The following is a 222184-nucleotide window of genomic DNA, read 5'->3' as shown; positions in this document are numbered from 1 at the left end:
CGACCCGGGAGTTCTTGGGGAGCGCGAGTTGAACCATGCCGCTGCATCACACTTCTAGGAACGATTGGGTTCCATCTAAGGCGCAGCGGGGCGCCTGTCCACGCAGGACAGGCGCCCGCGCCCAACCTAGTTACCCACAGGCGGCGCCGGAGGCGTCGTATCGGCCCGTCCGCCGTACCATTCGATGTTCCGGGTCAGCCACATCCCGGCCGTCAGACCGACGAAGGCGGCGATCGAACCGGCCAGCAGGGCGAAGTCCTCGAGCCGCATCAGCAGGTAGATCAGGCCGTAGACGGTGCTGAACACGACCAGCGCCTGGATCCGGTAGCGGGTCGCCTTGAACGCCGCCCCGGCATAGAGGCCGATCAGCAGCACCGTCGCCACCGCCGCGATCGCGAAGCCCGCGTCGAAGCCGATGTATTCCGAGAGACTGAGCAGCAGCAGGTAGAAGACCATCTGCGCCAGACCGATCAGGACGTACTGCGCCGGGTGCAGCCGGCTGCCGGACAGGGCCTCGAAGACGAAGAACGTCAGGAACACCAGGCCGATGAACATCACCGCGTATTTCAGCGCGCGCATGACGTTCTGGTAGGGGTTGTTGGTCCGCACGAAGCTGACGCCGAGATCGCGCTGGCCCAGCTCGCCGAGCGACAGGACCGAGGTCGAGCCGCGGTCTGGCAGGCCGCGGGCGATGAACGGCACGGACCAGTCGGCGCTGAACCTGTCGGCGGTGGTGTCGCGTTTGGTCGGCAGGAAACCGCCGTCGAACCGGGGCGCGGGCCAGTCGCCGTTGATGACCACCCGGGTCGACTTGGCGAACGGCACGACGCTGAGCCGCTGGGCGCCGGAGAAGGTCAGGGTCGTGCGGATGGTTCCGCCCTCGATGGCGGCCAGCAACGGCGCGGCCGGGGTCGAGACCAGGCCGTAGTCGCCGAGGTCCTCATCCGGCCGGGCCCGGCCGTCGCTGTCGGGCGGGGTCATCGGCCGGCCCAGCCGCACGTCCGAGGCGGGGGTGAACTCCAGCCGTGTGTCACCCGCCGGGGTGGTCAGGGTCGCCACGACGTCGGTCTGGGCGCCGCGCAGGTCGGAGAAGCCCAGCACGATCTGCGCCCGGCTCCAGTCGATCACCGCCCCGGTCGGCAGGCCCTGCACCGGCTTGAGCTTGCTGAAGCCAGCCGTGAGGCTGGCGGTGGCCTTGTAGGTCGGCACATCGAAGATGCCCCGCCGCAACGTGCCGGTCCTGACCTTCACATCGGCCGCGCCGGTGTCGGGCGAGACCAGATACCAGCCGGTGATCACCTCGCCCTCCTTGGCCGTCGGGGTGACGGTCCAGGGCGCGACCAGCAGGGGTCCGGTGATCTGCTGGGCGCCGCCCTGCAGCTGCGAGACCTCGCGCACGACACCCTCGGAACGGTCGGAGCGGTCCTTGATCAGGGCCCAGACGAACAGGCCCGGAATGGTCATCAGCAGGGCCAGGGCGCAGACCAGCAGCGCCTTGCCGCCCCAGTCTGCCGACCTCGGCCGGGGCAATCGCGACGGCATGGCCGGGGAAATGAAGGCTTGGTCGTCAGGGCCAGAAGGCATCGGAGCGTCTCCGTCCAGAATGTGAGCGATTGTTCACACACATTGATGTTGGGCGCAAGAGACCTCGCGCTGAGGCCCCTTTGCGAAAACGGAGGCTCGCAGCCTGATGTGCAGGCGGGATGGAGAATTGGGACAGGCGACATGGAAAGGGCGACCGCCGACGGCGGTCGCCCCTGTCCGGATCAGCAAGGCTGCGAAGCCTAGTACACCCGCGCCTTGGGCGGGATGTAGTCGATGTCCTTGGACATCGTGTAGCTGTGCACCGGGCGGTAATCGATCTTCACCTTGCCGGTGGCGTCGTCGAACCAGGCGAGGGTGTGCTTCATCCATTCGCCGTCGTTGCGATCGGGGAAGTCCTCGCGGGCGTGGGCGCCGCGGCTTTCGGTGCGGTTCAGCGCGCCGGCGACGGTGACGGCCGCCTGGCAGACGAGGTTGTCGAACTCCAGCGTCTCCATGAGGTCGCTGTTCCAGACCAGGCCGCGATCGCTGACGCCGATGTCCTTGCGGGCGGCGACGACCGCGTTGACGCGGTCCACGCCGCTCTTGAGCGACTCGCCGGTGCGGAAGACGGCGGCGTCTTCCTGCATCGCGCGCTGCATCTCGAGCCGCAGGTCAGCGGTCGGTCGGCCGCCGGCGGCGTTGCGGAAGCGGTCGAAGCGGGCGAGGTGGGCGTCAGTCATGCCCGCCTTGAGCTCGGGCTGGGTCGCGCCCGGCTTGAGCTGCTCGGCGCAGCGCAGGCCGACGGCGCGGCCGAACACCACCAGGTCGATCAGGCTGTTGGAGCCGAGGCGGTTGGCCCCGTGCACCGAGACGCAGGCCGCCTCGCCCACGGCCATCAGGCCGGGCACGATGGTGTCGGCGTTGTCGCCGGTCTTGGTCACGACCTCGCCGTGGTAGTTCGTCTGCAGGCCGCCCATGTTGTAGTGGACCGTCGGCAGGACCGGGATCGGCGCCTTGGTCACGTCGACGCCGGCGAACACCTTGGCGGTTTCCGAAATGCCGGGCAGCCGCTCATGCAGCACCGCCGGATCCAGGTGGTTCAGATGCAGGTGGATGTGGTCCTTGTTGGGACCCACGCCGCGGCCTTCACGGATCTCGATGGTCATGGCGCGGCTGACCATGTCGCGCGGGGCCAGGTCCTTCACGGACGGCGCATAGCGCTCCATGAACCGCTCGCCCTCGGAATTGGTCAGATAGCCGCCCTCGCCCCGGGCGCCCTCGGTGATCAGGCAGCCGGCCGGGAAGATGCCGGTCGGGTGGAACTGGACGAACTCCATGTCCTGCAGCGGCAGGCCGGCGCGCAGGGCCATGCCGCCGCCGTCGCCCGTGCAGGTGTGGGCGCTGGTCGCCGACAGATAGGCGCGGCCGTAGCCGCCCGTGGCCAGCACGGTCTTCTGGGCCTGGAACCGGTGCAGGGTGCCGTCGTCCAGCTTCCAGGCGGTGACTCCGACGCAGACGCCGTCTTCCATGATCAGATCGAGGGCGAAGTACTCGATGAAGAACTCGACGTCCTTGCTCAGCGCCTGGCCGTACATGGTGTGCAGCATGGCGTGGCCGGTGCGGTCGGCCGCCGCGCAGGTGCGCTGGATCGGAGCCTCGCCGTAGTTCTTGGTCATGCCGCCGAAGGCGCGCTGGTAGATCTTGCCTTCCGGCGTCCGCGAGAAGGGCACGCCCCAGTGCTCGAGCTCATAGACGGCCGCCGGCGCGTTGCGCGTCAGGTATTCGATGGCGTCCTGGTCGCCCAGCCAGTCCGACCCCTTGACGGTGTCGTACATATGCCAGCGCCAGTCGTCCTCGCCCATATTGCCGAGACTGGCGGAGATGCCGCCCTGGGCCGCGACGGTGTGGCTGCGGGTCGGGAAGACCTTGGTGATGCAGGCGGTCTTCAGACCGGCCTGGGCGCAGCCGACGGCGGCGCGAAGGCCCGATCCCCCGGCCCCCACCACCACGACGTCGAAGCGGTGGTCGATGAATTCATAGGCCGGCATCAGAAGGCTCCGAGGAGGGCCACCTTGAGGATGGCGAAGACCCCCAGAGCGGCGCCGAGAACGCATACGAGATAGTTGGCGATGAGCGCCGCGGACTTGGCCACGAAGCCTTCGATGTAGTCTTCGATGATCACCTGCATCGCCAGGCGCAGATGCACGAAGCCGACCGCGATGAACAGGCTGAGCAGCACCGCGTTGATCGGGTGGGCGAGCCATTCGACGGCCATCACATAGCCGCCGGCCGCCAGCTTGAGGCCGCCGTAGGCCGCCCAGATCGACAGGGGAATGAGAGCCAGACCGGAGACCCGGTCGGCGATGAAGTGGCCCACGCCATGCTTGGCCGAGCCAAGGCCGCGGGCGCGGGAGAGAGGTGTGCGGAAACCGGCCTTGGCGCTCATGACAGGCCTCCCGTCTGGCCGGCGATCAGCCAGACCACGGCGGTGGCCACCAGGGCGAAGGCGATGCCCGCGATGGTGATCATGTCGGCCGTCTTCGGCTTGAAGCCGTGGCCGGTGTCCCACATCAGGTGGCGCAGGTTGCTGGCCGCCAGGAAGAACAGGGCGAAGGTCAGGCCCAGCAGGACCAGCTTGCCCGGCCAGGACGCCAGCAGCGCCGTATAGGCGGCGTAGGCCTGGTGGCCGGAGGCCAGGGCGACCGCCCAGCCGACGAGAATCAGCGCGCCTACGAAAAGGCCGATCAGGCAGGCGCGATGCAGAATGGAGCCCAGCATGGTCACATGCCAGCGCCACACCTGGAGGTGCGGCGAGGTGGGCCTTTCACGGACCCCTGACGAGGCTTCGGTCATTTGGTTCCCGACGGTTGCAAGCAGCAGGGCTATTTACGCCGGGAACAGGGGGTGTCAACGCGAGCAGGGCCTTTTCAGACCCCATCCGCCGCAGACGCCCCCTGGAGCCGGGTCAACGACCGGCCGGGCGATCAGCCCATCCGGTGGATGCCGCAGAGCTTGTTGCCGTCCGGGTCGCGCAGATAGGCGAGATACATCTTGCCCATGCCGCCTTCGCGGACGCCCGGGGGATCCTCGCAGGTGGTTCCGCCGTTGGCGATGCCGGCGGCGTGCCAGGCGTCGGCCTGTTCGGGCGAGCTGCAGGTGAAGCCGATGGTGCCGCCGTTGGCGTGGCTGACCGGCTCGCCGTTGATCGGCAGGGACACGCCGAAGACGCCGCCGTTGGCCATGTAGAACATGCGGTGACCATCCAGGAAGGACGGCGGAACGCCCAGCGTGCCCAGCACGGCGTCATAGAAGGTCTTGGCCTTCGCCAGGTCGCTCGTTCCGACCATGATGTGAGAGAACATGTGTGGTTTCCTTCCCTTTTGTTGTTGATCAGTCCGTGACGCGTTCGAGCCAGTCCGTCGAGCGCATTTCCTGCAGGCGGGAGACCGTGCGCTCGAACTCGAACGACCCGTCGCCCTCCGGATAGAGGGTTTCCGGTTCGTCCGCAGCGAGCGCGACCAGCTTGGTCTGGGCCTCGTAGAGGGCGTCGATCAGGGTGTTGAACCGTTTGGCCGCATCGCGCCGGGCGGGCGTCAGGCGCGGGACGTCCTCGAGAAACACAGTGTGGAACCGGTCGGCGATGGCCAGATAGTCCTGCGGTCCGAGCGCATGCTCACACAGGCTGGCGAAGCGCGTGCGCAGCAGCCCGCCGCTGGCCCGCGGCAGGTGCAGCTTGCGGCCCAGCACCTCCAGCGTGGCGCCCGATTCCGGCGCCCCGTCGAGCATGTCGCCCCACAGCCGGTCGAACTCGTCGGCGTTGGCGGCGCTGTCAGGGGCCAGCCAGGTCCGAGCGCCGCGCAGGCGGTCGAGGCGGAAGTCCACCGGCCCCCTGACCGCGACCACCTCCAGCTTCTCCTTGAGCATGCCGATGAAGGGCAGGAACAGCTGACGGTTCAGGCCGTCCTTGTAGAGGTCGTCGGGCGGGCGGTTGGAGGTGGTCACCACCGTGACGCCCCGGGCGAACAGCGCCTCGAACAGTCGGCCGAGAATCATGGCGTCGGCGATGTCGGTGACCTGGAACTCGTCGAAACAGAGCAACCGGGCTTCCCCGGCGATCAGATCGGCGGTCGGACCGATCGGATCATCACCCCTGCTCTGGCCGAACCGCGCCTTGCGGGCGGGACCATCGCCCTTGCGCCAGGCGTCGATGCTGGCGTGAACCTCGGCCATGAAGACGTGGAAGTGGGTACGGCGCTTCTTCGCCACCGGGGCGGAATCGAAGAACAGGTCCATCAGCATGGACTTGCCCCGGCCGACAGGACCCCACAGGTAGACGCCGCGCGCGCCCTTTGGCTTGCGGAACAGCGCGGAAAACCCCGGCTCGGACAGGGCGTTGAGGTCGCCCTCGAGGCGTGACAAGGCGACCAGCGCCTGCTCCTGCGCCGCATCGGGCCTGATGTCGCCCCGGGAAAGACGCTCGCGGTAGGCGGCGCGGACGGATAAAGGCATCGGCAAACCGGTTAGCGCGGCGAGACGCGCGCTTCAACGAACATCGAGACATCCATGCGCACCATCATCGAACCCTTCCGCATCAAGGCGGTCGAACCCATCCGCATGACCACGCGGGAAGAGCGGCTGAAGCTGATCGAAAAGGCCGACTACAACCTGTTCGCCCTGCATTCCGAGGACGTGCTGATCGATCTGCTGACCGACAGCGGCACCTCGGCCATGAGCGCCAAACAGCAGGCCGCCCTGCTGGCCGGCGACGAGAGCTATGCCGGCAGCCCGTCCTTCTTCCGCTTCGAGGCGGCCGTGAAGGATCTGATGCCGTTCAGGCACGTGATCCCGACCCACCAGGGCCGGGCGGCGGAAGCGATCCTGTTCTCGATCCTCGGCGGACCGGGCAAGGCGATCCCGTCGAACACCCATTTCGACACTACCCGCGGCAACATCGAATCGACCGGCGCGTCCGGCCATGACCTGGTCATCGCCGAGGGCCTGGACCCGCGCAGCGACCATCCGTTCAAGGGCAACATGGACCTGCCGCGGCTGGAGGCCTTCCTGAGCCAGCACGGCGACGCGGTTCCCTGCGTGATGCTGACGGTGACCAACAACGCCGGCGGCGGCCAGCCCGTCAGCCTGGAGAACATCCGCGCGGTGGCGAAGATCGCGAAGGCCCATGGCAAGCCGTTCATCATCGACGGCTGCCGCTTCGCCGAGAACGCCTACTTCATCAAGATGCGCGAGCCGGGCCAGGGCGACCGGACGGTCAAGCAGATCGTCGCGGACATGTTCGCCGACGCCGACGGCATGACCATGTCGGCCAAGAAGGACGCCTTCGCCAACATCGGCGGCTGGCTGGCGCTGAACGACGACGAACTGGCCCAGGCCGCCCGCAACCGGCTGATCCTGACCGAGGGTTTCCCGACCTACGGCGGGCTGGCCGGGCGGGATCTGGACGCCATCGCCCAGGGCCTGGTCGAGATCATCGACGAGGACTACCTGCGCTATCGCCTGCGCAGCATGGCCTACATCGGCGAGCGGCTCGAAGCGATGGGCGTGCCGACGGTGCGGCCGACCGGCGGCCATGCGGTGTTCATCGACGCCCGCGCCATGCTGTCCCACATCCCGCCGTCCGAGTATCCGGGCCAGTCGCTGGCGGTCGCCCTGTATGTCGAGGGCGGCATCCGCTCCTGCGAGATCGGCACGGTGATGTTCGGCCTGCGGCCCGACGGAACCGAGGTCGAGGCGCCGATGGACCTGGTGCGGATGGCCTTCCCGCGACGCGTCTATACCCAGAGCCACGCCGACTACATCGTCGAGGTGTTCGAGGAGATTCACGCCCGCAAAGACAGCCTGCGCGGCATGAAGATCACCTGGCAGCCGTCGGCCATGCGTCACTTCACGGCAAAGTTCGCGCCCTTGTAGGAACGTCCGCCTGTGACAGGCCGTTGGCATGGCGAACAGGAGTTTCGCCATGTCCCCGTCCGACGACGACCGCAGTTTCGACCCCTCCACGCCCGAGGCCAACCGGGCCCTGCAGCAGGGCCTTGGTGTGGGCGCGCGCGAAATGAAGGCGCAGGCCGACCCGACGCCGGCCGAGGGTGCCGCGCCGTTCCATGTGGGTCACGGCGAGGAAACGCTGGAGGAGACCGACGGTGACCCGATCGACGGTGTCGAACAGGGCGTAACCGTCACCAGTCCGGACGGCGACGACTCGCCGGGCACGGACGTGTCCGGCGGGGCGCTTTCGGGCGCGCCGGACTAGCCGGCGGTCAGTCCGCGCCCAGTTCGCGGAGCACGGCGCGATAGGTCCGGGGCTCCTCGCAGACGCAGCTGCGCATGACGCCGTCGGCCGTCCACCAGATCAGGGTCGGATAGCGGACGCCCTGGTCGCCGACCTTGACGCCGTTGGCCGCGAGCAACGGCCGCAGCTGGTCAATGACGTCGCGGCCGGCGTTGATCACCGCCGTGCGCGCGATGTCGCCATCGGCGGGCGGAATGCCCTCGGCCGTCCAGGTCTCGAGGGGCGCGCCGTCCCATCGCTCCATCAGGGCCCAGCTGCGGTTGATCCACAGCTCCGCCACGGTCGTCCGTTCGGCCGGGGTGGACTTGGCGACGCCGTTGAGGTCGCGTCGGGCGATCACGATCACGCGCGTGTCGACCCCGGCCTTGTGGACCTTGGGAAATACCTCGGCCTTGAGCCGCACGCAGTCCGGACAGGACCGGAAGGCGATCATGTAGAGTTTGGGTCCGGTCTGCCCGGGCGAGACCCAGCCGGCCTCATCAAGGATCTTCGCGATCTCGGCCTGGTGTTTCGTGACCGTCTTCGGCCGCCACCGCACCTCGAGCCACCACCAGGCGGCCAGCGCGCCCACGACGAAGACGGCGATCAGTACGAGCCAGAGGATCAGCTTGTTCACGGGCGCTTCCTTTGCGGCGTTCACCCTTCTATCCCTTGACGGACGCGGGCGGGCAAGGCGCTCTCGCCGCGAACCGGAGTTCGCCTTGTCACGTCACCCGCCCCCGCCGCCGTTGTCGGACGTCCCGCTGGAGCCGGGGCTCTATGTGGTGGCCACGCCGATCGGCAATCTGCGGGACATCACGCTGCGGGCGCTCGACGTGCTGTCGGGCTGTGACCTTTTGCTGGCGGAAGATACGCGGGTGACCGGCAAGCTGCTGGCCGCCTACGGGCTGTCCAAGACCATGCTGCGCTACGACGAGCACGCCGCCGAACGCGCCCGGCCGAAGATCATGGCGGCGCTCGAGGCCGGCCAGAGCGTGGCCCAGGTGTCCGACGCCGGCACCCCGCTGGTCTCCGATCCCGGGTTCCGGCTGGTGAAGGACGTGATCGCCGCCGGACACCGGGTGTTCCCGATCCCCGGCCCTTCCGCGGCGCTGGCGGCCCTGACCCTGGCGGGACTACCGACCGACCGGTTCCTGTTCGCCGGTTTTCCGCCGCCCAAGAGCGGAGCGCGGCGCACCTTTCTGGCCGAGGTCGCCAATGTGCCGGCGACGCTGATTTTCTACGAGAGCGGGCCCCGGCTGCGGGCCAGCCTGACGGACATGGCCGCCGTGTTCGGCGACCGCGAGGCGGCGGTGGCGCGGGAACTGACCAAGCTGTTCGAGACCACGGTGCGCGGGCCCCTGTCGGCGCTGGCCGAGGATCCCCGGCTGGACGGCCCCAAGGGCGAGATCGTCATCCTGGTCGGCCCCGGCCAGCAGCAGGCCTCCACCGCGGAGGACGCCGACTCGGCCCTGAGCGAGGCCCTGACCCGCCTGCCGCCCGGCGAGGCTGCGTCGGAGGTGGCCAAGGCGCTGGGCCTGAACCGCCGCGACCTCTACCGCCGCGCCATGGCGCTGAAGGACGGCCGGTGACCAGCGCCCGCAGCCGTCGTGGCGGGCTGGCGCGGCAAAGCGGCCGGCGCGGCGAGGTGCTGGCGGCGCTGTTGCTGATGCTCAAGGGCTATCGCGTCCTCGGCTTCCGGCTGGCCTCGCCGCAGGGCGAGATCGACCTGCTGGCGGTGAAGGGCGGCATTCTGGCCGTCGTCGAGGTCAAACGCCGGGCCACGCGGGAGATTGCGCTGGAGGCCGTCCTGCCTGAACAGCGGGCCCGCCTGAGGCGCGCGGCGGCGGCGGTCGCGGCAGGCAGGCCGGCCCTGAAAGGCGCGACCATCCGCCTCGACCTGATCGCCCTCGCCCCCGGTCGCCTGCCGCTCCATATTCCGGACGCCTGGAAGGGCCGTTGAGGCGTTGGTGAGTCCATGACACGGGAAGACGCAGAGGCCCTTTTGACCGAGGCCGGACTGGTGGCGGACGACGCCTTCCCCCTGTTCGAGGCCGCGCTCGCCTGCGCCGTCCATGACGATCCGGACCGCGACGCCGACGCCGCCCGCGCGGTGGCGGATGAGGGCGTCGCCCGACTGGCCGCCCGGCTCGAAACGGAATCACCCGAGGAGGCCATCGCCGAATCCATGGCCGGCGACCTGCGCCTCCAGGGCGACCTGATGACCTACGATCATCCGGACAACGCCGACGTCATCGCGGTGGCCGAGCGGCGCAAGGGGATCCCGGTCTCGATCGGCGTCTTCTATCTGCACGCGGCGCGACGCTGTGAGCTGGAGGTTCGGGGTGTCGATTTTCCCGGCCACTTCCTGCTGCGCATCGAGACCCGCGAGGGGCCCATGGCGCTGGACCCGTTCAGCGAGGGCCGGGTGGTGCTGCCTTCCGAGCTCTCCCGACGCGCCCTGCGCGCGGGCCTGACGCCCGACGTCGCCGGCAAGCTGGAAGTGCTGATGGCGCCGATGAGCGACCGGGCGGTGCTGATCCGGCTGCAGAACAACATCTTCGCCCGCGCCCAGGCGGCGAAGGACTGGCCACGCGCCGAGCGCTCGGCCCTGCGCCGGGCGCTGCTCAACCCGGCCGACCATCGCCCCTGGCTCGACGTCGCCGCCGCCCGGGAGGGCCAGGGCGCCCTCGCCGGGGCCCTGCAGGCGCTCGGACAGGCCCAGATTCTCGACGGCGGCGCGGCGCTGGCGGCCCGGGCGGCGCGGGAGCGTGTGCGGCTCAGGCTCAACTAACCGCAGACGCCCCCTCCCGTCCGATCGATACCGTCGCTATGTAGCGGTCGCCCGTCACCACCCGGCCCAGGAGCCCCCCATGTCACTGAAGGTCGCCGTACAGATGGATCCGGTCGAGCGGATCAACATCGAGACCGACAGCACCTTCATGATGATGATGGAGGCGCAGGCGCGCGGCCATTCGGTGTTCGTCTACACCCCCGACAAGCTGTCGATGGAGGGCGGGCGGGTCACCGCGCGCGGCCGTCCGGTCACGCTGAAGGCGGTCAAGGGCGACCATGTGAGCTTCGGCGAAGCGCGGACGATCGATCTGGCGGGCGAGACCGACGTGGTGCTGATGCGTCAGGACCCGCCGTTCGACATGGCCTACATCACGGCCACCCACTTCCTCGACAAGGTCCACCCGACGACCCTGGTGGTGAACAACCCGACCGAGGTGCGCAACGCGCCGGAAAAGCTGTTCGTCACCGATTTCCCGGGCGTCCAGCCGCCGACCCTGATCACCAGCGACGTCGAGGCGATCTACGATTTCCGCGAGCGGCACGGCGACATGGTGCTCAAGCCGCTGCACGGCGGCGGCGGTTCGGGCGTGGTGCGGCTGAAGGCCGACGACCCCAATCTCGACGCCCTGCTGGAGCTGCACGCCCTGATCGGCCGTGATCAGGTCATCGCCCAGAAGTTCATTCCCGCCGTCAGCAAGGGCGACAAGCGCATCCTGCTGGTCGACGGCGAGCCGGTCGGGGCGATCAACCGCATCCCCGCCGAGGGCCAGGTGCGTTCGAACCTCGCGCGGGGCGGCCGAGCCGCGGCCGTCGAGCTGACCGCGCGCGATCTGGAACTCTGCGCGATCATCGCCCCTGAACTGAAACGGCGCGGCCTGCTGTTCGTCGGCATCGACGTAATCGGCGACTATCTTACCGAGATCAACGTGACCTCCCCGACCGGCGCCCAGCAGTTGAAGCGCTTCGGCGGCGCCGATGCGGCGGCCGCCCTGTTCGACCGCATCGAGGCGATCCGACGCGGTGAGTGAGTTATGTCGGGTAGGCGACTGAATCGTTTCAGCTTCCGCCTTGGTTCCATTTTTGTTCTTGATCCGATCCACCCGCCATGGTTGAGTCTGTGGATAAGTCACAGCAACTGTAGCGCGGAGGGGGCATGGTCGCGCGGGTGGTCACCGTCGCGTTTCAGGGCGTCGAGGCCCGGCGCGTGGATGTCGAAGTCCAGTTGACCGGCGGCGAGGCCGTGATGGTCGTGGTCGGTCTCGGCGACAAGGCGGTCGCCGAAAGCCGCGAGCGGGTGCGGGGCGCCTTCACCGGTCTGGGCCTGGCGATGCCGGGCAAGCGGATCGTCGTGAACCTGGCGCCGGCGGACCTGCCCAAGGAAGGCAGCCACTACGACCTGCCGATCGCCCTCGCCGTGATGGCGGCCATGGGCGTGATCCCGCCGGACGCCCTGAACGGCTGGGCGGCCGTCGGTGAGCTGTCGCTGGACGGCTCGATCTCGCCCGTCGCCGGAACCCTGCCCGCAGCCGTCGCGGCCGGCGCGATGGACCTGGGTCTCATCTGCCCGGAGGCCTGCGGACCGGAAGCGGCCTGGGCCGGCGGGACTCGGGTGCTGGCGCCGCGCTCGCTGATCGGCCTGATCAATCACTTTCGCGGTACACAGATGTTGTCCGAGCCGAAGGCCGGGCCGATGCTCGACGGCGCCCAGGTTCCGGACCTGCGCGACGTGCGCGGTCAGGACCAGGCGAAGCGGGCGCTCGAGATCGCCGCCGCCGGCGGACACAACCTGTTGTTCTGTGGTCCGCCCGGGTCCGGCAAGTCGATGCTGGCGCAGCGCCTGCCCGGCATCCTGCCGCCGCTGTCGGCCGCCGAGTTGTTGGAAACCTCGATGGTCCATTCGGTCGCCGGCCTCATTGCGCGCGGCGCCCTGACCCGCACCCGCCCGTTCCGTAGTCCGCATCATTCCGCCAGCATGGCCGCTCTGACCGGCGGAGGACTGAAGGCCAAGCCGGGCGAGGTTTCGCTTGCGCACAACGGCGTGCTGTTTCTGGACGAACTGCCGGAGTTCAGCGCCCAGGCGCTGGATTCGCTGCGCGCGCCGCTGGAAACCGGCGAGGTGATGGTCGCCCGGGCCAACGCCCACATCCGCTATCCGGCGCGGGTGCAGCTGGTGGCGGCGCAGAACCCCTGCCGCTGCGGCCACGGCGGCCCGGGCAAGGGCTGGTGCGGCAAGGCCCCGCGCTGTCAGCGCGACTATCAGGGCCGGGTGTCCGGCCCGTTGATCGACCGCATCGATCTTCAGGTCGACGTGCCGCCGGTCGCCGCCGCCGACCTGGCCCTGCCGCCTCCCGCGGAGGGCTCGGCCGAGGTCACCGTGCGCGTGGCGCAGGCCCGCGCCCTGCAGGCCGAACGGTCGGTGGCGCTCGGCGAAGCCGCCCCGGTTCTGAACGCCCGGGCCGACGGCGACTTCCTGGGCAAGGCCGCCGACCTCAACGACCCCGCACGCAGCCTGCTGGCCCGCGCCGCCGACGCCGGCCATCTGACCGCCCGCGGCTGGACGCGAGCGATCCGCCTCGCCCGCACCATCGCCGACCTCGAAGGCGCCGGCAGCGTCGGGCGGATCCATGTCGCCGAGGCGCTTATCTATCGCCGGGTCGGGGCCGAGACCGGCGCCGGCGCGGCGCCCTGACGCCGGTCTCCGGGTTTCCCGGCAGCCCTTGATGAACTAACGCTTCAGGGCAGGGGGACCGAATACGCCATGGCGCCGCGTCAGGCCGTACTGGGCATGGATCAGGCCAGCTTTCACCACGGCGCCAAACCCGTGTTCGAGGGCGTGTCCTTCCTGCTCGACGACGCCCGCACCGCCCTGGTCGGTGAAAACGGCGCCGGCAAGTCGACCCTGATCGCCTGCCTGACGGGCGCGCTGGAGCTCGACAAGGGCCAGGTGCTGAAGTCCCGCGGCCTGCGCATCGGCGCCCTGCCGCAGGATACGCCCGAGACCTTCGCCGACCTGACCGTTCGCGAGGTGTTGCGGCGGTCGCTGGAAAAGATCGGCGCCGGCGATGACGACTGGCGAATCGATGTGCTGCTCGACGAGATCGGGGTCTCGTACGAGACCGCAGAGCAGCGGTTCGGCGACCTGTCCGGCGGCTGGCAGCGGCTTCTGTTGATCGCCGGCGCGGCGCGGCTCGAAGAACCGGACATCCTGATCCTCGACGAGCCGACCAACCACCTGGATCTGGCCAATATCAACATTCTGGAGACCTGGCTGACGGCGGCGTTCGACCTGCCGATGCTGATCGTCTCGCATGACCGCGAGTTCCTCAACCGTGTGACCGACCGCACCCTGTTCCTGCGGTCGGACGGCATGCACGCGTTCAAGTCCCGGTTCTCGGTCGCCCGGGAGGAACTGCTGCGCCGCGACGCGACCGCCGCCGCCCACCGCAAGCTGGAAGAGAAGGAGGTGAAGCGGCTCGAGGCGGCCGCCGCCCGCTACAAGGTCTGGGCGGTCAAGAACCCGGAGTTGAACAAGCGCAAAGCGGCCATCGAGACCCGCATCGCCCGTATCGAGGCCGACAGAACCACCGCCTACGTCGCCCGCGACCGGCGGCTGGAGCTGTCGGACGGCGAGATCGACGCGAAGGTCGCGCTGCGGGTCATGGGGCTGACCGTCAGGACGCCCGACAACGCCCGCACGCTGCTGACGATCGACCGGCTGAGCGTCGCGGCCGGGGACCGGATCGCGATCCTGGGCGGCAACGGCGCGGGCAAGTCCACTCTGCTGGGCGCCCTGGCCGCCGCGTTCGATCCGGACCTCGAACACTACGACGGCCAGGCGGCGATCCGCTTCAACCCGGCCACGCGGCTGGCGGTATTTGACCAGTCGATGCGCGCCCTGCCGCTGCAGTCGAGCCTGCTGGCCTATGTCGCGGCCGCCCCGGACGCGACGGAGAAGGAGGCCACGCGTCTGCTGGCCCAGGCCGGCTTCCCGTTCGTCCGGATCAGCGACCCGATCAGGCTGCTCAGCCACGGCGAGCGGTCGCGCCTGATGTTCCTGCGGATGAAGCTCGAGCGGCCCAATTTCTACCTGCTGGACGAGCCGACCAACCATCTCGACATCGAAGGTCAGGAGGCGCTGGAGGCGGAGCTGGAAGACGCCGAGATCTCCTGCCTGTTCGTTTCCCACGACCGCTACTTCACCCGCACGGCGGCCACGCGATTCCTGGAAATCCGCCGGGGGAAGCTGATCGAAGTCGAGAGCCCCGACGCCTTCTTCGACGCCCAGGGCTGAGGATGATCGGGAAATCCGTGCTCCGGCCCACCCGGACTCGCTAGAGGTCGCCAGTGAGCTCGAGGCCCTCAGAACCAGCCCTTCCCGGCGGCTCGACCCGCTGGTCAGCGTTGGCGCTGCTGCTGGCAGGCGTCGGTGGCGGGATCGCCGCGGTGCGCATTGACCTGTCATCACCCGACTGAGTGGCGGATCCGAACAGGAGCGCACGCTCGACATCGGAGCGGCCCTGCGCGACGGTGACGAGGCGCCGATTTTCGGGACGCTCCGCCGGGGGGTAGGACGATGGGTTTCTGGAAGCTGGTTTTCTGGGTCGCGGCGGCGTTCAATTTCGCCGTCGGCTTGCCGATGTTGCTTGCGCCGGAGGCGATGATGGGGGTGCTGGGCCAGCCTGTTCCTGACGACCTGCTGATGACCCGACTGGCCTCGTTGCTGATCGTCGTGCTCGGCATCGGCTATGGCATGGTCGCGCGCGATCCTGCGGCGAACCGCCCGATCCTCTGGCTCGGCGTGCTGGGCAAGGCGCCGATTCCCCTGCTGGTCTGGATCAGCGGCGGCGCGGCCGCGCTCTCCAGCAGCGCCTTCATCCTGTCACTCGGCGATCTGGCCTTTGCGGCGCTGTTCCTGCTGTTCCTGCTGACCCATCGCCGCCCGACGGTCGCTTGACCGACCGTTAAGCCGCCGCCGCTAGTCTGGCGGCATGTCTGACAACCGTGCGATCACGCCCGAGCAGCTGGCCACCCTGAGCCATGAGTTCCGCACGCCGCTGAACGGCGTGCTGGGCATGGCGCGGCTGCTGGACGGGACCCGGCTGACGGCCGAGCAGAAATCCTATGTCGCCGCCCTGCGCGAAAGCGGCGACCACCTGCTGGCGCTGGTCAACGACGTGCTCGATCTGGCGCGGCTCGGCGCGGGAAAGATCGAGCTGCACCCCTCGCCGACCGATATCGCCGCCCTGCTGCGGCAGGTGACCGAACTGATGAGTCCGCGCGCCCATGAAAAGGGCGTGGAGATCGCCTGGGCCTGCGCCGCCGATCTGCCGCTGCTCATGGCCGACGAAGGCCGGCTGCGGCAGGTGCTGCTGAATTTCGCGGGCAATGCGGTCAAGTTCACCGAGACCGGCGGCGTGCTGCTGACGGCCGAGAGCGCGGGCCAGGGCCAGCTGCGACTGACCGTGCGCGACACCGGCCCCGGCGTGCCGCCGGCCGCGCGCAAGCGGATCTTCGAGCCGTTCGTCCACGCCGATCCGTCGCACGGGGCGGTGCTGGGCGGCGCTGGCCTGGGCCTGGCGATCGTCACCCGCCTGAGCAACGCCATGGGCGGGTCCGTCGGCGTCGACGAGACGCCCGGCGGCGGGGCGACCTTCTGGATGGAGGCCGCCTTCCCGGTCGTGAGGCGCGCGGTCACGGACCGGCCCCTCGCCGGTCAGGTCGTGGGCATCGCCTCGCCCAATCCTGTCGTGCTGGAGGCCGCCAGCCGCCAGATCGCCGGCCTGGGCGGCCAGGTGATCACCGCCGCCACCGTGACGGACCTGACCCTGATTGCACCGGCGGACGCCGTGCTGCTGATCGACAATCTGCTGGCCCCCGGCCGTCGCGCGCTGAAGGCGCCGGAGGGACGTGCCTGCGTCATCCTGTTGCGGCCTGACGAGCGGGCGCGGATTCCGCGCAGCCGCGCCGCCGGCTTCTCCGGCTATCTGATCAAGCCGCTGCGCGCCGATTCCCTCGCCGCCCGCGTACTGGCGGCCAAGGGCGTCGCGCCGAAGGCCGACCATCCGCCCGAGGACGATCGCATCGCCGCCGCCACGGCGACGGGCGCGCGGGTGCTGCTGGTCGAGGACAATCCGATCAACGCCCTGCTGGCGCGGACCCTGCTCAAGCGCGAGGGGGCCGAGGTCGACCGGGCCGCCAGCGGACAGGAGGCGCTGGCCGCCGTATCCGCGGCGACCTACGATCTGATCCTGATGGACCTGCGGATGCCGGACCTCTCCGGCGTCGAGGCGTCCCGCGAACTGCGCGCCCGGGGCGTCGCGACGCCGATCGTCGCCCTGACCGCAGACGCCTTCGAGGACGACCGCCGGGCGGCGCTCGGCGCCGGCATGGACGACTTCCTCGTCAAACCCCTGACCGAAACCGCCCTGCGCGCCGTACTGGCCCGCTGGGTCGGCTGGACGGGCGGGACCGAAGCGGGCAGGCTCGCCTCCTGATTTGCGGAGCCGGGCGACCGGTCCTATCCGGGGGAACCGCGCCGATGTCCACCGAAGCCGCCGCCGCGCCGAAGCGCACCTTCCTGCAGACCCTGGCCTTGTTCGGCGAGCGCCGCAGCCTGGTGATGCTGGGCCTCGGCTTCAGCTCGGGTCTACCCTACATGCTGATCTTCGACACCCTGTCCGCCTGGTTGCGTGACGCGGGGCTGTCGTTGTCGGTCATCGCTTTGTTCAGCCTGGCGACGCTGTCCTTCTCGTTCAAGTTTCTCTGGGCCCCGCTGATCGACCGGACCAAGGTGCCGCTGCTGAATGAGTGGCTGGGGCACAGGCGCGCTTGGATCCTGCTCTGTCAGCTGGCCATCGTGCTGGGGCTCTGGCTGATTTCCGGCATCAACCCGGCGAAGAGTCTGGTGCTCATGGCCGTGGTCGCCGTAGTGGTCGGCTTCGTGTCGGCGACCCAGGACATCGTAATTGACGCCTGGCGGATCGAGGTCATCGATGCGGAGGGCCAAGGCGCGCTCGTGGTGGCGGTGCAGTGGGGCTATCGCCTGGCGATGATCCTGGCCGGCGCCGGTCCCCTCGTAATGGCCGAACAGTTCGGCTGGAACGTTGCCTATGCCGCCATGGCCGTGGCGATGGCGATCGGCATCGCCGCGACCCTTTGGGCGCCCCGCGAAAAGGCCCACACGATCCGTCCGATCAACACCGGCGACGTCCGCCAACCTCAGGCGCTGGTCGTCGCCGAATGGATTGTACGGCTCGGTATCGTGGCCGTCGGAGCGCTCCTGCTCGGATCCGGCTTGAGCGGCGACGCGACCCTTCTCTCAGGTATCGTCGGCGGCGAAGCGCTGGCTGAGGCTTGGAAGGCCAAGCCCAACGGACTCTGGCTGCAACTGGCCGGGGTCGCCGCCGGCCTCGTGGTCGTTGTGGTGGCCGCCTGGCCCATTCCCGGGCTGAAGACCAAGCCCGGCGTCTATATGTCGACCGCGCTAGGCGAGCCCCTGGTGCAGTTCTGGAAGCGTTATTCGGGCGTCGCGGGCCTGATCCTGGCGACCATCTGCCTGTATCGGGTTTCCGACTTCGTGCTGAACCTGATGAACCCCTTTTATCTCGACCTCGGCTTCAGCAAGCTCGAGATCGCTGAGGTCCGGAAGGTCCTCGGGGTCGTGGCGAGCATGGTCGGGGTGTTCCTTGGCGGGATCGTTGTCATCCGCTTCGGCCTGATGCGGGCTCTGATTATCGGGGCCTTCGCCCAGCCGATCAGCAACCTGTTTTTCGGCTGGCTTGCCGTGAGCGGCCACGATCTGCCGGTGCTGTTTGTGGCCATCTGCACCGATAACGTCGCGAGCGGCATCGCCGGCACGGCGCTGATTTCCTACATGTCCAGCCTGACGCAGACGGGCTTTACGGCCACCCAGTACGCGCTGTTCTCGTCGCTGTACGCCTTGCCCGGAAAGCTGATTGCCTCGCAGACCGGGCGGATCATCGAGGGCTCCGCCAAGGCGGCGGAGGCCGGCGGACCGCTCGGCGCCCTGAAGGGGTTGTTCAACAACTTGCCCCCCGAAAGCCTCGGCAGCGCCGGGGCGAAGATCGGCGTCAGCGCCCAGGCCATGGGCGCAGGGTATCTGACCTTCTTCATCTATTCTGCGCTGATTGGGGTGGTGGCGATCATTCTGACATTCGCGGTGGCAGTCCGTCAGCCAAAGGTGATGGGCGCCAAGGATGCAGCGGAACCCGCCTAACTCGTCGACAGACAGACCACCTGGGCGACGCGCAGGTCGCGGCGCAGGCCGTCGGCGACGCGGCCGTAATTTTCGACATTGATCGGCTCGCCGACCGCATAGCCGGCGGGACGGCGCTTCGAACTGCGCAGGGCGCTCTGCACCGTCTCGGGTGTGGTGGTGTAGATCCGGCCCCGGCGCGGGGCCTCGGCCACGGTGACGCCGATCACCCGGCCCGCGGAGTCGAGCACCGGCGCGCCGGAGAGGCCCGCCAGCGTGCCCTTGAGCGTTTCGGTGCGGCCGATCTCGGCCCAGGCCAGCACCGGCTCGGTGCGGGCGCCGCGCCCACGGACGACAAGGTTCTCACGGCCCAGCAGGCGGGACACCGCCTCGCCCGGCTGGCCCTGCGGATAGCCCGGATGGAAGCCCAGCGCACCGGGCCGCGGGCTGGACGCGGTTCCGGCCAGCGGCAGGGCGGGCGCGCCGCCCTCGGTGGTCAGGATCGCCGCCTCGCCGGAGGGATCGATGATCGCCTTCGCCGCCACGCCGCGCCCTTCGGCCACCACCAGGGCGATACGGGTGCAGCCGTCGACGACGTGACGGGCGGTCATCCAGACCCCCGTGTCGGCGACCGAGAAGGCCGTGCCGGCGCCCGGCTTCTGCTTGCCGGGGACATCGACGACCACCGCCGGGTCGAATGGCGAGGACGGGTCGAGCGGGATCGCGTCGTCGCCGGCCATCGGCGGCGGCGGCGGCGGCGCAGGGGCCTTCTCGCGCCGACCCATGGATCCGATCACCAGGGCCGCCACGATGGCGAGATAAACCAGCCAGTCTGGAAGGCGGGGCAGATGCACCGGGGCTCAGCCCGCCAGGGCCGCGGCGAGGATCAGGGCGCTCGACACCTTCGCGCCGACCAGCAGAATCGCGGCGGAGATCTCGCCCTCCTGGATGCGCTGCGGCAGGCCGTGAAGGATCAGGTCTATCACCCGGAACACCAGCAACTGGAACGCCACGGTGGCCGCCCCCCAGATGGCGATTTCCAGCGGCGAGACCGAGGCGCTCAGCGAAGAGGCCAGCGGCAGGGCCAGCCCGATCAGGACGCCGCCCAGCGACAGCGCCGCGGCGTTGTTGCCTTCGCGGATCAGGGCGATCTCGCGATGCGGCGTGAGCATGGCGTAGAGCACCGCTCCCATCAGCAGGATCACAAGCGTCAGGCCGGCGTGCCCGAGGGTCGTGACGAACCCGGTCGAGAAGGCCTGGATTTCCATGGATTGGAGTTGCGGCGGCATCGAAGTGTCCATGCAGGTGCGGCGTGCGAAAGGGTTAGCACGACCGGCGCCGTCCCGCGCAAGCTTCTAGCGTCGCGCGATCAGCGGCGCGGGCCGGGGACCTGCGAGGAAAGGCCGGATCAGGTCGCCGTGGCCGCCTCGGCCTTGCGGCGCACCGAGGCGCGGACCTTTTCACTTTCCGACTTCAGCTGACCGCAGGCGGCGAGGATGTCGCGGCCGCGCGGCGTGCGGATGGGGCTGGAATAGCCGGCGCGATTGAGGATCGCGGCGAAGGACTCGATAGTCCCCCAGTCCGAGCACTCGTAGTCGGTTCCCGGCCAGGGATTGAACGGGATCAGGTTTATCTTGGCCGGGATGCCCTTGAGCAGCTGCACCAGAGCCTTGGCTTCGGCCGGCGTGTCGTTGATCCCGTTGAGCATCACGTATTCGAACGTCACACGCCGGGCGTTGGAGATGCCGGGATAGTTGCGGATCCCCTCCATCAGGGCGGCGATGTCGTACTTCTTGTTGATCGGCACCAGCACGTCGCGCAGGTCGTCGTTGGTGGCGTGGAGGCTGATCGCCAGCATCGCCTGGGTCCGCTCGCCGAGCGCCTTCAGCTCCGGGACCACGCCGCTGGTCGAGACCGTGATCCGGCGGCGGGAGATGCCGATCCCCTCGTTGTCGCTGATGATGTCGATCGCGTCGGAGACGCTGTCGAGATTGTAGAGCGGCTCGCCCATCCCCATGAAGACGATGTTGCTGAGGCGGCGGTCCTCGCGATCAGACGGCCACTCGTCCAGATCGTCCTTGCAGACCTGCACCTGGGCGACGATCTCGGCCGCCGTCAGGTTCCGCACCAGGGCCTGGGTGCCCGTGTGGCAGAAGGTGCAGTTCAGGGTGCAGCCGACCTGGCTGGAGACGCACAGGGCTCCGGAGCGGCCGACGTCGGGAATGTAGACCGCCTCGATCTCGATGCCCGGCGCGGTGCGGATCAGCCATTTGCGCGTGCCGTCCTTCGACACCTGGCGTTCGACGATTTCCGGCCGTGCCAGGGTGAAGTGTTCGGCCATCGCCGCCCGGGTGTCCTTGGCCACGTCGGTCATCTGGTCGAAGCTGGTCGCGCCGCGGTGATGGATCCAGCGGAACACCTGGGTTGACCGCATCTTCGCCTTTTCAGGCGGCACGGCGCCGGCCTCGACCATGGCGACCGCCAGCTGCTTGCGGGTCAGACCCGAAAGATTGACCGGAGCGGGGGCGACGGCGGGCGTCGCGCGAGCAAGGTTGAGGGTCGCGCCCAAGACGGCAGGTTCCGATGCGATGAGGAGAGAGTCCCCATATCAGAATTTCGCGCTCTGGACCAATCGCGACGGGCATGACTATCCCTTGGCCGTGACCGGACCCGAGAGCGACCCCTTCGCCGAGCTGATGGAACGCATCGCCAGCCATGGCGACCGCGCGGCCTTCGCGGCGCTGTTCGATCACTACGGCCCCCGGGTGAAGGGCTATCTGGCGCGACTGGGCCTGGAGCCCGCCCGCGCCGAGGACCTGGCGCAGGAGGTGATGGTGACGGTCTGGCGCAAGGCGGCCAGCTTTGACCGCAGCAAGGCCAGCGTCTCGACCTGGATCTACCGGATCGCGCGCAACAGGCGGATCGACCTGTTCCGGCGGGAACGCACCGCCACTCTCGACGCCGATGATCCGCAGCTGAACCCGGAGGCCCTGCCGCAGCCCGACGCCGGGCTGGAAGCCGCCCAGCGGGAGGTGCAGGTCGCCGCCGCCCTGGCCGACCTGCCCGCCGAGCAGCGCGACATGGTGCGCGCCGCCTTCTATGAGGACCTGTCGCACAGCGAGATCGCCGAGCGTTTCGGCCTGGCGCTGGGGACCGTCAAATCGCGACTGCGGCTGGCGTTCGAAAAATTGCGCCTCCGGCTGGAGTCCGCCCGATGACGCCCGCGCCCGACTTGACGCCTCGCCGCCGCGGTCCATATCCCGCCTTTTCAAGGAGTTGCCTGACCGCATGACCGCCCTGACGACCCTTCCCGATCCCGCCAGCCATCCCGGCCTGCGCCTGATGGAAGCGACGGCGGCTGTCCTGCGCGGAGCGCAGACGCCGGCCCGGCCGATGGACATGCTCGGCGGGGCTTTCCTCGACAGCGAGACGCCTGTTCCGATGACCGGCGGCGCCGCCGCTGAAGCTCTGGCGCGCATCGCCAACCTCGAGGCCATCGACGGTCGCGCCCGGGAAGCGGCGCACCGCGCCGGACGCGGCCTGGGCGAGATGCTCGAGCTGCCCGATCCCCTGCGCGAGGCTGTGTTCGAGTCGATGGCCGCCGGCCGCAAGTGGCGCTTCCTCGGCTTCGGCATTCGCGGCCTCAAGCTCAAGATCGGCGGCGAGGGCGAAACCGAGCTGCTGCGCATCGAGCCCGGCCACGGCGTCGCGCCGCATGATCACGACGGCGAGGAATACACCATGGTGGTCACCGGCGCCTTCCATGACGGGCACGAGCGGTTTGGTCCCGGCGACGTCAACATCGCCCGGGCCGGCTTTGTCCACGCGCCGCTGGCCGAGAAGGACGAGGTCTGCTTCGCTCTCGGCGTCAGCCTCGGCGGCGGCGCGCGCTTCGAAGGCGCGTTCGGCATGTTCCAGAGGCTGACGGGGCTTTAGCCTCCCAACGTCCAGGCAACGTCATGGCCCGCCTTGTCCGGGCCATGACGATTGCGAGGTTCAGAACGCTTCCGAGACGATCTCGCCGTTGGGCATGAGCGCCGCTCGCTTCATGCCGGCCGAGACGAACGGCATGGCGACGTTGCCGTCGACGTCGACCGCGATCAGGCCGCCCTCGCCGCCGAGCGCGCGGATCTCGGCCAGCACGGCGTCCGCGGCCTCGGCCAGCGACTGACCGCCGAACCGCATCCGGTGCGCCAGTTGGGCCGCGGCGGCGACGCGCACGAAATACTCGCCCTGGCCGGTGCAGGACACGGCGACCCGCTGGTCGGCCCAACCACCGGATCCGATCAGGGGTGAGTCACCGACCCGGCCCGGTAGCTTGCCGAACACTCCGCCCGTCGAGGTGGCGGCGGCCAGCCGGCCTTCCCGGTCCCGGACGACGCAGCCGACCGTGCCGTGCGCCAGGGTCCCCGGCGGATGGTTGGACTCGTCCTGGCCCGCGTGGGTGAACCAGGCGGCGTCATCGGCGATGGCGGCCAGCTTCTGGGAGGCCGCGAACCGCGTCGCGCCCTCGCCGGCCAGCATCACATGCGGCGTCCAGTCCATGATCGCGCGCGCCACCCCGACGGGGCTCTCGAACCCCTGCAGCGCCGCCACCGATCCCGCCCGCCCGGTGAAGCCGTCCATCAGGCAGGCGTCGAGCTCGTACTGGCCGGCCGTGTTGGGCGAGGCGCCGCGTCCGGCGACATAGAGGCCCGACGCCTCGAGCGCGGCCGTGGTTTCCTCGGCCACATCCAGCGCCAGGGCGCCGGCCAGCAGACGGTCGCGCCCGGCCTCGACCAGGCCGCGCATGTGGGCGATCTCTCGGCTGTAGTCGCGCCCGCGCTTCGCGCCCGCGCCACCGTGAACGACCAGACTCAAACAATTGTTCGCCAACTCCGGCCTCCGGCCTATAAACGCCTCAAGCGCCCCGATACGCTTCGCGGGCATTCAATGAAAGAGCGGGAGAGACGCATGCGGGCGGTGCTGAGCAAGAGCGTGGGCGGACCGGAGACCCTGGTCATCGAGGATCTGCCCAGCCCCGTGGCCGGCCCCGGCCAGGTGGTGCTGTCGGTCAAGGCCTGCGGCGTGAACTATCCCGACGTCCTGATCATCGAGGACATGTACCAGTTCAAGCCGACGCGCCCCTTCGCGCCCGGCGGCGAAGTGGCCGGCGTGGTCAAGGAACTGGGCGAAGGCGTCACCCATCTGAAGGTCGGTCAGCGCGTGCTGGCCAACACCGGCTGGGGCGGCATGGCCGAGGAGCTGGCGCTGGACGCGGCCCGCGTCGTGCCGATCCCGGACTCGATGTCGTTCGAGGAAGGCGCGGCCTTCATGATGACCTACGGCACCTCCTATTACGGCCTGAAGGATCGCGGCTATCTCAAGCCCGGCCAGACCCTGCTGGTGCTCGGCGCCGCGGGCGGCGTGGGCCTGGCCGCCGTTGAGCTCGGCAAGGCGATGGGGGCGAAGGTGATCGCCGCCGCCTCGAGCCAGGAGAAGGTCGACCTCTGCATCGCCCGGGGCGCTGACAGCGGCGTGGTCTATCCGACCGGCCCGTTCGACAAGGACGGCAAGAAAGCCCTGGCCAACCTGTTCAAGGACGCCTGCGGCCCCAACGGCTGGGACGTGGCCTATGACGCCGTCGGCGGCGATTATGCCGAGGCGACCATTCGCGCGGCGGGCTGGGGCGGCAAGTTCCTCGTCATCGGATTCCCGGCGGGCATCCCGTCCGTGCCGCTGAACCTGACGCTGCTGAAGTCGTGCGACATCGTCGGCGTCTTCTGGGGCGCGGCTGTCGCCCGCGATCCGAAGGCCCACCAGCAGAACGTCAAGGAGCTGATGGACCTCTACGCCGCCGGCAAGATCAAGCCGCACGTCTCCGAGACCTTCCCGCTCGAGCGGGCGGGCGAGGCCATCGCCCACCTCGCCAGCCGCAAGGCCCTGGGCAAGGTGGTCGTGGTCACCGGCTGACATCAGACAAGAACAACAAGGCAGGGGAAGTAACGCATGGCGGGTCGTCTGGAGGGCAAGGTCGCCCTCATCACCGGCGGGGTTTCGGGCATCGGCCTGGGCACGGTTGAGCTGTTCGCGCAGGAGGGCGCCTGTGTGGTCGCCGCCGACCTGCAGGACGAAAAGGGCGCCATGCTCGAAAAGCGGTTCGACGGCCGCATCCGCTACGCCCACTGCGATGTCACCAGCGAGGCCGATATCGCTGCGGCGGTGAAGATGGCCGCCGACCAGTTCGGCGGGCTGGACATCCTGTTCAACAACGCCGGTCACGGCGGGGCGCCGGGCAATGTCTCGGAGGTCGACGTCGAGGCCTGGGACAAGACCTTCGCCCTGCTGGTGCGCGGCCCCGCGGTGGGCATGAAGCACGCCCTGCCGCTGATGCAGGCGCGCGGCGGCGGTTCGATCATCAACACCGCCTCGATCGCCGGCCTGCAGGCGGGCTTCGGGCCGCTGGCCTATTCGGCGGCCAAATGCGCGGTGATCCACATGTCGCGCTGCGCCGCGGCGGAACTGTCGCCGCAGAAGATCCGCGTCAACGCCATCTGCCCGGGCCTGATCGCGACCTCGATCTTCGGCGCCTCGATGGGTCTGCCCCGCGAGGTCGCCGACCAGATGGCCGCGCGCTTCGAAGAGGCCGGGCCCAAGGTTCAGCCGATCCCCAAGGCCGGCGTGCCGGAAGACATCGCCCGCGCCGCCCTCTATCTGGCCAGCGACGACTCGCTGTTCGTCACCGGCACCCACATCGTCGTCGATGGCGGCCTGACGATCGGCGGCCGCGGATCCTGGGACACCGAGGCGCACAATCCGATCCTGGCGGCCATGGGCATCACACCCGAGCAGGCCCAGCAGATGCAGGCGGCGATGGCCGCCCAGCGCGCGGGAAGCTGACCGCCCTGTGACCGTCCCGCTCGCCATAGACCCGGCCCTCGATCCCGCCCGGATCGCCCCGGTGTTCGCGCGGATGGGACGGCTTCACCTGCCGGGTGTGTTTGACCCGGCGGCGGCGGCGGAGGTCGGCGCGGCCTTCAGCGCCGATGTGCCCTGGGTCAAGAGCTGGCGGACAAACGGACCGAGCCTCGATGGCTCGCTTCAGGACTTCGAAGGTCTGACGCCGGAGCTTCGCGCCGACTTCGACGCCGACATGGCGCGGGCGGCGCAGGCGGGCTTCTGCTTCCGGTTCGACGCCTGGCGTCTGAGCGACGACATCGACGCCGGCAAGCGGCGCGGCGGCGCCCTGGCGCCGCTGGAAGCGGTGCACGACTTCCTCAACAGCGAGCGCTTTCTGGGGTTCGTGAGGGCCGTGACCGGCGAGCCGCGCTGCGACTACTGCGACGTGATGGTCTCGCGCTACCGGGCCGGCGACTTCCTGTCGGTCCATGACGACGACATTGTCGGCAAGAAGCGCCTGTTCGCCTATGTCCTGAACTTCACGCCGGTCTGGCGGGCCGACTGGGGCGGGGTGCTCAACTTCCTCGATGAAGACGGCCACGTCGCCGAGGGCTACACGCCGGCGTTCAACGCCCTGAACCTGTTCCGCGTACCGCAGGCGCATGCGGTGTCCTGGGTGACCCCCTTCGCGGCGGGCCCGCGGCTGTCGGTCACAGGCTGGGTCAGGACGCGCCAGTGACCGACGATCTGCCGCCCGTCGCCCCGCTGCCGGTCCGCCCGACGCTGGCGCCCAATGTGCGCGGCGCGCTGTGGATGCTGGCCTCGGCGCTGTCGTTCACGGTCATGACGACCCTGATCAAGTTTCTCGGCGACGACTATCCGGCGGCGCTGCAGACCTTTTACCGGCAGGCGGCGGGGCTGATCGTGCTGACGCCGCTGATCCTGCGCGACTGGCGCGGCGCGTTTCACACGACCCGGCCGGGCATCCTGTTCTTCCGCTCGGCGGTCGGCACCCTGGCGATGATCTTCAGCTTCTACGCCTTCCAGAAGCTGCCGCTGGCCGAGGCCAACGCCCTGTCGTTCACCCGCACCCTGTGGATGGTGCCGCTGGCGGTGTTCATCCTGCGGGAAAAAACCGGGCCGCTGCGCATCGGCGCGGCGCTGGTCGGTTTCCTCGGCGTGCTGGTGATGCTGCAGCCGGGCGCGCCGGGACACGGGTTCGGCCTTGGCCAGATGGCGGCGCTCGCCTCGGCGGCGATGTTCGCCATGACCATCACCGGCATGAAGGTAATGACCCGCGATCACTCGCCCTTCACCCTGCTGGTCTGGTCGGCGGTGCTGGGGCTGGTCTTCTCGATTCCGCCGGCGGCGTTCGTCTGGCGCTGGCCCGAACCGGTCGATCTGATGCTGCTGGCGGCGATGGGGGTGGTCGGGACCATCACCCAGGGCTGCTACATCAAGGGCATGCAGATCGGCGACGCCGGGGCCATGGCGCCGATCGACTACAGCCGTCTGGTGTTTACCGCCGTCGTGGGCTTCTTTGTCTTCAGCGAGATACCGACCTGGCCGACGATTGTCGGCGCGGCCATCGTCGTGGCCTCGACCCTGTTCATCACTTTCCGCGAACAGCACCAGGCAAAGCAGGCGCGAGCGGTCGCGGCCGCGGCCGCGGCCGCAGAATGATCGTCAGTAGGGCGACCTCAGGAAGGCCCAGGCGATCAGGGCCTGGGCGGCGTAGTAGAGGAACCAGACCGCCCAGCCGGTCACGCGCGCCGACCCGAACAGCTTCGTTTGACGGAACAGGTCGCCGGCGAGGATCGCGTCGGAGGCCATGAAGGCGACCGCCCCCAGCATCGCCGGCCAGTAGTAGGACGGCAGCAGGAAACTCGAGCCGACCATCACCGCGATGGCGATGACATAGAGGATCACCGCCGGCCGCATGGGCCCCAGCGCCCGCCAGAGCCAGGCCAGCATCGCCACGGCCGCCACGCCGACGGCGACGGAGCCGGCGATCTGCAGATGCGTCATCTCCAGCGCCGGGTCGCGGCCTTCCTGAAACAGGAAGATCAGCAGGATGTGGCCCACCAGGAACGCGGCGAGGCCCAGCGGGAGCCAGCGCTGCGGGTTTCCGGCCAGAAAGGCGTCGCCGACCGCGCACAGCAGCAGTCCGGCCGCCAGAAGCCAGGGGGCGTCCGACAGGAAGGCCATCACCGCCAGGGCGCCGACCGCGGCGACCTTCACCAGCGTCCGCTCGAGCGACGACGGGAGGCCGGCCATGATCAGCCCGTAGCCGAGCGCCGCCAGGACCGAGACGCCGGTCAGGACTGTGTTGGTCTGTTCCATGGCCCCCGCCGGCAGGATGTCGTCAGTCGTCAGACGCGAACCGGTCGAGCCAGGCCTTGGCCGAGGCGCGATGGCGCGGCTTGATGTTCTTGCCCACAACCGCCATCAGCGCCGCGAACACGGCCGCATCGTCCGTGAAGCCGATCCCCGCGAGAATGTCGGGAATCGCGTCGGTCGGCAGGATGAAATAGGCCAGAGCGGCCAGCATCAGCCCCTTGGCCGCCGTCGGCGTCGCCGGATCGCGGGCGCACCACCAGACGGACAGCGCTTCAGGCGCGAAGGGAACACGCGCCGCGACACGGCGGATCTTGGGCCAGAACCCTTGTGCGACGCGGCGTTCATTGACCCTGACGACCTCGGGAACGAGGGCCCGGTCGGGATCGATGACCGGGTTTACGTCGGGTGACGGCTTGGAATCGGCGCTCATCGGGCTAAACCCCTTTTCGAACTGTATTCAACACAAGGACCGGGGAGCCGTCCATGAAGCTTGATTCCTCCATTTCCGCCGTCGTCACCGGCGGTGCGTCCGGCCTCGGCGAGGCCACTGTCCGCGCGCTGGTCGCCCAGGGCGTCAAGGTCGCCATCTTCGACCTCGACCGCCAGGCCGATCGCGGCGCCGCGCTCGAGAAAGAGTTGGGCGTGACCTTCTGCGCCGTCAACGTGACCAGCGACGCCGAAGTCGACGCCGGCTTTGAAAAGGCCCGCGCGGCCAACGGCCAGGAGCGCATCCTGGTCAACTGCGCCGGCACCGGCAACGCGGCCAAGACCGCCAGCCGCGACAAGAACACCGGTGATATCAAGCACTTCCCGCTGGCCCACTTCGACATGATCATCCAGATCAACCTGGTCGGCACGTTCCGCTGCATCGCCAAGTCGGCGGCCGGCATGCTGACCCTGGAGCCCCTGCCGGACGGCGATCGCGGCGCGATCGTCAACACCGCGTCGGTGGCGGCCGAGGACGGCCAGATCGGCCAGGCGGCCTATTCGGCCTCCAAGGGCGGCGTCGTCGGCATGACCCTGCCGATCGCCCGCGACCTGTCGAGCGAAGGCATCCGCGTGAACACCATCCTGCCGGGCATCTTCAACACCCCGCTGCTGAACGCCGCGCCGGAAGCGGTGAAGGCGGCCCTGGGCGCCCAGGTGCCGTTCCCCAAGCGTCTCGGCCAGGCCGAAGAGTACGCCTCGCTGGCTCTGGAAATGATCCGCAACGGCTACTTCAATGGCGAAGACGTCCGTCTGGACGGCTCGATCCGCATGGCGCCGCGCTAAACCCGCACGCCTGAAGCAAGACGAGGGGGCGGCGTCCGCGAGGACGTCGCCCTTTTCCTTGAGCGTCATTCAGCCGGCGGCCGCACGATGCCCGGACCCAGATTGGCCATCACGTCCCGCGCGTCGAAGGCCCGGGGGTCGTTCTGCGGCTTGGCGCCCTGTCCGATCAGGATCTCGGCGGAGGCCTCGAACCGTTCGATGGTGCGGACGTCCATCCGGTCAGCCCAGAACGGGTCGCCGTACCAGGGGTCCCAGGCGCGCCAGCCCACGGCGGGGCCGTAGTAGCGCCAGGACGGGCGCCAGTGGCCATAGGCTCCATAGGGACCATAGGCCGGTGGCTCGACATAGGTTCGCGACCGGCGGTCGGTCTTGCGTTCGACCAGCGAAAACCAGGTTCCGCCCTGCGCCACGGTCAGTTCGGCGGCGCGGTAAAGCAGATAGCGCTCGACCGTTTCCCGCGAGGTCAGGCTGTTGCCGGCGAAGTTGACCTGGAATCGGTCCGCCTCGATGCGCGTCTCCGAGAACCCGCCCGAGACGGCCTGGCCGCGGACAGCGGGTTGGTAGGGGGTGGGCGTGGCGCAGGCCGTCAGGCCCGCCGTTGCGACCAGGGCCACCGCCAGGGCGGCTGCTTTCAGGGTCATCGTCGTTTGCTCCAGGGGCGGAAAGTCCCTCTGCGAACAACACATGGCGCCCCTTTCGGGTTGCGCCAAGATGCGCGTCAGCCGCGCGTGAGGATCAGTGCGGCGACGGCGATCAGCAAGGCCCCGACCGTCAGGGCGTAGCCCCGCCGGAACGCCGGCTCGTTCATCCGCCCGGCCAGAGCCGCGCCGCCGAGGCCGTAGGCGGTCATGGCGACGACATCCATCCCCATCGTCGCCGCGGCGTAGAACGGCAGTTGCGGGGGGATAGGCAGGCCCGGGTCAAGAAACGGCGGCAGGACCGCGGTGAAGAACAGCAGCGCCTTGGGATTGGAGATCTGCACCGCGAAGCCGTCCAGAAAGGCCGATCGGGCGACCTGCACGACGGGCCGGTCTGACGGGCCGCCCTCATCGCGGAGGCCCGACCAGATCGACCGAAGCCCCAGCCACGCGACATAGAGGCCGCCGCCGATCGCCAGCAGACGAAAAGCCCGGGGGAAGGCCGCCATCAGCGCGCTGAGCCCCAGCGCCGCGCCCGTGAACCAGACCAGCGTCGCGAATGTCATGCCGGCGACGCCGATCAGGACCTGCGCCCGCCCGCGCTGGATGCCGGTGGCGATCGCGAACAGATTGGCCGGGCCGGGCGTTACGGCCATCAGGACCATGGTCGCGAGGAAGGCGCCGTAGAGGCCGGGATTCACAGGCAAGGTCATGGGCAGGCCTTATCCGCCCGATCGACCGACGAACAACCCCCGCCTCAAGAAATCCTTATCGGGTCCATAGGGATTGGCGGGTGACGCCGCTCGCATTCCTTGTCATGGCTGTCACGAGCAATCCCTCTGGAGCGGCATGGACCCCGATTTCTGGATTTTCTTCGCGGTCGGCATGGCGGCGCAGCTGGTCGATGGCGCGCTGGGCATGGCCTATGGCGTGGTGTCCTCGACCGTCCTGCTGGCGCTCGGCGTGCCGCCGGCGAACGTGTCGGCCAGCGTTCATGCCGCCAAGGTCTTCACCGGGGCGGCCTCGGCGGCTTCGCACGTCGCCTATCGCAACATCAGCTGGCGGCTGCTGCTCCATCTGTCGGCGGGGGGCGTCGTCGGCGGGGTGCTGGGCGCCTACGTCCTGACCTCGATCGACGGCAAGGTGATCAAGCCCTGGGTGGTGGCGTGGCTCGGGATCATGGGCCTGGTGATCCTGTGGCGGGCCTGGAAGGGCACGCGACCGCGGGTCATGAGCTGGAAGCGCCCCCTGCCGCTGGGCCTGTTCGGCGGCTTCTTTGACGCCGTCGGCGGCGGCGGCTGGGGACCGGTGGTCACCAGCACCCTGCTGGGCTCGGGCGCCGAGCCGCGACAGGCGATCGGCACCACAAACGCGGCGGAGTTCTTCGTCGCAGCCGCGATTTCAGCAACCTTCATCAGCGCCCTTGTGAGCGGACACTGGGAGGCCACGGGCCTGCTGGACCACGCCTGGTCGGTCGGTGGCCTGATCGCCGGCGGCGTGCTGGCCGCGCCGCTCGCCGGCTGGATGACCAAGGTCCTGCCGGTCCGCGCCCTGACCTGGCTGGTCGGCCTGCTGGTGACCGGTCTGGCGATCTGGCAGGGCGCGGTTCTGGCCGGCCTGGCCCGCTAGGCCAGCAGGATCATCACGGCCTTGCCGAGGGCGCCGAAGAGCAGGACCGCCCCGGCCAGGGTCTGGATCAGGAAGCCCATTTCGCGCTTGGCCGGATCCTTGACGTAGCCGAGGGCGTAGAGAATCCGCCCGACGATCCACACCGCTCCGATGGCCGCGACGATCACGCCCGACGGGTCCTGGGGCGTCCAGAACAGGTGGCAGAGCCACAGCGACGGCAGAAAGATCGGCAGCCATTCCAGGGTATTGGCCTGGACCCGCACGGCGCGTTCAAGGATCGGGTCGCCGGTCATGGCCGGGGCCGCAATGCCCGATTTGCGGCGAGCGCCGGCGACGCCCATCCCCATCCAGAAATAGACCAGCAGCGCGAGCAGCGTGACGATGGCGACGTAGGCGTGTGATTGCATGTGAAGGAACCTCCCCGAAACCCGATGCGGTCTGCGCCGCAGCGGCGGAGCCTGTCATGCTTCGCGAAAAGCCGGAACCCTTCGACCGGGAAGAGCGGGTGGCGCCCGCCCCGCCTATTTCGCGCGCTGATCCCGCTTGGCCAGGACGCGCAGGCGCAGGGCGTTGAGCTTGATGAAGCCGCCGGCGTCGCGGTGGTCGTAGGCGACCTTGCCCTCTTCGAACGTCACCAGGTCCTGGTCATAGAGGCTCAGCGGGCTGGTGCGGCCGATGATCGAGACGTTGCCCTTGTAGAGCTTGACCCGCACCTGGCCGGAAACGTTCTTCTGGCTGTAGTCGATGGCGGCCTGGAGCATCTCGCGCTCGGGCGCGAACCAGAAGCCGTTGTAGACCAGCGATGCGTACTTCGGCATCAGCTCGTCCTTCAGGTGCATGGCCCCGCGGTCGAGCGTGATCGACTCGATGCCGCGGTGGGCGGCGAGCAGGATCGTACCGCCCGGGGTCTCGTAGACGCCGCGCGACTTCATCCCGACGAAGCGGTTCTCGACCAGGTCGAGCCGGCCGACGCCGTTGTCGTGGCCCAGTTGGTTCAGTTTCGTCAGCAGGGCGGCCGGAGACAGGGCCACGCCGTCGATGGCGACCGGGTCGCCCTTTTCGAAGTCGATGGTGAAGACGGTCGGTTTGTCCGGCGCGTCCTCGGGCGCGATGGTGCGCATGTGGACGAACTCGGGGGCCTCGACCGCCGGGTCTTCCAGCACCTTGCCCTCGGACGAGGAGTGCAGGAGGTTGGCGTCGACGCTGAAGGGCGCTTCACCGCGCTTGTCCTTGGTGATCTGGATCTGGTGCTTCTCGGCGAAGTCGAGCAGGGCCTCGCGGGACTTGAAGTCCCACTCGCGCCAGGGCGCGATGACGGTGATGTCAGGCTCGAGACCATAGTAGCCGAGTTCGAAGCGGACCTGGTCGTTGCCCTTGCCGGTGGCGCCGTGGCTGACCGCGTCGGCGCCCATCTTGCGGGCGATCTCGATCTGCTTCTTGGCGATCAGCGGCCGGGCGATCGAGGTGCCGAGCAGATACTGGCCCTCATAGACCGTATTGGCGCGGAACATCGGGAAGACGTAGTCGCGGACGAATTCCTCGCGCACGTCCTCGATGAAGATGTTCTCCGGCTTCACGCCGGCCGCCAGGGCCTTGGCGCGCGCCGGCTCGATTTCCTCGCCCTGGCCGAGGTCGGCGGTGAAGGTGATGACCTCCGCCCCGTATTCGGTCTGCAGCCACTTGAGGATGATCGAGGTGTCGAGGCCGCCCGAATAGGCGAGGACGACCTTCTTCACGGACTTCTTGTCGGACACGGCGGCATTCCTGGGGGAGAGGGACGGAGTCGCCGCGTTCAAGGGCGCCGGGGGGCCGGGGTCAAGCCCGATCGGGCGCGAAACGGAATCGACCGACGTTGCGGGCGAACACCGGGATCGGCTCCACCTGTGTTCCGGCCCCGATATTGTGCGCCACGAGCGGCTCGCCGAGAGCCGAGCGGGCGCCCGTGACGATGACGATGTGGGGCAGGTTTCCCGGCAGGCGCTGGGTGATCAGGTCGCCGGGCCGCCAGAGCGCCGCGAGGGGCAGGGCTGCGCCCCTGCGGGTCAGGAAGGTCTCGAGGTTGGGCACGCGGCGGTGGTCGATGTTGCGGTCCGGGCGTCCCAGGCCCCAGGTCTTCGGATAGGCGGCGAAGGCCCTCGCCATGTCCTCGTGCACCAGCCTCTGCAGGTCGAGGCCGAAGGCGGCGCGGTAGGCGCGGATGATCACGTCGGTGCAGACGCCGCGGTCCTGGGGCACGTCCCCGCCCGGATAGGCCAGGCGGACGTAGGCGGGGTCATAGAGGACCGTGCGGCCGACCTGGGACCGGGCGGCGGTCACGAGGCGCGCTGGCCAGTCCGGCTCGGCCCGGGCGAGGCCTGGCGCGGCCAGGACCGGCAGGGCGATCAGAACGGAGCGGCGGTCGATCATCCCGGAAGGATGGTCGCGCGTTTGTGGCCTTATCGCGACGGGCCCAGCGCGCCCTCGTCCTCCAACGCGACCAGCGCCCGGCGGATCTGGCTCATGTGCAGGATGGCGATCAGCGGCGCGAGGGTCATGCGCACGCCGAGCGCGATCAGGGCGCCGTTGAGGTCGATCCCCGGGGCGCGGCTCTCGAACTTCAGCCAGACGCCGAGGGCGAAGGCCAGCACCGGAACCAGCCACAGCGCCGGCAGGCGGTGGGCGCGGACGGCGATAGTCTCGCCCTTCCAGGCGACGGGGACGGATGTCCCGGCGGGAATGCGCTTCCAGGCGCCCCAGGACAGGGCGCTGATCAGCGCCAGGCCGAGAATCCAGAAGGCGTCGCCGACGAAGGACAGGGTCTGGATCATCGCCCTAGACCGTCACCTGCGCGCCCATCTCGACCACGCGACCGGGCGGGATCTTGAAGAAGTCCGTCGGATTGGCGGCGTTGCGCATCAGGAAGATGAAAATCTTGTCCTGCCACAGCGGCATGCCGCTGTGGGCCGAGGCGATCACCGAGCGGCGGCCGAGGAAGAAGCTTGTCGCCATGATGTCGAACTTCAGCCCCTGTTGCTTGCGCAGCAGCGCCAGCGCCTTGGGCACGTTCGGCGTCTCCATGAAGCCGTAGGTGATGATCAGCTTCTTGAAGTCGTCGTTGACCGGCTCGATCCGCACGCGGTCGGCCTCGGACACGCGCGGCGTCTCGGCGGTGCGCACCGTTGCGACGACGTTCTTCTCGTGCAGCACCTTGTTGTGCTTGAGATTGTGCATCAGGGCGACCGGGGTCATGTCCGGATCGCTGGTCAGGAAGATGGCCGTGCCCGGAGCCCGGTGCGGCGGCCTGGCCTTGAGAATGTCGATCAGGTCGGTCAGCGGCACCGAGTCCCGGCGCGTCTTGTCGGTGAGGATCTGGGATCCGCGCGTCCAGGTCCACATGATCAGCACCAGCAGGGCGCCGAACACCAGCGGCATCCACGCGCCCTGCGGAATCTTCAGAAGGTTCGAGGAGATAAAGGTCAGGTCGATCGCCACCAGCGGCACGAGCACCGCCAGGGTAGCCGACCAGCGCCATTTCCACATGAAGCGGACGATCACGAAGGCCAGCAGGGTGTCGACCAGCATCGAGCCCGTCACCGCGATGCCATAGGCCGCGGCCAGGGCGCTGGAGGTCTTGAAGCTGAACAGCAGGACCAGCACGCCGATCAGCAGCAGGGTGTTGACCTGGGGCACATAGATCTGGCCGGCCTGGGTCTCGGAGGTGCGGCGGATGTCGATGCGCGGCAGCAGACCCAGTTGAACGGCCTGCTGCGTCACCGAGAAGGCCCCGGTGATCACGGCCTGGCTGGCGATGACGGTGGCCGTGGCCGCCAGGGCCAGCACCGGCCAGTAGGCCAGCTCAGGCACCATGGCCCAGAACGGATTGGCCTTGGCTTCCGGGTGGGACAGGATCATCGCGCCCTGGCCGAGGTAGTTGAGGACCAGGCAGGGGAAGACGAGCCAGAGCCAGGCGGCCTGGATCGGCTTTTTCCCGAAATGTCCCATGTCGGCGTAGAGCGCCTCTGCGCCGGTGACCGCCAGGAAGACGCTGCCGAGGATCACGAAGCCCAGGAACCCGTTCTGGAACAGGAACATCACGCCGTAGTGCGGCAAGGCGGCGCGCAGGATCGAGGGGTCGTCGAACATGTGGTAGAGGCCGAGCCCGCCCAGCACGAGGAACCACAGCAGGGTGATCGGGCCGAAGAAGGTCGCCACCCGGTGCGTGCCGCGCGACTGCACCATGAACAGGGCGATGAGGATGCCGGCCGAGATCGGCAGGATCCAGTTGTCGACGCGCCCGCCGAGGCCCGGGGCCTCCTTGAGACCCTCGATCGCCGACAGAACCGAGATGGCCGGGGTGATGATCCCGTCGCCGTAGAACAGCGCCGCGCCGATCACGCCGAGGAAGAAGACCGTCGCCGACCGCTTGCCGTTGGGCTTGGCCAGGGTTCTGCGGGCCAGGGCCATCAGGGCCAGGGTGCCGCCCTCGCCCTTGTTGTCGGCCCGCATCAGCAGCACGACGTACTTGACGGTCACGACCAGGATTAGCGCCCAGATCACCAGCGACACCACGCCCAGAACGGCGAGTTCGGTGGTCACGCCGCTGCGGGTGTGATGCAGCGCCTCGCGCATCGCATAGAGCGGGCTGGTTCCGATGTCGCCGAAGACGACGCCGATCGAGCCGATCGCGAGCGCCCAGAAGCTCTGGGCGCCGTGGCCCTCCGGAGCGGGCTTTGGAGTCGGTGTCGGCGCCGCTGTATCGGGTGCGGTCGCGCCAGGGGCTTCGGAAGCCATCAGATCCCTCCGGGATCACGGCGGGAAGGTCCCGCCGCCAAGTCCCTAGCGAGTGCGGCGCGGGCGATACACCCAATCCGCAGGGGGTTCAATGCGTGGCCGCAAGGTCGGAACGACGATTTTCGTGGCGTCCGGCCCCCGCCTTTCCTACCTTTCAGGTCCGATCATGTCAGACAGCCAGAAATTTCCCGTCGCGGCTCACGCCCTGGCCTATCTCGCCCACAAGGAGGCGACGGGGGCGGAGCGCGCCATATCGAGCGCTGAACTGGCCGCCTCCATGCCGACAAACCCTGTTGTCGTAAGGCGGGTGACCGCCATGCTCGCCCGCGCGGGCCTGATCGACACCCGCGCCGGCGCCGGCGGCGGGGCCTGGCTGAAGGTCGATCCGGCGCTGATCAGCCTCGATGCGGTGCTCAAGGCCGTCGGCGGCTGCACCCACCTGGGCGTCGCGCCCCCGGGCGCCAAGGGCTGCCCGGTCGGGGAAATGATCCCCGAAGCGGTCAGCGCGGCGATCGTCGCGGCCGACACCGCGGCGTCCGAGCGGCTGTCCCGCATCACCGTCGCCGATCTTCTCAAGGCTCCCGCAGAAAAACTGTGATCGCGTCTGTTGCGGATCACTTGCGGCAGGAAGGCTGCCCGATTAGGTAACTGTGACTGACACAGTTTCTTTTTTGGGATCCCCGAATGACCCGCATCGCCATCGCCTATCACTCCGGCTACGGCCACACCGAAGTCCTCGCCAGCAGCGTCGCCCAGGGCGTCCGGGACGCGGGCGTCGAGGCCGTCCTGCTGAAGATCGACAGCGCCACGCAGGATTTTGACCCGTTGCTGGACGAGATCACCGCCTCTGACGGCGTGATCTTTGGCGCCCCCACCTACATGGGCGACGTTTCCGGCGTGTTCAAAGTGTTCGCCGACGCCTCCTCGAAGGCGTTCTTCACGGGCGCCTGGAAGGACAAGCTGGCGGCGGGCTTCACCGTCTCGCACAGCTTTTCGGGCGACAAGCTGCATGCCTTGAGCAGCCTTTCGATCCTGGCGGCCCAGCACGGCATGAACTGGATCAACCTCGGCATCCCGGCGCCGAACATCCCGGCCGCCCAGCGCGGGCCCGAGACGGTCAACCGGGTCGGGTCGTTCATCGGCCTGGCCGCCCAGGCCGACAACGCCGCCGCCGAGGTATCCCCGCCCTCGGGAGAGCACGAAACGGCGCGCCTTCTGGGCCTGCGGGTCGGCAAGGCGGCCCTGCGCTGGGCGCGTGGCGCGGAGGCGGAACTCAAGCAAGCCGCCTGACGCGGCTTGACCGGGTCGGCGGGCGGGCCAATCTAGGGGTCCCAGTTCCTCGAAGGGTCCGCCCGCATGGCTCGCCGCCTTGCGCTGGTGACCGGCGCTTCCGCCGGCATCGGCGCCGCTTTCGCCCGCATCTACGCCAGCCACGGCTATGATGTGGCCCTGACCGCCCGCCGGACCGACCGGCTTGAGTCCCTCGCCGGCGAGATTCGCCTGCGCTTCGGGGTCGAGGCCCTGGTCATCGCCGCCGATCTGGGCGAGCCCGGCGCCGCCGACGCGGTTCTGGCCGAGATCGAGTCCCACGGCCGCGTCGTCGACGCCCTGGTCAACAACGCGGGCTACGGCCTGCCCGGCGCCTATGCCGACACCGAATGGCCCGACCAGCGGTCGATGCTGCAGGTCATGCTGGTCGCGGTCTGCGAGCTGACCCACAAGGTGCTGCCGGGGATGATCGAGCGGAAGTTCGGCCGCATCGTCAATGTCGCCTCGCTCGCGGGGCTCGTGCCGGGCTCCGCCGGCCACACCCTGTATGCGGCGACCAAGAGCTTCCTGGTGAAGTTCTCCCAGAGCCTGCACCTCGAGAACCAGACGACGGGCGTGCATGTCTCGGCCCTCTGCCCCGGGTTCACCTTCTCGGAGTTCCATGACGTCAACGCCACGCGGGCGCAGATCACCCAGTCGACGCCGGACTGGCTGTGGCTCGGGGCGGACGAGGTCGCGGCCACCGGCTATGAGGCGGCGGAGGCCAACCGGCCGGTCTGCGTCACCGGCGCGCCCAACAAGGCGATCGCGGCGCTGGCAAAGCTGCTGCCTGACGATTGGGCGCTGGCGCTGATGGCCAGCCAGGGGTCACGATTCCGGAAGGTCTAGACCCTCGTCCTCTCCCACCCGGGAGGGGATCATTTGGTGGCCGAGTAGGGCGCTGAGACGTCCGTCTTGATGATCACGCTGCGGGCGGTGTCGGCGACGCCGATGATCACGAACTGCACCGCCATGGCGCAGAGGATCAGACCCAGCACCCGCACGATGATGGTCATGCCGATCCGGCCGAGCAGGCGGGAGATCAGCGGCGTCAGCCAGAAGCAGATCATCGTCAGCAGCGAGACGGCGGCGATGACGCCGATCCCGACCGCCATGCCCTCAAGGCCCAGGGCCTTGGCCTCGCTGGCGTAGATGATCACCGTCGAGATCGCGCCCGGACCGATCAGCAGCGGCATGGCGAACGGGACGATCAGCCGCTCGAAGCGCCGCCGGGCGTAAGCGCGCGGGCCGGCGTCCTCGGCCCCCTCGGCAGCGTCCGCGAACATCGCCGTGAAGTCGTCGCGCGCCATCTCCAGACCCATCAGGAACAGGATCACCCCGCCGGCGATGCGGAAGGCCGGCAGCGAAATGCCGAAGAACTCCAGCAGCGACAGGCCGGTGAAGAAGAAGAAGCTCATGAACGCGAAGGCGAACAGCGAGATGTAGACGGCGACCCAGCGCCGACCCGCCGCGACGGCGCCGGCCGTGGCGGCCGCGAACACCGGCACGTTGCCGATCGGGTCGAGCAGCGCGAACAGGGCGACGAAGAAGTTGACGGCGTATTCGGAGGGGGTCATGCAGCCTCCTTAGCCCAAATCACACGATATCGCCTCCCCCGAGAGGCGGGAGACGCCGCATGTCCGCCGACCCGCGCCTGATCATTCCGCTCGACCTGCCCAGCCGCGCCGAGGCCGAGGCGATGGTGGAGGCGCTCGGCGACAGCGTCAGCTTCTACAAGATCGGCCTGCAGATGCTGGCCGTGGGCGGCATGGACATGGCGCGCGACCTCAAGGCGCGGGGCCGCAAGGTGTTCCTCGACTGGAAACTGCACGACATCGGGGCGACCGTCGAAAAGGCCACTGCGGCGATCGTCGGGACCGGCGCCTGCGACCTGCTGACCGTCCACGCCCAGCCGCAGGTGCTGGCGGCGGCGGTCAAGGGGCGAGGCGGCGACCGCCAGGCGAAGATCGTCGGCGTGACCGTCCTGACCAGCCTGAACGGCCAGGACCTTGCGCAGATCGGCTACGGGATGGGCGTCGAACAGCTGGTTGAACGCCGGATCCGGCAGGTGATCGACGCGGGCGCGGACGGCGTGGTCGCCAGTCCGCACGAGGCGGCGCTGGCCCGGCGGATCGGCGGCCCCGACTTCCTCGTCGTCACGCCCGGCGTTCGGCCGGACTGGGCGGGCAAGGACGATCAGGCGCGCGCCGCGACACCGCTGGAAGCCCTGCAGGCGGGCGCCAGCCATCTGGTCTGCGGCCGTCCGATCACCGCGGCGGCGGACCCCCGCGCCGCAGCGTTGCGGATCGTTGAGGAGATGGCCAGAGCCTAGTGGCAGCAGCCGCCCTTGCGGGGCTTGCCACCGCCCTTGCCCGGCTTGCCGGGGTGGACGGGCGGAGGACGGTGCGGGGGCGGGCGATAGCCGCGGCCGCCGCCTACCGTGACCCGCGCACTGGCGCTGGCGTAGGCATAGGACGAGGCTGACGCGCCCGCGTAGGCATAACCGCCGCCGCCTCCACCGCCGCCGGCGTAGACTTCCGGCCCGACGCCGCCGCCGCCCCAGAAGAAGCTGTCGCCCAGGCGCACTTCGCCATAGCCCGGCGGGTAGGATGGCGGACAGGAGGGCGGCGCGGGCGGCGTGTAGCCGCCGCCGCAACAGCTGCTGCAGGGCGGAGGACCGGCCGGCGGCCGCGGTGACCCGCCATAGGCCCCCGCGTAGCCATAGGCCGTCCCCGCGGCCTGGGCGCCCGAGACCTGGCTCCAGCGGCCGTCCTGGTCCTCGACGAAGATCTGCGCTTCCGCAGCGCCGCGCGGGTATCCGGCGACATAGCCGGCGCGATAGCCCTCTTCGTAGCCATAGCCGCCGGTCTGACCGTAGCCGCCGCCGTAGCTGTAGCCGCCGCAGGGACCCGGGCAGGCAGGCGGCGGGGGCGGCGGCGGCGGCAGGGGTTGCGGCGCCGGATGCGGCGCGCGACTGCAGCAGGTCTCGACCACATAGTAGCCGTAGCCCTGGTCGGGCGCGGGGTGAGCGGGTGAATACGCCGGAGTGTAGGCGGGCGCGTAACCGGACGGCGGCGGCGGCGGCGCCTCGTAGGCCGCGGCGGCCCGCGCGAGTGTCAGAAGACTGACGAGGGCCAGCACGACACGCTTAATCCAGATCATCATGGCCGCTCCGGCGCCTTGAAGCGGCGACCCTAGGAGCGTCAACGGCGAGAGGCGAACGCTTGCCCCTGAGGCGCGAGAGGCGCGTGGTTAAACTTCGCGCCTCACGGACAGGCGGCCGCCGGCTCAGAAGTCGCTGGCCAGGCCCTTGCGCTCCCAGTCGCCGTAGCGGGTCGGCTCCAGACCGGACGGGCCGCCCTCTTCCGGCGGGAGATCCACGGGCGGCGCGGCGGCGCGGCGGGCAGCCGCTTCCTCCAGCGCCCGCCGGGCGGCCGGGGTCAGCACCACATCGGGATTGGCGCCGGGGGGCAGGTCGTCCTGCTGATCATTGTCCATGCCCGGGATTTATCAGTGGCGAACGACGGGAACAACGCCGACGGGGCCGGACTTCGCCATGCGCCCGCGACTTGATCGTCTTGTCGAACGCTGGTTTTCTAGGCGTGCCCGATCTGGGTAAGCGCATCGTTTCTGGGGGAATCGAATGCCACGCGTTTCAACAGCCTTCTTCACCATCGCCACGCTCTGTGGTCTCGCCGGCATGATCTGGGGCAGTCAGATGGGGACCAGCGGGGATCATTCGATGATGCCGGCCCACGCCCATCTGAACCTGCTCGGCTGGGTCACCCTGGCCATCATGGGCGGCTACTACGCCCTGCCGGGCGCCACGCCTGGGGTTCTGGCCTGGGTCAATCTGGCGCTCTCGAGCCTCGGCGCCATCCTGATGGCCGTCCTGCTGCCGCAGGTTCTCACCCACAAGCTCAGCGGCCAGGTGATGATGGCGGCCGAGATCCCGGCGATCCTGGGCATCATCTGTTTCCTGATCAGCGTGATCAGCGGCTGGCGCAAGCCGGCGGCGTGACCGGCCTCTTGCGCCGCCGGCCCGGACAGGGCACGGGGCGCGGGTGAGCGAGCATGAAGATATCGGCCTCCCCGCGCGGGAGGCGGCGGCCCAGTTCCTGGAAGCCGCCCTGTCGCGGCGCGCCGGCCTCGACGAGGCCCTGTCCGTCTCGGCCACGCGCGGACTGCCGCCGCGCGACCGGGCGCTGGCCCGCGCCCTGACCATGGTCGCCCTGCGCCACCTCGGCGTGATCGACCGCGCCCTCGCCCCGAAGCTTCAGCGCGAGCCGCCGGAACGGGTCCGCACCCTGCTGAGACTCGGCATGGCGCAGCTGTTCTGGATGGATGTGCCGGACCACGCGGCGGTTTCGACCACCGTCGCCATCGCCGACCGCCTCAAGCCGACCCGGTCGTTCAAGGGCCTGGTCAACGCGATCCTGCGCGGCCTGCAGCGCGACGGCAAACCGGCAGAAGATCCCGAGGCCCTCGCCCCGTCCTGGCTGTTCGCCCGCTGGCAGGCCGCCTTCGGCGACGCCGGCGCCCGCGCCATCGCCGCGGTGATCGCCAACGAGCCGGACACCGACCTGACCGCGAAAGACCCCGCGGACGCCGAGACGCTCGCGGCCCTGCTCGAAGGGACGGTCCTGCCGGGCGGCTCGATCCGCACCGCGAAGCGCGGCGACCTCGCCGAGTGGCCCGCTTTCGCCGAAGGCCGCTGGTGGGTCCAGGACGCCGGCGCGGCGATCCCCGCGCGACTCCTGAACATTCAGCCGGGCCAGACGGCGCTCGACCTGTGCGCCGCGCCGGGCGGCAAGACCCTGCAACTGGCCGCCGCCGGCGCTTCGGTCGTGGCGATTGATCGATCGGCCGACCGGCTGAAGCGCGTCAGCGAAAACCTCGCCCGGATGGACCTGACCGCCGAGGTCGTCGCCGCCGACGCCCGGTCGTGGACCGACAGGCGAACGTTCGACGCGGTGCTGCTGGACGCCCCCTGCTCGGCGACGGGCACGTTCCGCCGCCACCCGGACGTGCTCTGGGCCGCCGCGCCCGGCGACATCGCCAGCCTGGCCGGCGTGCAGATCCGCATGCTCGACTCCGCAGCAGACCGGGTGAAACCCGGCGGGCGGCTGGTCTACTGCGTCTGCTCGCTGGAGCCTGAGGAGGGCGAGGCCCAGATTCGTGGCTTCCTCGCCCGTCGCCCGGACTTTGCGCTCGAGTCGGTATCGGCCGGGGAAGGCGGCGCGCCGGCGGACAGCATCTCCGCCGAAGGCTGGCTGCGCATCCTGCCGCACCACCTCGAGGGCGGGATCGACGGCTTCTTCGCCGCCCGAATGGTCCGCCGGGCCTGACCTTCCTTGTTCCGAAGGTCGGCTCCGGTTAGACCAGCGCATGGCCGCCCCGATCATCGCTCCGTCCATCCTGGCGTCGGACTTCGCCCGTCTCGGCGAGGAATGCCGCGCCGTCGAAGCCGCCGGCGCCGACTGGCTGCACGTCGACGTGATGGACGGCCATTTCGTACCCAACATCACCATTGGCCCGGACGTGGTGAAGGCCCTGCGGCCGCATGTCTCGATCCCGTTCGACGTGCATCTGATGATCACGCCGGCTGATCCGTACCTGGAGGCGTTTGCCGCCGCCGGGGCGAACATCCTCAGCATTCACCCCGAGGCGGGGCCGCACCTGCACCGGTCGCTGAAACGCATCCGCGAGCTGGGCTGCAAGGCCGGGGTGGTCTTCAACCCCTCGACCCCGGTGGAATGCGTCGAGTGGATCCTCGAAGACATCGACCTGTTGCTCGTGATGACCGTCAATCCGGGCTTCGGCGGCCAGAGTTTCATCAGCTCGCAGCTGAAGAAGATCGAACGCCTGCGGAAAATGATCGACGCCTCGGGCCATGCCATCGCGCTTGAAGTCGACGGCGGGGTCACGCCGGTCACCGCGCCGCAGTGCGTCGCCGCCGGCGCCACGGCGCTGGTCGCGGGTTCAGCCGTGTTCAAGGGCGGCCCGGCCGCCTACGCCGACAACATCCGCGCCCTGAAGGGCGTCTGAGCCCGGCGGGATGGACGCGCCCCATCTGCCTTCAGCCTCGTCCGCCGCCCTCGCCCTGCAGGCCGCCGGCGAGAGCGCGCGCCGGCTTGCCGAGCGGGAGTGGTTCGGCACGCCGCTGCACCGACTGTCGCTGGCGCGGCCCAGGCCCGACGGCATGGCCGCCAATCCCCGAGACCTGCGACCCATCGAGCCGGAGACAGGCCGCCGCATCCTGGGCGGGATCTTCGATATCGGCGGCACGGAAATGGTCGTCGGGGCGCAGGGGGATCCGTTTGACCGACCCAGTCCCAGCCGCCGGTTCGCCGTCGCCCTGCACCGCATGGGCTGGATGGCCGACCTGCTCGCCACCGGCGACGCGGGCGCGCGACTCGGCCTGCGACTGGTCACGGACTGGCGACGCGTGTTCGGCCGCTGGAACAGCTTTTCCTGGGGACCGGACGTGCTTGAGCGGCGGGTGTTCAACCTGGCCTGCGCCGCACGGCGGCTGTCCTCCGGCGCCTCGGACGCCGAGCGCGCCGCCCTGCTTGACGATCTGGCGCGACAGGCCAGGCACCTGTCCCGCATCGGCCAGGCGCCGGAACGGACGCTCGAGAGGGCGGTCGCGGCCGGCGTGGCCGGCTGCGCGCTCGGCGGGGAGGCCGGCGACCGGCTGATCGACCTCTCGGTGAGCCGGCTCAAGCGGGATCTCGCCGCCGTCGTGTCGCATGACGGCGTCCATGCCAGTCGCTCGCCCCAGGCGGGGCTGGAGCTGCTGTTCGACCTGCTCACGCTCGACGACGCCCTGCATCAGCGCGGACAGGCCGGCCCCGACGATCTGCCGCGCGCGATTGACCGGCTGAGCGCTGCGACCCGGTTCTTCACCCTGCCCGACGGGCGGCTGGCCGATTTCCAGGGGGGCGAGGCCGTCGGCCCGCGCCGCATCGCCGCCGCCCTGGCCCACGAGGAGGGCGGTCCCCGCGTTCGCGGCCGCGCCCCGCACGGCGGCTTCGAGCGGCTGGAGTCGCCGGGCATGGCGATCATCGTCGACGCGGGCCTGCCGGCCCGGGGCCGCTGGAGCGCGACGGCCTGCGCCCAGTCGGCGGCGATGGAGGTCGTCTGCGGGACAGACCGGCTGATCGTCGGCTGCGCCTGGACGGCCGACTCCGGCGCCTCGCACGCCCTGCGGCTGACCGACGCCTCGTCGACGGCCAATCTGGCCGACATGTCGGCCGGCCAGCCGCTGCGCGGCTTCGCCGCCGCCGCCCTGGGACCCCGCCTGATCGGCGCGCCGCGCAAGGTCGAGGTGAAGCGCCATGACGCCGAGGCGGCCGCCTGGCTGGAGGTGTCGCATGACGGCTGGGTCAAGCGCTTCGGCCTGATCCACGAGCGCAAGCTGTACCTCGACCGGTCGCTTGAAGAACTGCGCGGCGAGGACAGCTTCCGGCCGAAGATCGAGAAAACCCAGGACGGGCCGCGCCGCTACATGCCCTTCACCGTGCGCTTCCACCTGCACCCGGACGCCCGCGCCTCGCTCGCGCGAGACCACAAGAGCGTCCTGCTCAAGGGCCCGTCGGAACAGGGCTGGTGGCTGCGCAACGACGCTATCGAGGTCTCGGTCGAGCCGTCCCTGCATATCGAGAACGGCGTCCAGCGCCGCACGGTCCAGGTCGTGCTGCGCGGCCAGGCCAGCGACGACAAGGGCGGCCGGGTGCGCTGGAAGCTGTCGCGCGCGGAGGGGTAGCTTTTTCCGCCGCGATCCGTATTTTCCGCCTCGTTCGCGTGACTGGCGCATAGGTGGATAACCACCGGGGAGCGCGAACCTCATATGCCGCGCGCCTGGGCTCCTCGTTCAATCCGGAGCCGAACCATGCCCGCCGCCCCCGACTATCCCGCTTCCCCCGACAAGGTCGTCATCAAGCGCGCCCTGCTGTCGGTTTCCGACAAGACCGGTCTGGTCGAGGCGGCGAAGGTGCTCAGCGATCTCGGGGTCGAGCTGGTCTCGACCGGCGGGACCCGGGCGGCGATCGCGGCGGCCGGCCTGCCCGTGAAAGACGTGTCGGACCTGACCGGCTTCCCGGAAATGATGGACGGGCGGGTCAAGACGCTGCACCCGATCGTCCACGGCGGCCTGCTCGGCGTGCGTGATGCGGCGGACCACGCGAAGGCCATGAGCGACCACGGCATCGGCGGTATCGACCTGCTGTACGTCAATCTCTACCCGTTCGAGGCGACCGTCGCGGCCGGCGGCGACTACGCGACCTGCGTCGAGAACATCGACATCGGCGGGCCGGCGATGATCCGTTCGGCGGCCAAGAACCACGGCTACGTGGCCGTCTGCACCGACCCGTCCGACATGGCCGAGGTGATCGCCCAGCTCCAGGGCGGCGGCGCGACGACCCTGGACCTGCGCAAGACGCTCGCGGCGCGCGCCTACGCCCGCACGGCGGCCTATGACGCGGCGATCTCCACCTGGTTCGCGGCGCAACTGGAACAGGCCGCGCCGGCCCGCAAGGCCATCGCCGGGACCCTGATCCAGACGATGCGTTATGGCGAGAACCCCCACCAGTCGGCGGCCTTCTACGCCAGCGGCGCGCCCCGGCCCGGCGTGGCCAGCGCCCGCCAGCTGCAGGGCAAGGAACTGAGCTACAACAACATCGCCGACACTGACGCCGCCTTCGAGCTGGTCGCCGAGTTCAGCGAACCGGCCTGCGTCATCGTCAAGCACGCCAACCCCTGCGGCGTGGCGACCGGCGACGATCTGCTGAGCGCCTACAAGCGGGCGCTGGAATGCGATCCCGTCAGCGCCTTCGGCGGCATCGTCGCGGTCAACCGCCGCCTCGACCGCAAGGCCGCCGAGGCGATCGTCGAGGTGTTCACCGAGGTGGTCATCGCGCCGGAAGCGGACGACGACGCGATCGCCGTGTTCGAGTCGAAGAAGAACCTGCGCCTGCTGGTGACCGGCGCCCTGCCTGATGCGCATTCGGCCGGCGAGGTGTTCCGCTCGGTCGCCGGCGGCTTCCTGGTCCAGAGTCGCGACACCGCGCTGATCAAGCCCTCGGACCTGAAGATCGTGACGAAGCGGGTGCCCTCGCCGACCGAGATCGCCGACATGCTGTTCGCCTTCGTGGTGGCCAAACATGTGAAGTCCAACGCCGTGGTGTTCGCCCGTGCGGGCCAAACGCTCGGCGTCGGCGCCGGCCAGATGAACCGCAAGGACTCGGCCCGCATCGCGGCGATGCGGGCGGGTGACTTCGGGCTCGACCTGAAGGGGTCGGCCTGCGCCTCCGAGGCCTTCTTCCCGTTCGCCGACGGCCTGATCCAGGCGGCGGACGCCGGGGCGACGGCGATCATCCAGCCGGGCGGCTCGATCCGTGACGAGGAAGTCATCGCAGCGGCGGATGAGCGGGGCGTGGCGATGGCCTTCACCGGCGTGCGGGTGTTCCGGCACTAGGAGGACGCTCGGTTCGAACCCCTCACGGCAGGGGCGTCCTGATGTCTTGATGAGCATTCTTGCTCCTGCGGGACCTTGGTCAAGGACGACCCCTGCGGGGTCGCCGCTGCGCGGCCGCGAAGCGGTCCTTGAGCAAGGGCCCGTCCGGAGCGAACCATTCCATCAAGGCCTTCAGGGCGTAGAGTATCCGGCCAGGTTGGAGCCTGCACTGAGGTCGACCGGGACACCGCTTGACATGTGAGCGTTTGCTCACATACTGGCCTCCATGATCTCCCAACCCTCCACCCTCGCCGCGCGCGCCGACCTGCTGGCGAAAGGCGTGCGCGTGCTCAAGCCGGCGGGACAGGGCCCCTTCCCCGTGGCCCTGCAGCTCCACGGGTGCGCCGGGTCGCAGCCGTTCCAGACCAGCTATGCCGAAGCCGCCGTGAAGGCCGGGGTGGCGGTGGTGATCGTCGACAGTTTCAAGCCCCGCGGGATGTCACGGCTCGACGGCAGCCTGTTCGTCTGCACCGGCACGGTGTTGCGCGGGTCGCAGCGGGCGGGCGATCTCTACGCCATGCTGCACTGGCTGAAGGGCCAGCCCTGGGCCGACGCCGACCGGGTGGTCGCCGCCGGCTGGAGCCACGGCGGCTGGACCGTTATGGACGCCTTCGCGCAGGGATCCGGCGCGGCGCGGATGACCGGCCTGACCGACGCAGATCCTGCCCAGCTTCGGGCCATCCGTGGCGCCTTTCTCGTCTATCCGTACGCCAGCTTCCCCTCCCTGACGTCCGCGCGGGGCTGGCAGGGACAGCGGCCGAAGGTGTTCGCCGTCCTCGGCGGCAAGGATGCGATCGTCGGAACGGCCGCGCCGCTGAAGGCCCTCAACCGGCTCAAGGGCGACGGGCTGCAGGTCGATGTCCTGACCTTCCCGGACGCCACCCACGCCTTCGACGACGACGACGCCAACGACCCTCGCACCCGCTACCGCGCCGACCTGAGGACGACGGCGGAGCAGTATTACGTTGCGGCGCTGAAGAGCGCGTTAGGCTGACAGCTTGCGTGGTTCGAGACGCTCGCTTGAGGCTCGCTCCTCACCATGACGCGAGTGGGTGCAATCAAATCCCGCCCGTCATCCTGAGGAGCGGACCCTCAGGTCCGCGACTCGAAGGACGCACCCTACTTCACCGCCACCGCCGCCAGTTCCCGCAGGGCCGCATTGGCGATGGTCAGTTTGGCGAAGGTCCAGCCGCCGCCGGCCTGCTCGATCTCCTCGATGGTGCGACGAACGACCCGGCCGGGACCGGAGTGAATCTGCGCCCAGGAATTGACGGTGGCCTTCGCCGCCTCATTGCCTCCGGCCGCGTCAGGATCAGCGGCGAAGGCCATGACCGCGCGCGCGACCTCGGCCTGTTCGCTGAGCATGTCCTCGATCAGCCGCCGGACGGCCATCCGTTCGAAGTGGTCGCCGCCGCGCTTTTCGCCGGCCGCCGCCCGCAGGCGATCGAAGCTGAAGGCCGCGCCGACCTGGTGATACAGTCGCGCGGCGTTGGCCACGGGCCAGCCGAGCGCGTTCGCCAGATCCACGAGTTCTGACGCGGTGGTCAGCGGCTGGATCGCCGCGATGCTCGCCGCCAGGGCTTCAGGCGCCCCGTCCTTGACGAAGGCCGCCGCGCGACGGGCCACCGCCTTCTGTTCGAAGGGCGACAGGATGCCCGGCGTCAGCGCGCGCAACTCGGTGAGCGCCGGGCCGTAGCGCTCCGTCAATCCATTGACCCCGCCGGGTCCGACCCGCCGCGCCAGCCAGAAGGTCTGGCTGCGGATGATGTGCGACAGGGCGCGGAACAGGGCCAGTTGCCCCTCGGCCGGCGCCTTGCCGTCGAGCGCCGCAACCGCGTCCCAGCTGTCCTGGAACTTCAGGATGCGCCGGGCCGCCTCGAAGCCGGTCACCAGGGCGCCGGTGTCGCAGCCGGCCGCCGCCCGCAGGCGTGCGGGGAAGGTCGGGCCGCAGATGTTGATCAGCTCATTGTCGATGACCGTGGCGATGATCTCGCGCCGCAGCCGGTGCCGCTTCATCTCGTCGTCGTACTGACCCAGCGCGGTCGGGAAATAGGCCTCGAGCGTCGCCTCGAACGCAGGATCGTCCGGCGCCTTGGAGGCGACGATCTGGTCGAACAGGTCGAGCTTGCCATAGGCCAGCAGCACGGCCAGCTCCGGCCGGGCCAGACCCTTGCCCGCGGCCGACAGGTCCTGCATCTGCGCTGCGTCCGGAAGGCCCTCGACCTTGCGGTCCAGTCGCCCGGCCGACTCCAGCTCGGTCATGAAGCGGGCGTGATTGTCGATCTCCGACGCCGCGTCCTGTTCGAGCAGGGAGACCGCCAGGGTCTGGTCGTAATTGTGCGCCAGCACATGTTCGGCGACCTCGTCGGTCATCGAGGCCAGCAGCGCATCGCGCGCCGGGCGGTCGAACTTTCCCGCTCGCTCGGCCATGCCGGTGAGGATCTTGATGTTGACCTCGTGGTCGGAGCTGTCGACCCCGGCCGAGTTGTCGATCGCGTCGGTGTTGATCCGTCCGCCGGCGCGCGCGAACTCGATGCGGCCGGCCTGGGTCAGGCCCAGGTTGGCGCCCTCGCCGACGACCTTGACCCGCAGATCTCCGGCGTTGACCCGGATCGCGTCATTGGCCTTGTCGCCGGCTTCGGCGTTGCTCTCGCCGCGCGCCTTCACATAGGTGCCGATGCCGCCGAGATAGAGCAGCTCCGCCTTCGCCTTGAGGATCGCCGTCATCAGCTCGGCCGGGGACACCGCCTCGGCCTTGATCTCCAGCAGGGCGCGGATTTCGGGCGTCAGCGGGATCGACTTGAGGGCCCGCGAGAACACCCCGCCGCCGGCGGAGATCTTCGACTTGTCGTAGTCCTCCCACGACGAGCGCGGCAGCGCGAACATCCGCTCGCGTTCCGGCCAGGACGAGGCGGCGTCCGGGTTGGGATCGATGAAGATGTGGCGGTGATCGAAGGCGGCGAGCAGCCGGATGTGCTTGCTCAGCAGCATGCCGTTGCCGAACACGTCGCCGGACATGTCGCCGACGCCGACGACCGTGAAGTCGGTGGTCTGGATGTCCTTGCCGGCCTCGCGGAAGTGACGCTTGACCGCCTCCCATGCGCCGCGCGCCGTGATGCCCATGACCTTGTGGTCGTAGCCCGCCGAGCCGCCGGAGGCGAAGGCGTCGCCGAGCCAGAAGCCGTAGGAGACCGCCACGCCGTTGGCGATGTCGGAGAAGGTCGCCGTACCCTTGTCCGCCGCAACGACGAGGTAGGGATCGTCGCCCTCGTGGGCGATGACCCCGGCCGGCCGAACCACCGTGTTGTCGGTGTCGATGTTGTCGGTGATGTCGAGCAGGCCGAACAGGAAGGTCTGGTAGGCGCGGACGCCCTCGGCGCGGATCGCCTCGGGCGTCCCGCCGCGCGGCAGGTGCTTGGGATAGAAGCCGCCCTTGGAGCCGACCGGCACGATCACCGCGTTCTTCACCTGCTGCGCCTTGACCAGGCCCAGCACCTCGGTGCGGAAGTCGTCGCGACGGTCCGACCAGCGCAGCCCGCCCCGCGCCACCGGCCCGAAGCGCAGGTGGACGCCCTCGACGAGCGGCGACCAGACGAAGATCTCGCGGAACGGCTTGGGCGCGGGCAGGTCTTCCAGCTCGCGGCTGGCGATCTTGAAGCTGATGTAGGGCTTGGGACCGCCGCCTTCGGCGACCTGGTAGAAGTTGGTGCGCTTGATCGCCCCCACCAGAAGCGCCAGCCGGCGCAGGACCCGGTCGTGGTCGAGGCTGTCGACGGCCTGTAGCGCGGTCGTGATTTCCTCCATGACCGCCGCGGCCTGGCTCTCCCGCGCCTTCATGTCCGCGCTGATCGCGGGGTCGAACTTGATGCGGAACAGGTCGAGGATCAGCCGCGCGACGCCGGGATGTTCCGACAGCGCCTGTTCCTGCACCAGCTGGCTCGGGTCGAGGCCCGACTGCTGGCGGTAGCGCGACATCGCCCGGATGAGCGCCGCCTCGCGCCAGGACACGCCCAGCTCCAGCACCAGCCGGTTGAACCCGTCGCTCTCGGTGCGGCCGGTCCAGACGGCGGTGAAGGCCGCCTCGAAGGCGTCCTGGACATCGGCGAACACCAGATGCTCGCCCTGCTCGTCCTCAAGCAGGAACTCATGCACCCAGACCGTCTCGCGCGCGCCGTCCGGCGTCTGCGGTGTGAGTTCGAAGGCGTCCTCGATCAGGGCCTTGAGGCCCATGTGCTCGAGGATCGGCATGACGTCGGCCAGGGGCGCGGCGCCGCCCTTGCGATAGACCTTGAACCGGAAGCGGGTGGCCGTGTCGCCGACCACACGGAACGCGCGGGTGCGGAACTCCTCGCCGCCCATGGCGTCGATTTCGGCCAGGTCCGCGAGCGCCTCGGCCGCCGGATAGTACTCGCGATAGCCGTTGCTGAACCCGCCCGACCAACGAGCCAGGGTCGTGGGCACGCCGGCGACGGGCGGCTCGGCGCGGACGGCGGCCTCGAACCGGTCGTCCCAGGTGCGGGCGGCCTCGGCGATATCGGCCTCGACCTGGGTCAGGTCCGGATCGACCACCGTCCCGGGATCGACCCCGAGGATGAAATGCACCCGCGCCAGCGGGGCGTCCGAGAAGCTGGGATAGTAGGCCGAAATCCGGCCCTGGTAGGCCTCCGCGAGGATCCGCCCGGCCTTCTCGCGCACGCCGGAATCGTAGCGCTCGCGCGGCACGAACAGCAGCACAGAGATGAACCGGTCGAACGGATCGCGGCGCGCGAATAGCCGCACGCGGGGGCGGTCGAACAGATGCAGCACGCCCAGCGCCAGCACCAGCAGCTCGTCCTCGGGGGTCTGGAACAGCTCGTCGCGCGGCCATGTCTCGAGGATGTTGCGCAGCCGCTTGTCGTTGTGGCCGCCCGCCGAGACGCCGGCGCGGGTGATCACATTGGCAACCTTGCGCCGGATCAGCGGCACCTCGCGGGCGGGCGCGTCATAGGCCTCGGCGGTGAACAGGCCGACGAACCGCACCTCGCCCGACGGCTTGCCGTCCGCGCCGTACCGCTTGACCCCGATGTAGTCCATGTAGGCCCGGCGATGAACGCGCGAGCGCAGGTTCGACTTGGCCACAATCAGCGGCGAGTCGGTTTCCAGGTGGCGGCGAAGCTGCTTCGACAGGATCGCCGGCTCGCTGCTGCGACGCAGGACGCGGCGCTCCTGGTCGCGCAGGACGCCGAGACTGTCCTCGGGCCGGTAGACCGGCTCCTCGGCGGCGTAGTCGCCGTCAGCGCTGCGCGGGTAGTCATAGGTCCGGGCGCCGAGGAACACGAAATGGTCGCGCTCCAGCCAGTCGAGGAAGGCGATGTCCTCGGCCCGGGCTTCCGCAGACACGGGGGCCGGGGCGCCGGTCAGTTCCGCGATCGTCTGGCGCATCAGCGCCTGAAGGGCGGCGAAGTCGGTCACCGCCATCTGGACGTCGCCGAGCGCCGCGCGTAGCCCCTCGACGAGCGCTTCGGCGCGGTCCTCGCCGACCGGATCCAGGTGAACCTGGATGACCGACAGGCGTCGGCCGTCGCGTTCGACGAGCGGGTGGAACATGGCCCGGACGGGGAAGCCGGCCTCGGCGATCTCGCCCATGATGGAATCGACGAGAAAGGGCCGGTCAGGCTGGGCGATCTCGATCAGGTCGCGACCCAGGTCCTTGCCGCCCGCGGCGGTCCAGCGCCGGAGCCGGATGGCCGGCGCGTCACCCTTCAGGGACTCGCCGAAGCGCCAGAGCTCGGCGAAGGCGGCGGCGAGGTCGGCGATATCCGGATCCGGCAGTTCCTCAACCGACAGATCGCGGTGAATCTGGGCGATGAACGCCGCTTCGGCGTCCTTTGGCCGGCCGGACCGGTGACCGAGCGCGCCAGCGAAGGCGGCGGCGAGACTGTCGGAATCAAATCCCGGCGCTGCCGGGTGAAGGCTTGCGCCCTGCATCAGATATCCCCGTAGGATCTGGCTGCGGAGACGGTTTCCAGCCCCAAACGGGGGTCCGGCGACCGGAAAACGCTCCGAGGATGTGAGTTTCGCGCCCTTTTAACCCGATCGGATGGAAAATTTCGATCAGGTTCGCCGCCAGCCTAGACCGCTTGGGGCGCCGATCAACCGTCCGGGCGCTCCACGAGCAAGAACTTTCCGCAACGTCGCCCGCGCCTCGAAAACGAATACGCCGCCGGAGGGGGGATCCGGCGGCGTTTCTCGTCATCCGCGTCCGGGGGGAGGGACGGGACGGTCTTGCCTCAGGCGGCGCCCTTCGGGGGGAGGAGGGGCGGCGCCGGGTCCGGCCGCAGGGGGAGTGCTGACCGGACACCAGAACAGATAGGCGCCGTTAGACCGGTTTCAAGAGGCGTCGTCGGGCCGGCCGAACTGCTTGCCGTTTCGCCGGTGATGGCCGTTCTCGTCGACCCCCTGGGGGTCGCCGTTCTCGGACATCAGAATGGCGATCCAGCGGGAGCCTTCGAACTCGGCGAGGATGATCATGGCCATCACCGCCAGCGGCGTGGACAGGAACATGCCGGGCAGTCCCCACAGTGCGCCCCAGAGCGCCAGGGCCAGCAGCACCACCACCGGATCGATGTTCAGGCTGTCGCCCTGCATGCGCGGGGTGATGATGTTCCCGACCACGAACTGGATCCCGTAAAGGACGCCCAGCAGCACGAAGCCCTGCCAGAGGGTATCGAACTGGACGAGGCCGAACAGCGCCGGGAAAACGATGCCGATGAAGCCGCCGATGATCGGGATGTAGGAGGCCAGGAAGATCAGGAAGGCCCAGAACAGGGCGTTCTCGAGCCCGACCGCCACCATCGCCAGCCAGGAGCCGCCGCCGATCATCAGGCCGGTGACGGTCTGGACCCAGAGATAGCGCTCAACCCCGAACCGGATACGGTTGAAGATCTCCAGAGCGTTCGCGCGTTCGGCGTTGTGCGGGAACAGGGCGACGATCTTGCGCTTGAACCCGCGCCGCGAGGCCATGATGAAGCCCAGATAGATCAGGACGAATACCGCGTCCGACACCACCCCCTGCAGGCCCTGCGCGACCTGGCTGACGTACTTCGTCGGATTGAAGTCATCGACCATCTGGGTCAGCGGCGGCGGCGTTTCCACGCCGATCATGCCGGCCAGGCGGGCGATCAGGCCGTCGATCTTCGGACCATAGCCGACAAGCTGGCCGATAAATCCGCCGGCGCGGTCAGCCACAACCACGAGCGTCACGCCGAAAATCAACACCGACAGGATGATCGCCACCAGCATCGACAGGCTGTCCGGCAGACGCGGCCAGCGATGCTCGAGCCGGCGCGCGAAACTGTCGATCATGATCGCCAGGAACATGGCCAGGGCCAGCGGCGTAAGGATGTCGCGCGTCCAGTAGAGCGCGGCCGCGGAGGCGATCACCGCCAGGATGACCAGCGCATTGCGCGCGATCCCCTCTGGCCGCACCGACACGGCGGGCGGATGCGGGGGTTCTGCCGCCTTCTCGGGGGTCTTCCTGGCAGGCGTACGGGCCATGCGGCGTCCTCATCAACTGTGGCCGAGTCTCGATTGTGGCCCGGCGTCCGTCAATCCGCCCGCTTGGCGAAGCAGGGCCCGCGCCTGTAGCTTGGGCCCTCAGTTTCATGGAGATAACGAATGGACGGCGCCAGCGATCCCGGAACCCTGTTCGTCGGCTATTCGGACAAGCCCGAAACCGTGCGGCTGGACCGGCTCAATCGCCATGGTCTGGTGGCCGGCGCCACGGGCACGGGCAAGACCGTGACGCTGCAGATCCTCGCCCAGGCCCTGTCCGACGCCGGGGTTCCGGTCTTCGCCGCAGATGTGAAGGGCGACCTGTCGGGAATCAGCCAGCCGGGCGCGCCGAGCGAGAAGATGCTGGCCCGCGCCCAGGGCATGAACCTGACCCTGACGCCGGCCGCGCCGCCGACGGTGTTCTGGGACCTCTTCGGCGAGAAGGGCCATCCGGTGCGCACGACCGTGTCGGAGATGGGTCCGCTGCTGCTGGCGCGGATGCTGGAGCTCAATGACGTTCAGGAGGGCGTGCTCAACATCGTCTTCAAGGTCGCCGACGCCGAAGGGCTGCTGCTGCTTGATCTGAAGGACCTGCAGGCGGCGCTGAAGTATGTCGCCGAGAACGAGAAGAGCATCGACGCCGAGTACGGCAACGTCTCGGCCGCCACGGTGGGGACGATCCAGCGCGGCCTGCTGACACTGGAAACCCAGGGCGGCGCGAACCTGTTCGGCGAGCCGGCGCTGGCGCTGTCGGACCTGATGCGCGTCGATGGCTCGGGCCGGGGCGTGGTCAGCATCCTGGCCGCCGACCGGCTGATCCAGAGCCCGCGGCTCTACGCCACCTTCCTGCTGTGGCTGATGTCGGAGCTGTTCGAGGACCTGCCGGAGATCGGCGATCCGGAGAAGCCGCGGCTGGTGTTCTTCTTCGACGAGGCGCACCTGCTGTTCCGCGACGCGCCCAAGCCCCTGCTGGAGAAGGTCGAGCAGGTGGTCCGCCTGATCCGCTCCAAGGGCGTGGGCATCTTCTTCGTCACCCAGAACCCGGCCGATGTTCCCGAGACCGTGCTGGGCCAGCTGGGCAACCGCTTCCAGCACGCCCTGCGCGCCTACACCCCGGCCGAACAGAAGGGGTTGCGGGCCGCCGCCTCGTCGTTCCGGCCCAACCCGGCGTTCGACACCGCAGAAGCGATCCAGAATCTCGGGGTCGGCGAGGCGCTGGTCTCGGTGCTGGACGAGCGCGGCGCTCCGACCGTGGTGGCGATGGCCAAGATCCGCCCGCCCGCCTCGCGGCTGGGCCCGGCCACCCTTCCCGAGCGCCAGGCGACCCTCGCGGCCAGCCCGGTTCGCGGTCTCTACGACACGCCGCTGGATCGGGACTCCGCCTTCGAGAGCCTGAAGGTCCGCGCGGGTCAGGCCGCGCACCAGGCCGAGGCGGACGCCGCAGCGGCCGACATCGCGAAACGCCGCGAGGCCGAGGAAAAGGAATGGGAACGGGAGCAGGCCCGCCGCGACCGCGCCGACAGCCGGCCGGCGCCCCGCGCGCGGTCGTCGAGCCGCCAGAGCATGGGCGAGGCCTTCGGCAAGACCCTGGTCCGCACCATCGCCAGCCAGGTCGGCCGCGAGATCCTTCGGGGCGTGCTCGGCGGGCTGAAGCGGCGCTAGCCCCCAACCTCCGTCACGCCGTCATGGTCCGGCTTGTCCGGGCCATGACGTTCTGGATCGGGGCTACGCCGCCTTCTTGCGCTTGCGGAGCGGAGCTGCTTTCGCGGCCATGGCCGTCGCCGCGGCGATCAGCACCGTCGGCAGGTCATTGGTCCAGGCGCCGAGGGTGTCGGCCGGGGCCGGTCGGCCGATGGCGTAACCCTGGACCTCGGCGCAGTCCTCTCCGCGCAGGAACTGCAGCTGTTCGTCGGTCTCCACGCCCTCGGCCACGACCGGGATGTCGAGGCTGCGGCCCAGGCCCAGCACGGCCTTGACGATCACCGTGGCGCGGGCGTCGCGGTGGATGTTCTCGACGAAGCTCTTGTCGACCTTGATCTTGTCGAACGGGAACGACTGCAGCGTCGACAGCGAGGAGAAGCCCGTGCCGAAGTCGTCCATCGCGATCCGCACGCCCATGGACTTCAGACGGCGCAGGTTGTCCAGCGCGCGCTGGTAGTCCTTGAACAGGGCGCTCTCGGTGACTTCCAGTTCCAGCCGCATCGGCGACAATCCGGTCTGGATCAGGATCTCGTGCACGATCTGCGGCAGGTTCGGCTGGTTCAGCTGCAGCGGCGAGAGGTTCACCGCGATGCTCAGCGGCTTGTCCCACTGGGCGGCCTCGGCGCAGGACTTGCGCAGCACCCACTCGCCGAGCGGCAGGATCAGACCCGTTTCCTCGGCCAGCGGAATGAAGTCGAGCGGCGGGATCATGCCGCGGACCGGGTGGCGCCAGCGAACCAGGGCCTCGAAGCCGAGAATCTCGCCGTCGCAGGCCCGGGCCTGCGGCTGGTAGTGGACCACCAGGTCCTCGTCGATGATCGCCTGGCGCAGCTCGCGGGCGAGGTTGCGGCGCTCGCGGATGGTCTCGTCCATCTCGCGCTTGAAGAAACGATAGGCGCCGCGACCGTTCTCCTTGGCGCGGTAGAGGGCCATGTCGGCGTTGGCCAGCAGGGCCTCACCCGTGCGGCCGTCGTCGGGATAGAGCGAAACGCCGAGGCTGGCCGCCATGGCCAGGTCCTGGCCCTCGTAGGTCATGCCGTCCTTGAGGGTTTCCAGCAGCCGGCCGGCCAGTTCAGCGGCGGCTGTCGGCTGGTCCTCGTCGGTGATCTGCACCACGACGAACTCGTCGCCGCCGAGTCGCGCGGCGAACGACGGCGCGGTGACGCTGTCCTGCAGCCGGCGGGCGGCTTCCACCAGGACCGCGTCGCCGGCGAGATGGCCGTGCAGGTCGTTGGCTTCCTTGAAGTGATCCAGGTCGACGCAGATCAGGGCGAGCGTCTCGCCCGAGGCCTCCACGCGATCGAGCGCCGCCGCGAGACGCGACTGCATGGCGTTGCGGTTGGGCAGCCCGGTAAGGCCGTCGTGTTCAGCCAGATAGCGGATCTTCTCCTCGGCTGACCGGCGTTCGCGCAGGTCGCGGATCGCCAGCACCATCAGGCCGCGGGTTTCGGCGCGCGCACCGTCGTCCATCACCCGGGCGAAGATCTCGACCGGCACGGACTGGCCGCCGCCGACCGGATGCATGTGACCCTCGCGCCGTTCCGCGTCGGTGCGCACGCCCAGAGCGTCGTCGAACGACAGGAGAGCCTCGTTGAAAGGCTTGCCGTAGAGGTCCTCGGCCGCCGCGCCCGCGAGGTCGCAGAAGGCGGCGTTGGCGTCCTTGATGATCCCGTTCTGGACCACGACGATGCCTTCATAGGCGGCGTTGGCCAGGGTGCGGATGCGCTCCAGCGCCGAGCGGCTGGTGGCGGATTCGATCAGCACGGCGCCCAGGCCGCCCAGCATGATCAGGGCCGTGATGGTCGCCACGGCCAGGGTCATCACCCCTTCCAGCTGGTCAGGCACGATCACGGTCATGTCGGGGACGATGGTGATCGCGCCCATGGCGGTGAAATGCAGCCCGCAGACGCCGAGCGTCAGGGCGAGGGATGCGAGCACCTGGCGCGGGAAGCTGCGCGCGTCGCCGGCCAGCATCAGGGCGGCGCTGGCGCCGATCACACCGACCACCACCGAGGCGCCGATGGTCGCCGCCTCCCAGACGATCGTTCCCTGGGTCACGAAGGAGCTCATGCCGGTGTAGTGCATGCCCGCGACGCCGACGCCGATCAGCATGCCGCCGGCCATCTGGTTGGCGCGCTCGCGGCTGGTCGTGGCGGCGAAGAAGCCGGCGGCCATGAAGAACACCGCCACCATCAGCGACATCATCGTGCCGGTAGGCGAATAGCCGGTCTCGACGCCCGGGTCATAGGCGAGGATGGCGAGGAAATGGGTGGCCCAGACGCCCGAGCCGGCGACCAGCGCGGTCAGCAGCAGCCAGGCGCCGCGCACCAGCCCCCTGGCGCCGTTCATCCGCGAGTAGAGCCGGAAGGACGTCAGGGCCGCCAGGAAGCAAACCACCCCCGCGACGAGCACCATTCGGTAGTCGTGCTCGTTCACGAGACACGCAATGATCTTGTCCATGCCCCACCCCATTCTGAGGATCAACGGGGGCAGTATCCGGACAAGTTGCGAAAAAAGCGTTTCAATCCGGGACGGGTGACCGCGGGCAGGTCCGGATCGCCGGGCGACCCGTCCATGCCGGCGCCCCTCAGGGACAGATCAGGTATTTCTCGCCGGTGGCCTTGCGGTTGTAGGTCGCGATGATCTGCGGATCGAGCGCTTCGACCAGCGAGATCTCCCGCGTGTAGTGGCTGGCGAAGGTGGTCTTCAGTTCGGCGACCACCCGGTCCCGCAGCCTTTGCGTCTCGGCCGGCCCGATCTTCATCAGGAAGGGCGTCAGCAGCCAGCCGCCCAGGCCCCACATCATGCCGAAGGCGCGGTTCAGCTCGGTCGGGCCGGTGTCCAGGCCGCCATAGACGTAGACCTGTTTCATCTGCGTCGAGCCGTAGCGGCTGTAGACCTTGGCCGTCTTGTTGGCCGCGACTTCCATGCAGTTGAGGATCTGGCCGGACAGCCTGCCGCCGCCGATCGCGTCGAAGGCCAGATAGGCGCCGGTCTCGACGATCGCCTGGGTCAGGTCCTCGAGGAAGGAGGGCTTGCTGGAGTCGACGATGTGCGTCGCGCCAAGGCCGCGCAGAATCGCTGCCTGCTCCTCGCTCCGCACGATGTTGACCAGCGGGATCCCGTCTTTCAGGCAGATCTTCACCAGCATTTGGCCGAGGTTCGAGGCCGCCGCCGTGTGGATCAGGCCGGTGAAGCCTTCGCGCTTCATGGTCTCGGGGAAGCTCAGGGCGGTCAGCGGATTGACGAAGCAGGAGGCCCCGTCGGCCGGCGCCGTGCCGTCCGGCAGCAGCATGACCGAGGCCAGCGGCAGGGTGCGGTACTGGCCGTACATCGCCCCGCCCAGGCAGGCGACCGTCTTGCCGATCAATGCCTGGGCCTCCGGCGACGCCCCCGCGGCGACCACGACGCCGCAGCCCTCATTGCCGACCGGCATGCTCTCGTCGGCCCGCGCGGCCATCATGCGCATGAGGTGTTTGGGAATGTCGGCGGTGACCACGGGGCCGTTCTCATTGGACGTCACCCGCGCCGTGCTCATGTCGGCGGGGCCGATCAGCAGCCCGAGATCGGAGGGGTTGATCGGCGAGGCCTGGACCCGGACGACCACCTCGCCGTCCGCCGGCGCCGGCGTCGGGGTCCGCTCCAGCGACAGCTGCAGCGCACCCGCCGAGGTCACCAGCGACCGAAGTTGAAGTCCCGACTCCCAGGATGTCGTCGCCATGATGTTTCGCTCCCGCCGCCGGTTGATCCGGGCTGGCGGACAATGGAGCGCATCGGCGGCGCGGGCGAAAGGGGCGTTGTTGAAAAAGACCCTCTCACCGGTCGACAGACGGCCAAACGCAAAACGACCCCTTGCGGGGCCGTCCTGGTCAGACAGTTTGCGGAATATTGGAGCGGGCGAAGAGATTCGAACTCTCGACCCCAACCTTGGCAAGGTTGTGCTCTACCACTGAGCTACGCCCGCGCTCCAGGGACGCTTTTGGAGGGCGTCCCGAAAATCGAGAGGCGGCTTATGGCAGAGGGGCAAAGCCTTTGCAAGCGCCCCTGACGTCGATTTCAGACGCCGAGCCTCGGCGACTTCAGACGGCGCTTGTTGACGTGGTCCTTCGGGGCCGGGCCGGTCTGCTCGGGCAGCTCGCCCTTGAAATAGTAACGCTGCCAGGCGTCGCGCACGGCGTCCGGCTCCTGCTTCATCAGACGACGATTGAACTCTTCCCGCTGGCGGTACCAGGCGTCGTACTGGGCGCGCAGGTCGGCGTTCGAGGCCAGCGACCGCGTTACCGGCTGAACCTGGGCCAGCGTCTTGTCCTGCACCAGGGTGATGAAGCAGAACGGCTCGCCGCGCTCGAACCGCACGCGGCCGGGGCGGGTGAAGATCCAGTTCATCGTGAACGGGAACGGCAGCCAGTCGGTCTCGACCAGCCCGACCAGGGGCTGGACGCCGTCCTTCACATGGTTGGGCGGCCCGCCGACCCACATCGACCAGCCCGGCGGGGTGCGGAACAGATAGCCCGGGTGGAAGGTGAAGATGCCGCGCGAGAAGTGACTCTTCACGAAGTCATGGAAGTCGGGATGGCCGTGGTCGGGGGTGAAGGTGATGCAGTCCTGGTGCGCCCCGCCATTCCACTCGGCGGTGAAGCCGACCGGGCAGAGAATCTCCCAGCCCGAGGTGTTGGCCATCGACAGCGGCAGGCAGCGATAGGGATGGCGCTCGGCGAAGGCGTCCATCCAGGCGCGCTGCGGGCGTCCGGGCACGATGTCCGGCGGACGCTGGCTGGTCGGGTAGCATTCCAGAAGCATGACGGCCTCTCCGGGTGGTCCTCGTCCGAACCTGTCGCGCGAGGGAGACGGTTCCGCAAGAGGCGCGGTTTGGCTATGGCGGAGGATATGAAGACCCGAGCCGATCTTTTCGCCTTCCTCGACGCCCACGGCATCGCCTGTTCGACCCTCGACCATCCGGCCGTGTTCCGGGTCGGCGAGGGCGACGACATCAAGGCGGCGCTGCCCGGCGGGCACGCCAAGAACCTGTTCCTCAAGGATGCGAAGGGCCAGCTCTGGCTGATCTCCGCGCTCGGCGAGACGGCCATCGACCTGAAGCGGCTGCATACGGTGATCGGCTCGGGCCGGCTGTCGTTCGGCAGTCCGGAGCTGATGCTCGAAACGCTGGGCGTGACGCCGGGATCGGTGACGGCGTTCGGACTGATCAACGACGCGGACCGCCGGGTGCGGTTTGTGCTCGACGCGGCTCTGGCGGCCGCCGACCCGGTGAATTTCCACCCCCTGACCAACACCGCCACCACGGCCGTGTCGCAGGCGGACTTCCGGCGGTTCCTCGCGGCGCTGGGGATCGAGCCCCTGGTCGTGGATTTCGCGGCGATGTGCGTCGTCGCCCCATGATGCAATTGAACCGGCGCGCCGGTGCGACCATCTTGAGCGCAACACGTTTGAACGCGGGCGGGACCCGCACACTGGACTGGAAGAGATGACCCTGATCGGAGAGGGCCTGGCCCCCAAGGCCCCTGGTGCGGCGGCGAGCGGCGACCTCATCAAGGACGGCTCGGACGCCGGCTTCATGGCCGACGTCATCGAGATGTCGAAGACCACGCCTGTGATCGTCGATTTCTGGGCGACCTGGTGCGGGCCTTGCCGGCAACTGACCCCGGCGCTCGAAAAGGCCGTCACGGCGATGGGCGGCGCGGTGAAGCTGGTCAAGATCGACGTCGACAAGAACCCGGCCTACGCAGGCCAGCTGCGCGTGCAGTCGATCCCGACCGTCTACGCCTTCGTCAACGGTCAGCCGGTCGACGGCTTCATGGGCGCTCTGCCCGACAGCCAGGTGAAGGCCTTCGTCGAGAAGCTGGCGGGTCCGCCCCCGGCCTCGGAGATCGACGAGGTTCTGGCCCAGGCGAAGGAGTCGATGGATCTCGGCGACATCGGCGGCGCGGCCCAGGGCTACGCCACGGTGCTGCAGATGGACCCGGCCAACGTGCCGGCGATCGGCGGGCTGGCGCGCTGCTACATCGCCGGCGGCGACTACGAGCGGGCGGCCGAGATCGTCGCCATGGCCCCCGAAAAGGCGAAGGACGCAGACCTGGACGCCGCCCGGGCGGCCCTGGCGCTGGCGGACGGCGCGGCCTCCGAGACCGCCCCGTTCGAGCGGGCGCTGGCCGCCGATCCCGACGACCATCAGGCGCGTTTCGACCTGGCCGGGGCGCTGGCCGGTCAGGGCAGGCTGGAAGAGGCCGCGGACCATCTGCTGACGATCATCGCCAAGGACCAGGCCTGGAACGACCAGGCGGCCCGCAAGCAGCTGCTGACGGTGTTCGAGGCGGCCGGATTCAGCTCCGAGGTCGCCAAACAGGGCCGCCGGCGTCTGTCCGCGATCCTGTTCAGCTAGGGAGGCCGTCATGGGCACGGGATACCGCAAGGCCGTCGACCTGCCCCAGGCCATCCCGGTGTTTCCGCTCGACGGCGCGCTGCTGCTGCCGGGCGGTCAGCTGCCGCTGAACATCTTCGAGCCGCGCTATCTGAACATGATCGACGACGCCATGGCCGGCGATCGGCTGATCGGCATGGTCCAGACGCGCGGCGGCGATCCCGAGCGTCCGACGCTGGCGACAATCGGCTGCGTCGGCAAGATCACCAGCTTCGCCGAGACCCCGGACGGCCGCTACCTGATCACCCTGACGGGCGTGTCGCGGTTCGAGGTCGGTGACGAACTGCCGGGCGGAGCGCCCTATCGTCAGGTGCGCGCCCGGTTCGCGCCGTTCGAGGACGATCTGCGGGAACACGAGGTTCCGCCGACGCTCGACCGGCCCCGTTTTCTGAAGGCGCTCGGCCGGTACCTCGACCAGCGCGGGCTGGGCATCGACTGGGACACGGCGCAGCAGGCGCCCGTCGACGCGCTGGTCAACAGCCTGTCGATGGGCCTGCCGTTCGATCCGGCCGAGAAGCAGGCCCTGCTGGAAGCGGTGACCATCGCCGACCGGGCCGAGGCGCTGGTCGCCCTGCTGGAGATCGACTCCGCCGGCGGCGATGACGAACCCCATTCGATGCAGTAGAAGCTCTGGCCATGACCGAACCCGCCGCCCCCTTTGTCGCCGACGTCGATCCGCGCCTCCTGGAAATCCTCGTCTGCCCGGTGACCCGGACCCCGCTGACCTATGATCGGGTCAAGGGCGAGCTGGTCAGCAAGGCCGCGAAGCTGGCCTATCCGATCCGCGACGGCGTGCCGATCATGCTGCCCGAAGAGGCGCGGGAACTGGACGCCTGATCAAAGCGCCTGGCCGCGCAGCAGCCGGGGGAGATCGCCGACCGCGCCGCCCGCCTCGTGCATGAAGAAGCGGCGCGCCGGGCCGATGCGGTTGATCGCCGCCATGCCCACGCCCCGGACCAGCCGGATCAGCGGATTGTCGTTCGAGAACAGCCAGACGAAGGCGTCCATACCGGCCGCCAGGGTGTTGGTGTCGAAGCGGCGCCAGCCGGCGTAGCGCTCCAGCACCGCCTCGGAGCCGATATCCTCGCCCAGGCGTGACGCCTCGACGATCACCTCGGCCAGCGCCGCGGCGCCCTTGAGGCCGAGATTCAGGCCCTGGCCGGCGATCGGGTGAACGCCGTGGGCCGCATCACCGAGCAGCGCGATGCGCGGCGCGCAAAGCGTCTCGGCGATCGACAGCGAGAGGGGATAGGTGAACACCGGCCCGACCACCTCGACCCTGCCGAGGAATTCGCCGAAGCGGCGGGCCAGGTGCGCGTTGAACGCCTCCGGGCTTGCGACCTTCAGGGCGTCGGCGCGGATCCGCTTCTCGGTCCAGACCAGACTGACGCGGTCGTCGGTCAGGGGCAGGATGGCGAACGGCCCGCCGGGCAGGAAGTACTCGTGGGCGACGCCGCCGTGGCCGTGTTCAAGCTTCACGGTGCAGACGACGCCGGTCTGGGGGTAGTCCCAGCCGATGGCCTCGATCCCGGCGGCCTTGCGCACGGTCGAGCCGCGCCCCTCGGCGCCGACGACCAGCGGCGCGGTCAGCACCCGGCCGCTCGACAGGGTCACCTCGGCGAACGCCGGCTTCACCTCGACCGACACGACCCGCTCGGGCGCCAGCACCTGGATGCCGGCGTCCGTGATCCCCTGGGCCAGGGCGGCGCGGGTGCGGCGGTTCTCCAGCATGTAGCCGAGCGGCTCGCCCGCGACCCGGTCGGCGATCTCGCCGGAATCGAAGTGCAGGAAGAAGGGGCTCTGGCCGGGTGAAGCGGCGCCCGGACTGCGGCCATCGGTGACCAGGATCTCGTCCATCCGCTGGGCGTGGGGCTCGAGCAGCGGGGCGAGGCCCAGCGTCCGCCACTGGCGGAAGCAGGAGAAGGCGATCGCGCTGGAGCGGCCATCGAAGGTCGCCTCCAGCTGGGTGTCGAACGGCGCGGGGTCGACCAGCAACGGCTCGATGCCGCCGCTCTTCAGGGCGAGGGCGAGGGTGGCGCCGGCCATGCCGGCTCCGGCGATGATCACGTCGGCGTCAAATCGGGCCATGGCTAGTAGGGCACCGTCGCGGGTGTTTCAGGCTGCTTCTGGCCCTCGAGGATATCGCCGACGGGATCCGCGGACGGCGCGGTCCTTGGCGCGGGCGCGGCCGCCTTGGGTCGCGGCGTCGCGGCGGGCGGAACCGCCAGCGGGGCGGGCGGCGGCACGATGGGTTTGGCGGTGGTCGGATCAGTCGCCGTCGGCGTCTCCACCGCATCAGGTCCGTCCGCGGCGGGTTTCGTCTCGGTCGCCTTCGGCGCGGGAGTCGACGAGCGGGCCGCCGTAGCGGAGCGCTCGGCGGGGTCGAAGGCCACGGCCTCGCGCGCGCCGTCCGCGGGCGCGGCCAGCGGCACGGCGGCCTGTTCGACGCCGGTGTACCAGCCGGGCGGATTCTTGCGGATCTGGTCGCGGAATCCCAGGAACAGTCCCAACACCCCGCAGGCGGCGAGGAAGATGGCGACCCAGCGGAGGGCGGGCGGCGTGGAGGCGACGTCGGTCATCGCTGTCAGGTTACCGCGAGCCGCCGTCCGGCGAAAGCGTGGGAAGCCACTGTTGATTTGTGGACGCGTGCGTCCATTTAACGCTTGCTGACCCCCGGACGTGGCGCTATCGGCTGGGAGTGTCCGGGCCGCGAGGTCCGATTTGTCTCCTGTGTGGCCGAGGGCGAGCGATGCCGTCCATTCCCAGAAACCGACTGATCCCCCTGCTGACGGCGACGGTCGCCGGTCTGGCGATCCTGATCGGCGGCGGCCTCTGGTGGGCCGACAAACAGGCCTACGAAAAGACTGACAACGCCTTTGTTCAGGCTGACACCGTACAGATCAGCCCCCAGGTGGCCGGCTATGTGGTCGAGGTGCTGGTCAGCGACAACCAGCATGTGGAGGCCGGACAGGTGCTGGCCCGCATCGACCCGACCACCTTCCAGGCCCGGCTCGACCAGGCCGTCGCCAACGCCAACGCCCTTGAGGCCGCCGTCAGCGCGGTCGACGACAAGGCCGCCCTTGAGCAGGCGATGATCGCCCAGCGCGCCGCCGGTCTGGCCAGCGCGCGCGCCGAAGCCAGCCGCTCGGACGCCGACATGAAGCGCTACGGGGAGCTGGCCGTGAAGGGCTGGGTTTCCGACCAGAAGCTCACCACAGTCCGCGCCGGCGCGGCCCAGTCCGCCGCGTCCGTGGCCCAGGCCCAGGCCGCGCTGGAGGCCGAGCGGCGCTCGGCGGAGTCACTGGGCTCGGCCCGCGCCCAGACGGTGGCCCAGGTCGCCGCCGCCCGGGCCGCTGTGCAGCAGGCGCAACTGGACCTGGAACGCACCGTGATCCGCGCGCCCGCCGCCGGCGTCGTGGGCGCGCGTTCCGTCCGGCCCGGACAACTTGTGCAGCCCGGCGTCACGCTGATGAGCGTAGTGCCGCTGGGCAAGGCCTTCATCGTGGCCAACTTCAAGGAAACCCAGCTGGCCCGCCTGCGGATCGGCCAGACCGTGGAGATCAAGGCTGACGCCTTCGGCGGCGCGACGATCAGGGGCCGCGTCGAGAGTTTCGCGCCCGCGACCGGCGCGGAGTTTGCGCTGATCCCCGTCGAGAACGCGGTCGGCAACTTCACCAAGATCGCCCAGCGCGTGCCGGTGCGGATCACAGTGGCCCCGGGCGAGAGCCTGGCCTCGGCGCTGCGGCCTGGGCTCTCGGTCGAGGTCAAGGTCGACGTCCGCGGCCGCGCAGGACAGAGCTTCGCCGAGTCCGGACAGGCGCCGGCGCAGTACGCCCGCACCGGACAGTCCCGCTAGGCCCGTGACAGCCGCGACCCTGACAGGGCCCGACGCGGCGACGGCGGCGCCGCCGGTCAACTGGACGAAGCTGTTCTTCGGATTCGGAGGCATGGCGATCGGCCAGTTCATGGCCATCCTCGACATCCAGATCGTCGCCGCCTCCCTGCCGCAGATCCAGGCCGGCGTAGAGGCCAGCGCCGACCAGATCAGCTGGATCCAGACCGCCTACCTGATCCCTGAAGTGGTGATGATCCCGCTGTCGGCCTATCTCGCGCGGCTGTGGGGCACCCAGAAGGTGTTCATGTTCAGCTGCGGCGGCTTCCTGATCATGAGCGTTCTGGCCGGCTGCTCGACCAATATCGACATGATGATCGCTTGCCGCGCCCTGCAGGGTTTCATCGGCGGCGCCATGGTGCCGACGGTGTTCGCGACGGCCTTCAGCGCCTTTCCGCCGGAGCGGCGTGTAACGGCCAACGTGGTCACCGGCATGATCGTCACCCTGGCCCCGACCGTCGGCCCGACCCTGGGCGGGCACCTGACCGACTGGCTGAGCTGGCGCTGGCTGTTCTTCATCAACGTCGTGCCAGGCCTCCTGAGCCTGTTCCTCGTCGGGCGCTACGGCAACTTCGACAAGGGCGACCGGCGGCTGGCCCACAACTTCGACTGGTTCGGCCTGGTGGTGATGGCCATCTTCCTGATGAGCATGCAGTACGTCGTGGAGGAGGGCGCCAAGGACAACTGGTTCGAGGACACCGCGATCCTGTGGCTGACGGTGCTGGCCAGCGTCACCGGCGTGGTCTTCATCTGGCGGCAGCTGACCTATTTCCAGCCGATCGTTCAGCTGAAGGCGATCGCCGACCGCAACTTCGCCCTGGGCCTGGTGATGGGGGCCACGTCCGGCCTGGCGCTCTATGGCGGCACGTTCGTCCTGCCGATCTATCTCGGCCGAATCCGCGGCTATTCGGCGTCAGAAGTCGGCACCACCATGCTGGTGTCCGGCATCGCCATGTTCTTCACCGGCCCCCTCGCCGGCCGCTGGGTGCGGGCGGTGGATCCGCGAATTCCGATCGTCATCGGCTACGGCATGGTCGCCTGGGGCATGTGGCTGGGGCATGACATCAACGGCGAGTGGGGCTTCGCCGAGTTCGCGGCGCTGCAGGCCTTCCGCGGCGTGGGGGTGATGGTGGCGATGATCGCCTCCACCCAGATGACCATGAGCACCCTGCCGCTGCACCTCATCAAGGACGCCTCCGGCCTGCTCAACCTGTCCCGCAACACCGCCGGCGCCATCGGCATGGCGGTGATCGCCAGCACCCTGACGACGCAGGGCGCGGTGCATATGAATGACCTGGTCTCGCGCATGGATCGCGGCAGCATCGAGGGTCAGGCGATGCTGGCCGGTCTCACCGCCCGCTTCCAGCAACTGGGCGTCTCCGACCCTGACGGGGCCGCCTACAAGGCGATGCACTACATGATCTCGCAGAAGGCCCAGATCCTGGCGTTCGGCGACGCCTTCACCTTCATGGCCGTCTGCGCCGCCATCGCCGCCCTGCTGTCGATCCTGGCAAAGCCCGGCAAGGTCGCGCCGGGAGGGCGGTCGATGACTCCCGTCGAGGAGCACTGACATGCCGCGCCTCGCCGGACAGATCGACACCGCCAAGAGCGAGGCCATCCTCGACGCCGCCTCCGAGGTGCTGGGCGAACGCGGCCTGTCGGCGCCGATGGAAGAGATCGCCCGCCGGGCCAAGGTCTCGAAGCAGACGGTCTACAACCACTACGGCTCCAAGACCGAGCTGGTCCGGGCCCTCGTCGAGCGACGCGTGGAGAGCATCACCGCTCCCCTGCGGGAGCCCGGCGCGGTGGAACGGCCCGAGGAGACCTTGAAGGCCTACGCCCGAACCGTGCTGACCGTCGTGACCAATCGCAACTACGGGCTGATGCGGGTCACGGTGCAGAGCGCGGGAGAGATGCCCGACCTGGCGCGCGAAGTGTTCGAGACCGGCCCCAAGGCCAGCCGCCGCCAGCTGGCCGCGTTTCTGGAAGCCGAGACGCGCGCCGGCCGGATGAGCGTGCCCGATCCCCTGCAGGCGGCGGAACTCTACAGCGGCATGGTGCTGGGCCATCGCCAGACCAAGGCCCTGCTCAGCCTGGCTACGGACCTGGAGCCCGACGAGATCGAGGCCCTGGCCGCCGAATGCGCCTACCGCTTCATGCGGGCCTACGCGCCCTAGGAGGGGCTCAGCCCTCGGCGGCTTCGGCGTCCGGCAGGCCGATCATGTGGAAGCCCGCGTCGACGTGAACCACTTCGCCGGTGGTCGAACGGCCCAGTTCCGACAGCAGCCACAGCGCGGCGCCGGCCACGCCCTCCATCGAAGTGTCTTCCTTCAGCGCGCTGAAGGCGCGACCCTGGCTGAGCATGCCGCGGCCGCCGGAGATGCCGGCCAGCGACAGGGTGCGCATGGCCCCGGCCGAGATCGCGTTGACCCGGATGCCCTTGGGACCGAGGTCGCGGGCGATGTAGCGGGTCGCCGCTTCCAGCGCGGCCTTGGCCACGCCCATGGTGTTGTAGTTCGGAATGACCCGCTCGGCGCCGAGATAGGTCATGGTGACCATCGACCCGCCGTTGGGCATCAGCCGCGAGGCGCGCTTGGCGGTGTCGACGAAGCTGAAGGCCGAGATGTTCATCGCCCGCAGGAAGCCCTCGCGGGTGGTGTTCTCGACGAACGAGCCCTTGAGCTCGTCCTTGTTGGCGAAGGCGATCGAGTGGAGGTAGGCGTCGAGCGTACCCATTTCGGACTCGATCTGGCTGAAGGCCGCGTCGAGCGAGGCGTCATCGGTGACCTCCATCGGCACGAAGGTCTTCACCCCGATGCTCTCACCCAGCGGCCGGACGCGCTTTTCCATGTCGGGCAGATAGGCGAACGCCAGCTCGGCGCCCTGGGCGGCCAGTTGCGAGGCGATGCCCCAGGCGATGGAGTTGTGGTTCGCCACCCCGGTGATCAGGGCCTTCTTGCCCTTCATCAGGTCGCCCTTGGGGAAGCTGTAGTCGTCGGCCATCTGGCGTTCCTTGTCAGTGCGTGGTTCGAGACGCGCCCTTGCGGGCGCTCCTCACCATGACGAACGGGGATTGCGACCCCGGACTCGCGTCATCCTGAGGAGGCTGCGTAGCAGCCGTCTCGAAGGACGCAAGATGCTTGTTGCCTAGACCCGCGCCATGACCAGGCAGCCGTTAGTGCCGCCGAAGCCGAAGCTGTTGGACATCACCGTCTCCACCTGGCGGTCGGCCCGCTTGAGCAGGATCGGCATGTCCTCGAACGCCGGATCGAGAGTCTCGATGTTGGCGCTTTCGGCGAGAAAACCGTTGTTCAGCATCATCAGGCTGTAGATCGCTTCCTGGGCGCCGGCCGCGCCGAGCGAGTGGCCGGTGAGGGACTTGGTCGAGGAAATCGCCGGGGCGTTCTTGCCGAACACCTCGCGGACCGCCTCCATCTCCTTGATGTCGCCGACCGGCGTGGAGGTGCCGTGCGGGTTCAGATAGTCGATCGACCGGCCGCCGGCGCCGGCCATGGCCAGCCGCATGCAGCGGGCGGCGCCCTCGCCGGACGGAGCGACCATGTCGAAGCCGTCCGAGTTTGCGGCGTAGCCGACGATTTCGCCGTAGATCTTCGCCCCGCGAGCCTTCGCCCGCTCCATTTCCTCAAGCACCACGATGCCCGAGCCGCCGGCGATGACGAAGCCGTCGCGATTCAGGTCATAGGCGCGGCTGGCGACGGCCGGCCGGTCGTTGAAGTTGCTGCTCATGGCGCCCATGGCGTCGAACATGTTGGACAGCGACCAGTCCAGCTCCTCGGTCCCGCCGGCGAACATCACGTCCTGCTTGCCCATCAGGATCTGCTCGTAGGCCGAGCCGATGCAATGGGTGGAGGTGGCGCAGGCCGAGCTGATCGAGAAGTTCAGGCCGCGGATCTTGAACCAGGTCGCCAGGGTCGCCGAGGCGCCCGAGCTCATGGCCTTGGGCACGGCGAACGGGCCGATGCGCTTGGGGCCCTTCTCGCGCGTGGTCTCGGCGGCGGCGATGATCGCCCGCGTCGAGGGACCGCCCGAGCCGATGATCAGGCCGGTGTGATCGTTGGAGACCTCGTTCTCCTCGAGGCCGGAATCGGCGATCGCCTGTTCCATGGCGACATGGGCCCAGCCGGTGCCCTCGGCGAGGAAACGGGCGGCGCGGCGGTCGACGAGCGACTCCCAGTCACAGTCGGGCGCGGCCTCGACCTGCGACCGGAACCCGAGGTCCGCGTAGGACTGGGCGAACTTGATTCCCGACTTCGCTTCACGCAGCGAGGCGACAACCTCGTTGGCGTTGGACCCGATCGAGGACACGATACCGATGCCCGTAACGACGACGCGACGCATGGCGACTCCCTAGTATTCCCCCCGTCCGCCCCGGATGGAGCGGACACCCCGCAGACCGGCTCTGATCAGGCCATGTCCTTCGGATCGAACAGGCCCACCCGGAGGTCTTTCGCCTCATAGATAAGCTTGCCGTCGGCTTCGAGCACCCCGTCGCCGATACCCATGACGAGTTTCCGGTTGATCACCCGCTTCAGCTCGATGCGATAGACCACCTTCTTCACGGTCGGGACGACCTGACCGGTGAACTTGACCTCGCCGACGCCCAGGGCGCGGCCGCGGCCGGGGCCGCCGATCCAGCCGAGGTAGAAGCCGACCAGCTGCCACATGGCGTCCAGGCCGAGACAGCCGGGCATCACCGGGTCGTTGTTGAAATGACAGGCGAAGAACCAGAGGTCGGGGCGGATATCGAGCTCGGCCTCGACATAGCCCTTGCCGTACTGGCCGCCATCCGCGTTGATCGTGGTGATCCGGTCGAACATCAGCATCGGCGGCATGGGCAGCTGCGCGTTGCCCGGACCGAACGTCTCGTCGCGCCCGCAGGCGATCAGCTCATCGAAGCTGTAGCTGGACTGGGCCATGGGGGCCGGGGTCGTCGAGGTCATGCGTCACCGGAACATCGCCGCACTGCGGCCGGGAAGAAAGCGCGGGTTACCACGCGCGGGGAGCGGTCTCAATCTTCGCGGGGCCGGCAGGGTGTCGGGCCCCCGGCGCCCCAGACCTCGGCCGCCGGGACCCAGCCGGTTTCGCCGGAAGCCTTGATCCGGCGCCAGCCCCCCTCGCTCTTGTCGAGGGCGGCGATGGCGTTCGGGGCCAGATAGGCGACCACGCGCGCGTCGGCCTTGGGCGCGGCGCGCATCGGCAGCTGGCCGGGCTTGACCCGCATGACGGTCAGACGGCCGTCGGTTCCCCGCTTGTGCGCCCAGGCGGCGACGCCGTCCGGGCCGCGCACCCTGCGCCAGTCGCTGGTCTCGGCGATCACCTCCAGCGGCATGCCCTTCGAGCGCCAGACCCAGAGGATGCGGTGATCCTCCCCGGGCCCCTTGCGGGCGTAGACCTCGCCGAACTTCAGCGAGACGAAGCGCGGCACCGGCAGGGTCGAGGGCGTGTCGCAGACCGTCTCCCCCCGTCCGCCGCAGCCGGCGAGCGCGAGGACGGCGCCCAACGCCGCCAACTTTACCGGCAAAGACCAATCTTGAGGCCTCAAGGCGCGCGGCTTCCCTTGGCCCCCCGCCGGGCCTTTGCTAAGGGTGCGAAGACCCCCCGAGGGGCCAACGCCGTTATTGAAAGCGTCCATGGCCGCCAAGAAGCCGAAAGTCGTCGTCACACGCAAGCTGCCTGACCCGGTCGAAACCCGGATGCGGGAGCTGTTCGACACCGAATTGAACGTCGATGACCATCCGATGTCGCCGGATGAACTCGTCGACGCGATGAGCCGCGCCGACGTTCTGGTGCCGACCATCACCGATCGCCTCGACTCGCGGCTGCTGTCGCGCGCCGGCGAGCGGCTGAAGCTGATCGCCAACTTCGGGGCCGGCGTCGACAATATCGATGTGACCACGGCCAACCAGCGCGGCGTGATCGTCACCAATACCCCGGGCGTTCTGACCGAGGACACCGCCGACCTGACCATGAGCCTGATCATGGCCTCGACGCGCCGGATCGTCGAAGGGGCCAATGTCGTGCAGTCGGGCGGCTTCCAGGGCTGGTCGCCGACCTGGATGCTCGGCCGTCGTCTGTGGGGCAAGCGGCTCGGCATCATCGGCATGGGCCGCATCGGCCAGGCCCTGGCCCGGCGCGGCAAGGCCTTCGGTCTGTCGATCCACTATCACAACCGCAAGCCGGTCAGCCCGCGCGTCGCCGAGGAACTCGAGGCGACCTACTGGGAGAGCCTTGACCAGATGCTGGCGCGGATGGACATCGTTTCCATCAACTGCCCGCACACCCCGGCCACCTTCCATCTGCTGTCGGCCCGCCGTCTGAAACTGCTCCAGCCGACGGCTGTGGTGATCAACACCGCCCGCGGCGAGGTGATCGACGAGGGGGCGCTGGCCAACATGCTGGCCCGCGGCGAGATCGCCGGCGCCGGCCTGGACGTCTACGAGAACGAGCCGGCGATCAATCCCAAGCTGCTCAAGCTGCCCAACGTGGTGCTGCTGCCGCACATGGGCTCGGCCACCGTCGAGGGCCGGATCGACATGGGCGAGAAGGTCATCGTCAACATCAAGACCTTCATGGACGGCCACCGCCCGCCGGACCGCGTCATTCCCGCGATGCTTTGACGGACGCTTGACCGGGGCGCGCCTGCGCCTCCAAGTTGTACGTCAGGGAAACGGGGGGAACGGCCATGCTGACCCGCAGGCGCCTTGTCGCGATGGCGGCGCTCGCCCCGCTGGCGTTCGCCGCAGCATCAGGCGCGGCCGCCGGCTCGTCTCCACCCTCGCTCGATGATCTGACGCGGCCGAGGGCGGTGCTTGATGCGGCCATCTCGCCCCGCGGCGACCGGATCGCCGTGCTTCGCGAGCAGCGGGAGGGCGAGAAGCGGCTGTCCTATGTCCTGCTGGCGAAGACGGCGGACCTGAAGGCGCCGCCGATCCAGGCCGTCATCGGCGACTACGACGTCCATCGCGTGCAATGGGCCAGCGACGAGCGCCTGCTGGTCTGGTTCAGCTTTGACAAGACGCCAGACGGCAAGAAGACCGGCGTCCGGGCGGGCGCGCGGCTCTATGAGCGCTCAGTCCACCGGCTGATGGCGATCGGGGCGGACGGCTCCAACCCGGTGGTGCTGCTGGGCCAGGACCGCAACGCCCAGAGCTATCTCTGGAACGTCTCGCACGTGGTCGACCCACTGGTCGACGACCCCGACCACATCCTGATGCAGGTCTGGGACCCCGACCTCTACGCCAACACCCTGCAGAAGGTGAACATCCATACCGGCAAGGGTGAGCTGCACGAGCGAGGCAGCGAGCGGACACGGTTCTGGTACACCCAGAACGGCGTCGCCGTGCTGCGGGTCGATGAGAGCGTTCTCGGTCGCTACACCAGCCTGTCGGCCCGGACTCCGGGCCAGAAGGAATGGCGCTTCGTCCGCAAGATCCGGCGCAATGCCTTCTCACAATACGATGACTTCGAGGCGGTCGGGGCGACCCGCGAAGCCGGGGTTCTGCTCGTCGCGACGATGGCGCCGGGCGACAACGCCCGGACGATCCGGCGGTTCGACGTCCGCACCCTGGCGCTCGGCGAGGTGGTCGCGAGCCATGCGGAGCGGGACATGGAGGGTGTCTTCTTCGACAAGGGCCTGACCCCGTTGGCCGCCGCCTACACCGACGACCGGACGCAGTATCAGTTCCTCGATCCGTCCCTGGCGCCCCACTACAAGGCGGTGCAGACCGCCATCGGCGCCGACGCCGGCGTGGTGCTGCACGACATCGATCTGGCCCGTCGTCGGTTCATCGTCCATGCCTCCGGCGCGACCGAGGCCGGCGCCTACTACCTCTATGACCGGGAAACGCGGCAGCTCGACCTGCTGGGCCGGCAGGCGTCCTGGCTTTCGGCCGACCGGCTGGCGCCGATGGAAGCGCTGCGGATCACGGCGCGCGACGGGCAGGCGCTCACCGCCTATCTGACCCGGCCGCTGGCGTCCGGACCCCGCCCGCTGGTGGTCATGCCGCACGGCGGGCCGCACGCCCGCGACAGCTTCGCCTTCGACATCTTCGCCCAGGCCTTCGCCGCCCTCGGCTGGCTGGTCCTTCAGCCCAATTTCCGCGGCTCGAGCGGCTATGGCCGCGCCTTTGCCGAGGCCGGTCACCGACGGTGGGCCGACCGGATGCAGGAGGATGTCGAGGACAGCCTGGCCCATGTCGTCGCCAGCGGCGCGGTCGACCCGGGCAAGGTGGCGATCTGCGGCGCGAGCTACGGCGGCTACGCGGCGCTGATGGGCGCGATTCGCAAGCCGGGCCAGTACCGGCGCGTGGTCTCCATCGCCGGGGTCACCGACCTGCCGGACCTGCTCGACTACGAGCGCGAGGACGGCGCGGACTCGCCCGCCTACCTCTATTTCCTGAAGACCATCGGCGATCCCGCGACCGGCCGGGAGGCGCTCAAGCGGGGTTCGCCCACCGAGCGGGCGGCCGATCTGGTTGATCCCGTCCTGCTGATCCATGGCGACATCGACGGCGTGGTGCCGATCCGGCAGTCCCGCGCCATGGCGGCCAGCCTGAAGCGAGAGAAGCGCCCGGCGCGCCTGATCGAACTGCGCAACGGCGGGCACGGCGGCTGGGAGCCGGACGAGCTCAAACAGATTCTCGCCGAGACGACCGCCTTCATCGCTGAAGGCTTTACCGGCTGACGGGCGGCCAGACCTTCGCCTTCAGCCAGCCGTCCAGGTCCGTCGCCGACCGGTCGGCGATCTGCTCCATGGGGACGTGGCCGACCTTCGGGTAGATGATCACCGTCGCGCCGGGGATGGCGTCGCCGAACAGGCCCGCGTGGGCCACCGGGATGAGCTTGTCGGTGTCGCCGTGCATCACCAGCGTCGGCACGGCGATCTTCGACAGCTTTTCCTTCGAGGCCGCGTCCGCCGGGTCGAAGCCGCCCATCAGGTTCAGGATGATGTCCTTGTGGCCCGGCGCACGGGACATCTCGACGTAGCGGGCGACCATGGCGTCGTCGACCATGTCGGGCGTCGGCGCGAAGGCGTCGCGCAGACCGGCGCGGGTCATGGCTGTGGTGTCCAGATCGCCGATCAGGAAGCGGCCGACCGGATTGCGCAGGACCTTGAAGATGAACGGACCATCCCGGCCATCCTCCCGTTGCTGGGGCCAGCCGGCCGCATCGACCAGCACAAGGCCTTGCAGCTTCTCCGGATGGGCCAGGGCGTAGTTCCAGGCCACGCCGCCGCCCATCGAGTTGCCGGCGAGCACGAACCGGGTGACGCCCAGCTTCGTCGTCACCTGATCGACAACGTCGACAAAGCCGCTGCGGGGAAGGGTGAAGCCCTCCGGCGCGCTGGTCAGGCCAAAGCCCGGCAGGTCGAGGGTGATGATCCGGTAGTCCGAACCCAGTCTCTGGACCCACGGCTCCCAGGTGTGCAGTGAGGCCGCAAAGCCGTGCACCAGAACGATCACGGGGCCGTCGCGCTTGCCCTGGTCGCGGTAGTGGACCTTCACGCCGCCGGGCAGCTCCATGTAGCGGGAGGCGGCGTTGGCGTACTTGGCCTGCAGGGTCGGCCATGGAATTTCGGGGCGGCGCAGGGCCAGCCAGCCAGCGGTCAGCAGCACGGCGAGAACCACCACGATCCCGGTCAGGACCTTGCCCAGCGTCTTCATGATCGTCTCGCCCCTTCCGGCTCTTGCTGTCCGGCGGCCCGATTGACGCCTGCTATCGTCGATTTCGTCAAGCGCCGCCGCAGGCCGGGCAGTCCGGATCAGGGCCGATCCGCACTGTGCGGGTCTCGCCGGCCAGGGCGTCATAGATCAGCAGCCGCCCGGCCAGGGGCTCTCCGGCGCCGGTGATCAGCTTGACCGCCTCCAGCGCCATCATCGCGCCGATCACCCCGCCCAGGGCGCCGACAACCCCCACAGTGGCGCAGGTGTCAGCGTCGGGCGGAACCTCCGGCACCAGGCAGCGATAGCAGGGCTTGCCTGGATAGACGCCGACCTGGCCCGTCCAGCGGGCGATCGCGCCGCTGACCAGGGTCTTGCCGGCGGCGACACAGGCGTCGGAGACGGCGAAGCGGGTGGCGAAGTCGTCGGTGCCGTCGAGGACCAGGTCGTAGGCGCTGATCAGCGCCCCGGCGTTGTCCGCCGTCAGCGCCAGCGCGTGCGGCTCGATCGTGATGTCGGGATTGAGCGCGGCGAGCCGCGCGGCCGTGACCGCGACCTTGCCCTGGCCGACGTCGGCCGTGGCGTAGAGCACCTGCCGCTGCAGATTGGACAGGGCGACGGTGTCGGGATCGACGATGCCGATCCGGCCGACCCCCGCCGCCGCCAGATACAGGGCCGCGGGCGCGCCCAGCCCCCCCGCGCCGATCAGCAGGACGCTGGCCGCCTTGAGCCGCTGCTGGCCCTGGCCGCCGATCTCGCGCAGCACCAGATGGCGCGCGTAGCGTTCGACCTCGGCCTGCGAAAAGCTCATCGCCTCGTCCCGTCCCTGACCTGCTTCGCGAGTCTTACCGCGATTTCATACGGAATGGGCGTCTGTCAGGCGTAGCCTTCCCTGGACATCAACGGGGGCGCCGACATGCGTCTGATCCTGACCCTCGCCGCCCTGGGCCTCGCCTTACCCGCCGTCGCCGCCATCGCGCCGGTGACCCCGGCCCCGGTGGTCGCGGCCGAGCGGGCCTTCGCCGCCGACGGCTACGTCATGGGGGTCAAGAAGAGCTTCCTCGCCCATATGACCGACGACGCGATCCTGATGACGCCTGATCCGGTCAAGGCCCGCGAGGCGTTCCTGTCCTCGCCCGACGATCCGGCGGACGCGCCGAAGCTCGAATGGTGGCCGGTCTGGGCGGGCGTTTCCGCCAGCGGCGATCTGGGTTTCACCACAGGGCCCTACAGCGTCGGCGGCAAGCGACGCGGCCATTATTTCACCGTCTGGCGTCGCCAGCAGGACGGCCAGTGGAAATGGATCCTCGACGGCGGCGTGAGCAACGACGCCGGCGTCGCGCCCGGACCGGAGGCGACACCGGCCTACCTGCCGGTCTCCACTGTGCGCGGCCAGTATCCGGAAGGCGCGATGGCCGCCGTGAAGGGGGTCGAGGCGACCCTCGCCGCAGAAGCCGCCACGGACAGCAAGGCGGCCTACCTCAAGGTTCTGGCCTGCGACGCGCGCCTCCAGGGATCACCCATGCCGCCGGCCACGGGCTGTTCGACGCATGGGCAGGAGCTGGACTGGCGCGCGCGGCAGATCACCTTCACGCCTCAGGGCGGCGGCGTATCGGCGGCCGGCGACATGGCCTGGACCTACGGGACCGCCGGATGGGCCAGGGACGGCGCAGCGGTGAAGGCGCATTACGTCCGCGTCTGGCAGCGCCGGCCGGAGGGTTGGCGGCTGGTCTTTGATGAGCTGCTGATTCCGCGCGTGCCGGCAGACTGACGCGCCTCCGCAAGGCGGACCGTCCCTGATGTCTTGAAGGCCAGTCTTGCTCCGGCGGGCGACCTGCTCAAGGACCGCCAGGTCCTCACCCCGCCGCCGCGACCGCCTCCATGCCCAGCATCGCCGCCTTGCGGCCGAGCCCCCAGTGGTAGCCGGTGAGCCGTCCGTCGCGGGCGATCACCCGATGACAGGGGATCAGCAGGCTGACCGGATTGGCGCCGATCGCCGCGCCGGTGGCCTGGTAGGCCTTCGGCTTGCCCGCCCAGCCCGCGACCTCGCCATAGGTGGCCGTGGCGCCGGCGGGGATGCGCAACAGCGCCTTCCAGACCTGGATGTGAAACGGCGATCCGATCAGCACGATCGGCAAGGGTCCGTCGCTGCCGACAAACGCCTTCACCGCCATGTCGTTGGCCGCCTCATCGTCGCGGACCCAGTCCGCCGCCGGGAAGCGGCGGTGCATGTCGGCGAAGGCCGCCTCCACGCCGGCCTCGTCGACGAAGCCCAGTCCGGCAAGGCCGCGGGGCGCGACGGCGAACAGGCCCGTGCCGAACGGCGTCGGGGCGAGGCCCCAGCGCAGGGTCAGACCTTCGCCGCGACGGCGCGCCTCGCCCGGCGTCACCGATTCCTGGGCGATGAACAGGTCGTGCAGCCGCGAGGGGCCGGACAGCCCCGTGTCGAGCGCCGCGTCCAGCACGCTGGCGCCGTCTTCCAGCAGCGTGCGCGCTTCGGCGTGGGCGATCGAAGCGACAAACGCCTTGGGGCTGACCCCGGCCCAGCGGGTAAACACGCGCTGGAAGTGGAAAGGGGACAAGCCCACCGCGTCAGCGGCCTCGTCCAGAGACGGGTGTTCCCGCCAGTTGTCGGCGAGCCAGGCGAGCGCGCGGGCCATGCGATCGTAGTCGCGGGCGCGTTCCTCGAGATTGATGATGACGCCGGAAGCCGGCGCCGGGGCGGAGCGGGTGGGGGTCATGTCGTAGGCCATGAGCCGAAGGTAGGCGGGTCGATCGGCGAAATCCGCCCGGTTCTTGCGGCCGCGGGAGATATAGTTCCGGCAGCATAGCGTCCCTGCCCGCCTTGGCGAACGGGGCGGTGCAGGCCATCCTTGCGGCGATGAAAAAGCCCGCGCCGAGGAAACGTCTGTCGCCGAAGGAGAAGCTTCGCGTCGGCGAACTGTTCGACCGGTTCGCGACCCTGTCGGACGACCCGCGCACCGAACTGGCGTTCCAGGACCCCTTCACCCTGGTCGTGGCCGTCGCCCTGTCGGCCCAGGCGACGGATGTGCAGGTCAACAAGGCGACGGCGAAGCTGTTTCCAGTAGCGAGCACGCCGGAGGCGATGCTGGCCCTCGGCGAAGCGGGACTGATCCCTTACGTCAGTTCCATCGGCCTGTTCCGCAACAAGGCGAAGAACGTCATCGCCCTGTCGCGGATCGTGATGGAGCAGCACGGCGGCAAGACGCCGCTGAACCGCGCCGACCTGGAGGCCCTGCCCGGCGTCGGCCGCAAGACCGCCAGCGTGGTGCTGAACGAGCTGGGCATCGAACCGGCGATCGCCGTGGACACCCATGTGTTCCGCGTCTCGCACCGGCTGAAGCTGTCGGACGGCAAGACCCCGGACAAGGTGGAGGCCGACCTGATGGCCATCGTGCCCGAGCCCTATCTGACCCGCGCCCACCACTGGCTGATCCTGCACGGCCGCTACACCTGCCTGGCCAGGAAGCCGAAGTGCGGGGAATGCCAGGTGCGGGAACTGTGTCCGAGCCGGGAGTTGTTTCTGGGGGGATAGGGGGCATGTACCGTCTTCGGTACGTGTCCCCCGATCGAGGGCGCGCGGGTTTGGGGGACACGTACCTGCGGTACATGTCCCCATCTGTCAGGCCAGCGCCCGCTTCACCGCCGCCGCGAACACCGCGCCGGCCTCAGCGGTATGCTCGAGGAACAGGTCCGGCTCGATGGCTTCCAGTTCCATCACCCGCAGCGTGCCGTCCGGATGGCGGATCAGGTCGACGCGGCAGTAGGTGAGCCGTCCCGGCGCAGCGGCGATCGCGGCCTGCGCCACATCGAGCGCGCCGGGCGGCGGCTCAATCGGCCCAATCGTCGAGCCGAACTGGGGCTGGACCCGGAAGTCGCCGGCCTTCGCCACCTTGCCGACCGCATGGCTGAAGACGCCGTCGAAATGCAGCAGGGAGATCTCGCCCTCGCCGGACACCGACGGCAGGAACGGCTGGATCATGGCCGCGCCCGACGGGCCGCCGACGAGCGCCTCGCCCGGTTCCAGCTTCACCGTTTCATGTGAGCCGCCGGACACTTGCGGCTTGACCACCAGCGTCCCGCCGCCGAACCCGGCCCGGGCGGCCGCGACCACCGCGTCATCCGCGCGATCGGCGAACACCGTCGGCACGACCGGCACGCCGGCGGCTTCCAGATCGGCCAGATAGGTTTTGGTGGTGTTCCAGCGCAGGATGGCGGCCGGGTTGAGCGCCCTTGCGCCCCGCGCCTCCAGCGTATCGAGCATGGCCAGCCAGTCGGCGGCGTCCTGGTGATACCCCCAGGCCAGCAGCGGCAGGACCGCATCGACGTCGGCCTCCGCCGCCTTCGGCCATTCCATGGAGACGACCTCCAGCCCCGCGCCGGTGAGGGCGGCGGTCAGCCGGTCGTAGGCGGGACCCCAGATGCGGACATAGGGGTTGTGGGCGGCGGGGGTGAGCAGGGCGATGCGGGCCATGCATCGCCCCTAAGTCACGATGTCGTCGGCGTCAAAGGCCCTCGACGGCCACCAGACGATACTCGGCGCCCTTGAAGCGGTGCTCGCGGGCGGCCTTGTAGCCGTCGCTGTTGTACCAGGCCTTGCCCTCGTCGATCGACGGGAAGGCAATGACCACAACGCCTTCGACGTCAGGCCCCTCGAGCACTTCGTGCTTGCCGTAGAACGCCAGCGGGGTGGCGGCATGGCCGGCGATGGTGGAGCCGGCCTTCTGGCCATAGGTCGCCAGCTCGGCGGCGTCGGTGGTCTTGTCGCGGATGAAGATGAAGTAGGCGGTCATGGTCTCGTCCCTCTGGTTTTCTTGGTTGGATCCAGCGTCGGACGCCTGTCCCGGCGTAAGTCGACAGGCATTTGTCGCCGTCATGCGTTTGCCCCGCCGGGCCTTGTCCTGTAACCAGCCCGGACCCTTCAGCTACGCCAGAACCCCGCCATGCCTGACCTGTACGACGTCGCCGCCATCGGCAACGCCATCGTCGATGTGATCGCCCCTTGCGACGACGCCTTCCTGGAAACCCAGGGCCTGGTGAAGAACTCCATGCAGCTGATCGACGAGGGTCAGGCGGAAGAGCTCTACGGCCACATGGCGCCGGGCATCGAAACCTCGGGCGGATCGGCCGGCAACACCGTGGCGGGCATCGCCAGCCTGGGCGGCCGCGCCGCCTTCCTCGGCAAGGTGGCGGACGACCAGCTGGGCGAGGTCTATGAGCACGACATGAAGGCCATCGGGGTCGCGTTCGACTCCCGGCCGCTGACCGGCGGGCCGCGCACGGCGCGCAGCCTGATCAATGTGACGCCCGAAGGTCACCGCACGATGTGCACCTTCCTGGGCGCCTCGACCGAGCTCAGCCCGGAAGACGTCGATCCGCTGATGATCGAAAGCGCCAAGATCATCTTCCTCGAAGGCTACCTGTTCGATCCGCCCGAAGCCCGTCGCGCGTTCGCCAAGGCGGCCGGCCTGTCCCGCGCCGCCGGACGGCTGATGGCCATCACCCTGTCGGACTCCTTCGTCGTCGAGCGCCACCGCGACCTGCTGCTCGGCTTCATCGAGACCGAGTGCGACATCGTCCTGGCCAACGAGGCCGAGGTGAAGGCGATGTTCCAGACTGACGACTTCGACGCCGCCGCCGCCGCACTGGTCGAGCGCACGAAGGTCTGCGCCATTACGCGCGGCGAAACCGGTTCGGTGGTGTACGCGGGCGGTGCAGCGCACCTCATTCCGGCCTATCCGGTGGAAAAAGTCGTGGACACGACCGGCGCCGGCGACCAATACGCGGCGGGGTTTTTGCTGGGTCTGGCCCGGGGTCGTTCGATGGACGTCTGCGGTCGACTGGGCGCCCTGGCCGCGGCCGAGGTGATCGGTCACTACGGCCCCAGACCCCAGGTCTCGCTCGAGGCGCTGGCGAAGGCGGAAGGACTGTTCTGATGGCCCGCACGGCCGAGGTGGTTCGCGAGACGAAGGAGACGCAGATCCGCGTCTGGATCGATCTCGACGGGACGGGGGAAGCCACGGTGTCCACCGGCATCGGCTTCTTCGACCATATGCTGGACAGTTTCGCCCGCCACGGCGGTTTCGATCTGAAGGTCGAAACCAAAGGCGACCTGCATATCGACATGCACCACACGGTCGAGGACACCGGCATCGTGCTCGGCCAGGCGGTGAACAAGGCGCTGGATGGCTTCAAGGGCATCCGCCGCTTCGGCTCGGCCTATATCCCGATGGACGAGACGCTGACGCGCTGCGCCCTGGACCTGAGCAACCGCGCCTATCTGATCTGGAAAGTGGCCTACAAGACGCCGCTGGTCGGATCGATGGACACCGAGCTGTTCAAGGAATTCCACCACGCCTTCGCCATGAACGCGGGCGCCTGCGTGCATCTGGAAACCCTCTACGGCGACAACAGCCACCATATCGCCGAGAGCGGCTTCAAGGCCCTCGCCCGCGCGCTGCGGACGGCGGTGGAGCTGGACCCCAAGACCCATGGACGGGCGCCGTCCACCAAGGGCTCGCTCTAGGAACCTCATCCATGCAGAGCGTCGCCCTGATCGACTACGGGTCGGGCAACCTTCGCTCGGCCGAAAAGGCGCTTCGCCGCGCGGCGGAGACGCACGCCCTGTCGGTGGAGGTCATCGTCACCGCTGACCCGGACGTCATTGCGGCGGCCGACCGTCTGGTCCTGCCCGGCGTTGGGGCGTTCGCTGCCTGCATGGGCGCCCTGTCCGCCCGCGACGGGCTGATCGAGGCGATGACCGAGGCCGCCATTGCCCGCCGGCGGCCGTTCCTCGGCATCTGCGTCGGCATGCAGCTGCTGGCGGATCGCGGGCTCGAGTTCGGCGAGACCCGGGGCCTCGGCTGGATTCCGGGCGACGTCGCCCGGCTGACGCCGGCGGACCCTGCCGCCAAGATCCCGCACATGGGCTGGAACGCCCTCGAGGCGCCGGCCATTCATCCGCTGCTGACGGGCCTCGGCGAGGGGGCGGAGATGTATTTCACCCACAGCTTCGCCTTCACCCCCGCCGATCCGTCACATGTGATCGCCAGTGTCGATCACGGCGGGCGCTTCGCCGCGGCGGTCGCGCGTGACACCATCATGGGGGTGCAGTTCCACCCCGAGAAATCCCAGACCCAGGGCCTGCGGCTTCTGGCGAACTTCCTGGAGACGCCCGCGTGATCCTCTATCCGGCCATCGATCTGAAGGACGGGCGCTGCGTGCGTCTGCTGCACGGCGACCTGAACAAGGAGACCGTGTTCAACAACGCGCCCGCCGACCAGGCCGCGCTGTTCCAGAAGCAGGGCTTTTCCTGGCTGCATGTGGTCGACCTGAACGGCGCGGTCGAGGGCCGGCCGGTCAATGGCGACGCGGTCGCCGATATCCTCGGCGCGGTCTCCATCCCGGTGCAGCTGGGCGGCGGCGTGCGGACCATGGCCGCGATCGAGGGCTGGATCGAAGCCGGCGTCAGCCGTGTGATCCTGGGCACCGTCGCGGTCAAGGACCCGGCCCTGGTCAAGGCGGCGGCGAGAGCCTGGCCCGAACAGATCGCCGTGGCGATCGACGCCCGCGACGGCATGGTCGCGACCGAAGGCTGGATCGGCGGGTCGGATCTGGGGGTCATCGAACTGGCGAAGCGGTTCGAGGACGCCGGCGTCGCGGCCCTGATCGTCACCGACATCGGCCGGGACGGGGCCATGACCGGCGTCAACATCGACCAGGTCGGCGAAGTCGCTGACGCTGTCGCTATTCCGGTGATCGCCTCGGGCGGCATCGCCTCGGTGCGCGACATCGAACTGCTCAAGGCCCGCAAGGGCGCGGCGATCGCCGGCGCGGTGCTGGGCCGGTCGCTCTACGAGGGCGCGGTCGATCCGCAGCAGGCCCTTAAGATCGCCGGCTGATGCTCAAGGTCCGCCTCATCCCCTGTCTCGACGTGAAGGACGGCCGCGTGGTGAAGGGCGTCAACTTCGTCGCCCTGCGCGACGCCGGCGATCCGGTGGAGCAGGCGGCCGCCTATGACGCGGCGGGCGCGGACGAGCTGATGTTTCTCGACATCACCGCCAGCCATGAAGGCCGGGGTGCGATCCTCGACGTGATCGCCCGCACGGCTGATGTCTGCTTCATGCCCGTCTCCGTTGGCGGCGGCGTGCGGACCGTGGAGGATGCGCGAAAGCTGCTGCGGGCAGGCGCGGACAAGATCTCGATCAACACCGCCGCCGTCGAGGACCCCGACCTGGTCGCGCGCATGGCCGACGCCTTCGGCTCGCAGTGCGTGGTGGTCGCGGTGGACGCGAAGGCCCGAGCGGACGGCGGCTGGAACATCTTCACCTACGGCGGGCGCAACGACACCGGCATCGACGCGGTCGAGTACGCCGCGCGCGCGGTCGAGAAGGGCGCCGGCGAGATCCTGCTGACCTCGATGGACCGCGACGGCGCCAAGACCGGTTACGACCTGCCGATGCTGCGGGCGATCACGGGCGCGGTGTCCGTGCCGGTCATCGCCAGCGGCGGCGCGGGCAACGCACAGCATCTGGTCGAGGCCGTGACGCTGGGCGGCGCCGACGCGGTGCTGGCAGCCTCGATCTTCCACTTCGGCGAGGTCTCGATCCCTGAGGCCAAGCGCGCCATGGCCGCCGCCGGCATCCCGATGCGCGGCGTCACGGAGGTGATGGCATGAGCCGGCTTTCCGAGGTCATCGCCCGGCTGGAGGCCGTGATCGAGAGCCGCAAGGGCGGCGATCCATCGACCTCCTGGACCGCCAAACTGCTGGCTGATCCGGACCTGGCCGGCCGCAAGCTGATCGAGGAGGCGGCCGAAGCGGTGGAAGCCGCGCAGTCCGGCGATGGCGATCACCTGGCCGCCGAGGCCGCCGACGTCCTCTACCACCTGCTCGCCCTGTTGACGGCGGCGGGTGTGTCGACGGACGAGGTTGCCGCCAGGCTGGAAGCCCGCGAGGGGACATCCGGGATCGCCGAGAAGGCGTCGCGGAACAACTAGCGCCGCCATGGCCCCAAGGGGCTAGGCCGCAATCAGCCCCAGCCGCTGCGCGTCCGCCGTCGCGGGCAACTCGAGCGCCGCGAACATCTCGGCCCGGTCGGGACCCAGCTTCGGCGGATAGTATTTCTGCTTCAGCGCCTTCGGCGTGGCCCAGGTCCCGAGCACGGCGCCCAGGGTCGCCGGTCGCTTCAGCCAGGCCGTGGACGGCTCCAGCATGTGGAAACCGCGCATGAAGGCGCGCAGCAGGGCGGGATTGGAACGGATCGCCGGGGCGATGGCGTCTTCGGCGAAGCTCTTCATCAGCTTCGCCTTCAGCCGGGGCCGATAACCCGGATCCAGCGTATTGCGCGCCCGGCGGATCGCCTGGCGGTCCTGGTCGCGCATGGCGCGGAAATACGGACGCAACCCTTCGTCGACGGCCGCCTGGTAGGCCAGGGCGCGTGCCGCGGGATCGGACGAGACCGCCAGCGCGTCGCGGATCATGTAGGCCGCGATGGCCGCGAACGAGCAGCCCCGGCCGTAAAGCGGATTGGTGCGCGCCAGGCCGTCGCCGGCGAAGAACAGGTTCAGCGCGATCGGCTTGCCGTCCTTGACCGTCGAGCGCCAGCGGCTCTTCAGGTCCCCCATGCCGTAAACCTTGCTGACCGGCTCGGACCGGTCGGCGGCGATCCACGGCGCGACGCCGGGCAGCAGTTGGCAGATGTGGTCGAAGATTTCCGGACGCATCACCGCCTGGCGGAGCGTCTCCTCGATCTCGGGCACCGACAGGGTGATCGAGAAACAGCCGTTGTCCGCCGGGAACACGCCGTACTTGATGAAACCCATGTCGCCCGCGCCGGGAACCGGCCCGCGCTCGGGCGGCGTCTGGCCGGGCAGGAACCGCCAGTGCCGGGTGTAGTAGAGGATGCCGGCGTCCTCGCTTTCCTCGTCCCAGGTCACGCCCTGTTCGGCGAGCCAGTCGAAGCTTTGCGACAGGCGCCCGGCGCCGTCGACGACGACATCCGCGCGCTCCTCGCGCTCGGTCTCGCCGTCCTTGACGCGCAGCCCTTCGACGACGAAGCGGCCTTCGGCGTCGAGACCGCCCAGCAGGCCGGTCACGTTGACGTTGCTGTGGATCGCGACCCCTGGCATCCGCTCGACATAGCGGCGGATCACCAGTTCGAGCGTCGTGCGGCGGCTGGTGATGACGGTCAGGATCTCGTCGCCCGGCTCGGGGCGATAGCGGTCCTTGCTGGCGGCAGGCAGGCCGTCGGCGAATTTCATTTCCTGGCAGCCGGCCGCACGCAGCTCTTCGAGCAGCGACGGATGGTGGTCCTGAACCAGATTGCGCAGACGGGCGAGGAAGGCGTGGCTGTGTCGAAGGTGGCCGACGCCGCGCCGGTTCCAGTCGCTGAACGCCTCATCGGCGCCGCCCGACGGGGTCGGCGGATCGCGCTCGAGCACATCGACACGCCGCCCGGGCCCGGCCAGCGCCAGGGCCGAGAACAGGCCGGCCATGCCGGCGCCGATGATGAGTATGCGTTGGGTCATCTGCTCTCACCTGCTCCCAGGATCGGGCGCGAGTATGACGCTTACGCAAACGGCAAACCAGTGTGACCCGAGGTCAGGACCGCGTTTTTCGCTTCAGCGCCACATAGAGCGCGCCATCGCCGCCGTGGCGGCGATGGGCCTGGGAGACCCCGGCGACGATCGCGCGCAGCGGCGGGGCGGCCAGCCATTCGGGCGTGAACCGCCGCAGAACGCCGTCGCCCTGGGTTCCCTTGCCGGTGATCACCAGCACTTCGCGGCACCCCTCGTCCCAGACCCGCAGCACGTAGGATTCCAGGGCGGCGCGGGCGCGGTCATGCGTCATGCCGTGCAGATCGATGCGCGCCTCGAGCGGCTCGTGTCCCCGCACGATGCGCTTGTGCCGGCCGGGCTCGATGGTTTCCGGCGGCCGAACGGGCCGGGGTTTGGTCGCTGCGGGTGCCTTCGGCAGGGGCAGGTGGGCCGGCGCGGCCTCGATGGGCGGCATCTTCGCCTTGGGCGTCGCGCGGCCGGGCAGCGGGCGCACCGTGGCCGTCACATGGCCCCAGAGATGCGCCTCGTCCGCCTTGAGCTTGCGCGACATCGCCTCACGAGCCCCCGGACGGAACCGGGACGAGGCGGTACATCTTCAGCACGTGCCGCACGCGGCCCGCTTCGACCCCGGCTTCGTCGCCGCGGCCCATGTAGAGGTCGGCCCGAACCTCGCCCTTGATCGCGCCGCCCGTATCGAGGGCCATCACGAGGCGTCGGTAGGTGGGAAAGGCGCCGGTCAGCGCCGGCGCGCTGGCGTCGATCCAGAACAGTTCGCCCATGCGATGGAGGCTGGTGTCGACGGCGATCGCGCGGCCCGCGGGAAGCGGAATGCCGGCCGCCCCCAGCGGATCACGGTCGTCGTCCGCCGCGAGACTGAAGAACACATAGCGAGGGTTGAGCCGCATGATCGCGTCGGCGTCGGGGCCGCGATGACGGGCCAGCCAGCCGCGGATCGCGTCGCCGGAGGTATCGGCGTCCTTCAGCAGGCCTTTCTCGCGCATCGGCCGGGCGATCCCGGTGAACGGCCTGCCGTTGTGGGCGGCGAACGCGGCGCGCTTGCGTGTCCCGTCCGGAAACACCAGCACGCCGGAACCCTGGATCTGCAGGAAGAACAGGTCCTCGGCGCGCATCCAGGCCAGCACCTTGCCCAGGCCTTCGGTCTCGATCTCCTCGCGGTCCGGATAGGCTTCCATGCGACCGTCCTCGAGCCGGCCGACCAGCTTCTGGCCGGGCGTGGCGGCCGGATCGATGTCGGCGAGGTCGGTGATCACCAGATCATCGGGCCGCGCCCGCACCGGCATTGTGAACGGCCCGCTCCGGCTGGGCGAGGCCTCGTAGACCGGCGCGAAATAGGCGGTCAGCAGTCCTGTATCGCCCACCGGCTCGGGCCGGAAATTCGTTTCAAGGAAGGTGCGGGCCCCGGCGGCGTCGGTCGGCCCCAACGCCCTGGCACGGCGACAGACGATGACGATGGCCGCATCGCGCGAGACGCCGCAGGTGGTGCGGAACGCCTCAAGCGCGGCGCGATGATCCTCGGACTCCCAGCCCGGCAGACTGGCGAAGGCGTAGGGAACCGGGGCCGGGGGCGTGCTCGCCACCGGGGGCGGCGGAACGACCGGCGGCGACGGAAGCGGGATGACAGGCGCGCCGGCCTTCGGCGTCGCACAGGCCGACAGGGCCAGGGCGAGCAGGACGCCGGTAACGGGAAGTCGCATTACGCCTCCGCGGCGTCCACGTGAACAAGCGTCCAGTTGGGGTCGCGGCTGTTAAGATTGCGTTCAAACGTCCAGAGCTCGGCCGTGCGACGGTCATCGACCGCCTCGCCCTCGGGACCCTTGGTGCGCGAGCGGAACTCGGCCAGGAAGCGCACGACGACGCGGGCGACGCCGGCGTCGACCTCGACCCGGTCGAGATCGGCCCTGGGCGGCTGGAGGAATTCGATCCGTTCGGTTCGCCCTTCGGCCTCGCGGGCGGCGATGCCGGCCTCGAAGCTGTCCATCACCGCCGGACCGAGCAGGTTCTTCAGCGTCGCGTGGTCGCCGGCCGCGTAGGCGATGACCACCATCTCGTAGGCCTGGCGGGCGCCGGCGAGGAAATGGGGGACGTTGAAGGCCGGGTCCGCCGCCCTCAGCGCGGCGAGGCCCGTCAGGTCAGCCGTTTCGGGCGCATAGCTCTCGGGGACGATCGGCTCGTCAGCCATGGCCGGCGCAGGCGTCGCCGCCAGATCGTCCTCCGGCTGGCGGCCGATGCGACGGCCAAGCACCGCGTAGAGCTGGTACAGCACCACGGCGGCGAAGAAGGCGAAGATGATGAGTTCGAAAAATCTCACTGGGGGACCGGCGCGGCTGACGTCATGAATGGGCAATATAGGCGAGCATCACGCCCGCGTAAGGGGCCGCGACGTTGCGCGGGCACAGGCTGCGTGATAGCAGCGCGCCTTCATCATGTCCCGCCCGCTATCGCCGGGCGCCCGTCCGATTGACGACCAGGATCACGATCTCCTCATGAGCGACACGTCCATGACCCCGCCCGCCGAGAACGGCGCGGACATCTCCCAGCCCGGTTTCCGCATTCTCGCGCAGTTCACCCGTGACCTGTCGTTCGAGAATCCCAACGCGCCGGAGTCCCTGCGCGCGGACGGCCAGGGCCTGCAGCCGCAGATCGACATCGGCGTGGAGATGAACGCCCGTGGCCGTCCGGACGGTCTGTTCGAGGTGGACCTGAAGCTCTCGGCCCAGGCCAAGCGCGGCGACAGCATCGCCTTCCACGTCGAGCTGCTCTACGGCGGCCTGTTCCAGATCACCGGCGTTCCGGAAAGCGAGCTGGAAATGGTGCTGATGATCGAGTGCCCGCGCTATCTGTTCCCGTTCGCCCGGCGTCTGATCTCGGACGTCACGGCCGAGGGCGGCTTCCCGCCGTTCCAGCTCGACCCGATCGACTTCGCCGGCGTCTACGCCGCGCGCAAGGCCCAGGGCCAGAGCGGCTTCACCGGCGCGGCGTAGGTCTCGGATCGGGGTTCGGCTACAGGCCGAACTTCAGCCAGACAGCCTTGTCCTTCAGGGTTCCGCGCACGAAGGCCTCGTGCGCGGTCCTTTCGGCCTCGGTCGACCGCGGCGCCAGCGGTCGCGTGCGCAGTCCATAGGGCGCGGCGAGGGTCGAGGGGCCGATGGTCCGGATCGCCGGGGCGGCGTGCAGGTCCAGGCCCCGCTCCTTGCCGCCCTGCAGCTCGAGATAGACCGCCGCCAGCAGTTCCGCGTCGATCAGGGCGCCGTGCTTGTCGCGCGCCGCCAGCGAGATCTTCATCCGCTTACAGAGGGCGTCCAGGGAGTTGTACATCCCCGGGAACTTCTTCTTCGCCAGCACCAGGGTGTCGATCCACTGGTCTTCGCGGGTCGGGGCCAGTCCGCAGCGGTGCAGCTCGGCGTTGACGAAGCCCCGGTCGAACGGGGCGTTGTGGGCGACGATGGGATCATCGCCGACGAATTCGAGGAACCGGTCGACGATCTCGGGAAAGCGCGGCTTGCCGTGCAGCGAGGCCAGGCTGATGCCGTGCACGCGCTCGGCGTCCGGGTCGATTTCGCGGTCGGGATGGACGTACTCGTGGAACGATTTGCCGGTCGGCATGTAGTCCACGACCTCGACGCAGGCGATTTCAATCAGCCGGTGACCGGTCCGGGGATCGAGGCCCGTGGTCTCGGTGTCGAGGACGATGTGGCGCGCCATGGCTCTGTCATTGACCCGGTTCGGGGAGCGCGTCCAGCGGTCCAGCGCGCAGCCGCTTCAACACGTCGCGGACCTGGGCCCGGGCGTGGTCCAGACCCTGACCGGTGTCGATGACAAAGTGGGCGCGGGCGCGTTTTTCAGCGTCGGCCATCTGCCTGGCGAGGATGGCGTCGAGTTTGGCCTCGTCCATGCCGGGCCGGGCCAGGACCCGTTGACGCTGCAGATCGGCGGGGGCGGAAACCACCACCACCGCGTCCATGCGCTTCTCTCCACCCGTCTCGAACAGCAGCGGAATGTCGAGGATAACAATGTCAGCGGCGTCAGCGACGGCCTTCTGGAAGAAGCCGATCCGGCTTTCACCGACCAGCGGATGGACGATCGCTTCCAGCTTCTTCAGTTCATCGGGCTTGCCGACCACGTAGTGGCTGAGTTTTGCGCGATCGACCGCGCCGTCGACGACCACGCCGGGGAAGGCCGCCTCAAGCGGCTCTACCGCCGCCCCGCCTTTGGCGTAGAGGGCATGGACCTCCGCATCGGCGTCATAGACCGGCACGCCCTCGGCCGCGAACATCGCCGCCGTGGTGGACTTGCCCATTCCGATGGAGCCGGTCAGGCCGACGGTGATCATTGCATTTCTCCCACGGCCCGCAGCGCCAGCGCGCGGACGTCGACGTCGTCCGGCGGGGCCTGGTCAAAAAAGGCTTCAAAGCTCGGGACCGCCTGACGGATCAGCATTTCCAGGCCGTCGACCGTCGTGAGGCCGAGATCGGCGGCGCGGCGCAGGAACTCCGTGCGCAGCGGCTTGTAGACCATGTCGAGAACCACCGTGCTCAGGGGCGCCGCCGCCAGATCAATATCCGGCCCGGGCCCGCCCCCGAGGCCCAGCGAGGTCGCGTTGATGATGAGGCAGGCGCCGGCGGGCGCATCCTCGACGGACACCGCGCGCACGGTTGGACCGAGGTCTCGCGCCAGCGCCTGCGCCCGGTCGAGGGTCCGGTTGACGATGCGGATCTCCGGCGCGCCGGCGAGAACCAGGGCGGCGGCCGCGCCGCGCGCCGCGCCGCCGGCGCCGAGGATCACGGCGGGACCGGACCGGGGATCAAATCCCGGCGCCTGGACCGCCAGGGCGCCCAGCATCCCGAGGCCGTCGGTATTGTCGGCGAAGACCGTTCCGTCCGCCCGGAACAGCAGCAGGTTGGCGGCGCCGGCGAGGCGCGCCCGGTCGCTGAGCTCATCGGCCGCCGCCAGCGCTTCTTCCTTGAAGGGAATGGTGATGTTGACGCCGCGGATCACCCCGCCGCGCAGACCGTTCACCAGCGCCTGGAATCCGTCAGCCGTGGGCGCGAGCGGCGCATAGACAGCGTTGAGACCCGCCGCCTCGATCCAGGCGTTGTGCAGGACGGGACTGAGGGAGTGGGTCACCGGCCGGCCGATGATCCCGGCGACCATCGCTGCGCCCGTGATCGCGCTCATAGGGCCAGCGCTCCATAGCGCCGCAACAGGTCGAGCAATCCCATCAGGGGCAGCCCGAGGATGGTGAAATAGTCGCCGTCGATGCGGGAGAACAGCTGCACGCCGTCGTCCTCCAGCCGATAGCAGCCGACCGAGCCGAGCAGGCTTTCGCCGCCCCGGGCCAGGAAGTCATCCAGGAAGGCGTCGGTGAACGGCCGCATGGTCAGCTTCGCGGCCGGGACCTCGCGCCAGATCGTTTCGCCATCCTTCGCCACCACCACGGCCGAGTGAAGTTTGTGCGTCTTGCCGCGCAGGTGCTGCAGCCGATCGCGGGCTTCGGCCATCGTTTCGGCCTTGTCGAACAGCTGGCCGTCGAGATCGAGCGTCTGGTCGGCGCCGATGACCAGGGCGCCCGGGTGTTTGCGCGAGACACGGACGGCCTTCAGTTCGGCCAGCGCATCGGCGACCTCGCGCGGACCATTGCCCTGGGCCAGCAGGCCGGTCTTCACGGCCGCCTCGTCGACGCCGGCGATGGCCACCTCGAACGCAACGCCGGCCCCGGCGAGCACGGAGGCCCGCGCCTTGCTGCCCGAGGCGAGGATAATCCGGGTCATCCGAGCACCTCGACCTGGCCGCGGCCGCCGGACAGAAGGTTGATGATCGCGGCGGCCGTTTCCTCGACCGAGCGGCGCGTCACGTCGATCACCGGCCAGCCCATCTTCTCGAACAGCCGGCGGGCGGCGATGATTTCCTCGCGCACGGCGTCCTGGTCGACATAGGTGCTCTCCCGCGTCTCATGCAGCGACAGCAAGCGGTTGCGACGGATCTGGATCAGCCGGTCCGGCGAAGCGATCAGCCCGACGATCAGGGTTTTCTTCAGCGCCAGAAGCGCCGGCGGGATCGGCGCGCCGGGCACCAGCGGATGGTTGGCGGCCCGCACGCCGCGGTGGGCCAGGTAGATGCAGGTCGGAGTCTTGGAGGTGCGTGATACGCCGACCAGAACCACATCGGCCTGTTCCAGATCCTGTCCGCCCTGGCCGTCGTCGTGGCCCATAGCGTAGTTCAGGGCTTCCATGCGGTTGAAATAGTCGGTGTCGAGCGTGTGCTGCGCCCCGACCCGGCTGGAGATCGGCGCGCCGAGATAGCGGGACATGGCCGCGACGACCGGGTCCAGCGCGGCGATGCAGGGGATTTCGTGCCGTCGGCACCCTTCTTCCAGCGCCGAACGCAGCGCCGGGTCGATGATGGTGTGCATCACCACGCCGGGCGAACCGGCGATTTCCTCCAGCGCCCGCTCAAGTTGGCGGGCGGAGCGGACCAGGGCGTAGATGTGCTCGATCGGCAGGATGTCGGTGAACCGCGCGCAGACGGCGCGGGCCATGGCGTTCAGCGTCTCGCCCGTCGAGTCGGACACGAGATGGATGTGAAAATAGGTCGCCAGGCGGGTGGTCGCGGTCATCACCTTCTCCATAGGGCGCCGCGGGGCCCGGCACCAAGCCTGTGGATAGGCCGTTAACGAAGCCTTAACCCTACGGGGCGCCGTTTGGGCATCCATACAGCCGCCGCCTGCCCGGTAGGGCCGGGCTGGGCGCCGCGGGGATGACCGGACCCGATTGCGGTATGACCATCCCCAGCTTGATCCGCAATCAGCGAGCCTGAACATCCACCCGTCCCCAGGGTTTGATGAACGGCGTTCGGGGTGAGGTTTTCACGCTTCGGGCGATTAACCTTTCGTTAAGGAATTCCGCAGTCTCGCGGGTTTGTCCCCGATCTTCACAGCGACCCTGACCGGCTGGGGACAGGCATGGGTATGGCCGGGATTGAGGACCGGAAATCCCGGCTGTGGCGGCTGTTCGTCCCCTTGGCGCCCCGGCCCTACCGCCTCTACCCCATCCTTCTTAATCTCTTATTAAGGATTGAAAGAGGGCGGGTGGACTTGCCTCAGGATGGATGGGCTCTATCAAGACCGGTGATGACCCAATCTGTGATCCCAAGCCTGCTCCGCGTCCTCGATGGTGAGACGCTTGAGCGCCCGCCTGTCTGGTTCATGCGCCAGGCTGGACGATATCTGCCCGAGTACAGGGCTCTGCGCGCGACGACGCCGGACTTCATCAGTTTCTGCCTGAACCCGGAAAAGGCCGCCGAAGCGACCCTGCAGCCGATGCGGCGCTTCCCGTTCGACGCCGCCATTGTCTTCGCCGATATCCTGTTGCTGCCCCAGGCGCTGGGTCAGGAGGTCTGGTTCGAAGCGGGCGAGGGTCCCAAGCTCGGCGCGCTGCCGGATCTCGACCGGCTCGCCGGGGAAATCGAGGCCTCGACCTTCAAGCTGTTGAACGTGGGCGAGACCCTGACCCGCGTACGGGGCGTGCTCGAGCCTGAGCGGGCCCTGATCGGCTTTGCCGGTGCGCCCTGGACGGTCGCCACCTACATGATCGAGGGCGGCTCCTCGGACCGCAGCAAGGCCCGAACCTTCGCCTATGAGCATCCGGCCGCGATGGACCGGCTGCTCGACATCATCGTTCAGGCGACCGTGCGTTATCTGGCCATGCAGGTCGACGCCGGCGCCCAGGCGCTCAAGCTGTTCGAGAGCTGGGCCGAGGGCTTGCCCGAGGATCTGTTCGAGCGGCTGGTGTGCAAGCCGCACCGGGCGATCCTGGACGGGCTGGCCGGTCTGGACGTTGTGGCTCCCGTCATCGGCTTCCCGCGCGGCGCCGGCAGTCTGGCTCAGCACTATGCCGATACGGTCGGCGTGGACGCCGTGGCGCTCGATACCGCGGCGTCCGCCGCGCTTGGCCGAAGCATCCAGGACAAGGTGCCTATCCAGGGCGCGCTGGATCCGCTGTTGCTGCGCGCGGGCGGCGCGGCGCTCGATCGCCGGGTCGACGAGCTGCTCGAGCAGTGGGGCGATGGCCCGTACATCTTCAATCTCGGCCACGGCATCATCCTCGACACGCCGATCCCGCACGTCGAGCGGGTTCTCAAGCGGATCACCCAGGGATGAGTCGCCGGATCGCCGTCGTCCTGTTCAATCTGGGCGGACCCGACGGCCCGGACGCGGTCCGGCCGTTCCTGTTCAACCTGTTCAACGATCCCGCGATCATCGGTCTGCCCGGGATCCTGCGGACCGCGGTGGCGAAGCTGATCTCCAGCCGTCGGGAGGAGCCAGCCAAGGCGAACTACGCCCTGATGGGCGGCGGCTCGCCGCTGCTGCCGGAGACCCGCAAACAGGCGGCGGCGCTGGAGGCGGTGCTCAAGACACGCGCGCCGGACGACGAGGTCCGTTGTTTCATCGCCATGCGCTACTGGCATCCGATGACCGACGAGACCGCCGCGCAGGTCGCGGCCTGGGCGCCCGACGAGATCGTGCTGCTGCCGCTCTATCCCCAGTTCTCGACCACCACGACCGGATCCTCGGCCAAGGTCTGGCGCGAAACCTACAAAGGCCCCGGCAAGATCCGAACGATCTGCTGCTATCCAACCGAACGCGGACTGGTCGCGGCGCACGCCAGACTGATCCGCGACAGCTGGAGCGCCGCGGGCCATGCCGGACCGGTCCGGCTGTTGTTCTCGGCGCATGGTCTGCCGGAGAAGGTCGTCAAACAGGGCGACCCCTATCAGGCCCAGATCGAGGCCACGTGCCGCGCCGTGGCGGCGGAACTGGGCGATGGGTGGGACTGGAAGGTCTGCTACCAGAGCCGGGTCGGACCGATGAAGTGGATTGGTCCGTCCACGGACGATGAGATTCGCGCGGCTTCGGCGGAGGGCCTGGCCCTGATCGTCACGCCGATCGCCTTCGTCTCCGAACATGTCGAGACGCTGGTCGAACTCGACCATGAGTATGGGGAAATGGCGCGCGAGGCGGGTTGTCCGGCCTATGTTCGTGTCCCGGCGCTCAGTCTCGCGGAGAGCTTCATCGACGGACTGGCGGGCCTGGTGCTGTCATCGCTCGACCGTCTGGGAACCTCGCCCGGCGCGGGTTATGCCTGCTCCGGCTTTGGCAAATGTCCTCGAACGGAGTTGGCCGCATGACCTGGTTCGCCGACAACTACAATCTGCTGCGCGGGCTCCACATCATCGCCGTGATCGCCTGGATGGCGGGGATGCTCTATCTGCCCCGGCTGTACGTTTATCATGCGGGCGCGACGGCGGGCTCGGAGATGGACACCACCTTCCAGACCATGGAGCTCAAGCTCCTGCGGATCATCATCAATCCCTCGATGATCCTGGCCTGGCTGCTGGGCCTCAGTCTGATGGCGGCGCGGCCGGAAGTGCTCAGCCAGCCGTGGATGTGGGTCAAACTGGCTGGCGTGCTCTTCCTGACCAGCTGGCACGGCTTCCTCGCCGGCGCCCGGAAGAGGTTCGCAAACGGAACCAACACCCGCTCGGCGAAGTTCTGGCGCATGACCAATGAGCTGCCGTTCCTGGCCGCAATCGTTATGGTTCTGGCCGTCACGACGGAGTTCCTGAGCCGCTGACCCTGCCCTGCGCGGCAACGGATTTCTTGACGCCACAGGTGCGCTGTGGTCTTCCCTCCCAAGACGTCGGGTGTTTGATCCGGCGTTCCCGCCTCTTCGCCGGACCCGCGCCCGAAACCGGAGCGCCCATGGGACGGCCCCCCAGAATGACTGCCCGCGTCCTCACGGACGCAATCCATCGCCGCTGAAGGTCCAGAAGGCCCGAACGGCTCAAGTTTCGAAAGACGGACCCCCGCGTCCGCACGCCCAGAGTCTACCCATGTCTGAAGACACACCCGAGTCCCACGAACCCGAAGTCGACACCACCGTCGAGGTCGCGACGGCCGCCGAGGTCGCCGAAGCGGCGGCTGAAGCCGCCGAGGCTGCAGCCGATGACGGTTCGGAGATCGCCGCCGTCGTGGCTGAACTGGGGCTCACCCGCATGTCGCTGCAGGAGCTGAAGGAGAAATCCCCGGCCGACCTGCTGGCGCTCGCGGAAAAGCTCGAGGTCGAGAACGCCAACTCCATGCGCAAGCAGGACATGATGTTCGCGATCCTCAAGACCGTCGCCGAGGAAGGCGTCGAGATCTCCGGATCCGGCACCATGGAGGTCCTGCCCGACGGCTTCGGCTTCCTGCGCAGCCCGGAAGCCAACTACCTGCCCGGCCCCGACGACATCTATGTCAGCCCCTCGCAGATCCGGAAGTTCGGCATCCGCACCGGCGACAGCGTCGTCGGCGCCATCCGCGCACCGCGCGAGGGCGAACGCTACTTCGCCCTGACGACCGTCGAGCAGATCAACTTCGAGACGCCCGAAAACGTCCGCCACAAGGTCCACTTCGACAACCTGACGCCGCTGTATCCCGAAGAGCGGCTGACGATGGAAATCGAGGATCCGACCCTCAAGGACCGTTCCGGCCGGATCATCGACATCGTCGCCCCGCTCGGCAAAGGCCAGCGCTGCCTGATCGTCGCCCCGCCGCGGGTCGGCAAGACGGTGATGCTGCAGAACATCGCCAAGTCGATCGCCGCCAACCACCCCGAATGCTACCTGATCGTGCTGCTGATCGACGAGCGGCCCGAAGAAGTCACCGACATGCAGCGCACCGTGAAGGGCGAGGTCATCTCCTCGACCTTCGACGAGCCGGCGACCCGCCACGTTGCCGTGGCCGAGATGGTCATTGAGAAGGCCAAGCGCCTGGTCGAGCACAAGCGCGACGTGATCATTCTGCTGGACTCGGTCACGCGCCTGGGCCGCGCCTACAACACCGTCGTCCCGTCGTCCGGCAAGGTGCTGACCGGCGGCGTTGACGCCAACGCCCTGCAGCGTCCCAAGCGCTTCTTCGGCGCGGCGCGCAACGTGGAAGAAGGCGGCTCGCTGACCATCATCGCCACCGCCCTGATCGATACCGGCTCGCGGATGGACGAAGTCATCTTCGAAGAGTTCAAGGGCACCGGTAACTCGGAAATCATTCTCGACCGCAAGGTCGCCGACAAGCGCATCTTCCCGGCCATCGACATCCTCAAGTCGGGCACGCGCAAGGAAGAGCTCATCACCCCGAAGGACCAGCTGCAGAAGACCTATGTCCTGCGCCGGATCCTCAATCCGATGGGCGCCCAGGACGCGATCGAATTCCTTATGGACAAGCTGCGCCAGTCGAAGAACAACGGCGACTTCTTCCAGTCGATGAACACGTAGGGGCGCGGCGCTCCGCGCACTTTTATGGCGGAATTCGTCCTGATGTCTTGATGAGCATTTTTGCTCCGGCGGGACCTTCGTCAAGGACGAGGCCGAAGGCCTCGCCGCTGCGCGGCCGCGAAGCGGTCCTTGACCAAGGTCACCGTCCGGAGCGGACCATTCCATCAAGGCCTTCAGGGCGTATCAGCATCCGGCTTTGATCAGGAAACGTGGGCCTGACCCGGTCGGTCAGGCTCGCGCCGTTTACGGGATCAGCAGCGTCGATCCCGTCGTCGCCCGGGCTTCCAGCGCTTCGTGCGCCTGACGCGTCTGGCTGAGCGGGAACGTCTGGCCGATCCCGATCTTCACTGCGCCGGAGCCGATCACCTCGAACAGCGCGCCGGCGCTTTCGTCGAGTTCTTCCGTCGTGACCACGTAGTCGAACAGCGTCGGCCGCGTCAGGAACAGCGATCCGCCGCGCGACAGGCGCAACGGTTCGACCGCCGGCGCCGGCCCGGAGGCGTTGCCGTAGCTGACGAGCATGCCGCGCCTGCCGAGGCTCCCCAGGCTGCCTTCGAAGGTCGCCGCCCCGACGCCGTCATAGACCACGCGCACCCCGGCGCCGCCCGTGATCGCCCGCACGCGCGCGGCCACGTCCTCGTCGCGGTAGAGAATGGTCTCGTCAGCGCCGTAGTCTTTCGCCAGCGCCGCCTTGTCGGGGGAACCCGCCGTTGCGATGACCGTCGCGCCGAGGGCCTTGGCCCACTGGGTCAGGATCGTGCCGACGCCGCCGGCCGCCGCGTGGACCAAGACGGCGTCGCCCTTCTTCACGGCATAGCATCGGCGCAGGAGAAACTCCGCGGTCATGCCCTTGAGCATCGCGGCGGCGGCCGTCTGGCTGCTGATCGCCGCGGGGATCTTCACCGCCCTGCCCGCCGGCACGACGTGGAACTCGGCGTAGCCGCCGAGCGGCCCGTTGCCGTAGGCGGCGCGGTCGCCGGGAACAAACCGCGTGACCCCCTCGCCGATCGCCTCGACCACGCCGGCGCCTTCGAGACCCAGCACTCCGGGCAGCTTCACCGGATAGAGGCCGGTGCGCTGGTAGGTGTCGATGAAGTTGAGACCGATCGCCTCATGACGGATCAGGATCTCGCCGGGGCCGGGCGCCGGGACCGGCAAGTCGACCGCCTCGAGGACTTCAGGGCCGCCGGCCCGGACCGCCTGGATCGCGAGCATCAGCCGAGGTTCGCTTTGAAGAAGGCCAGGGTGCGGGCGTTCGCCGTTCCCGCATCGGCGGCGGCGTAATGCTCCCCGCCCTGGCGGGCGAAAGCGTGGTCGCGGCCCGGATAGTCGTGGATCGTGATCAGCGGATTGCCGTCGAGCGCCGCGTGGATCGCCGCCTGGGCTTCCTTCGGCACGAAGCCGTCCTCGCCGGCGATGTGCATCAACAGAGGTTTGCGGATCGAGCCCGCCTCGCCGGTCAGGGCGTCCAGCCCGACGCCGTAGTAGGAGACGGCGGCGTTGACGTCGGTCCGCGCGGCGGTGAGGTAGGCCATCTTGCCGCCGAGGCAGTAGCCGACGGCCCCGACCTTGCCGCTGCAACCCGCGTCCTTGCGGATTGCGTCGATGGTGGCGGCGATGTCGGCGACACCCTTTTCCGCGTCGAAAAGACCGAACAGTTCAAACGCACGGTCCCACTCGGCCTTGGACTTGTCTGTGATGTCGATACCCGGCTCGATCCGCCAGAACAGGTCCGGACAGATGGCCAGATAGCCCTCGCTCGCCAGCCAGTCGGCGGTCTCGCGCATCACGGCGTTGACGCCGAAGATCTCCTGGATCACCACGACGGCGGGCGCGCTGGCGGCGGCCGGTCTCGCGACATAGGCTGAAAAGTCGCCATCCGGCGTCTTGATGGTGAGGCGTTCTCCGCTCATCGTCATAGTCTCCCGTCTGTTGCGTTGCGTGTTAGCGCGCCGGACCTGCGTTCGCCCATAACAAAGTCGTGGGACGCGCCATCAAGGAAGACCCATGAAGGTCACGATCAATATCGAATGCGATCCGGTGGAAGCCCGCACATTTCTCGGCCTGCCCGATGTCAGCGGTCTGAACGACCATCTCGTGAACGAGATGAAGAAACGCATGGACACCAACATGGCTGCCCTCGCGCCGGATGAGCTGATGAAGAGCTGGATGAGCTTCGGCACGGGCGCGACCGAGCAGTTCCGCAAGCTTATGACCGCGGCGGCGTCGGGGTCGGCCTTTGGAACCAAGCCGCCGGAATGACGGACACCATCTTTGCGCTCGCCACCGCGCCAGGCCGGGCGGCGCTGGCGGTCGTTCGCGTGTCCGGTCCGGAGGCGGCGCGCGTCCTGCGGGTCATCGCCCGGGGGACGCCGACGCCGCGGCGCGCCACCTTGCGCAGGCTGCAGGGCCTGGAAGGCAAGCCGATCGACCAGGGGCTGATACTCTGGTTTCCGGCGCCCAACAGCTACACCGGGGAGGACTGCGCGGAGTTTCATCTCCACGGCGGCATCGCGGTGGTCGAGAGTCTGATCAACGCCCTTCTGGATCTCGGACTGCGGCTGGCCGAGCCCGGCGAGTTCACCCGAAGGGCGTTCGAGCACGGCAAGCTGGACCTGGTCCAGGCCGAGGCCGTCGCCGACCTGGTCGATGCCGAGACGGCCGCCCAGGCGATGCAGGCGTTTCGTCAGCTCGAGTCGCCCGCCATGACGCGTTGGCGGGAACGGCTCATCGAGGCGCTCGCCTATTTCGAGGCGGCCGTCGATTTCCCCGATGAGGACCTGCAGACCGACACGGTGGAGCAGGCTCGCTACACGCTGCGGCACGTCCTGAGAGAGATCCGGCGGGAAATCAGCGACGCCGAGCGTGGCCGCCGGATTCGCGAGGGTTACCGTATCGCTCTGATCGGCGCGCCGAACGCCGGCAAGAGCAGCCTTCTCAACGGTCTGCTCGGACGGGACGCGGCGATCGTCACGGCGACGCCGGGGACCACGCGCGATGTCATCGAGGCGCCCCTCGTCGTCGCCGGCTACAAGGTTCTTGTCGCCGACACCGCCGGGGTTCGGGATACGGACGACGAGATTGAGGCCGAGGGCGTCCGGCGGGCGGAAGCGTGGGCGCGCGACGCTGACCTGCGGGTCTGGGTCGTGGACGGCAGCGCGTCCGACGGAAGCTGGCGCAGGGCGAAACTCGAGATCCGCCCTGGTGACCTTTGCGTCCTGAACAAATCGGACCTTCCGCCGGGCGCCGACGCGGCGGCCGTTGTCGCAGAGGCCCAGGCGGCGGACATGCGGGTCCTGAACGTCTCGGTCGAGGCGGACGGCGCGGACGAGGTCCGGTCGTGGCTCGAGTATCGCGTCATCGAGGTTCTGGCGGCCGGCGAAACGCCCGCAGCGACCCGGCGACGACATCGGGACGGCTTGATGGAGGCGGCCGAACAGATCGAAGCCGCGCTCGTACAGATGGAGCCTGAACTGGCGGTCGAGAACCTGCGCCTGGCGATCCGGGCGCTTGGGCGAATTGTCGGGTCGGTGAATCCGGAAGCGGTTCTGGATCGGGTGTTCGCGAGCTTCTGTATCGGCAAGTAGGTGTTTCACGTGAAACATCGTGGGGCCGTGGGGACTCCCGATCGCCGGCGTTTTCCGCTATAGGCGGGGCCGTCGCCCCCGCCTGCCGGGGGCGTTCGCTTTCGGACCTTTGAGATGACCCGTTCCTGGGATGTGATCGTGATCGGCGGAGGGCACGCCGGCTGTGAAGCCGCGTCGGCGTCCGCGCGCGTCGGCGCCCGCACCCTGCTGCTGACCCACAAGATCGAGACGATCGGCGAGATGAGCTGCAACCCGGCCATCGGCGGTCTGGGCAAGGGCCATCTCGTGCGGGAGATCGACGCCCTGGACGGTCTTATGGGTCGGATGGCCGACAAGGCCGGCATCCAGTTCCGCATGCTCAACCGGTCCAAGGGACCGGCCGTGCGGGGACCGCGCGCCCAGATTGACCGCAAGCTCTATCGCGAGGCGATGCAGGCCGAACTGGCCTCGCAGGCCAATCTCGACATCCTTGCCGACGCCGTCGAGGACCTGCTGGTCGAGGATGGCGTTCTGGCCGGCGTGATCGGCGGGTCCGGCGAGGTCTATGCCGCGCCGAAGGTGGTCCTGACCACCGGGACGTTCCTGAAGGGCGTGATCCATCAAGGCGACAAACGGATCCCCGCCGGCCGGGTCGGCGACGCGCCGGCGATCGGCCTGGCGGACCGGCTCTACAGCCTCGGGCTGGACATGGGACGGCTGAAGACGGGCACGCCGGCGCGGCTGGTCGGCTCGACCATCGCCTGGGACCGGCTGGAGATGCAGGCGGCGGACGCCGAGCCGATCCCCTTCTCGTTCCTCAACAGCGAAATCACGGTGCCGCAGATCGAGTGCGGCATCACCTGGACCAATGAAGCGACCCACCGGATCATCGCCGACCGGCTGAATGAGTCCGCGGTCTATGGCGGCAGGGCGACGGGGCGCGGCCCGCGGTATTGCCCGTCGATCGAGGACAAGGTCGTTCGCTTCGCGGACAAGACCAGCCATCAGATCTTCCTCGAGCCGGAAGGCCTGGACGACGACACCGTCTATCCGAACGGCGTCTCGACATCGGTCTCGGAAGAGACCCAGCTGCTGTTCCTGCGCACGATCGTTGGCCTGGAGCAGGTTGAGGTCCGCCGGTTCGGCTACGCGATCGAGTACGACTACGTCGATCCGCGTGAGCTGTTCCCGACTCTCGAGGTCAAACGCCTGCCGGGTCTCTACCTCGCCGGACAGATCAACGGCACGACCGGTTACGAAGAGGCCGGCGCGCAGGGACTGGTGGCCGGCCTCAACGCCGCCCGGGCGGCCGGCGGCGCGGAGCCTGCGACGTTCGCGCGCGATGAGGCCTATATCGGCGTCCTGATCGACGATCTGGTGACGCGCGGCGTCACCGAGCCCTATCGGATGTTCACCAGTCGCGCCGAGTTTCGCCTGACCCTGCGGGCGGACAATGCCGACCAGCGGCTGACGGCGCGCGGGATTGCTCTGGGCTGTGTCGGTCCGGCGCGGGCCGCGATGTTTCACGTGAAACAGGCCGCCCTGACCGAAGCCCGCGCGCTGGCCCGGTCGCTGACCCTGACCCCCGCGGCCGCCGCGAAGGCGGGTCTCGCCGTCAAGGCGGACGGACAGCGGCGCGATGTCGTGCAGCTGATCGCCTATCCGGACATCGATCTGGACCGTCTCGCCGTCATCTGGCCGGACCTGGCGGCCTGGACGCCTGAAGTTCGCGAGCAGATCGAGATCGACGCCGCCTACGCCGGCTATCTCGATCGCCAGCAGGCCGACGTCGACGCTTTCCGCCGTGACGAGGCCCTGCGCCTGCCGATGGATCTGGACTATGGCGCGGTGGGCGGGCTCTCCAACGAAATCCGCGACAAGCTCACGACCGTCCGGCCCATGACCCTTGGTCAGGCTGCCCGTATCGAAGGCGTCACCCCCGGCGCGCTCACAGCCCTGCTGGCCCATGTCCGACGTCCCCGCGCCGCCTGAGGCGGTCATCGCGGTGCAGGACGCCGCCCAGTTTCAGGCTCTCACGGGCGCCAGCGACGCGCAGATGGCCGATCTCGAGCGTTTTCGGGTGATGCTCGAAGCCGGCAACGCGGTCATGAACCTGGTTGGCCCGGCCACCCTGCCCGACTTCTGGAATCGTCACGCCTGGGACAGCGCCCAGTTGCTGCGGCGGGCTCCCGAGGCCCTGACCTGGGCTGATCTCGGCGCGGGCGCGGGTTTCCCGGGTCTGGTACTGGCGATCCTGCTCAAGGACACCCCTGGCGCGCGGGTCCATCTCGTCGAGAGCATGGTGAAGCGCTGCCGTTTTCTCGATCAGGTCGTGCGCGAACTGGCCCTCCCGGCCGAGATTCACAACGTGCGTGCGGAAGACCTGTCGCTGTCTGTGGATATCGTCACCGCGCGGGCTTGTGCACCGATGGTCAGACTGCTCGGGTATGCCCGGCCCTACTTCAAGCGCGGGGCCCGCGGATTGTTCCTCAAGGGGCAGGATGTGGTAACGGAACTGAACGAGGCCTCGACGTCCTGGACGTTCAAGGCGCGGCTGATCCCCAGCCTCAGCGACGCCCGGGGACAGATTGTCGATGTGGAGTCCCTGGCCCGTGCCTGACAGCAACAAGCCCATGCGCGTCCTGGCGATCGCCAACCAGAAGGGCGGCGTGGGCAAGACGACGACAGCGATCAATCTGGGCACGGCCCTGGCCGCTGTCGGCGAGCGGGTGCTGCTGATCGACGCCGATCCCCAGGGCAACGCCTCGACCGGCCTCGGCGTGCCGCGCCAGCAGCGCAAGGTCACCCTCTACGACGTCCTGATGGGCGAGACGCCGATCACCGAGGCGGCGATCAACACCGCCCTGCCCGGTCTCGACCTGATCGCGTCAGACCCCGACCTGTCCGGCGTCGAGCTCGAACTGGGACAGATGCCCCGCCGGTCCTACCGGCTGCGCGATGCGATGGAGAAGCTGCGCATCTCCGGCGCCTATTCCTATGTGCTGATCGACTGCCCGCCGTCGCTGAACCTGTTGACCGTCAACGCCATGACCGCCTCGGACGCGGTGTTTGTGCCGCTGCAGTGCGAGTTCTTCGCGCTGGAAGGCCTGACGCAGCTGATGCGGACGGTTGATCTGGTGCGTGGCAGCCTGAATCCGGCCCTGGAGATCCAGGGCGTGGTCCTGACCATGTACGATCGCCGCAACAGCCTGTCCGAACAGGTGGCGCGCGATGTGCGCGGCCATTTCGGCCAGAAGGTCTACGAGACCGTGATCCCGCGCAATGTGCGGGTGTCCGAAGCGCCGTCGTTCGGCAAGCCGGTCCTGATCTATGACCTGAAGTGCGCCGGATCGCAGGCTTATCTGAAACTCGCCCGCGAAGTCGTCGGGCGTGAACGTCAGCGGCGTCTCGCCGCCGCATGAGTAACGGAGCGAAGGTGTCGATGGCCGAAGGTCGCAGGGGTTTGGGTCGGGGTCTGTCCGCCCTGCTGGGCGAGTCCGACGCCGAAAATCCGGCCGCGGCCGGCGACGTCGCCGGCGCGCGCGAGATCCCGATCGAGCTGATTCAGCGCAACCCTGACCAGCCGCGCCGCCGCTTCGGCGAGGCCGAAATCGCCGAACTGGCGGACTCGATCCGCGAGAAGGGCGTGCTTCAGCCGGTTCTGGTCCGTCCCGCACCGGATGCGCCTGGCGAGTATCAGCTCGTCGCCGGCGAACGCCGCTGGCGCGCATCGCAGCAGGCCGGACTGAAGGCCATACCAGCGCTGGTGCGCGACCTGGACGACCAGCAGGTCCTCGAGATCGCCATCATCGAGAACGTCCAGCGGGCGGACCTCGGCCCGATCGAGGAATCCCTCAGCTATCGCGCCCTGATGGACCGGTTCGGCCGCACCCAGGAGGATGTCGCCCGGGTTGTCGGCAAGAGCCGTCCGCACGTGGCCAACGCCCTTCGTCTGCTCAATCTGCCGGCCGAGGTGCAGACCCTGCTGGCGGAGGGACAGCTGACCGCTGGTCACGCCCGCGCTCTGATCGGCTCGCTCAATCCGCTGGCCTTCGCGGAGATCGTGATCGCCAAGGGTCTGAATGTTCGCGACACCGAGGCGCTGGTGAAGCGCGGCGCGCCCGAGAAGAAATCGGTCGGACCCGGCGGCGCCGGCAAGGTCACGCGCGACCATGACACCGCGGCGCTGGAGAGCGACCTTTCCGAGGTGCTCGGTCTCGAGGTCGAGATCCGGGATCGGGGCGGTGTCGGCGAACTGCGCATCAGGTACGCCACGCTCGAGCAGCTCGACGACCTCTGCAGGCGCCTGACGCGGGGCGGCTGAGGCGCAGGGAGGCATAGCGGAGTAGCCCGCACGCGGCTTATTTCGCCACAGAGCCGATTTTCAAATCGGTCGGCTCAAGTCTTTGAAATTATTGATAGAAATTTCGGGCCAATCCGGCTGTTCGGGCCTCAGAGCCCGAGCCGCCGGGCGCGGCCGGCGATGGTCAGCGCCAGCCTCTCGGCAAGCAGCTGGTCGGGCGATCCCGCCGTCTTGCAGGCGAGATCGGCGGCCAGCACCTCGGGGTGCAGCGCGAGCAGATGCTCGAGGTTCCAGGCGCGGGCCTGACGCAGGAACTCGCGCTCGTTCTTCCAGAACACGCCCGACGCCTTGGCCGCTTCGGCGAGCGAGGCGCCGTTCTGGGCGAGCGTCAGCACGCGCCGCAGTTTGGCCAGGTGCATGCCCATCGCGCGCACGGCGCCGGGACCGCCCTCGCCTTCCGCGGCCGCGCGACGCAGTCCGGCCTGGGCGGCGCCCAGCTTGCCGCCAAAGGCGTCCGACGCGGCGTCCGCCAGCGAGGCCTCCGGCTCGACGCCCAGAAACTCCTCAAGATCCTTCGCCGTGGCGACGCGACCGCTGCCCGGGCCGAGCCAGAGCGCGAGGCGTTCGATCTCCTGGCGTGAAACACCGCGCTCGCGCGGCATCCGGGCGACAAACATCTCCAGAGCCCCGGCGTCGAGCCCCACCTTGTCGGCCGACAGCGATTCCCTGACCAGCCGCGCGATGTCGCCGGGCTCATCCTCGTAGCAGGGGATGGTGGCGCAGCCCGCGGCCTTCTCCGCCGCCTTGCGCAGGGGCGAGGATCTGTCGATCGCCCCGGCCTCGATGAGGAAGAAGGCGTCCGGATTGAACCGTCCGTCCATATGGGCGGTCAGGGCTTCGGCGGCCGTCCGGTCGGGGCCGATTTTTTCCGTCGAGAAGCGCACCCGCACCAGGCGGCGGCCGCCCATCATCGAGATGGCGCTCAGTTCGTCGGCCAGCCGGCCCTCGCCGAGCTCGTCTTCCATCAGGAGGGCGGCGTCGAACGGATCGTCGGGGTTGGCGGTGACCGCCCTGGCCAACTGGTCCGCGCGCTCCCGCACCCCGCTCCGGTCGCGACCATAGAGGACAGCGGCGCGAAACGCCTTGTCGGGGGACTTCAGGAAGCGTTCGACGTCGGGCCGTTTGGACAGAATGGCCACGGCGGACCTATCCCCCGCCGGTGCGGGCCATCCAGTCCGCGAGTTGCAGCTGGATCTTGCGGGCCAGTTCGGAGGCCGCCCGGCTCTGGGCGTCCTGATTGGCGACGATCGCCGAATAGGGCTGATCGGCCCGGTCGAAGGTCACTTCGGTTCTGGTGCTGCCCTCGAGGGCCACCGCGCCGGTTGCGACATTGGTGAGTTTCCAGTTTGCGCGAAGCACCAGCTCATAGCGGCTCGCGGTCGCGTCGACCCGACGACCGCGGGGCGTGCGCGTCTCCTTCAGGTCCATCGTCAACCTGTAGGCGGGCGGCAGCGCCTCATTGCGCGCCAGCACGTCATCGAGCGCCTGGCGCAGCAGGAACCCGGTCCGGCCTTCGGGCGCGACGCTTTCCACGGCGGAAAGCCCCGGCGAGACACCGGGCGTGGCGTAGAGGGGCGTGAAGCCGCAGCCGGCCAGCAAGGGGGTGAGCAGGAAAAGGGCAGCGGCGAAGAGCGGCGCGCGCATCTCGCTACCCCGCCACGATGTTGACGATACGGCCCGGCACCACGATCACCTTTCGCACGGTCAGACCGGCAAGGTGGACCGACACGGCTTCGTCCGCCAGAGCCTTCTCGCGCACATCGGCCTCGGCCGTTCCAGGGGCGACGCGGATCTCGCCCCGGCGTTTGCCGTTGACCTGAACCGGCAGCAGCAATTCGGTGTCGGCGGCCAGATCGGCGTCAAACACCGGCCAGACCGCGTCGACGATCATCCCTTCGCCCCCGATCCGGACCCAGCATTCTTCGGCCAGGTGAGGGGTGTAGGGCGAGACAAGCCGCGCCAGCACCGACAGGGCCTCAGCCCGCGCCGCGACAACGCCGCCGTCGGTGGCCGGGAAGGTCTTGAGAAGGTTCAGGAATTCATACAGCCGCGCGATGCCGCTGTTGAACCGGAACTGGTCGATCGACTCCGTGACTGCCTTGATGATCTTGTGCGTCGCCCGCCGCAGTTCGTCGGAGCGCGCGGCGTCCGTCGTCGTGGCGACCGCTTCGACCTGGCTGTCGAACTCTGCCCAGACGCGCTGAACGAACCGGCTGGCGCCCTCGACCCCGCCGGTGGTCCACTGCACGTCCCGCTCGGGCGGGCTGTCGGACAGTACGAACAGGCGCGCCGCATCGACCCCGTATTGTTCGAAGATCTCCTCCGGCGCGACGACGTTCTTCTTCGACTTCGACATCTTCTCGATGTCGCCGATGATCAGGGGCTCGCCCGTTTCAGCCATCACGGCCCGACGGGTGGCGCCCTCGGCGGTCAGAACGATCCGCGAGGGCTCGACCCACTCCCCGCTCTGCCGGGCATAGGTCTCATGGGTCACCATGCCCTGGGTGAACAGGCCGTCGAACGGCTCGGCGACCGAGACCAGCCCCTCGTCCTTCAGGGCGCGGGTGACGAACCGGGCATACAGCAGGTGAAGGACCGCGTGCTCGATCCCGCCGATATACTGGTCGACCGGCAGCCAGTGGTCGGCCGCCGCCTTGTCGATCGGATCGGTCGCGTCCGGATTGGCGAAGCGGGCGAAGTACCAGCTGGAGTCGACAAAGGTGTCGAGGGTGTCGGTCTCGCGTTCGGCGTCGCCGCCGCAGGTCGGGCATTTGGTGAAGCGCCAGGTCGGATGGCGCAGCAGCGGGTTGCCGGGCTTGTCGAACGTCACGTCGTCCGGGAGGACGAGCGGCAGGTTTTCCGCGCGCTCGGGCACGACGCCGCAGGCCGGGCAGTGAATGACCGGGATCGGACAGCCCCAGTAGCGCTGCCGGGAGATGCCCCAGTCGCGCAGGCGGTAGACGGTCGCGCCCTTGCCCTTGCCCAGGCCCTCGATCTTCGCGACGGCGGCCGCCTTGGCCGGCTCGATCGCCAGGCCGTCGAGGAACGACGAGTTGAACAGCTTGCCTGGGCCGGTGAAGGCCTCGGCTCCGATCACCATGTCCGCGGGATCAGCGTCGTCAGGCAGCACGACCGGACGCACCGGCAGGTCGTACTTGCGGGCGAAATCCAGGTCCCGCTGGTCGTGGGCGGGGCAGCCGAAAATGGCGCCCGTGCCGTAGTCCATCAGGATGAAGTTGGCGATCCAGACCGGCAGGCTCTGGCCTTCCGCGAACGGATGGGCGACGCGCAGGCCGGTGTCGAGGCCCAGTTTTTCTGCGCCTTCGATCTCCGCTTCGGACGTCCCGCCGCGGCGGCAGTCGGCGACGAACGCGGCCACCTTCGGGTCCGCCGCCGAGAGCTGTTCGGCCAGAGGATGGTCGGGAGCGATCCCGACAAAACTAGCTCCGAACAGGGTATCCGGCCGGGTGGTGTAGACCTCAAGGCCGCTCTCGAAGCCCACGGGCGCAGCGCCGGCGAAGTCGAACGAGAACTGCAGGCCGGTCGATCGACCGATCCAGTTTTCCTGCATGGTCCGGACCTTGGCGGGCCAGCGGTCCAGAGACGCCAGACCTTCGATCAGGTCGTCCGCGTAGTCGGTGATCCGCAGGAACCACTGGGTCAGCTTCTTCTTCTCGACCAGCGCGCCTGAGCGCCAGCCGCGACCGTCGATGACCTGTTCGTTGGCCAGAACGGTCATGTCGACCGGGTCCCAGTTGACCGTGGCCTCCTTGCGATAGACCAGCCCGCGCTCGAGCAGCTTCAGGAACCACGCCTGCTGCTGGCCGTAGTAGGCCGGATCGCAGGTCGCGAACTCGCGGCTCCAGTCGATCGACAGGCCCAGCAGCTTGAGCTGCTCGCGCATCGTGGCGATGTTGTCGTAGGTCCAGCCCTTGGGATGGATGCCCCGTTCCATGGCCGCGTTCTCGGCCGGCATGCCGAAGGCGTCCCAGCCCATCGGGTGCAGAACGGCATGGCCCTGCGCCCGGCGGAAGCGGGCCACCACGTCGCCCATGGCGTAGTTGCGGACGTGCCCCATGTGGATGTGCCCCGACGGATAGGGGAACATCTCCAGCATGTAGTATTTCGGGCGCGGATCATCGTTGCGCGTGCGGAACACGTCCGCGTCAGCCCAGGCGGCGCGCCACTTGGGCTCGGTATCCTTAGGATTGTATCGGGCCATTCGGCGAGGTGGTTTCTGTCCGGGATCAGCCGGAGATGTTGGCCAGGCGCAGCTGACGCGCCCGGGTCAGGATGGCGTTTTCGATGTCCGTCTCGGTCTGCGCCGAGGTCGGAGCGTCGGTCCAGCCGCCGGCGCCGTCACTGATCTGCTTGAAGACGGTGACGTTCAGGCCGTCGGCCCTAAGTCGGGTGTCCAGGATGTATGCGGTCGCCTTGAAGCGCTCGTCCGGCTTTTCCGGGTTCACATACCAGTCGGTGATCACCACACCGCCGTAAGGGTCGGCGGAGGCCAGGGGCATGAAGGACAGCGTGTCCAGCGTCGCGCGCCAAAGGTAGCCGTTGACGCCCAGCTGGGCCGGGCCTCCGGCGCCGCCCTTGGGAGCCGCCTTGCGACCAAGACCGAACGGGCTGATGCCACCCTCGTCCTGGGTCTGGAAGGTCCGCGTTCCGCCCGACGAACCGCAGGCGCTGACGCCCACGAGGCTGAGGGCCAGAACCCCGACCGAGACAACCCGGATCCACGGCTTGCGCGCAAACGCCATATTCTCTCGCTCCACTCAATCCGGCCGGGACTTTCCGCTGGAAAGCATTCCGGAGGTCACCCCCGTGCCCACCAACTGGGTCTACAACATGGCCTCGTCGCCGCCAAACAGGAATCACGTGTCTCTCGCGCCACAGGCGAGACGGGAATCGCCGGAGTCCGGGCTGGACTCGCTTTCCGGGCAGTTGACCCCGCCGCTCCAGGGCCTTTAATCGCGGTCAAGGTCCACCCATCTTCACAATGAAGACGGATTGGACAGGACGGCTGGGGGAGCCGGAACGACGGCATGGCAAAAGTCTGGAGCATCGCAGCAATCGCGGCGCTGACCTTTATCGGGTCGGCGACGGTGGCGGCTGCCCAGACCGCTCCGGCCAAGCCGCGCCCGGCCTCGCCGGCGGACGCCTTCATCGTTCGCGGCGACTTCGGCCTTCGGGACTCTCAGTTCGGGACCCCGAGCGCCCGCCGCACCCTGATGTGGGACGCCAAGAAGGGTCGCTGGGGCCTGATGCTCGACTTCACGCCGCGCATGGGCCCGGACGCCCAGGCCCGTGACGTCGAGGCCGGGGCCTTCTTCCGGGTGACTCCGCAACTTCGGGTCGGCGGCGCCGTCGGCGTCGGCGCGCAACCCGCTCCGGTGCGCAAGCCCGGCGACCGCGAAGATGAGGCGCCTCGCGTGCGTCTCGAGACCGCCTTCAAGTTCTGATCCCGGTCAGCCCTTCCACCATAGCAAAACCCTGCGCGCCCGAGCCTGACAGCTGCTGGGCCGTTTGCGCGTTCACGCCGCCGAGGGCGTAGACGGGCAGAGGCGCCCCCGCGACGAACGCGGTGAACCGTTCCGCGCCCATGGCGGGCCCCGCGGATGAGCTGGCGCTGGCGAACACCGTGGACGCCAGCACCGCATCACAGCCGGCCTGATGCGCCGCAACGGCCGCCTGGGGCGAATGCGCGGCGGCGGTCAGTATCCAGCCGGGCTTTCGGGTCCGGAGGTTCGCGGCATCCACGATCATCTGTTCCGGAAGATGCACGCCGTCCGCGCCACAGGCGTCCGCCAGCGCAGCGTCAGCGCCGATCAGCAATACCAGGCCACGCTGAACCGCAATCGCCTTAAGGGCGTCAGCGCGCGCCGTGGCGTCGACGGCCCCGAAGGACCGGTAGATCACCCCTGCGCCCGCGGGAAGCCGCGCCGCGATCGCCTCCGGGTCGGGCGTTCGGACGGGATCTGTAACGAACAGCAGCCTGGGCAGGGGCTTTTCGCCGGCGAAGCGCGGTCGTAAGGACGCGGCCAGGCCCGCCAGCCGCTGGAGATCGTCACCTGTCGCCGTCATCGGATATCGTCGCCGCGCGCCTTTCCGTGCTGGACCGCATCGCCGCCGCCGCCCGCGAGGCCGGCCGGTCGCCGGAGGATGTGACTCTGGTGGCGGTCTCCAAGCAACAGCCAGATGACCGGATCGACGCCATGCTGGCGACCGGACAGCGGGTTTTCGGCGAAAACAGGGTCCAGGAGGCCGCTGGTCGCTGGTCTGGTCGCCGCGACGGTGTCGAGCTGCGGCTGATCGGCCCCCTGCAGACCAACAAGGTCCGCGAAGCCCTGGCGCTGTTCGACGTGATCGAAACACTCGACCGGGAAAAGCTGGCCCGGGCCCTGGCGGCCGAGATCGTCCGCTCAGGCCGGTCACCCCGGCTCTATGTCCAGGTCAACACCGGCGAGGAGCCGCAGAAGGCCGGGGTCGCGCCGGGCGCTGCGGACGCCTTCATCGCGCTTTGCCGGGATCTGGGCCTGCGTCCCGAGGGGCTGATGTGCATTCCGCCCGACGCCGAGGACCCACGGCCCCATTTCCGGCTTCTGGCCGACATCGCCGCCCGCAATGGCCTGCCGGCGCTGTCCATGGGCATGAGCGCCGACTACGAAGCCGCTGTAGCCCTCGGCGCAACGAGCGTGCGGGTCGGTTCGGCGCTGTTTGGCGGTCGATTGCCCCGCCAGGGGTAGAGAACGCCCTCTTGCGGCCCTATCTGACGGTCAGAACCCTGCGGCGGTTGGCCTCAGGCCGCGAACCGGTGCATGGTCCCCCTATGGTGCAACGCAAGACCCTCCTCATTGTCGATGACGACGCCGACCTGCGCGGCGCGTTGGCCGAACAGCTTCAGCTCCACGAGGAGTTCGTCGTCGTCCAGGCCGAGACCGCCGGTGAAGGCGCCAGACTCGGCAAGGAAGCGCGCCCGGATCTGATCCTGCTCGACGTCGACCTGCCCGACATGGATGGCCGGGAAGCCTGCCGGCTGATGCGCAAGGGCGGCGTCACCAGCCCGATCATCATGCTGACGGCCGCCGTCAGCGACGCCGACACCATCCTGGGCCTCGATTCCGGGGCCAACGGCTATCTGACCAAACCCTTCCGGTTCGGCGTGCTGCTGGCGCATATCCGCAGCCAGCTGCGCAGCCACGAGGCTTCCGAGGACGCGGTCTTCCGCATCGGCCCCTACGAGTTCCGCCCGGCGTCCAAGCTTCTCGTCGACGACAAGGCCAGGAAGGTCCGTCTGACCGAGAAGGAAACCAATATCCTCAAGTACCTCTATCGTTCGGGGGCCAAGGCGGTTTCCCGTGAGGAGCTGCTGACCGAGGTTTGGGGCTACAACGCCGGCGTCACGACCCATACGCTCGAGACCCATGTCTACCGCCTGCGCCAGAAGATCGAACCCGACCCCGCCAACGCCAGGCTGCTGCTGACAGAGGCCGGTGGGTACCGGCTGCAGCCCTGAGTGGCGAATAGTTACTACCTATTCAAACCATAGTTTCCGTAGTAACCCGACCCTGTTACAGGCGGACGGCGCGCTATGGGTAAATACGAGCCTCTCGGGACCTATCTGGCCGCCAGCGCGGCGGATGAGGCGCCGATGACTTTCCGCCAGATAGAAGACCTGATCGGCGCGTCCCTTCCGCCGGCGGCGACGCGTCACCGCGCCTGGTGGAGCAACAATCCCGACAACAGCGCCATCACACGAAGCTGGCGGAGCGCCGGGTTCAGGGCCTTTCAGGTCGACATGCGCGCGGGGACCCTCGTGTTTCGCCGTGACGCCACCCCGACGCAGCTCGCGGAGTCGGCGTCAGCGAGGCAGCCGGGGCCCCAGGCGGCGACCCTGGCGAGACTCCAGGCCCGGCTCGGCGGAACCGTCAAAACCCCCTATGGCGTGGACCTGTCGGAGCCGACCGGCGAAGTCTGGGACGCGGAAATCCAGTGACGCCCATATTGCTGGATACCTGCGCCGCCCTGTGGCTCGCCAACGGCAGCCCGCTCGCGGACGGGGCGCTCGAGGCCCTGGAGGCCTGTGACGGGATCCATATCAGCCCGGCCAGCGCCTGGGAGCTGGGGCAGCTGACGGCGCGGCGGCGCCTGTCCCTGTCGATGGACACCAGCCTGTGGTGGGATGCGTTGCTGGAGGCGGGCGTCAGGCTGGCGCCGATGGACGCGGCGACCCTCATTGCGTCCTCGACGCTGCCTGGAGGCCAGATCCGCGACCCAGCCGACCGGATTATCGTCGCAACCGCCCGTTCCCGCGGCTTTCGCATCATGACCCGCGACCGGCCGATCCTGACCTACGCCGCCGCCGGTCACGTCCAGGCCATCGCCTGTTGATCAGACCATGAAGTCGGCCGTCACCGGGGCGTGGTCGCTGGGCTTGTCCCAGCCGCGCACGTCGTCGTGGATGCGGCACAGCGCCTTGCCGCTGTGGAACGCGGCGCTTCGCAGGCCGGGGCTCGCCAGGATGTGGTCCAGCAGCAGGCCGCGGTTCGAGGCCCGGAAGTCGGCGGCGCGATAACTCCACCAGCTGGCCAGCTTCTCCGGCTCCGGGATCGCCTCGCGCGCCAGATTGATGAAGCCCAGCGACGCCTCGAGCGCGCGGAAAGCCTCGATCTCGACCGGCGTGTGGCTGACGATCTTCGACATGTAGCGGTGGTTCCAGACGTCGAACTCGCCGGGGGCCACGTTGAGGTCGCCGGTGACCACCAGCGGGGCGTTGGGGTCGCGCCGGACCATTTCGGCGGTCAGCCTGCCGTAGAAGTCCAGCTTGTGGGCGAACTTGGGGTTCAGGAGCGGGTCGGCCACGTCGCCGCCGGCAGGGATGTAGAAGTTCTGGATCTCGACCCCCGCAACGACGGCCCCGACGCAGCGGGCGTGGCCCTCACGGCAGACGTCGAGCGGCGGCGCGTCCTCGATCGGAAGACGCGAGGCGATCGCCACGCCGTGCCAGCCCTTTTGCCCCGCGATCCGGAAGTGATTGAAGCCGAGCGCCTCAAACATCTCCTTCGGGAACTCGTGCGTCTGGCACTTGATCTCCTGCAGGCAGAGGACGTCGGGGGCGATCTCGTCGACCATCCGGCCGACCAGGTCGCCGCGCGGGCGGACGGAGTTGATGTTCCAGGTGGCGAGACGGAGGCGCATGGGCCTTTCAATAGGCTGGTTCGCAGCAAAGAAAACGCCCGGACGCTGGGAAGCATCCGGGCGCTGAAGTTGTCTCTCATGCCGCGGCCGGGAGGGGATAGGTTCCGGCACGGTATCTCACGGCAGCGCGAGGTCGGGCGCGCTATCGCCATGAGTGGCATTATCGCAACGTAAGGTCTGAAACGTCAATCGTGATTCGCGACGACCGTTGCCTGTCGCGAACATGTCACAGTTCAGCGGCGGGTCGGCTGCTGCGGAAACGGCGCGCGAAACAGGTTCGGATCGAGCTCGCCGGCGCGGGTCAGGCTGGTCAGGCGGACCTGGGTGACCGCGTTGCGGGCATCGGTGATTTTCCAGCCGATCAGCTGCATCGGACTGTCGCTGAAGGTCAGGACGATCTGGCCGCGGGTCTTGCCGGCGCGGTCCTGGGCGGTGATCTCGAAGCCGTCGTTCAGCTTCGTCACGCGACTGACCGTCACGCCGCGATCGAGACGGATCTCGTCGGCGAGGAACAGTTTCAGCGGCGTCTGGCTGAGGAAGTATCGGTTGACCGTCTTCAGCCGCTTGTCGGCGACCGAGACGACCTTGCCGTCGGAGACCACCAGCAGGCTGGACGGCGCGTCGTACTCGAACCGGGCGCGGCCGGGGCGCTGCAGATAGATCAGGCCCTGGCTGACCGAGCCGCGCGGGTCGGTCTGGACGAAGCGCCCGCGCGCCGTCGGCAGGCCCTGGAGATAGGCCACAGCCTTGTCGACCATCGCCTGGTCAGCGGTTGTCAGGGCCAGCGCCGGGGTCGCCAGCAGCAGGGCCGGGGCGGCGAGGAGCAGGGCGCGGCGGGTGGTGTTCGTGTCCATCAGTCTCGTCTAGCAGGTCGACACGGCGAATCTAGGGCGGCGGCCCGACGAGGATCTCGCGCTTGCCGGCGTGGTTGGCGGGACCAACAACCCCTTCCTGCTCCATCCGTTCCATCAGGGAAGCGGCGCGGTTGTAGCCGATCTGCAGGCGGCGCTGGATGTAGCTGGTCGAGGCCTTGCCATCGCGGGTGACCACGGCCACGGCCTTGTCGTACAGACCGCCGTCGCCGCCGCCATTCTCGTCGCCGAAGGCCAGGCCGCCCTGGCCTTCGTCCGCCTCGTCGTCCGCCCCGGCCGTGACCTCGTCGAGATACTGCGGGGCTCCCTGCTCGCGCAGGAACTTCGCCACCGCCGCCACTTCCTCGTCGGCCACGAACGGGCCGTGCAGACGGATCAGCCGTCCGCCCGAGCCGCCGGCCATGTAGAGCATGTCACCATGACCGAGCAGCTGCTCGGCGCCCTGCTCGCCCAGAATCGTGCGGCTGTCGATCCGCGAGGTGACCTGGAAGCTGATCCGGGTGGGGAAGTTGGCCTTGATGGTGCCAGTGATCACGTCCACCGACGGGCGCTGGGTGGCCATGATCAGGTGGATGCCGGCGGCGCGGGCCATCTGGGCCAACCGCTGCACCGCACTCTCGATGTCCTTGCCGGCGACCATCATCAGGTCGGCGACCTCGTCGATGACCACCACCAGGTAGGGCATGTGCTCGGGGCGGATCTTCTCGCTCTCGAAGATCGGCCGGCCGGCGTCGTCGAAGCCGGTCTGGACCGTCCGCTCGAAGTGCTCGCCCTTCTCGATCGCTTCCCGGGCGCGCTCGTTGTAGGCGGCGATGCCGCGCACGCCGATCTTGGCCATCCGGCGATAGCGGTCCTCCATCTCGCGCACGGTCCACTTCAGCGCGACGATGGCCTTCTTGGAGTCGGTCACGACCGGCGCCAGCAGGTGCGGGATGCCATCGTAGACGCTGAGCTCCAGCATCTTCGGGTCGATCATGATGAAGCGGCACTGGTCGGGCGGCAGCCGGTAGAGGATCGACAGGATCATGGCGTTGAGGCCGACCGACTTGCCCGACCCGGTTGTCCCGGCGATCAGCAGGTGGGGCATCTTGGCCAGGTCGGCGATGTAGGGCTCGCCGCCGATCGTCTCGCCCAGCGCCATCGGCAGGGTCTGGGACTGCTTCTCGTAGTCCGCGCTGGCCAGCAGGTCGCGCAGGTAGACGGTCTCGCGTTTGGTGTTGGGCAGCTCGAGCGCGATGGCGTTGCGGCCCTGGACCACCGAGACGCGGCAGGCGGCCACGCCCATCGAGCGGGAGATGTCGTCGGCCAGGGCCACCACGCGGGCGTGTTTCACGCCGGGGGCGGGGACCAGTTCGTACAGCGTCACGACCGGGCCAGGCCGGATCTGGTCGATCGCGCCGCGCACACCGAACTCGGCCAGCACGCTTTCCAGCAGCCGGGCGTTCTGGCGCAGGCCCTCCTCGTCGAAGTTGCCGGCGCGCGGCTTGGGCTTGGCCAGGATCGCCAGTTCCGGGAGCATGAAGCCGCCCGGCTGGACGAAGTCGAAGGTCTTTTGCTGCTCGCGTACCTCACGACCGCTGCTGCGGGGCATGGGCTTGGGCGCCTTGATCGCCGGCTCGCCGTCCGCCGAGCGGGGGGCGGGGGCCTGGATCGCGGTCCGCGTCGCTTCCGGGGCGTCCTCGGCGAAGGTCAGCGGCTGTTTCGCGACGCGCTCGGCGCGACGGCGCACGGCCGGGGCCTTTTCGGCCACGGGTTCGGGACGTGCGGCCGGCGCACGGCGGGTATGGTCCAGCAGGCGCTCCAGCGCTCCGCCGGCGGCGTCGGCCATGGCTTCGCGCCGGACGCCCAGCGAGGCGGCCAGGCCGGCCAGGCCGAGGCCCAGCAGCAGTAGCGCCGACAGCCAGGTCGCGCCCGGAATGTGAGCGAAGGCGAACAGCCAGGAGAACAGGCCCAGCAGGGCGTCGCCCCAGAAGCCGCCGAGGCCGCTGGCCAGGGCCCAGCCCTTCGGCGGCGTCGGCCCTGACAGGGCCCCCGCCAGGGCGAACACCGCCAGGGCGCCGATCAGCGCCCGCAGCCGCATCGCCCGCCGCGCCGCGCCGGGGTCGGGCTCGATCACCCGCGTCAGGCCAAAGACGATCATCAACAGCGCCATGCCCCAGGCCGCGAGACCCAGCGACTGCAGGAAGATGTCGGCGATCAGCGCGCCCGCGCCGCCCAGCGCATTGGTGGCCGGCAGGGCCGAAGCGACGTTGAGGCTCGGGTCGGCGGAATTCCAGCTGGCGAAGGCCGCGATCAGGGCCGCGCCGAACGCCGCGATCAGCCCGCCGCGCAGGCGGACCGACGTCGGTCGCGACCAGGCCCAGAGCACCAGCTCCATCGCCATCTCAAGCCCCGACCGTCGCATCGCCCGCGCCATCCGCGCCCCCGTCACCTTGAACGCTCCGTTTTGCGGCCAGGAGGGTTAAGGGGCGTTTACTTTAGAGGAGCGATTCCTCCCCCAAGCGGGGGAGGATGTCCTCAAACCCATACAGGCCAGCGTGCCCGGCGATGATCTCGGCATGGGGTTTGGGGGAAAACCTGGGAGACCCCAACCCCGCTCATCGCCGCGAAGGCGGGGACGAACGGGCTTTTGCGATCCAAGCTCGTGTTTTGTCAGACGCAAGAAAAAGGGCGGCTCCGTTTCCGAAGCCGCCCCTGATCATTTAGCGATAACGCGTCGGCTTACGCCTCGGCGGTCTCTTCCTTCTTGGACAGGTCTTCGCCGGTTTCCTGGTCGACGACCTTCATCGAGAGCTTGGTCTTGCCGCGGTCGTCGAAGCCCAGGAGCTTGACCTTGACCATCTGGCCTTCGGTCAGGACGTCGGCGGGGCGAGCCACGCGTTCGTTGCTGATCTGGGAGACGTGGACGAGGCCGTCCTTGGCGCCGAAGAAGTTCACGAAGGCGCCGAAGTCGACGACCTTCACGACCTTGCCGTTGTAGATGGCGCCCAGCTCGGGCTCCGAAGCGATCGACTTGATCCACTCCTTGGCGGCGTCGATCTTGGCCTGGTCGGCGGCCGCGATCTTGATCGTGCCGTCTTCGCCGATGTCGATCTTGGCGCCGGTTTCGGCAGTGATCTCGCGGATCACCTTGCCGCCCGTGCCGATCACTTCACGGATCTTGTCGACCGGGATCTTGATCGTCTCGATCTTCGGGGCGAATTCGCCCAGCTCCGCACGCGGGGCTTCCATGGCCTTGGCCATTTCGCCCAGGATGTGATGACGGCCGTCCTTCGCCTGGGCGAGGGCCTGCTTCATGATCGCTTCGGTGATGCCGGCGATCTTGATGTCCATCTGCAGGCTGGTGATGCCGTCTTCGGTGCCGGCGACCTTGAAGTCCATGTCGCCGAGGTGATCTTCGTCACCCAGGATGTCCGACAGGACCGCGAAGCCGTCCTTCTCGAGGATCAGGCCCATGGCGATGCCGGAGACCGGCTTCTTCAGGGGCACACCCGCGTCCATCAGGGCCAGCGAGGAGCCGCAGACCGTGGCCATCGAGGACGAGCCGTTGGACTCGGTGATCTCGGAGACCAGACGGATGGTGTAGGGGAACTCGACCGCGTCCGGCAGCATCGGACGGATCGCCCGCCAGGCCAGCTTGCCGTGACCGACGTCGCGGCGGCTCGGCGCGCCCATGCGGCCCGTCTCCCCGACCGAGTAGGGCGGGAAGTTATAGTGCAGCATGAACTTCTCGTAGTACTTGCCTTCCAGCGCGTCGATCATCTGCTCGTCGTCGCCGGTGCCCAGGGTGGCCACGACCAGGGCCTGGGTTTCGCCGCGGGTGAACAGGGCCGAGCCGTGGGCGCGGGGCAGGACGCCCACTTCGCCGATGATCTGGCGGACCTTGTCGACCGTACGGCCGTCGATGCGGATGCCGGTGTCGAGGATGCCGCGACGGACCACGTCCGCTTCCAGTTCCTTGAACACGGCGCCCAGCTTGTTGGCGTCGTAGCCGTCCGGGTTGGCGTCGGACTTGGCGAAGGCCGCGGTGGCCTTGGACCGGGCGGCGCCGATGGCGTCGACCCGCTCACCCTTCTTGGTGATCTTGTAGCCGGCGGCGATGTCGGCCCCGACGAGGTCCTTCATCTTGGCCTTCAGCGCGTCGGTGTCTTCGGTTTCGAACTCGAAGGGCTCCTTGGCGGCGTGTTCGGCCAGTTCGATGATCGCGTCGATCACCGGCTGCATGCCCTTGTGGGCGAAGGAGACGCCGCCCAGGACGACTTCTTCCGACAGTTCCTTGATTTCCGATTCGACCATCATCACGGCGTCGGCGGTGCCGGCCACGACCAGGTCCATCTCGCTTTCCTTCAGCTCGTCGAGCGTCGGGTTGAGCACGTATTCGCCGTTGATGTAGCCGACGCGGGCGGCCGCGATCGGGCCCATGAACGGGGCGCCGGAGATGCACAGGGCGGCCGAGGCGCCGATCATGGCGACGATGTCCGGATCGTTCTCCAGGTCGTGGCTGAGCACGGTGGCGACGACCAGCACTTCATTCTTGAAGCCCTTGACGAACAGCGGGCGGATCGGACGGTCGATCAGGCGGCTGGTGAGGGTTTCTTTCTGCGACGGCGCGGTTTCGCGGCGCGGGAAGCTGCCGGGGATCTTGCCGGCGGCGTAGAATTTTTCCTGGTAGTTGACGGTCAGGGGGAAGAAGTCCTGGCCGGGCTTGGGGCTCTTGGCGAAGGTGACCGCGGCCAGAACCGTGGTGTCGCCGTAGGTGACCAGAACCGCGCCGTCAGCCTGACGGGCCATGCGGCCGGTTTCGATGGTGAGCGGACGACCGCCCCATTCGATGGTCTTGCGCTTGATATCAAACATTTTGAGGGTGTCTTTCTCTGTATCCCGCAGGCGTATTCCTGGCGGGGGCGGACAGGTGTCGTTTCCGAAATCCTCTCCAGTGTCAGGCCCGGTGAGGATTTCGATTGAACCCTCGTCGTACGGATAGGCGGAGCCTTCGGCTCCTCACCGCCGCGTTCCAGAGCCTGGAGGAACAGGGCGGGTCTAGATTGCAGAACACCCACCCCCGCGGGGCGGAGGTGGGTGGTTTGGCAGGCCTGGCCTAGCGACGCAGGCCGAGCTTTTCGATGATCGCCGCATAGCGGCTTTCGTCGGAGGACTTCAGGTGGTCGAGGAGACCGCGACGCTGGGACACCAGCTTCAGCAGGCCACGACGGCTGTGATTGTCCTTCTTGTGGGTCTTGAAGTGCTCGGTCAGGTTCGAGATGCGTTCCGAGAGGATCGCGACCTGGACTTCAGCGCTTCCGGTGTCGTTTTCAGTACGACCGTGTTCAGTGATGAGCGCGGCTTTGCGCTCCAGCGTAATCGACATCGGGTGAGTCTCCGCTCAGGCTTGAATAAAGACCCGGACGGGATTGAGCCTTCCCGCACGCATCTCGGCCAGGGCCACGAGCCGGTCTCCGTCCATGGCCGAAACGAGCCGCGAACCGCCGGTGAGGCGGGCCTTGAGCGTCTCGACCTGTCTGGGAACCAGAACGATGGGTCGTCCCTGTGCCAGCCGAAAGGCGTCCTCCGCGGTCACGGCCAGCGCCGGGATGTCGTCCAGCGCGGTCTCGACCGGGAGCAATACCTCCGGAAGCGCGGCCTTATGGCTTAAATCTTCCAGATTTTCCAGCGTTATCGCACGATCTTCGCCGAACGGCCCGACGCGGGTCCGCCGCAGGGCGCTGACATGGGCGCAGGCGCCGAGCGCCTCGGCCAGATCGCGCACGATCGAGCGGACATAGGTCCCCTTGCCGCACTCGATCTCGATTTCGATGTGGTCGGCGTCGGGGGCGTCGCTGACCCGGGCCGAATGGATCGTGACGCTGCGGGCCTTGAGCTCGAACTCTTCTCCGGCGCGGGCCAGGTCATAGGCGCGCTCGCCGTCGACCTTGACCGCCGAATACTGCGGCGGGATCTGCTGGATCTCGCCGATGAAGGCCGGCAGGGCGGCCTCGACCTGTTCGCGGGTCGGCCGGACGTCGGAGCTGGCCGTCGTAGCGCCTTCCCGGTCGAGCGTGGTGGTCGAGCGGCCCCATTCGATGGTGAAGCGATAGGCCTTGTCGGCGTCCATCATGAACGGGACGGTCTTGGTCGCCTCGCCCAGCGCGATCGGCAGGACGCCGGTGGCCAGCGGGTCCAGCGTGCCGGCATGGCCGGCCTTCTGCGCCTTGAACAGCCAGCGGACCCTGCCCACGGCCTGGGTCGAGCCGAAGTCATAGGGCTTGTCGAGGCAGATCCATCCGGAGATCGCCTCGCCCTTCTTGCGACGGGCCACGCTCAGTCGTCCGCGTCGTCGGCCGCCAGGTCTTTCTGGACGAGGGGGTTGTCGAACAGGCTGTCGATGCGGGCGGCGTGAGCGAAGCTGTCGTCGTGGAAGAACTTCAGGTCCGGCGTGAACTTCATGTCGATGATCCGGCCGATGCGGCCGCGCAGCAGCCTGGCCGCGCCGTTCAGGGCCTTGACCACGGTCTGGGTCTCCGCCCCGGTGACGCCCGCGCCGAGCGGCTCGACGAAACAGATGGCGTGCTTGAGGTCGCTGCTCATGCGGACTTCCGACACCGTGACGGACACGTTGGCGAGCACGGGGTCGGCCAGATGCTCCTCGCGCAGGGCTTCCACCAGGGCATGGCGGATCAGTTCGCCGGCGCGCAGCTGGCGTTGCGAGGGGCCGGACGGGGCGGCGTGACGGGATTTCCCGTGGCGGGGAGAGGCGCGTGACATTGGCTGTATCCAGACGCCCGGCGGGGGGTCGAACCCCGGGAAGGCGGAAAGGGCGCGCTTCTAGGCTTGTGCGGGTCCGCTGTCCAGTCCGAGGCGGTGGCGGAAGAAGGCGATGGTGCGCGCCTCGGCGTCCTTCGTCGGGCCGCTGTTGTTCAGGTGGATGGTCAGGACCGAGTGGCCGGCGACGCCGGTGCCGGGCCGGGCGTCTTCCTGTTTGAGCTCAACGGCCTCGAACCGGTCGCCGAAGGTCTCCTTGAGCATCTCGAAGCGTCCGGGCGGCACGAACGGGTCGCCGTGGAAGGCGAGGCCCAGCAGGCTGAGGTCCTCGTCCTGGAACCGGCGTCTGGCGCAGGCGATCTCGGCCGGCGAGGCGTCGATGGCGCGCGCACCCTTCCTGCCGAGCGGCAGGGACGGCTGGCTGAGCACCGGGGCGACCACCGAGGGCTCGGTCATCATGGCCAGGGCGAAGCCGCCGGTGAAACACATGCCCAACGCCCCGACGCCGGGCCCGCCGCACTCGGCGTGGACCTTGCGGGCCAGGGCGCGCAGCCAGTCGACGATCTTCGACGACTTGCCGTTGGCCCAGACGTTGAACTCGCGCCGGATACAGATGTTGGCCAGCATCGAGCCGACGACGTAGCCGTTCGACACCGGTTTGCCCGGCGCGCCGAACAGGCTGGGCAGGAACACTGTCATACCGCTGGCCGCTACGCGGTCGGCGTAGTCGATCACCAGCGGATGCAGGCCGGGGATCTCGTGCATGATGATCACCGCCGGCCCATTGCCGCGCCGGAACACCTCGCGGGTCCAGGGTCCGTCGGTGAAGCTGAACCGCTCATAGTGTTTCAGAGCGTCGATATCGGCCATGTGATCGCATCCCCCTGAGCCGAGACTAGGCTGCTCCCGGGGCGGAAAACCACTGCAAATTCGGCCCGCGTCCGTCGAGACGGCCGCTTCGCAGCCTAGGACCCTGGGCGCCCGTAGTCGGGGCGGAAGACGCGGTCGGTGACGCCGCCGTTGACCGGGCCGGGCATGCGCCACTCGCCGCGGAAGCTGAAATCCATCACCGCGCAGAGGCGCGGCTCGCCCGTCGTCGGGTCGTCGCCGAAGGCGTGCACGCGCATGGGCTTGCGGAAGCCGATCGCGCCGATCGCCAGCCAGCCCTTCGTCGAACCCGGGCAGAAGGCCTGGATCATCACCCGGCCCTCCTGGGCCTCGGGGTCGATGGAGAACAGATTGCTCTTGCCGCCGTCCTCGCCCATCAGCGCGTCGAGCTTGCGGTTGGTCGCGCCGTCGCCCGAGGGGCGGGGCACGATCCCGACCGACACCGCCGTGGCGCGGACCGCGAGGATCTTCGTGCGCATGAAGGATCGGGTGAACACGAAGGTAAGGCCCGCACCGGTCAGGCGTTTGGCGGCGGGCGAGGCGGAGTCGTAGCTGACCATCCGCTTCTGCGCCGCCTGGGCGGGCGCGGCGGCGAGCGCCGTCGACAGGATCAGGGCCGCGGCGGCGACGGGGCGGAGCAGACGAACCATGACGGGACTCTAGGGCGCTTTGCGGGGCTTGCCGCGCAGGTCGGACAGATCGCCTTCAAACCCCGACAGACGCCAGGCGCCTTCGGTATGGGTGAAGACCAGCAGGCAGGGGCCGTCCTTCTTCTTCGTCGCGCAGACCCGCCCGTCGGGCAGGTACTTCAGCGCGCCGGCGATCGCCAGGCGGTCGGGCAGGGGCTTGTCGGGCGTGTAGCCGTAGTAGTTGGCCGCGGCGCGGAACACCTCCGGCCGGATCATCGCGTCGACGGCGATGTCGGCCAGGCCCGGCGCGATCAGGGCGGCCAGGGCGCGGGCGCCGTCGTCCATGTTCGGGCGGGCGGTCTCGCGCATCACCCGGCCCTCGAGCGAGGCCTTCAGCGCCTTGCGGTCGACATAGCGCTCGAAGGCGGCGCGGTCGGTGTCGCGGATCGCCACCAGCAGGCTGTGCACATCGCCCGCCGCGTCGATCCGGCTGGCGGTGGCGCAACCGGCGAGCGCGACGGCGGCGATCACGATGAGGGCGAGGCTGCGGATCATGTGAGGCTCCTTCGCGCCCATCCTAGGCGGAAATTGGGCGCGGGGCACGATGGTCCTGATCTCATGGCGAGAGGATTGCCAGCCCGCAGGAGATCGACGGCGGGGGTCCCACGCGCCATTCTGCTGAACCGCCTCTGCCGGGAGACGCTCCGGGCCGGGGGAGGCCGGCCCGCCGCAGGACCATCATGAAAGGGATCGACGATGACCAGCGCCACCATCTGCATCTGGTACGACCGTGACGCCGAGGCGGCGGCGCGGTTCTACGCGGCGACCTTCCCTGACACCACGGTGGGCGCCGTCCAGTATGCGCCGGGCGACTTTCCCGACGGCAAGGCGGGGGATGCGCTGACCGTCGAGTTCACGGTCATGGGCATCGCCTGCATCGGCCTCAACGGCGGCCCTGCGTTCAAACAGAGCGAGGCCTTCTCGTTCCAGATCGAGACCGGGGACCAGGCGGAGACCGACCGGTACTGGAACGCCATCGTCGGCAACGGCGGAGAGGAAAGCCAGTGCGGCTGGTGCAAGGACCGCTGGGGCGTCAGCTGGCAGATCACCCCGCGCGCCTTGTCCGAGGCCATGGCCCGGGGCGGGGAGACCGCCAGGCGCGCCTTCGAGGCGATGATGACGATGCAGAAGATCGACGTGGCGAAGATCGAGGCGGCGGTGCGGGGGGCGTAGCGCCGTCATGGCCCGGCTCGTCCGGGCCACCCATGAACACCGTCGTGGCGGGGTTCGCGCTGAACCAAGCCCACCCCCTCCTGGTCCGTCCCAGTGTTTGGCTGGCCCGGACAAGCCGGGCCATGGCGGGGTGTCGACGGGTCCTTTGCCGGGTTTGGTCTGGACGTCGGCTATGGGTCAAATGTGGACGCAACGCCCGGTCCACCAGAAACTAGGCCGCCAAAGAAAAAGGCGCGGAGGTTTCCCCCCGCGCCCTTCGCAATTCCGTCCGTGAAAACCCCTACGCCAGCTGGCGCTTGACCTCTTCGACGGTGAAGCACTCGATCTGGTCGCCGGCGCGGATGTCCTGGAAGCCGGCGAAGGCCATGCCGCATTCCTGGCCCGCGTTGACCTCGGGCACTTCGTCCTTGAAGCGCTTGAGGGTCTGCAGCGTGCCCAGTTCCAGCACGACCACGTTCTCGCGGACGATCCGGACCTTGGCGCCCTTGCGGACCACGCCTTCGGTGACCCGGCAGCCGGCGACCTTGCCGACCTTGGAGATGTCGAACGCCTGGAGCACTTCCGCGTTGCCGAGGAAGGTTTCCCGCTGGATCGGCGCCAGCATGCCCGAGAGCACGCCTTTGATGTCGTCGATCAGGTCGTAGATGATCGCGTAGTAGCGGATCTCGACGCCTTCACGCTCAGCCAGGTCACGGGCCTGACGCGAGGCGCGGACGTTGAAGCCGAGCAGCGGGGCGCCGGCGCCCTTGGCCAGCATCACGTCGCTTTCGCTGATCGCGCCGGCGCCGGAGAGGATGATGCGGGCGCGGACTTCGTCCGTGCCGATCTTCTCCAGCGAGCCGACGATGGCTTCGACCGAACCCTGGACGTCGCCCTTGATGACCAGCGGCAGTTCGCTGATCCGCTTGTCCTGCAGCTTGGCCATCATGTCGGCCATCGAGGCGCCGGCCATCGGACCGCTGGCGGCCGCGCGTTCGCGCTTGAGGCGGACTCGGTACTCGGTCAGCTCACGGGCGCGGGCCTCGTTCTCGACCACGGCGAACGGCTCGCCGGGATCGGGCGTGCCGTCGAGGCCGAGGATCTCGACCGGGGTCGAGGGACCGGCTTCGGTCAGCTGCTCGTCGCGTTCGTTGAGCAGGGCGCGAACCTTGCCCCAGGCCGCGCCGGCCACGACGATCTCGCCGCGCTTCAGCGTGCCGCGCTTGACCAGAACCGTGGCGACGGCGCCGCGGCCCTTGTCCAGCTTGGATTCGATGACCACGCCCTCGGCCGTACGGTCGGGGTTGGCCTTGAGATCCAGAACCTCGGCCAGCAGCAGGACGCGTTCGACCAGTTCGTCCAGACCCGTGCCGACCTTGGCCGAGACCTCGACCATCTGGGTGTCGCCACCCAGGCTTTCGACGACGATCTCGTGCTGCAGCAGCTCGTTGACCACGCGGGTCGAGTTGGCGTCCGGCTTGTCGATCTTGTTGACCGCCACGATCATCGGAACCCCGGCCGCCTTGGCGTGCTGGATGGCTTCGATCGTCTGCGGCATCACGCCGTCATCCGCCGCCACCACGAGGATGACGATGTCGGTGATGTTGGCGCCGCGGGCGCGCATGGCGCTGAAGGCCGCGTGGCCCGGCGTGTCGAGGAAGGTGACGCGCTCGCCGCCCTTCAGGCGAACCTGATAGGCGCCGATGTGCTGGGTGATGCCGCCGGCCTCGCCCGCCACAACGTCGGTGGCGCGCAGCGCGTCCAGCAGGCTGGTCTTGCCGTGGTCGACGTGACCCATGACCGTCACCACCGGAGCGCGGGGCTCCAGGTTGTCGTCGAGGTCGTCGGCGTCCAGGAAGCCCTCTTCGACGTCGGCTTCCGACACGCGGCGGACGGTGTGGCCGAATTCGGTGGCCACCAGCTCGGCGGTGTCGTTGTCGATCACGTCGTTGATCTTCAGCATCACGCCCTGACGCATCAGGAACTTGATGATGTCGACGCCGCGCACGGCCATCCGGTTGGACAGCTCCTGCACGGTGATGACGTCGGGGATGACCACTTCACGGGCCACGCGGGCCTGTTCGGCGGCGCCGCCACGGCGCTTTTCCTTCTCGCGTTCACGGGCCCGGCGAACCGAGGCCAGCGAGCGCATGCGCTCGGCCGCGCCCTCGTCGTCACCGGCGAGAACCTGGATCGTCAGACGGCCTTCGCGGCGCTTGGGCTCGCCCTTGGTGCGCGAGACGGCCTTGCCGGGCGCGGCGCCCTTGCGGCGATCATCATCGTCGTCGGGACGGCGGTCGATAACCGCGCCGGCGCCGCCGGGGCGCGGGGCCTGGCGGGTGGCGCGCTGGATTTCAGCGGTCGCGGGCGGCGCGGCCGGCTGGCCGGGACGGGGCGGACGCGGGCCGCCTGGACGGTCGCCTGGACGGGCGGCCGGACGCGGGGCCAGCGCCGAATAGCGGACCGTCTCGCCGGGACGCGGGGCGTCGCGCGGCGGGCGGGCGTCGCCGCCGTCGCGGGGCGGACGCGGCGTGAACGGACGATCCCCCTCGGGCCGCGGCGTGCGCTGGCCGAAGTTGGCGCCGGCGTCCGGGCGCGGAGCCCGCTGGTTGAACGGACCGGCGCTGGGCGGACGGTAGGTCGTCGTGCTGCTGCGATCGTCGCGGCGTTCGCGCGAGGGCTCGTAGGAGCGGGTCTGGTTGGGCGAGGCCGCCGGAGCCGGGGCGGCCGGGGCCGGGGTCGCAGGCGCGACAGGGGCCGGAGCCGGCGTCGGAGCCGCGGCCTGGACGGGCGCAGGGGCCGGAGTCGGCGCGACCGGCGTCGGCGCGGCTGCGGGGGCCGCGGCGACCGGAGCCGCCGGGGCGGCAGGCGCCGCTACAGGGGCGGGTGCGCTGGCGGCCTGTTCGGCGGCGCGGCGACGGGCGTCTTCCTCGGCCTTGGCGCGGGCCTGGGCGGCGGCGCGCTCCTGGGCTTCACGGGCGGCGTCGATGGCGCGCTGGCGAGCGGCGTGCTCCTCGGCGGACAGGCCGCCGGGGCCGGACGGGGCGGGGCCTGCCGGACGAGCGCCCGGGGCGGCGGGACGCGGATCATAGGTCGTGCGCTTTTCAGCGGCGGACGGACCGGCCAGATTGCCGCCGCCACCCGGCGCGTGCGTGCGCACGCGCTTGGTTTCGACCACCACCGTTTTCGACCGGCCGTGACTGAAGGTCTGCTTGACCACGCCCGCGTTCACCGAGCCCGAGCGGGGCTTCAGGGTGAGGGAGGGGCGGGCGGGCCGGCCGTTGTCGTTCTCGTCGCTCATGCGTCTCGCTTAACTCTCAGCCGGCGTATCCGGCTTCAATTCGTATCGTTCAAACCGCGAAGGGACCGAGGCGTCGCCGCCCGGCCTGTTACGGTTCCTCGCGCCAACTCTCGGGGAGAAGCGGACGGAAGCCTGATAGCCGCTGGGCGTCTGATGTCCAGCGTCCGGAAGCTCGCCCCGCAAGGAAGGCGGTGTGTATCACATTCTCGCCCCCCAAGGCCAAACCCAATTCCTCAGAGGAAAATAGGCCGAACACGCGGGGCGGCGAAGGACTGGAGTGGACCGCGCCGAGCACCTTGCGGCGGCCGTCTGCGGCGCCGTCGGACGCCTCGATCAGCCAAGCCGCCTTGCCGCCGCGGATCGAGGACACAACCTTCTCGAACCCCGAAGTAAGGTCTCCCGAGCGCCGCGCAAGGCCCAGCCCGTCAAGAAGACGCCGCATCAGCAGCGCCTCGACGGTGTCGGGCAGGGTCGACGGCGCCGACAGCTTCGCTTTCGCGGACCGGGAAAACAGGCCCTTCTTCGCCGCCGTCTCGACGCTCAGGCGGTCAGCGGCCACCCACATGCCGCGACCCGGCAGCTTGCGCGCCAGGTCGGGCGTGACCACGCCGTCCGGCCCGGCGACGAACCGGATCAGAGCGTCCTCCGCCATAACCTGGCCGGAGACGATGTCCCGTCGTTCGCGGGAGGCCTGGGCGTGGGTGGCGGGGGCTCTCATAGGGATCAGGGCGTAGGGGGTAGGGAGTAGCTGCTTCGGTGGAGGCGGGCGCAGCTCGGCCACGCCCTGCCCCCTATGCCCTACTCCCTGTTCCCTAGGCGTCCTGCGCCTCGCCTTCCGCGGCGGCCAGGTCGTAGTCCTCGGGGTTCTCCAGGCCGGCTTCGGCCTCGTCGCCCTCGACGTACTCAGGCTCTTCGTACTCCGGCTCGGGCGGCGCCTCGATCCAGCCCATGACGACCCGGGCGCGCATGATCAGCGCCTCGGCGTCGTCCGGGGTCAGGGCGAAGGCCTCGAGGATGCCCGGTTCGCGCACGCGCTCGCCGTTCTTGCTTTCGAACCAGCCGCGCAGGTCGTCCGGGACCAGGCCGGCCAGGTCCTCGACGGACTTCACCTCGCCCTCGCCCAGGGCGACGGCCATGGGCAGGGTGACGCCTTCGATTTCCAGCACGGCGTCCTCGACGCCCAGCTCGACGCGGCGGGCGTCCTGGGCGGCGGCTTCCTTGTCGAGGAAGTCGCGGGCGCGGGCCTGCAGCTCGTCGGCGGTGTCCTCGTCGAAGCCTTCGATGGCCGCGATCTCATGCGGCTCGACGTAGGCCACGTCCTCCACCGAGACGAAGCCTTCGGTGGCCAGCAGCTGGGCGATGACCTCGTCCACGTCCAGGGCTTCCTGGAACAGGGCGGTGGTTTCGGCGAACTGCTTCTGGCGGCGCTCGCTCTCCTGCGACTCCGTCATGATGTCGATCTGCCAGCCGGTCAGCTGGCTGGCGAGGCGGACGTTCTGGCCGCGGCGGCCGATGGCCAGCGACAGCTGCTCGTCGGGCACGACCACTTCGACGCGCTCGTCTTCCTCGTCCATGACGACCTTGGACACTTCCGCCGGCGCCAGGGCGTTGACGATGAAGGTCGCCTCGTCCGGGTTCCACTGGATGATGTCGATCTTCTCGCCCTGCAGCTCGGCGACGACCGCCTGCACGCGCGAGCCGCGCATGCCGACGCAGGCGCCGACCGGATCGATGCTGGAGTCGTTGCTGACCACGGCCATTTTGGCGCGGCTGCCCGGATCCCGCGCGACGGCGCGGATCTCGATGACGCCGTCGTACACTTCCGGCACTTCCTGGGCGAACAGCTTGGCCATGAAGCCGCCGTGCGCCCGGCTGAGCATGATCTGCGGGCCCTTGGTCTCGCGACGGACGTCGTAGATGTAGCAGCGGATGCGATCGCCGATGTTGAAGTTCTCGCGCGGGATCGACTGGTCGCGGCGCATGATGCCCTCGCCGCGGCCCAGGTCGACGATGACGTTGCCGTACTCGACGCGCTTGACGCTGCCGTTGACGATCTCGCCGACGCGGTCCTTGAACTCCTCGAACTGACGCTCGCGCTCGGCTTCGCGGACCTTTCCGGTCACGACCTGGCGGGCCATCTGGGTCTGCACCCGGCCGAACTCGAAGGGCGGCAGCTCCTCGTCGGTCACCTGACCGACGAAGGCGTCGCGGTCGACGGCCAGGGCGTCCGACAGACGGATGACGCCCAGCGTCTCCTCGTCGATCTCCGCATCGTCCGGCACTACCGTCAGGTAGCGCTTGATCGAGGTCTCGCCGGTCTTGGGATCGATCACGACGCGGATGTCGTGCTCGGCGCCGTAGCGGCTGCGGGCCGCCTTCTGGATCGCTTCCTCGATGGAGGCGATGACGATCTCCTTCTCGATGCCCTTTTCGCGGGCGACCGCGTCAGCGATCTGCAGGAGCTCGAGCCGGTTGGCGGAAATGCCGGTGGCCATGGTGGGGTTTCCCTGGTTCAGGACTCTTGGTCGGTGTCAGTGTCGGATTGCAGGCGGGCCGCGCGTTCGTCGGCGCCGTGTTTCATCAGCTTGTCGTCGAGCACCAGCTTGGCCTCGAGGACCCATTCGAACGGGATGTAGAGGGTGGTCTCGGCCTCGCCCTCGATGTTGATCCCGATCTGGCCCTCTTCGGTTCCCGCCAGCTCGCCCTTGAAGCGCTTGCGGTTGTCGGCCAGGCGGTCGAGCTCGATGCGGGCCTCGAAGCCTTCCCAGGTGTCGAAGTCCTTGAGCCGGGTCAGCGGCCGGTCGATGCCGGGGCTGGAGACTTCGAGAGTGTATTCGCCGCTGATCGGGTCAGCCGCGTCGAGCACCTCGGAAAACGCGCGCGAGAGGACCGTGCAGCCCTCGACCGTCATGTCGCCGTCCGGCGTCTCGGCCATCACCTGCAGGCGACGGCGCTCCTTGCCGGCCATCAGGCGCAGCCGGACGATCTCGAAGCCGGCCGCTTCCGCGACCGGATCAAGCAGGCCGAGCAACTGGGCGTCTTCCGCCGTCCGTGCGCGCATCCGTCTCAAACCCAAACAAAAAGCGGCGACCTCCCGGTCGCCGCTCGAATGCGCCATCCAGCGCGTTCAAACGATGTGAGCGCCTGTATAGGCCCTCTCTCCGCTCTTGTCAGCCCGGATTCTCCAGCCCTCAGCGGGCCCCGCCGAGGAAGTCCATCTTGCCGATCGGCGCGCCGTTGGCCCGCAGCAGGGCGTAGGCGATGGTGATGTGGAAGAAGAAGTTCGGCAGGGCGAAACCGGTCAGGAAGTCCGCGCCGGTGAACTTCATCTCGGCGCCGGGGAACTTCAGCACCACCTCGCGGTCCTCCGCGCCGTCGAGCGCGGCGGCGTCGATGCTGTTCACATAGGCGACGGTCGCGGCGATGCGCGCCTTGAGTTCGGCGATCGTGGTCTCGGTGTCCGGCATCGCGGGCGGCTCGACGCCGGCGAGGCGGGCGACCGCGCCCTTGGCGCTGTCCGAGGCCATCTGGATCTGGCGCGGGAAGGGATGCATGTCCGGCGCGAGGCGGGCCTCGAGCAGGGTCGCCTCGGAGGCGCCGGCGGCGAGGGCCTTGTCGATCATCGCCGACAGATTGTTCAGGGCGCGGGTGAAGACAGGCGCAGCGGCCTGGTGGATCGCAAAGGTCATGGGGTCGGGTCCTGGACTATGAACAGCGTCAGGATGCGCACATCGTGTGCTTCGGCCTGAAAATCCAGTGGTCGCCAGCTACAGGCGCACGAAATCCAGGAACACCGGGACGCAGTCGCCGAGCTTCTTTTCCTCGTAGCGGGTGGTGATGTGGTCGCCCGGAGGCGTGGTGTGTTCCGCCGCCTTGCCGGCGGGCGCCGTGAACAGGCCTGACGCGCGGACGCGGGCGAGCGTCCAGTCCGCGTATTCGGCCCAGTCGGTGGCGAACCGCAAGGCCCCGCCGGGCCGGAGCAGCCGTGCGAGTTCGACAAGGAACTCGGGCTGGACGATACGGCGCTTGTGGTGACGCGACTTGGGCCAGGGGTCGGGGAACATGATGAACACCCGGTCCAGACAGCCGTCGGGCAGGCGGCCGGCGACCTCGCGGGCGTCGCCCTGGTGGATTCGGACGTTGGTCAGCTTCCGGTCGTCGACATGGCGCACGGCGCTGGCCACGCCGTTGAGGAACGGCTCGACGCCGATGATCAGCACGGCGGGGTCGCGGTCTGCCTGGCCGGCCATATGTTCGCCGCCGCCGAAACCGATCTCCAGCCAGATCTCGCGGGCGTCGGTCTTCAGCGTGCGCGGATCAAACGGCCCCTCGGGGATCTCGACCGTCGGGCCGACCGTCTCCAGCAGGTCCGCCTGCCGCGCCTTGATCGGCCGGGCCTTGATCCGGCCGTAGCTGCGCAGCGCGCCGTGCGGTTGTTGCGGGGTGATGGTCATGGGGCTCAATAACAGAAAAGGGACAGGCACTTCAGTGCGTGTCCCTTGTCCGGATCCGTGAAAGGGGGACACGCACGAAAGTGCATGTCCCTGCGATGCGTCAGGCCAGCTTCTTCAGTTCGGGGACCAGATCGGTCTTCTCCCAGCTGAAGCCGCCCTCGTTGTCCGGCTGGCGGCCGAAGTGGCCGTAGGCGGCGGTGCGGGCGTAGATCGGCTTGTTGAGGCCGAGGTGCTCGCGGATCGCCCGCGGCGTGGCGCCGTTGATCATGTCCGGCAGGATCTGCTCCAGCAGGGCCGGATCGACCTTGCCCGTGCCGTGCATGTCGACGTGGAACGAGACCGGCTTCGCCACGCCGATGGCGTAGGCGATCTGGATCGTGCAGCGGTCGGCGAGACCGGCCGCGACGACGTTCTTGGCCAGGTAGCGGCAGGCGTAGGCGGCCGAGCGGTCAACCTTGGTCGGGTCCTTGCCGCTGAAGGCGCCGCCGCCGTGCGGGGCCGCGCCGCCGTAGGTGTCGACGATGATCTTGCGGCCGGTGACGCCGGCGTCGCCGTCCGGGCCGCCGATCTCGAAGCGGCCGGTCGGGTTGATCAGCCACTGGGTCTTCTTGTTGACCAGACCGTCCGGGAAGACGGCCAGGACGTGCGGCTTGATCAGGTCCAGCACGCGCTTGCTGGTCGGCGTCTTGCCGCCAATCTTCTTCGCGTGCTGGTGCGAGACCACGATCGAGACGACCCGCTGGGGCCGGCCGTCGGCGTCGTACTCGAGGGTCACCTGGCTCTTGGCGTCAGGCTCCAGCTCGTGAAGCTCGCCCGAATGGCGCAGGTCGGCGAGGCGCTTGAGGATGTTGTGGCTGTACTGCAGCGTCGCCGGCATGAACTCCGGCGTTTCGGTGGTGGCGTAGCCGAACATGATGCCCTGGTCGCCGGCGCCCTCGTCCTTGTTGGCGCCCGCATCCACGCCCTGGGCGATATGCGCCGACTGGCCGTGCAGGTAGCAGGCGTACTTCGCCTTCTCCCAGTGGAAGCCCTTCTGCTCGTAGCCGATGTCCTTGATCGCGGCCCGGACCTTCGGCTCCAGCGACTTGATGATCTCTTTGGTGAAGGCCTTGTTCGTGACCTTGTCGCCGCCGGGCTTGCCGGCCCGGACTTCGCCGGCCAGCACGATGCGGTTGGTGGTCACCAGGGTTTCGCAGGCGACCCGCGCTTCGGGGTCAGCGGTCAGGAACGCGTCGACGACGGTGTCGCTGATCCGGTCCGCCACCTTGTCGGGATGGCCTTCGGACACGCTTTCGCTGGTGAAGATGTAGGACGATCGGCTCACGGCAGGCTCCGCACACAAAGGGGCCGCCCGGATGGGACAGCCCCGCAGAACCTATAAAGATATCCTTATATCCGCAAGCGGCGCGACGAGACTCAGGCCTCGCCGGCTTCGCTTTCTTCTTCCTCGGCCATCGAACGGACGAGGTCGAGAATGCGACGGCGCACGCGGCCGCGGCGAATCTTGGGGAACAGCGCCGCCAGTTCCAGGCCTTCCGGGGTCATCAGGAAGTCATGGATGAACGGCTCGGCGCCGCTTTCCGCCACGCCTTCGGCGCGGGCGGTCGAGGGATCAACCAGACCTTCGAAGAAGTAGGCGATCGAGGTCTGCAGGGACTTGGCGATTTCGTACAGTTTGCTCGCGCTGACGCGGTTGGCGCCGCGTTCGTATTTCTGAACCTGCTGGAAGGTGAGACCAAGGTCATCGGCCAGACGTTCCTGAGAAACACCCAGCAGTTTGCGACGCATGCGAATACGACCGCCGACGTGCAGGTCAACAGGGTTGGGCGAGCGGTCAGTTTCAGTGGTTGTCGTCATGAGGGCCTGATCTGTGGAAATGCCAATTTCACTTAACCGTCCCCTAAGGCCTATTCTGCGACGATTTCAAGTCTCTAGCTACCCGCCTGAGTAGTCCAAACACACCCGAAATGAGCAGAAGCATCAGGAAGGGAAGGTCGCCAAGTCGCGCGTAGAGCGTGTCATCGTCGTCGAGTGGCAACACGCTGTCGATAACGCCGCTATCGCCCAGGTGCAAGACGAGGGACCTCGGCGAGCCGGTCTGATCAATGACCGCCGACACGCCCGTCGGGGTTGCCCGGACGATCGGCAATCCTTCCTCGATGGCCCGATAGCTAGAGAGGTTCAGGTGCTGCAGCGGGCCGCTGGTCGCGCCGAACCAGGCGTCGTTCGAGACATTGACGATGAAGGCGGGCCTTTTGCCGGAAGCTTTTGCACCCGCCCGCGTAAAGCCCGGATAGAGCCCCTCGTAACAGATCAGCGGCTGGAAAACCGGCAGGCCGGCGGGGTGCAGCGGCGCGGGCGGCGGTCCGGCGGTGAACCCGTCGCCGACGTGCACCAGCGTCTTGATCCCGAGCGCGGTCATCAGACCGTCAAGCGGCAGAAACTCGCCGAACGGCACCAGCCGGTGCTTGTCGTAGACCCCGGCCGGCTCGAGCCCCTCGCCTGTCCGGCGAACAGCGACGAGGCTGTTGAACACCCGATAGTCCGCCTGCGTCCCTTCGACGCGGTAGGCGCCGACCAGCAGGACCTGACCGGGCTTCAACGCGCCCTCGACGGCGGCGCGCGTCCAGGTCCCCGGCGCGAGATAGTTGTCGATGGCGTCGGGGATCGCGCCCTCGGGCCAGATCACGATGTCCGCCGTCCGCCCGCCCGGATAGGGTAGGGACGTCAGGCGCACATAGGCGTCCACAATGCGTTTGAACTCCGCCGGATCGTACTTGGCCGACTGCTTGATGTCGGCCTGGACGATGCGGACGCGCAGGTCGCCGGTGCCGCCCGGCACGCTGGCCGGTGGCGCGATCCGGAACGCGCCCCAGAGAAGAAGGCTGGCCATGGTCGCCGCCGCCAGGCCGATGGCGACCTTTCCGCTCCGGCCTTCGCGCCAGAGCAGCATCGAGCCCGCGGTCGCCAGGGTGATCCAGGTCAGGCCGTAGGCGCCGACCAGGGATGCGGTCTGGGACATCGCCGAACCGGCTTTCCAGGTCTCGCCCGGCAGGTTCCAGGGAAAGCCGGTGAGGACATGGCCGCGCAGCCATTCACAGGCCGCGAAGACCCCGGCGAAAACCAGCACGCGGGTCACGCCCGCCGCGCCGGTCCAGCGGTAGAGGAGACAGGCCAGACCCCAGAACAGGGCGATGCCGCCGGCCATCAGGGCCACCGCGAACGGCGCCATCCAGCCCTGGTTGGCCGCGTCGACCATGAAGGCCTCGGCGATCCACCAGGTGCCGAGACCGAAATAGGCGACGCCCGCCAGCCAGCCGCGCCAGAAGGCCGACCGCAGCGGCCGGCCGGTATCGGCGGTGTCGACCAGCCAGAGCAACAGAGGGTAGCCGAGCAGTCCGGGCAGAAGTCCGAACGGCGGATGGGCGAGGGCCGCGGCCAGACCCGCCGCCAGCGCCAGCGTCCAGCGCGGAACCCGGGCCAGGTCGACGGTCACGCCGTCGCCGTCTCCGGGCCGTCCGCGTCGGTCGGCCGCGGGCGGAAGCGGACCCGCTTCACCCGGCGCGGGTCGGCGGCGATGACCTCGATATCGTAGCGGTCCGACAGCCGGACCACGTCGCCACGGCGCGGCACCCGGCCGGCGATGGCCGTGACCAGGCCGCCCACCGTGTCGATATCCTCCTCGTGGTCCCCGTCGCCCAGCTGGTCCTCTCCGAGCACCGCCTCGAGATCCTCGAGCAGGGCGCGGGCGCTGGCCTCGATGACCCCGCCCTCCAGCACCCGCAGGCCGGTGACCGCGGCGTCGTCATGCTCGTCGGCGATGTCGCCGACCACGGCCTCGATCAGGTCTTCCAGCGTCACCAGCCCCTCGGTGCCGCCGTATTCGTCGATGACCAGCGCCAGGTGGACGCGGGTCTTCTGCATCTGGGCCAGCAGGGTGGCGGCGCGCATCGACCCCGGCACGCCCGGCGCCGGACGGCGCAGGCGCTTGAGCACGCCGGCCGGCCGTCGGCTCTTGCTGGCCAGCAGCTTGAACACGTCCTTGATGTGCACGAAGCCGATCGGGTCATCCAGCGTGCCGCGATAGACCGGCAACCGGCTGTGTTCCGTCTCGCTGAACTGGGCGACGAGGCCCTCGAACGGTGTGTTGAACTCGACCGCGACGATGTCCGCGCGGGGGGTCATCACGTCATCGACCGTCAGGGTCTGGAAGGCGCGGGCCTGGGCGGCGAGCGTCTCGCCGGCCTGGGTCGTGGGCTCCAGTTCTTCGACGGGCTCGCCGGACAGGCCGGTGCGGACGCGGGCGAAGAGGCTCCAGAATCCCCGACGAGATCGGGGTGTTTCCGGCGGTGGTGCGGCGTCGTCTGAATGGGCCATCTGTGTCAGGCGTAGGGATCGGGCACGTTGAGGCCGGCGAGTATCCGCCGCTCCAGCGCTTCCATCTCCTCAGCTTCGGTCTCCGTCTGGTGGTCGTACCCTACAAGATGCAGGACGCCATGCGCCACCAGGTGTTGCAGATGGTGCGCCAGGGACTTGCCCTGCTCGGCCGCTTCCCGGGCGCAGACGCCGTAGGCCAGGGCGATGTCGCCCAGGTGGCCCTCGCGATTGTCGGGTGCGGGAAAGCTCAGAACGTTGGTCGGGCCGGCCTTGCCGCGGAAGCGCTGGTTCAGCTCGGCGACCGCGGCGTCGTCGGTCAGCAGGATGGCCATGCCGCCCTCGGCCGTGGCGGCCTCGGCGGCTTCCAGCGCAAGGGCCTCGGCGTTCGGCAGCGCCGCGCTCCAGGCTTCGTCCTCGATCTCGATGTCGATGCCCAAGGCGGTCAGTGTCCGGTGCGCTTGGCCGCGTCGGCGTCATAGGCGCGGACGATGCGGGCGACCATCGGGTGGCGGATGACGTCGTCGGCGGTGAAGCGGGTGACGGAGACCCCCTCGACATCCTCGAGGATGGCCACGGCGTGGGCCAGGCCCGAATCCGACGGGTTCATCAGGTCGATCTGGCTGGGATCGCCGGTCACCGCCATGCGCGAGCCTTCGCCCAGACGGGTCAGGACCATCTTCATCTGCAGCCGGCTGGTGTTCTGGGCCTCATCGACGATGACGAAGGCGTGCGCGAGGGTCCGACCGCGCATGAAGGCGATCGGGGCGACCTCGATCTCGCCCTTGTCACGGCGACGGCGCAGCTGTTCGGCGCCCATCAGCTGGGTCAGGGCTTCCCAGACCGGGGCCATGTAGGGGTCGACCTTCTCGGTCAGGTCGCCCGGCAGAAAGCCGAGACGCTCGCCGGCTTCGACCGCAGGACGGGTGACGATCAGCCGGTCGATGTCGCCGCGCATCAGCATGGCCGCGCCGTGGGCCACGGCCAGGAAGGTCTTGCCGGTGCCGGCGGGGCCGAGGCCGAAGACCAGGTCGTGGCGGCCGAGGGCCTCCATGTAGCGCGCCTGGGTGGCGGTCTTGGGCGAGACCGGACCCCGCCGCGCGCCGCCGGGAACGGTCGGGCCGTCGCCGCTGCGCGCCTCGCCGATGGCGACGCGGACGTCGGCGTCGGCCACCGCCGCGCCCCCGTCAGCCAGACCGGCGAGGGCCTGGACCGCACGCTTCGCCTGGCCACGGCCGCGGGCGTCGCCGGCGAGGGAGACCCCGCCGCCGGGCGTTTCCAGCAGCACCTTGAAGGCGTCCTCGATCAGGGCCGCGTGGCGGCCGCCGGGGCCGGCCACGGCGCGGACCGCGTCATCGGAGAGCGGCAGGAATTCAGGCGGTCGGCTGCTCATGCGTGTTCCACAACGAGCGAACCCGACAGGCTGTTGCGGGTGGCGCTGTCGATCCGCACGGGCACGATCTGGCCGATCAGCCGCTCGGGACCGTCGATATGCACCGGCTGCAGCCAGGGGCTGCGGCCGCCGATCTGGCCGGGATGGCGGCCGGTCTTCTCGATCAGCACCGGCTCGGTGCGGCCGACGACCGAATGGTTGAAGGCTTCCTGCTGCTGCTGGAGCAGGGCGTTCAGCCGTTGCAGGCGCTCGTCCATGACCTCGGTCGCGACCTGGCCGGGCATGGCGCTGGCGGGCGTGCCCGGACGGCGGCTGTACTTGAACGAGAAGGCGCTGGCGAAACCGACCTCGCGAACGAGGTTCAGCGTCGCCTCGAAGTCGCTGTCGCGCTCGCCGGGGAAGCCGACGATGAAGTCGCCGCTCAGCGCGATGTCGGGCCGTGCGGCGCGGATCTTCTCGACCAGCCGGACATAGCTCTCGGCCGTATGCGCCCGGTTCATCGCCTTGAGGATGCGGTCGCTGCCGGCCTGGACCGGCAGGTGCAGGAACGGCATCAGCTCCGGCAGCTCGCCGTGGGCCGCGATCAGGGCGTCGTCCATGTCGCGCGGATGGCTGGTGGTGTAGCGGATGCGATCGAGACCCTCGATCTTCGCCAGTTGCCGCGCCAGCGCCGCCAGGCCGCCGTCGCAGCCGTCATAGGCGTTGACGTTCTGGCCCAGCAGGGTGACCTCGCGCACGCCCTTGGCCGCCAGAACGCGGGCCTCGGCGACGACATCGGCCGCCGGCCGCGACCACTCGCCGCCACGGGTGTAGGGCACCACGCAGAAGGTGCAGAACTTGTCGCAACCCTCCTGCACCGTGAGGAAGGCGGTCACGCCGGTCACATGCCGGTCGGCCGGCAGGGCGTCGAACTTTTCATCGGCCGCGAAGTCGGCGCTCAACCGCTCGCCGGTGGCCCGGTGGGCGCGGGCGATCAGTTCGGGCAGCTGGTGATAGGCCTGCGGTCCGACGACGAGGTCGACCGCCGGCTGTCGGCGCATGATTTCCTCGCCCTCGGCCTGGGCCACGCAGCCCGCGACGGCGATCGTCATCTTGCCGCCGGCGCTCGCCTTGCGCGATTTCATCAGCTTGATCTGGCCGAGCTCGGAATAGACCTTCTCGGTGGCCTTCTCGCGGATGTGGCAGGTGTTCAGCACCACCAGGTCCGCGCCTTCGGGCTCGTCGGTCACGGCATAGCCCAGCGGACGCAGGACGTCGGCCATGCGTTCGCTGTCGTAGACGTTCATCTGACAGCCGTAGGTCTTGATGTAGAGGCGCTTGGTAGGCGCGGTGTCGGTCATTGAAGGGTTATGGGGGCGGGGGGGCCGGCGCGCAAGATTGGGGAGTAGGGCCTAGGGAGTAGGGAGTGGCGGAATGGGGCTGCGGCCCCGACGGCGCACGCCCGGATGAACCACTCCCTACTCCCTATGCCCTATTCCCCAACCGCTACTCCTCGATCGGCACGCCGTAGAGTTCCAGCCGGTGATCGACCAGCTTGTAGCCGAGCTTGCGGGCGATGGCCTGCTGCAGGGCCTCGATCTCCTCGTCGACGAACTCGACGACCTTGCCGGTCTTCATGTCGATCAGGTGGTCGTGATGGACGTCGGGGGCTTCTTCGTAGCGGCTGCGGCCGTCGCGGAAGTCATGGCGCTCGATGATGCCGGACTCCTCGAACAGCCGGACGGTGCGATAGACCGTGGCGATCGAGATGTGGGCGTCGATGGCGTGGGCGCGGCGGTAGAGCTCCTCCACATCCGGATGATCGGCGGCGCCCGACAGGACGCGGGCGATGATCCGCCGCTGGTCGGTCATCCGCATCCCTTTATCGACGCAGAGCTTTTCGAGGCGGTCCACGGGATCTTTCTCCGAACGAGTCGCGGGCAAGATAGGCGTCTCAGGCGCCTGTGTTAAGCGTCCGGCGCATGACAACGGCGTCAGCCCCGTCCGCGTAGTATCCCCTGCGCAAACCGGCCGGTTCGAAGCCTGTCGCTGCATAGAGACCGAGCGCAGCGGCGTTGTCGGAGGCGACTTCGAGGAACAGGCTGTCGGCGCCGCGGGCCGTCGCCAGCGTCGCTGCGGCCTCGACCAGGGCTCGCCCGGCGCCATAGCGGCGAACCTGCGGGGTGACCGCCAGGGTGAGAATCTCCGCCTCGTCGGCCACCGAGCGACAGAGGATGAAACCCTGCCCGTCGAGCACCAGGCCGAAGACGTTGAAGGTGATCAACAGCGCCTCGAACGCCGCCTCGTCCCAGGGGCGGGGGAAGGCCGAGGCGTGCAGCACCGCCAGCAGGCGGGCGTCGTCGGAGGTCGCCCGGCGGGGCGTCATATCGGCAGCTTCGCGTCCGGCGCGCGCAGATACAGCGGCCGGGGCGCGTGCGTCGGAGCCGGTCCGCGCATCGCCAGACGCGCGACGGCGACCGGGTCGGGGCCCTCCGGTGTGAGGACGGTCGCCTTCGGCAGGGCGCCGGCCAGCAGCGGCGCGCCGGAGCCGATCAGGGTTACGGGACCGCCGGCGTAGACTTCCGCGATCCGGGCCGAGGCCGTCGTGGCGGCCAGGGCGTCCGGCGCGGTCAGGGCGACCCCGTCGCCGAACAGCTGGACATAGACCTGCTCCCGCCGGGCATCGATGACGGCGACCACGAACCCCTCCCGGCCGAACGCCAGAGCATCCAGCGCCCCGACCCCGACACAGGGAATGGAGAGGGCGGCCGACAGGCCCTTGGCGAAGGCCAGGCCCACGCGCAGGCCGGTGAAGCTGCCCGGGCCGACCGTGACGCCGATGCGGGTCAGGTCGCCGAAAGAAGCGCCGGCCTCGGTCATCAGCTCGCGGACCAGCGGGGCGAGGCGCTCCTGATGGCCGCGCGGCATGGCTTCGCTGCGGGCGGCGAGCACGGTCTCGCCATCGAGGATCGCGACCGAGCAGGCGGTCAGGCAGGTGTCGAGGGCGAGGATCAAGAGGCGTCCGCCGTCCAGTAGAAGCCCTGCAGGACCGGGTCGGCGTCGCGGATCGATCCGAAGACATAGCCCAGTTGCGGCGCGTCCGGCCGCCGGCAGATGGTCGCGTCGCCGAACCGCTCGGCGCCCTCGATACAGTCGTCCGGACCGAAGCCCGACGCGCTCATCCGCAGGCCGATGGTCTCGTCCTTCGGGCCCCGCGCGGCCGCGCCGGTGATGAAGGCGCGGTCGAGGGTTCCGCCGTCGCCCTGGAATTCAATCTTCAGGTCGCCCGGCCCCGTCACGAAGATCACCGGCGTGTCGAAGCCTTCTTCCGACACTGTTCCCGCCCGGACGTCGGCCTCCAGGAACAGGCGCCTGAGAGCAGCGACTTCGAACGGCGTGGTGGTCGTCGCCGGTCCAATGGCGCCGGGCGCGACCAGCAGGCCGTCCGTGCGCGGGGCGGGCGCTTCGGGCTTGGGCGGCCTGGCCGGCATCGCCTGCGGCTCGGCGCTGCAGGCGGCGAGGGCCAGGGCGCTCGCGATCAGGAGGCTGCGGGACATGGAGGGTGTCATAACCTACTCCGCTCACCCGGGCGAATGCCGCGGTGAGCGGACCTACAGCGTCTGCTCGACCCGCGTCACTTCGGGGACGTAGTGCTTGAGCATGTTTTCCACCCCGGCCTTGAGCGTCGCCGACGAGGACGGGCAGCCCGAGCAGGCGCCGCGCATGTGCAGGTAGACCACGCCGGTGTCCGGCTCGAAGCGGGAGAAGACGATGTCGCCGCCGTCCTGGGCCACGGCCGGGCGGATGCGGCTGTCGAGCAGGTCCTTGATCTCGGCGACCACCTGGGCGGTGTCGCCTTCATAGACGGTGGTGTCATGCCCGGCGCCATCGTCGTCGGTCAGGATCGGCGCGCCGCTGGTGAAATGGTCCATGATCGCGGCCAGCACCGGGGCCTTGAGGTGCGACCAGTCGATGTCCTCGTTCTTGGTCACGGTGACGAAGTCGCCGCCGAAGAAGACGCGCGTAACATCGCCCAGGTCGAACAGGGCTTTCGCCAGCGGCGAGGAGGCCGCTTCATCCGCGTCGCGGAACTCGCGCGCGCCCTCGCCCAGCACGTCCCGGCCGGGAAGGAACTTCAGGACCGCCGGATTGGGCGTGTTTTCGGTCTGGATAAACATGAAATTACATGTGGCGCTGCGGAGAGCGCGTGACAAGTGCGTGGTTTTCTGGCGCTATGTAAGCACTGATAAGATAGCAGCGCACGACGACGGGTAACGTCGCGGCGCAAACGGGCGAGGGAGACGGCGATGGCCGACGGCAATTTCGATATCGGCAAGGCGGCGCGGGACAAGGCGGAGCTGCTGAAGGCGGCGCACGAGCGGGCCTGGTCGTTGCCGATCGACCAGATCAACGTGACCGAGACCGAGCTCTGGCAGAACGACACCCACTGGCCCTATTTCGAGCGGCTGCGGAAGGAGGCTCCGGTCCACTACTGCACCGTCGACGAGGAGACGGGCCCCTTCTGGTCTGTGACCCGCTTCAACGACATCATGGAGATCGACACCACCCACCAGGTGTTCAGCTCCGACGCGCACCTGGGCGGCATCACCCTGCGTGACATGGACGATGACTTCATCCTGCCGATGTTCATCGCCATGGATCAGCCCAAGCACGACGTGCAGCGCAAGACCGTCAGCCCGGTGGTCAGCCCCGCGAGCCTGATGCAACTGGAGCCGATCATCCGCGAGCGCGCGGCCGGCCTGCTCGACAGCCTGCCGATCGGCGAGACCTTCGACTGGGTCGACCGCATCTCGATCGAACTGACCACCCAGATGCTGGCGACCCTGTTCGACTTCCCGTTCGAGGACCGCCGCAAGCTGACGCGCTGGTCGGACGTGGCCACCGCCGCGCCGGGCATGGGGGTCATCGAGACCGAGGAGCAGCGCCGCGAGGAGCTGTTCGAATGCCTCGCCTACTTCACCAACCTGTGGAACGAGCGGGTCAACGCCCCGCCGGCGAACAACCTGATCTCGCTGCTGGCCCACGGCGAGGCGACGCGCAACATGGAGCCGATGGAGTATCTGGGAAACCTGATCCTGCTCATCGTCGGCGGCAACGACACCACCCGCAACACCATGACCGGTTCGGTGCTGGCCCTGAACCAGAACCCCGACCAGTACGCCAAGCTGAAGGCCAACCCGGACCTGATCCCGTCGATGGTCTCGGAGACCATCCGCTGGCAGACGCCGCTGGCGCACATGCGCCGCACCGCGCTGGCCGACTACGAAATCGGCGGCAAGACCATCAAGAAGGGCGACAAGGTCGCCATGTGGTACGTCTCGGGCAACCGCGACGAAACGGCCATCGAGAACCCCGACGCCTACATCATCGACCGTGAACGGCCCCGCCATCACATGTCGTTCGGCTTCGGCATCCACCGCTGCGTGGGCAACCGCCTGGCCGAGATGCAGCTGCGCGTGGTCTGGGAAGAAATCCTCAAGCGCTTCCCGACCATCGAGGTCGTCGGCGAACCCAAGCGCGTCCCGTCGGCCTTCGTGAAGGGCTACGAGACCCTGCCGGTGCGGATTCCGACGAAGCTGTAAGGTTTTTCCTCCCCCGCGAGGGGGAGGGGAAGGTCCTAAGCCAGATCCGCGATCTCATCGTCGGTGAGATCGCCCGGCACCACGGTCACCGGCAACTTCCGGCTCCCCCAGTTCACGCCGTCGCGCGCGATCGAGGCGACCAGCGGGCCGGGGCCCTTGCCGCCAGTCGAGGCGGCGAGGACGAGGATCTTGATGTCCGGATCGCCGGCAACCACCTGGCGGATCGCCAGTTTGGTGCTCTCGGCATGTTTGATCAGGAACTCCGGCGCCTGGCCGGTGACCGCCATGACAGTCTCGGCCAGCTTCTGCAGGACCATCTCGGCCTCGGCCCGCTCCTGCCGCTCCATTTCCTCGCGCACGCCGGACCAGTGCTCAAACACCGCCGGCTCGATGACGCGCAGCAGGCAGACATGGCCGCCCGTCGACAGCGCGCGCTTGCAGGCATAGCGCAGGGCCGCCCCGGACTCGGGGCTGTCGTCGGCGATGACGAGGAACTTGCGACGGCTCATGGAGCGGACGGTGGCTTAGCGGCGGGCGTTGGGCAAGCGATTCCCCTCTCCCGGAGGGAGAGAGAGGGGCCCGCCGCGAAGCGGCGGGAGGGTGAGGGGTTACGGGTTCGGCCGCGAAACCCCACGGACCTCAATCCCTCATCCGACCTGCTCCGCAGGCCACCTTCTCCCTCCGGGAGAAGGAAGCAGCTCTAACGCCAGAACCCGACGATCTTCTTCACTTCGTCGAGCGTCGGCGCCGCCACCTCGCGCGCCCTGTCGGCGCCGGCGGCCAGTACGCGGTCGATCTCGGCCGGGTCGGCCAGCAGGCGCCGCATCCGGTCGCTGACCGGCCCCAGCTTCGCCACCGCCAGATCGGCCAGCGCCGGCTTGAAGGTTCCAAAGCCCTTGCCGCCGTACTCCGCCAGCACCTGGGCCTTGGTCAGCTCCGCCAGCGCGCCGTAGATGCCGACCAGATTGTCCGCCTCGGGCCGCAGCTTCAGGTCCTCGAGCGTCTCGGGCAGGGGCTCGGGGTCGGTCTTGGCCTTGCGGATCTTCTGGGCGATGGCGTCGGCGTCGTCGGTCAGGTTGATGCGCGAATTGTCCGACGGATCGGACTTGCTCATTTTCGCCGATCCGTCACGCAGGGACATGATCCGCGCGCCCGGACCCTCGATCAGCCCGTCGGGCAGCGGGAAGAAGCCCGGACGGTCGAAGTCGTGGTTGAACTTGGCGGCGATGTCGCGCGTCAGTTCCAGGTGCTGCTTCTGGTCGTCGCCAACCGGCACATGCGTGGCCTTGTAGACGAGGATGTCGGCCGCCTGGAGCACCGGGTAGGTGTAGAGGCCGACCGAGCTGCGCTCCTTGTGCTTGCCGCTCTTCTCCTTGAACTGGGTCATCCGGTCGAGCCAGCCGAGGCGGGCGACGCACTGGAAGATCCAGCCGAGCTCGGCATGGGCCATGACCGCCGACTGCGGGAAGATGGTCGCCTTCGCCGGATCCAGGCCGGCGGCGAGATAGGCCGCGGCGATCTCGCGCGTCTGGTTCGCCAGCAGGGCCGGGTCCTGCCAGACGGTGATGGCGTGCAGGTCGGCGACGAAGATGAAGGTGTCCATCTCGTGCTGGAGCCGGGCGAACTTCACCAGGGCCCCGAGATAGTTGCCCAGGTGCAGGGCGCCGGACGGCTGGACGCCGGACAGCACGCGCTGCGGGCCGGAATAGGAGGCGGGAGGCTGATCGGTCATGGATCGGTCTTCTTGAATGGCAGGTCGTTGGGCCGCGCGGACGGACGTCGGCGCGTGGAGCGGGCGTCGATCAGACGCTGCGCCATCGGCGCGGGGTATGTGCCGTGAGGACCATGCGCGCTCGATACGGCAGGGGCGGGGCTAGAGCAAGTCCGGCGGCGGCGCGGCGGCGACGCCCGGCTTGCGACGCAGGGCCTCGCGGATCTCTGCGATCGTGACCCCGCCGCTGCCCAGCAGCAGGACCGGGTAGAGCGCCGCGCCCGCCATGCAGAGCAGCAGGACGGTGATTTCCTTGGGGCCGAGCCCGATCATCCTGAAGCCGGCGAGCGGAGCCTCGATGTCCGCCCGGAAGAGCTGCGCGGTGAACATCGCCCCGCCCAGGGCCGCACTGGCGGCGGCGATCCGGGCCAGCTTGCTCCAGGCCGCCGGGGACGGCGACCAGTCGCCACGCTTGCGCAGGGCATGCACCATCTGGGCGACGTTGACCCAGGAGGCGAAGGCGGTCGCCGCGGCGATGCCCTCGAACCCGATGATGTAGAACAGGGTCACGCCGAGGGTGATGTTGATCGCCACCGAGATGAGGGCGAACCGCATCGGGGCCTTCGTATCGTGCCGGGCGAAGAACACCGGCGACAGCACGCGCGCCAGCACGAAGGCCGGCACGCCCCAGCCGTAGTGGAACAGCGCCTTGGCCGTTTCACGGGCGTCATAGGCGGTGAACTCGCCGCGCTGGAACAGGCCGTCGATTAGATAGTGCGGCATGGCCAGCAGCACGGCTGCGGCCGGCAGGGTCAGGGCCATGGCGAAGACGATCGCCTGGTCGGTCGTCTTCTGCGCCTCGTCCTTGTCGCCGAGGCTGATCGCGCGCGACAGCGATGGCAGCAACGCCACGCCGATCGCCACACCGACGAGGCCGAGCGGGAGTTGGTAGAAGCGGTCGGCGACCGACAGCCAGGTGCGGGCGCCGTTGACCTGGCTGGCGATGATGCCCGACAGGAAGATGTTGATCTGGGTGACGCTGGCGGCGATCGCGCCGGGAATGGCGATGGCGATCAGGGCCCGTATCTCCGGCGTCAGCCGTGGCAGCGTCGGGCGGATCTTCGCCCCGACCCGCCGCACGCCCCACCACAGCAGGCCGGCCTGGACCACGCCGGCGGCGAGGATCGCCCAGCTGGCCGCATGGGCCGAGTCGACGGCGCTGCGCGGCGGGATAACGGCGATCAGGATCGCGGCGTTGAGCACCGTCGGGGCCGCGGCCGACAGGGCGAACCGGCCGCCGGCGTTCAGCACGCCCGACAGCAGGGCGACGATCGCCATGCAGGGCAGGTAGGGCATGCTGATCTGGGTCAGCACGACCGCCAGGCGGTACTTCTCGCTGTTGAAGCCGAAGCCCGGATTGATCGCCAGCATCAGCCACGGCATGGCCAGCTGGAAGGCGACGGTCAGCGCCAGGGTGATCGCCGCCAGCGTCGCCAGCGCGTCCGTGGCCAGGTTGTCCGCGGCGTCCTGACCCTCGCTCGCCAGCACCTTGGAATAGGTCGGCACGAAGGCGGCCGTGAAGGCGCCCTCGGCGAAGATCCGGCGGAACAGGTTGGGAAACGACTGGGCGGTGTTGAAGGCGTCGGCCGCCGGGGTCGCGCTGGCGCCCAGCCGGGCGGTGATCAGCAGGTCCCGCGCCAGCCCCATGAAGCGGCTGACCAGCGTCAGGCTGGAAAACACCATGGACGAGCGGATCAGGCCGCCCTTCGGGGGTTTCACGGGTCTGGGCGGTTGCTTGTCGCTCACGGCGCGCTTTTGCGCTGGCGGCGGGAGGGGGTCAAGAAGCCTACCGGCCGATGCTGGCCCGGGCCCGTTCCAGACGCGGGCGGCCGCGGGGCGCCTGGCCGGAATCCTCGGCCTCGAGAACGTCCATCAGGGCCGACTTGAGGGCTGTGGCGCGCTTCGTGTCGGTCAGCTTTCCGCCGCCCGGGGTCTGGACATAGAAGGCGTCGACGGCGCGCTCGCCATAGCCGTCGATGTGGGCGGAGGTGATCGACAGGCCGGCGTCGGCGACCGCGCGGGCGAGTCCCTCAAGCAGGCCGGGCCGGTCGCGGCCCGAGGCCTCGACGACCGTGGCTTCCTCGGAGGCGTCGTTGTCGAGCATGACGGTCGGCGTGATCGAAAAGGCGGCCGCGCGGCCCTGTTCGCCGCCCTTGCGGGCCTCGAACGTCGGGGTTTCGCCCCGGCCGGCGGCCTCGAGGCTGTCGGCCAGCCGGCGCAGGATGCGCGGATTGTCGCCGCCGATCGGCGCGCCGGTGACGTCCTGGACATGGAACACGTCCAGCGCCTGGCCCTGGCCCGAGGTGAACACCCGGGCGCCCACGACGTTGCCGCCGAGGCCCGACAGGGCCAGCGTCAGATCGGCGAACAGGCCGCGCCGGTCCTTGGCCGCCACGACGATCTCGGCGGCGTTGCGGTCTGGCCGGATGCGGGCTTCGGCCGCGGCGCCGCCCTGCAAGGCCGCGCGGCGGGCCAGAGCCGCATGGGCGGCCAGTTCCGACGAAGAGAAGGCGGTGAAGTAGGCGTCTTCCATCGACGACGCCCAGCCCTTCGCCGCCGGATCGGCCAGGGCCAGGGCCGCGCGGGCCTCGGCGGCGACCGACTCCTGGTGGCGACGGGCGCTGGCGGCGGGGTCGCTGCCGCGGCCGCCGCGGAAGATCGCCTCGGTGGCGGCGTAGAGCTCGCGCATCAGCTGGCCCTTCCAGCCGTTCCAGACGCCGGGGCCCACGGCGCGGATGTCGGCCACCGTCAGCACCAGCAGCAGCCGCAGCCGCTCGGGGTTTTCGACGATGCGGGCGAAGGCGGCGACCGTCGCCGGGTCGGTGACGTCGCGCTTCTGGGCGTAGTCGCTCATCACCAGGTGATGTTCGACCAGCCAGGCGATCAGTTCGATCTTGGACCTCTCCAGGCCCAGCCGTTCGCAGGCCGAGCGCGCGGCGCGGGCCCCGGCCTTTTCCTGGCCGCCGGCGCCGCCCTTGCCGGTGTCGTGCAGCAGCATGGCCAGGAACAGGCTCTCGCGATCGTCGATCAGGGGCATGATCGAGACCGCCAGCGGGTGGTCGTCCGCCAGCCGGCCCTCGGCGATGTCGGCGATGATCCCGACGGCCTTCAGCGTGTGCTCGTCCACTGTGTAGGAGTGGTACATGTTGAACTGCATCTGGGCGACGATCCGGCCGAACTCCGGCACGAACCGCCCCAGCACGCCGGACTCATTCATCAGCATCAGGGTGCGGTAGGTCCGCTTGCCGCGCGCCAGGATGTCGAGGAAGGCCTTGGCCGCCTCGGGGTCGCGGCGGGTCTTGACGGTGATCAGCGGCAGGCAGCGGGTGACCGCCGTGAAGGCGTCCGGATGCAGGTCCAGATCGCGCTGGTCGGCGATGCGGAAGATACGGATCAGATCGACCGGATCGCGCTCGAACACCTCCGGCCCGTCGATGGTCAGGCGACCCGCCTCCTCGTGGAAACCGGCGATGTCGAGCGGCTTGCGCTTGGGGCTCGGCCGGCCCGGCAGGAACCGCGACAGGCCCTTGGGCTGGGCCTTGAGGTGTTCGGTCTCCAGCTTGGCCGAGAAGGTCCGCGTCAGGGAGCCGACCTCGCGGGCGATCAGGAAGTAGCGGCGCATGAAGCGCTCGACGGCCGGATTGTCGGCGCGGTCGCCAAAGCCCATCCGCCGGGCGATTTCCGGCTGCAGGTCGAAGGTCAGCCGCTCCTCGGGCCGGCCGGTGGCGAAATGCAGGTGCGCGCGGACCGCATGCAGGAAGTCGAAGGCGCGGACGAAGGCGGCGACCTCGCGACGGTCGAAATAGCCGAGGGTGAAGACGTCCGCCGGACGCTCGACCGGGTGCAGGTATTCGGCGATCCACATAAGGGTGTGCAGGTCGCGCAGGCCGCCCTTGCCCTCTTTCACATTGGGCTCGACCATGTAGCGGCTGGTGTCGGCGCGGCCGTGGCGGTCGTCGCGCTCCTTGAGCTTGGCGGCGACGAACTCGGCCCCGGTGTTGCGGACCACGTCATTGCGGAAGCGCTTCTTCAGTTCCTCGCCGAGGGACTCGTCGCCGGTCAGGCGGCGGGCCTCGAGGATCGAGGTGCGGATCGTGAAGTCCTCCTTCGAGAGCCGCACGCACTCCTCGACCGTGCGCGAGGCATGGCCGACCTTGAAGCCCAGATCCCACAGCGCATAGAGCATGAACTCGATGACGCTCTCGGCGTGGGCCGTCTGTTTGTAGGGTCGCAGGAACAGCAGATCGAGATCGCTGTAGGGCGACAGCACGCCCCGGCCGTAGCCGCCGACCGCCAGCAGGCAGAGCCGCTCGCCCTCGGTGGGGTTGCGGGCGCGGAACATGTGCACGGTGGTGAAGTCGTAGAGGGCGGTGACCACCTCGTCGGTGACGCCGCACAGCAGACGGGCCGTCTCGACCCCGCCGGCGCCGTTCTCCAGACGCTCCTTGGCGATCATCCGGCCGCGGAACAGGGCGGCCTTGAGGATCTCCAGCGCCAGCTTGCGCTGCTCGGCCTCGTTGCCGAGGGCGTCGTGGGCGGCGGCGGTCAGACGCGTGCGCAGCGCGATGCCGTCAACGACATGTTCGAGGCGGGTCGGGCGAAGACGGGTGGCCATGGACCTTATGTGCGCTGCAACAGGGGGCGGCGCAACGGGTTGAACAGAGGATGACCTCTAGAGCATCCCCTTCAGCCGGTAGAGCGCTTCCATCGCTTCCCTCGGGCTCATGCCGTCGGGCTCCATGCCCTTGAGGGCCTCCTCGACCGGGCTCGGGCCATGCTTCACCGGCGTCGGCGCGGCGGAGGCGAACAGGGGCAGGCCTTCAAGGCGCGCGGGGCTCTCCGCTTCACTTTCCAGACGTTCGAGGACTTCGCGCGCGCGCGCCACGACAGCGGGCGGGACGCCGGCCAGCTTGGCCACCTGGACGCCGTAGCTGCGGTCGGCGTGGCCGGGGCCCGCCTCATGCAGGAAGACCAGGTCGCCGTTCCACTCCTTGGCCCGCATCGACAGGTTGGAGACGTAGGACAGCCGGTCCTCGAGCGCGGCCAGCTCATGGTAGTGGGTCGCGAACAGCGCCCGGCTGCGGTTGGTCCCGTGCAGCGCCTCGGCGCAGGCCCAGGCGATGGCCAGACCGTCCCAGGTGGCGGTGCCCCGGCCGATCTCGTCGAGGATGACGAAGCTGCGCGGGGTGGCCTGGGTGAGGATGGCGGCGGTCTCGACCATCTCGGCCATGAAGGTCGAACGCCCGCGGGCGAGGTCGTCTCCGGCGCCGACACGGCTGAACAGCCGATCGACCACGCCCATCTTCAGGGACTTGGCCGGCACGAAGCAGCCGGCCTGGGCCATCACCGCCAAGAGGGCGTTCTGCCGCAGGAAGGTCGACTTGCCGGCCATGTTCGGGCCCGTGACGATCGACAGGCGGGCGCCGGTCTCGCCCGAGCCGTCTAAGCAGCAGTCGTTGGGGGTGAAGGGCTCGCCGGCGCGCTTCACGGCCGACTCGACGACCGGGTGGCGGCCGCCCCTGGCGTCGAAGCCGAAGCCCTTGTCGAGGACGGGGCGAACGGCCTGCTGGTCCTCCGCCCACTCGGCCAGGCCTGCATCGACGTCGAGCGTCGCCAGCGCGCAGGCGGCCGCCTGGAGCTGCGCGGCGAGGGCGCAGGCGGCCTCGCGCCAGGCCTCGAAGGTCGCGATCTCGATGGCCAGGGCCCGCTCGCCGGCCTGGGCGATGCGGGCGTCCAGATCGGCCAGCTCGACGGTCGTGAACCTCACCTGGTTGGCCAGGGTCTGGCGGTGGATGAAGGTCGCGTTGTGCGGCGGCTGGAACAGCGGGTCGGCCTTGCCCGCCGTGGTCTCGACGAAGTAGCCGAGCACCGCGTTGTGACGGATCTTCAGGGGCACGCCGCTTTCAGCCGCCAACCGGCTTTCGAGCGCGATGATCACCCGGCGGCTGTCGTCGCGCAGGGCGCGGGCCTGGTCGAGCTCGGGACGGATGTCGGCGGCGACGAAGCCGCCGTCGCGGGCCTGGGCCGGCAGGTCCGGGCCGAGGCCGTCGGTCAGCTGCGCCAGCAGGCCCGACAGGTCGGCCGACAGCGACGGATTGACCGCCGCCAGGGCCCGCTCGATCTCGAACGGCGGCGGATTGAGGCCATCGCCCGCATCAACCACCAGACCCGACAGGGCCTCGCCGGTCTTCAGGCCGTCGCGCAGGACGCCGAGATCCCGCGGGCCGCCGCGGCCGAGCGCCAGCCGGGACAAGGCGCGGGCCAGGTCGCCCGAGCGCTTCAGCGCGTCGCGCAGCCGTTCGCGCAGCACCCGCCGCTCCAGCAGCCACTGGATGGCGTCCAGTCGGGTGTCGATCGCCGCCGGATCGAGCAGCGGCCGGGCCAGCCGCGCGGCCAGCATCCGCGAGCCGGCGGCGGTGACGCAGCGGTCGATGCTGCCTAGCAGCGAGCCGTCACGCTGGCCGCCCGTGGTGCGTTCGATCTCCAGGCTGGTGCGGGTGGCCGGGTCGATGGCCATGACGTCGGCCTCGCCCGCGCGGCGCGGCGGCGAGAGCGCCGGAAGCTTGCCGGCCTGGGTCATCTCCAGATGCGCGGCGATCAGACCCAGCGCCGAGATCTCCGCCCCGGCGAGGCCGCCGAAGCCGTCGAGGGTGTCGACGCCATAGAGCCGCTTCAGCCGGGCCTCCGACGCCGCCGGTTCGGCCAGCGCCTGCGCCACCGGCTGGACCAGACCGCCGGCGGCCTTCAGGGCGAGGTTGACCGTCTCGTCGGCGAACAGGCGGTCCGGGACGAGGATCTCCGACGGCTGAAGCGCCGCCAGCGCGGCGGACAGTCCCGACGGCGCGATCAGCAGGCTTTCCACCTCGCCCGTCGAGAGCTCGACGCTGGCGACGGCCGCCTGGCCGCCGCGGAGGGCGATGGCCGCCAGCCGGTTGGCGCCGCGGGCGTCCAGCAGGCCGTCTTCGGTCAGGGTGCCGGGCGTGACGATGCGCACCACGTCGCGGTGAACGATGGCCTTGGAGCCGCGCTTCTTCGCTTCGGCCGGGTTCTCCATCTGCTCGCAGACCGCGACCTTGAAGCCCGCGCGGATAAGCTTGGCGAGATAGGCTTCGGCCGCGTGAACCGGCACGCCGGCCATGGGGATCGGCTGGCCGTTGTGCGTCCCGCGAAAGGTCTGGGCGATGCCGAGGGCGGCGGCGGCGCGGATCGCGTCGTCGAAGAACAGTTCGTAGAAGTCGCCCATGCGAAAGAAGACCAGGGCGTCCGGCTGCCGCGACTTGGCGTCGAAATACTGCTGCATCACGGGCGTCGCGCCGGTGGCGTCAGGCGCAGTCTGGCCGGGGGGAAGCGGGGCGTTCATCGTCGGCGACCCTAGCGGGGTTCGCGCGGGGCGTTAAGGGTTTCGCGGTCCGGTTGCCCGTCGGCCGGCGGTGTGAAAGCCTCCGCGGCGAGGGGGCGACATCATGATGAAGGGATTGCTGGTCACAGGGGCGGCCTTCTTTCTGATCGCCGCCGCGCCGGTCATGCCGCCGGGGACCGAAGCCGACCGCAATCCGGACTGGCTGGTCAAGCCTGACGGGGAGCTGATCGCGCGGTTCTACCCTAACAAGGCCTGGCGCGAGGACGTGGAGGGCCGGGTGACGATCTCCTGCGCCGCGGGCGTCGACACCCGCCTGGCCGACTGCACGGTGCTGTCGGAAGATCCGGCCGGCTACGGGTTCGGCGACGCCGCGCTCAGGCTGGCCGGCGAGATGCGGATGGCTCCGGCGATCCGCAATGGCCTGCCGGTCGTGGCCCAGATACGCGTGCCGCTGGTGTTCGCGCTTCCGGAACCCGCGCCGCCCCTGAAGCTGCCGGACGTCAACGCGCACGTGATGTTCGCGCTGGCGGGCGTCAGTCTGGTCATCGCGCTGCTGCTGCTGGCAGGCCTGATCGGCGTCTACAGGCTGACGGCCCGCAATCGCGACCGTTAGGCCTTGCCGGTCACGCCGCCCCAGAACTTGCTGGCCTTGCCCATGAAGCCGGCGGCCTTGGGGTGCTGCTGCTCGCCGCAGGTTTCGGCCAGCTCGCGCATCAGCTCCTTCTGCCGGGCGCTGAGGTGGGTCGGGGTCTCGACGAACATCTCGACCAGAAGGTCGCCCCGCTCACGGCCGCGCAGGGACGGCATGCCGCGACCCTTGAGGCGGACCGTGCGGCCGGTCTGGGTGCCTTCGGGCACCTTGACCGGGATCCGGCACTCGCCGTCGCAGTCCTCGCCGCCGGTCAGGCAGGGAGCCTCGATTTCGCCGCCGAGGGCCGCGGTGCACATCGGCACGGGCACGGTGCAGAGCAGGTCCAGGCCGTCGCGCTCGAACAGGTCGTGCGGGGCGACCGACAGGAAGATGTAGAGGTCGCCGCGCGGGCCGCCGCGCTGGCCCGCGTCGCCTTCACCGGCGAGGCGGATGCGGGCGCCGTCGTCGACGCCGGCGGGGATGCGGACCTGCAGCGTGCGCTGGCGGCGCACCTGGCCGTGGCCGCTACAGGTCTTGCAGGGGTCGAGGACCAGCTTGCCCGAGCCGCCGCAGCGGGGGCAGGTGCGCTCGATGGCGAAGAAGCCCTGGGTGGCGCGCACCCGGCCCGCGCCGCCGCAGCTGCCGCAGACGGTGGGGTTGGTGCCGGGCTTGGCGCCCGAACCCTCGCAGCTTTCGCAGGTGATCGAGGCCGGAACCGTGATCTCGACCTCCGAGCCGGCGAAGGCCTGCTCGAGGGTGATCTCCAGGTCATAGCGCAGGTCCGCGCCGCGGGCCGGACCGTTGTTCTGCCGGCGGCGACCGCCGCCGAACATCTCGCCGAACGCGTCGCCGAAGACCTCGTTGAAGATGTCATGGACATCGCCGAAGCCCTGCTGACCGCCGCCGCCCGCGCCATTGACGCCGGCATGGCCGAAGCGGTCATAGGCCGCGCGCTTCTGCGGATCGGAGAGGACCGAATAGGCCTCGTTGATTTCCTTGAAGCGGGCTTCGGAGTCCTCGCACCCGCCGTTGCGGTCGGGGTGATGCTCCATCGCCTGCTTGCGGAAGGCGCTCTTCAGCGCGGCCTCGTCGGCTCCGCGCTGGACACCCAGAATTTCGTAATAATCACGCATCAGCCGGCATCACCGAAAAACCGAGCAACCCCTGAGGTGGGAGATCGCCCGCCCGACTGCAAGTCTGTCGCCAGATGCGTCGGGCGGGCTATCGGGTTCACGCCGACTTCTTGTCGTCGCCGTCGACTTCCTCGAATTCGGCGTCGACGACGCCATCGTCCGAGGGTTGCTCGCCCGCGTCGCCGCCGGCGTCGCCCTGCTGGGCCTTGTACATGGCCTCGCCGAGCTTCATCGAGGCGTCGATCAGGGCCTTGGTCTTGACCGCGATATCGTCGGAGTCACCGCTGTCCAGCACCGCCTTGAGGTCGGTGATGGCCGTCTCGATGGCCGTCTTCTCCTCGGCGGAGACCTTGTCACCGTGCTCGGCCATGGCCTTTTCGGTGGAGTGGATCACCGCGTCGGCTTGGTTGCGCGCCTCGACGCCGGCCTTGCGCTTCTCGTCTTCGGCGCGGTTGGACTCGGCTTCGCGGACCATCTTCTCGATATCGGCGTCCGAAAGACCGCCGTTGGCCTGGATGCGGATCGACTGTTCCTTGTTGGTCGCCTTGTCCTTGGCCGTGACGTGCACGATGCCGTTGGCGTCGATGTCGAAGATGACCTCGACCTGCGGCACGCCGCGCGGCGCCGGCGGGATGCCGACCAGGTCGAACTGGCCCAGCATCTTGTTGTCGTGCGCCATCGGACGCTCGCCCTGGAAGACCCGGATCGTCACGGCCGACTGGTTGTCGTCGGCGGTCGAGAAGGTCTGGCTCTTCTTGGTCGGAATCGTCGTGTTGCGCTCGATCAGCGGGGTGAACACGCCGCCCAGCGTCTCGATGCCCAGCGTCAGCGGGGTAACGTCCAGCAGCAGCACGTCCTTGACGTCGCCCTGCAGCACGCCGGCCTGGACCGCAGCGCCCAGCGCCACGACCTCGTCCGGGTTGACGCCCTGGTGCGGCTCACGGCCAAAGAAGTTCTTCACCGCGTCGACGACCTTGGGCATGCGGGTCATGCCGCCGACGAGGATCACCTCGTCGATGTCGCCCTTCTTGATGCCGGCGTCCTTCAGCGCCTGTTCGCACGGGCCGATCGTCTTGTTGATCAGGTCCTCGACCAGGGCTTCCAGCTTGGCGCGCGACAGCTTGATGTTCAGGTGCAGGGGGCCGGACGCGTTCATGCTGATGAACGGCAGGTTGACCTCGTACTGCGTGGTCGTCGACAGCTCCTTCTTGGCCTTTTCGGCCTCTTCCTTCAGGCGCTGCAGGGCCAGCTTGTCCTTGCGCAGGTCGGTGCTGGTTTCCTTCTTGAACTCGTCAGCGAGGAAATCGACGATCCGCAGGTCGAAGTCTTCACCACCGAGGAAGGTGTCGCCGTTGGTCGCCTTCACCTCGAAGACGCCGTCGCCGATCTCGAGGATCGAAACGTCGAAGGTGCCGCCGCCGAGGTCGTAGACGGCGATCTTCTTGCCGTCGTTCTTGTCCAGGCCGTAGGCCAGGGCCGCCGCGGTCGGCTCGTTGATGATGCGCAGGACTTCCAGGCCGGCGATGCGGCCGGCGTCCTTGGTCGCCTGACGCTGGGCGTCGTTGAAGTAGGCCGGAACGGTGATGACCGCCTTGGTGACCTTTTCGCCCAGGTGACGCTCGGCGTCTTCCTTGAGCTTCATCAGGATGAAGGCCGAAACTTCCTGCGGGCTGTAGTCCTTGCCCACGGCGCGGACCCAGGCGTCGCCCGTCTGACCCTTGACGATGTCGTAGGGCACCATGCCCTTGTCCTTGTCGACCACCGGATCGCTGTAGGAGCGGCCGATCAGGCGCTTGATGGCGAACAGGGTGTTGGTCGGATTGGTGACCGCCTGGCGCTTGGCCGGCTGGCCGACCAGCTTTTCACCATCCTCGAGGAAGGCGACGACGGACGGCGTGGTGCGGGCGCCTTCGGCGTTTTCGAGCACCTTGGGCGACTTGCCGTCCATGATGGCCACGCAGGAATTGGTCGTTCCCAGGTCGATGCCGATAATCTTGCTCATTTGAGGTCTCTCTAGCTTCCTGACAGGCGGACGGCGGTGACAAGGGCCTCACATGAAGCGCCCCGGTTTTTCTCTTCCGTCCCCGGTTGGATCCTCTGGACTGAATTGGGGGTGCTTTCCGTTCCGGGAAAGCTGTTGGTCAGACCGCCATATGGGAAGCAGGGCGCCTGCCGCAAGAGCAAAACCCCCATCAAGTTTGGGGCTTTCACGCCATCAGGTCGCCGCCCCCCATTTGGGGCATGGCGCGGAGAGGCATGGGTGACCCTACTCCACCTGTTCGAGGGACAGTATCTTGGAGGGATCAATGGTTACCCTGTCTGCAAAGCTCAAGGCCGGACTGGCGCTGGCCGTCATGGTGGCGACCACGGCGCTCACGCCCGGCATGGCCTCGGCCGAAGACCGTCGCGTGCGCATCATCAACGAGACGCGCCACATCATCGTGCGGTTCTATGCGTCCAACATCGACGCCTCGGGCTGGGAGGAGGACATTCTCGGCCGTGACGTGCTGCAACCCGGCCAGTCGGTCGTGGTCAATATCGACGATGGATCGGGCTACTGCCTCTACGACTTCAAGGCGGTGTTCGACGACGGCGACTCCCTGGTCCGCCAGCGCGTCGATGTCTGCAAGATTTCGTCCTACCGCTACACCGAAGACTGACGGCCGGCGTCCGTCTGAAGTTGCGGGCGGGGTGAGCCGGAAGGCCGCCCCGCCCGTCGTCTTCTCAGGGTCGCGTCAGTGGGGCCGGGCGACCCACTGGCGGATATCGTCCAGCCGCTCGCGCCGCACCTTCGCCCGGTAGACGGCGGCTGACAGCAAGCCCTTGAGCCGCGGGGGCACCTCGCCCTCGGCCTTCGCCATGGCCAGCGCCTCGCCGGCGATCGCCTCATCGGCCCACCCGCCGGTGATCCGCTGCAGCATCCCGACCATCGAGCCCGGCGCGAACAGGGCGTCGGCGCGGGCCTTGTTGGCCTTCAGGTAAGCCCAGGTCATCGCCGGGAAGTTGGCCGACGGCCCCCGCAGGATGTTCTGGCGCAGGGTCGTCGGAGGTTCGGCGCTGAGCGCGAGCACGAGGGTCCGCTGCGCCAGGGTCCTGTCCCGCGTCTCGCCGAGCACGCCGTAGATCTGCTGCTTCTCAAGGGCGTTGGTTGAGGCGAGCGCCATCTGGCGAAGCTGTTCCCAGGTCGCGGCGTCGGCGTGCATGGCCACCACCGTCAGGGCCGGCTCGCGGACGCCGGCCGGCAGCGCCGAGGGGTCCGACCCCATGCGCGCGAACCGGGCCCGGGCCTCTGCGACCACCGCCGGGTCATCGAACCGGCCGAGCGCCTCGATCAGCCTGGCGCGAAGCAGCACCGCCGTTGCGGGCTCGCCCTCGACCGGGATCCAGCCGATCCGGTTCCAGACCGGCGCCAGCATCGCCCGCGCCCGCGCCCGGAACGCCGTCTGGCCGCTGTCCGCGTCGTAGAGGCGGTCGATCTGCCCCAGCACGTCGACCACCTGCATCCAGACCACCGGATTGGCGTCGGCAGGCAGGCTGGCCGCGAGGTCCAGCCAGCGCGACACAGGCTCCGTGCCCTGCTGGCCGAACGCCCAGTAGTCGTAGAGCAGGCCGAGCTGGTCGGCCGGCGCGAGGGTCCCGAAGACCGCCTGCAGCCGGCTGTAAGCCTTGGCGTCGTAGGCGGTGCGGAAGTACCCGGCCTGGCCGAAATTGACCAGCAGGGGCGCGCCGGCGGGGCCCTTGAGGCGCACCGACTGGCCCATCGAGACTACGTCGCGCCAGTCCCGCTTCTGTCCGGGCCAGGTCGCGGCGACGGGCGTCACCCAGCTCAGCGGCTCCCGGGACGGCGCGTCGACGCCGAAGCGGCGCTGCGACAGCCGCCAGGCCGAGCCCAGCGTCGTGACCTTGATCAGGGGCACGCCCGGCTGGCCGGTGAAGTCGGCGGCGATGTGGCGGATCGGCTGACCGGAGGCGGCTTCCACCGCGCTCCACAGATCGTCGCTGACTGTGTTCCCGTAGGCGTGCTTCTTCATGTAGGCGCGCAGGGCGGTGCGGAAATTGTCGGCGCCGATCCAGGCCTCGACCATGTTTATGACCGCCTGGCCCTTCTGGTAGCTGATCGTGTCGAAGGCCGCGTCGCGGGCGTCGGCGACCGGCTGGACCACCGGATGGGTGGCCTCGCGGGCGTCGAGATTCATCGCCCCGTCGCGGCCGGCCATGGCCTGAAGACCGGCGTCCCATTCGGGGTGGAAGACGGTCAGCGCCTTGGTCGCCATCCAGGAGGCGAAACCCTCGTTCAGCCAGAGGTCGTCCCACCAGGCCATGGTCACCAGATCGCCGAACCACTGGTGGGCCATCTCATGGGCGATGGTGCTGAAGGCGCCCTGGCGGTCGGCCTGGCTCGAGATGCGGTCATCAACCAGCACGGCCTTCTCGAAATAGAGGATCGCCCCCCAGTTCTCCATCGCCGAGAATGCCGACGCGCCGCCGGGCAGGGCGACCATGTCCAGCTTGGGCAGCGGATAGGGCGTGCCGAAGTAGTCGTTGAACCAGGGCAGCAGCTGCGCGGCGGCGTCCAGGGCGTATCCGGCCTGACCGGTCGAGCCGCGCTTGACCACCACGCCGACGTCGACGTCGCCGACCTTCCGGCTGATACGCTCGAAGTCGCCGACCGCGAGGAACAGCAGGTAGGAGCTCATCTTCGGCGTGGCCGCGAAGGTCGTTCGGGTGAAGCCGTCCCCGACGGGGGCGACCGACTCGATCGGGGTGTTGGAGACGACCATGTCAGCGGCCGGTGCCTCGACCGTCAGCTTGAAGGTGGCCTTCAGCGCAGGCTCGTCCCACATCGGCGCGAACCGGCGCGCGTCCGGAGATTCAAACTGGGTCGCCAGCAGACGCTTCTCGCCCTGGTCCGTGGCGTAGTCGACCGAGAACAGGCCGAAAGCCTGCTGGTTGATCTTGCCGGTGTAGTCAATGGCCAGACGGCGCTTGCCGACCGCCAGCGGGCCGGCGAAGGTCAGGGTCGCGGTCTGTGCCTTGTCGTCGAACGTGACGGTCGGGGCGGCGTCGACGCCGTCGAGACGGATCTTGCCGAAGGTCATGTCGGCGGCGTTGAGCGTCACAGTGTTAGTCGCCCGGACCACCTGCACATCGGCGCTGACCGAGCCGGTGAAGGTCAGGGCCGCCGCGTCGGGCCGCACGATGATGTCGTAGTGGACGGGGGTGATGTCCGTCGGCAGGACGTTGCGCCCCGACTCCGTCGCGGGCGTCGCCCCGCAGCCGGCCAGCAGCGTGGTCGCCGCCAGCAGCAGTCCAAGTCCGATACGCTTGATCACGGAACCTCTCCCCGTTCGGTCGGCGGGGAGACTAGACTGACGCATGGGCGCGCGATCATGAAGGATTTGTCAGGTTTCACCCTGCTGCCAGGCCGGCTAAGTCCGGCGGAGCAGGCGGCGCTTGTCGAGACGGTGCTGGCCGCCGCCGCCGCGGCGCCGTTTCATCGCCAGTTGACCCCCGGCGGCAAGCCGATGGGCGTGCAGAACACGGGCCTCGGACCCCTCAGCTGGGTGACCGACGCCCGCGGCTATCGCTACGAACCGAACCACCCCCTGACGGGGAAGGCCTGGCCGCCGATGCCTGATCTCCTGCGGGATCTCTGGGCGGAACTCGCCGACGCCGCCGTTCCGGCTGACGCCTGCCTGGTCAACCTCTATCGGGAGGGAGCGAAGATGGGTCTGCACCGAGACGCGGACGAGGCCGACTTCCGGTTTCCCGTCCTGTCGGTGTCGCTGGGCGATACGGCGGTCTTCCGCCTCGGGGGGCTGAAAAGGACCGACCCCACCCGGTCGGTGCGGCTGGCCTCCGGCGACGTCTGCCTGCTGGCCGGGGCGTCGCGGCTGGCGTTTCATGGCATCGACCGCGTCCTCAGCGGCTCCTCCCGCCTGGTTCCGGGCGGTGGACGGCTCAACATCACCCTGAGACGGGCGCGGCCTGCCTGAGACGCTTCCCAGCGAGCAGCGTCCGGCGCTAGGGTGCGGCAACGATACGAGGGAACCCCGCCATGCTGAAGCTGACCCGTCCCGAGGGATCCGAGCCGCGCGACTTCGACCTGTCCCGCCGCGCCCTGCCCGGGCTGTTCTTCGCCGGCTACGCCGCCGCCGCCGTGTCGGCGAAGGCCGAACCGATCAAGACCGACCTGAGCGGCCTGGTCGCCGAGACGGTGATGATCCCGGCCGGTGATCGCGACATTCCCGCCTACATCGCCCGGCCGGACGGCCGCGGAAAACGACCGGTGGTCGTGGTGGTGTCGGAGGTCTTCGGCATTCACGAGTATATCCGCGACACCTGCCGGCGGCTGGCCAAGCTCGGCTATGTGGCGATCGCGACCGACTTCTTCGTGCGGCACGGCGATCCCGCACCGCTGGTCGACTTCACCCAGATCCGCAACATCGTCGCCGCCGCCACCGACGCCCAGGTGATGAGCGATCTGGAGGCGACGACCGACTGGTTGTCGCGTCAGGCCTTCGTGAACCGGAAGAAGATGGCCGTCACCGGATTCTGCTGGGGCGGAGCGCAGGTCTGGCTGGCCTGCGAGCGGATGCAGACCTTCCGCTGCGGCGTGGCCTGGTACGGCCGGTTGTCACGGCCGGCGGCGGGGCAGTTTCTGTCCGAGCCCGAGCGGGAGTGGCCTCTGGAACTGGCCGGCTTCCTGAAGGCGCCGGTGCTGGGCCTCTACGGCGGCAAGGACCAGGGCATTCCGGTCACCGACGTCGAGGCGATGCGGCGCAAGCTGCGCGAGTTCGAGAAGGCCGGGGCGGACCTGATCGTCTATCCGGACGCCCAGCACGGATTCCACGCCGACTACCGCGCCAGCTACGACGCCGCGGCGGCCCAGGACGGCTGGCGCAAGATGATCGACTATTTCCACCGCTACGGCGTGAAGCCGTAGTCGAGGGGACATGTACCTCTGGTACGTGTCCCCTAACCGAGCAGAACTGATTTGGGGGACACGTACCGGCTTCGCCGGCTACATGTCCCCTTCTACCCCCGCAGTTTCCGCGTCAGCGCTTCCAGGTCACGCGACAGCTGGGGATCGTCGGCCTTGAGCGCCTCGATGCGGCGGACCGCATGCAGGACGGTGGTGTGGTCGCGCCCGCCGAAGCGCCGGCCGATGTCGGGCAGCGAGCGGGTCGTCAGCTGCTTGGCCAGCCACATGGCCGCCTGACGCGGACGGGCGACCGAGCGGTTGCGGCGTTCGGAGACCAGATCCGCCTGGCGCAGACCGAAATGCTCCGACGTCGCCTTCTGGATGTCGTCGATGGTGATGCGCTTCTCCGCGCCGCGCAGGTGCGGGCGGAGGATCGCCTGGGCCTCGTCCAGCGACAGGCCGCTGACCTGGGCGCCCATACGGGCCACCAGGGTGTTCAGGGCGCCTTCCAGCTCCCGCACGCTGTCGGTGAAGCGGTCGGCGAGGAACTGCAGCACCTCGGGACGGGCCTGGGCGTTGAAGCCGCCCTGACGCCCCAGCGCGACCAGCTTCCGCTCAAGGATGCCCAGTCGCAGCGCGCCGTCGGCCGGCTCGATGCCGCAGACGAGGCCGGCGGACAGGTGGCTGCGCAGGCGCGCGTCCATCTCGGTGATCTGGGCCGGCGGCCGGTCGGCCGAGAAGACCACCCGGCGGCCGTCCTCCATCAGGGCGGTCAGGGTGTGGAACAGCTCTTCCTGGGTCGACTGCTTGCCGGCGACGAAATGCACGTCATCGATCAGCAGCAGGTCGGCCGTGCGCAGCTCTTCCTTGAACAGGGCGGTGGAGCGATCCATCACCGAGCGCACGAAGGTCGACAGGAAGCGCTCGGCGCTCAGATAGACCACGCGCTTTTCGGGCGCGGCGCGCATGGCCTCCCAGGCCATCGCGTTGAGCAGGTGGGTCTTGCCGAAGCCGTAGCCGCTGTGGATCACGACCGGATTGAAGTGACCGTCAGCCCAGCTGGCCACGCGCCGCGCGACGGCGTGGGCGAATTCGTTGGCCGGGCCGGGCACGAAGCTGTCGAAGGTGAAGCGTTCCTGCAGACCGGCGACGCGGCCGGTGCGGGTTCCGGGCGTCGGGGCGATGGCCGGGGCGTCGGTGGCGACGGGGTCCAGCACCTCGATGGCCTCGGCGATGATGTCCATGCCGCCGGTGTCCGTCTCGAACTCCATGCGGGATTTCAGGTCGAGGCTGCGCCCCTGCGGATCATGCTCGGCCCACAGCTCGCCGATGCGGCGCCAGGCGTTGCGGCGGATCCAGTCGCGGGCGACGCCGGTGGGGGTGACCAGAACGATGCGACCGTCCGCGATTTCGCGCAGGGCGGCCTGGGCCAGCCACGACCCGAACGCAGCCTCACCCAGCTCCCGGCGCAAGGCCAGACAGGCCTTGGTCCAGACGGCGCCAGCAGGTGTTTGCGACGGCATCGTTCGCCCGCCCAAAGAGTTCATAAGCCCCACCCGTTCCGTTTCTTTTCCGAACCCGCGACACCCCTCCGCCCCCACGGTGGAGAAGTCAGAATACTCAACGCAGTCAGTCTCTTAGCCGGCGGACGCGGGGCGTCCGCCGCCGCCACTCTCATACCCATAAAAGGAAGAGGACCAAGCGTCGAAGGCTTCACACTAGCGGCCTGAAAATCGGTGGGTCAAACCTGAAATTTGAGTCCGGACGCGGATATTTCTGTTGACTCACGAGGCCCCCTCGCCCGGCAAGGGAATCCGTTAATGCCCCTTGAGGGCGGTGTGAATATTCGCCGCACACGCGAACTGCAGACGCGAAAAACCGGCCGGCGCAGAGGCGCCTGCCGGTTGTTCAACGTGCTGAAATTTCAGGCGAACGGTGTCTGCGACTCCGCTCCGGGCAAGCCCGAAGTCAGGCGGCCGTCGACAGCTTCTTCAGCTGGGCGTTCAGGCGCGAGACCTTGCGCGAGCCCGTGTTCTTGTGGACCACGCCCTTGGACACGGCGCGCATCAGTTCGGACTGCGCGACGATGAAGGCGGCCTTGGCGGCGGCGGCGTCGCCGGCGGCCAGGGCTTCATCGAACTTGCGGAGGAAGGTGCGCACGCGCGAGCGACGCGCCTTGTTCACTTCCGTGCGGCGCTCGATCTTGCGGATCGCCTTCTTGGCGCCGGGATTATTGGCCATGAGCTTGTAGAACCTCAGAACGGACAGGCGGACGCGAAAGGCCGCGGACGCCGGATAAATCGAAGGGCGGGCAAATACAGGAAGGCCCCCACCCGGTCAATGCGAGTCTGGCGCTTCAGCGCTCACGTTGTAGGTTGATCGCATGGACCGTCGGATTTTCCTGCTCTCGGGTTTCGCCCTGGCCGGCTGCGGCGGGGCGTCGGAGGGGCAGGTGGTGATCTGTGACCCACGCCTCGCCGGCCCCCTCGGCCGCGCTCTCGCCGGTCAGGACCCCGCCGGCCCCATCATTCTTCCCAGGGCCTCGCCGCAGGCGCTGCTGGAGCCCGCCGAGCAGCAACGGTCAGCGCTGGTGGTCACGCGCTACAGCCTGATCGCAAATCGCCTGCAGCGGTTGGGCTATGTGCGGCTGGAGCATCGCTGGCAGACGCAGATCGGCGGACAGACCGTCCAGGTCGCCGTGACGCGGGGCGGCGGCGCGTCGCAAAGGCGCGCCCTGCGGCTGGCCAGATGGCTGGTGAGTGAGGACGCAGCGCCGCTGCTGAATGACGACGCTACCGCCCCTTGAAGTCGGGCTTCCGCTTCTCGACGAAGGCGGCCATGCCTTCCTTCTGGTCCTCGAAGGCGAACAGGCTGTGGAACAGCCGACGCTCCAGCGCCACGCCCGTGGCCAGGGTGGTCTCGAAAGCCGCCTCGACCAGCTCCTTGTTCATCATCACCGCGAGGGGCGAATGGCCGGCGATCTTGCCGGCGGCCTCCAGGGCGGTTTCGAGCAGCTTGTCGACCGGCACCACGCGGGAAACCAGCCCGGCGCGCTCGGCTTCGGCGGCGTCCATCATCCGGGCGGTCAGGATCATGTCCATCGCCTTGGCCTTGCCGACAAAGCGGGTCAGGCGCTGGGTCCCGCCGATGCCGGGCGCGACGCCCAGGTTGATCTCGGGCTGGCCGAACTTCGCCGTCTCCGAAGCGATGATGAAGTCGCACATCATCGCCAGTTCGCAGCCGCCACCGAGGGCGTAGCCGCTGACCGCGGCGATCACCGGCTTGCGGAACTGCTCCAGCTTGCGGGCTGCGGCGGTGAAGAAGTCCAGCTTCATCATCTCGGCGTAGGACTTGTCCGACATCTCCTTGATGTCGGCGCCGGCGGCGAAGGCCCGGTCGGAACCGGTCAGGACGACGCAGCGGACCGCGTCGTCGGCCGTCGCGGCGTCGAGCGCCTCGCCGAGCTCGCCAAGCAGCTGGCTGTTGAGGGCGTTGAGCGCCTCGGGGCGGTTCAGCCGGATGAGGGTCACGCCCTGCGACGGCGTTTCAAGGATCAGGGTCTGATAGGTCATGCGCCGGTTGTGCCTCCGGCCCGTGGTTCGCTCAAGTCTCTTTGGTCAGGGACCGTCCACGGCATAGCCGCGCGCGCGCAGCAGGGCCGGCACGCTGTCGGGACCGACCAGATGGCCCACCCCGACCACGATGACCGTGCGGCCGCTGCCGCTCATCCGGCCCGCGATCGTGTCGACCCAGCGGCGGTTCCGCTGAACGATCAGCTGGTCGTAGAGATAGACCGAGATCTGCTTCATCGGCGTGAGGCCGAGCGTCTCGATCGCCCGGGTGTCGCCCTTCGCCCAGGCGTTGATCAGCTGATTGTAATAGTCGGGGTCCTCGTCGAGCTGCCGAAGCGTGTCCTCCAGCGACGCGAGCTGGTCGGCCATGGGGGCGTCGGCGAAGAAGGCGATCTGCTGGCCGGCGGTCTCGAACGCGCGTCGCTGCGCCTGCGGGGCGGCCTCGGCGAGGGTGCGTTCGACGCCGGTGGTGACGGTCGCGCCCTGACGCATCAGGGTGACGACGCCGAGGGTGATGTCGGCGTACCAGGGCGCCAGCCGCTCCATCCCGGCCGGGGCGAGGCCGAGCCGGCCGCTGACCCGGTCAAGACGGGCCCGACCTTCGGCGGTCAGCAGGGAGGACAGGCCTTGCCCGGCGGGCAGATAGCCACGGGCGGTCGCGGCCTGCGTCGCTTCGGAGTCGCTGGTCTGACCGACGGGCGTCTCGAACCAGAGATCGTCCGCCGTCGCCAGCGCCGCGTCGAGCCGGTCGGGCCGCCAGTCGAGATCGGCCGGCAGGACATGAACCGAACCGAACAGGGTGATCGTCGAGTCCGCGTCCCGCACGGTCCAGACCGGCGGCTCGGCGGCGGCCGGTCCGGCGAGGAGGGGCAGGGTCACAAGGAGCGCCGCCAGGACCCGGATGTTCATTCTGCGCCCCCTGAGCGCCGGCTTTCGCGCGTCGCGGTCCACAGCCGCCGTCATCGCTGACATTTCGGGCAATAAAACGTCGACCGCCCGCCCTGGACGATCCGCGCGATGGTTCCGCCGCAGCCGGGTCGCAGGCAGGGCTCGCCCTCGCGGCCATAGGCCTGGAAGCGGTGCTGGAAATAGCCAAGCGCCCCGTCGGCGGCCGAAAAGTCGCGCAGGGTCGAACCGCCGGCCTCGATCGCTTCCTCCAGCACCGCGCGGATCACGGCGACCAGGCCGGGCAGGGCCTTGCGCGGGATTTTCCCGGCCGGTTTCACCGGCGACAGGCCCGACCGGTGCAGCGCTTCGCAGACATAGATGTTGCCCAGACCCGCGACGATCCGCTGGTCCAGCAGCAGCACCTTGGCGTTCTGCTTGCGGCCGGCGAAGGCCGCTTCCAGCAGTGCGGGGGTAAAGTCCGGCCCCAGCGGCTCCGGCCCCATCCCGGCGAACCAGGGGTGGGTGACGATCTCGCCCGCCGGGATCAGCCCCATGAATCCGAACCGCCGGGGGTCGGAATAGGTCACCCGGCCGCCGCGTTCGGTCTCGAACATGACATGCGCGTGTTTGGGGTCAGGCGGGCTGGCATAGACGAATTCGCCGGGCCGGACGGTTCCCTCCGCCGCCTCGATCTCGAACCGCCCGCTCATGCCCAGATGCATGACCAGCACGTCGCCCCGGTCGAGGTGGCCGAGCAGGTATTTCGCCCGGCGGTCCAGCCGCTGGATGGTCGCGCCCGTCAGCCGCTGGACGAAACCGTCCGGAAACGGAAAGCGCAGGTCCGGCCGACGCTGCTCGACGCGGGTCAGTCGCGCGCCCTCCAGCACGGGCGCAAGGCCGCGACGGACGGTTTCGACTTCAGGAAGCTCGGGCATGGTGTCCCTTGGCTAGCGGAGGACGGTGGCGGGGTCCATGCGCCGTCTGCCCTCCCGGGTGCTGATGCGCCCTGAAGGCCTTGATGGAATGGTCCGCTCCGGACGAGGTCCTTGAACATGGTCTCGCCGGAGCAAGAATGCTCATCAAGACATCAGGACCATTTCCGCCTCAAGCTTGCGCGGCGCGCCCGACGGCGTGCCGGCTAGCCGACCTGCCCGCGCGGGTCTATGAGCAACGCCATGAGCCAGAGCAGCGCCACCTTCGGCTATCGCGACGTCGATCCGACCGAGAAGCCCGGCCTCGTGCGCGGGGTCTTTGACCGCGTCGCCAGCCGCTACGACCTGATGAACGACCTGATGAGCGCGGGGGTTCACCGGATCTGGAAGGACGCCACGGCGGCGCGCCTGAACCCGCAGCCGGGCGAGGTGATCCTCGACGTGGCCGGCGGCACCGGCGACATGGCCCGGCGCTATGCGAAGCTGGCCCGCGGCGCCCAGGAGCGGCGCGGCGGCGAAGACGCGACGATCCACATCATCGACTACAATACCGAGATGATCGCCGCGGGTCGCGAAAAGGGCGCCCCGCCCGAGATCTGCTGGGCCGTGGGCGACGCCCAGCGCCTGCCGCTGCCGGACGCCAGCGCCGACGCCTATTCGATCGCCTTCGGCATCCGCAACGTGACCGACGTCCAGGCCGCGCTGCACGAAGCCCGGCGCGTGCTGAAGCCTGGCGGCCGGTTCGTTTGCCTCGAGTTCAGCAAGCCCACGGGCATGGCCCTGCGCGCCGCCTATGACGCCTGGTCGTTCAAGGCCATCCCCCAGATCGGCGAATGGGTCGCCGGCGACCGCGACTCCTACCAGTACCTGGTCGAGAGCATCCGCCGCTTCCCGGACCAGAAGACGTTCGCCGGCATGATGGAGAAGGCCGGCTTCGCGCGGGTCAACTTCACCAACTTCACGGGCGGCGTGGCCGCCCTGCATGCGGGACGGGTTCTCTAGGACCATGACCCTGCCCGCGTTCTCCCGCTTGCTGGCCGCCGGCTGGACGCTGATCCGCGCCGATGCGCTGATCCCGCGCGAGCTGGACGGCGTGCTGCCGGGCGGGGTGCGGACGCTCGCGCGGGGACTGCGGCTGTTGGCCGGCCGTCAGGCGCGGCAGGGGCGGCCCGGCGAGCGGCTGGCGCGGTCGCTCGAGGGGCTTGGGCCCGTGGCGATCAAGCTCGGCCAGGTGCTGTCGACCCGCGCGGACATCTTCGGATCGGTGTTCGCCACGGATCTGGCGCGGCTGAAGGACGCCCTGCCGCCGTTCCCGCTGGATCAGGCGAAGGCCGAGGTCGAGCGCGAACTGGGCAAGCCGCTGGCGGAGATCTTCCCGGTGTTCGGCGAAGCGGTCGGCGCGGCCTCTCTGGCCCAGGCGCACCGGGCGACCCTGGCCGACGGTCGCGAGGTCGCGGTCAAGATCCTGCGGCCCGGCATCGAGCGGCGCGTGGCGCGGGACAGCGCGACCCTGCTGATGGCCGGCGAACTGATCGAGGCGCTGTTTCCGCTCGCGCGCCGGCTGGAACCGGTGGCGTTTGCACAGACCGTGATCCGCTCGCTGCAGCTGGAACTGGATATGCGGTTCGAGGCGGCCGGCGCCGCCGAACTGGCCGAGGTGATGGCCCGCGACAGCTGGATGCGCGCGCCCACGGTGGTCTGGGACGGTGTGGCCAAGCGGGTGCTGACGCTGGAATGGGCGGGCGGCTTGCCGCTGTCCGATCCTGCGACGCTCGATGCGCCCGGTCTTGATCGCAAGGCCGTGGCCGACAACCTGATCCGCGCCTTCCTCGCCCAGGCGCTCGATCACGGCGTCTTCCATGCCGACCTGCATGAGGGGAACCTGTTCGTCGTCCCGCCCACCGGCATCGTCGCGGTCGATTTCGGGATTGTCGGCCGGCTTGCGCCCGAGACCCGGCGGTACCTGGCCGAGATCCTCTATGGCTTCCTGACCCGCGACTATCCGCGGGTGGCGAAGGCCCACTTCGACGCCGGCTACGTACCCGCGCACCATGACGCCGACGCCTTCGCCCAGGCCTTGCGGGCCGTGGGCGAGCCGGTGTTCGGCCGGGCCGCCAGCGAACTGTCGATGAGCCGTCTGCTGGCGCTGCTGTTCGAGATCACCGCCCTGTTCGACATGCGGTTGCGGCCCGAACTGGTGCTGCTGCAGAAGACCATGGTGACGGTCGAGGGTGTCGCCCGGCGGCTGTGGCCCGACCACGACCTCTGGGCCGCCGCCGATCCCGTCGTCCGCCGCTGGATCGCCCGGGAGCTCTCGCCGGCCGCGCGGGTCAGGGACTTCGCGGACGACGCCGTCCGGGCCCTGCGCGCCATCGCACGCATGGCCGAGGCCGGGGCCGCGCCGACGGTCGTCGTCGAACCGGCGCCGGAGACCTCCGGCATGGCCTGGCTGGCCGCCGGGGCCGCCATCGCCGGCGCGGCGTTCCTGCTGGCGCGGTTGCTGGGGTAGCCTTCTCCGGTCAGCCCTCGTCCCGCGCCCGCGTCTTCCGCGCCCCGCCTTCGGCCTCGCGCGCCTTGACCTTGTCCCAGTAGGCCGCGCCCTCGTCCGGCTTGAACATCGTGCGCGGCGCTCCCTCGCGGGTGGCGACAGCGAACACGTTGCTGGCCGGATCGTAGATCAGGGTGTCGCCGTTCGACCGGGTCAGGGTCTGGGCGCCCTTCGGCGGCCGGGTGACGAAGGCATGCGCCTTGGCGACGAAGGCTTCCCGCGTCGCGGCCCCGAACGCGGCCCCGTTGCGCCGGAAGCTGCGTTCCGCATTTTCCTCGGCGGTGAACCGGCGGCTTGCCGACCACATCGGCTTGCCGTCGATGCGCCGCACCGGCTCGGTCCGGGCGACCGCCGCCCGATAGGGCTCCGGCGTCGTCTCGGCCGCCGGCGGCGCCGAAGCCCGCTGCACCGGCACGGCGGAGGCCCCGCCATCGCACCCTGCTATGAGGGCGGCCAAAGCCAGCCCCACGGAAACCCTGATCAATCCCACCATGTTCGGACTCCAGATGCTCGTTTGACGGGTATTTGAACATAGCAAGAACACGGGTTTCGCGTTTGGTCAAGCGTCCGGGCCGTCGTATGCAGCGTCGGGATCTGGCGGCTCTGAGGAGACTGGGATTTGAGCGAGCGGCGCGTTCTGCTGATCGTCGGGGGCGGCATCGCCGCCTACAAGGCGCTGGAGCTCACGCGGCTGCTGCGCAAGGCCGGGGTGGCCGTGCGGCCGATCCTGACCGCCGCCGGCGCGCAGTTCGTCACCCCGCTGTCGCTTTCGGCCCTCGCCGAGGACAGGGTCTACAGCGAGCTCTTCTCCCTGACCGACGAGGCGGAGATGGGCCACATCGAGCTCAGCCGCTCGGCGGATCTGGTCGTCGTCGCGCCCGCGACGGCGGACCTGATGGCCAAGGCGGCGCACGGTCTGGCCGGAGACCTGGCCTCGACGACCCTGCTGGCCACGGACAAGCCGGTGCTGATGGCCCCGGCGATGAATGTGCGGATGTGGGAGCACCCCGCGACGCAGCGCAATCTCGCGACCCTCAAGGGTGACGGCGTGTCGTTCGTCGGCCCGGACGAGGGCGCGATGGCCTGCGGCGAGTTCGGTTTTGGCCGAATGGCCGAGCCCGCGGCCATCTTCAACGCGATCATGGGCCTTCTGGAGGGACCCGCGGCCCGCCCTTTGGCCGGTAGGCATGTGCTGGTCACCGCCGGGCCGACGGCCGAGGCGCTCGATCCGGTGCGGCTGCTGACCAACCGCTCGAGCGGCCGGCAGGGCTACGCCATCGCCGGCGCCCTGGCGGCGCTGGGCGCGCGGGTGACCCTGGTGTCGGGACCTGTCGCGCTGCAGACGCCGGCGGGCGTCGATCGGGTGGATGTCGAGTCGGCGCGCGAGATGCTGGCGGCCAGCACGGCCGCCCTGCCGGCTGACGCAGCCGTCTGCGTCGCGGCCGTGGCCGACTGGCGGCCGGACGAGGCCTTCGGCGTCAAGCTGAAGAAGGGCAAGGACGGCCCCCCGACCCTGACCCTCGTCGAGAACCCCGACATTCTGGCGACACTGTCCGCCTCCGGCCCGGCGCGACCGCGGCTGGTGGTCGGGTTCGCCGCCGAGACCAACGATGTCGAGGCCCATGCGAAGGCCAAACTGGCGCGCAAGGGCTGCGACTGGATCATCGCCAACGACGTGACCCAGCCGGGCGTCATGGGCGGCGAGGAAAACGCGGTGCTGCTGATCACCCGCAAGGGCGTCGAGCGCTGGGACCGCGCCCACAAGGATTCCGTGGCCGCCGATCTGGCCGCCCGCATCGCGAAGGCCCTGACGTGACCCCGACAATCCCTGTCGTTCAACTGGCCCATGCGCAGGGCCTGCCGCTGCCGGCCTATGAGACGCCGCTGGCGGCCGGGATGGACCTGCGGGCCGCGGTGGAAGACGACGCGCCGATGACCCTGAAGCCGATGGCCCGCGCGATGGTCCCGACGGGCCTGGCCTTCGCGGTGCCCGCCGGCTTCGAGGCGCAGGTGCGGCCGCGCTCGGGTCTGGCGGCCAAGGCCGGTATCACCTGCCTGAACACGCCCGGCACCATCGACGCGGATTATCGCGGCGAGGTGAAGGTTATTCTGATCAATCTGGGGGAAGAGGACTTCGTCATCCGGCGGGGCGACCGTATCGCCCAGCTGGTGATCGCGCCGGTCGCGAGCGCGACCTGGCAGGCGGTGGAGAACCTCGACCAGACGGCGCGCGGCGCCGGCGGGTTCGGTTCTACCGGCGCCGCCTAGGCGGGAATGCCGTACAGACCAACGTAGGCGAGGAAGCCGGTCGCGAAACCGAGCGCCGCGACCCACAGGAAAGGCTTGAGGACATCGTAGGGATGATCAACTGCGGCGCGCATGACGCTGGGGTCCTTTCGGGGCCGGGCATTCAACTGTTGAACACTTGGCGCCGCATACGGTTGCAGGCGTCGTCTGAACCGAGCATGACGTGATTCGCGTCTCAGTCGAATCCGCGGCCGAACAGGTCGCCCGGCAGTTGAATCGGGCCGGGGGAAGGGTCTTCATTCCGACCTCGGCGAGCGAGCCGCTGGCCCTGCTTGAGGTCTACCGGCGCAGACCCGACCTCGCCGCGAACCTCACCTTCGTCGGCGCCCCGGTGCCGGGCATCAACCGCAACGACTGGTCGGCGCTGCACGAGACCGCGCGGGCCGAGGGAACGTTCATGTCCGGAGACTGGCGCGCCAGTTTCGAGACCGGACGCTACGCCCTGCGACCCATGACCTGGCATCAGGCCTACGGCTGGCTGGGCGAGACCCCGCTCGATGTCGCGGTGTTTCACGTCAGCGAGCCTGACGCGGAGGGCAATGTCTCGCTGGGGATCGCCAGCGATCTTGCCCCGGCGGTGGTCGGACGGGACGTCTTCCGGGTCGCACTGGTCAATCCGGCGATGCCCCGGGTGCGGGGGTTGGTCTATCCGCTCGACGGGTTCGACCTGGTCGCCGACGCGCCGCATGAGTTGCTGACCTACGACACCGGCGCGCTCGATCCGGCGTTCGACGCGATCAAGCGGCATCTGCAGGGCCTCATTCCGGAAGGCGCCAGCGTCCAGTTCGGGGTCGGCAAAGCCGGCATCGCCGCGCTCGCGGCGCTGGAGGGGATGAAGGGCCTGCGCATTCACTCCGGCATGGTCACGGACCCGCTGCTGCCGGTGCTCGATTCCGGGGCCCTGACCGAGGTGGTGACCGGGCTCGCGGCGGGGTCCCGCGCGCTCTACGACCGCTGCGGCAGCGACAGCCGGATCCGGTTCGAACCTTCCGGCTACACCCACGACATCCGGGTGCTGGCGGAGATCCCGCGACTGGTGGCGGTCAACTCCGCCATCGAGATCGACCTGTTCGGCCAGGCCAACGCCGAGTTCCAGGACGGGCGTCAGATCTCGGGCGTCGGCGGGCTGACCGACTTTCTGAGAGGCGCGCGTCTGTCGAAGGGCGGCCTGCCCATCCTCGCCCTGCCGGCCAGCGCCCGGCGCGGCGAGATCAGCCGCATCGTCCCGCGTCTGCCGCCCACCGCGGTCTCCGTGCCGCGCGCGGATGTCGGGCTGGTCATCACCGAGCACGGCGTCGCCGACCTGCGCGGCCTGACACTGGACGGCCGGGCCGAGGCGCTCATCGGCGTGGCGGATCCCGGGCACCGGGGCCGACTGGCCGCGGCCTGGGCGGAGATCCGGCGGGCAGTCTGAGCCGCCTCCGACCTGATGACACCGGCCTTCAAGACATCAGGTCAGTTCTGCCGATGAGCGTCCTGCGCTCGGGGCAAGACGATCAGGACTCCGCCGGACGGTTCAGATTGGCGAACGCGGCCTCGTCCTCGAACATCACCTCAACGGCACCGATGTCCGCGAGGAAGGCCTGAACGGCCGGGTGCCCGTTCGCCAGCGCCGCTTCCAGCGAGGCCAGCAGGTCGATGCTCCAGAGGGCGCAGAGCGGATGGGGGCCGTCCGGCGCGACGGCGAACGCGGCGAAGGCTTCCCCCCGCGCCGCCGCCAGGCGCGGAATCAGATCGCTCGGCGCGCGGGGCATGTCGCAGGGCAGGATGGCGAGATGCTCCGACCCCTGACTGCTCGCCCAGCGAAGGCCGGCGGCGATGCCCGACAGCGGACCGTCGGGAGCCTGAAGCGCGTCCTCGATCACCGGCAGGCCGAGCCGCGCCGTCAGGGCCGCGGCGCCCGACCGTGGCCGGGCGCTGACCGCCAGCGCGCCGCAGTGGGGCCTGAGCGCTTCAATCGCCCATTCCAGCAGGGTGCGGTCGCCGAGTGGCGCGATGGCCTTCTCGCTGCCGAAGCGCGTCGACCGGCCGCCGGCAAGGACCAGTCCGGCGATCATCGGGCGGGCGACAGCCTGACCGGCATGGCCTTGTAGGCCGGCGTGCCGCTGCGGACGTCCCGCTCGCTGAGCGGCAGCAGCGGATTGGCCTCCGGATAGTAGGCCGCCAGGCAGCCGCGCGGCAGGTCCCGGGCCACGGCGGTGAAGCCGCGCACCGAGCGGTCGGCCGCGTCCTCCGGAAAGGCCGCCGTCAGGTCGACCCGGTCGCCATCGGCCAGGCCGCGCGCCGCCAGATCATCGGGATGGGCGAAGACCACGTCGCGCCGGCCCTTCACCCCCCGATAGCGGTCGTTCAGGCCGTAGATGGTGGTGTTGTACTGGTCGTGGCTGCGGACCGTGGTCAGGATCAGCACATCGGGGTCGCCGCGCGCCGCGTCGGGGGTGGCCGGATCATCATGGCGGAAGGGGATCAGGTCGGCCTTGCCGCTGGCCGTCTGCCAGACCCGGTCAGCGGAGGGCACGGGCAGACGGAAACCGCCCGGCGTCGTGATCCGCGCGTTGAAGTCGGCGAAACTGTCGGGGAAGGTCGCCGCGATGCCGTCGCGGATGCGGCTGTAGTCGCCGGCCAGGCCCATCCAGTCCACGCCGCTCTCCGGACCGAGCACTGCCCGGGCCAGCGCCGCGACGATCCAGGGCTCCGAGCGCAGGTGCTCCGAAGCCGGAGCGTTCATGCCGCGAGAGGCGTGCACCATCGACGTGGAATCCTCGACGGTGATCGACTGGCGGCCCGTCGCCTGGACATCGATCTCGGTTCGGCCGAGGCAGGGCAGGATGTAGCTCTCCTCGCCCGCCAGCAGGTGGGTGCGGTTGAGCTTGGTCGCGATGTGAACGGTCAGGGCGTTGCGGCGCAGCGCCGGGAAGGTGGCGACGGGATCCGGCGCGGCGACCGCGAAGTTGCCGCCGAGGCCGATGAACACCCTCGCCGTTCCGGTCTGCATCGCTTCGATCGCCTCGACGACCGTATGGCCGTGGCGGGCCGGCGGGGTGAAGCCGAACGCCCTGCCAAGCGCGTCCAGAAAGGCCGGCGACGGCTTCTCGGTCAGGCCGACCGTGCGGGCGCCCTGAACGTTCGAGTGACCGCGCAGGGGACAGACGCCTGCGCCCGGCCGGCCCATATGCCCGCCCAGCAGCAACAGGTTGACCAGTTGCTGCACCGCGCTGGACGCCGAGCGGTGCTGGGTGACGCCCATGCCGTAGCAGAGGATCACCCTCTTGCTGGCGGCGAAGATGGCGGCGGCCTCCTCGATCTGCGCGCGGGTAAGGCCGCTTTCGGCTTCCAGAGCCGGCCAGTCGCGGGCCGCGAGATGCGCCTTCAGGGCCTCGAACCCGGCCGTGTGCGCGGTGATGAAGGGATGATCGAGGTGATCGCCGGCGATCAGCACCTTCATCATGCCCTCGACGACCGCCACGTCGCCGCCGATGCGCAGCTGGTAGTAGCGGTGGGCGATGTCGGTCCCGCCGAGGGTGGCCATCTCGACCGGGTCCTGGGGTGAGGCGAACTTCTCCAGCGCCCTCTCCTTCAGCGGGTTGAACACCACGATCGGCGCGCCGCGGCGGGCGACCTCGCGCAGGGTGGCCATCATCCGCGGATGGTTGGTGCCCGGGTTGTGGCCGAAGCTGAACACCGCGTCGCAGAGGTCGAAGTCCTCCAGCGAGACCGTTCCCTTGCCGATGCCCAGCTGTTCGGCGAGGCCGACGCTCGTCGGCTCGTGACACATGTTCGAGCAGTCGGGGAAGTTGTTGGTCCCGAACTTCCGGCCCAGCAGCTGGAACAGGAAGGCCGCCTCGTTCGACGCCCGGCCTGAGGCGTAGAACTCGGCCATGTCCGGGTCGGGCAGGACGGCCATCACCGCCCCGATGCGGGCCAGGGCCTCGTCCCAGGTCGCCCGGACATAGGTGTCCGTAGCGCGGTCGTAGCGCAGGGGCTCTGTCAGCCTGCCGAGGTCCTCCAGCGCATGATCGGACCAGGTCATCAGCGTGCTGACGGTCTGTCCGCTGACAGCTTCAGGCGTGGCGCGCTTGCCGGTCGCCTCCCAGGCCACGGCCTTGGCGCCGTTCTCACAGAACTCGAACGAGGAGGTATGTTTCGGATCGGGCCAGGCGCAGCCGGGACAGTCGAAGCCGTCCGGCTGATTGGCGGACAGGAGCGAGCGACCGCCCTCGACCACCGTCTCCTGGTCGGTCAGGGCGTCGGCCACCGCGCGCAGGGCGCCCCAGCCGCCGGCCGGTTTGCGATAGTCACTGACGCCCTTCGCCCGGCTCATGGCGTGATCCTGTCCGCCCGCGTGAAGATCGTGCAGCCGTCTGCCCGGGCGAGGGCCACCAGCGTCATGCCGCATTCCTCGGCCTTGCGGATGGCCAGGGCCGTCGGGGCGGAGATCGCCACCAGCAGCGCGAACCCGGCGACGGCGGCCTTCTCGACCATTTCGTAGGAGCAGCGGCTCGTGATCACCAGGAAGCCGCCGGTCGCGTCGAGTCCGTCCCGGGCGGCGGCGCCGATCAGCTTGTCCAGGGCGTTGTGCCGGCCGACGTCCTCGCGGACCCGCACGAGCCCGCCCGCCGCATCGGCGAACGCCGCCGCGTGCATGGCGCGGGTCAGGCGGCCCAGCGCCTGCTGGTGCTCAAGGGCGTCAAGCGCGGCCTCGATCGCCGCGCGGCTGATCGCCGGCCCGTCGCCGAGGGCAGACAGCGGCCGCACGGCCTGGGCCAGTCGCGTTACGCCGCAGAGGCCGCAGCTGGACCGGCCTTCCATCGACCGTGACCGCGCGGCCGCCCGGCCCTTGCGGCCTTGCGCGGTCAGACGAACATCGACCTGCAGGCCTTCATCAAGCGTTTCGACCGTGACCCCCGTGATGTCGCCCGCGCCGGCGATGCGCTCGGACAGCGTGAAGCCGACCGCCAGATCCTCGATGTCCGAGGGTGTCGCCATCAGCACCACGTGCGGGCAGCCGTCATACAGCAGGCCTACCGGCGTTTCGTCGGCGAGGGGCCGTTCGATGGCCGTATCCCCGGCGACGCCACGGCGCCACTGGCGGGCGGAGCGGGTTTCGACGGGATGCAGACCGGCCTTCATGGGGGCAGCCTAGCGCAAGAGTTCGTCCGTGTGTTCGCCCAGTTTCGGCGATCGCGCTCCCGGCATCCGCCGCCCGTCGACCTGCACCGGCGCCGCCAGCATGTGCAGGCCTTGCGGCCGGTCGGGGTGTTCGACGACGTCGCGCATGCCGACTTCGGCGACGAACGGATTGTCCAGCGCCTGGAACAGGTCGTTGACCGGGCCGAACGGCACGCGGCCCGCGAACAGCGCGCTCCAGTGCGCGGTCGGCCGGGTTGCGAACAGGGCGTCCAGCGCTTCGGTCAGGGCCGGCAGGTTGCGCGCCCGGTCTGCGAGGGTGGCGAAGCGCGGGTCGGCGGGCAGGTCCGGGCGGGCGATGAGCGCGCACAGCTCTGCCCAGAATTTCTCGTTCATGCACATCAGCTGGCCGTAGCCGTCGGCTGTCTTCACCCGCTGCACGGGGGCCAGCGACGGGTGGGCGCCGTTGGGCATCCGCTGCGTCGGATGGCGCTCGTTCATCGCCCAGACCGCCGGATAGCTGAGCTGGTGCAGGGCGACGTCGAACAGCGAGACATCGACATCGCAACCCTCTCCTGTGGCCCGGGCCGACAGAATGGCGCTGACCACGCCGAAGGCGAAGGTCGCCCCGCTCATGAAGTCGATGATCGAGACGCCCATCCGGGCGGGTGGCCCGTCGGGCTCGCCGGTCAGGCTCATCAGGCCGCATTCGGCCTGCATGGGATAGTCGTAGCCGGGCCAGCCCTCGCGGCTGTTGTTCCGGCCATAGGCCGACAGGTGGCCGCAGACGATCGCCGGATTGATCGTCTTCAGGGCGTCGAAGGTCAGGCCCAGCTTCATCGGCTGGTCGCCCCGCAGGTTGTTGACGACCGCTTCGGCCGACCGGACCAGCCGCTCGAAATCGGCCCGACCCTCCGGCGTCTTGAGCTCGATGGCCGCCGACTTCTTGCCCCGCGAGAAGGTCTGGAAATACTGGCTGTCGTTTTCGCCCAGCAGGAACGGGCCGGTGGGCCGGGAGGCGTCGCCGCCCATCGACGGGGCCTCGACCTTGATCACCTCGGCCCCCAGTTCCGCCATGAGCAGGGTGGCGTAGGGCCCGGCGCCGTAGTGCTCGATGGTCAGGACGCGGACGCCCTCGAGGGGGCGTCTCACCAGTAGGTCTCCATGATCTCGCCGGCCCAGGCCGGTTCCCGCACGTCGCCGCGCGGCAGGAAGCCGCTCAGCACGGGCTTGATGTCGACCACCGGCGTGCCGTCGATGGCGTCCAGTCCCTCAACCTCGAGGGTCAGGCCGTCCACCGCAACGATCCGGCAGACGGAGACGCCGAGGCGGTTGGGCCGGTTGCGGCCCCGCTGGGCGAAGATGCCGACCAGCGGCCAGTCCTCCCGACCGCGCGGGCGGCGCGCACCGGTGACGATCTCCGCCTCGGTGATGCGGTCAAAGATGAAGATGATTTCGGCGTGCGAGAAGTCGGCGAGACCGTACAGCGCCTCCGGACCGAACCGCGCCGGGTCGAGGTCGATCCGCGCCCGGCTGGGCCCCCAGTCGTCGTCGATGGCCTCGATGCGCCCGCCGCGCACATGCCCGATCGCGTCGATGGTGAACGTCATGGCCGCCTCCCTGATGCCGTGTCGGGCTAGGCCCGGGCCGTCGGGCGGTCAAGCCGGACGACTTGCATTTGAGAAACATTCGCATTACGCGCTGATGCCCTTCCTGATCCGGAGCTCTCGCTTGACCCAGTCCGTGCTCGGCCGCCTTCGCCGCTTCTGGCTCGATGTCCACCTGTGGCTTGGCGTCGGCCTGTTCGTGGCGCTCGTGCCGCTGGGCGTGTCGGGCGCCTTCCTGGTCTGGCACGACCCGATCGACGCGATGATCCACCCGCACCGGTTCGCGGTCTCGGAGGGCGATACGACCCTGGCCGCTTCGGCCTATCTCGACGCGGCGCGCAAGGCCTATGGCGATCGCGCGGTGGTCACCCAGCTGCGCCTGCCGCAGGAAGCCGGGGACCCGGTCATCGCCAGCGGCCGCCTGAACGGCCCGCCGCCGGCGCCCGGTCAGCGTCCACGGTCCCTGACCGCCTGGATCGACCCGGCCACGGGCAAGGTTCTCGACGTCGCCGACACCCGCGACGAGCTGATCAACATCATGCACCGGCTGCACGGCAGCCTGCTGATCACCGCCCCGGGTCTGGGCCGCAAGATCGTCGGCTGGCTCGGCTGGGCCATGACGCTGTCCTGCCTGACCGGCCTCTGGCTCTGGTGGCCCCGCAACGGACGGGTCCTGAAGGGCCTGCGCTGGCGGCGGTCGCCCTCGACCATGAACAACCTGCACCACCTGTTCGGGTTCTGGGTGCTGGTCCCGCTGTTGCTGGTCTCCCTGACCGGCGTCTACATCTCCTTCCCCGAAACCAGCCGGAAGGTGTTCGGCGTGGCGCCGCCGGCGGAGAGCCCGGCGCGCAGCGGACAGCCCAAGGGCGCGCCGCGCGGCCCGAACAACGCGCCGCCGCTGGCCGCGCCCAACCTGCCCATCGACATGGCCGTCGCCGCGGCGATGGCCGAGAAGCCCGGCGCCCGTCTGAGCGCCATCAGCCTGCCGACGGAAGGCAAGCGGCCGTCCTGGCGGATCCAGTTCGCCGGCGAGGGCCATGTCCTGCCGGCCAGCGTCCAGGTCAGTGATGCGGACGGCGCGATCGTCAGGGGCCGGGGCGGCCCGGGCCAGCCGGACGCGCTCTCCCGCCGGATGCGCAAGATCCACGACGCGCAGGACACGCCCTTCATCTGGCAGGTCCTCGTGTTCCTGACCGGGGTCGCACCGCCGCTGCTGGGTGTCACCGGCACGGTGATGTGGCTGCGCCGGCGTTCGCGACGCACCCATCTCAAGACCCTGCAATCGAGTCCGGCCGAATAGTTTGAATTTGAGAACGATTCTCATTGCGGGCCGGGATCGGCAAATATAAGAACGACTCGCAATCGCAACGCCGTGGCGTCGCGGGCCTGTTCCGGGGATCGTATCAATGCGCAAGTTCACCGCCGTCGGCGTCACCGCCCGGGCCAAGGGCGCTCTCGGAGCCGCCGTGGTCGCCGGGGCCGCCGGCCTGTCGCTCTCGCCCGCGCTGGCCGCCGAGCACGCCGCGGGGCTTGAGGCGTCCGCCGCCGAAATGGACGCGCCGACCGATGTGACGGGCGTCGATGTCTACGGTGATCGCCCCAACCAGCCGCGCTCGACCAAGGTCGTTACGCCGGCGGTCGATACCCCCCAGACGGTGACGGTGGTTTCCGAACGGACCATCCGCGACCAGAACCTGCTGACCCTGCGCGACATCCTGACCACGGTGCCGGGCATCACCTTCGGGGCCGGCGAAGGCGGCGGCGGCTACGGCGACAGCATCAACCTGCGCGGCTATTCGGCCAACAACGACATCACCACCGACGGCCTGCGTGACAGCGCCCAGTACAGCCGCACCGATCCGTTCAACGTGCAGCAGATCGAGGTGATCAACGGGGCCAACTCGGTCTACGCCGGCGCAGGATCGGTCGGCGGATCGATCAACCTGGTCAGCAAGTCGCCGCGGATGTCCGACAGCACCCTGTTAAGCGTGGGCGCGGGTACGGACGGCTATGGCCGCGCCACCCTCGACACCAATCGGGTCATCGGCGACTCGACCGCGATCCGCGTCAACCTGATGGTCCACAAGAACGACGTTCCGGGCCGCGACGTCGAGACGTTCAGCCGCTGGGGCGTGGCGCCCTCGATCGCCTTCGGAATCGGCGCCTCGACCCAGCTGATCCTGTCCTACGCCCACCAGGAGGATGAGAACACGCCGCAATACGGCGTGCCCTACGCCTCCAACGCCTTCCTCAACGGGCCGCTGCCCGGAGCGAAGTCGTCCAACTATTACGGCTACCGCAACGTCGACACCCAGGAGATCGGCGTCGACAGCCTGGCGCTCAGGATCGTCCACACGTTCAGCGACACCCTGAAAGTCACCAACACCACCCGCTGGCAGCAGGTCACCCAGCTGACGGTCGTCAACCCGCCCCAGGGCGCCTGGTGTCTCGCCAACGGCTTCAACGCCCAGACCGGCGCGGCCTGCGGGACGCCTGGCCTGTATGCGCTGAGCGGCCCGCGCGGAAACCTCCGCGACACGACCAATTCCCAGCTGGTCAGCCAGACCGACTTCAACTTCAAGTTCGCCACCGGCGACTGGGACCACGATCTGGTGCTGGGCTTCTCGCTGTCGAACGAGACCTACGACCTGCGAACCGGAAACGTTCAGCGCAACGCCGATTCCTCGACGCCGGCCTATCCCGCGATGGACATCGCCAACCCGGTCAACCTCTACACCGGCCCGCGGAACTTCTTCGCCAGCGCGATCAGCGACGGCGAGCTGGCCAACCAGGCGATCTACCTGTTCGACAATGTCGAGCTGAGCGAGCAGTGGCAGTTCAACGTCGGCGCCCGGGTCGAGCGCAACGAGGGCGAATTCTTCTCGACCCCGTACACCTACGTCGTCGGCGCCCCGCCGACCACGGTGGCCGGCGCCAGCACCACGGCCCGCAATGAAGAGACGCTCGTCTCCTATCGGGTCGGCCTGGTCTTCAAGCCCGCTCCGAACGCCAGCCTCTACATCGCCTACGGCAATACCGAGACGCCTTCCCAGGCCACGGTCAACGGCGGCTGCTCGACCACCGGGGCCAACCAGAACTGCAACGTCGCGCCGGAAGAGGGCAAGGTACTGGAAGTCGGCGCCAAGTGGGACGCCTTCGACGGGCGCCTGGCCCTGACGGCCGCCCTGTTCCAGAACGAGCGGACCAACATCCGGCTGAACTCGAACGACCCGGCGATCCCGGTCCAGCAGCTCGACGGCGCTTCGCGCGTCCGGGGCTTGGCGCTCGGCGTCGCCGGCCAGCTGACCGAGCGCTGGACGGTTCTGGCCAACTACACCTGGCTGGACAGCGAGATCCTGCAGAACATCGCCTCGACGGCGCTGCCGCCCAACGACGTCGACTTCACCAAAGGCGACCCGCTGCCGATCACGCCCGAGCACGCCTTCAACATCTGGTCGACGTACATGGTCACCGACAGGCTGATGGTCGGCTACGGCGCGACCTATGCCGGCGAGTACGCCTTCACCCGGGCCAGCACGACCGCGCCGCTGCTGTTCTCCGACGCCTACTGGCTGCACAACGCCGCCGTGACCTGGACGGTCAATGACGCGGTCAGCCTGCAGCTGAACATCAAGAACCTGACCGACGAGGCCTACTACAACCGCATCCGTTCCAACTCGGGCTTCGGCTGGGCCACGCCGGGCGACGCGCGGTCCGCCCAGGTCAGCCTGAACTACCGGTTCTGAGGCTCCCCGGTCGGGTATAGGGTCATCCTGTCATGATGCTGCAGATTCCCAAGGTGCTGACCCCGGACGCGCTCACCCGCCTGCGCGCGGCGATCGATGCGGCGGACTGGACGGACGGCAACGCGACGTCCGGATTCCAGTCGGCGCTGGCCAAGCAGAACCGGCAACTTCCGGAGGGCTCGGCGGTCGCGCGCGAGGCCGGCGCGACGATTCTCGCAGCGCTGGAGCGCAATCCGCTGTTCATCGCCGCCGCCCTGCCGGCCCGGATCTATCCGCCGTTGTTCAACCGTTATGGCGTCGGCGACGGCTTTGGCGACCACATCGACAATTCGATCCGACAGACGCCCGATGGCGGACGCGTCCGCACTGACCTGTCGGCGACGCTGTTCCTGACCGATCCTGATGACTACGACGGTGGCGAGCTGACCGTCGACGATACCTACGGGGTCCATCAGGTGAAGCTCGCCGCCGGCGACCTGATCCTGTACCCGGCCTCCAGCCTGCACCGGGTCGAGGCGATCACGCGCGGCGCGCGGGTGTCGTCCTTCTTCTGGATCCAGAGTCTGGTGCGGGACGACGCGCGCCGCGCCCTGCTGTTCGACATGGACATGGCTATCCAGCGGGCCGGCGCGACCCTCGGCCAGGGCGACGCCTCGATCGTCTCGCTGACCGGCGCCTATCACAACCTGCTGCGGATGTGGGCCGAGGTCTGAGGTCCGGCGGGCCGGCCCGGATCGGGTGAAAACCCAAAGTTTACGTGTCCGTCCGCATGGTCCCCCGATCAACGGGCGGAAACCACGGCATGGCCGGCGCAAAGACCGGAAAACGAAAGAGCAGCCGCAAGGCGCCGACGTCGGCGGCCGCCCGCTGGTTCTTCGACAATTCCCTGGACATGTTCGCCGTCGTCGATCGCGACGGCGTCTTCACCGACATCAACGACGCCTGGGAGCGGATCACCGGCTGGCGGCGCGAGGATCTGGTCGGCAAGTCGCTCTTCGAGTTCCTGCACGAGGACAGCTACGAAGAGGCGCGGGACAGCCGCCGGCGCGTGAAACGCGACGGACATGCCGTCAATCAGCTGAAGGTCCTGCGCAAGTCCGGCGAATGGATGTGGATCCAGGGCCGGTCGCGCCTCGACCCGACCGGGGCCATGGTCGGCACGTTGCAGGACATCACCGAAACCGTCCATCAGCGTCAGGAGCTCGAGGCGGCGCGCCGGACCAGCTCGATGCTGTCCGAAGCCGCGGGTATCGGGACCTGGAGCTACGAGCCGCGCGGCGACCGGATCGAGTGGTCCGACGACATCCTCGCCCTCTGCGGCTGGGCCGCCGAAGACATCGACACCACGGCCAAGTTCCATGCCGTTGTCGCACCCGAGGACCTGCCGACGGTCGAGGCGGTGTTCACGCGGGGCGTGACCGAGGGCGAGGGCGCGACCCTCGAGCACCGGCTGGTGACCGCCGACGGCCGGTGGCTGACCATGCGGGCGACGTTCCGCACGGAGCCGCGGGGCCGGGTGTTCGCCCTGAAGGGCATCTCGCAGGACGTCAGCGCGCTCGCCGAGGCCCGGGACGCCGCCCGTGAAGGCGAGCGTCGGGTGCAGGTGCTGATGGAGCAGGCGCGGATGGACGCCTGGCGACAGGAGCTGGCCCTCGAGGCGGCCGACGCGGGCGCCTTCGAAATCGATCACCGCGCCCGCGCCTTCTGGGCCAGCGAGCAGTTCTTCCGTCTGGTCGGTCGCCGGATGACCTATCGGGAAATCGCCCAGCCGGTCTGGCCGTTCGTCCACCCTGACGACAAGCCGCTGGTGCGCGACACCAACCGCCGCTGGGCCAGCGGCGCCGAGAACGTCTCGATGGAGTTCCGCATTCTCCTGCCGGGCGGCGGAGAGCGCTGGGTGCGGACCTGCTACCGGCTCGACCGGCCGACCCGCAAGGGCGTGGGGCTGGTGCTGGACATCGACGCCCGCAAGCGCCAGGAACTGGCTCTGGTCGAGGCGCAGCGGGCCGCGGAAGCGGCCGCGGAGGCCAAGGCCAGCTTCCTCGCCAACATGAGTCACGAGATCCGCACGCCGATGAACGGAGTGCTGGGCGTCCTGCATCTGCTCAAGAGCGAGTCCATCAGCGACTCCGGACAGCGCCTGCTCGACGAAGCGCTGAGCTGCGGCGAGATGCTGTCCACCCTGCTCGATGACGTCATCGACTTCGAGCGAATCGAGGCGGGCCGGCTTGAGCTGAACGACGAGCCTGTCGATGCCGGCGAACTGGCCCGCAGCGTCTTCCGCCTGCTCGAGCCCCAGGCGCAAGCCAAGGGCCTGACCCTGACACTTGAGGGCGCCGAGGGTCTGGGCTGGGTGCGGACCGACCCGGTGCGGCTGCGCCAGTGTCTGTTCAACCTGATGGGCAACGCGGTGAAGTTCACCCTGACGGGCGGGGTCGCCCTGAGCTGTGAGCGTCCCGCCGACGGGAGGCTGGCCTTCACGGTGCGCGACACAGGCATCGGTATTCCGCTGGAGGCCCAGGACCGGCTGTTTGAACGCTTCCACCAGGCCGACGCCTCGACCACCCGCCGGTTCGGCGGCTCGGGTCTGGGCCTGACCATCACCCGCAAGCTGGCGGAGATGATGGGCGGCGCAGTCTCGTTCGAGTCCGTGCCCGGCGTCGGCTCGACCTTCCGGATCGAGATCGCCGCCGCCGACGCCGCGGCCACAACGCTGGCGCCGGTGCTCGAGGGCGCGCCGCTGGACGGTCTGCGCGTGCTGGTCATCGAGGACAACGCGACCAACAGGATGATCGCCGTCAAGCTGCTCGAAAGCCTGGGCGCCGTCGCGCAAACCGCCGTCGACGGCGCCTCCGGCGTCGCGGCGGCCGGGGCGGCCGGATTCGACCTGATCCTGATGGACATCCAGATGCCGGACATGGACGGCCTGGAGGCCTGCCGCCGGATCCGCAGCCAGGGCGGCCCGTGCGCCGAGGCGCCGATCATCGCCCTGACCGCGAACGTCCTGGCCCATCAGCGCGACACCTACCTTGCCGCCGGCATGGACGGGGTGGTCGGCAAGCCGATCTCGCCCGCCGCCCTGCTGGCGGAAATTTCGCGGCTGGCCGGGGGGGCGGCCCGGCAGGACGCCGACCTGTCCGCCGTCGCCTGACGTCTTCCCCCGATCACACGGCGTGCTAGACCTGCGCCGTCATCTGGGGAGGACGGCATGACCGATACAACGACAGGCGAAGACAAGCCCACATCGATGCGCACCGTGGTTCTGGCCTCGTCGGCCGGCACGGCGTTCGAGTGGTATGACTTCTTCGTCTTCGGCACCCTGGCCACAGTCATCGGCAAGAACTTCTTCGCTGAGCTCGGCGACACGGCCGGGACGCTGGCGGCGCTGGGCCTGTTCGGGGCCGGGTTCTTCTTTCGGCCGCTGGGCGCGCTGATCTTCGGCCGCATCGGCGACAAGGCCGGCCGCAAGGGCGCCTTTCTGATCACCGTCATCCTGATGGGCGCGGCGACCTTCGCCATCGGGCTGCTGCCAACCTACGCCCAGGCGGGATGGGTCGCGCCGCTGCTGCTCATCCTGATGCGGATCATTCAGGGCACGGCGCTCGGCGGCGAGTATGGCGGCGCCGCGATCTACGTCGCCGAACACGCCCCGGACAACCAGCGCGGCGCGATGACCGGCTGGATCCAGACTTCGGCCGCGTTCGGCCTGCTGGGCGCCCTGCTGGTGATCCTCGCGGCCCGCACGATCCTCGGCGAGGATGCGTTCATCGCCTGGGGCTGGCGGATCCCGTTCCTCGTCTCGGTCGGTCTGCTGGGCGTATCGATCTGGATGCGGATGAAGCTGTCCGAAAGCCCCTCGTTCAAGAAGCTCAAGGACGCCGGTGAGGAGTCAAAGCACCCTTTCCGCGAAGCCTTCGGCCAATGGAAGAACCTCAAGCTGGTGCTGCTGGCGCTGGTGGCCCTGATGTTCGCCCAGGGGGCGGTCTGGTACACGACCTTCTTCTATCTGCCCGTGTTCCTCGAACGGTTCCTCAAGGTCGAGCCCAAGACGGTCAACATGCTGGTGATGACCGCCACCGCGGTCAGCGCGCCCCTCTACGTCTTCTTCGGCTGGCTGTCGGACAAGGTCGGCCGCAAGTGGGTGCTGTGGTTCGGCATGACGCTGGCGCTGGTCGCCTTCTTCCCGGCCTTCCACCAGATGGCGAAGTTCGCCAATCCGGCGCTGGCCGAGGCCGAGCAGCGGATGCCGGTGACGGTGATCGCCGACCCGGCCGCCTGCAATCTGCAGTTCGATCCGGTGGGCAAGGCGGTGTTCACCTCGTCCTGCGACATCGCCAAGAGCGCCCTGGCGAACGCCGGGGTCTCCTATGTCAACAAGGCGGGCCCGGCCGGCGCTCTGGCGCGGGTCGAGGTCGGCTCGGCCCAGGTGCCGTCGATCGAGGGCGGCGCGCTCGACAAGGCCGCGCTGAAGGCCGCCAAGGCCGACTTCGATACCCGGCTCAAGGCGGCGCTGGCCGCGGCGGACTATCCGGCGAAGGCTGATCCCGCCCGGGTGAACCTGGGCGGCGTGTTCGCCGTGCTGATGATCTTTGTGGTCGGGGCGACAGCCCTCTACGGCCCCCAGGCCTCAGCCCTGGTCGAGCTCTTCCCGACCCGGGTCCGCTACACGGCCCTGTCGTTGCCCTACCACGTAGGCACCGGCTGGGTCGGCGGGTTCGTCCCGTTCACCGCCTTCGCCATCGTGACGGCGACCGGGGATATCTATGCGGGGCTCTGGTACCCGTTCGTCTTCACCCTGATCAGCGTGCTGGCGACCCTGTTTCTCTGGCCGGAGACCCGGGGACGGTCGCTGGACGACTGATCGTCTCGGGCGGGTCAGCTCCGTCCGGTCGGCCGCTCCACGGCGCGGCTCAGCGCATTCGAGGCGACCACCGCCAGGACGGCGATGGCCGTGGCCATGGCGCACAGCGTCAGGGCGCGGCCCTCGCCGCCGGGCTGTTGCACCGCCTGATATATGGCCGTCGGCAGCGTCAGGGTCTCGCCGGGAATGGCGGCCGCGAAGGTGATGGTCGCGCCGAACTCGCCGAGCGCCTTGGCGAAACCGAGCACCGCCCCGGCGATCAGGCCGGGGCCTGCGAGCGGAACGGTGATCCTCAGCAGCCGCATCAGGGGGCGCGCGCCGAGGGTCATGGCGACCTCATCGACTTCGGGATCGATCGCCTCGATGGCGAGGCGGATGGGCCGGACCATCAGCGGAAAGGCCATCACGGCCGCGGCCAGCGCCGCGCCAGTCCAGTCGAAGGCGAACACGATCCCGAACTCGGCCAGAAGCCCGCCCAGCGGGCCGCTGCGGCCGAGCAGGATCAGCAACCCGTAGCCCGTCGCCACGGGCGGCAGGACCAGCGGCAGATGGACAAGCGCATCCAGCAGCGAGCGGCCCGGGAATCGTCCGCGCGCCAGCAGCAGGGCCACGCCGAACGCGACGGGCATGGAGAACAGCATCGCCGCCGCCGCCACCTTCAGGGACAGGGCGATTGCGGCCAGATCGTCGGGTGTCAGCGGGCTCACCCGGCCGGCGCGGCGAGCAGGACCTCGACCGCCACGCCCGCCTCGGCCAGCGCGCGGATCTCGCGCGGGTCGATCGGGCCGGTGACCAGCCGCACCACCTGCCGGCCGGCGCGGGCGAGCGCGATCAGATGCTCGGCGCCGGCGTCGCCAAGGGTCAGGCGTCCTGCGTCGCGACGGGCCATCGCGAGGATCGCCGGCTCCACGCCGTCCGGGACGACAAGGCAGTCGGCTTCGGACAGGACCCGGGCCGCCCGCATCGTCAGAAGGTCGGAAGGCCCCCTGCCGGCGACGAACCGGACCAGGCCACGCGGCTGGACGCCGCGCACCAGCGCCTCCTTCAGCAGGGCCGAGGCCCGCTCCATGTCGCCGTCCAGCGCGGCCTGCGACGTCGGGCTGGAGAGGATTTCACGCAGGAAGGCGCGTCGTGCGGTCGGGTCGGGCAGGGCCTCGCGCACCTCGGCCTGATGCTGGCGCAGCAGGGCGGCGACGCGGCCCGAGCCCTCAGGAATGCGGGTTTCGATGGCGTTGCGGATCAGCGCGGCCAGCATCGGCGCGCCGCCGCCGGTGCCGACGGCGGCCACGACCTCGCCCCGGTCGATCAGGGCGGGCGTGAAGAAGTCCGACAACTCCGGCCGATCGACCACATTGACCAGCGCCCGCGCCGCCCGCGCCGCGCCGGCCGCCGCCTGCACGAACAGGTCGTCGCCGGCGATGAACGCGAGGATCGCGCCGGAATAGGCGCCGGCGAGAAAGGCGCTGGGCCCCTCAAGCCGAACGATCACCGCCGGCGAACCCTCGAACAGCCGCGCCTTCGCTTCGGCGGCCTCGCCGACGCCGGCGACGACCACCTTGCGGCCGGTCAGGGGAAAGAAGGCTGGGAAGGCGTCCACCGGCGGTTCAGACCTTCCGGCACTGACGATAGGGGCGCCCGGGGAAGCCCGATAGCTGGGAGATCAGCGTCTCCGACCCGTTCAGTCTCAGGGGCCAGTCGCCCCGCACGGCAAAGTAGTCGACGCTCGACATCATGACCGCGTCGTCGAGCGTCTCGGTCATGCCGCCGGCTGTGATCGTAACTCTGCGCGGCTCCGTCTGCCAGACAGCGGTCAGCATCCGGCCATCCTCGCAGCGATAGCGCACGGTCCCGGCCGGTGGAGGCGCTGTGGCGCAACCGGCGAGCACGAGCAGCGCAACGGTGGCGAGCGCCTTCATCAGCGCGCCGCGCAGTTTCTGTAAGGGCCGCCGGGGAAGCCGGACAGAAGGGCGCCGTCCCCCTTGCCCCAGATCTCATAGGCGCCCGCGGCATAGCGGGCGCCGGACGCCGACCGCGCCGACGGCAGGCTTTTCGTCATGCCGCCCGCCGACACCCGGACCCTGTCGCCCGGCTGGTTCCAGGCCGCCGTGAACCCCTTGCCGCCATCGCAGCGGTACGTGATCGCGCCGCTGTCGGTCCCCGGCGACGGCGCGGTGGCGCAGCCGGCGAGGGTCAGGCCCAGAAGGGTGACGAGGGGCAGGCGGCGCATGAGGCGTTCCTAGTTCAGGGTCTTCAGATAGCCGATGATCGCCGCGCGCGCTTGCGGTTGCGCCACACGCGCGAACATCCGGGTGCCGGGGGCGAAGGTCGAGGGCGCGGCCAGATAGGCGTCGAGGCTCGCGTCCGTCCAGGTTCCGCCCTTGGCCTTCAGGCCCGAGGAAAACGCGAAGCCCGGCGCCGCCGCGATCTTGCGCCCGGCGATCCCCTTGAGGCTCGGGCCGGCCGGGCTGCTGACCCCGGTGACCGTATGGCAGGTCCTGCACTGGGCGTTGTAGAGCGCCTGACCATCCTGGGCGGCTGCGGGGAAGCCGGCCGTCAGGGTCAGGGCGGCGGCGAGGACGAGACGCATGATCTTGCTCCGGCTGGGATTTCCAAGCCTAGCGCAGGCCCGAGAAAAATTCACTGGCGCGCTGAAGCCTTAACAGCGTTAAGATAGAGCCGGCCGCGGGACTTGCCAGACCTGCGGCGAGAACAGAACGCAGACTGGGGAACGTTCACAGATGGCCACGACCTTCGACATCAACGGCAAGTCCGTCAGCACAAAGGCGGCGGACGACACGCCCCTGCTGTGGGTTATTCGTGACGAACTCGGCCTGACCGGCACGAAGTACGGTTGCGGCATCGCCCAGTGTGGCGCCTGCACGGTTCACATCGACGGCCAGCCGGCGCGGTCCTGCCAGACGCCCGTCAGCGCCGTAGCCGGCATGAAGATCACGACGATCGAGGGCCTCGGCGGCCACCATCCGGTGCAACAGGCCTGGGTCGCGGCCGATGTGCCGCAGTGCGGCTACTGCCAGTCCGGCCAGATCATGAGCGCCGCGGCGCTGCTCACCGAGAAGAAGCAGCCCAGCGACGCCGACATCGACGCCGCCATGAGCGGCAACATCTGTCGCTGCGGCGCCTACCAGCGCATTCGCTCGGCGATCAAGGATGCCGCCGGTATCGCCGCCGCCCTGCCGGCCAAGGCGTGAGGGACGGGACCATGAACGCTAACAGCAAGACGATCGAACCCTCCCGCCGCGACCTGGTGGTCGGCGCCAGCCTGGTCGGCGGCGCCCTGCTGGTCGGCTGCTCGCCCGCCGATCTGCTGGCGGCAGGCGCCAAGACCGAGGTCGGCGCCTTCGGCCCCTTCATCAAGATCGCCGCCGACGGCGCGGTGACAGTGATCTCCAAGCACATCGAGTTCGGCCAGGGCAGCCACGCCGGTCTGGCGGCCATCGTCGCCGAGGAACTGGACGCCGACTGGACCCGCGTCGTCATCGAACAGGCGCCCGCCAACGCAAAGGTCTACGCCAACCTCGGCATGGGCGCACAGGGCACCGGCGGGTCGACGGCCATCGCCAACAGCTGGGACCAGCTGCGCAAGGCCGGCGCGGGCGCGCGGGCCATGTTCGTCCAGGCCGCCGCCGCCAAATGGAAGGTTCCGGCGACCGAGATCGCCGTCAAGGATGGCATCCTCAGTCACAAGAGCGGCAAGTCCTCCGGGTTCGGCGACCTGCTCGCAGACGCGGCCAAGGCGACGCCGCCGGAAGCCGTGACGCTGAAGGACCCCAGGACCTTCGCCCTGATCGGCACGGACCGCGTGCGGCGCAAGGACAGTCTGGCCAAGAGCACCGGCGCAGCCCGCTTCACGCAGGATGTCCAGGAACCCGACCTGCTGGTCGCCATGGTCGCCCATGCGCCGAAGTTCGGCGCGAAGGTGAAGAGCTTCGACGCGACCGCCGCCAAGGCTGTGCCCGGCGTGGTCGAGGTCTACGAGATTCCGACCGGTGTGGCGGTGGTGGCCAACGACACCTGGTCCGCCAGCAAGGGCCGCGACGCCCTGAAGGTCGTGTGGGACGAGTCGAAGGCCGAGAAACGCAGCTCCGACCAGATTATGGCCGAGTTCCAGGCCGCCGGCGCCGGCAAGGGTCCGAAGGACCTGAAATGGGTTCCGTTCGATTCCAAGGGCGATGCGAGCAAGACCTCCGACGGCGAGGTGTTCGAGGCGACCTACGACTTCCCCTACCTCGCCCATGCGACGATGGAGCCGATGAACGCGGTCGCCCGGGTCAAGGGCAACAGCGTGTCCATGAGCTTCGGGTCGCAGGCGCCGACCATCGACCAGCTCAGCGCCGCCAAGATCGTTGGCACCCTGCCCGGCGCCGTGAAGATCGAAACCCTGTTCGCCGGCGGATCGTTTGGCCGGCGGGCCAATTTCCAGTCTGACTACGCGGCCGAGTGCGTACACATCGCCAAGAAGGTCGGCGGCGGGCGCCCGGTCAAACTGGTCTGGACCCGCGAAGACGACATGCGGGCCGGCTATTTCCGGCCGATCGTCCATCACAATGTCAGGATCACCCTCGACAAGGACGGCTACCCGGCCGTCTGGCGCCAGCGGGTGGTCACCCAGACCCTCATGAAGGGCTCGCCCATGCCGTCGTCGGGCGATATCGACGCATCGGCGGTCGAGGGCGCGCTCGGCTCGCCCTATCTGAAGGCCACGCCCGTGGTCGACGCCCAGCTGGCCCTGCCCGACATCGGCGTGCCGGTGCTGTGGTGGCGGTCTGTGGGCGCGACGCACACGGCCTTCGTGATGGAGCACACCATCGACCAGCTGGCCCGCAAGGCCGGCAAGGATCCGATCGAGTACCGCCGCACCCTCTACACTCGCGCCGGCGCCAAGCGGCATCTGGCGGTGATGGATCTGGCGATCGCCAAGGCCGGCCCCACGCCCGCCGGCGTCGCGCGCGGCATCGCGGTGCATGAGTCGTTCGGCTCGGTGGTCGCCCAGATCGCCGACGTGGACCTCAGCGGCGCCGAGCCCCGCGTGGGCCGGGTGGTCACCGCGATCGACTGCGGCACGGCGATCGCGCCGAACCAGGTCGCCGCCCAGATGGAAGGCGGCACCTGCTACGGCCTGTCGGCGGCCCTCTACGGCGAAGTCACGCTGAAGGACGGCGCGGTCCAGCAGACCAACTTCGACACCTACCGCGTCCTGCGAATGAACGAGTCGCCGACGGTCGAGACGCACATCCTGCCGTCCGGCAACGCGCCGACCGGCGCGGGCGAGCCCGGCACGCCGGTCATCGCTCCGGCCGTCGCCAACGCCATGCTCGGCGCCGGCAAGGCCGCGACCTATCGTCTGCCGTTCGTCCGCTCGGTGTAGATGCTCCCCTTCGGGGGAGCTGTCAGGCGCAGCCTGACTGAGGGGGGCGCCCGAGACCGGAGCGGACCCCCTCCGTCTCGCCTAGCGGCGATCCACCTCCCCCGACGGGGGAGGATCTCGCTCATCCACATCGAACAGCACCCCCTCGTCCCCCGTCGGGATGAGCGACAGGCCGTGGGTCATGGCGTTGAGCAGCCAGCCAGCGCCCCGGTCTCCCGCGAGGGACAGCAGGGCGGGAAACAGCTCGGCGGAGAACAGCGCCGGATGTCCGCGCCGCCCGTTGCACACCGGCGCGGCCGCACGCGCGCCGGCCGCCAGGGCCTGGGCCAGCTTCGACGCGATGTCGTGCGGAATGCGCGGCATGTCGCCCAGGAAAACGAACGCGCCGGCGGTATCCGGGGGCAGGGCGCCGACGCCGGTTCGCAGCGACGCGCCCATCCCCTCCGCATGCAGGCTGTTGCGCACCAGATGCAGACGCGCGGCCTCGCCCGTCCGATCCGCATAACGACTCGCGGCTTCGAGCACCGCCTCGTCGGCGCCCCAGACCACCGTCACGGACCGCACCGGCGCGGCGAAGGCGGCGTCCAGCGCGGCGTCCAGCAGCAGGCCCTCGCCCCACGGCGCGGTCAGCTTGCCGCCGCCGAAGCGGGTTCCCGATCCCGCCGCCAGCACGATGGCCTCAAGAGCCCCTGTCTTCACGCCCGTCTCCATCCTATTCTGGGAACCGTATGACGCCCGCGCCCGCCCGTCCCGCCCTGATCGACGGCTTCGGCCGCACCGTGACCTATCTGCGGGTCTCGGTGACGGACCGCTGCGACCTGCGCTGCGTCTACTGCATGGCCGAGAAGATGGTCTTCCTGCCCAAGGCGGAGGTGCTGACGCTCGAGGAGCTTGACCGGGTCAGCAGCGCCTTCATCAGCCTGGGCGTACGCAAGCTGCGTCTGACCGGCGGCGAGCCGCTGGTGCGCAAGGGCTTCATGGGCCTGGTTGAAGGCCTGTCGCGGCATGTGACGTCGGGGGCGCTGGACGAGCTGACCCTGACCACCAATGGCACCCGGCTGGCCGAGTTCGCCGCCGATCTGGCCCGGCTGGGCGTGCGGCGGGTCAATGTGTCGATGGATACGCTCAGGCCGGACCTGTTCCGCACCCTGACCCGTGGCGGCGATCTGGCGAAGGTCATCGCCGGGATCGACGCGGCGCAGGCCGCCGGCATCGCGGTCAAGGTCAACGCCGTCGCCCTGGCGCAGGACAACGCCGCCGAGATCCCGCAGCTGATCCAGTGGGCGCACGGCCGGGGGCTCGACATGACCCTGATCGAGACCATGCCGCTGGGCGAGGTCGAGGCGGACCGCACCGACCAGTTCCTGTCGCTGGAGCAGGTCCGGCGCGAGCTTTCCAGCTACTGGACCCTGACCGACCTGCCGCTGAACACCGGCGGTCCCGCGCGCTATGTCCGGGTCGAGGAGACCGGTGGCCGGCTGGGCCTGATCACGCCGCTGAGCCATAACTTCTGCGAGGCCTGCAATCGCGTCCGGCTGACCTGCACCGGGACCCTGCACACCTGCCTTGGCCGCGAGGACGCGTCCGACCTGCGCGCGGTGCTTCGCGCGGGCGCCAGCGACGAGGACCTGATCGAGGCGATCCGCCATGCGGTCGACGCCAAGCCGCAGGGGCATGATTTCCAGATTGCGCGGGGCGAGGCGCCGGCGACCCGCCGCCACATGTCCACCACGGGCGGCTGAGATGGCGCGGGTGCTGCTGTTCGGTCGACTCGCGGACATCGCCGGCTGGCGCGACGCCGCGATTGAGGCGTCCAGCCTCTCCGGTCTGCGCGACACCCTGACCGCCGCTGACACGGCGCTGGGCGAGGCCCTGGCCGGGCCGGGCGTCCAGGCCGCCGTCGACAAGGTGATTGTCCGCGGCGACGTCGCCCTGTCCGCCGGGTCCGAGGTCGCCTTCCTGCCGCCGATGAGCGGCGGATGACCGTTCGCCTGCAATCCGAACCGTTCGAGCCCGGCGACCTGCTGACCGCCTTCAGCGCGGGGCGGGGTGAAACGGGCGCCGTGGTCAGCTTCACGGGGCTGACCCGCGCCGAGCATGGCCGCACCACCACGCTGGAACTGGAGGCCTATCCCGGCTTCACCGACAGCGAGATCACCCGCATCGGCGAGGCGGCGGCGGCGCGCTGGGGCCTGCAGGACTGGCTGGTTGTGCACCGGGTCGGACCGATCGCGCCCGGCGAGGCGGTGGTGTTCGTGGCCACCGCGTCGGCGCACCGGCGCGAGGCGTTCGAAGCCTGCGACCACCTGATGGACTACCTCAAGAGCCGCGCGCCCTTCTGGAAGAAGGAGCATGGCCCGGACGGCGCCCGCTGGATCGAGCCGACCGATCGTGACAGGACAGACGCTGAACGCTGGGAGACCTGAATGACCTCGCCCTTCCCCATCGGCGGCAAGATCGACGAGAGCCTGGCGGTGACGCCGGTGCGCGTGGCCGTTCTGACCGTGTCCGACACCCGCGACGAAGAGAGCGACACCTCCGGTCATCTGCTGGCCGAGCGCGTGAAGGGCGCCGGGCACGAGCTCGCCGACAAGCGGATGGTGCGTGACGACGTCGCCCAGATTCGCCAGCAGATCGAGGCCTGGGTCGCGTCCGGCTCGGTCGACGCCATCGTCACCACCGGCGGCACCGGCCTGACCGGCCGCGATGTGACGCCGGAAGCCGTGCGCCCCCTTTTCGACAAGGAGATCGACGGCTTTTCGGTGATCTTCCACCTGGTCAGCCACCAGTCGGTGGGGCTGTCCACGCTCCAGTCCCGAGCCCTGGCGGGGCTGGTGAAGGGGGTGTTCGTCTTCTGCCTGCCGGGCTCCAACGGCGCGGTGAAGGACGGCTGGGACAAGGTCATCGCCGCCCAGCTCGACAGCCGTCATCGCCCCTGCAACATGGTCGAGCTGATGCCCCGGCTCCTCGAGCAATGAGCAAGCTGACCCACATCGACGCCGAGGGCCGCGCCCGGATGGTCGACGTCTCCGACAAGCCGTCGACGGCGCGTGAGGCGGTGGCCACCGGTCTGGTGCGGATGGCTGCGGCGACCCGCGACCTCGCCCTGTCCGGCGATGCGAAGAAGGGCGACGTGCGCGCCACCGCCGAGATCGCCGGGGTGATGGCGGCCAAGAAGACGTCGGACCTGATACCGCTATGCCATCCGCTGGCCCTGTCGAAGGTCGAGGTGTCGGTGACGCCGCACGAGGATGGCCTGGCGGTGACCGCGCGGGTCAAGACCACCGGCCCGACCGGGGTGGAGATGGAAGCCCTGACCGCCGTCTCGGTCGCCTGCCTGACGATCTACGACATGCTCAAGGCCGCCGACAAAGGCATGGTGATCGAGGCGGTGCGGCTGGAGCTGAAGACCGGCGGCAAGTCAGGCGAGTGGAAGCGGCTGCATACGCTGTAGTCCTCACGCTTCCCGACCACCCTTTCCCGCGGGCTCGCGGCGGCCCTGCTCATGGACCGCTCCGCGGCCGCGCAGCGGCGACCCCGAAGGGATCGTCCTTGACCAGGACGACCGTCCGGAGCGCATCATTCCATCAAGGCCAACGGGCGAGTGTCATCAGATGGGTTGAGGAGGCGAGAGCGCACACTCACCACCTCGCCCACCGCCGCCACCGCCACCTCCCACGGCGCCTTGCCGCCGAGGTCGAGGCCGATGGGCGCGCGCAGCTTGCCGATGGCCGCCTCGTCCAACCCCGCCGCCCTCAGCAGCGCCAGCCGCTCCGCCAGCCGCTTCCGTGCGCCCAGCAGGCCGACATATGGCGCTGCCGAGGGCAGGGCGGCCAGGAGCGCCGCATGGTCGATCTCCAGGTCGTGGCTGCAGACCGCCACCGCCGTCCAGGCGTCGAGCCCAATGGCCGCCAGCGCGGCGACCGGATCGTCCCGGCGATAGGCGACGCCGCTCAGCGGCGGCGGGGTGGCAGGCCCTCGCGGCCGCACCAAAGTCGTCTCGAACCCCGACTGGGCGCCCAGCTGCGCGATGGCCAGCGCCGTGGGATCCCCGCCGATCACCGCCAGCCGCCAGACCGGATCGTGCCGCCTGATCAGCGCGCCCGGCCAGGCCTCCGCCGCTTCGGCGCAGATCCGGCGCTCGCCGTCCGATATCCAGACCGCCGGGCGTCGCGCGTCCATCAGCCGGAAGAGATCGGCCGCCCCAGCGTCGTCCGGCGCGATCCGCTCGATCAGGATCTCGATCCGCGCGCCGCAGAGCAGGCGGATGTCGGGCCAGGGGCTGCCCTCGCCATAGACCAGCCGGCGCGGCGCTCCGTCGGCCAGGCAGGCCCGGGCGTGTCCCGCGACATCGCCCTCGACACAGCCGCCGGAGAGGAAGCCTGACACCCGCCCTTCGGCGAACACCATCTGGGTTCCGACAGGCCTTGGCCCGCCGTCGCCGAGCGCGGCGATGGTCGCCAGCACGGCCGGCTTGCCCGCCGCGAGGGCGGCGCGCAGGGCGGGTCTCTGATCGTCGGTGAGGCCGTAGTCCGGCCACTCGGGAAGCGGGGTGTCCATCGGCCGGACATTAACCCCCGCTAAACGCTCTCGATACCGCTTCCTTAAGGGGTTGGCGCGCATGGTTACGGCTGACTTCACCACGAAGCCGGGAAGGAACCCCGATGGGGCGCGCCGCCTTCATACCCGCTCCGCCCGCCCCGAAAGGGGGTCCGCGCCTGCGCGCGGCCGGCTGCCGGCTGTGGGACAGCGACGGCGCCGAGCGCATCGACTTCGACATGGCCGGGGGCTCGGCCCTGCTCGGCCATGCCCATCCCGCGATTGAATCCGCCATTGCCGACGGCCTGCCCCGCGAGGGCGTTGTCGAGGCCGCCCTGTCCGGGTTGCTGCCCGGCTCGAGCGCCGTCCGCTTCTGCGCCGAAGAATCCCAGGCGCTGCCCGCCGCCATTGACGCCGCCCGGCGTGCGACCGGTCGCCGTCGCGCCGCGGTCTGGGACGTCGAGGCCGGCGTCTACGGCGGCGTCGACGATCTGGCCGCGATCATTGTCGACCCGCTCGGCGCCGCGCCCGGCGACCTGGCCGCCGTCCGCCGCACCGCGGACGCCGCCGGGGCTGTGCTGATCTTCGACGAGGGCGCCTCCGCCTTCCGCGTGCATGAGAACGGCGCCCAGGGGCTGACCGGCGTGTCGCCCGACCTGGCCGTATTCGGATCGGCGATCGCCAACGGTCGATCCATCGGCGCCATAGCCGGCCACACCGACCTGATCTTCGCCCTTGATCCCGAGGACCTGCCCGCCCCGTCTATGGCTTCGCTGGCCGCCGCCGGCGCAACGCTCAGGCTGCTGGCTCTCGACCCGGTCGCGCCGCGCCTGCGGGTGCTGGGCGCCGAGCTGCAGGCCGAGGTCGCCGAACTCACGCGCGCCGCGGGGGCGGAAAAGCTGTTTGCGCTCGCCGGCGACCCGTCGCTGCCCACGCCGCTGTTCGCCCGCCCGCAGATCGAGGGTCTCTGGCTGCGCGACATGGCCGGCCGGGGCTTTGTCGTCGTCGGGCCGCACGCCCTGTCCGCCGCGCATGGCGAGCCGGAAGTGGCCGCCCTGATCGCCGCCTACGCCGCCCTGCTGCCAAAATTCGCCGAGGAGGGCCGTCGTCTGGGCCCGATCCCGCGTGCAGCCTTTGTTTACGACGTCCGTCCAGAAGGACACGCATGAACCCTCTGCTCTCCAAGCTTGGTCTGGGCTCGGCCCAGTTCGTTCCCGGCGCGTCCATGCCGGCGCGCGGACGCACGCCCGAGGTCGAGGCGCGGGACATCCTGACGATCGCCGCCCGGGGCGGTCTGTCGGTGTTCGACGCGTCCGGCTGCTGGGGACGGTCCGAAACCCTGCTCGGCGAGCTGATGCCGCGTCCGCTGCCGTTCCGGCTCGTGATCGCCACGGTCCGTCCCGACAGGGGTCCTGATTTCGTTGAAGGCGAGCTGCGCGCGAGCCTCGCCCGCCTGGCCGTGACCCACGCGGACGCTGTGGTCGTGCCGCTGGCCGGCGATCTGTTCGGTCCGCAGGGCATGGCCATGTGGACCCGCCTGCAACAGCTGCGCGACAGCGGCCTGATCGGCAAGATCGGCATCTCGCTGCACTCCACCGACGATCCCGTCGGAGTCGTGCGCCGCTTCAAGCCGGACCTGATCCAGGCGCCCGCCTCCCTGCTCGACCAGCGCATGCTGGTCGACGGCACGCTGGAGCGGATCGCCGGCATGGGGGTCGAGGTGCAGCTGCGCTCGATCTTCCTCAACGGCCTGCTGTTCCTGCCGCTCGATCGTATCCCGACGCCGCTGAAGGGTGCGTCCGGGTCGCTGTCGCGGGTGCGGCGCATGATTGCCGAGGGCCGCAGCGATCCGCTGCAGGCCGCGCTCGGCTTCGCCCTGTCGCGTCCCGAGGCCAGCACGGTGCTGGTCAATGTCACCACCGCCGCGGAGCTGTCGGCCGTCATCGCCGCCGCCGCCAGCCCGCCTCCCGATCTCGACTGGAACGAGATGGCCATCGACGACCCGGTGGCCCTCGATCCCCGCAGGTGGGCCGCCGCCTAGGGCCGCCCACCCCGGCAACGCTCAGAAGGAGCACGCCAATGACCCTCGCCATCGTCCAGGCCCGGATGGGCTCCAAACGGCTCCCCGGCAAGGCTCTCGCCCCGCTCGGCGGCCAGCCGATGATCTGGCGTCAGCTCGAGCGCCTCAAGGCCGCCCGCACCCTGACACGCATCGTCGTCGCGACCAGCTGCGAGCCAGGCGATGACGCCCTGGCCGCCTGGCTGGTGTCGCAGGGCCAGGCCGTGTTTCGCGGCGCGCCCAGCGACCTGCTCGACCGGTTCTCGCGCTGCGCGGTCTCGGCCGGCCCGGCCGGCCACGTCGTGCGGATCAAGGGCGACGCGCCCTTCGTAGACCCCCGGATCATCGACGAAGCGGTCCGCATGGCGGTCGTCAGCGGCGCCGACTACGTCTCCAACCGCGAACCGGCCAGCTATCCGCGCGGGCTCGAGGTCGAGGTGATCGCCACGCCGGCCTTGATGGCGGCCGCCGCAGAGCCGCGCGAAGTGAGGGCGCGGGTTTCGCCCACCGCCTTCATTCGCGCCAACCCGGGCCGGTTCTCACAGGCCAGTTTCAGCAACGCGCGCGACCTCTCCGCCCTCGACTGGCGGGTCAAGACCTCCGCTGATCTGGCCTTCGCCCGCTCGATCTACGGCGCCCTGTACGCCGCCGACCCCGGCTTCGGCATGGCCGACGTGCTGGACATCGTCGGCGGACGTCAGGACCTGGCCCGGCTCAGTTACGCAGCCTGAAGCCGACGAATAGGCCCCGGCCCGCCTCGCTGTAGCCGAGCGACTGCTGGTAGTCCGCGTCGGTCAGGTTCACCACGCGCGCCGTCAGCTCGAGCCTGTCGGTGAGCGCCCAGCCGCCTGACAGACTGGCGGTAGTGAATCCGCCGCGCCGGGCCGCCGAGAAGGTCGAGGGATCGGAATCGGCCTGATCGCCTTCCGCCCGAACGGTCAGCGCCGCCTTCAAACGCGCCCCGGTCCAGAGCAGCGTGACCGAGCCGGCGTTTTCCGGCGCGCGGATCAGCTCCGCGCCGGTCGTCTCGTCCACCGCGTCCGTGAAGGCATAGGCGGCCTTGACGCTGAAGCGCTCACTCAGCTGCGCCTCGACCTCGGCCTCGATCCCGGTGGTCAGGGTGCGGTCGATGTTCACGTAGCGACCGACGCCGTAGCTGATCTGGTCCGCGACCTCGAGCCGGTAGCCGGTGAGCCTTGCGAACAGCCGGCCATCGCCTGATCGCCAGTCGACGCCCAGATCCCAGCCCTCGGCGGTCTCCGGCGTCAGGCCGGTCGAGGGACCCGCCGGGAAGCAGAAGTCGCAGACGGTCTGGCTGATGGTCGGGGCCTTGAAGCCCTGTCCGAAGCTCGCCGATACGGTGAAGCCCCCGTCGAGCGCGATCACGCCGGCAACGCGCGCGGTGGTCCGCGCGTCGTACGCGTCCGGCGCGTCATGGCGCAGGCTTGCAGTCACCGAGACACGGTCGGCAGGCGCGAACCGGAGCACGCCGAAGATCGAGCCGGCGCCGAGATCGGCCGTCGCGCCGGTGCTGATCGAGGCCTCGGTGTCATCGCGTTCGATCCCGACCAGGAAAGCGAACGGGTCGCGCGCCGCGCCGCGCCCGGCGGTCCAGCGCAGGGTTTTGCGCCGCGCGTCATAGCTGGAGCTGAAGGCCGAGATGTTGTCGCGGGTCAGGTCGTAGACGCTGACGTCGAACACCTGGTCGAGGCCCAGCAGGTTGTCAGCCGTGAGACGGGCGAAGCCGGTCCAGCTGCGGCTCGTCGACCGGTCGGCGGTGTCGCCGAAGGTGAAGAAGGCGTCGTAGCCGTCGAGGTCGGTATCGGCCTCGTTGTAGCGGACACGGCCGTCGAGGCGCACCGTGTCGCTGAGGGTCAGGCGGCCGTTCGCGCCGGCGGTCCAGTTGGCGAAGCCGTCCTCTTCGGTTCCGCCGGCCGCCTTGGAGACGCCGTCGCTGGAATAGGCCGATGCGGACAGCCCGAACGCGCGGCGGTCATCTGAAGCACCGAACGCGGCCGTACCCCGCACCGTGCCGAGGGACCCGGCCTCCGCCGAGGCGCGCCAGCCGTCCAGCTCGCGGGTGGTGAGGGCGATCGCGCCGCCGATGGCGTCCGAGCCCCACAGCGAACCCTGCGGTCCCGACAGGATCTCGATTCGTTCAACGTCGCCCAGGTCGAGGCTGGAGAAGTCGTAGCCGCCGTTGGGGCTGGACGGGTCGTTCTGCACCACCCCGTCGATCAGCAGCAGGGTCTTGTCGGCGCTCGCGCCGCGCATGCGCACATAGGTGACGCCGCCGAAGTCACCGTTCCGGCTCAGGGACAGGCCGGGAAGGGTCTCGAGGATGTCGCCGGCGAAGGTCGCCTGGCTGGCCTCGATGTCGCCGGCGGTGATCACCCGGACGCCGGGCGCGTCGCCGATCCGGCTTTCCAGACGGGTCGCTGTGACAATCAGTTCGTCGACGTCGGTCGGGCCCGGTGTCTCGGCGCGAGCGGTCGAGGCCAGGGCCAGCAAGGCCGTGGTGGTCAGTAACAGGCGCGTCATGGCGCAGGTCCTTGTTCAAGGAGCCCGCGCGGCGTCGCGTGGCGGAGGTGGGTCCAAAGCGAACGCCCGCACGCCGGCGGACGGTCGCTTCGACGGGAAGGCATGCCTTCCCCGCGCCATCAGCCTGGACCCGGGCTGCGGACGAGCGACGACGGCGGCAGGTCTCCTGGCTTGCGGATCACCGGACCTCGTCCCGCCTTCCCGGTTTCCCAGTGGCGTCGCCTTCGCGAATGGACGCGGCCCTAACCGCTGACAGTTGCGGGCACAGCCGGGGACTTTCACCCCGTTCCCTCTTGGCCCCCCGGAAGGGGAACCGCCTGTGCCCGTTATGGGGGATGGGCGGGTGCGGTGCAACATCGCCCTCCCTCCCGGTGAACGGGAGGGAGGGGCGACTCGTTATCCCCAGGCGCCGTACGGATCGACGAACGGCTTGCCGAGCGCTTCGGCCACGGCGGGGTGGGTCAGTTCGCCCTTCAGGACGTTCAGGCCCTTGGCCAGATGCCGATCGCGCGCGAGGGCGTCCAGGCCGTGGTCGGCGAGCGCCAGGCCGAACGGCAGGGTGGCGTTGCCGAGAGCCTCGGACGAGGTGCGCGGTGCGGCGCCGGGCATGTTGGCCACGCAGTAGTGGACCACGCCGTCGACGACATAGGTCGGCTCGGCATGGGTCGTCGGGTGGCTGGTCTCGAAACAGCCGCCCTGGTCGATCGAGACGTCCACCAGCACCGAGCCCGGCTTCATGCGGGGCAGGTGCTCGCGCCGGACCAGCTTGGGGGCCGCCGCGCCGGCGGTCAGCACCGCGCCGATGACCACGTCGGCCTTGAGAATCTCGTCCTCGACGGCGTCGAGCGTCGAATAGCGGGTCAGGACCCGGCCCATGAAGATGTCGTCCAGCTCCCGCATACGGGGGATTGACCGCTCGAGGACCACGACCTCCGCATTGAGGCCCATGGCCATCCGGGCGGCGTTCATGCCGACCACGCCGCCGCCGAGCACAGCGACGCGCGCCGGCGGCACGCCGGGCACGCCGCAGAGCAGCAGGCCCATGCCGCCATTGTGCTTCAGCAGGGTCTCGGCGGCCGAGAAGACGGCGATCCGGCCGGCCACTTCACTCATCGGCGCGAGTAGCGGCAGACCGCCCCGCGCGTCGGTGACCGTCTCATAGGCGATCGCCGCGCAGCCTGACTTTACAAGGCCTTCGGTCTGGGCGGGATCGGGCGCCAGGTGCAGGTAGGTGAACAGGATGTGGCGCGGCTCCAGCCGCTCCCACTCGACCTTCTGCGGCTCCTTGACCTTCACGATCATGTCCGCGCCGGCGAACACGGCGTCGCCGTCAGCGACGATGGTCGCCCCGGCGCGACGGAAGGCCTCGTCGGCATAGCCCGCGCCCTGTCCGGCGCCGGCCTCGACGATCACCTGGTGACCGTGGGCGACGTACTCGCGAACCGCGGTGGGGGTCAGACCCACCCGATGTTCGCCAGGCTTGATCTCCGCCGGAACTCCAACGCGCATGGTCATTTCCTTCCCAGGGTATTTGGCGCGGGAAATGTCCCGCAAATGACGCAAGGTCAAGCACGTTCTTGCCACGGCTCGCCTGAGACGGGAGCCGACTCGTGTGCGGATTGACCCGCTGGCAGGCTTGGGCTCACATCGTTCACTTTAGAACACTCAAGGCCCGGGAAGGGCTCCCATGACGCCGTCCGACAACACCCCCTCCGATCCCGCCGCCGAGCCCGCGACGAACGCGGACCAGCCTCTGGCCATGGACCGGACCACAGCGAAGCGACCGGTCTGGGCCAACTGGCATCTGCCGGTCGGCGCCATCGCGGCGATCGCCCTGGCGGCAGGCTTCGGCGGCGGCCTGGTGACGGCCAGCGTGCTGGGCGGGGGCATGGGCGGGAAGGGTGGCTCCGGTCCCGCCGGCTCTGTCGCCTCTGGTCCGGCCGAGAAGCCTTCTCTGTGGTCGATGTTCGGCAAGCCCCGCTCCGCCGGCGCGCCACGACGCGGCATTCCCAAGCCCGAGGGCTTCGCGGTCTGGAAGACCCGCCTCGACACCAGCAAGTCCGAGCCGCTGGCCTGTATCGAGATGACCAAGGCTCTCGATCCCGGAAAGGCCTACGCCGACTTCGTGCTGGTCTCGCCGGATCTGGGCGGAACGCCCGCGGTCAGCGTCAATCAGTCCAACAAGGCCGAACTCTGCATCGGCGGCCTCGGCCTGACCGAGCGCCGCGTGACCCTGCTCAAGGGCCTGCCCGGCGCGGGCGGCCAGACGCTGGCGACCAATGCCGACGTCGACTTCACCTTCGGCGAAAAGCCGGCCTATGTCGGGTTCGCCGGCGACGGCGTGATCCTGCCGCGCGAGGACGCCGACGGCGTGGGCATCGAGACGGTCAACGTCACCCGCCTGTCGATCGAGGTCTGGCGCGTCACCGACCGCAATCTGGTCCGCACTTCGATCAGCGCGCCCGATCCCACGGGCGAAGGCGACTGGCCGGGCGACTACGGCGACGACAGCCCCAATGACGAGGGCCGCGTGATCTGGAAGGGCGACATCGCCGTCCGCGGCGGCGCCGGTGAGCGGGTCACGACCGTCTTCCCGCTGGGCGCGGTACTCAAGGAGATGCAGGCCGGCGGCTATGTCATCAAGGCGCGCGACGCCTCGTCCAAACCCACGGCCGCTGACGACCAGGACGAGGACGGCGAAGGCACCCAGCCCGCCCAGGCCCGTCGATGGATCGTCTTCACCGACATGGCGATGGTCGCCTACGACGGCGCGGAGTCGCTCGACGTCGTGGTGCGGTCGCTGAAGACCGCCCGGGTCCTGCCCGGCACGCGCGTGGCGCTGGTGGCCAAGAACGGCGAGACGCTCGCCGAGGCGCGCGCCGACAGCTCCGGCCGGGTCCGTTTCCTGCGCCCGCTGCTGGAAGGCGACGGGGCGATGCATCCGAAGATGGTTATGGCCTACGGCGGGCAGGGCGACCTGGCCGTGCTCGATCTCGACCGCTCGCCGGTCGATTTGTCGAAGCAGGGCATGGGCGGTCGCAACGCGCCGACCGGCGACGAGGAGACGGGCGGTCGGGTCCCCGGCGGCGAGATCGACAGCTACATCTACGCCGATCGCGGGATCTATCGTCCGGGCGAAACCGTGCACCTCTCGGCCCTGATCCGGGACCTGCAGTCGCGCGCGGTCAAGGACCGCAAGGGCGTCCTGATCATCAGCCGCCCTTCGGGCGTCGAGTTCAAACGGGTCGCGTTCGATCGCGCGCCGACCGGCGCCGTCACCGCCGACATCGCCCTGCCCAGGAGCGCGCCGCGCGGCCGCTGGCGGGTGAGTCTGCAGGTCGAAGGCATCAAGGCCGCGGCCGGCGCCATGTCGTTCTCGGTCGAGGACTTCGCGCCGCAACGGCTGGCCGTCAGCACGGACGGCCGCGAGTCGACCCCCCTGGCCGCCGGCGAGACGCGCCAGGTCTCGGTCATCGCCCGCTTCCTCTATGGCGCCGCCGGCGCGGGTCTGCAGACCCAGGGCGAGGCGCGGATCATGGTCGATCCGAACCCCTTCCCGACGTTCAAGGACTACGAGTGGGGCGACCAGCAGAACGGCTTCGACGAGAAGTTCCTCGAGCTCGGCTCGTCGGTCACCGACGGTGACGGCAAGGCGATCCTGTCGCTCGGCACGGGCGATGTCGGCGAGACCTCCGCGCCGCTGAAGGCCACTGTGACCGCCTCGGTGTTCGAGCCCGGCGGCCGGCCGGTGCGCGAGAGCCTGTTCCTCAAGGTCCGCACCAAGCCCGTCTATCTGGGCGTGAAGGTCGAACAGGGCGACGCCAGCAACGGCAACGCGGCGCCGGTGGCGCTGAACTTCATCGCCGTCAACGCGAAGGGCGAGCGTATCGCCGCGCCCGGCGCGACCTACAGCCTGATCGCCGAAAACTGGGACTATGACTGGTTCCAGCAGGACGGCCGCTGGCAGTGGCGCCGGACCAGCCGTGATGTGGTTGTCCAGAAAGGCAGCCTGAACATCGGCGCCGGCGGGGCCGCGCGGATCGCGCGCCGGCTCGGCTGGGGCGACTACCGCGTGGTGGTCGAGGCCCCGGGCGGGGTGAAGAGCGTTATCCGCTTCGCTGCCGGCTGGGGCGCGCCGGCCAAGGACGCCGAGGCGCCGGACTTCGTGCGGATCACCGCAGGGACGGGCGTTCACGCCCAGGGCGATTCCGTCACCCTGACGATCAAGGCGCCTTATGCGGGCGAGGCCCAGGTGGCCGTCGCGACGGACCGGGTCATCGAGTTCAAGACCTTCTCGGTCGGGCCGAACGGCGGCTCGGTGACGCTCAAGACCGACGCCTCCTGGGGCGGCGGCGCCTATGTGCTGGTCAGTGTGATCCAGCCCCGCGATCCGTCCGCAACGCCCAAGCCGCGGCGTGCGCTCGGCCTCATGTACGTGCCGCTCGACCCCAAGGGCCGCAAGCTGGCGGTGGAACTGGGCACACCGGTGAAGCTGAACAGCCGCGCGCCGGTCGAGGTGCCTGTCACGGTCAAAGGGCTCGGCGTCGGCCAGCGCGCCCGCCTCACCGTCGCGGCGGTCGACGAGGGCATCCTGCGCCTGACCAAGTTCGACACGCCCGATCCGGTGAAATGGTACTTCGGCAAGCGCGCGCTGACGCTCGACTACCGTGACGACTACGGTCGCCTGCTGGATCCCAACCTCGGCGCGCCCGCCAACGTCAACTTCGGCGCCGACCAGATCGGCGGCGAGGGCCTGACCGTGACGCCGATCAAGTCGGTGGCCCTGTGGTCCGGCGTGGTCGAGACCGGACTGGACGGCAAGGCGCGGGTCAAGCTGCCCGCCGCCGAGTTCAACGGCGAACTGCGGGTGATGGCCGTGGCCTGGACCGACGAAGCCGTCGGCTCGACCGCCAAGCCGATGACCGTCCGCGAGGCCGTTGTGGCCGACCTGAACCTGCCGCGCTTCCTCGCGCCGGGCGACCGGCCGTTCGCGACGCTCGAACTGCACAATGTGGAGGGCGCGGCAGGCGGCTACACGGCCGAGACCCGCTCCTCGGGCGGCGTCGTGATGACGTTCAAGAAGCTGTTCCAGCTGGCGCTCGGCCAGCGGGTCGCCGAACGGATTGCGTTCGACGCCCCGACCCGGTCCGGCATCGGCAAGGTCGGCTTCTCGGTCTTCGGTCCGGGATTCTCGACGTCGAAGGACTATCCGATCCAGACCCGTCTCGGCTGGAGTCCGATCACCCGTACGACCATCGACCTGCAGAAGCCCGGCGAGGCGTTCACGCCGTCGGCCCAGCTGCTGTCGGGCCTGGCGGCGGGCGATGTCAGCCTGCAGGTCAGCTACTCGCCGTTCCGCGGCTTCGACCCCGGACCGATCGCGGTGTCGCTGTCGCGCTACCCCTACGGCTGCACCGAACAGGTGGTGTCGGTCGGCTATCCGCTGCTCTACGCCCGCGAAATGGCCGCCGATCCGAAGAAGCGCTCGTCCTCGGCGGGGCTGAACGATGCGGTCGGCCGCCTGCTGGATCGCCAGACCCTCGACGGGGCCTTCGGCCTCTGGCGGGTCGGCGACGGCGAGGCTGACGCCTGGCTCGGCGCCTATGCGACGGACTTCCTCTGGGAAGCGAAGCAGCGCGGCGCGCCCGTGCCGGAGGCGGCCATGGACCGCGCCCTGTCGGCCATGCGCCAGATCAGCCGTCCCGACGGCTGGGCCAGCGTCTCCTACCGGCTCGAATACCCCGAGTGGTGGTACCGCAATCCGGCCGACTCGAAGAAGGCCACCGAGCGGATGCGCAGCCGCGCCTCGGCCTACGCCCTCTATATCCTGGCCAAGGCCGGTCGCGGCGACCTCGCCCGCCTGCGCTGGTGGCACGACGTCCATATGAAGGACGACGACTCGCCGCTCGCCCGCGCCCAGATCGGCGCCGGCCTGGCCCTGATGGGCGACAAGGCCCGCGCCCGGTCGTCCTTCAAGCGGGCGGTCGCTTCGCTCGGCTATCGCGACGAGGCGGACTGGTACCAGAGCCAGCTGCGCGACCTCGCCGCGATCATCGCCCTCGCCTACGAGGCGGACCAGGGCGACATCGCCCGCGGCCTGCAGGGACGGCTGGAGAACGCGGTCCGTGACCCCGACGCGCTGAACACCCAGGAGCAGGCCCGCCTGCTGCAGGCGGCGTCCTTCATGTTGAAGGCGGCCGGGGTGATGCGGATCGATGCGACCGGCGCCACGGCGCTGACCTCGGCGGGCGGCGCGACGCGCTGGTCCGTCGGCCGTCTCGCCGACGCGGTGTTCACCAACAAGGGCTCCGGCGCCCTGTGGCGGACGATCACCGTGCGCGGCACCACGGTCGATGCGCCGGGCGCCGAGGGCAACGGTCTTTCGGTCGACAAGCGGTTCTTCACCATGCAGGGCGGGGCGGTGAACCTCTCGTCCCTGCGCCAGGGCGACCGTGTGATCGTGCTGGTCTCCGGCCGGTCCGGCCAGGGGCGCACCGTGCCGCTGGTCGTCGACGACGCCCTGCCGGCCGGCTGGGAGATCGAGACCGTGCTCAATCCCGAGGACGCCAAGACCGGGCCGTTCAAGTTCCTCGGCGAACTGTCGGGAGCGGACGTGCAGGAAGCGCGCGACGATCGCTACATCGCCGCCCTCGACCTCGCCGGGTCACGCCCCTTCGCCATGGCCTATGTGGCCAGGGCCGTGACGCCGGGAGAGTTCTTCCTGCCGGCGCCGGAAGCGCGCGACATGTACCGGCCGAGCGTCAATGCGCGCGGATCGGCGAGCCGCACGACCATCGCGCCGGGGAGCTAGACCTCAAGCGTGTCCGCGTCGCCCGAAAATGGGCCGGCCTCATCTCCAACCCTCCCCCCCTCAGGGGGGGAGGGCGAGCCGGTTCGGCGCATCGTCCTTGGCCTGATCGCCTTCCTGACCCTCCAGGTCGTGGCGCTGACGCTGGACACGCTGTTCCCGCCGGACCTGTCGCGCGGGGAGCGGTCCTCGCCGGTGGTGCTGGACCGCAAGGGCGCCTGGCTGCGCGCGCTGCCGGTAGAGGACGGGCGCTGGCGGATCCGGGCGGACCTGACGCGGACGGACAAGACGTTCCAGAAGCGGCTGATCGCCATCGAAGACGAGCGCTTCTGGCGTCATGACGGCGTGGACCCCGCGGCTGTGGTCCGGGCCGCCGGCTCGGCGCTGCTGCGCGGTCGGATCGTCTCCGGCGCCTCGACCCTGACCATGCAGACGGCCCGCCTGCTTGAGCCGCGGCCGCGCACGCTCGGCGCCAAGCTGATCGAGATGGTCAGGGCCGTGCAGCTGGAGGGTCGCTACAGCAAGCGTGAGATCCTCGCGCTCTATCTGACGCTCGCGCCCTATGGCGGCAATCTGGAGGGGGTGCGGGCGGCCAGCCTGTCCTACTTCGGCCATGAGCCCGAAACCCTGACGCTCGGGGAGCAGGCGCTGCTGATTGCGCTGCCGCAGGCGCCCGAGGCGCGGCGGCCTGACCGGCGGCCCGGCGCCGCCCGCGACGCCCGCCGGCTCGTCCTGCAGCGCATGGTGCAGGCCGATCTCGCCTCGCAGGCCGAAGCGGATGAAGCCGACGCCGAGCCGCTGCCCGGCCGCGCGCCGTTTCCGGCCCTGGCCTGGCACGCATCGGGCGAACTGGCCCGCGCGGCGCCGAAGGACCAGGCCACAGTCGTCAGCACGCTCGATGCGACCCTGCAGGCGCGGCTGGAGCCGCTGGCCGCCGCCTACGCGCGCGATCAGGGCGCGGACGCCACGGCGGCGATTCTGGTGGTCGAGATCGAGGGGCGGGCCGTGCGCGCGCTCGTCGGCTCGGGCGGGCTGGACCGGTCGGGCGGCTGGATCGACATGACGCGCGCGCTGCGCTCGCCCGGCTCCGCGCTCAAGCCGTTCATCTACGCCTTCGCCTTCGATGACGGGATCGCCGCGCCCGACACCGAGATGCAGGACGTCCAGACCCGGTTCAAGGACTACCAGCCGGAGGACTTCGACCGGGTGTTCCGCGGCAAGGTGACGGCGGGCGAGGCGCTGTCCCATTCGCTCAACGTCCCGGCGGTGGCGATGATGGAGCGGATCGGACCGGCGCACTTCCTCGCCCGTATCGAGTCCGCCGGCGTACGGCTGCATCTTCCCGATTCCGAGACCCGCGCGCCGGGCCTCGCGCTGGCGCTCGGCGGCGAGGGCGTAACCCTGCGCGACGTCGCGGTGCTCTATTGTGCGCTGGGCGACGAGGGGATCGCCAAGCCGCTGGCCTGGACCGAGGCGGACGCCGCGAAGCGCGTGCGCAGCCGAGGCGGGCGGCTGATCCGGCCGGAGGCCGCGCGGCAGGTGCTCGACATCCTGCGCGAGGCTCCGGCGCCCAAGGGACGGATTCCCAACGCCCTGACGCTCGGCGGGCCGGGCATGGCCTACAAGACCGGCACGTCCTACGGCTTCCGGGACGCGATCGCGGCGGGCGTGGTCGGCGGCTATGTGATCATCGTCTGGACGGGACGGGCGGATGGCGGCGCGCGGGGCGGGTTCACCGGCCGCGAGGCGGCCCTGCCGATGCTGTTCGACGCCGCCGACATCCTGTCCGCGCCCCGGACCGCCCCCCCGCGCATCACGCCGAAGGCTGCGCCCGGCGCCCTGACGACGCTGGAGCGGCCTGACCGGGGTCCGAACCTGATTTTTCCACCCGACGGGGCGACCGTGCAGGTCGATGCGCTGGGCCCCGCGTCACGCGGTCTGGTGCTGGCGGCGGGCGGCGAGGGTCTTAGCTGGTATGTCGGCGGCCAGCCGCTGGCGCCGGACCCTGTCAGTGGCCGGACGGTCTGGCGGCCGGCGGCGGCGGGCTTCTACGAGGTCACCGTCGTCGACAGCCAGGGCCGCGAGGCGCGCGCCAAGGTCCGGATCAAGGGGTAGGGTTCCGGGGCCGGTCTTTCTGGCCCCCGACAATCACCCCAGCTTCAACTCCTCGGCCTCGTCCGGGTTGGTCACCGTGACGCCGAGGTCGTTGATCAGCCCGTTCGACAGGCGGTAGCACCAGCCGTGCACCGAGACGCTCTGGCCTCGCGCCCAGGCATCCTGGACGAACACGTCCGAGGCCACGTTCTGAACCTGGCGGATGACGTTCAGCTCGCACAGGCGATCCCAGCGCTCCCGTTCATCCATCGCCTCGAGCTCTGCCCTGTTTTCGGCATAGACTTCGCGGATCGGGTGCAGCCAGTGGTCGACGAGACCGCGCCGCACGCCGTCGACCGCAGCCCGCACGCCGCCGCAGCCGTAGTGGCCGACGACCATCACGTGCTTCACCTTGATCACGTCGATCGCGAACTGCAGCACGCTGAGATAGTTGGCGTCCTGCGGCGGGGCGAGGTTTGCCACGTTGCGGTGCACGAACAGCTCGCCGGGATCGAGGCCGACGATCTCGTTGGCCGGCACGCGGCTGTCCGCACAGCCGATCCAGAGGTACTCCGGGCTCTGCTGGTTCTCGAGCCGCTTGAAGAAGTCGGGATCGACCTCGGTCTTGCGATGCGACCAGTTGCGGTTGTTGTCCTTGAGATCTTCGAGCATGGGGTCCCTCAGACTTTCGCGTCAGGCTGGTTGTTCGGGTGAGCCGCGGCGATCGCCGGGTGGAGCGCGGCCGCGTCAGCGGCGGCGACCAGGGCCGGGAAGGCGGAAAGGTCAACCTTGAAGCGGCGGGCGTTGTAGACCTGCGGCGTCAGCAGGCAGTCCGCCATCGTCGGCGTCGCGCCGAAGGCGTAGCCGGCGCCGTGCCGGGCGATCATCGGCTCCAGGGCGGCGAATCCGTCGCTGATCCAGCCGTGCACCCAGGCGTCGACATCCGGTTGCGGTACATTGAGCCGCGCGAGCGTCTTCAGGATCCGCAGGTTGTTCACCGGGTGAATGTCACAGGCGATGATGCCGCACATGGCCCGGACGATCTGCCGGTCGAACGGGTCACTCGGCAGGAGCGCCGGCTCGGGATGGGCTTCCTCGAGCCACTCCAGGATCGACAACGACTGCGTGAGAACATGACCGTCGACGTCCAGCGCCGGAACCAGATGCTGGGCGTTGACCGCGCCGTAGGCGTCGCCGCGCTGCTCGCCGGCGACCAGGTCCACCGGGGCGTAGTCGTAAGCCAGCCCCTTGAGGTTCAGACCGATCCGGACCCGATAGGGAGCCGAGGCGCGCCAGGCGCTGTGCAGCAGCAGTCGGGTCATCAGACGATCCTGAACGACAGGGCGCCGACACCCTCGACCGAGCCCTCGACGCGGTCGCCGCGGACGAGCGGACCGACGCCTTCAGGCGTGCCGGTGAAGATCAGGTCGCCGGCCTCGAGTTTCCAGAGCTTGCCGGCCTCGACGAGGATTTCCTCGACCGACCAGATCATGTCCGCCACTTCGCCCGCCTGCTTCGTCTCGCCGTTGACGCTCAGCGCGATACGGCCCTGCGGGATGACGCCGGCATTCCGGACAATGGCCGAGATCGGCGCGCTGGCGTCGAAGCCCTTGGCCGCGTCCCAGGGCTGCCCCTTGGCCTTGAATCCGTTCTGCAGGTCGCGGCGGGTCAGGTCGACGCCGACCGCGAATCCGAAGATCGCGCCGCCGTCGCCGATCGCCACGACCAGCTCGATCTCGTGGTGAAGGTCGCTGGTTGCGGTGGGGTAGGGCACATCGACGCCGGGCAGGACCACAGCGTCCGCAGGCTTGCTGAAGAAGAACGGCGGATCGCGGTCATCGCCGCCCATCTCGCGACGATGGGCAGCGTAGTTGCGGCCGACGCAGAGGATGCGGCGCACAGGGAACGGCCGGTCCGAACCCTGCACGGGAACGGTCGGCTGCGGGCGGATCGTTACGGCGAAATCGGTCATGGCGCGCTGTTACTCCGGCGGCGGTTTTCGCGCCACCCTGTCCTACAGCTTGAACACCTTGCGCAGGAACAGCGTCTCGGCTTCGCGCTGGGCGTCGATGTTCTGCTTCTTCTTGAAGCCGTGGCCTTCGTCTGCGGCGAGCATGTACCAGACCTCCACGCCCCGGGCCCGGACCTTGGCGACGATCTGTTCCGCCTCCGTCCAGGGCACCCGGGGGTCATTGCGACCCTGGATGACGAACAGCGGCCTGGTCATCCTGTCGGTCAGATTCAGCGGAGAGATCCGGTCGAACACCGCCTTCATCGCCGGAACGCGCTCGTCGCCGTATTCGACCCGGCGAAGGTCACGCCGATAGCCTTCGGTGTTCTGCAGGAAGGTGGTGAAGCTGGAGATGCCGACGATGTCGATGCCCCCTGCCAGACGATCGTTGAAGGCGGCCAGCGAGGCCAGCACCATGAACCCGCCGTAGGAGCCGCCGTAGACCACCACACGCTTCGAATCGAGGTCCGGCTGGGTGGCGATCCAGTCGAGCAGGGCGCCGATGTCCTTGACGCTGTCCTGGCGTTTGGCGGCGTTGTCGAGCGAGAGGTAGGTCTTGCCGTAGCCGTCGGAACCGCGAACGTTCGGCGCGATGACCGCCGCGCCGAGTTCGTTGGTCCAGTACTGGCGCCGGGTGTTGAAACCGGGGCGATCCTGGCCTTCCGGGCCGCCGTGGATGTCGATGATCACCGGCGCGGCGCCCTTGATCGTCTTCGGCCGATAAACCCAGGCCGGGACCTGAAGGCCGTCGAACGACCGCACCTCGATCAGGGTCGGATCGACCATCGCGGCCGGGTCGAGCCCGCCGCTCTCGCTCGTCGTCCAGCGGGTCAGTTCGCCCTCGGCGAGGTCCCAGCTCCACACGTCCGCCGGCGAGGTCGCGGTGTTGAGTCCGATGGCCAGGGACTTGAGATCGGGGGAGAATTCCAGAGCCGTCAGCACGCCGACGGGCAGGGTCGGCTGCGGCAGCGCCCGGCGGGTGCGGAAATCCCGGATGACCACCTTTGACCGGCCGCCCTCGTTGATCGACCAGGCCAGAACGCGCCCATCGTCCGACAGCCTGAACGCCTCCACATCCCAGCTGAGATCGCCGGCCGTGACCGGCGTGACCTTGCCGCTCGCCAGATTGATCTCGACCAGCCGCTTGAACTCGTAGTCCTGGTCGGAGATCACCAGGATGGACTTGCCGTCCGGGGTGAACACGCCGCCCTCGTAGGCGATCGGACGGTCGGAGGGATTGATCTCCTGCAGCGCGCCGCCCGCCGCCGGCTTCCACAGGTACAGCTTGCTCGACGCGGCGGAGACGGTGCGGCTCAGCAGCACCTGTTTGCCGTCCGGCGAGATGGCGCGAGGCGAGGTGGCGCCGGTGGTCTTGAGCGAGAGGCCCGCTTCGATCCGGCCATCCTTGGTCACCGTCGCCAGCCGCACGCGATAATCGGGATCGCCCTTGCCGACTTCAGCCCAGGCCAGGGTCTTGCCGTCCTTGGGGAAGACCGCGCTCTGGTTTCGCGTGCCGGCCGTTGTGAAGGCGCGCTCCGGACCGGTCAGGCCGGCGAGGTAGAGCTGGTAGTACTCGTCTCCGCCGGTGTCCTTGCTGAAGATGAAACGGTTGTCAGACCCCGGAATGGCCGTCGCTTCGGCGACCGGCTCGTCGAAGAAGGTCAGTTGGGTGCGGACCGATCCCGGGGCGGCGACATGGTGAAGCTGGCCGGTCTGGCCGAACCGCGTGGTGATCAACATCGAGCCGTCCGGCAACCAGTCCTGGAAGGCGGCGCTGCGGGCGTTCTGATAACGGCGCAGGGCCTCGCGGACGTCAGCCGGCGTCTCGGGGACATTCTCGAGGGTCAACGTCCCCTGCTGGCGCCGCACCACGGGCGGCATGGCCCGCGCCACGGCGGTGGTGGCGAACAGGGATGCGGCGGCGGTCGCGAGAAAGGCGCGGCGGATCATGGCGAAGTCCCCAAACTCGAATGGCGTCAGACCGGGTCGAACTCGCTGACCAGATGGCCGGGTGCGACCTCCTCAAGGGCCGGTCGGTAAACGGGCGCGGTCGGGTCAGACGACAGTCTCGAGGGCAGAAAGCGCAATGCGGCCAGTGGATCCATCGGCGAGGGCGGCTCGCCCGACAGGCGGACGCGCTTGCGGCTGCGCTCGATTTTCGGATCGGGGATCGGCGCCGCCGACAGCAGGGCTCGCGTATAGGGATGGCGCGGGTCTTCGTAGAGCTGCTCCCGGCTGGCGAGCTCCATGACCCGGCCGAGATAGAGCACCATCACCCGGTGGCTGATCTCGCGCACGACGGCGAGGTCGTGGCTGATGAACATCATCGCCATGCCCAGCTGCCGTTGCAGGTCGATCAGCAGATCGATGATCTGGGCCCGGATCGACACGTCCAGCGCGCTGACCGCCTCGTCGCAGATGACCAGTTTCGGCTCGAGGATCATCGCCCGGGCGATGCCGACCCGCTGGTTCTGGCCGCCGCTCAGTTCGTGCGGGTAGCGGTTGACCAGTTCAGGCGCGAGGCCGCAGCGAACCATCATCGCCGCGGCGGCGGCCCGCCGGTCCTCCCGGCTGAGACCCGGCCGGAAGACCTGCAGCGGTTCGGCGATGGAGTCGCCGATGGGCATGCGCGGGTCGAGGCTCGCCAGCGGGTCCTGGAAGACGATCTGCAGGTCCTTGCGCGCGGCCCGCATGGTTTCGCGGTCGGCCTCTGTGATGTCGCGGCCGAGCACGGTCACGGTTCCGCCCAGCTCGCCGCCGCCGGGCGGCAGCAGGTTCAGGACGGCCCGAGAGAGGGTCGATTTTCCGCAGCCGCTTTCGCCCACGACGCCCAGGGTCTCGCCTTGCCGGATCTCGAAGCTGACGCCGTCGACCGCGCGCAGCGGCCGGGGCTTGCCGAACAGCCCCTGGCTGATCGGGAACCAGACCTTCACGTCCTCGCCTCGCACGACGACCGGCGCCTCCGGCGCGACCGTCGCGGGGACCGGCCGGCCGCCGCGATCCACGCGATCCAGCCGCGGAATGGCCGCCAGAAGGGCGCGCGTATAGTCGGTCTTCGGCTGATCGAAGACGGCCTCGACCGGCCCTTCCTCGACATAGGCCCCGTCCTTCATCACGCAGACGCGGTCGGCCAGCCGGGCGATGACGCCCATGTCGTGGGTCACCAGCACCATGCCCGAGCCCGTCTCGCGCATCAGCTCGGCCATCAGATCGAGGATCTCGGCCTGGACCGTCACGTCCAGCGCCGTGGTCGGCTCATCCGCGATCAGCAGGCGCGGACCGCAGGCCATCGCCCCGGCGATCATCACCCGCTGACGCATGCCGCCGCTCAGTTCGTGCGGATACTGCGTCATCCGCCGCCCGGCTTCGGGAATGCGGACCCGCTCCAGCCACTGCAGCGCCTGCTTCCGCGCCGCCTCGCCGGAAAGGCCGAGATGCAGCCGCAGCGGCTCGGCGATCTGTTCGCCGATCTTCACATGCGGCGTCAGGGCGGTCAGCGGGTCCTGGAAGATCATCGTCATCTTAGAGCCGCGCACGCGGTTGAGCGCCGCGGGCTTGAGGCCGAGCAACTCCTGCCCCTCGAACCGGACCGAGCCGCTCGCGCGGCCGTTCCGGGCGAGCAGGCCCATCACCGTCATGAAGGTCTGGCTCTTGCCTGAGCCGCTTTCGCCGACGACGCCCAGGCATTCGCCGGCCGCGACCGACAGGGAAACGCCGCGCACCGCCTCGACCTGTCCGTCATGGGTCTCGAAACTGACCTTCAGGTCGTCGACGGCAAGGACGGGGTGGGTCAAGGCGATACTCGAAAAGCGGACGCTTGGCGGAGACCTTAGCGGACCGCGCCCGACGCGCAAATGAACCGTCCGTCAGCGCGACCCTGCCCGCGACGGATCGTCGCCGTGGCGACGCGCGCGGTCGCCAGACGGTCCGTTCCTGACATCATCCTGCTTCCAGTCGTGTCAGGGGGGCCGCCGTGCGTCTTTCAAGCCTGTTTCCCTTTTCAGGCAGCGCCAGAGAGGGCGTCGCCCGTCTTCTGCTCACGGCGACGCCCTGGATGGCGATTGCCGCGGCGGCGCTGTACGCCCTGCGAGCGTAGGCGCCGATCAGGCCTCGCCCGGCAGGGGCGGTCGGTTGACTCCCAACCGTTTCTCCACAACGGTTTTCGCAAGTGGGAGGCCGGGCTGAACGCCCGCTCCCGGGGAGACTGTGCGTGTCGATTTTCAACAATCCCATCAAAGGCGCTTTGGGGCCGCGCCATCTGCGGGCGGCGCCCGGCAGCACCCACAGCCGTGCGCGCGTCATCGTCATCGGCAATGAAAAGGGCGGCGCCGGCAAGTCGACCGTTGCGGCGCTGATCGCGAGCGCCATGCTCTACCAGGGCAAGCGCGTTGCGGTCATCGATCTGGATCTGCGACAGCAGAGTCTCTCGCGCCTGCTGGCCAATCGTCGCCGCTGGCTTCCCGCCGCCGGCGTCTCGGCGCCGATGCCGCTCGAATACAAGCTCGCCGAAGACCCGGCGATGCTTGCTGACGATCCCCAGGCGGCCCTGGCGCTGTTCAAGGAAGCCGTCGACATGGCGATGAGCAATTCCGACCTGTTGATCATCGACACGCCCGGAAGCGACACGCCGGTTTCGCGCGCCGCCAACCTGCAGGCGGACCAGATCGTGACGCCGATGAACGACAGCTTCGTCGATTTCGACGTGCTGGGCGTGGTCGACCCGGTGTCGCTGCGCCTGCTGCGGCCCAGCCACTACGCCCAGGAAGTCCTGCATGCCCGCGCCGTGCGCGCCGAGCATGGTCGAAAGCTCGACTGGCTGGTGCTGCGCAACCGCCTCGCCGGCGCGGATACCAACAACCGGCAGCGGCTGGAAAAGGCGATGACCAGTCTCGCGAGCGACATCGGGTTCCGCATCGGCCCGTCCCTGCGCGAGCGCGTCGGCTACCGGGAGATGTTCCCGTTTGGCCTGACGCTGGCGGACGTTGCGGCCAAGGTGAAGCCGGGAATGACCGCCGGCGCCCGCCAGGCCGCCCGGGAGGAAGTCAACGCCCTCATGGCCAGTCTTCAGGTTCCGGCGCCGCAGGTTGAGACCGCCCCGCCGCGCCGTGATCCCGTCTCCGCAGACCTCGACCGTCACGCCTGAGCCTTGCGGGCCTTGGACCGGCGCTGATAAGTCCCATCTGAAGAGGGCCGGGGCGCATCCATGCCGAAGACCACCCGCGGTTCCGCGGACATTCCCTTCGAGTCGCCATACCGACACGGATTCGTGCGGCTGGCGGCCTGCGTGCCCGAAACCAGCCTGGCCGACCCCGCCGCAAACGCCGAGCGAACCCTCGGCCTTGTTCGCCAGGGCCATGACCAGGGCGTCGCCCTGATGGTGTTCCCCGAACTCGGGATCAGCGCCTATTCGATCGACGATCTGTTGCTGCAGGATGCGTTGCTGGACGGGGTCGAGGCGGCGCTGGCCAGCCTCGCCGAAGCCAGCAATGGCCTGCGCCCGGTGTTCGCCGTCGGCGCGCCGCTGCGGTTCGAGGGCCGACTGTTCAACACCGCCGTGGTCATTCACGACGGCGAAATACTGGGGGTCGTTCCCAAGACCTTCCTGCCCAACTATCGCGAATATTATGAGCGCCGGTGGTTCGCCAGCGGCCGGGGCGTGGTCGGGCGTACGCTTCAGATCGCCGACCGGCTGGTCCCGTTCGGGGCCGACCTGCTGTTCCGCGCCGGCGGCGCCGCGCCGTTCACCTTCCACGCCGAGATCTGCGAGGACGTCTGGACGCCTGAGCCGCCGTCGACCGCGGCGGCCCTCGCCGGAGCGGAGATCCTGCTGAACCTGTCGGCCAGCAATATCGTCATCGGCAAGGCCGAGGCGCGTCGGCTGCTGTGCGCATCCCAGTCGATGCGCTGCCAGGCGGTCTACGCCTATTCGGCGGCAGGCGTCGGGGAGTCGACCACAGACAACGCCTGGGACGGCCAGGCCTCGATCTTCGAGCTGGGCGAGCTGCTGGCCGAGAGCGACCGGTTCCCTGCCGGGTCGACCATGGCGGTCGTCGATGTCGACCTTGGACGTGTCCGGCAGGAGCGTATCCGCACCGGCTCGTTCGGCGACGCCATCGCCGCGCGGCAGGCGGACGCCGCCTGGCGTACGGTCGATGTGGCCTTCGAGCCGCCGGCGGGCCGGCTGCCGCTGCACCGTCCGGTCGACCGGTTCCCGTTCGTCCCCGACGATCCTGCGCGGCTCGCCGAATACTGCCACGAGGCCTACAACGTTCAGGTCCAGGGACTGGCGCAGCGGCTGAAGTCGACGGGGCTGCAGAAGCTGGTCATCGGCATCTCCGGCGGGCTGGATTCGACCCAGGCGCTTGTCGTGGCGGTCAAGGCGATGGACCAGCTCGGTCTGCCGCGGACCGGCGTGCTGGCCTACACCATGCCGGGCTTCGCCACCTCCGAACGGACGCGCTCCAACGCCTGGGCCCTGATGAGGGCCCTCGGCGTTACGGGCGAGGAGCTCGATATCCGGCCGGCCGCGAAACAGATGCTTGCCGATATCGGCCATCCGTTCGGCGCCGGCGAACCGGTCTATGATGTGACGTTCGAGAACGTTCAGGCGGGCCTGCGGACAGACTATCTGTTCCGGCTCGCCAACCGGCACGCCGCCCTGGTGGTCGGGACCGGAGATCTGTCCGAACTGGCGCTCGGCTGGTGCACCTACGGCGTCGGCGATCACATGAGCCACTACAATCCCAACAGTGGCGTGCCCAAGACCCTGATCCAGCACCTGATCCGCTTCGCGGCCGGCGCCGCCGAGGTGGGCGAGGCCGCGACCACGGTCCTGCGCGATATTCTCGCCACCGAAATCTCGCCGGAACTCGTGCCCGCGGACGCCGGCGGCAAGACCCAGGCGACGGAAGACTTCGTCGGGCCCTATGCGCTGCAGGACTTTACGCTGTTCCACATGACCCGTTCGGGCGCGGCGCCGTCGAAGATCGCCTATCTGGCCCACGCGGCCTGGGGGGACGCCGGGCATGGCGGCTGGCCGCGGGATATTCCGCCGGCGGAGCGTCGGGCCTACGATCTGGCCGAGATCAAGCGCTGGCTTCGTCTTTTCCTGACCCGGTTTTTCGCCAATCAATTCAAGCGGTCCGCTGTTCCGAACGGTCCGAAAATCTCTTCGGGCGGCGCGCTTTCGCCCCGCGGGGACTGGCGGATGCCGTCGGATGCCCGGCCGGAGGCCTGGCTGGCGGAACTGGACGCCAATACGCCGAACTAGCCGCCCTGCGGCGCCCTCGCCACACCGTGCGATAACGCACGCAGCCCTGCTGGAATATCGGGAAGAGGTGGCGTATGGTCGCAGGGCGTGGGCGACCACGCACAGCTTTGCGATTTGCATGGAACCCGATGAGGGTGAAGGCGTTGGTCGTCTGGCTGTACGATGTAAGCGTCGACGGAATCGGCTGGGGGGTTCGTTCAAGAACTCTGCGGGTTCAATCGGCGCTGATATCGTGCCCACATTCCATTAGGTCTGCGCCCTTTGGCGTATGGCGAATTTGAGCGAGGGGCTCACTGTGAAGAAAAAAGCACTTATGCTGAGCTCCATGCTCGGCGCTCTGGCGCTGGCGCCGGCGGCGTTCGCCGAGCCCGCGAGCGGTTGGTACGGGGCGTTCGACCTCGGCTACCACTGGCCGGAAGGCTGGGAAGCAACCTCGCAAGGTCTGGCCACGGACGGCCTGCCCTACCAGTTCAACTACCTGACGGAAGACAAGGTCGTCGGCTTCGCCCGCCTTGGCTACCGGATCAATCCGAACTGGCGCGTTGAATTCGAAGGCGGCGTCCGTCCCGGCAACATCGAAAGCGCCGATGGCGACCCCGCTCGCGCGTTCCCGAACGCGCTCTGCAACCTCGCCGCCATGGTCCCCTGCGACGCGCCTGAGGGCTCGATCGAAGCGTGGACCTTCATGGGCAACGCGATCTACGACTTCTTCCCCGACAGCAGCTTCCGTCCGTTTGTCGGCGTCGGCGTCGGTGTGAACCGCTCGATCATCAGCATCGCCGGTCGCGGCAACGCTCCGGTCGGCGCCATCCGCATCGATGACACCGACACCGCCTTCGCCTGGCAAGGTCTCGCCGGCGTGTCGTTCGACGCCGGTGAGCGTCTGAACATCGACGTCACCTACCGCTATCTCGGCGGCAGCGACCTGGCGGCCGACACGGTGGCCAACACCTCGGGCCTGTTCAATCCGGGCCAGTGGAAGGGCGACTACGCCGACCAGTCCCTGACGTTCGGTCTGCGGTACGCGTTCGGCGCCGAAGAGGTGGCTCCGCCGCCGCCGCCGCCGCCGCCTCCGCCGCCGCCGCCGCCGCCTCCCCCGCCGCCTCCGCCGCCGCCGCCTCCGCCGCCGCAGTACGAAGCCCGGGAATTCAT

The 222184-nt window shown here is 69.3% G+C and carries 213 protein-coding genes, 1 tRNA gene and 2 riboswitches (1 of these 216 cut by a window edge); of the genes, 96 read left to right on the top strand and 118 right to left on the bottom strand.

Going from position 1 to position 222184, the window contains the following annotated elements:
• The 7 genes from AC3WJT_RS02075 to zapE form a co-directional block, all read right to left on the bottom strand.
• Positions 1–37 carry the 5' portion of a succinate dehydrogenase iron-sulfur subunit gene (locus AC3WJT_RS02075; protein ID WP_492341408.1) on the bottom strand. Its footprint begins 746 nt before the window's first position, so only the first 37 of its 783 coding nucleotides appear in the window; it begins with the start codon at positions 35–37; the stop codon falls past the left edge of the window.
• An 89-nt stretch (positions 38–126) separates the two neighbouring features.
• Positions 127–1584 carry a cell envelope integrity protein CreD gene (creD, locus tag AC3WJT_RS02070; RefSeq protein ID WP_492341407.1) on the bottom strand — a complete coding sequence of 486 codons (1458 nt, stop codon included), beginning with the start codon at positions 1582–1584 and terminating at the stop codon, positions 127–129.
• A gap of 200 nt (positions 1585–1784) precedes the next feature.
• Entirely contained in the window at positions 1785–3572 is a 1788-nt protein-coding gene (gene sdhA, locus AC3WJT_RS02065; protein WP_492341406.1) for a succinate dehydrogenase flavoprotein subunit, read from the bottom strand.
• Positions 3572–3970, bottom strand: a complete 399-nt coding sequence (sdhD, locus tag AC3WJT_RS02060) for a succinate dehydrogenase, hydrophobic membrane anchor protein (RefSeq protein ID WP_492341405.1) — start codon at positions 3968–3970, stop codon at positions 3572–3574. Before sdhD ends, sdhA begins: the two co-directional genes overlap by 1 nt.
• On the bottom strand, positions 3967–4377 hold the full coding sequence (sdhC, locus tag AC3WJT_RS02055; RefSeq protein ID WP_492341404.1) for a succinate dehydrogenase, cytochrome b556 subunit: 411 nt from the start codon (positions 4375–4377) through the stop codon (positions 3967–3969). Before sdhC ends, sdhD begins: the two co-directional genes overlap by 4 nt.
• Positions 4378–4508: 131 nt before the next feature.
• Positions 4509–4886, bottom strand: a complete 378-nt coding sequence (locus AC3WJT_RS02050) for a VOC family protein (protein WP_492341403.1) — start codon at positions 4884–4886, stop codon at positions 4509–4511.
• Between the two features lie 28 nt (positions 4887–4914).
• Complete coding sequence (zapE, locus tag AC3WJT_RS02045; RefSeq protein WP_492341402.1) at positions 4915–6033, bottom strand: cell division protein ZapE; 1119 nt, start codon at positions 6031–6033, stop codon at positions 4915–4917.
• 54 nt (positions 6034–6087) lie between these two features.
• Here zapE and AC3WJT_RS02040 point away from each other — a divergent pair, with 54 nt between their 5' ends.
• The gene (locus AC3WJT_RS02040) at positions 6088–7452 is read left to right on the top strand and encodes a tryptophanase (protein ID WP_492341401.1); all 1365 of its coding nucleotides are present in this window, start codon (positions 6088–6090) and stop codon (positions 7450–7452) included.
• Between the two features lie 49 nt (positions 7453–7501).
• Positions 7502–7792: a hypothetical protein gene (locus tag AC3WJT_RS02035; protein WP_492341400.1), complete on the top strand. Its 291-nt coding sequence runs from the start codon at positions 7502–7504 to the stop codon at positions 7790–7792.
• A 7-nt stretch (positions 7793–7799) separates the two neighbouring features.
• Here AC3WJT_RS02035 and AC3WJT_RS02030 read toward each other — a convergent pair whose 3' ends face one another.
• On the bottom strand, positions 7800–8447 hold the full coding sequence (locus AC3WJT_RS02030; protein WP_492341399.1) for a hypothetical protein: 648 nt from the start codon (positions 8445–8447) through the stop codon (positions 7800–7802).
• Positions 8448–8532: 85 nt separating this feature from the next.
• On the opposite strand from AC3WJT_RS02030, the gene rsmI reads away from it, so the two are divergent.
• The 9 genes from rsmI (at position 8533) to AC3WJT_RS01985 (ending at position 18842) form a co-directional block, all read left to right on the top strand.
• The gene (rsmI, locus tag AC3WJT_RS02025) at positions 8533–9402 is read left to right on the top strand and encodes a 16S rRNA (cytidine(1402)-2'-O)-methyltransferase (protein WP_492341398.1); all 870 of its coding nucleotides are present in this window, start codon (positions 8533–8535) and stop codon (positions 9400–9402) included.
• A complete protein-coding gene (locus tag AC3WJT_RS02020; protein WP_492341397.1) occupies positions 9399–9773 on the top strand; it encodes a YraN family protein in 375 nt (124 codons plus the stop codon). The genes rsmI and AC3WJT_RS02020 overlap by 4 nt, the downstream gene beginning before the upstream one ends.
• 15 nt (positions 9774–9788) lie before the next feature.
• Positions 9789–10604, top strand: coding sequence for a SirB1 family protein (locus AC3WJT_RS02015; RefSeq protein WP_492341396.1), 816 nt, complete (start codon positions 9789–9791; stop codon positions 10602–10604).
• Positions 10605–10683: 79 nt separating this feature from the next.
• Positions 10684–11634 (top strand): glutathione synthase, encoded by a 951-nt coding sequence (gene gshB, locus AC3WJT_RS02010; RefSeq protein WP_492341395.1) that lies wholly within the window; start codon positions 10684–10686, stop codon positions 11632–11634.
• A 125-nt stretch (positions 11635–11759) separates the two neighbouring features.
• A complete protein-coding gene (locus tag AC3WJT_RS02005; RefSeq protein ID WP_492341394.1) occupies positions 11760–13295 on the top strand; it encodes a YifB family Mg chelatase-like AAA ATPase in 1536 nt (511 codons plus the stop codon).
• Positions 13296–13364: 69 nt separating this feature from the next.
• Positions 13365–14897 (top strand): ABC-F family ATP-binding cassette domain-containing protein, encoded by a 1533-nt coding sequence (locus AC3WJT_RS02000; protein WP_492341393.1) that lies wholly within the window; start codon positions 13365–13367, stop codon positions 14895–14897.
• Positions 14898–15179: 282 nt separating this feature from the next.
• Positions 15180–15560 (top strand): hypothetical protein, encoded by a 381-nt coding sequence (locus AC3WJT_RS01995; protein ID WP_492341392.1) that lies wholly within the window; start codon positions 15180–15182, stop codon positions 15558–15560.
• A gap of 34 nt (positions 15561–15594) precedes the next feature.
• Entirely contained in the window at positions 15595–17100 is a 1506-nt protein-coding gene (locus tag AC3WJT_RS01990; RefSeq protein WP_492341391.1) for a response regulator, read from the top strand.
• Between the two features lie 44 nt (positions 17101–17144).
• Entirely contained in the window at positions 17145–18842 is a 1698-nt protein-coding gene (locus tag AC3WJT_RS01985; protein WP_492341390.1) for an AmpG family muropeptide MFS transporter, read from the top strand.
• Here the strand turns inward: AC3WJT_RS01985 and AC3WJT_RS01980 are convergent.
• From AC3WJT_RS01980 to rlmN, 3 genes are all read right to left on the bottom strand, one after another.
• Positions 18839–19675 carry a S1 family peptidase gene (locus AC3WJT_RS01980; protein ID WP_492341389.1) on the bottom strand — a complete coding sequence of 279 codons (837 nt, stop codon included), beginning with the start codon at positions 19673–19675 and terminating at the stop codon, positions 18839–18841. The genes AC3WJT_RS01985 and AC3WJT_RS01980 overlap by 4 nt on opposite strands.
• Before the next feature lie 6 nt (positions 19676–19681).
• On the bottom strand, positions 19682–20110 hold the full coding sequence (locus tag AC3WJT_RS01975) for a DUF350 domain-containing protein (protein ID WP_492341388.1): 429 nt from the start codon (positions 20108–20110) through the stop codon (positions 19682–19684).
• Positions 20111–20229: 119 nt separating this feature from the next.
• Positions 20230–21390 carry a dual-specificity RNA methyltransferase RlmN gene (rlmN, locus tag AC3WJT_RS01970; RefSeq protein ID WP_492341387.1) on the bottom strand — a complete coding sequence of 387 codons (1161 nt, stop codon included), beginning with the start codon at positions 21388–21390 and terminating at the stop codon, positions 20230–20232.
• A gap of 91 nt (positions 21391–21481) precedes the next feature.
• Here rlmN and AC3WJT_RS01965 point away from each other — a divergent pair, with 91 nt between their 5' ends.
• Together AC3WJT_RS01965 and AC3WJT_RS01960 are read left to right on the top strand one after the other, a co-directional pair.
• On the top strand, positions 21482–22039 hold the full coding sequence (locus AC3WJT_RS01965) for a sigma-70 family RNA polymerase sigma factor (protein WP_492342353.1): 558 nt from the start codon (positions 21482–21484) through the stop codon (positions 22037–22039).
• A 70-nt stretch (positions 22040–22109) separates the two neighbouring features.
• Positions 22110–22757, top strand: a complete 648-nt coding sequence (locus AC3WJT_RS01960) for a cupin domain-containing protein (protein WP_492341386.1) — start codon at positions 22110–22112, stop codon at positions 22755–22757.
• Between the two features lie 60 nt (positions 22758–22817).
• Here AC3WJT_RS01960 and AC3WJT_RS01955 read toward each other — a convergent pair whose 3' ends face one another.
• On the bottom strand, positions 22818–23681 hold the full coding sequence (locus tag AC3WJT_RS01955; RefSeq protein WP_492341385.1) for an isoaspartyl peptidase/L-asparaginase family protein: 864 nt from the start codon (positions 23679–23681) through the stop codon (positions 22818–22820).
• A gap of 93 nt (positions 23682–23774) precedes the next feature.
• On the opposite strand from AC3WJT_RS01955, the gene AC3WJT_RS01950 reads away from it, so the two are divergent.
• From AC3WJT_RS01950 to AC3WJT_RS01935, 4 genes are read left to right on the top strand one after another with little or no spacing between them, the layout of a single operon-like run.
• Positions 23775–24773 (top strand): NADPH:quinone oxidoreductase family protein, encoded by a 999-nt coding sequence (locus AC3WJT_RS01950; RefSeq protein ID WP_492341384.1) that lies wholly within the window; start codon positions 23775–23777, stop codon positions 24771–24773.
• Between the two features lie 36 nt (positions 24774–24809).
• A complete protein-coding gene (locus AC3WJT_RS01945) occupies positions 24810–25700 on the top strand; it encodes an SDR family NAD(P)-dependent oxidoreductase (protein ID WP_492341383.1) in 891 nt (296 codons plus the stop codon).
• 7 nt (positions 25701–25707) lie between these two features.
• Positions 25708–26439 carry a 2OG-Fe(II) oxygenase gene (locus AC3WJT_RS01940; RefSeq protein ID WP_492341382.1) on the top strand — a complete coding sequence of 244 codons (732 nt, stop codon included), beginning with the start codon at positions 25708–25710 and terminating at the stop codon, positions 26437–26439.
• The gene (locus AC3WJT_RS01935; RefSeq protein WP_492341381.1) at positions 26436–27383 is read left to right on the top strand and encodes a DMT family transporter; all 948 of its coding nucleotides are present in this window, start codon (positions 26436–26438) and stop codon (positions 27381–27383) included. Before AC3WJT_RS01940 ends, AC3WJT_RS01935 begins: the two co-directional genes overlap by 4 nt.
• Before the next feature lie 3 nt (positions 27384–27386).
• Here the strand turns inward: AC3WJT_RS01935 and AC3WJT_RS01930 are convergent, their stop codons facing one another.
• Positions 27387–28043 (bottom strand): lysoplasmalogenase family protein, encoded by a 657-nt coding sequence (locus AC3WJT_RS01930; RefSeq protein WP_492341380.1) that lies wholly within the window; start codon positions 28041–28043, stop codon positions 27387–27389.
• 22 nt (positions 28044–28065) lie between these two features.
• Positions 28066–28470 (bottom strand): YkvA family protein, encoded by a 405-nt coding sequence (locus AC3WJT_RS01925; RefSeq protein ID WP_492341379.1) that lies wholly within the window; start codon positions 28468–28470, stop codon positions 28066–28068.
• 53 nt (positions 28471–28523) lie between these two features.
• Between AC3WJT_RS01925 and AC3WJT_RS01920 the strand changes: the two genes are divergently transcribed.
• A complete protein-coding gene (locus AC3WJT_RS01920; RefSeq protein ID WP_492341378.1) occupies positions 28524–29312 on the top strand; it encodes an SDR family NAD(P)-dependent oxidoreductase in 789 nt (262 codons plus the stop codon).
• A 65-nt stretch (positions 29313–29377) separates the two neighbouring features.
• Here the strand turns inward: AC3WJT_RS01920 and AC3WJT_RS01915 are convergent, their stop codons facing one another.
• Both AC3WJT_RS01915 and AC3WJT_RS01910 read right to left on the bottom strand, forming a co-directional pair.
• Positions 29378–29953, bottom strand: coding sequence for a CC0125/CC1285 family lipoprotein (locus AC3WJT_RS01915; protein WP_492341377.1), 576 nt, complete (start codon positions 29951–29953; stop codon positions 29378–29380).
• A gap of 77 nt (positions 29954–30030) precedes the next feature.
• Positions 30031–30663, bottom strand: a complete 633-nt coding sequence (locus AC3WJT_RS01910) for a LysE family translocator (RefSeq protein ID WP_492341376.1) — start codon at positions 30661–30663, stop codon at positions 30031–30033.
• A 136-nt stretch (positions 30664–30799) separates the two neighbouring features.
• Between AC3WJT_RS01910 and AC3WJT_RS01905 the strand changes: the two genes are divergently transcribed.
• On the top strand, positions 30800–31579 hold the full coding sequence (locus tag AC3WJT_RS01905) for a sulfite exporter TauE/SafE family protein (RefSeq protein ID WP_492341375.1): 780 nt from the start codon (positions 30800–30802) through the stop codon (positions 31577–31579).
• On the opposite strand, the gene AC3WJT_RS01900 is transcribed toward AC3WJT_RS01905, so the two are convergent.
• From AC3WJT_RS01900 to AC3WJT_RS01880, 5 genes are all read right to left on the bottom strand, one after another.
• Positions 31576–31986 (bottom strand): MAPEG family protein, encoded by a 411-nt coding sequence (locus AC3WJT_RS01900; protein WP_492341374.1) that lies wholly within the window; start codon positions 31984–31986, stop codon positions 31576–31578. The two genes, AC3WJT_RS01905 and AC3WJT_RS01900, sit on opposite strands and share 4 nt — an antisense overlap.
• A gap of 114 nt (positions 31987–32100) precedes the next feature.
• Entirely contained in the window at positions 32101–33333 is a 1233-nt protein-coding gene (locus AC3WJT_RS01895) for an argininosuccinate synthase (protein WP_492341373.1), read from the bottom strand.
• Positions 33334–33394: 61 nt separating this feature from the next.
• Positions 33395–33985 carry a DUF1287 domain-containing protein gene (locus AC3WJT_RS01890; RefSeq protein ID WP_492341372.1) on the bottom strand — a complete coding sequence of 197 codons (591 nt, stop codon included), beginning with the start codon at positions 33983–33985 and terminating at the stop codon, positions 33395–33397.
• A gap of 29 nt (positions 33986–34014) precedes the next feature.
• On the bottom strand, positions 34015–34386 hold the full coding sequence (locus AC3WJT_RS01885) for a hypothetical protein (protein ID WP_492341371.1): 372 nt from the start codon (positions 34384–34386) through the stop codon (positions 34015–34017).
• Positions 34387–34390: 4 nt separating this feature from the next.
• Complete coding sequence (locus tag AC3WJT_RS01880) at positions 34391–36349, bottom strand: potassium transporter Kup (RefSeq protein ID WP_492341370.1); 1959 nt, start codon at positions 36347–36349, stop codon at positions 34391–34393.
• Between the two features lie 166 nt (positions 36350–36515).
• On the opposite strand from AC3WJT_RS01880, the gene AC3WJT_RS01875 reads away from it, so the two are divergent.
• The 3 genes from AC3WJT_RS01875 to AC3WJT_RS01865 all read left to right on the top strand — a co-directional run bounded on the left by AC3WJT_RS01875 (position 36516) and on the right by AC3WJT_RS01865 (position 38506).
• Positions 36516–36947 (top strand): Rrf2 family transcriptional regulator, encoded by a 432-nt coding sequence (locus AC3WJT_RS01875; RefSeq protein WP_492342352.1) that lies wholly within the window; start codon positions 36516–36518, stop codon positions 36945–36947.
• 86 nt (positions 36948–37033) lie between these two features.
• Positions 37034–37639, top strand: coding sequence for a flavodoxin family protein (locus AC3WJT_RS01870; protein WP_492341369.1), 606 nt, complete (start codon positions 37034–37036; stop codon positions 37637–37639).
• Positions 37640–37705: 66 nt separating this feature from the next.
• Entirely contained in the window at positions 37706–38506 is an 801-nt protein-coding gene (locus AC3WJT_RS01865) for an SDR family NAD(P)-dependent oxidoreductase (RefSeq protein ID WP_492341368.1), read from the top strand.
• Positions 38507–38535: 29 nt separating this feature from the next.
• On the opposite strand, the gene AC3WJT_RS01860 is transcribed toward AC3WJT_RS01865, so the two are convergent.
• The gene (locus AC3WJT_RS01860; protein WP_492341367.1) at positions 38536–39234 is read right to left on the bottom strand and encodes a MarC family protein; all 699 of its coding nucleotides are present in this window, start codon (positions 39232–39234) and stop codon (positions 38536–38538) included.
• Between the two features lie 59 nt (positions 39235–39293).
• Here AC3WJT_RS01860 and pyrF point away from each other — a divergent pair, with 59 nt between their 5' ends.
• Positions 39294–39989 (top strand): orotidine-5'-phosphate decarboxylase, encoded by a 696-nt coding sequence (pyrF, locus tag AC3WJT_RS01855; protein WP_492341366.1) that lies wholly within the window; start codon positions 39294–39296, stop codon positions 39987–39989.
• On the opposite strand, the gene AC3WJT_RS01850 is transcribed toward pyrF, so the two are convergent.
• Both AC3WJT_RS01850 and AC3WJT_RS01845 read right to left on the bottom strand, forming a co-directional pair.
• On the bottom strand, positions 39986–40822 hold the full coding sequence (locus AC3WJT_RS01850) for a hypothetical protein (protein ID WP_492341365.1): 837 nt from the start codon (positions 40820–40822) through the stop codon (positions 39986–39988). The two genes, pyrF and AC3WJT_RS01850, sit on opposite strands and share 4 nt — an antisense overlap.
• Before the next feature lie 123 nt (positions 40823–40945).
• Positions 40946–41155: a DUF1674 domain-containing protein gene (locus AC3WJT_RS01845; protein ID WP_492341364.1), complete on the bottom strand. Its 210-nt coding sequence runs from the start codon at positions 41153–41155 to the stop codon at positions 40946–40948.
• Between the two features lie 145 nt (positions 41156–41300).
• Here AC3WJT_RS01845 and AC3WJT_RS01840 point away from each other — a divergent pair, with 145 nt between their 5' ends.
• The 6 genes from AC3WJT_RS01840 to AC3WJT_RS01815 all read left to right on the top strand — a co-directional run bounded on the left by AC3WJT_RS01840 (position 41301) and on the right by AC3WJT_RS01815 (position 48168).
• On the top strand, positions 41301–41678 hold the full coding sequence (locus AC3WJT_RS01840) for a hypothetical protein (protein ID WP_492341363.1): 378 nt from the start codon (positions 41301–41303) through the stop codon (positions 41676–41678).
• Between the two features lie 43 nt (positions 41679–41721).
• Positions 41722–43005 carry an RsmB/NOP family class I SAM-dependent RNA methyltransferase gene (locus AC3WJT_RS01835; RefSeq protein ID WP_492341362.1) on the top strand — a complete coding sequence of 428 codons (1284 nt, stop codon included), beginning with the start codon at positions 41722–41724 and terminating at the stop codon, positions 43003–43005.
• A 40-nt stretch (positions 43006–43045) separates the two neighbouring features.
• Positions 43046–43705: a ribulose-phosphate 3-epimerase gene (gene rpe / locus AC3WJT_RS01830; RefSeq protein WP_492341361.1), complete on the top strand. Its 660-nt coding sequence runs from the start codon at positions 43046–43048 to the stop codon at positions 43703–43705.
• A 10-nt stretch (positions 43706–43715) separates the two neighbouring features.
• On the top strand, positions 43716–45425 hold the full coding sequence (locus AC3WJT_RS01825) for a heparinase II/III family protein (protein WP_492341360.1): 1710 nt from the start codon (positions 43716–43718) through the stop codon (positions 45423–45425).
• A 28-nt stretch (positions 45426–45453) separates the two neighbouring features.
• Positions 45454–45533, top strand: a riboswitch (ZMP/ZTP riboswitch).
• Positions 45534–45551: 18 nt separating this feature from the next.
• Entirely contained in the window at positions 45552–47135 is a 1584-nt protein-coding gene (purH, locus tag AC3WJT_RS01820) for a bifunctional phosphoribosylaminoimidazolecarboxamide formyltransferase/IMP cyclohydrolase (protein ID WP_492341359.1), read from the top strand.
• Positions 47136–47400: 265 nt separating this feature from the next.
• A complete protein-coding gene (locus tag AC3WJT_RS01815) occupies positions 47401–48168 on the top strand; it encodes a dienelactone hydrolase family protein (RefSeq protein WP_492341358.1) in 768 nt (255 codons plus the stop codon).
• 125 nt (positions 48169–48293) lie between these two features.
• Here the strand turns inward: AC3WJT_RS01815 and AC3WJT_RS01810 are convergent, their stop codons facing one another.
• Positions 48294–53141: an NAD-glutamate dehydrogenase gene (locus tag AC3WJT_RS01810; protein ID WP_492341357.1), complete on the bottom strand. Its 4848-nt coding sequence runs from the start codon at positions 53139–53141 to the stop codon at positions 48294–48296.
• A gap of 402 nt (positions 53142–53543) precedes the next feature.
• Positions 53544–54710: an AI-2E family transporter gene (locus tag AC3WJT_RS01805; RefSeq protein ID WP_492341356.1), complete on the bottom strand. Its 1167-nt coding sequence runs from the start codon at positions 54708–54710 to the stop codon at positions 53544–53546.
• Positions 54711–54830: 120 nt separating this feature from the next.
• Between AC3WJT_RS01805 and AC3WJT_RS01800 the strand changes: the two genes are divergently transcribed.
• Positions 54831–56369 carry a helicase HerA-like domain-containing protein gene (locus AC3WJT_RS01800; RefSeq protein ID WP_492341355.1) on the top strand — a complete coding sequence of 513 codons (1539 nt, stop codon included), beginning with the start codon at positions 54831–54833 and terminating at the stop codon, positions 56367–56369.
• Between the two features lie 63 nt (positions 56370–56432).
• On the opposite strand, the gene AC3WJT_RS01795 is transcribed toward AC3WJT_RS01800, so the two are convergent.
• The 4 genes from AC3WJT_RS01795 to AC3WJT_RS01780 form a co-directional block, all read right to left on the bottom strand.
• Positions 56433–58868: an EAL domain-containing protein gene (locus tag AC3WJT_RS01795; protein WP_492341354.1), complete on the bottom strand. Its 2436-nt coding sequence runs from the start codon at positions 58866–58868 to the stop codon at positions 56433–56435.
• A 127-nt stretch (positions 58869–58995) separates the two neighbouring features.
• A complete protein-coding gene (locus AC3WJT_RS01790) occupies positions 58996–60129 on the bottom strand; it encodes a zinc-binding dehydrogenase (RefSeq protein WP_492341353.1) in 1134 nt (377 codons plus the stop codon).
• 168 nt (positions 60130–60297) lie between these two features.
• Positions 60298–60372 (bottom strand) — tRNA-Gly (locus tag AC3WJT_RS01785).
• A 92-nt stretch (positions 60373–60464) separates the two neighbouring features.
• Complete coding sequence (locus AC3WJT_RS01780) at positions 60465–61208, bottom strand: DUF6065 family protein (RefSeq protein ID WP_492341352.1); 744 nt, start codon at positions 61206–61208, stop codon at positions 60465–60467.
• A gap of 87 nt (positions 61209–61295) precedes the next feature.
• Between AC3WJT_RS01780 and AC3WJT_RS01775 the strand changes: the two genes are divergently transcribed.
• The 4 genes from AC3WJT_RS01775 (at position 61296) to AC3WJT_RS01760 (ending at position 63681) form a co-directional block, all read left to right on the top strand.
• Positions 61296–61805 (top strand): prolyl-tRNA synthetase associated domain-containing protein, encoded by a 510-nt coding sequence (locus tag AC3WJT_RS01775; protein ID WP_492341351.1) that lies wholly within the window; start codon positions 61296–61298, stop codon positions 61803–61805.
• Positions 61806–61890: 85 nt separating this feature from the next.
• A complete protein-coding gene (locus AC3WJT_RS01770; protein WP_492341350.1) occupies positions 61891–62805 on the top strand; it encodes a tetratricopeptide repeat protein in 915 nt (304 codons plus the stop codon).
• A 10-nt stretch (positions 62806–62815) separates the two neighbouring features.
• Positions 62816–63469 (top strand): LON peptidase substrate-binding domain-containing protein, encoded by a 654-nt coding sequence (locus AC3WJT_RS01765; protein WP_492341349.1) that lies wholly within the window; start codon positions 62816–62818, stop codon positions 63467–63469.
• A gap of 11 nt (positions 63470–63480) precedes the next feature.
• Complete coding sequence (locus tag AC3WJT_RS01760) at positions 63481–63681, top strand: Trm112 family protein (protein ID WP_492341348.1); 201 nt, start codon at positions 63481–63483, stop codon at positions 63679–63681.
• On the opposite strand, the gene AC3WJT_RS01755 is transcribed toward AC3WJT_RS01760, so the two are convergent.
• Together AC3WJT_RS01755 and AC3WJT_RS01750 are read right to left on the bottom strand one after the other, a co-directional pair.
• Positions 63682–64932, bottom strand: a complete 1251-nt coding sequence (locus AC3WJT_RS01755; RefSeq protein ID WP_492341347.1) for a UbiH/UbiF/VisC/COQ6 family ubiquinone biosynthesis hydroxylase — start codon at positions 64930–64932, stop codon at positions 63682–63684. It abuts the gene before it with no gap.
• A gap of 2 nt (positions 64933–64934) precedes the next feature.
• Complete coding sequence (locus AC3WJT_RS01750; RefSeq protein WP_492341346.1) at positions 64935–65423, bottom strand: hypothetical protein; 489 nt, start codon at positions 65421–65423, stop codon at positions 64935–64937.
• Positions 65424–65593: 170 nt separating this feature from the next.
• Here AC3WJT_RS01750 and AC3WJT_RS01745 point away from each other — a divergent pair, with 170 nt between their 5' ends.
• The 3 genes from AC3WJT_RS01745 to AC3WJT_RS01735 are packed head-to-tail and all read left to right on the top strand — an operon-like array spanning position 65594 to position 68913.
• Positions 65594–66700: an HlyD family secretion protein gene (locus AC3WJT_RS01745; protein WP_492341345.1), complete on the top strand. Its 1107-nt coding sequence runs from the start codon at positions 65594–65596 to the stop codon at positions 66698–66700.
• Positions 66701–66704: 4 nt separating this feature from the next.
• Positions 66705–68306, top strand: a complete 1602-nt coding sequence (locus tag AC3WJT_RS01740; protein ID WP_492341344.1) for a DHA2 family efflux MFS transporter permease subunit — start codon at positions 66705–66707, stop codon at positions 68304–68306.
• Position 68307: 1 nt separating this feature from the next.
• Positions 68308–68913, top strand: a complete 606-nt coding sequence (locus AC3WJT_RS01735) for a TetR/AcrR family transcriptional regulator (protein ID WP_492341343.1) — start codon at positions 68308–68310, stop codon at positions 68911–68913.
• A gap of 7 nt (positions 68914–68920) precedes the next feature.
• Here the strand turns inward: AC3WJT_RS01735 and AC3WJT_RS01730 are convergent, their stop codons facing one another.
• From AC3WJT_RS01730 to AC3WJT_RS01715, 4 genes are all read right to left on the bottom strand, one after another.
• A complete protein-coding gene (locus tag AC3WJT_RS01730) occupies positions 68921–69739 on the bottom strand; it encodes an enoyl-ACP reductase FabI (protein WP_492341342.1) in 819 nt (272 codons plus the stop codon).
• A gap of 144 nt (positions 69740–69883) precedes the next feature.
• Positions 69884–71095, bottom strand: a complete 1212-nt coding sequence (fabB, locus tag AC3WJT_RS01725) for a beta-ketoacyl-ACP synthase I (RefSeq protein ID WP_492341341.1) — start codon at positions 71093–71095, stop codon at positions 69884–69886.
• A 65-nt stretch (positions 71096–71160) separates the two neighbouring features.
• Positions 71161–71673, bottom strand: a complete 513-nt coding sequence (fabA, locus tag AC3WJT_RS01720; protein ID WP_492342351.1) for a 3-hydroxyacyl-[acyl-carrier-protein] dehydratase FabA — start codon at positions 71671–71673, stop codon at positions 71161–71163.
• 92 nt (positions 71674–71765) lie between these two features.
• Entirely contained in the window at positions 71766–72278 is a 513-nt protein-coding gene (locus AC3WJT_RS01715) for an SH3 domain-containing protein (protein ID WP_492341340.1), read from the bottom strand.
• Between the two features lie 109 nt (positions 72279–72387).
• Between AC3WJT_RS01715 and AC3WJT_RS01710 the strand changes: the two genes are divergently transcribed.
• Positions 72388–73374 carry a 2-hydroxyacid dehydrogenase gene (locus AC3WJT_RS01710; protein ID WP_492341339.1) on the top strand — a complete coding sequence of 329 codons (987 nt, stop codon included), beginning with the start codon at positions 72388–72390 and terminating at the stop codon, positions 73372–73374.
• 65 nt (positions 73375–73439) lie between these two features.
• The gene (locus tag AC3WJT_RS01705; protein ID WP_492341338.1) at positions 73440–75440 is read left to right on the top strand and encodes an alpha/beta hydrolase family protein; all 2001 of its coding nucleotides are present in this window, start codon (positions 73440–73442) and stop codon (positions 75438–75440) included.
• Here AC3WJT_RS01705 and AC3WJT_RS01700 read toward each other — a convergent pair.
• Both AC3WJT_RS01700 and AC3WJT_RS01695 read right to left on the bottom strand, forming a co-directional pair.
• A complete protein-coding gene (locus AC3WJT_RS01700) occupies positions 75430–76419 on the bottom strand; it encodes an alpha/beta fold hydrolase (protein WP_492341337.1) in 990 nt (329 codons plus the stop codon). The two genes, AC3WJT_RS01705 and AC3WJT_RS01700, sit on opposite strands and share 11 nt — an antisense overlap.
• 67 nt (positions 76420–76486) lie before the next feature.
• Positions 76487–77227, bottom strand: a complete 741-nt coding sequence (locus AC3WJT_RS01695) for a HesA/MoeB/ThiF family protein (protein WP_492341336.1) — start codon at positions 77225–77227, stop codon at positions 76487–76489.
• Between the two features lie 105 nt (positions 77228–77332).
• Between AC3WJT_RS01695 and AC3WJT_RS01690 the strand changes: the two genes are divergently transcribed.
• Complete coding sequence (locus AC3WJT_RS01690; RefSeq protein ID WP_492341335.1) at positions 77333–78187, top strand: DUF4440 domain-containing protein; 855 nt, start codon at positions 77333–77335, stop codon at positions 78185–78187.
• A gap of 85 nt (positions 78188–78272) precedes the next feature.
• Here the strand turns inward: AC3WJT_RS01690 and AC3WJT_RS01685 are convergent, their stop codons facing one another.
• Entirely contained in the window at positions 78273–79157 is an 885-nt protein-coding gene (locus tag AC3WJT_RS01685; protein WP_492341334.1) for a methylated-DNA--[protein]-cysteine S-methyltransferase, read from the bottom strand.
• Positions 79158–79297: 140 nt separating this feature from the next.
• Here AC3WJT_RS01685 and nth point away from each other — a divergent pair, with 140 nt between their 5' ends.
• Entirely contained in the window at positions 79298–79972 is a 675-nt protein-coding gene (gene nth, locus AC3WJT_RS01680; protein ID WP_492342350.1) for an endonuclease III, read from the top strand.
• Between the two features lie 87 nt (positions 79973–80059).
• Here the strand turns inward: nth and AC3WJT_RS01675 are convergent, their stop codons facing one another.
• Positions 80060–80911 (bottom strand): ATP-grasp domain-containing protein, encoded by an 852-nt coding sequence (locus AC3WJT_RS01675; protein WP_492341333.1) that lies wholly within the window; start codon positions 80909–80911, stop codon positions 80060–80062.
• A 31-nt stretch (positions 80912–80942) separates the two neighbouring features.
• Positions 80943–81230 carry a DUF1330 domain-containing protein gene (locus AC3WJT_RS01670; protein ID WP_492341332.1) on the bottom strand — a complete coding sequence of 96 codons (288 nt, stop codon included), beginning with the start codon at positions 81228–81230 and terminating at the stop codon, positions 80943–80945.
• 150 nt (positions 81231–81380) lie between these two features.
• On the opposite strand from AC3WJT_RS01670, the gene AC3WJT_RS01665 reads away from it, so the two are divergent.
• Genes AC3WJT_RS01665 through hisE form a run of 6 tightly spaced genes read left to right on the top strand, consistent with a single transcriptional unit; the run spans position 81381 to position 85434 of the window.
• Positions 81381–82373, top strand: coding sequence for an adenosine kinase (locus tag AC3WJT_RS01665; protein WP_492341331.1), 993 nt, complete (start codon positions 81381–81383; stop codon positions 82371–82373).
• Positions 82373–82963, top strand: a complete 591-nt coding sequence (hisB, locus tag AC3WJT_RS01660) for an imidazoleglycerol-phosphate dehydratase HisB (RefSeq protein WP_492341330.1) — start codon at positions 82373–82375, stop codon at positions 82961–82963. The genes AC3WJT_RS01665 and hisB overlap by 1 nt, the downstream gene beginning before the upstream one ends.
• 11 nt (positions 82964–82974) lie before the next feature.
• Positions 82975–83619 carry an imidazole glycerol phosphate synthase subunit HisH gene (hisH, locus tag AC3WJT_RS01655; RefSeq protein WP_492341329.1) on the top strand — a complete coding sequence of 215 codons (645 nt, stop codon included), beginning with the start codon at positions 82975–82977 and terminating at the stop codon, positions 83617–83619.
• A complete protein-coding gene (gene hisA / locus AC3WJT_RS01650; RefSeq protein WP_492341328.1) occupies positions 83616–84338 on the top strand; it encodes a 1-(5-phosphoribosyl)-5-[(5-phosphoribosylamino)methylideneamino]imidazole-4-carboxamide isomerase in 723 nt (240 codons plus the stop codon). Before hisH ends, hisA begins: the two co-directional genes overlap by 4 nt.
• Positions 84338–85114 (top strand): imidazole glycerol phosphate synthase subunit HisF, encoded by a 777-nt coding sequence (hisF, locus tag AC3WJT_RS01645; protein ID WP_492341327.1) that lies wholly within the window; start codon positions 84338–84340, stop codon positions 85112–85114. The genes hisA and hisF overlap by 1 nt, the downstream gene beginning before the upstream one ends.
• Positions 85111–85434 (top strand): phosphoribosyl-ATP diphosphatase, encoded by a 324-nt coding sequence (gene hisE, locus AC3WJT_RS01640; protein ID WP_492341326.1) that lies wholly within the window; start codon positions 85111–85113, stop codon positions 85432–85434. Before hisF ends, hisE begins: the two co-directional genes overlap by 4 nt.
• Before the next feature lie 21 nt (positions 85435–85455).
• Here the strand turns inward: hisE and AC3WJT_RS01635 are convergent, their stop codons facing one another.
• The 4 genes from AC3WJT_RS01635 to timA all read right to left on the bottom strand — a co-directional run bounded on the left by AC3WJT_RS01635 (position 85456) and on the right by timA (position 89323).
• Positions 85456–86964, bottom strand: coding sequence for an FAD-dependent oxidoreductase (locus tag AC3WJT_RS01635; protein ID WP_492341325.1), 1509 nt, complete (start codon positions 86962–86964; stop codon positions 85456–85458).
• A gap of 73 nt (positions 86965–87037) precedes the next feature.
• Entirely contained in the window at positions 87038–87544 is a 507-nt protein-coding gene (locus tag AC3WJT_RS01630; RefSeq protein WP_492341324.1) for a Smr/MutS family protein, read from the bottom strand.
• A gap of 4 nt (positions 87545–87548) precedes the next feature.
• Positions 87549–88709 (bottom strand): murein transglycosylase A, encoded by a 1161-nt coding sequence (gene mltA, locus AC3WJT_RS01625; protein WP_492341323.1) that lies wholly within the window; start codon positions 88707–88709, stop codon positions 87549–87551.
• Complete coding sequence (gene timA / locus AC3WJT_RS01620) at positions 88709–89323, bottom strand: TIM44-related membrane protein TimA (RefSeq protein ID WP_492341322.1); 615 nt, start codon at positions 89321–89323, stop codon at positions 88709–88711. The genes mltA and timA overlap by 1 nt, the downstream gene beginning before the upstream one ends.
• A 175-nt stretch (positions 89324–89498) precedes the next feature.
• Here timA and secB point away from each other — a divergent pair, with 175 nt between their 5' ends.
• Positions 89499–89996: a protein-export chaperone SecB gene (gene secB / locus AC3WJT_RS01615; protein WP_492341321.1), complete on the top strand. Its 498-nt coding sequence runs from the start codon at positions 89499–89501 to the stop codon at positions 89994–89996.
• Positions 89997–90015: 19 nt separating this feature from the next.
• Here the strand turns inward: secB and dnaQ are convergent, their stop codons facing one another.
• From dnaQ to AC3WJT_RS01590, 5 genes are read right to left on the bottom strand one after another with little or no spacing between them, the layout of a single operon-like run.
• Positions 90016–90717 carry a DNA polymerase III subunit epsilon gene (dnaQ, locus tag AC3WJT_RS01610; RefSeq protein ID WP_492341320.1) on the bottom strand — a complete coding sequence of 234 codons (702 nt, stop codon included), beginning with the start codon at positions 90715–90717 and terminating at the stop codon, positions 90016–90018.
• Positions 90718–90724: 7 nt separating this feature from the next.
• Positions 90725–91345: a dephospho-CoA kinase gene (gene coaE, locus AC3WJT_RS01605; protein WP_492341319.1), complete on the bottom strand. Its 621-nt coding sequence runs from the start codon at positions 91343–91345 to the stop codon at positions 90725–90727.
• Positions 91342–92190: a shikimate dehydrogenase gene (gene aroE, locus AC3WJT_RS01600; RefSeq protein ID WP_492341318.1), complete on the bottom strand. Its 849-nt coding sequence runs from the start codon at positions 92188–92190 to the stop codon at positions 91342–91344. The genes coaE and aroE overlap by 4 nt, the downstream gene beginning before the upstream one ends.
• A complete protein-coding gene (locus tag AC3WJT_RS01595) occupies positions 92187–92783 on the bottom strand; it encodes a Maf family protein (protein ID WP_492341317.1) in 597 nt (198 codons plus the stop codon). The genes aroE and AC3WJT_RS01595 overlap by 4 nt, the downstream gene beginning before the upstream one ends.
• Positions 92780–93640 (bottom strand): pyruvate, water dikinase regulatory protein, encoded by an 861-nt coding sequence (locus tag AC3WJT_RS01590; protein WP_492341316.1) that lies wholly within the window; start codon positions 93638–93640, stop codon positions 92780–92782. The genes AC3WJT_RS01595 and AC3WJT_RS01590 overlap by 4 nt, the downstream gene beginning before the upstream one ends.
• Positions 93641–94141: 501 nt before the next feature.
• On the opposite strand from AC3WJT_RS01590, the gene hemE reads away from it, so the two are divergent.
• The 4 genes from hemE (at position 94142) to rho (ending at position 98322) form a co-directional block, all read left to right on the top strand.
• Positions 94142–95170 carry a uroporphyrinogen decarboxylase gene (hemE, locus tag AC3WJT_RS01585; protein WP_492341315.1) on the top strand — a complete coding sequence of 343 codons (1029 nt, stop codon included), beginning with the start codon at positions 94142–94144 and terminating at the stop codon, positions 95168–95170.
• Positions 95167–96198 carry a ferrochelatase gene (gene hemH, locus AC3WJT_RS01580; protein WP_492341314.1) on the top strand — a complete coding sequence of 344 codons (1032 nt, stop codon included), beginning with the start codon at positions 95167–95169 and terminating at the stop codon, positions 96196–96198. The genes hemE and hemH overlap by 4 nt, the downstream gene beginning before the upstream one ends.
• The gene (hemJ, locus tag AC3WJT_RS01575; protein WP_492341313.1) at positions 96195–96644 is read left to right on the top strand and encodes a protoporphyrinogen oxidase HemJ; all 450 of its coding nucleotides are present in this window, start codon (positions 96195–96197) and stop codon (positions 96642–96644) included. Before hemH ends, hemJ begins: the two co-directional genes overlap by 4 nt.
• 259 nt (positions 96645–96903) lie before the next feature.
• Positions 96904–98322: a transcription termination factor Rho gene (gene rho, locus AC3WJT_RS01570; protein WP_492341312.1), complete on the top strand. Its 1419-nt coding sequence runs from the start codon at positions 96904–96906 to the stop codon at positions 98320–98322.
• 243 nt (positions 98323–98565) lie between these two features.
• Here rho and AC3WJT_RS01565 read toward each other — a convergent pair whose 3' ends face one another.
• Positions 98566–99537 (bottom strand): quinone oxidoreductase family protein, encoded by a 972-nt coding sequence (locus AC3WJT_RS01565; protein ID WP_492341311.1) that lies wholly within the window; start codon positions 99535–99537, stop codon positions 98566–98568.
• Positions 99537–100235, bottom strand: coding sequence for a dienelactone hydrolase family protein (locus tag AC3WJT_RS01560; protein WP_492341310.1), 699 nt, complete (start codon positions 100233–100235; stop codon positions 99537–99539). Before AC3WJT_RS01560 ends, AC3WJT_RS01565 begins: the two co-directional genes overlap by 1 nt.
• Before the next feature lie 94 nt (positions 100236–100329).
• On the opposite strand from AC3WJT_RS01560, the gene AC3WJT_RS01555 reads away from it, so the two are divergent.
• The 6 genes from AC3WJT_RS01555 to AC3WJT_RS01530 all read left to right on the top strand — a co-directional run bounded on the left by AC3WJT_RS01555 (position 100330) and on the right by AC3WJT_RS01530 (position 106212).
• Complete coding sequence (locus AC3WJT_RS01555; RefSeq protein ID WP_492341309.1) at positions 100330–100584, top strand: DUF6489 family protein; 255 nt, start codon at positions 100330–100332, stop codon at positions 100582–100584.
• Positions 100581–101909 (top strand): tRNA uridine-5-carboxymethylaminomethyl(34) synthesis GTPase MnmE, encoded by a 1329-nt coding sequence (gene mnmE / locus AC3WJT_RS01550; protein WP_492341308.1) that lies wholly within the window; start codon positions 100581–100583, stop codon positions 101907–101909. Before AC3WJT_RS01555 ends, mnmE begins: the two co-directional genes overlap by 4 nt.
• 114 nt (positions 101910–102023) lie before the next feature.
• Entirely contained in the window at positions 102024–103880 is a 1857-nt protein-coding gene (gene mnmG, locus AC3WJT_RS01545; protein ID WP_492341307.1) for a tRNA uridine-5-carboxymethylaminomethyl(34) synthesis enzyme MnmG, read from the top strand.
• On the top strand, positions 103855–104508 hold the full coding sequence (gene rsmG / locus AC3WJT_RS01540; protein ID WP_492341306.1) for a 16S rRNA (guanine(527)-N(7))-methyltransferase RsmG: 654 nt from the start codon (positions 103855–103857) through the stop codon (positions 104506–104508). The genes mnmG and rsmG overlap by 26 nt, the downstream gene beginning before the upstream one ends.
• Before the next feature lie 13 nt (positions 104509–104521).
• Positions 104522–105310, top strand: a complete 789-nt coding sequence (locus AC3WJT_RS01535) for a ParA family protein (RefSeq protein ID WP_492342349.1) — start codon at positions 104522–104524, stop codon at positions 105308–105310.
• 20 nt (positions 105311–105330) lie between these two features.
• The gene (locus AC3WJT_RS01530) at positions 105331–106212 is read left to right on the top strand and encodes a ParB/RepB/Spo0J family partition protein (RefSeq protein ID WP_492341305.1); all 882 of its coding nucleotides are present in this window, start codon (positions 105331–105333) and stop codon (positions 106210–106212) included.
• Positions 106213–106340: 128 nt separating this feature from the next.
• Here AC3WJT_RS01530 and holA read toward each other — a convergent pair whose 3' ends face one another.
• Genes holA through AC3WJT_RS01510 form a run of 4 tightly spaced genes read right to left on the bottom strand, consistent with a single transcriptional unit; the run spans position 106341 to position 111014 of the window.
• The gene (gene holA / locus AC3WJT_RS01525; protein ID WP_492341304.1) at positions 106341–107390 is read right to left on the bottom strand and encodes a DNA polymerase III subunit delta; all 1050 of its coding nucleotides are present in this window, start codon (positions 107388–107390) and stop codon (positions 106341–106343) included.
• Between the two features lie 7 nt (positions 107391–107397).
• Positions 107398–107895: an LPS assembly lipoprotein LptE gene (gene lptE / locus AC3WJT_RS01520; RefSeq protein ID WP_492341303.1), complete on the bottom strand. Its 498-nt coding sequence runs from the start codon at positions 107893–107895 to the stop codon at positions 107398–107400.
• 4 nt (positions 107896–107899) lie between these two features.
• Entirely contained in the window at positions 107900–110473 is a 2574-nt protein-coding gene (gene leuS, locus AC3WJT_RS01515; RefSeq protein ID WP_492341302.1) for a leucine--tRNA ligase, read from the bottom strand.
• A gap of 25 nt (positions 110474–110498) precedes the next feature.
• Positions 110499–111014 (bottom strand): DUF3576 domain-containing protein, encoded by a 516-nt coding sequence (locus AC3WJT_RS01510; protein WP_492341301.1) that lies wholly within the window; start codon positions 111012–111014, stop codon positions 110499–110501.
• 285 nt (positions 111015–111299) lie between these two features.
• Here AC3WJT_RS01510 and AC3WJT_RS01505 point away from each other — a divergent pair, with 285 nt between their 5' ends.
• Entirely contained in the window at positions 111300–111716 is a 417-nt protein-coding gene (locus AC3WJT_RS01505; RefSeq protein WP_492341300.1) for an NtrZ family periplasmic regulatory protein, read from the top strand.
• On the opposite strand, the gene AC3WJT_RS01500 is transcribed toward AC3WJT_RS01505, so the two are convergent.
• Positions 111706–112338 (bottom strand): thiamine phosphate synthase, encoded by a 633-nt coding sequence (locus AC3WJT_RS01500; protein WP_492341299.1) that lies wholly within the window; start codon positions 112336–112338, stop codon positions 111706–111708. The two genes, AC3WJT_RS01505 and AC3WJT_RS01500, sit on opposite strands and share 11 nt — an antisense overlap.
• 26 nt (positions 112339–112364) lie before the next feature.
• On the opposite strand from AC3WJT_RS01500, the gene AC3WJT_RS01495 reads away from it, so the two are divergent.
• From AC3WJT_RS01495 to AC3WJT_RS01480, 4 genes are all read left to right on the top strand, one after another.
• Positions 112365–113000 (top strand): YggS family pyridoxal phosphate-dependent enzyme, encoded by a 636-nt coding sequence (locus AC3WJT_RS01495; RefSeq protein WP_492341298.1) that lies wholly within the window; start codon positions 112365–112367, stop codon positions 112998–113000.
• A gap of 83 nt (positions 113001–113083) precedes the next feature.
• On the top strand, positions 113084–113770 hold the full coding sequence (locus AC3WJT_RS01490) for a response regulator transcription factor (protein WP_492341297.1): 687 nt from the start codon (positions 113084–113086) through the stop codon (positions 113768–113770).
• Positions 113771–113845: 75 nt separating this feature from the next.
• Positions 113846–114250 (top strand): DUF7662 domain-containing protein, encoded by a 405-nt coding sequence (locus AC3WJT_RS01485; protein WP_492341296.1) that lies wholly within the window; start codon positions 113846–113848, stop codon positions 114248–114250.
• On the top strand, positions 114247–114645 hold the full coding sequence (locus AC3WJT_RS01480; RefSeq protein ID WP_492341295.1) for a type II toxin-antitoxin system VapC family toxin: 399 nt from the start codon (positions 114247–114249) through the stop codon (positions 114643–114645). Before AC3WJT_RS01485 ends, AC3WJT_RS01480 begins: the two co-directional genes overlap by 4 nt.
• Here the strand turns inward: AC3WJT_RS01480 and AC3WJT_RS01475 are convergent, their stop codons facing one another.
• From AC3WJT_RS01475 to AC3WJT_RS01430, 10 genes are all read right to left on the bottom strand, one after another.
• Complete coding sequence (locus AC3WJT_RS01475) at positions 114646–115452, bottom strand: exodeoxyribonuclease III (RefSeq protein WP_492341294.1); 807 nt, start codon at positions 115450–115452, stop codon at positions 114646–114648.
• A gap of 233 nt (positions 115453–115685) precedes the next feature.
• Positions 115686–116306, bottom strand: a complete 621-nt coding sequence (locus tag AC3WJT_RS01470; RefSeq protein WP_492341293.1) for a LolA family protein — start codon at positions 116304–116306, stop codon at positions 115686–115688.
• Between the two features lie 31 nt (positions 116307–116337).
• Entirely contained in the window at positions 116338–118740 is a 2403-nt protein-coding gene (locus tag AC3WJT_RS01465; protein ID WP_492342348.1) for an FtsK/SpoIIIE family DNA translocase, read from the bottom strand.
• A gap of 305 nt (positions 118741–119045) precedes the next feature.
• A complete protein-coding gene (gene pnp / locus AC3WJT_RS01460; RefSeq protein ID WP_492341292.1) occupies positions 119046–121181 on the bottom strand; it encodes a polyribonucleotide nucleotidyltransferase in 2136 nt (711 codons plus the stop codon).
• A gap of 241 nt (positions 121182–121422) precedes the next feature.
• The gene (rpsO, locus tag AC3WJT_RS01455) at positions 121423–121692 is read right to left on the bottom strand and encodes a 30S ribosomal protein S15 (RefSeq protein ID WP_492341291.1); all 270 of its coding nucleotides are present in this window, start codon (positions 121690–121692) and stop codon (positions 121423–121425) included.
• Between the two features lie 15 nt (positions 121693–121707).
• On the bottom strand, positions 121708–122640 hold the full coding sequence (gene truB / locus AC3WJT_RS01450) for a tRNA pseudouridine(55) synthase TruB (RefSeq protein WP_492341290.1): 933 nt from the start codon (positions 122638–122640) through the stop codon (positions 121708–121710).
• Positions 122641–122642: 2 nt separating this feature from the next.
• Entirely contained in the window at positions 122643–123086 is a 444-nt protein-coding gene (gene rbfA, locus AC3WJT_RS01445; RefSeq protein ID WP_492341289.1) for a 30S ribosome-binding factor RbfA, read from the bottom strand.
• Positions 123087–123146: 60 nt separating this feature from the next.
• On the bottom strand, positions 123147–123953 hold the full coding sequence (locus AC3WJT_RS01440) for a dienelactone hydrolase family protein (protein ID WP_492341288.1): 807 nt from the start codon (positions 123951–123953) through the stop codon (positions 123147–123149).
• Between the two features lie 95 nt (positions 123954–124048).
• On the bottom strand, positions 124049–124621 hold the full coding sequence (locus AC3WJT_RS01435) for a hypothetical protein (RefSeq protein WP_492341287.1): 573 nt from the start codon (positions 124619–124621) through the stop codon (positions 124049–124051).
• 9 nt (positions 124622–124630) lie between these two features.
• The gene (locus AC3WJT_RS01430) at positions 124631–125155 is read right to left on the bottom strand and encodes a DUF2939 domain-containing protein (protein WP_492341286.1); all 525 of its coding nucleotides are present in this window, start codon (positions 125153–125155) and stop codon (positions 124631–124633) included.
• A gap of 201 nt (positions 125156–125356) precedes the next feature.
• Here AC3WJT_RS01430 and AC3WJT_RS01425 point away from each other — a divergent pair, with 201 nt between their 5' ends.
• Positions 125357–125833: a VOC family protein gene (locus AC3WJT_RS01425; RefSeq protein ID WP_492341285.1), complete on the top strand. Its 477-nt coding sequence runs from the start codon at positions 125357–125359 to the stop codon at positions 125831–125833.
• Positions 125834–126113: 280 nt separating this feature from the next.
• On the opposite strand, the gene infB is transcribed toward AC3WJT_RS01425, so the two are convergent.
• The 18 genes from infB to AC3WJT_RS01335 all read right to left on the bottom strand — a co-directional run bounded on the left by infB (position 126114) and on the right by AC3WJT_RS01335 (position 143491).
• On the bottom strand, positions 126114–129113 hold the full coding sequence (gene infB / locus AC3WJT_RS01420; protein WP_492341284.1) for a translation initiation factor IF-2: 3000 nt from the start codon (positions 129111–129113) through the stop codon (positions 126114–126116).
• 88 nt (positions 129114–129201) lie between these two features.
• Positions 129202–129831 (bottom strand): RNA-binding protein, encoded by a 630-nt coding sequence (locus AC3WJT_RS01415; protein WP_492341283.1) that lies wholly within the window; start codon positions 129829–129831, stop codon positions 129202–129204.
• A 94-nt stretch (positions 129832–129925) separates the two neighbouring features.
• The gene (nusA, locus tag AC3WJT_RS01410) at positions 129926–131608 is read right to left on the bottom strand and encodes a transcription termination factor NusA (RefSeq protein WP_492341282.1); all 1683 of its coding nucleotides are present in this window, start codon (positions 131606–131608) and stop codon (positions 129926–129928) included.
• Between the two features lie 17 nt (positions 131609–131625).
• The gene (gene rimP, locus AC3WJT_RS01405) at positions 131626–132174 is read right to left on the bottom strand and encodes a ribosome maturation factor RimP (RefSeq protein WP_492341281.1); all 549 of its coding nucleotides are present in this window, start codon (positions 132172–132174) and stop codon (positions 131626–131628) included.
• Positions 132175–132304: 130 nt separating this feature from the next.
• Positions 132305–132802: a DUF1993 domain-containing protein gene (locus AC3WJT_RS01400; protein WP_492341280.1), complete on the bottom strand. Its 498-nt coding sequence runs from the start codon at positions 132800–132802 to the stop codon at positions 132305–132307.
• Positions 132803–132880: 78 nt separating this feature from the next.
• Positions 132881–133567: a tRNA (guanosine(46)-N7)-methyltransferase TrmB gene (gene trmB / locus AC3WJT_RS01395; protein ID WP_492341279.1), complete on the bottom strand. Its 687-nt coding sequence runs from the start codon at positions 133565–133567 to the stop codon at positions 132881–132883.
• 100 nt (positions 133568–133667) lie between these two features.
• Positions 133668–134891 (bottom strand): methionine adenosyltransferase, encoded by a 1224-nt coding sequence (gene metK / locus AC3WJT_RS01390; RefSeq protein ID WP_492341278.1) that lies wholly within the window; start codon positions 134889–134891, stop codon positions 133668–133670.
• A gap of 92 nt (positions 134892–134983) precedes the next feature.
• Positions 134984–135424: a helix-turn-helix domain-containing protein gene (locus AC3WJT_RS01385; RefSeq protein WP_492341277.1), complete on the bottom strand. Its 441-nt coding sequence runs from the start codon at positions 135422–135424 to the stop codon at positions 134984–134986.
• A gap of 43 nt (positions 135425–135467) precedes the next feature.
• On the bottom strand, positions 135468–137063 hold the full coding sequence (gene lnt / locus AC3WJT_RS01380; protein ID WP_492341276.1) for an apolipoprotein N-acyltransferase: 1596 nt from the start codon (positions 137061–137063) through the stop codon (positions 135468–135470).
• Positions 137060–137944 (bottom strand): hemolysin family protein, encoded by an 885-nt coding sequence (locus tag AC3WJT_RS01375; protein WP_492341275.1) that lies wholly within the window; start codon positions 137942–137944, stop codon positions 137060–137062. Before AC3WJT_RS01375 ends, lnt begins: the two co-directional genes overlap by 4 nt.
• A 5-nt stretch (positions 137945–137949) precedes the next feature.
• Positions 137950–138381 (bottom strand): rRNA maturation RNase YbeY, encoded by a 432-nt coding sequence (gene ybeY, locus AC3WJT_RS01370; RefSeq protein WP_492341274.1) that lies wholly within the window; start codon positions 138379–138381, stop codon positions 137950–137952.
• 5 nt (positions 138382–138386) lie between these two features.
• The gene (locus tag AC3WJT_RS01365) at positions 138387–139334 is read right to left on the bottom strand and encodes a PhoH family protein (protein WP_492341273.1); all 948 of its coding nucleotides are present in this window, start codon (positions 139332–139334) and stop codon (positions 138387–138389) included.
• Positions 139331–140674 (bottom strand): tRNA (N6-isopentenyl adenosine(37)-C2)-methylthiotransferase MiaB, encoded by a 1344-nt coding sequence (gene miaB, locus AC3WJT_RS01360; protein ID WP_492341272.1) that lies wholly within the window; start codon positions 140672–140674, stop codon positions 139331–139333. The genes AC3WJT_RS01365 and miaB overlap by 4 nt, the downstream gene beginning before the upstream one ends.
• A 145-nt stretch (positions 140675–140819) precedes the next feature.
• Complete coding sequence (locus tag AC3WJT_RS01355) at positions 140820–141227, bottom strand: Fur family transcriptional regulator (RefSeq protein WP_492341271.1); 408 nt, start codon at positions 141225–141227, stop codon at positions 140820–140822.
• 40 nt (positions 141228–141267) lie between these two features.
• Complete coding sequence (rimI, locus tag AC3WJT_RS01350) at positions 141268–141699, bottom strand: ribosomal protein S18-alanine N-acetyltransferase (RefSeq protein ID WP_492341270.1); 432 nt, start codon at positions 141697–141699, stop codon at positions 141268–141270.
• The gene (tsaB, locus tag AC3WJT_RS01345) at positions 141696–142328 is read right to left on the bottom strand and encodes a tRNA (adenosine(37)-N6)-threonylcarbamoyltransferase complex dimerization subunit type 1 TsaB (protein WP_492341269.1); all 633 of its coding nucleotides are present in this window, start codon (positions 142326–142328) and stop codon (positions 141696–141698) included. Before tsaB ends, rimI begins: the two co-directional genes overlap by 4 nt.
• Positions 142325–142870: a hypothetical protein gene (locus tag AC3WJT_RS01340; RefSeq protein WP_492341268.1), complete on the bottom strand. Its 546-nt coding sequence runs from the start codon at positions 142868–142870 to the stop codon at positions 142325–142327. The genes tsaB and AC3WJT_RS01340 overlap by 4 nt, the downstream gene beginning before the upstream one ends.
• A gap of 54 nt (positions 142871–142924) precedes the next feature.
• Complete coding sequence (locus AC3WJT_RS01335) at positions 142925–143491, bottom strand: NifU family protein (RefSeq protein ID WP_492341267.1); 567 nt, start codon at positions 143489–143491, stop codon at positions 142925–142927.
• Positions 143492–143620: 129 nt separating this feature from the next.
• Here AC3WJT_RS01335 and AC3WJT_RS01330 point away from each other — a divergent pair, with 129 nt between their 5' ends.
• Entirely contained in the window at positions 143621–144916 is a 1296-nt protein-coding gene (locus tag AC3WJT_RS01330) for a cytochrome P450 (RefSeq protein ID WP_492341266.1), read from the top strand.
• A gap of 35 nt (positions 144917–144951) precedes the next feature.
• Here AC3WJT_RS01330 and AC3WJT_RS01325 read toward each other — a convergent pair whose 3' ends face one another.
• The 5 genes from AC3WJT_RS01325 to mutS form a co-directional block, all read right to left on the bottom strand.
• Positions 144952–145425 (bottom strand): universal stress protein, encoded by a 474-nt coding sequence (locus AC3WJT_RS01325; protein WP_492341265.1) that lies wholly within the window; start codon positions 145423–145425, stop codon positions 144952–144954.
• A gap of 191 nt (positions 145426–145616) precedes the next feature.
• Positions 145617–146648, bottom strand: a complete 1032-nt coding sequence (gene trpS / locus AC3WJT_RS01320) for a tryptophan--tRNA ligase (protein ID WP_492341264.1) — start codon at positions 146646–146648, stop codon at positions 145617–145619.
• A gap of 141 nt (positions 146649–146789) precedes the next feature.
• Entirely contained in the window at positions 146790–148433 is a 1644-nt protein-coding gene (gene murJ / locus AC3WJT_RS01315; protein WP_492341263.1) for a murein biosynthesis integral membrane protein MurJ, read from the bottom strand.
• Between the two features lie 40 nt (positions 148434–148473).
• Positions 148474–151302 carry a [protein-PII] uridylyltransferase gene (locus AC3WJT_RS01310; protein WP_492341262.1) on the bottom strand — a complete coding sequence of 943 codons (2829 nt, stop codon included), beginning with the start codon at positions 151300–151302 and terminating at the stop codon, positions 148474–148476.
• Positions 151303–151359: 57 nt separating this feature from the next.
• Complete coding sequence (mutS, locus tag AC3WJT_RS01305; protein WP_492341261.1) at positions 151360–154047, bottom strand: DNA mismatch repair protein MutS; 2688 nt, start codon at positions 154045–154047, stop codon at positions 151360–151362.
• Between the two features lie 103 nt (positions 154048–154150).
• Here mutS and AC3WJT_RS01300 point away from each other — a divergent pair, with 103 nt between their 5' ends.
• Positions 154151–154660: a TonB family protein gene (locus tag AC3WJT_RS01300; RefSeq protein WP_492341260.1), complete on the top strand. Its 510-nt coding sequence runs from the start codon at positions 154151–154153 to the stop codon at positions 154658–154660.
• On the opposite strand, the gene dnaJ is transcribed toward AC3WJT_RS01300, so the two are convergent.
• Together dnaJ and dnaK are read right to left on the bottom strand one after the other, a co-directional pair.
• Positions 154657–155811, bottom strand: a complete 1155-nt coding sequence (gene dnaJ / locus AC3WJT_RS01295) for a molecular chaperone DnaJ (protein ID WP_492341259.1) — start codon at positions 155809–155811, stop codon at positions 154657–154659. The genes AC3WJT_RS01300 and dnaJ overlap by 4 nt on opposite strands.
• Before the next feature lie 97 nt (positions 155812–155908).
• Entirely contained in the window at positions 155909–157813 is a 1905-nt protein-coding gene (gene dnaK, locus AC3WJT_RS01290) for a molecular chaperone DnaK (RefSeq protein WP_492341258.1), read from the bottom strand.
• Positions 157814–158117: 304 nt separating this feature from the next.
• Here dnaK and AC3WJT_RS01285 point away from each other — a divergent pair, with 304 nt between their 5' ends.
• Complete coding sequence (locus AC3WJT_RS01285) at positions 158118–158471, top strand: hypothetical protein (protein WP_492341257.1); 354 nt, start codon at positions 158118–158120, stop codon at positions 158469–158471.
• A gap of 75 nt (positions 158472–158546) precedes the next feature.
• On the opposite strand, the gene AC3WJT_RS01280 is transcribed toward AC3WJT_RS01285, so the two are convergent.
• Positions 158547–161144 (bottom strand): M1 family metallopeptidase, encoded by a 2598-nt coding sequence (locus AC3WJT_RS01280; RefSeq protein WP_492341256.1) that lies wholly within the window; start codon positions 161142–161144, stop codon positions 158547–158549.
• 57 nt (positions 161145–161201) lie between these two features.
• On the opposite strand from AC3WJT_RS01280, the gene AC3WJT_RS01275 reads away from it, so the two are divergent.
• Positions 161202–161807 carry an alpha-ketoglutarate-dependent dioxygenase AlkB gene (locus tag AC3WJT_RS01275; protein ID WP_492341255.1) on the top strand — a complete coding sequence of 202 codons (606 nt, stop codon included), beginning with the start codon at positions 161202–161204 and terminating at the stop codon, positions 161805–161807.
• Between the two features lie 62 nt (positions 161808–161869).
• Positions 161870–162757: a dienelactone hydrolase family protein gene (locus tag AC3WJT_RS01270; protein ID WP_492341254.1), complete on the top strand. Its 888-nt coding sequence runs from the start codon at positions 161870–161872 to the stop codon at positions 162755–162757.
• A gap of 92 nt (positions 162758–162849) precedes the next feature.
• Here AC3WJT_RS01270 and dnaA read toward each other — a convergent pair whose 3' ends face one another.
• Positions 162850–164283, bottom strand: coding sequence for a chromosomal replication initiator protein DnaA (dnaA, locus tag AC3WJT_RS01265; protein ID WP_492341253.1), 1434 nt, complete (start codon positions 164281–164283; stop codon positions 162850–162852).
• A 421-nt stretch (positions 164284–164704) separates the two neighbouring features.
• A complete protein-coding gene (gene rpsT, locus AC3WJT_RS01260; protein WP_492341252.1) occupies positions 164705–164977 on the bottom strand; it encodes a 30S ribosomal protein S20 in 273 nt (90 codons plus the stop codon).
• Between the two features lie 142 nt (positions 164978–165119).
• Here rpsT and AC3WJT_RS01255 point away from each other — a divergent pair, with 142 nt between their 5' ends.
• A complete protein-coding gene (locus tag AC3WJT_RS01255) occupies positions 165120–165542 on the top strand; it encodes a hypothetical protein (protein WP_492341251.1) in 423 nt (140 codons plus the stop codon).
• Here AC3WJT_RS01255 and AC3WJT_RS01250 read toward each other — a convergent pair.
• From AC3WJT_RS01250 to mutM, 3 genes are read right to left on the bottom strand one after another with little or no spacing between them, the layout of a single operon-like run.
• Entirely contained in the window at positions 165529–166308 is a 780-nt protein-coding gene (locus tag AC3WJT_RS01250) for an enoyl-CoA hydratase (protein ID WP_492341250.1), read from the bottom strand. The genes AC3WJT_RS01255 and AC3WJT_RS01250 overlap by 14 nt on opposite strands.
• A gap of 45 nt (positions 166309–166353) precedes the next feature.
• Positions 166354–167217 carry a TraB/GumN family protein gene (locus tag AC3WJT_RS01245; protein WP_492341249.1) on the bottom strand — a complete coding sequence of 288 codons (864 nt, stop codon included), beginning with the start codon at positions 167215–167217 and terminating at the stop codon, positions 166354–166356.
• 50 nt (positions 167218–167267) lie between these two features.
• On the bottom strand, positions 167268–168131 hold the full coding sequence (gene mutM / locus AC3WJT_RS01240) for a bifunctional DNA-formamidopyrimidine glycosylase/DNA-(apurinic or apyrimidinic site) lyase (protein WP_492341248.1): 864 nt from the start codon (positions 168129–168131) through the stop codon (positions 167268–167270).
• Positions 168132–168371: 240 nt separating this feature from the next.
• Here mutM and AC3WJT_RS01235 point away from each other — a divergent pair, with 240 nt between their 5' ends.
• Positions 168372–169130, top strand: coding sequence for a class I SAM-dependent methyltransferase (locus AC3WJT_RS01235; protein WP_492341247.1), 759 nt, complete (start codon positions 168372–168374; stop codon positions 169128–169130).
• Between the two features lie 4 nt (positions 169131–169134).
• Positions 169135–170637: a 2-polyprenylphenol 6-hydroxylase gene (ubiB, locus tag AC3WJT_RS01230; RefSeq protein ID WP_492341246.1), complete on the top strand. Its 1503-nt coding sequence runs from the start codon at positions 169135–169137 to the stop codon at positions 170635–170637.
• A gap of 10 nt (positions 170638–170647) precedes the next feature.
• On the opposite strand, the gene AC3WJT_RS01225 is transcribed toward ubiB, so the two are convergent.
• Positions 170648–171169, bottom strand: a complete 522-nt coding sequence (locus tag AC3WJT_RS01225) for a hypothetical protein (protein WP_492341245.1) — start codon at positions 171167–171169, stop codon at positions 170648–170650.
• Positions 171170–171295: 126 nt separating this feature from the next.
• On the opposite strand from AC3WJT_RS01225, the gene coaBC reads away from it, so the two are divergent.
• The 3 genes from coaBC (at position 171296) to AC3WJT_RS01210 (ending at position 174397) form a co-directional block, all read left to right on the top strand.
• Positions 171296–172492 (top strand): bifunctional phosphopantothenoylcysteine decarboxylase/phosphopantothenate--cysteine ligase CoaBC, encoded by a 1197-nt coding sequence (gene coaBC, locus AC3WJT_RS01220; protein ID WP_492341244.1) that lies wholly within the window; start codon positions 171296–171298, stop codon positions 172490–172492.
• On the top strand, positions 172489–172944 hold the full coding sequence (gene dut, locus AC3WJT_RS01215; RefSeq protein WP_492341243.1) for a dUTP diphosphatase: 456 nt from the start codon (positions 172489–172491) through the stop codon (positions 172942–172944). Before coaBC ends, dut begins: the two co-directional genes overlap by 4 nt.
• 202 nt (positions 172945–173146) lie before the next feature.
• The gene (locus AC3WJT_RS01210) at positions 173147–174397 is read left to right on the top strand and encodes an acetyl-CoA hydrolase/transferase family protein (protein ID WP_492341242.1); all 1251 of its coding nucleotides are present in this window, start codon (positions 173147–173149) and stop codon (positions 174395–174397) included.
• Between the two features lie 82 nt (positions 174398–174479).
• On the opposite strand, the gene mobA is transcribed toward AC3WJT_RS01210, so the two are convergent.
• Genes mobA through AC3WJT_RS01185 form a run of 5 tightly spaced genes read right to left on the bottom strand, consistent with a single transcriptional unit; the run spans position 174480 to position 179720 of the window.
• On the bottom strand, positions 174480–175040 hold the full coding sequence (gene mobA, locus AC3WJT_RS01205; protein ID WP_492341241.1) for a molybdenum cofactor guanylyltransferase: 561 nt from the start codon (positions 175038–175040) through the stop codon (positions 174480–174482).
• Positions 175037–177304 carry an FdhF/YdeP family oxidoreductase gene (locus tag AC3WJT_RS01200; RefSeq protein WP_492341240.1) on the bottom strand — a complete coding sequence of 756 codons (2268 nt, stop codon included), beginning with the start codon at positions 177302–177304 and terminating at the stop codon, positions 175037–175039. Before AC3WJT_RS01200 ends, mobA begins: the two co-directional genes overlap by 4 nt.
• Positions 177301–178113, bottom strand: a complete 813-nt coding sequence (gene fdhD / locus AC3WJT_RS01195; RefSeq protein WP_492341239.1) for a formate dehydrogenase accessory sulfurtransferase FdhD — start codon at positions 178111–178113, stop codon at positions 177301–177303. The genes AC3WJT_RS01200 and fdhD overlap by 4 nt, the downstream gene beginning before the upstream one ends.
• Positions 178114–178122: 9 nt before the next feature.
• Positions 178123–179262 carry a CaiB/BaiF CoA transferase family protein gene (locus tag AC3WJT_RS01190; RefSeq protein ID WP_492341238.1) on the bottom strand — a complete coding sequence of 380 codons (1140 nt, stop codon included), beginning with the start codon at positions 179260–179262 and terminating at the stop codon, positions 178123–178125.
• Positions 179259–179720 carry an SAM-dependent methyltransferase gene (locus AC3WJT_RS01185; protein WP_492341237.1) on the bottom strand — a complete coding sequence of 154 codons (462 nt, stop codon included), beginning with the start codon at positions 179718–179720 and terminating at the stop codon, positions 179259–179261. Before AC3WJT_RS01185 ends, AC3WJT_RS01190 begins: the two co-directional genes overlap by 4 nt.
• Positions 179721–179841: 121 nt before the next feature.
• Between AC3WJT_RS01185 and AC3WJT_RS01180 the strand changes: the two genes are divergently transcribed.
• From AC3WJT_RS01180 to AC3WJT_RS01160, 5 genes are all read left to right on the top strand, one after another.
• Positions 179842–181017, top strand: coding sequence for a PepSY-associated TM helix domain-containing protein (locus tag AC3WJT_RS01180; RefSeq protein ID WP_492341236.1), 1176 nt, complete (start codon positions 179842–179844; stop codon positions 181015–181017).
• A gap of 106 nt (positions 181018–181123) precedes the next feature.
• On the top strand, positions 181124–183463 hold the full coding sequence (locus AC3WJT_RS01175; RefSeq protein WP_492341235.1) for a TonB-dependent receptor: 2340 nt from the start codon (positions 181124–181126) through the stop codon (positions 183461–183463).
• Positions 183464–183495: 32 nt separating this feature from the next.
• Positions 183496–184176, top strand: coding sequence for a Fe2+-dependent dioxygenase (locus AC3WJT_RS01170; protein ID WP_492341234.1), 681 nt, complete (start codon positions 183496–183498; stop codon positions 184174–184176).
• Positions 184177–184265: 89 nt separating this feature from the next.
• A complete protein-coding gene (locus AC3WJT_RS01165; protein ID WP_492341233.1) occupies positions 184266–186614 on the top strand; it encodes a PAS domain-containing hybrid sensor histidine kinase/response regulator in 2349 nt (782 codons plus the stop codon).
• 57 nt (positions 186615–186671) lie between these two features.
• Positions 186672–188324: an MFS transporter gene (locus tag AC3WJT_RS01160; protein ID WP_492341232.1), complete on the top strand. Its 1653-nt coding sequence runs from the start codon at positions 186672–186674 to the stop codon at positions 188322–188324.
• A 14-nt stretch (positions 188325–188338) separates the two neighbouring features.
• Here the strand turns inward: AC3WJT_RS01160 and modB are convergent, their stop codons facing one another.
• The 5 genes from modB to AC3WJT_RS01135 are packed head-to-tail and all read right to left on the bottom strand — an operon-like array spanning position 188339 to position 190911.
• Entirely contained in the window at positions 188339–189031 is a 693-nt protein-coding gene (gene modB, locus AC3WJT_RS01155; RefSeq protein WP_492341231.1) for a molybdate ABC transporter permease subunit, read from the bottom strand.
• Entirely contained in the window at positions 189028–189921 is an 894-nt protein-coding gene (locus tag AC3WJT_RS01150; RefSeq protein WP_492341230.1) for an NAD(P)-dependent oxidoreductase, read from the bottom strand. The genes modB and AC3WJT_RS01150 overlap by 4 nt, the downstream gene beginning before the upstream one ends.
• 7 nt (positions 189922–189928) lie before the next feature.
• Entirely contained in the window at positions 189929–190240 is a 312-nt protein-coding gene (locus AC3WJT_RS01145) for a hypothetical protein (RefSeq protein ID WP_492341229.1), read from the bottom strand.
• Entirely contained in the window at positions 190240–190551 is a 312-nt protein-coding gene (locus tag AC3WJT_RS01140; protein ID WP_492341228.1) for an MliC family protein, read from the bottom strand. Before AC3WJT_RS01140 ends, AC3WJT_RS01145 begins: the two co-directional genes overlap by 1 nt.
• 9 nt (positions 190552–190560) lie before the next feature.
• Entirely contained in the window at positions 190561–190911 is a 351-nt protein-coding gene (locus AC3WJT_RS01135; RefSeq protein ID WP_492341227.1) for a c-type cytochrome, read from the bottom strand.
• A gap of 151 nt (positions 190912–191062) precedes the next feature.
• Between AC3WJT_RS01135 and AC3WJT_RS01130 the strand changes: the two genes are divergently transcribed.
• Together AC3WJT_RS01130 and AC3WJT_RS01125 are read left to right on the top strand one after the other, a co-directional pair.
• On the top strand, positions 191063–191533 hold the full coding sequence (locus tag AC3WJT_RS01130; protein ID WP_492341226.1) for a (2Fe-2S)-binding protein: 471 nt from the start codon (positions 191063–191065) through the stop codon (positions 191531–191533).
• A gap of 11 nt (positions 191534–191544) precedes the next feature.
• Positions 191545–193710, top strand: a complete 2166-nt coding sequence (locus AC3WJT_RS01125) for a xanthine dehydrogenase family protein molybdopterin-binding subunit (RefSeq protein ID WP_492341225.1) — start codon at positions 191545–191547, stop codon at positions 193708–193710.
• Positions 193711–193791: 81 nt separating this feature from the next.
• On the opposite strand, the gene AC3WJT_RS01120 is transcribed toward AC3WJT_RS01125, so the two are convergent.
• On the bottom strand, positions 193792–194409 hold the full coding sequence (locus AC3WJT_RS01120; protein ID WP_492341224.1) for a nucleotidyltransferase family protein: 618 nt from the start codon (positions 194407–194409) through the stop codon (positions 193792–193794).
• 29 nt (positions 194410–194438) lie between these two features.
• Between AC3WJT_RS01120 and moaA the strand changes: the two genes are divergently transcribed.
• The 5 genes from moaA to moaC are packed head-to-tail and all read left to right on the top strand — an operon-like array spanning position 194439 to position 197164.
• Complete coding sequence (gene moaA, locus AC3WJT_RS01115; RefSeq protein ID WP_492341223.1) at positions 194439–195452, top strand: GTP 3',8-cyclase MoaA; 1014 nt, start codon at positions 194439–194441, stop codon at positions 195450–195452.
• Between the two features lies 1 nt (position 195453).
• On the top strand, positions 195454–195693 hold the full coding sequence (locus AC3WJT_RS01110) for a MoaD/ThiS family protein (protein ID WP_492341222.1): 240 nt from the start codon (positions 195454–195456) through the stop codon (positions 195691–195693).
• Positions 195690–196136, top strand: a complete 447-nt coding sequence (locus AC3WJT_RS01105; protein ID WP_492341221.1) for a molybdenum cofactor biosynthesis protein MoaE — start codon at positions 195690–195692, stop codon at positions 196134–196136. The genes AC3WJT_RS01110 and AC3WJT_RS01105 overlap by 4 nt, the downstream gene beginning before the upstream one ends.
• A complete protein-coding gene (gene moaB, locus AC3WJT_RS01100; protein ID WP_492341220.1) occupies positions 196137–196688 on the top strand; it encodes a molybdenum cofactor biosynthesis protein B in 552 nt (183 codons plus the stop codon). It begins immediately after the preceding gene.
• Positions 196685–197164, top strand: coding sequence for a cyclic pyranopterin monophosphate synthase MoaC (gene moaC / locus AC3WJT_RS01095; protein ID WP_492341219.1), 480 nt, complete (start codon positions 196685–196687; stop codon positions 197162–197164). Before moaB ends, moaC begins: the two co-directional genes overlap by 4 nt.
• Before the next feature lie 125 nt (positions 197165–197289).
• Here moaC and AC3WJT_RS01090 read toward each other — a convergent pair whose 3' ends face one another.
• A complete protein-coding gene (locus tag AC3WJT_RS01090; protein WP_492341218.1) occupies positions 197290–198270 on the bottom strand; it encodes an XdhC family protein in 981 nt (326 codons plus the stop codon).
• Between the two features lie 104 nt (positions 198271–198374).
• Between AC3WJT_RS01090 and AC3WJT_RS01085 the strand changes: the two genes are divergently transcribed.
• The 3 genes from AC3WJT_RS01085 to AC3WJT_RS01075 are packed head-to-tail and all read left to right on the top strand — an operon-like array spanning position 198375 to position 201039.
• A complete protein-coding gene (locus tag AC3WJT_RS01085; RefSeq protein ID WP_492341217.1) occupies positions 198375–199418 on the top strand; it encodes a PLP-dependent aminotransferase family protein in 1044 nt (347 codons plus the stop codon).
• Positions 199415–200290 (top strand): bifunctional regulator KidO, encoded by an 876-nt coding sequence (locus AC3WJT_RS01080; RefSeq protein ID WP_492341216.1) that lies wholly within the window; start codon positions 199415–199417, stop codon positions 200288–200290. Before AC3WJT_RS01085 ends, AC3WJT_RS01080 begins: the two co-directional genes overlap by 4 nt.
• A 38-nt stretch (positions 200291–200328) precedes the next feature.
• Positions 200329–201039: a cytidylyltransferase domain-containing protein gene (locus AC3WJT_RS01075; protein ID WP_492341215.1), complete on the top strand. Its 711-nt coding sequence runs from the start codon at positions 200329–200331 to the stop codon at positions 201037–201039.
• Here the strand turns inward: AC3WJT_RS01075 and AC3WJT_RS01070 are convergent.
• Positions 201023–202849, bottom strand: coding sequence for a TonB-dependent receptor plug domain-containing protein (locus tag AC3WJT_RS01070; RefSeq protein ID WP_492341214.1), 1827 nt, complete (start codon positions 202847–202849; stop codon positions 201023–201025). The two genes, AC3WJT_RS01075 and AC3WJT_RS01070, sit on opposite strands and share 17 nt — an antisense overlap.
• 139 nt (positions 202850–202988) lie before the next feature.
• A riboswitch (cobalamin riboswitch) is annotated at positions 202989–203182 on the bottom strand.
• A gap of 63 nt (positions 203183–203245) precedes the next feature.
• Positions 203246–204358, bottom strand: a complete 1113-nt coding sequence (gene ald, locus AC3WJT_RS01065; protein WP_492341213.1) for an alanine dehydrogenase — start codon at positions 204356–204358, stop codon at positions 203246–203248.
• A gap of 178 nt (positions 204359–204536) precedes the next feature.
• Here ald and AC3WJT_RS01060 point away from each other — a divergent pair, with 178 nt between their 5' ends.
• Together AC3WJT_RS01060 and pbpC are read left to right on the top strand one after the other, a co-directional pair.
• Entirely contained in the window at positions 204537–209660 is a 5124-nt protein-coding gene (locus AC3WJT_RS01060; RefSeq protein WP_492341212.1) for an alpha-2-macroglobulin family protein, read from the top strand.
• A gap of 129 nt (positions 209661–209789) precedes the next feature.
• The gene (pbpC, locus tag AC3WJT_RS01055) at positions 209790–211772 is read left to right on the top strand and encodes a penicillin-binding protein 1C (RefSeq protein ID WP_492341211.1); all 1983 of its coding nucleotides are present in this window, start codon (positions 209790–209792) and stop codon (positions 211770–211772) included.
• 33 nt (positions 211773–211805) lie between these two features.
• Here the strand turns inward: pbpC and AC3WJT_RS01050 are convergent, their stop codons facing one another.
• The 5 genes from AC3WJT_RS01050 to AC3WJT_RS01030 are packed head-to-tail and all read right to left on the bottom strand — an operon-like array spanning position 211806 to position 217556.
• Complete coding sequence (locus AC3WJT_RS01050; RefSeq protein WP_492341210.1) at positions 211806–212423, bottom strand: carbonic anhydrase; 618 nt, start codon at positions 212421–212423, stop codon at positions 211806–211808.
• 8 nt (positions 212424–212431) lie between these two features.
• On the bottom strand, positions 212432–213073 hold the full coding sequence (maiA, locus tag AC3WJT_RS01045; protein WP_492341209.1) for a maleylacetoacetate isomerase: 642 nt from the start codon (positions 213071–213073) through the stop codon (positions 212432–212434).
• On the bottom strand, positions 213073–213723 hold the full coding sequence (locus AC3WJT_RS01040; RefSeq protein WP_492341208.1) for a fumarylacetoacetate hydrolase family protein: 651 nt from the start codon (positions 213721–213723) through the stop codon (positions 213073–213075). The genes maiA and AC3WJT_RS01040 overlap by 1 nt, the downstream gene beginning before the upstream one ends.
• A 42-nt stretch (positions 213724–213765) precedes the next feature.
• Positions 213766–215712: a S9 family peptidase gene (locus tag AC3WJT_RS01035; protein ID WP_492341207.1), complete on the bottom strand. Its 1947-nt coding sequence runs from the start codon at positions 215710–215712 to the stop codon at positions 213766–213768.
• Between the two features lie 26 nt (positions 215713–215738).
• On the bottom strand, positions 215739–217556 hold the full coding sequence (locus tag AC3WJT_RS01030; protein WP_492341206.1) for an ABC transporter ATP-binding protein: 1818 nt from the start codon (positions 217554–217556) through the stop codon (positions 215739–215741).
• Between the two features lie 179 nt (positions 217557–217735).
• Here AC3WJT_RS01030 and AC3WJT_RS01025 point away from each other — a divergent pair, with 179 nt between their 5' ends.
• From AC3WJT_RS01025 to AC3WJT_RS01010, 4 genes are all read left to right on the top strand, one after another.
• Positions 217736–217858: a hypothetical protein gene (locus AC3WJT_RS01025; protein WP_492341205.1), complete on the top strand. Its 123-nt coding sequence runs from the start codon at positions 217736–217738 to the stop codon at positions 217856–217858.
• Positions 217859–217972: 114 nt separating this feature from the next.
• Positions 217973–218905, top strand: coding sequence for a division plane positioning ATPase MipZ (locus AC3WJT_RS01020; RefSeq protein ID WP_492341204.1), 933 nt, complete (start codon positions 217973–217975; stop codon positions 218903–218905).
• A gap of 60 nt (positions 218906–218965) precedes the next feature.
• Positions 218966–221032, top strand: a complete 2067-nt coding sequence (locus tag AC3WJT_RS01015; RefSeq protein ID WP_492341203.1) for an NAD(+) synthase — start codon at positions 218966–218968, stop codon at positions 221030–221032.
• A 313-nt stretch (positions 221033–221345) separates the two neighbouring features.
• A partial coding sequence (locus AC3WJT_RS01010) for an outer membrane protein (RefSeq protein ID WP_492341202.1) occupies positions 221346–222184 on the top strand: 839 nt, incomplete at its 3' end.

The sequence above is a fragment of the Caulobacter sp. FW305-C-30-S16 genome, assembly GCF_058783025.1.
Note: the sequence above shows the minus strand (reverse complement) of the source record. Positions and strands in the feature narration are given on the sequence as shown.

Excerpts from the sequence above, each read along its gene's own strand:
- creD (WP_492341407.1), bottom strand. The coding sequence starts at position 1,584 with ATGCCTTCTGGCCCTGACGACCAAGCCTTCATTTCCCCGGCCATGCCG.
- sdhA (WP_492341406.1), bottom strand. The coding sequence starts at position 3,572 with ATGCCGGCCTATGAATTCATCGACCACCGCTTCGACGTCGTGGTGGTG.
- sdhD (WP_492341405.1), bottom strand. The coding sequence starts at position 3,970 with ATGAGCGCCAAGGCCGGTTTCCGCACACCTCTCTCCCGCGCCCGCGGC.
- sdhC (WP_492341404.1), bottom strand. The coding sequence starts at position 4,377 with ATGACCGAAGCCTCGTCAGGGGTCCGTGAAAGGCCCACCTCGCCGCAC.
- AC3WJT_RS02050 (WP_492341403.1), bottom strand. The coding sequence starts at position 4,886 with ATGTTCTCTCACATCATGGTCGGAACGAGCGACCTGGCGAAGGCCAAG.
- zapE (WP_492341402.1), bottom strand. The coding sequence starts at position 6,033 with ATGCCTTTATCCGTCCGCGCCGCCTACCGCGAGCGTCTTTCCCGGGGC.
- AC3WJT_RS02040 (WP_492341401.1), top strand. The coding sequence starts at position 6,088 with ATGCGCACCATCATCGAACCCTTCCGCATCAAGGCGGTCGAACCCATC.
- AC3WJT_RS02035 (WP_492341400.1), top strand. The coding sequence starts at position 7,502 with ATGTCCCCGTCCGACGACGACCGCAGTTTCGACCCCTCCACGCCCGAG.
- AC3WJT_RS02015 (WP_492341396.1), top strand. The coding sequence starts at position 9,789 with ATGACACGGGAAGACGCAGAGGCCCTTTTGACCGAGGCCGGACTGGTG.
- gshB (WP_492341395.1), top strand. The coding sequence starts at position 10,684 with ATGTCACTGAAGGTCGCCGTACAGATGGATCCGGTCGAGCGGATCAAC.
- AC3WJT_RS02005 (WP_492341394.1), top strand. The coding sequence starts at position 11,760 with ATGGTCGCGCGGGTGGTCACCGTCGCGTTTCAGGGCGTCGAGGCCCGG.
- AC3WJT_RS02000 (WP_492341393.1), top strand. The coding sequence starts at position 13,365 with ATGGCGCCGCGTCAGGCCGTACTGGGCATGGATCAGGCCAGCTTTCAC.
- AC3WJT_RS01995 (WP_492341392.1), top strand. The coding sequence starts at position 15,180 with ATGGGTTTCTGGAAGCTGGTTTTCTGGGTCGCGGCGGCGTTCAATTTC.
- AC3WJT_RS01990 (WP_492341391.1), top strand. The coding sequence starts at position 15,595 with ATGTCTGACAACCGTGCGATCACGCCCGAGCAGCTGGCCACCCTGAGC.
- AC3WJT_RS01985 (WP_492341390.1), top strand. The coding sequence starts at position 17,145 with ATGTCCACCGAAGCCGCCGCCGCGCCGAAGCGCACCTTCCTGCAGACC.
- AC3WJT_RS01975 (WP_492341388.1), bottom strand. The coding sequence starts at position 20,110 with ATGCCGCCGCAACTCCAATCCATGGAAATCCAGGCCTTCTCGACCGGG.
- AC3WJT_RS01960 (WP_492341386.1), top strand. The coding sequence starts at position 22,110 with ATGACCGCCCTGACGACCCTTCCCGATCCCGCCAGCCATCCCGGCCTG.
- AC3WJT_RS01950 (WP_492341384.1), top strand. The coding sequence starts at position 23,775 with ATGCGGGCGGTGCTGAGCAAGAGCGTGGGCGGACCGGAGACCCTGGTC.
- AC3WJT_RS01945 (WP_492341383.1), top strand. The coding sequence starts at position 24,810 with ATGGCGGGTCGTCTGGAGGGCAAGGTCGCCCTCATCACCGGCGGGGTT.
- AC3WJT_RS01930 (WP_492341380.1), bottom strand. The coding sequence starts at position 28,043 with ATGGAACAGACCAACACAGTCCTGACCGGCGTCTCGGTCCTGGCGGCG.
- AC3WJT_RS01925 (WP_492341379.1), bottom strand. The coding sequence starts at position 28,470 with ATGAGCGCCGATTCCAAGCCGTCACCCGACGTAAACCCGGTCATCGAT.
- AC3WJT_RS01920 (WP_492341378.1), top strand. The coding sequence starts at position 28,524 with ATGAAGCTTGATTCCTCCATTTCCGCCGTCGTCACCGGCGGTGCGTCC.
- AC3WJT_RS01915 (WP_492341377.1), bottom strand. The coding sequence starts at position 29,953 with ATGACCCTGAAAGCAGCCGCCCTGGCGGTGGCCCTGGTCGCAACGGCG.
- AC3WJT_RS01910 (WP_492341376.1), bottom strand. The coding sequence starts at position 30,663 with ATGACCTTGCCTGTGAATCCCGGCCTCTACGGCGCCTTCCTCGCGACC.
- AC3WJT_RS01905 (WP_492341375.1), top strand. The coding sequence starts at position 30,800 with ATGGACCCCGATTTCTGGATTTTCTTCGCGGTCGGCATGGCGGCGCAG.
- AC3WJT_RS01900 (WP_492341374.1), bottom strand. The coding sequence starts at position 31,986 with ATGCAATCACACGCCTACGTCGCCATCGTCACGCTGCTCGCGCTGCTG.
- AC3WJT_RS01890 (WP_492341372.1), bottom strand. The coding sequence starts at position 33,985 with ATGATCGACCGCCGCTCCGTTCTGATCGCCCTGCCGGTCCTGGCCGCG.
- AC3WJT_RS01885 (WP_492341371.1), bottom strand. The coding sequence starts at position 34,386 with ATGATCCAGACCCTGTCCTTCGTCGGCGACGCCTTCTGGATTCTCGGC.
- AC3WJT_RS01880 (WP_492341370.1), bottom strand. The coding sequence starts at position 36,349 with ATGGCTTCCGAAGCCCCTGGCGCGACCGCACCCGATACAGCGGCGCCG.
- AC3WJT_RS01875 (WP_492342352.1), top strand. The coding sequence starts at position 36,516 with ATGTCAGACAGCCAGAAATTTCCCGTCGCGGCTCACGCCCTGGCCTAT.
- AC3WJT_RS01870 (WP_492341369.1), top strand. The coding sequence starts at position 37,034 with ATGACCCGCATCGCCATCGCCTATCACTCCGGCTACGGCCACACCGAA.
- AC3WJT_RS01865 (WP_492341368.1), top strand. The coding sequence starts at position 37,706 with ATGGCTCGCCGCCTTGCGCTGGTGACCGGCGCTTCCGCCGGCATCGGC.
- AC3WJT_RS01860 (WP_492341367.1), bottom strand. The coding sequence starts at position 39,234 with ATGACCCCCTCCGAATACGCCGTCAACTTCTTCGTCGCCCTGTTCGCG.
- pyrF (WP_492341366.1), top strand. The coding sequence starts at position 39,294 with ATGTCCGCCGACCCGCGCCTGATCATTCCGCTCGACCTGCCCAGCCGC.
- AC3WJT_RS01850 (WP_492341365.1), bottom strand. The coding sequence starts at position 40,822 with ATGATGATCTGGATTAAGCGTGTCGTGCTGGCCCTCGTCAGTCTTCTG.
- AC3WJT_RS01845 (WP_492341364.1), bottom strand. The coding sequence starts at position 41,155 with ATGGACAATGATCAGCAGGACGACCTGCCCCCCGGCGCCAATCCCGAT.
- AC3WJT_RS01840 (WP_492341363.1), top strand. The coding sequence starts at position 41,301 with ATGCCACGCGTTTCAACAGCCTTCTTCACCATCGCCACGCTCTGTGGT.
- rpe (WP_492341361.1), top strand. The coding sequence starts at position 43,046 with ATGGCCGCCCCGATCATCGCTCCGTCCATCCTGGCGTCGGACTTCGCC.
- AC3WJT_RS01825 (WP_492341360.1), top strand. The coding sequence starts at position 43,716 with ATGGACGCGCCCCATCTGCCTTCAGCCTCGTCCGCCGCCCTCGCCCTG.
- purH (WP_492341359.1), top strand. The coding sequence starts at position 45,552 with ATGCCCGCCGCCCCCGACTATCCCGCTTCCCCCGACAAGGTCGTCATC.
- AC3WJT_RS01815 (WP_492341358.1), top strand. The coding sequence starts at position 47,401 with ATGATCTCCCAACCCTCCACCCTCGCCGCGCGCGCCGACCTGCTGGCG.
- AC3WJT_RS01810 (WP_492341357.1), bottom strand. The coding sequence starts at position 53,141 with ATGCAGGGCGCAAGCCTTCACCCGGCAGCGCCGGGATTTGATTCCGAC.
- AC3WJT_RS01805 (WP_492341356.1), bottom strand. The coding sequence starts at position 54,710 with ATGGCCCGTACGCCTGCCAGGAAGACCCCCGAGAAGGCGGCAGAACCC.
- AC3WJT_RS01800 (WP_492341355.1), top strand. The coding sequence starts at position 54,831 with ATGGACGGCGCCAGCGATCCCGGAACCCTGTTCGTCGGCTATTCGGAC.
- AC3WJT_RS01795 (WP_492341354.1), bottom strand. The coding sequence starts at position 58,868 with ATGGACAAGATCATTGCGTGTCTCGTGAACGAGCACGACTACCGAATG.
- AC3WJT_RS01790 (WP_492341353.1), bottom strand. The coding sequence starts at position 60,129 with ATGGCGACGACATCCTGGGAGTCGGGACTTCAACTTCGGTCGCTGGTG.
- AC3WJT_RS01780 (WP_492341352.1), bottom strand. The coding sequence starts at position 61,208 with ATGCTTCTGGAATGCTACCCGACCAGCCAGCGTCCGCCGGACATCGTG.
- AC3WJT_RS01775 (WP_492341351.1), top strand. The coding sequence starts at position 61,296 with ATGAAGACCCGAGCCGATCTTTTCGCCTTCCTCGACGCCCACGGCATC.
- AC3WJT_RS01770 (WP_492341350.1), top strand. The coding sequence starts at position 61,891 with ATGACCCTGATCGGAGAGGGCCTGGCCCCCAAGGCCCCTGGTGCGGCG.
- AC3WJT_RS01765 (WP_492341349.1), top strand. The coding sequence starts at position 62,816 with ATGGGCACGGGATACCGCAAGGCCGTCGACCTGCCCCAGGCCATCCCG.
- AC3WJT_RS01760 (WP_492341348.1), top strand. The coding sequence starts at position 63,481 with ATGACCGAACCCGCCGCCCCCTTTGTCGCCGACGTCGATCCGCGCCTC.
- AC3WJT_RS01755 (WP_492341347.1), bottom strand. The coding sequence starts at position 64,932 with ATGGCCCGATTTGACGCCGACGTGATCATCGCCGGAGCCGGCATGGCC.
- AC3WJT_RS01750 (WP_492341346.1), bottom strand. The coding sequence starts at position 65,423 with ATGACCGACGTCGCCTCCACGCCGCCCGCCCTCCGCTGGGTCGCCATC.
- AC3WJT_RS01745 (WP_492341345.1), top strand. The coding sequence starts at position 65,594 with ATGCCGTCCATTCCCAGAAACCGACTGATCCCCCTGCTGACGGCGACG.
- AC3WJT_RS01735 (WP_492341343.1), top strand. The coding sequence starts at position 68,308 with ATGCCGCGCCTCGCCGGACAGATCGACACCGCCAAGAGCGAGGCCATC.
- AC3WJT_RS01730 (WP_492341342.1), bottom strand. The coding sequence starts at position 69,739 with ATGGCCGACGACTACAGCTTCCCCAAGGGCGACCTGATGAAGGGCAAG.
- fabB (WP_492341341.1), bottom strand. The coding sequence starts at position 71,095 with ATGCGTCGCGTCGTCGTTACGGGCATCGGTATCGTGTCCTCGATCGGG.
- fabA (WP_492342351.1), bottom strand. The coding sequence starts at position 71,673 with ATGGCCCAGTCCAGCTACAGCTTCGATGAGCTGATCGCCTGCGGGCGC.
- AC3WJT_RS01710 (WP_492341339.1), top strand. The coding sequence starts at position 72,388 with ATGGCCGCCAAGAAGCCGAAAGTCGTCGTCACACGCAAGCTGCCTGAC.
- AC3WJT_RS01705 (WP_492341338.1), top strand. The coding sequence starts at position 73,440 with ATGCTGACCCGCAGGCGCCTTGTCGCGATGGCGGCGCTCGCCCCGCTG.
- AC3WJT_RS01700 (WP_492341337.1), bottom strand. The coding sequence starts at position 76,419 with ATGAAGACGCTGGGCAAGGTCCTGACCGGGATCGTGGTGGTTCTCGCC.
- AC3WJT_RS01695 (WP_492341336.1), bottom strand. The coding sequence starts at position 77,227 with ATGAGCTTTTCGCAGGCCGAGGTCGAACGCTACGCGCGCCATCTGGTG.
- AC3WJT_RS01690 (WP_492341335.1), top strand. The coding sequence starts at position 77,333 with ATGCGTCTGATCCTGACCCTCGCCGCCCTGGGCCTCGCCTTACCCGCC.
- AC3WJT_RS01685 (WP_492341334.1), bottom strand. The coding sequence starts at position 79,157 with ATGACCCCCACCCGCTCCGCCCCGGCGCCGGCTTCCGGCGTCATCATC.
- nth (WP_492342350.1), top strand. The coding sequence starts at position 79,298 with ATGAAAAAGCCCGCGCCGAGGAAACGTCTGTCGCCGAAGGAGAAGCTT.
- AC3WJT_RS01675 (WP_492341333.1), bottom strand. The coding sequence starts at position 80,911 with ATGGCCCGCATCGCCCTGCTCACCCCCGCCGCCCACAACCCCTATGTC.
- AC3WJT_RS01670 (WP_492341332.1), bottom strand. The coding sequence starts at position 81,230 with ATGACCGCCTACTTCATCTTCATCCGCGACAAGACCACCGACGCCGCC.
- AC3WJT_RS01665 (WP_492341331.1), top strand. The coding sequence starts at position 81,381 with ATGCCTGACCTGTACGACGTCGCCGCCATCGGCAACGCCATCGTCGAT.
- hisB (WP_492341330.1), top strand. The coding sequence starts at position 82,373 with ATGGCCCGCACGGCCGAGGTGGTTCGCGAGACGAAGGAGACGCAGATC.
- hisH (WP_492341329.1), top strand. The coding sequence starts at position 82,975 with ATGCAGAGCGTCGCCCTGATCGACTACGGGTCGGGCAACCTTCGCTCG.
- hisF (WP_492341327.1), top strand. The coding sequence starts at position 84,338 with ATGCTCAAGGTCCGCCTCATCCCCTGTCTCGACGTGAAGGACGGCCGC.
- hisE (WP_492341326.1), top strand. The coding sequence starts at position 85,111 with ATGAGCCGGCTTTCCGAGGTCATCGCCCGGCTGGAGGCCGTGATCGAG.
- AC3WJT_RS01635 (WP_492341325.1), bottom strand. The coding sequence starts at position 86,964 with ATGACCCAACGCATACTCATCATCGGCGCCGGCATGGCCGGCCTGTTC.
- AC3WJT_RS01630 (WP_492341324.1), bottom strand. The coding sequence starts at position 87,544 with ATGTCGCGCAAGCTCAAGGCGGACGAGGCGCATCTCTGGGGCCATGTG.
- mltA (WP_492341323.1), bottom strand. The coding sequence starts at position 88,709 with ATGCGACTTCCCGTTACCGGCGTCCTGCTCGCCCTGGCCCTGTCGGCC.
- secB (WP_492341321.1), top strand. The coding sequence starts at position 89,499 with ATGAGCGACACGTCCATGACCCCGCCCGCCGAGAACGGCGCGGACATC.
- dnaQ (WP_492341320.1), bottom strand. The coding sequence starts at position 90,717 with ATGGCGCGCCACATCGTCCTCGACACCGAGACCACGGGCCTCGATCCC.
- coaE (WP_492341319.1), bottom strand. The coding sequence starts at position 91,345 with ATGATCACCGTCGGCCTGACCGGCTCCATCGGAATGGGCAAGTCCACC.
- aroE (WP_492341318.1), bottom strand. The coding sequence starts at position 92,190 with ATGAGCGCGATCACGGGCGCAGCGATGGTCGCCGGGATCATCGGCCGG.
- AC3WJT_RS01595 (WP_492341317.1), bottom strand. The coding sequence starts at position 92,783 with ATGACCCGGATTATCCTCGCCTCGGGCAGCAAGGCGCGGGCCTCCGTG.
- AC3WJT_RS01590 (WP_492341316.1), bottom strand. The coding sequence starts at position 93,640 with ATGGAGAAGGTGATGACCGCGACCACCCGCCTGGCGACCTATTTTCAC.
- hemE (WP_492341315.1), top strand. The coding sequence starts at position 94,142 with ATGACCCAATCTGTGATCCCAAGCCTGCTCCGCGTCCTCGATGGTGAG.
- hemH (WP_492341314.1), top strand. The coding sequence starts at position 95,167 with ATGAGTCGCCGGATCGCCGTCGTCCTGTTCAATCTGGGCGGACCCGAC.
- hemJ (WP_492341313.1), top strand. The coding sequence starts at position 96,195 with ATGACCTGGTTCGCCGACAACTACAATCTGCTGCGCGGGCTCCACATC.
- rho (WP_492341312.1), top strand. The coding sequence starts at position 96,904 with ATGTCTGAAGACACACCCGAGTCCCACGAACCCGAAGTCGACACCACC.
- AC3WJT_RS01565 (WP_492341311.1), bottom strand. The coding sequence starts at position 99,537 with ATGCTCGCGATCCAGGCGGTCCGGGCCGGCGGCCCTGAAGTCCTCGAG.
- AC3WJT_RS01560 (WP_492341310.1), bottom strand. The coding sequence starts at position 100,235 with ATGAGCGGAGAACGCCTCACCATCAAGACGCCGGATGGCGACTTTTCA.
- AC3WJT_RS01555 (WP_492341309.1), top strand. The coding sequence starts at position 100,330 with ATGAAGGTCACGATCAATATCGAATGCGATCCGGTGGAAGCCCGCACA.
- mnmE (WP_492341308.1), top strand. The coding sequence starts at position 100,581 with ATGACGGACACCATCTTTGCGCTCGCCACCGCGCCAGGCCGGGCGGCG.
- mnmG (WP_492341307.1), top strand. The coding sequence starts at position 102,024 with ATGACCCGTTCCTGGGATGTGATCGTGATCGGCGGAGGGCACGCCGGC.
- rsmG (WP_492341306.1), top strand. The coding sequence starts at position 103,855 with ATGTCCGACGTCCCCGCGCCGCCTGAGGCGGTCATCGCGGTGCAGGAC.
- AC3WJT_RS01535 (WP_492342349.1), top strand. The coding sequence starts at position 104,522 with ATGCGCGTCCTGGCGATCGCCAACCAGAAGGGCGGCGTGGGCAAGACG.
- AC3WJT_RS01530 (WP_492341305.1), top strand. The coding sequence starts at position 105,331 with ATGGCCGAAGGTCGCAGGGGTTTGGGTCGGGGTCTGTCCGCCCTGCTG.
- lptE (WP_492341303.1), bottom strand. The coding sequence starts at position 107,895 with ATGCGCGCGCCGCTCTTCGCCGCTGCCCTTTTCCTGCTCACCCCCTTG.
- leuS (WP_492341302.1), bottom strand. The coding sequence starts at position 110,473 with ATGGCCCGATACAATCCTAAGGATACCGAGCCCAAGTGGCGCGCCGCC.
- AC3WJT_RS01510 (WP_492341301.1), bottom strand. The coding sequence starts at position 111,014 with ATGGCGTTTGCGCGCAAGCCGTGGATCCGGGTTGTCTCGGTCGGGGTT.
- AC3WJT_RS01505 (WP_492341300.1), top strand. The coding sequence starts at position 111,300 with ATGGCAAAAGTCTGGAGCATCGCAGCAATCGCGGCGCTGACCTTTATC.
- AC3WJT_RS01500 (WP_492341299.1), bottom strand. The coding sequence starts at position 112,338 with ATGACGGCGACAGGTGACGATCTCCAGCGGCTGGCGGGCCTGGCCGCG.
- AC3WJT_RS01490 (WP_492341297.1), top strand. The coding sequence starts at position 113,084 with ATGGTGCAACGCAAGACCCTCCTCATTGTCGATGACGACGCCGACCTG.
- AC3WJT_RS01485 (WP_492341296.1), top strand. The coding sequence starts at position 113,846 with ATGGGTAAATACGAGCCTCTCGGGACCTATCTGGCCGCCAGCGCGGCG.
- AC3WJT_RS01475 (WP_492341294.1), bottom strand. The coding sequence starts at position 115,452 with ATGCGCCTCCGTCTCGCCACCTGGAACATCAACTCCGTCCGCCCGCGC.
- AC3WJT_RS01470 (WP_492341293.1), bottom strand. The coding sequence starts at position 116,306 with ATGGACACGAACACCACCCGCCGCGCCCTGCTCCTCGCCGCCCCGGCC.
- AC3WJT_RS01465 (WP_492342348.1), bottom strand. The coding sequence starts at position 118,740 with ATGGCGCGGGCGATGCGACGGTCGGGGCTTGAGATGGCGATGGAGCTG.
- pnp (WP_492341292.1), bottom strand. The coding sequence starts at position 121,181 with ATGTTTGATATCAAGCGCAAGACCATCGAATGGGGCGGTCGTCCGCTC.
- rpsO (WP_492341291.1), bottom strand. The coding sequence starts at position 121,692 with ATGTCGATTACGCTGGAGCGCAAAGCCGCGCTCATCACTGAACACGGT.
- rbfA (WP_492341289.1), bottom strand. The coding sequence starts at position 123,086 with ATGTCACGCGCCTCTCCCCGCCACGGGAAATCCCGTCACGCCGCCCCG.
- AC3WJT_RS01440 (WP_492341288.1), bottom strand. The coding sequence starts at position 123,953 with ATGGCCGATATCGACGCTCTGAAACACTATGAGCGGTTCAGCTTCACC.
- AC3WJT_RS01435 (WP_492341287.1), bottom strand. The coding sequence starts at position 124,621 with ATGGTTCGTCTGCTCCGCCCCGTCGCCGCCGCGGCCCTGATCCTGTCG.
- AC3WJT_RS01430 (WP_492341286.1), bottom strand. The coding sequence starts at position 125,155 with ATGATCCGCAGCCTCGCCCTCATCGTGATCGCCGCCGTCGCGCTCGCC.
- AC3WJT_RS01425 (WP_492341285.1), top strand. The coding sequence starts at position 125,357 with ATGACCAGCGCCACCATCTGCATCTGGTACGACCGTGACGCCGAGGCG.
- infB (WP_492341284.1), bottom strand. The coding sequence starts at position 129,113 with ATGAGCGACGAGAACGACAACGGCCGGCCCGCCCGCCCCTCCCTCACC.
- AC3WJT_RS01415 (WP_492341283.1), bottom strand. The coding sequence starts at position 129,831 with ATGAGAGCCCCCGCCACCCACGCCCAGGCCTCCCGCGAACGACGGGAC.
- nusA (WP_492341282.1), bottom strand. The coding sequence starts at position 131,608 with ATGGCCACCGGCATTTCCGCCAACCGGCTCGAGCTCCTGCAGATCGCT.
- rimP (WP_492341281.1), bottom strand. The coding sequence starts at position 132,174 with ATGCGCGCACGGACGGCGGAAGACGCCCAGTTGCTCGGCCTGCTTGAT.
- AC3WJT_RS01400 (WP_492341280.1), bottom strand. The coding sequence starts at position 132,802 with ATGACCTTTGCGATCCACCAGGCCGCTGCGCCTGTCTTCACCCGCGCC.
- trmB (WP_492341279.1), bottom strand. The coding sequence starts at position 133,567 with ATGACCATCACCCCGCAACAACCGCACGGCGCGCTGCGCAGCTACGGC.
- AC3WJT_RS01385 (WP_492341277.1), bottom strand. The coding sequence starts at position 135,424 with ATGACGACAACCACTGAAACTGACCGCTCGCCCAACCCTGTTGACCTG.
- AC3WJT_RS01375 (WP_492341275.1), bottom strand. The coding sequence starts at position 137,944 with ATGGCCCATTCAGACGACGCCGCACCACCGCCGGAAACACCCCGATCT.
- AC3WJT_RS01365 (WP_492341273.1), bottom strand. The coding sequence starts at position 139,334 with ATGAGCAGCCGACCGCCTGAATTCCTGCCGCTCTCCGATGACGCGGTC.
- miaB (WP_492341272.1), bottom strand. The coding sequence starts at position 140,674 with ATGACCGACACCGCGCCTACCAAGCGCCTCTACATCAAGACCTACGGC.
- rimI (WP_492341270.1), bottom strand. The coding sequence starts at position 141,699 with ATGACGCCCCGCCGGGCGACCTCCGACGACGCCCGCCTGCTGGCGGTG.
- AC3WJT_RS01340 (WP_492341268.1), bottom strand. The coding sequence starts at position 142,870 with ATGTCCCGCAGCCTCCTGATCGCGAGCGCCCTGGCCCTCGCCGCCTGC.
- AC3WJT_RS01335 (WP_492341267.1), bottom strand. The coding sequence starts at position 143,491 with ATGTTTATCCAGACCGAAAACACGCCCAATCCGGCGGTCCTGAAGTTC.
- AC3WJT_RS01330 (WP_492341266.1), top strand. The coding sequence starts at position 143,621 with ATGGCCGACGGCAATTTCGATATCGGCAAGGCGGCGCGGGACAAGGCG.
- AC3WJT_RS01325 (WP_492341265.1), bottom strand. The coding sequence starts at position 145,425 with ATGAGCCGTCGCAAGTTCCTCGTCATCGCCGACGACAGCCCCGAGTCC.
- trpS (WP_492341264.1), bottom strand. The coding sequence starts at position 146,648 with ATGACCGATCAGCCTCCCGCCTCCTATTCCGGCCCGCAGCGCGTGCTG.
- AC3WJT_RS01310 (WP_492341262.1), bottom strand. The coding sequence starts at position 151,302 with ATGGCCACCCGTCTTCGCCCGACCCGCCTCGAACATGTCGTTGACGGC.
- mutS (WP_492341261.1), bottom strand. The coding sequence starts at position 154,047 with ATGAACGCCCCGCTTCCCCCCGGCCAGACTGCGCCTGACGCCACCGGC.
- AC3WJT_RS01300 (WP_492341260.1), top strand. The coding sequence starts at position 154,151 with ATGATGAAGGGATTGCTGGTCACAGGGGCGGCCTTCTTTCTGATCGCC.
- dnaJ (WP_492341259.1), bottom strand. The coding sequence starts at position 155,811 with ATGCGTGATTATTACGAAATTCTGGGTGTCCAGCGCGGAGCCGACGAG.
- dnaK (WP_492341258.1), bottom strand. The coding sequence starts at position 157,813 with ATGAGCAAGATTATCGGCATCGACCTGGGAACGACCAATTCCTGCGTG.
- AC3WJT_RS01285 (WP_492341257.1), top strand. The coding sequence starts at position 158,118 with ATGGTTACCCTGTCTGCAAAGCTCAAGGCCGGACTGGCGCTGGCCGTC.
- AC3WJT_RS01275 (WP_492341255.1), top strand. The coding sequence starts at position 161,202 with ATGAAGGATTTGTCAGGTTTCACCCTGCTGCCAGGCCGGCTAAGTCCG.
- AC3WJT_RS01270 (WP_492341254.1), top strand. The coding sequence starts at position 161,870 with ATGCTGAAGCTGACCCGTCCCGAGGGATCCGAGCCGCGCGACTTCGAC.
- dnaA (WP_492341253.1), bottom strand. The coding sequence starts at position 164,283 with ATGAACTCTTTGGGCGGGCGAACGATGCCGTCGCAAACACCTGCTGGC.
- rpsT (WP_492341252.1), bottom strand. The coding sequence starts at position 164,977 with ATGGCCAATAATCCCGGCGCCAAGAAGGCGATCCGCAAGATCGAGCGC.
- AC3WJT_RS01255 (WP_492341251.1), top strand. The coding sequence starts at position 165,120 with ATGGACCGTCGGATTTTCCTGCTCTCGGGTTTCGCCCTGGCCGGCTGC.
- AC3WJT_RS01250 (WP_492341250.1), bottom strand. The coding sequence starts at position 166,308 with ATGACCTATCAGACCCTGATCCTTGAAACGCCGTCGCAGGGCGTGACC.
- AC3WJT_RS01245 (WP_492341249.1), bottom strand. The coding sequence starts at position 167,217 with ATGAACATCCGGGTCCTGGCGGCGCTCCTTGTGACCCTGCCCCTCCTC.
- mutM (WP_492341248.1), bottom strand. The coding sequence starts at position 168,131 with ATGCCCGAGCTTCCTGAAGTCGAAACCGTCCGTCGCGGCCTTGCGCCC.
- AC3WJT_RS01235 (WP_492341247.1), top strand. The coding sequence starts at position 168,372 with ATGAGCCAGAGCAGCGCCACCTTCGGCTATCGCGACGTCGATCCGACC.
- ubiB (WP_492341246.1), top strand. The coding sequence starts at position 169,135 with ATGACCCTGCCCGCGTTCTCCCGCTTGCTGGCCGCCGGCTGGACGCTG.
- AC3WJT_RS01225 (WP_492341245.1), bottom strand. The coding sequence starts at position 171,169 with ATGGTGGGATTGATCAGGGTTTCCGTGGGGCTGGCTTTGGCCGCCCTC.
- mobA (WP_492341241.1), bottom strand. The coding sequence starts at position 175,040 with ATGATCGCCGGACTGGTCCTTGCCGGCGGCCGGTCGACGCGCTTCGGC.
- AC3WJT_RS01200 (WP_492341240.1), bottom strand. The coding sequence starts at position 177,304 with ATGAGCCGGGCGAAGGGCGTCAGTGACTATCGCAAACCGGCCGGCGGC.
- fdhD (WP_492341239.1), bottom strand. The coding sequence starts at position 178,113 with ATGAAGGCCGGTCTGCATCCCGTCGAAACCCGCTCCGCCCGCCAGTGG.
- AC3WJT_RS01185 (WP_492341237.1), bottom strand. The coding sequence starts at position 179,720 with ATGACGTTCACCATCGACGCGATCGGGCATGTGCGCGGCGGGCGCATC.
- AC3WJT_RS01175 (WP_492341235.1), top strand. The coding sequence starts at position 181,124 with ATGCGCAAGTTCACCGCCGTCGGCGTCACCGCCCGGGCCAAGGGCGCT.
- AC3WJT_RS01170 (WP_492341234.1), top strand. The coding sequence starts at position 183,496 with ATGATGCTGCAGATTCCCAAGGTGCTGACCCCGGACGCGCTCACCCGC.
- AC3WJT_RS01165 (WP_492341233.1), top strand. The coding sequence starts at position 184,266 with ATGGCCGGCGCAAAGACCGGAAAACGAAAGAGCAGCCGCAAGGCGCCG.
- AC3WJT_RS01160 (WP_492341232.1), top strand. The coding sequence starts at position 186,672 with ATGACCGATACAACGACAGGCGAAGACAAGCCCACATCGATGCGCACC.
- AC3WJT_RS01145 (WP_492341229.1), bottom strand. The coding sequence starts at position 190,240 with ATGAAGGCGCTCGCCACCGTTGCGCTGCTCGTGCTCGCCGGTTGCGCC.
- AC3WJT_RS01140 (WP_492341228.1), bottom strand. The coding sequence starts at position 190,551 with ATGCGCCGCCTGCCCCTCGTCACCCTTCTGGGCCTGACCCTCGCCGGC.
- AC3WJT_RS01135 (WP_492341227.1), bottom strand. The coding sequence starts at position 190,911 with ATGCGTCTCGTCCTCGCCGCCGCCCTGACCCTGACGGCCGGCTTCCCC.
- AC3WJT_RS01130 (WP_492341226.1), top strand. The coding sequence starts at position 191,063 with ATGGCCACGACCTTCGACATCAACGGCAAGTCCGTCAGCACAAAGGCG.
- AC3WJT_RS01125 (WP_492341225.1), top strand. The coding sequence starts at position 191,545 with ATGAACGCTAACAGCAAGACGATCGAACCCTCCCGCCGCGACCTGGTG.
- moaA (WP_492341223.1), top strand. The coding sequence starts at position 194,439 with ATGACGCCCGCGCCCGCCCGTCCCGCCCTGATCGACGGCTTCGGCCGC.
- AC3WJT_RS01110 (WP_492341222.1), top strand. The coding sequence starts at position 195,454 with ATGGCGCGGGTGCTGCTGTTCGGTCGACTCGCGGACATCGCCGGCTGG.
- AC3WJT_RS01105 (WP_492341221.1), top strand. The coding sequence starts at position 195,690 with ATGACCGTTCGCCTGCAATCCGAACCGTTCGAGCCCGGCGACCTGCTG.
- moaB (WP_492341220.1), top strand. The coding sequence starts at position 196,137 with ATGACCTCGCCCTTCCCCATCGGCGGCAAGATCGACGAGAGCCTGGCG.
- moaC (WP_492341219.1), top strand. The coding sequence starts at position 196,685 with ATGAGCAAGCTGACCCACATCGACGCCGAGGGCCGCGCCCGGATGGTC.
- AC3WJT_RS01090 (WP_492341218.1), bottom strand. The coding sequence starts at position 198,270 with ATGGACACCCCGCTTCCCGAGTGGCCGGACTACGGCCTCACCGACGAT.
- AC3WJT_RS01085 (WP_492341217.1), top strand. The coding sequence starts at position 198,375 with ATGGGGCGCGCCGCCTTCATACCCGCTCCGCCCGCCCCGAAAGGGGGT.
- AC3WJT_RS01080 (WP_492341216.1), top strand. The coding sequence starts at position 199,415 with ATGAACCCTCTGCTCTCCAAGCTTGGTCTGGGCTCGGCCCAGTTCGTT.
- AC3WJT_RS01075 (WP_492341215.1), top strand. The coding sequence starts at position 200,329 with ATGACCCTCGCCATCGTCCAGGCCCGGATGGGCTCCAAACGGCTCCCC.
- AC3WJT_RS01070 (WP_492341214.1), bottom strand. The coding sequence starts at position 202,849 with ATGACGCGCCTGTTACTGACCACCACGGCCTTGCTGGCCCTGGCCTCG.
- ald (WP_492341213.1), bottom strand. The coding sequence starts at position 204,358 with ATGCGCGTTGGAGTTCCGGCGGAGATCAAGCCTGGCGAACATCGGGTG.
- AC3WJT_RS01060 (WP_492341212.1), top strand. The coding sequence starts at position 204,537 with ATGACGCCGTCCGACAACACCCCCTCCGATCCCGCCGCCGAGCCCGCG.
- AC3WJT_RS01050 (WP_492341210.1), bottom strand. The coding sequence starts at position 212,423 with ATGCTCGAAGATCTCAAGGACAACAACCGCAACTGGTCGCATCGCAAG.
- maiA (WP_492341209.1), bottom strand. The coding sequence starts at position 213,073 with ATGACCCGACTGCTGCTGCACAGCGCCTGGCGCGCCTCGGCTCCCTAT.
- AC3WJT_RS01040 (WP_492341208.1), bottom strand. The coding sequence starts at position 213,723 with ATGACCGATTTCGCCGTAACGATCCGCCCGCAGCCGACCGTTCCCGTG.
- AC3WJT_RS01035 (WP_492341207.1), bottom strand. The coding sequence starts at position 215,712 with ATGATCCGCCGCGCCTTTCTCGCGACCGCCGCCGCATCCCTGTTCGCC.
- AC3WJT_RS01015 (WP_492341203.1), top strand. The coding sequence starts at position 218,966 with ATGCCGAAGACCACCCGCGGTTCCGCGGACATTCCCTTCGAGTCGCCA.